This window comes from Gayadomonas joobiniege G7, assembly GCF_000300815.1.
Classification (GTDB): Bacteria; Pseudomonadota; Gammaproteobacteria; order Enterobacterales; family Alteromonadaceae; genus Catenovulum; species Catenovulum joobiniege.
Genome location: NZ_AMRX01000007.1, coordinates 115344 through 346029, shown reverse-complemented (window position 1 = coordinate 346029; position 230686 = coordinate 115344). Strand labels below are relative to the sequence as shown.

Here is a 230686-nt window from a genome sequence, read left to right as displayed (position 1 = left end):
ACGAGAAGATGGTTTAGCCGCAATTTGGGGCGCACTCGATCAAACCGTATTTGGTGAACCGGCTTATCCAAGTATTGAAAGTAAAGCCGCGCACTTGTTGTACTTTGTGGTAAAAAATCACCCCTTTAGTGATGGCAACAAACGTACTGCCGCATTTTTATTTGTCGATTTTTTAAATCGGAATAACCGTTTATTAAATGACAATTACCAACCCGTAATTAATGACACCGGCTTAGCGGCCATTACTTTGTTAGTTGCAGAGTCTAGGCCGCAAGAAAAAGACACCATTATTCGCTTAATTGAAAACTTATTGAGCGTGAATTAAACAACCCAATAATATAGCAGTAGGTGGGGCGTTAGCCCGCCATAAAGGAAAAATATAAAACATGATCACAGGTCAGCTTAAAAGCAAAATAGACAAACTTTGGGAAGAATTTTGGACGGGCGGCATTACCAACCCGCTAACGGTAATCGAGCAAATTACCTTTTTAATGTATGCCCGTATGCTCGATATGAATGAGCAAGCCGATGAAAAGCGTTTCGCCAGAATCAAAAAGCCGTTTACCCGCCGCTTTAATGACAACGAACAACATTTGCGTTGGCAAAACCTGCGTCATTTAGGCGCGGAAGAACTTTATAAAGTGGTTAAGGACGAGCTATTTCCGTATTTCTCTAAAGCCAATGATGATGAATCAACCGAAGGCGCTATTTTCAACGAGTTTATGAAAGACGCGCAGTTGATGATCCAAAAGCAATCGCTATTAGTGAAAGCGGTAGAGATGGTGAACGACTTACCATTAGAAAACTCTGATACCAAAGGTGACTTATATGAATATCTATTAAGTAAGTTAACCACGGCAGGTATTAACGGCCAGTTTAGAACGCCACGCCACATTATTCGTGCAATGGTGGAAATGATGGACCCAGATAAAAACAGCCGTATTTGTGACCCATCAACGGGCACAGGTGGCTTCTTATCAGTGTCTTACGAGTACCTACTTGAGAAATATACCTCACCAGAAGGTATTGAACGCGAGCCGCTATTTGATGTCGATGGCAAGCCGTTATTAGACAGCAACGGTAAACAGCTTGAAAACGTCTTGTATTCAGGCGATTTAATTGACGAAGATGCACGTAAACACATCGATACCGATATGTTCCACGGCTTTGATTTTGATGCCACCATGTTAAGGGTTGCGGCTATGAACTTAGTGATGCACGGCATTAAACAGCCCGATATCCACTACCAAGATACCTTAAGCCAATCTTTCTTAGAGAAGTTTCCTGCTGAAGCAAAAGAAGGCATGGAAATTATTCTCGCCAATCCTCCGTTCAAAGGCTCGTTAGATGAAGAAGATGTTTGCCCAGAAATTTTACGTAAAGTAAAAACCAAAAAGACTGAGTTGCTTTTTGTGGCGTTGATTGAACGCATGTTACGTATAGGTGGCCGCTCAGCGACTATCGTGCCTGATGGTGTTTTATTTGGCTCATCTAATGCGCACCAACAATTGCGTAAACTATTAGTGGATAATAACCAGCTTGAGGCGGTGATTTCACTGCCTAGTGGGGTATTTAAACCTTATGCGGGTGTATCAACCGCGATTTTAATATTCACCAAGGGCGGAACCACTGATCATGTATGGTTTTATGATGTGCAAGCCGATGGCTTTTCGCTCGATGATAAACGCACACCGATTAAAGATAACGACCTGCCAGATTTGGTTGCCCAGTTTAAAGCCCGTGACAAAGCTATCGCTGAAACTGAGGCAAACGATAAAACGCAAAAAGCGTTTTGGGTCAGCAAAGAAGACATCACTTCAAATAAATATGATCTTTCCATTAACCGCTACAAAGAGGTGGTTTATGAGGAAGAGCAATACGAAGCGCCAAAATTGATATTGAGTAAGTTGGTAGCGTTGGAAAACGAGATCTTGGCTGAGTTGAAAGAGCTGGAGGGCATGCTGTGAGTTGGCCGATGGTGAAGCTGGGGGATATCTTTGAAATTACTTCAAGTAAGCGCGTACATCAGAAAGATTGGAGGGAAGAAGGAATCCCTTTTTATCGAGCTAGAGAAATTGCTGTACTCTCACGAGAAGGGAAAGTTGATAATGATTTATTCATCGATGAAGCAATGTATGTAGAATACAAAGCGAAGTTTGGTGCCCCAGAGGAAGGAGATATATTAGTCACTGCTGTTGGGACCTTAGGTTTGACATACGCAGTGCAAAAAGGTGACAAATTCTATTTTAAAGACGCAAGTGTTATTAAGCTTCGTAAAAAAATTGATGTTGATATTTCATATGTTCAATATGCTATTGCTAGCCCAGTAGTACAAAGGTTTATTCAAAACTCTAGTGGTGCAACTGTCGGAACTTATACAATTAGTCGTGCTAGAGAAACGGAAATCCCACTCCCGCCACTGGACGAACAAAAACGCATCGCCGCGATTTTAGATAAAGCCGACAGTGTGCGCCGCAAACGCCAACAAGCCATTGACCTCGCCGACGACTTCCTCCGCAGCGTCTTTCTAGATATGTTCGGCGATCCCGTCACCAACCCTAAGGGATGGGAAGTTAAAACACTTGGAGATATAGCCAGCTCTTTCCAAAATGGTATTGGAAAGAATAAAGAGTTTTATGGAAAAGGGCACAAAGTTGCCAATATTGGTGATCTTTATGAGAAGCCTTACTTTTCACCAGTCAAATATTCTTTGCTTGAAGTTAGTGATAAGGAGATTGAGAAGTATTTGTTGCAAGAGGGGGATTTACTGTTCGTTCGCTCATCAGTAAAAAGAGATGGTGTAGCTTTTTGCTCTGCATATGACTCATCAGAGCCATGCTTGTTTAGCTCCTTCATGATAAAAATGTCAGTCAATTCACCTGATGTCGATTCAAAATTTTTGTCAATTCAGCTTAGAACCAACTCCCAAAGGAGAAAACTTATTGATGCTTCTAATACAGCAACAATAACGAATATAAACCAAGAAGGATTGAGCAAAATTAAGGTTGTTTTACCACCTATTGAGAAGCAATTGCAATTTCTTAAAGTCGTAAAAAAAATAAATGAGTTTGATTGCTTAGCCCTTGGCTCAACTAATAAATTACAAGAGAACTTCCACTCACTAAGCCAAAAAGCTTTCGCTGGCGAATTATAGCCTTTAGTTTAAAACAACAATAACAAGGACGTTGATATGTCAGAAATTTTTAAGCCCGTTACATTAGATAACGTAACTACTTTTATCACGGAGTTTTTATCGAAAAGAAACTTGCGAGTCCCCACTGCTGCTGCGTTATTTACCTATCATTTAAGTGTAGGGGATTACTCTCGACTAAAATCTTTATTACAACAACAAGCGCCTAATAACGCGACGTTTAAAAACAAATATTGGTGTGCGGCTTTTTGTTTGTTTAGCGCTGAGTGGTACCGACGAGAATACCGCTCTGGGTGGACTTGGTCTGGTATATTTGCAGCCTTGGGTTATGAAATAGACGCCAACCAACGTTCAACCGCTGTTACCAAAGGGCTGAACTTTTGGCTGCGCCCCATTAATAAACACAGCGGTAATCGCAATGATTATTTAGGCTCTGTTTACGCTGAAGGTGGCTTACCCTTTGGTTTGTTGGCCGAGCAGGGCAGTCGGTTTCAAAGTTTGTTTAAACGTTTACTTGCCGATTATGACAAAGCAAAAACCTTTGGCCAGTCGCCCATTCCGTTAATTGAACAGCAATTAGTAAGAATGCCCGATGCATTTAAAGAGCTGAGTACGGTTGAATTACTCCATGACATGGTGAGTAACTTATATGGGTTAATTGATACTTACGCGCTTGAACAACAAAGTAATCCTACGCAATTTCTTGACTCAACTTTGCCTAAATGGCGAGTGAGTTTTCCTATCCCGTTTGATGATCAAACCGGCGATGACTTTTTATCTGGCCTGCTTAAATCTGCGGCTGAACAACGAAAAGAATTTAGAAAAAACGCCGAACGTTTAAAATTAGAGCAGTGGTTAGTACCTAGTGATGAATTGACCTTTGCGGCGAGTATTACGGTAAGTAGTAAGTTTACGGCTTCTGTTAGTAAACACGACTTATCCGCGCCAATGGTTGAAGTATTAATTTATGAGGGGAGCCGTCAAATCGCCGACCTAGGTATGGCGCGTGCTGAGCCAGTTAATGACCATGTTGTTTTACACACACGTAAATTAAAAGCGCAATTTAGACGTAGCTTAAACGACGCTGATTTAAAGCTTGTTATTATGCAAGCGGGGCGAGTTTGTTATACCGAAGAAATTCCAGCCTCGGCAATCCCACATCAAGAAATGCCAATTATATTACTAGCCGATGATGATAAGCAGCTTGTTTATGGTATGGGCAGTAAAAGTAAAAAAGCAGGCTCATTAGCTGTTATTACTTCAAAAAATGCACAAATAGAGCTTGAGCACGCAACTTTGCATGAAGATAGCCAAAAAACAAATTACCGGTTATTAACATTTAGTGGCGTGTTAACACTAAAGTATGTTTTTGATGATCACGGTGATACGTATGAAATATCAACAAAAGAAGAGAGTTTTAATAAAGAATTATTAACTATCACAGGAGAAGAGTTTGAATTTACAACAGACAAAGGCTATCCGGTGTTTAAAGGTTTGCCTAAAGTAAGCTGTGATCTCCAACAAACGCAAGTTTTTTTGGGCGACGATGAATTAGGTAAAGTGAGATATAGTGCTGGCCTGTATGGCCGACAAGTTTTAAGGGTTAAGCGTAACAATAAAACACTGTACCGACGTAAGTTGGCTATTTTACCTGCTAATTTTTCCATGCAGCTACAAGCGAGTAATAGTGCTAACGAAGGTTGTGTTAAAATTCATAGCGACACTACCTTTATTTATAATGTAACAGGTGAATTAACCTCAAATGCGATAAATATAGCGCATGGCAAACGTATTAATTTACAAGCCGACCATATACCACCCGCCTATTTTAATATAGCGATACAAGCAAACTTACTTGCTGAACCTATAGAGCTAAAATTACCCTTCCCAAGCAAAGGTGCATTGTTGTTTGATGGCAATGGTAAAGAGTTGCCGCGACACTTTTCAGTCGATAATTTACTGGGCGCTAGAATTAATTTATTCAAAGAGGCCCATAAAGCCTGTACGACATTTGAAATAGAATTAAAAGCACCAACCAGTGCGCAAGGTAATGCAGTTTATGTATTTAATTATCAAGTTGATAAGTTTGTTGAAGAGGTAAACCTTTTTGATTTGCGGGAGAAAATAAAAGAATTACTCGCAACGGCTGAATCTTCAGAACTCGATGAAGTGGTTAGAATGTTAATTAGTGCGCCAGGAATGAGAACAAAACAATATACTATCGGCTGGTTTGCATTAACAGGAAATAGAGAACATAACATTCTAACGTTTGATGCGCACACTGATGTTGATTTTTCAGGTTTAAAAGTAGAACTAATCAACTTAGCTAACCCAGAGCAAAAGTCGCAATCTTTAGCGCAACGAACATCGGATGGTGCATGCATTGGCACCTTTGAATTGCCCCCGGTAATTGACTCACCTAAACTTGCTGTACCTTCACAAAGTTCAAATGTGCAATTTAGGCCTGTGTTTATTCCCCCCACAGAACAATCAGAGGCGCCTGATAGAATACGTTCGTTAGGGAAAGCGGCAGAAGTTTTTCATCCACAGTTTAATAAATTTGTATTTGATGAAGTGTTAAGTGCTATGGCAACAGACATAGGGCATTCAGGCTGGCGTTATTTGGATTGTTTGATTGAAAAATATGCACACTTACCGATGTTAACATTTGAGGCTTTTAAAGCACTTGCGCGCCATCCTAACTGTTTGGCAATCTTACCTTTTGCGACTAAGTTAAATACCGCAAATGTTCTACAAATTCTACAAACAGAATTTAATATTGTTTGGGAATTGATCCCCTTGAGTTTGTGGCAACATGGACAGAACCTTTATGAATCACATATGACGCAATTGGGGTTGCCAGATGTTTTAGTGGCTAAATATACGGCTGAAAAGTTAGAAGCTATTTGTAGTTTTGTATCATTGCCTGATTTATTCTCATTAAATGCTAGCAATAAAGCAAGGTACTCTGGATTAGTGGAGTTCTACCGTGAAAATTTGCTTAGGAACAATGCTGATGAAATAGTTCGTTGGCCTCAGCATTATAAAACTCAACTTAGCGAATGGATTGGAAAGAATTACCCAGAACTTACACTCTTTAATGTTCCGCATGACTTTCAACGCTCAATTATGTATTTCCCCATGGTTGCGGCTGCTGTTGCTTCAACTAGTGTAACTTGGGAAGAAGTACTTGGCTGTTCAGAAGTGAATTATTTTTTATTACGCCAGTTAATAGAGTTTGATAGAAATTGGTTTGATGCCGTTTATCAATGCTCATTATGCTTTTTTATTCAGGAATAAGATGATGAATGGATTTTTTTCAACTCTAAAAAAACAAGCCAATGCTCGTGCTAAAGAGGCAACATTAAGTGTGCTAGGTATTAATAACCCTAATTTAAGAAAACACTTAAATAATAAAATGCAAACAGATGAACAGTTTGTTAACGGACCTGTTTTTGAACAAATGTTTAGTTGGGAAAGAAATACTAAATTTCAGATGCGGGATCTGGTACCAGAAGGCTTATTGTCGCAAGCTGTAGTAGATGCATTGGACTCTGACAAAAACAATCGCTATGCCTTTAAGAAAACATGGAACCCATTTGCACACCAATATAAAGCATGGAACGAGCTGTTAGATGATAAAGTGCAGTCGCGGATCATTACCAGCGGTACAGGATCTGGTAAAACAGAGTGTTTCATGGTGCCAGTGCTGGAAGATTTATATCGAGAGTATGAACAATCAAAAGAGCAACTTGAAGGTGTTAGGGCGATATTTTTGTATCCACTTAATGCGCTTATTAATTCTCAGCGTGAACGTTTAAACGCATGGACTCAGCATTTTGAGGGGAATATTCGTTTTTGTTTGTTTAATGGTAAAACGCCTGAACATTTGAATGGTAAAGAAAAGCAAAAACAAAAAGTGAGACCACAAGAGGTTATGTGTCGAGAGGGCTTACGTGAAAACCCAGCGCCAATTCTGGTAACTAATGGCACCATGCTTGAGTATATGCTGGTTAGGCAAACCGACGCCCCCATTATTGAAAAGTCTAAAGGTAAACTTCGGTGGATTGTATTGGATGAAGCGCATACCTATGTTGGCTCACAAGCCGCAGAATTAGCATTACAATTACGCCGAGTCATGCAAGCTTTTGAAGTAAGGCCTGAAAATATTAGGTTTGTCGCAACTTCAGCAACCATTGCGGGCTCAAAAGCAGAAGAAAAATTAAAAATGTACCTTGCTAGTTTAGCGAATATTTCGGTTGATCAAGTTGATGTTATTGGTGGTCAGCGAGTTGTACCACCTTTAGAAGAAAAAGCCAAACAAGATCTATCTTTAGCTCAAATAAAACAAATAGAGCCTGAAGGAATAGTTCCGGTAAAGAAAAAAGATAAACGTGATCCTGATATCTCAAAATTAAGGTATCAGGCGTTAGAAGCTAGTGAAATAGCAGTTGAGTTACGAGCTATTTTGACCGAGCCAAACACCCCGCCCAAAACGATTAATGAACTTAAACAGCGTCTAAGTCATTTTAATTTAACTGAAGATGAAATTTATCAATGGCTTGATGTTTGTACTGCGACTAAACCAAGTGCAAATGACGAAGCATTTTTAAAACTAAGAGCACATTATTTTCAACGAACACTAGATGGTTTGTGGTCATGTATAGATAAAAACTGTAGTCATAAACAACCGTCAGGACTCAAAGAAAACTGGCAGTTTGGCACTGTATATTCCAAACACAGAACACGCTGTGACTGTGGTGCGCCTGTGCTTGAATTGTCTTTTTGCGAAGAATGCAATGAACCCCATTTACTTGGTGTTTATGATAATAATTCACATATCCAACAATGGGTAAATAGTCATGTTGATGAGTTTGCTCTTACCGAAGGGGAGCGGGAAGACGAATTACAAGATGAACTCAATGTACGTACTAAATCACCAACCTATAAAACATCAAAGCCCGTTGTGTTTAGTGCTAATGAAAATGAAGAAAGTGGTTACTATAAAATAGGTGTAACTAAAGAAGGAAAACTGACGTTTGATGAAGGTGAGATATTTTTAGCAGAAAGACCACAAGATGACCAAGAATGTTCTAACTGTGGGTATACCGGTAAAAATACACGTGCACTTAGGCGAGCTATGTTGGGCGCGCCTTTTTATGCGACCAATGTTGTACCAACAATTTTAGAGTATTGCCCAGATTTTGAAGCAGACAAAGATAGCGACACTAAACAACTTGGGCCGAATGAGCTGCCTGCACGTGGCCGCAGGTTGATCACCTTTACCGACAGCCGTCAAGGTACCGCTAAAATTTCGGTGAATATGCAACAAGAGGCAGAGCGGTCTTATTTTAGAGGGTCTTTAGTTAGAGAGCTTAAAAAGCACCTTGAAGAAAAAATGGATATAGATCCTGAGCTTCTTGAAAAAGTGAAAGACTATAGTTCAATGCCAATTGACACACTAAAAATTTTACTACCGTCGATTAAGCAGGTAAAACCAGATGATGCTATTGCACTTGAGCAATATATAGTAGCCATTCAATCAAATACAAAGCCAAGCCTAAAACCGATCTCTGTTAACTGGAAGGAAATGATCGACGTTTTAAAAGGCGACGATAATATCGCAAAATCAATGACCTTTGAAAACCATTACCTTGCCCGTGAAGTATTTGCATTAAATGATGCAACAAAACTTTCTGAAATGATATTAACTCGAGAAGTTGCCCGTCGTCCCAAAAATAGAAATAACGTTGAGACGCAAGGGTTAGTAAAGTTGGTTTACCCTAAAATAGAGTTGATCAATAAAGTACCAGATTTTTGGAAGGAAAATAACTTTACGCTGCAAGATTGGAAAAACTATTTAAAAGTGTGCATGGATTTTTATGTCCGTGAGAATACCTATGTAAACATACCACATGAAATATCTCGCTGGGTAGGTATGCATTTTTATCCTAAATTTTTAATTAGCCCAGATTCAAGTGATGAAAATGAGAATAGCGTAAAACGTTGGCCTTTATACAAGAAAGGCACGGCTCGTCAACAGCGCATCGTTAACCTTTTAATTAAAGCGGCAAAGTTTAATAACATAGGTAAACGTGAAGAGGACCAAATTAATACCTGGTTAAGGTCTGCCTGGGATGTTTTAGTTAATACTCGTACACTAAATGAATATGCAGGAAAACAGTATCAACTTAACTTAAATACTGTTGAATTTAGTTTATTTACAGATGCGTATATTTGCCCTGTGACCAACAAATTAATAGATACAGTTTTTGCAGGTTTATCGCCTTATATGCCGGCAAATAAAGATCCTGATAGTTATTTATGTAAGTCTGTTACATTGCCTTCGATTTGGGAGTTTGACACAAGTACAGATAATTCTAGGTATGTGGCAGAAACTAGAAAAAATATTGCTAAGGATGAAAAGGTAAAGCTTTTACGTGAACAAAATTTATGGACGGATATTAACGATAGTGCAGTAGAAGGCGGTTTTTATTATACAACGGCAGAGCACTCAGCACAGCAGAAGTCTGAAAACTTAGAGCGCTACGAAGAACGTTTTAAAAACGGACAAAAGAACGTATTAAATTGTTCAACAACAATGGAGATGGGGGTTGATATTGGTGGCATTAGTGCAGTTGTGATGAATAACGTGCCCCCACATCCTGCTAATTATTTACAAAGAGCGGGCCGGGCGGGACGTTCAAGTGAATCACGGGCTATCGGTTTTACTATTTGTAAAAGCAACCCTCATGACCAGTTTGTATTTAATGAGCCTAAATGGCCTTTTATTACACCAATCTTAGCTCCTAATGTTACTTTTAGCTCTAAAAAAATAGTGCAACGCCATGTTAATTCATTTTTGTTGGGCATCTTTTTAAGGGACAAAATTGGCACAACAAGTAAAGAGAAGTTGTTCTTAAATTTGCAGTGGTTTTACTTTAAAGGTGAGGCTGAAAAAGCTGTATATGAACAGTTTATTGACTGGGTTGATAGTTTAAGTACAGGTTTAACTGAAGAGATAAAATTGCTGGTAAAAGGGACAATACTAGCTAACTCATCCATTAAATCTTTACGTGATGATACGGTTGGTAAAATAGAAGACTTAGCCAACCGTTGGTTGGCGGAATATAACTATATTGCAAGCGAATTAAAGAATATAGATCCAGAAGGGCCATATGCTCACAGGCTAAACAGCGACCAAAATAGGTTGATAAAGGAATATCTATTAAGGGATTTAGCAACACGTGGCTTTTTACCGGGTTATGGATTTCCAACTGATGTTGTAAACATTAAAGTTGATTCATTGATTGATTGGCAACGTACACAACAAGATAAGGAAAAATATAAAGATAAAAGCATTGAACGGGAAGATAATGTTTCCGTGAGTCGTGGTATGCCTAGTCGCAATTTAGCTGTTGCTATTCGTGAGTTTGCGCCCGGTACTGAGTTAGTATTAGATGGACGAGTTCATCGCTCAGCAGGCATTTCTCTTAATTGGCAAAATATTCATGTAGATGGTGGCAAAGATTCTCAAAAGTTTGATGTTGCATGGCGTTGTGCTAAATGCGGGCAAACAGGCTATGAAGCCGATTTAAGTAAACAAAATGATATTATTTGCTCTAACGTAGAGTGTGCTCAACCTATTAAATTAAATAATCAAAGAAAGGTCATTCAGCCGACTGGCTTTGTGGTGGATTTTTACCGAGAACCTACAAACAATATTGCCAATACACATTATGTTCCGGTAGAACAACCGTGGGTGATGGGTAAAGGAACACACATACCACTACCCAACCCTGATATTGGCTTTATGATCAGTGATACAACAGGCAGTGTATTTCACCATAGCTCTGGTTTACATGGCACTGGTTATGGTGTTTGTTTGAGTTGTGGTAAAGCCGAGTCTATGACAACCACATCAGAGTTACCTAAAGCACTGTCGTTAGAAACGCCACATAGACCACCGATGCCAACTAAATTTCAGCGAGATGATAAAGGTAAACCAGAATGCACTGCTACAGGAAAGATTTTAGAAGGAATACATTTAGGATATAATACCACAACCGATGTATTTGAGCTGGTTTTACGTAATCCAATAACCAATGAATATTTAAATAACGAATCGGTTGCTGTAACTCTTGCTGTTGCGTTACGTAAAGCACTAGTCAATGAGCTTGGTATTGCCGTGAATGAGGTTGGCTATGGCAGTCGCCCTACATTAATTGATAAAGATGCTAAAGCACATGCGATTCAACTTTTTGATATGGTTAGTGGCGGAGCTGGTTTTGCGACGTCTGCAAAAGATAACATTGAAAATTTACTTGATAAAGCTCGAAATATATTAGGTTGTGATGAAGAGTGTGATTGTTATTGTCATAAGTGTCTTCTTGAATCTGACTCGAGACATGATATAGATTTGTTAGATCGTAAGGCTGCTTTAGGATGGTTGAATGGTATACATGCGTATATAGCTTTACCGACAGAGTTTCAACAGTTATTGGGGCCTAGCGTTCCGGTTGAATATGTAGCCAGTACATTAAAAGAAAAATTAAGTGAGTTCATTAGAAGTAAGCCGAATACCGTTAAGTTTGTTTTATCTAAAAATGTAGATGATTGGGATACTTCAATTGCACAATTTAAATCACACTTTCATAGTTATTTAGCGGATCAAATAAAAGTACAAGTTTTTGTGCCTGATGTTAAATTTAATGATGATGTTAGGGCTTTTCTATCTGAACTAGAAAGTATTGGCGTAGATATACATACCTCTCAACTTAATTACCCCGTAGTATTTCAAGTGATTAGAGGTGATCATTATATTACTATTGCTAACCCTAATACGCTAGCACAATTGCCGGGTGAGGAATGGTTAGTCAGTGACGAAATAACGGTACAGTCAGAACAATTTCATGAGATAATTGGAAAACAAATCTCATTTAAAGCTGAAAAAGAAATTGGGGCAGTAGAAGTGTCAGCGCTCAGTGAGTTAAACGGTCCACTAATCGGGTTTGGTAAAAGGTTATTAACTCACTTAACAAATGCCAATGTAAACTTGGAAAAGCATATTAGTACCAATACATTACAGTCGATAACATATACAGACCGATATATTCAAAGCCCAACGAGTATGATGATGTTATGTGAATTTTTATCAGCTATACCTAAAAACGATAGAACAAGTATCGAAGTATTCACTTGTTTTACCGATAAAAAAGCACCTCCTGGTTATGCTATTCAACACGATTGGGTTTATGAAGACGACTATCAAGATATTTTTACCGCGTGGCTACAATACAATTGCTCTGAAAAAGCCAAGCTGAACGTTGTAGGTAAGCATGAAGTACCTCACCGAAGAAGCTTAACATTAAAGTTTGATGGGGGACATGAATCAACAATCACCTTTGATCAGGGGGTTGGGTATTGGCGAGTTGAAGTAGAGCGGGGTTTACATAAGCTCGATTTTAACCAAGATCCAAAACAGCAGTTGGTTAAGTTGGCAAAGGCATTGGAAAAAGCACGTGTTGTTAATAGTGCAAATTGGGAAACGTGGTTTACTGTTAATTAGTATAATTTATCGTTTGATAATTAAGGTAAAAATATCGGTTATGTATATTAAAGCCATGGTAATCACTCAACGTTTTAGTATTCCAAATACTCTAATATGTATTTTGGAATACTAAATTTCTTGGTTACTGGTGGATTCTATTGGACGTTACGGGACTAAAAAGGTGATAAAGTTCTAATTTTAAATAAAAAAACATCCTAGGATGTCTTTTTTCTGAATTTGGTGGAGCCGGGGGGATTTGATTTTACTCTTTAATTGATTGAATTTAAATTAAATTAAATATTTTTTTACTATCTTGGAATTCATTTTGGAATACTAAAATGGGTGGGTTTTCCATAATGCGGGCTTTGACCCCCCACATCAGCCGATTTGTCCTATAACTTAAGGGACTGGTTTTTATTTCACAGTTCAGGCTTCTTTTTTAATTTAGCATGCTCTTCATTAATCAACTCTTCAATAAGGGCATTCTTTTTTAAACCTTTTCTAATGGCTAACTCCTTTATCTTTTCTTCCAAGGTAATGTCCATCAAAAACTGGAATGACTTTTTGTTTTTATTATTTCGTCTGAACTTGTTTTGACTCCAGTTTTTTGCAGTTTTGTTTAGAACGAGTGCAGCAAAGGATTTATCGGTATAAAACAAATAATCTATGAGGGAAACCAGAGAGGTGTATTTATTTTCAAAAGAGTCTGTCGCTAAGCCATAAAGTGTAAAATTAGATACCTTAAAGGAAAGTTCAGAATGGATAGCATTTGTAATATTTTCCCAATAATAATTGACCATATCGTTATCCTTATATTCTATTTTTTTTACGAATGGATCTGCCAGTGACGACGCGTTATTCCAAATTTTTTTGATTTCGTTTAGACAATAGGTCTTATCTGTTTTTAGAGTTGTTATATTATAATTTAAAACATCAGCATCATATATGAAGTTCAAATGGATTCTTAGTTCGTTTTTTTTCTGGCTTCGGTTACTTTTAGGGGCTGATAAAGCCTTTTCTATTTGGCGAAGAGTGTCGACATTTAATTTGGGCTGTTTACTATATGGGAATATTTTATCAACTACTCGATTAAATAAATCAAAATTTCTAATATCAATTGTGGGCTCAAGTGTGTATTGGTTTATATTTTTAAGCGGTACATTTTGACGGAAATATAATATCGCAAAGGTTAATAGTCTGTCATTGTCAGGTGTTTGTATGAATTTATCACTGTTATAATACTCATTCTGTATGTGCGTGAGCATTCCCAAAGCATCATTATTATTTTCTACTCTTAGAATTTCTTCAGCGAGCAGATCAGGGTTGCTGTGTTGTAATATTTCTTCAAAGGTTAGCAGTTCGTAGATGTCAAATAACATAGGGCATTTAAACGAACGTACGTTTTTAGATTTTTCCATTATTTTATTAAATTTACTAAGCATAATATTCCATCTCTATTTGACTATTACATTGTTTATTTACTAAATATTTATTGACTATTTAATAAGTGTTTATTGATAATTTAATAATTAATTATTGATGATTTAATAAGTGTCTATTCTGTTTGAATTGGCGTGGGATGGCAAGTAAATATTGGGTTTTAGCGGAATGAAAGGCACTTACTTAATGCTAAGTAGTAAAACAGCTAACTCCAAAAAAATATTAGTGCACGAGACAAAGGAATCCCAAGGGCACCCATGAGCTTGACGCCGGAAATCAAAGGGGAGCTTTTCATGTTAATTGCCGGATTATTATTAATAGCTGTTTTTAATACCTCTGATGCATCACTATACAAGTACACTAGCCTTATATAATATCCGTAGTGGTATGTAGTGTGGGATGCCTAGTATTGGACTGTACACTATGGTAGCTAGTTACACTCTGCAATAGCACTATTGAGGTGCTATTGCATCTTAACCGAATAGCAATTCATAGCAGCTATGAATTGCAATAAACGTTACAGCGAAAATTAAAAAATAATTCAACCACAACTCCTATAGAGGCAATTCAATAAATGTTATAGGAGTTCGTCATGGACAATCAAAACCACCATTGCAATATTGATAAATATTTGCAAAGTATCCCGGTTGAAACGTTACCGTGTTATAAAAAATACAATGTCAAATATGAATATTTTGATGGCATATATAAACTAATGGGGAGATCGCTTAAGGAGAATAAACGACTAAGTGTAATTAGGTTTGACTTACATATACCCAAATATTCAAGGGATACGCCAATAGACCATACATTTGCAATCTCTAGATTTATAGAGGCATTGAAATACCGTTTGAAAGCAGATCAAACTAAAAAACGTCGTGAGGGCAAGCGGACATATCCATTAGGATTTAAATACCTGTGGGCACGTGAGATTGGAAATGAATCTAACCGTGCGCATTACCATGTTGCCATTTTTGTTAACAAAGATTCTTATAATGAACTCGGTAATTTTAGAGACCGCAGAGGCCTATCCCATTTGATAATAATGGCCTGGTCTACCACTTTTAAATTAGACTACGAACATGCTCAAACGTTAGTACATTTCCCTCATGAACCAGTTGCATGGTTGAATCCTATGTCTAACGACTTTGAGGCCTCTTTGAAGAGCGTACTTAATCGGCTAATTTATTTAGCAAAATACGAAACTAAGGTGTACGGAGTTCCTTCAAGAAATTTTGGTATGAGTCAAAAATAGAGTTTTCTTTAATAATGTATAGATAAAAAAAAATGGAATCGAGTACTGATCAAGTTAAACAGTACTCGAACTCATTTATAGCACCAGTTCCTTAAAGTCGCAGTCTATTTCATCTTGAGTGATTCCGATGTATCTCAATGTCGCCGACTCTGACGTATGCCTTAGCATCTTCATAACCCGCCCGATGTCTTTAGTCTTCTGATAGAGCATATATCCGCGCGTTTTACGCATTGAATGTGTGCCTAACTTCAATTTTACTTCTTCGCCAACTGAGCTAAAGGCCATCGATACGGCTCTTCTAGTAATTGGTCTAGGGCAGTTGTTGAGAGCTTGTTTGTTTCGGTATGATTGAAAAACGTATATATGGTCCGGGTGCTGCTGTTTTATTGTGTTAATGCGTGTTATCGTTTTGGCATTAAGCTGAATGTTTGCTAGTTTGCCTGTTTTGGACTCCTTAATTACTAGTCGGTCATCGCAAATATCGCTAAACTTGATGGATAGCAAATCAGAAATGCGTAGAGCTAGGTTTATGCCAATGTTCCAAACATCAGACATTTGTCGGCTGGTGCGGATTTCCAATAAATGGCTAATTAGTCGGATCATTTCTTCAGATTTTACAGCTTGAACTTCAGACATGAGTTGCTTCCTTTTTTTCGGTATTTTACTAAAAAAGGAACTTAAAGCCGGTTTTTAGACATTAAGTCCCCGTTTTAAAGGGCTCGAAACTTCCCGTTTTATCATTTTGGGAAGTTAGCCAGAGATTCGGTTTAGGGGGATTATCGCTCTATGCTGATATCAACCTCATAAGCCCCCAATTCGTAATAAGTGATGAAGTTGCGAATAAACAACTCGAACACTTCTCGCATTTGAAACTTTGCCAATACCTGAAGCCCAAACTGAAACAAACGACCGGTGCCGAAGCACACGTCAATTGCTTTAATGAGTTCAGGGAAAGGAAAGCCCACAAATTGAAAATCCGTTATGTATATCATCTTCCACCGGCCATCGATTTGCTCTAGCCGGATCTCAACAGGGTGAAAGCCTCCATTTTCAGCCGTATAGGTCGGATCTCGAAAGTTGAATGTGATCGCTTGTGCTGTGGAAATGTCGGTTGATAGCCTTTTGGTTTCATCGCCTAGTATCCGATAAATCGTAGTAGGCAATGGCAAGCGAGATTCTTGGTCAATGTTTAAATTCATTTTTTTGCTCCTTACACCATGCCGTGCTCGGCCATAGAAAAACAATTGGCTCCAACGATGAAGTGGTCCAATACTCTTATATCCACTAAACCCAGCGCGCTTTTCAGGCGCTGTGTTATTTGCTTATCAGCGCTAGAAGGTTCAGTTACACCAGAGGGGTGATTATGAGCGAATATAACGGCCGCAGCGTTACTCTGAAGGCATAGTTTTACAACTTCCCTAGGGTATATGCTTGCGCCGTCTATAGTGCCGTAGAACAGCTCCTGGTAGCTTATAAGGTGGTGCTGGTTTGTGAGCAACATTACACTGAAAACTTCTCTTTGCTGAGTCGCCAGTTTGCAGCTAAGAAACTGTTTAACTAAATCGACAGAGGTAAAAACATCTGACTGGACGAATTGCTTGCTGATAATGCTAGCCGCGTGCTCAAGCACGCATTGATCAGCGGATGTAAGGTTTAATCGGCAAGTTACCGGTTGAGTACTGTGCATTGTAGGTCTCCTAATTGTAGTTAATGCACAGTAGTAATATGTAAATGTAATTTTTTGGAATCGATTTTTAGCGGCCTAAAATTAGCAAATATGTGTTTGCGTCATTGTATGTCTTAAATAACCAAGGGCATACAAATGCGATTTATTAAATTAAAAGAAGTTATTGAAATTACAACACTTAGTCGGTCATCTATTTACCAATTTATGAAAGAAGAAAAGTTTCCTAAGGCTGTATCATTAGGCGGCAGGTCAGTTGCTTGGGTGGAAGATGAAGTGACCGATTGGATGATGGATAAGGTGGAAAATAGGGAAGGGTATTGAGTGATAAAAGTCGATAACTAAAAATTACTTAATTATCATTTACGTATTATCGTCGTAATTTCCTGCTCCTGATTCGAATTGTGTCTGTTCATATTTAACAGGAGGCAAAAAAACAGCACAATCATAAATACCAGTAGAATGCTAATCTGGGCAAGTTAAATGTCCCTGATAGAAAAGTGCTGTTAGTTGAGCGACCCTTCCAAGTACTAAATGTCGACCAATAACCTGTTGTGACCTCCTCGGATGTCTGGTACGGATCCGTCTGTCGAAATTTAACTAAGCATTTATTTAGCGTGATTTAGAAAGTGCAATAAAAGCTGCGCGAATTTCTGTTACTGAAAACCTATCCATATTCTTCATGCAAATTACTTGTTTGATTAGAGGTTCTATTGTCATTACTACACCAAAAAATATTGATAGAATAGTTCATTAAATAACATATATGTTAATTTCTTTCATTATATGTCATGGGTTGAGGTATCGCAATATGAGAATATTTACGTTTTACGTTGTGAGATCTTTAGATGCAGCCAGTTCAAAAACTGATTGGAATGAATATTAAACTTGCGAGAACGAAGCGTTCCATATCTCAAGCTGAACTAGCAGAAAAGATTGGCATAGAGGCGAGTTACCTGAGTCGTATTGAAAGGGCTGTAGTGCCTGTCTCATGTGAAAGGGTTTATGAGATAATTCATGTTCTTGGGTGTAAACCATCGGAGATATTTCCTGAACCATCAGAAGTAGAAACGAAGCTAAACATAAAGAAATAACCAGTGATGCTCTTTTCGTTTATTTCTTAACGGAAAAATTGCTAATTTCTAACACCTCACAATGTTCAACTTATTGTATAATCTTTCATTTTTCCATACTCTCTAATGGTATCTAAGAAAAGTGAAATTTATTAATTCAATACGTTGATAGATTCAATTTATTTTAAATAGCTTTGATATGCTGAACTCAATTCGCTAAAAGTCAGCAATTTGAGTGCAGTAACGCGATGCATGGATAGAAAAAGAATAAAGTTAGTAATAAGTCGCTCTACGAATTTTCAAATTTGTGAGCTTATTGATAGTTCAGGCTTATACATAGTTTTTATTTTAATCTTAGGAAAAGGTTGAATGGCTAAAAAAGCAGTAGCAAAGAAGAAAGAAAAATCATTTGAAGAAACACTTTGGGATGCAGCGAACAAGCTGCGTGGTAGTGTTGAATCGTCAGAATACAAACACATCGTATTAAGCCTGATTTTCCTCAAATTCATCAGCGATACGTTCGAGAAGCGCAAGCAAGATCTGATTGATGCAGGGCAAGAAAAGTATGTTGATTTAGTTCAGGCATACACTAAAGAAAACGTCTTTTATCTCCCAGAAGAGAGCCGCTGGAGCTTTGTTCAGCAAAACGCTAAACAAGAAGATATTGCTCTAAAGATCGATACAGCTCTAAGCACCATCGAGAAAACCAACAAAGCACTGCAAGGTGCGTTGCCTGATAACTACTTCTCTCGTCTTGGTTTGGATGTCAGCAAGCTATCTGCGCTGATCGATGTGATTAACAATATCGACACTTTAGCGAATCCGCACGAAGATGTGGTAGGTCGAGTCTATGAATATTTCTTGTCTAAATTTGCGATTGCAGAGGGTAAGGGTAAGGGCGAGTTCTATACACCAAAGAGCATCGTTAACCTAATTGCAGAACTGATTGAACCATACAAAGGTAAAATCTATGACCCTTGTTGTGGTTCGGGCGGTATGTTTGTTCAGTCAATGAAGTTCATTGAGAACCACAAAGGCAATAAGAAAGACATTTCTGTGTATGGTCAAGAGTACACAGGCGCAACCTACAAACTAGCGAAAATGAACCTTGCTATTCGCGGTATCTCTGCCAACCTTGGCGCAGCCGCAAAAGATACCTTTGCCAATGATCAGCATGAAACTCTTAAAGCTGATTTTATTATGGCGAATCCACCATTCAATCAGAAAGAATGGCGAGCTTCCGATGAGCTGGTTGATGATCATCGTTGGGATGGCTACGAAACTCCACAAACAGGTAATGCCAACTATGGTTGGATTTTACATATGGTTTCCAAGCTGTCTGAAAATGGAGTAGCTGGTTTTATTCTGTCAAATGGTGCTCTCTCTGGCGATGGTACGGAAAAAGCTATCCGCAAGAAGTTGATTGAAAATAATCTAGTTGAGGCAGTAATTATTTTGCCTCGCAGTATGTTCTACACCACTGATATCAGTGTCACCTTATGGATACTCAACAAAAACAAAAAAGAGCGCATTGTTCCGCACGAAGATGTCACTCGTAATTATCGTGACCGTGAAGAAGAAATTCTGTTTATGGATCTGCGTCAACGTGGTGAACCGTTTGAGAAAAAGTTTGTTCAGTTCTCTGAGCAAGACATTCAAGACTTTGCAAATACGCTTCACACTTGGCAGCAAGTGGGGGCGGAAGAGAATTACAAGGACATTGCTGAATATTGTTACTCTGCAAAGAAAACGGAAGTTTCAGCGAAAGATTACTCGCTTGTTCCTAGTAAATACATTGAGTTCATTAACAGAGATGAGAATGTCAATTTTGATGACAAGATGAACAGATTAAGAGGTGATTTTGGTTCTCTACTTGTAAAAGAAGAACAATCGAAGAATGACTTGCTAAATGTTTTTAAAGAGCTGGGCTATGAGATCAAACTATAAAAAACTAGGTCAGTTTATTCAGGTCGTTGACACTAGAAATAAAGAAAACCGTAAGGATAACTTACTTGGTGTATCAACCCAGAAGGTGTTTATTGATTCTGTTGCTAACACTGTAGGAACTGACTTTAAAAAGTACAAAATCGTAAGAAAACATCAATTCACCTACGTACCTGATACATCTCGTAGGGGAGATAAAATGGGGATCGCAATGCTTGATTCGTTAGAGCAGGCGTTGGTATCCCAAGCTTATACTGTATTTGAGGTTAAAGACTTAAATCTGCTAGACCCAGAATATTTGATGATGTGGTTTAGACGACCTGAATTTGATCGCTATGCTCGGTTTAAGTCTCATGGTTCAGTTCGTGAAATTTTTGATTGGCAAGAAATGTGTGATGTTGAACTACCAGTCCCATCAATCGAAAAGCAGCGTGAAATCGTTCGTGAATACAATGTCGTCAATGACCGTATTGCACTAAACGAACAACTTATTCAAAAGCTAGAAGATACCGCTCAAGCTATTTACAAACAGTGGTTTATAGACTTTGAGTTCCCGATCTCTAAAGAATATGCAGAATTCATCGGTAAACCTGAACTAGAAGGAAAGCCTTATAAGTCTTCTGGGGGAGATGTAGCGTACAGTGAGGAGCTTGAATGTGAGGTTCCAACTATCTGGAATATAGGGAACTTGGGCACCCTGGTCGATATGAAGTACGGTAAAATGCTTAACTCAGACAAGTTTACCAGCGAAGGGTTTCCAGTGTTCTCTGGGTATGGTATTCGAGGTTACTACAGTGAGTTTATGTATGAGAATCCCGAAATTTTAATTGTTTGCCGAGGGGTGAGTGGGACTGGGAACGTTGTTATGTCTCCTCCAAAGGCTTTTATCACGAATCTAAGTATTGTTGCTTCGATATGTCAATCATCTGTCCGAAAAGGCTTTCTGTATTACTTCCTTAAGTTCAAAAATCTTAGAAGTCTTGATAGTGGTTCTGCTCAGTCAATGATAACGATTGGTGATTTGGAAAAAGTAGTAGTGCCAATTCCACAAGAATCTTTACAAGAATCATTTGAGCAAATTTTTGAGAAGGTTCAGCGCCAGCAAAGGGTGTTTAACAAAGAAAATGGGAAATTAGTTGAGCTAAAAAGCCTTCTCTTAGGGCAGATGTATAGGGGACACTAATAGTGAAATTCACAGAAGAAAGGCTAGAACAAGCCATCATTGAACTGCTAGGGAAAGAAGGCTATCCACATACTCGTGGTGAGGAGATTGAGCGAGCACCTGAAGATGTGCTGATTAAGTCCGATCTTCGTGAATTTCTAGCCAAACGTTATCAAGCGAAAGGTATTACAGCCTATGAGATAGAGCAAATCATCCATAAGCTTGAGTATCTTCCTGCTTCGGATCTCTACGATACCAATAAATCCATAATGAAGTTTGTCTCTGATGGTTTTTTGCTCAAGCGTGAAGATGCAAGCCAGAAAGATTTATACATTCAGCTACTCGACTACGTTGACCTAGAGAACAACCGCTATCGCATCGTTAACCAAATGGAGATACAAGGCTATGAGTTGCGTATCCCTGATGGGATTCTTTACATCAATGGTTTACCCCTTGTGGTATTTGAATTTAAGAGTGCCATTCGTGAAGAAGCGACTATATACGATGCGTATAAGCAGCTAACCACTCGTTATGATCGAGATATCCCTGAACTATTCAAATACAACGCTCTGTGTGTGATTAGCGATGGTGTGAACAATAAAATGGGGTCATATTTTGCCCCATACGAGTTTTATTACTCTTGGCGTAAAATTACGGGTGAAGATAAGCTAGACAAAGACGGTATTGATTCATTGTTTACGATGATCAGCGGCTTATTTAACAAGAAACGACTCACGGATGTGATACGCCACTTTATCTACTTACCTGACACCTCAAGCAAACAAGAAAAGATTGTTTGTCGTTATCCTCAGTATTACGCAGCAACAAAGCTTTTTGCCAATATCAAACAACATATGAAGTGTTTTGATGAGCACGGTAAGCTGGTGAGTGGTGACGGTAAGGGTGGTACGTATTTCGGTGCGACTGGTTGTGGTAAGAGCTACACCATGTTGTTCTTATCTCGTCTACTGATGAAAGATGTCGGGTTGGGCAGCCCAACCATCATTCTCATCACTGATCGTACTGATCTGGATGATCAGCTTTCGGGTCAATTCACCAATGCAAAAGGTTACGTGGGCGATCAAAACATCATCAGCGTAGAGAGTCGTGCTGAACTTCGTGAGCACCTGAAAGGGCGTAAAAGTGGTGGTGTATTCCTGACTACCATCCATAAATTTACTGAAGATTTGGAGCTGCTGACGGAGCGAACCAACGTCATTTGTATCTCGGATGAAGCGCACCGCAGCCAAACCAATTTAGAACAGAAAATTACTGTCACAGAAGACGGAGTGAAAAAGACTTACGGCTTTGCTAAGTATCTTCACGACTCTTTACCAAACGCTACTTATGTCGGCTTTACTGGCACACCGATTGACGCAACGCTGGATGTATTTGGTGCGGTTGTCGATAGCTACACAATGACCGAATCGGTTTACGATGAAATTACTGTTCGTATTGTGTATGAAGGCCGAGCAGCAAAAGTGTTACTCGATGGTCGCCAGCTTGATGAAGTCGAAAAATACTATAAAGAGTGTGAAGAAGCAGGAACAAACGAATACCAAATAGATAAAAGCAAAACGGCTATGGCGAGTATGTCTACCATACTGGGCGACCCAGAGCGTATCAAAGCCATAGCGAAAGACTTTGTTGAGCATTATGAGAACCGTGTTGAAGAAGGCACGACTCAAAAAGGCAAAGCAATGTTCGTTTGTAGCAGCCGTGAAATCGCTTATCAGTTCTACAATGAACTGATTGCGCTTCGTCCTGAGTGGGATGAGGTAAAAGTCTGTGAGGACGGTGCAACTCTATCAGAAAGTGATAAGAAGAAAGTGAAGCCGATGGAACGAGTCAAGATGATTATGACTCGTAACAAAGACGATGATAAAGCTCTGTGGAACAAACTCGGTAACAAAGAGTACCGTAAAGAGCTGGATCGTCAGTTTAAAAACGGTAAATCGAACTTCAAAATTGCTATTGTGGTTGATATGTGGTTAACGGGCTTTGATGTGCCGTTCCTCGATACCATCTACATTGATAAGCCTTTGCAAAAGCATAATCTGATCCAAACCATTTCAAGAGTAAATCGTAAATTTGAAGGTAAAGAGAATGGTTTGGTAGTCGATTACATCGGCATAAAAAAACAGATGAACCTTGCTCTTTCCCAATACACAGCGGGACAAGATCAGAACTTAGAAGACATTAAACAGTCAGTCATTATCGTTAAGGATCACCTGAGCCTATTGGATGGGCTGTTCCATAAGTTCGACTCTAAGCCTTATTTCAATGGTACTCCACTTGAGCAGTTACATTGTTTAAATGCCTCTGCTGATTTTGCACTTAGAACCAAGAAGTTTGAAAAGACGTTTATGGATTTGACCAAACGTCTTAAATCGGCTTATGACATTTGTGTGGGTAGCAGTGAGCTGACCAAAGAGCATAAGGACAAGATTCATTATTATCTAGCGGTTCGAACCATTGTATTTAAAATCACCACTGGCGGTGCGCCAGATGTAGAGCAAATGAACCGCAGAGTAAGGGATTTGGTCAAAGATGCTCTGATCAGTGATGGAGTCGAAGAGATCTTTAAGCTGGGTGAGAAAGACGGTGGCGAGATTGATATTTTTGATGATGATTATCTCGCCAAACTGGAGATGGTGAAGCAGCCCAATACGAAACTTCAATTGCTTCAGCAAATGCTTGCTAAGGCGATTGGCGAGTTTAAAAAGACCAATAAAGTGAAAGGTGTCGATTTCACTAAGAAAATGAATATGTTGGTTGAAAAGTACAATGAGCGTGATGAAAAGGATGTACTTCGCTCGGAAGTCATTAATGATTTTTCTGATGAAATTATTAACCTTTACAATGAACTACGTGCTGAAATGGCCTCGTTTGGTGAAATGGGAATAGATTTTGAAGAAAAAGCCTTTTACGACATTCTCATTTCATTGGCTCATAAGTATGACTTTACTTATCCCGAAGAGAAGCTGCTTGACCTATCTAAAGAGGTGAAGAAGGTCATTGATGACAAAGCTAAATACACGGATTGGAACAAGCGAGACGATATCAAAGCTGAATTGCACTTTGACCTGATCATTTTGCTCGATGAGTGGGGTTATCCGCCGATTGATCGTGATGAAGTGTATAAAGAGATTTTTGAGCAGGCTGAGAATTTTAAGAGAAACAATCCCAGTCGCGTCAGTAACGATGAGCGACCATCTGAACCAATTCCGTTGCTATTAGGAAATAAAAAACTCTATCGCGCTTCTCAAGTTTCTCGACTTGCTAATACTCAAGAACTAGCCACGATCACATTTAAAACCGAATTACCTTATGAGAGGGATTTTGGTGCGCTTTTCACTACAGGATATTACAGTGAGCTTAAAGAGTTAGGCATTGTTTCTTCGTTGATATTAGACACTACAATGATCGCTTTGTCAGAGTTGGAACAAGCCACTAAGGACTTAGATCTGCCTTTGTACGAAGAAGGTCGAAGTGGAGTCGTCTGGGCATTAAGATCGGCAAGAGACGGCAGTATATACAATGAATTTATTGCTTATGCTGTAGAGGTTGTTGGAGACGAGAATTTTCGGACGTACATTGAAAGTGCTATTTATGATGTCGCAAAAGCTTCATTCTGGGCATCATTTGTTTTGATTCCTAATGTCATACGAAAAAAGTACCAAAAACGTCGTGAAGAGAAAAATGATCAGGCAGTGATCGATGAGGCAATCGCCAATAGCCCGAATGTCGTCGATTTTAGGAAACATAGTAAATGGAAGAGTAACTCGGATAATTCTATCCACTAACTGAATAAACAGATCTGAAACTGGTAAGGCCTGAGATTCCCGGACACTTTTTATGGTAAAAATGTAACTGGAACCATAAAGAGGAAAATCATGGGTAAAGGTATCCGATATTCAGATGAATTTAAACAGATAGTAGGTGTCTAGAGAAGTCAGGCCTTACCAGTTTGTAATAATAAAAACTTTTCACAATTGGTTCTTACTGAAGCACCTAGAGACTTAAAAAATCAAATTATGTCTTGGGTAAGTAAAATGGGGCCTTTCTGGTGTGATCGCAGAACAGAAAATGAAGATGATTATTTCGAGTATAGTAATATTGATGTAACAGATCATGGGTTAGGAGAATGTGCGAGAAAGTCGATCATTTTGCAGCATGTTGCTTCTTTTAGCTTTTCTGGGCGTTATGATGTTACTCCTTTGCAAGTTAAACATGGTATACCAGAAGACGTAAAGGGAACTTATGACATTGATAACCTCTGGACTTGTAAGCAACTTTTAGATTCTTGCAAAACATCTTTGCCAGAACCGACTAATTGGCAAGAAGCCATAGAAAGGTTAGCTAAAGACTTTACAAGCCTGGTTTTTTCAACTAGTTTGTTGCAGCAAATCAATACCATGCCGTATAACAAGACCGTTTATGACAGGATGCGGGAGTTATGCCGTGTTTTAGAGGAGTATTTGGCTAGTAGGGATGAACAAGGAAACCGGACTGAGCGAACGAATTGTATTGTGAGAGAGTTTTTTCAAGGAGATAAGGCGTGGTTTTCTGATGAAACAGCTCAAGACAAAAGGGCGTTCCAAAGTAAACTTAGGTTTTTAGACAGTAGAGATGGAACTAAGAGGGAGTACAGTTTTCATGGGAAAATTAAGACACCTCAAGTCAGAGTATATTTTGAGTGGCCTATATTGCCAGAGCAAAAAGACATTCAAATTGTTTACTTCGGGCCAAAAATAACTAAAAAGTAGCTTCTATAGTGTAGGACCCTGTAACAGATTCTGTGTAATATTAGGCGACAATTAACTTGACCGGTTTTGGTAACCTTCTGACCTCTGTTTTTGGGTTCGACATTTTGGCTTCTCGGAATAGTTATAGAAATAAGCCTGAAGTCATTAAATGGTTTTGTGTAGGTGTGGTTTGACCGACGGTTACGCTTTAGGAAAGCGAGACATCTAAGACAAATACATCTATCAGCCCTTTGATCTCTGGTGGTAACTTTTCTTCAATACTTAATTTGAGATCCTGAGCACAGTTAATTCCAATATTTTTACGCCCAGCAATATCTTCATTAGCGCTAAACCATATGACAAGATATATACCCTGCTGTTCTGCATCAGGGTGAATTGAATAGCGTTGATACAACTGAGCGGAAGCTGCTGTATACAAATCCTTGTGCCATTGCCCTTTAGCTTCAATTACAAGTAGTCGTCTTTTACCTTCAATCATTTTCGCTGCTGTTATATCAATTCTATTTTGATTTTTAGTCTGATGTTCACGCGAAATAGCAATACTTTGGGGGTAAAGTACTAAGTTCAGACGTTCGGCAATTATCTCAACGCAGCTAACTTCATTTCGGTGTATAACTTTCCCGTTATCATCTTTCGTATAATATCGCGTAGCAGCATTGAATTCTCCTCCATCTATATCCTTCTGATAGTCTTCTAATTTTTGAAGAACAAGTTGTCGTAATCCTTCCACTGTAACAACAGCGTTATTGTCCAATAAATCCACAATTTTTTCTGGAGTAGGTGGCTCGAAATCTCTCAGTGACTTTTTCCGCAGCTGCTCAGCTTTTATGCTTTTCAACTCTCTCTGAATATCACTAAAAATGTGATCTTGAATAAGGCGATTAAGGACGGGAATTGCTTCATCAGGGACATCGCTGCCTATTGACCAAATAATGTCAGTAAGAAAACGATATGCAGTTTCTCCTTTTGGACTTCCAGTTCCCCAACTGCTAGGGAGGTGAACCTTCGGCCATTGATGAAAGAAAGCTACTAAAATTAATTCTATTTTAGTGGATGTCAGATTTGGCCAGTAAGAAGAACTATCTCGATTCATTTTACTTGAGTGCCCCTCAAACAAAAGTAGTGAGTCTCTATCATTTTTTAGCCAATCAAAATATGGCTTCGCTACTTGTAAATCCAGAAAATAGAAAGCTCTAACGAACCAAAACTTACGTTTTTGTTCGATGTTTTCATCATTTGTCTGTTCAGGGAATTTAGATAAATAATCAGAACAGCGGGTCCGAATGATGTCATTAAGTATATTTCTGTCTCCAAACTGCATTGCGAGATCGAACAGCGTATCAAGTGCGGAAAAACCTAACTCATCGAAACGTTCAAGCCATTCAATTGACAGCTTTGCCCGCAAGGGAGTGAATATTTCATCATACTTCAACATATCTATTCTCGGATGAGAGCACTGAGAATTTGCCAACTGCGGTTCGACATAAGAACGGAGATACTGCTCAATGGATTCATTATTAGGGAACAGTAAGTGATTAACTTCTGCTTTTAGAACGTCGTACTCGGTTTCATCAACCGCATCATAAGGAAAATCTAAGTTGGTCTTTAGAGCAAGGAGTAATCTTGGTTTAACTCTGTTTAGATTGCCATTTTTCCGCATTATTTCAAGACAAGAAGCAAAAAGTATTGTTTCAACATATAACCCAGTGGAGGAACATCGCAACTCGGCCAGTTTATTCAAGTCAGGGACATGTGGTTCTATGAATTCGAGGCAATTCCTGAGAGCGTTTTTCACAATTTCTGTATCGCCAAATTTCAGAGCAATATCTTTTGGTTTTGTAAGTATGGTCTGCGCAAATTGAACTAAAAAACTCCAATGACGCCCACTTTCAACAAGCTCTCTATTTTCTCGGATATATTGTGTACTTTCGGCATAAATTTCATTTTGTCTCTTATTTTTTCGCCGAGACATTCGATTACTTTTAGTTACCCATCGCCTATACGCTTCTTTTGCAGATAGCGAATCAGCTCTGTTAAATTTAGCCCATTCTCTCATAAGCATCGGCTTCTCCAATGCTTGAACTCGCATGTGACGTCGAAACTTATCTGGACCTCTTTCCTCAGCAGAACGGAGCCTGTTGTGTCTTGCAATAAAACTTACCCATAGCTCAGGGTTATTTTTATAAAATGCTAGATCAACTATATACTTGTGGTCCTCAAGGCATAAAGGGAGGCCTGAGTGCGATTGAAGATGGAACTTATGCATCTTGGTATCAAATATTATTTCGCGATCATTTAATTTAGCAAAAACATGCGAGAGAATCCCTTGTCTCAACTCTCTGTTTTCATATAGAACTTTTACAGAAGTACTATGTTGGGGCCCTATACTTTCATGAAAGTTTAAATTTTTAACCCAGCTCCAAACACGTAGTGGTTCATATGGTGGTAGCGCTATATCAAAATAACGGTCGAGCATATGTCCGACAATCTTACTTATCCCGTTTCGACAATCACATTCATAGGATTTTAAACCACAGGTACAGGTAAGGCCTCGAGTTAGTATATCTAACAGTTGCTCAACGTTTTCTTGATTTAATCTGAAGATTATAGACTTTATAAAATAACGAGATCCGATCACTCGTTCAAATCGAAGCTTATTGCTTGGATATAAATTTGCACAAGCCAAAAAGTACGTTTCAAGAAACGATAACTCAAACATATTTAAATCAAGGAGCTCCATTCCTTTAGCGACCACCTCAAGTGATGCTGGACTGGCTTCAGATAAAAGATTCGTTAAGTCTGATTCATACGCATAGGTGGTACAACCCAAAAGACATTTAATTGCATAAATACGATTATACTTGTCCTCTTGAGGATGCAAGAAGATCTGACGTAACTCATCTATCAATAAGTGAGCGATTGGAGATTCAATCAATAGTTCAAGAATTAAATTACGTAGTTGCCCATCTCCTTGGCTGTTAAGCAGTGCTTTGATATCTACGATAATATCTTCTGTGAAAAAGCCTGCAACACTAAACCTACGCGAAAAATCGCTTCTCCTAAAATATGGATCCGTTTCCTCGATTTCCTTCAGTTTAGTCAAAAGTAATTGCTTTGATGACGGGGCTAGCTGAGAGGGGTCTCCGTTTGCAAGGACTGCGTAAGGGTCGAGTTCAATTGCCGCATGCTGGACAGCCTTATTCCCCAAAGCAGCCATCCAGCCCAGTAGCCCACGAAGTTCATCTCTTACGGTAGAATTGGGCGCAATAATTGGTAGGCATTGATGTAGTGTTAGAGCATCTGCTGGGTCTACTATTCGCTTTGCAAGGTGGGCAGCTGCACAATACTCAGCTACGATTTTGTGGACTGGACGGTGTTGGTCAGTACTCTCCCCTGGCTTGAAAAGCCGAGTCGCAAGGACATTGAAAACTGATGGATCATTACCAGCAAGTGATGTAAGTAAAGGATATATGCGGTTTTCTTCGATTTCGCTGACGCTTACTCCTTCTGCTCCAGACAATAGCAGTTTGGCAAATACCTCTGACGAAATATCGACTTTTTGACTTGCGGAAAGTGATAGGCTGGTTCTTGAGGACGTTTGACTTACTTCTCTAGCTAAACGTTCCACTGCAAGTTTGAAGATAGATTGTTTATCTGCAAAGTTTCTTTCGCTTTCAAGATAAGCGTCAGCAAACATTTTCAGGAACTGAGGATTAGGCAGAAGGGCTTCCAGATCAAATCTACATACTTCTGAATAGAATCTAGTGAACTCTTCTCCTGGTGCATGGTGCTCAAAGATCGCACGTTGCTCAGAATCACCGAACTCGCAGAGCCTAACCACCAATGGTTCAATTCCCAAAAAATTCTTAACTGCATTTGTGGCAGATATATCCCACTCACTAGATCTGCTAGAAATAATGACATGAGTGGGTTTTGCCATCGTTATCTTTGCCAGAAGTTTATGAATGCCACTTTGATCAATTTTGGCCAGTTCATCAAAAGCATCAATAACAAGTGGTGAATTCTCGTGTCTAGCGCCTAATTGTACGAACATGTTTGCGGTAACTGAAGATGTACCCAACTGTTGAGCCAAACTTCCAAGAAGTTCGGTTTTACCACTTCCAGGTTCGGCTAACACGACAACGTAATTTGAAATAGCTAAGAGCTCTACTTCTGAGAAAGTCTTGTCTTCATTTGAGAGTCTACGCTGTAAATATAGCTTCGAAAACATAGGCAGCAGTCATTTTCCTGAGGTAAAAGGGTGTAGAATTACTCGAAAAATCTAACAGAGTTTTTAGGTAATGTCTTTAAGCAATATGGGTATAATTAGTCTGTTATAGGTAGCCGACATAGAGCAAGCTTGAAGGGCGCCGAGTTATCTTCCAGCAATTTGCTGACACTCTGCTCTCCAGAGCTCTTCATTTTTTGTCTGAGTTCTGTCTTATCCATTGAACACACATTAGTCTGCACTTATTCAATTAATGCTATTTAATAGAAACATTTACATTTGACGCCTTTTCTATATAGTCACTCCACCAGCACATCATTTCCCTTCTCCTTTCAATATATTCGGCACGGTTATATGCCGCTCTAATCTGGTTCTTATCCTCATGCGCTAGCGCTGATTCTATTAAATCCGGATCAAAGCCATGTTCGTTTAGTGCTGTACTGGCTATCGAGCGCAATCCGTGACTGACTAATTTGTTCTCATAACCCATTCTTTTTAAAGCCATATTAGCAGTTTGGCTGTTGGTGTGCGACCGCGGATTACGGTCAGCAGGGAACACATATTCTCTATGGCCGCTAATGGGCCTCATAGCCTCTATAAGCGCCAAACACTGGTCAGTTAATGGGATACTATGGTCTCTCCGTTTTTTCATCTTAGAAGCCGGTATACGCCATATTTTATTTTTTAAATCAATTTCTTCCCATCGTGTAGTTGCCGCTTCTATTGGGCGTGTCATGGTATGCAGTTGCCATTCAATCAAATAGCGTGTTGTTTTCCTTATACTAGCAGTATGGATAGCCAGCATAAGTTTAGGCAACTCAGTTGGTGGCACTGATTTCATCGACTCTTTTTTAGGCTTTTTAAAGGTTGCTCTTATGTTTGTTAGTGGGTTTGCTGGGATAAGTCCAGAGTTAACAGCATAAACCATTATTTCATTTAATCGTTGTGTCACTCTTTTTACTGTCTCTAAGCTTCCTTTGGCTTCTAGTGGCTTTAATATAGAGATTACCTCTGGTGCTGTAATCTGGTTGATCGGTGTATCGGCAAGCGTTGGAAATATATGGTTTTCCAGCGATCTCCAAATATCCTCAGCGTAGTCTTTGGTTACTTCATCTTTCTTTAAATCAAACCACCGGCGTGCAATCATAATTAGTTTGTTCTCTGTTAATTGTTTATTGTTTGCAATGCTGGAGTTTCTATAACTTTTGGGATCTACACCCTTAGCCAGTAAAGATCGATATTCGATAGTCTGGGTTCTTGCATCAGCTAGTGAGACTGCCGGGTAGGTTCCTAGCCCAATGTTCACTCGCTTTTTCGTATGAGGGTGTATGTAATTAAGGTTCCAAAGTCGTGAGCCATTGCTTCTAATCCGTAATTGCAAACCATTGCCGTCGGAAAGGACGTAGTCTTTCTCCTTGAGTTTGGCATTTTTGACTTCTGTTGCCGATAAGCTGGTGGTTTTTCTAGCCATTTGTGTTCCCTTTACGCTTTTGTATTCCAAATACTCTAATACAAAATCTGGAATACTAAAAGGAATACTAAATGTTCTGGTTGCCCACGGATTTCCTTGGACATTACTGGACTGAATATATCTTAAATATATGGTTTTTATGGTGTTTTTGGATGTTGTTGGACGTGTATGGAAGTGATGGTGGTGGAGCCGGGGGGATTTGAACCCCCGTCCGAATAACCGCCGTCCTCGGTACTACATGCTTAGTTTGTTTTTAATTTCACTTGGTAGCTGCGAACAAACACGCCACTGCCAAGCTAACCTGAATTAGATTTCATGCTTCAGCTCTCAGGTGGGAGCATCCACACTATACTGTTTGGGTTTGAACTCCTGTGATTCCCCGTCTTACAGTCGGAAGCTAGGGCAGAAGTGCTACTAGCAGGTTATTAAGCTGCTAAAGCGTAAGTTTCGTCGTTTGCGACTATTTTTTTGCGGCTTTTTACGTGGCCAACCGCCCCACGGCATGCACCTTGGAGTTTTAGAAATCCGTCGAATCCTAATCGGCCCCTGATCAGGGAAACTCTCAAAGTAGGGCGGGAGTGTAAGGCTTTTAAACCTAAACATCAAGCCCGCCTGTTAACTAAATATGCACTTTTATGACAGTTTCAAGGGGCGGCGAATTAAAATAAGTAAAATAATACCTAGGGTAAAAGCACTGCTACTACCGCCGCTAGAGCTGTTAGTGGCGTTTGCTAATTCTGTAGGTGTCGGATAACTGGGTTTTGCTGAGGTTGGTGAGCTTTCATCTAGCACTATAGTCACAGCACCAGATGCTATGTTAAAAAAACTGCGTTGACTACAGGCCACCATAACATGGCCATCATAAACACGAATGTTGGGTAACGATACCTTATATTCGCCATTGTTATCCACCTTAGCGGCTAACAGCCAGTCAAAGGTCAGTTCACTGGCAGTATCCAACCAGATGTCTACTTGTTTGCAATAAAAACGGGTGTTTGCGTCATTCCATTTAACGAGCAGATTTTGTAAACCTACTAACTCTATATCGTCGGCAGGTTCAGTAACGATAAAAGGCCCGCTATTGGCATCCAGCGATACCCTTTGAGTGGTTTGCGCTACACTGCCTTTATTATCACGTACCGTTAACTTAAACCGATAGTCACGTTCTGATGCACTAAGGAGCTCATCTCTGTTGATGCTGTTAAATACAATTTTTTCTAACCTGGGTAAAAAGCGGGTTGGGTTTTCGGAAGGCAGATAACTTCTAAACTGGGGGCCACTTTTTGCATCTTGCCAATCTTCATACGATTCGGTTTCGCTGCCTAAATTGTATTGCTCCCAACTATAACTTAAGCTGTCGTTATCGGCATCGGTAGCCTTGGCTTCAAGTATAAATGGTGTTAGCGCAGGAATGGTTTTGGTGGTTAGTATTGAAGTAATTTCAGGGGCATTGTTGTCTTGGTTAATAACATTGCCACAGGTGCGGCCGAAGCCCGAGTCCACAAATTGGTTTATCTCATCAATACTGTGGGCATGAAAGGCCGAGATAGACGAAAATTGCACATTTTCTGTTTTGAAAGTTTCTTGGCAAAGACCCGCATAACCCATTATAGTGACACCACTACCTAACTCGTAGGCATCATCTGGGCTTCTAGCGCCTACTGCACCACAATTGCCGGCAGTACCGTTAAAGGTATGATGAGCACCAAACTGGTGGGCAATTTCATGAGCAACATAATCAATTGCAAACAGGTTACCAAAAGGTTGAGGGTAGGCCGAAATTCCTTGTGCTTTATAGGACTCAACACAAACGCTTCCCACTTGTGCAAGCCCACCACCCGCAGTGCCAAACAGATGACCAATATCATAGTTTTCGCTACCAATGCGGTTATCTATCTGGTTTTGCAATACATCTAAATCGTTTTCAAATTCGTTCGATTGATCGCTAAATGGATCGCTAGCCGGATCGGTAAAAAATAATAAATCTGTGTTATCCACTAGTACTAAAGAAATGCCCAAATCACGTTCAAATACTTGATTTACCCGACTTATGGTATTAACCACCTGTGCTAAAATACGGGGTTTATTGTTATCAAAAAGCTGATTGTAACCTGACGTGGTTGCTACGGCTAAACGGTATTGAATCAGTTGCTCGGGTTTTTGTAACGAGCCACGCGCAGCGAGTTCAATTTGCGGGATTTCATTGAATATTTTATCAGTCATTAACGGTTTGCTGGTTTGCATTTGCAAATCAAAAACATCTGAACTTTGCTGAGTCAGTCGCCAGCTTAGATGCTGATCTTGATAATCGGCAATTAGTCCTGAGTCTGCCAAGGTCAACACGATTAAGTTATCAGGTTGATTAACTTGGTGTCCGCTAAAAGTATGCAAGTTGGGGTAACGCTTGGCGAGGTTATTTTGCAGTATTTCGCTGCGCGAGAGGATAAAAGTTAGTGGTTGTATATCGCTGGTGGGTAGCTGTATTTGAATAAACTCGTTTGCGGCTAAGCTTTTTAACTCGTCTATTTGTTTTATTTCACTTTGAGTAAATTTTATTTGCAATGGTTCTTCCGGCGAAGCAAACCGACTTTGTGATAGGGTTTGCCAAGCTAAGCTATTGGCACTAAACGTAAATAAACACCAGAAGACAAAATAGCGCATACACCACCTAAGTTTTTTAACTTTAATCTACTATTAAGCCTCGTTTTAACCAATAGATCAAAGATTTTATTCAAGTTGGCTATCTGGTAAACTGCCGCCCCATTTTTGGTAGTCAAGCGGGTTAATTATGGTAGCCAAACAACATATGCAAAGAATGCGCGCTGAGCGTGATCTATTTTCTTACACTGATGGTGTGCATGCTGCGCAAGCGGCACCTTTTTTACCCATGTCTCGCAAAGAAATGAAACAGCTCGGTTGGACTCAGTGTGACATTATTATTGTCACGGGGGATGCTTACGTTGATCACCCCAGTTTTGGTATGGCGGTAATTGGCCGTATGCTAGAAGCGCAAGGTTTTAAAGTGGGTATCATTTCACAGCCAGACTGGACGAGCAAAAAAGACTTTATGAAACTGGGCGAGCCAAAACTATTTTTTGGCGTAACCGCGGGCAACATGGATTCTATGATCAACAGGTATACCGCAGATCGTAAGTTGCGCCATGACGATGCTTATACTGCGGGGAATGTTGGGGGCAAACGTCCTGATCGTGCGGTTACTGTTTATACTCAAAGGTGTAAAGAAGCTTTTAAGGTACCCGTTGTGATTGGTGGCATAGAAGCGAGTTTAAGGCGGATTGCGCATTATGATTATTGGTCAGATAAAGTGCGCCGCTCAGTATTGTTTGACTCAAAAGCGGATATGCTAATTTTTGGCAACGCTGAACGACCACTAGCGGAAGTTGCGCACCGTTTTGCTGCTGGTGAAACCTTAGCCGAAATGCAAAATATTCGCGGTACCGCTGTGCTCCGAAAAGAGCCATTACCAGGTTGGTTTGGCGTTGATTCAACCGAAGTTGATCAAATAGGTAAAATTGATCCTATTCCCAGCCCCTACGAAATGATTCAAGAATCAAGCTGTGACAGCAAACAAAGCGAAGCCAACCCGCAAGAAGCTAAAGTTGTGCAAATTCAGCCTGCTAAAACTCGGCGGCCGTGGGAAATGACATATGTTAATTTACCCCCTTATGATGTGGTGCGCGCGCAAAAAACTTATTACGCACATACCTCACGTATTTTACATCAAGAAACTAACCCAGGGTGTGCACGGGCTTTAGTACAGCGCCATGGTGACCGCATTGTTTGGATTAATCCGCCCGCCTATCCGCTAGAGACTTCAGAAATGGATGCAGTGTTTGATCTGCCGTACGCTCGGGTTCCACACCCAAGTTATGGCAAAGCAAAAATACCTGCGTACGACATGATAAAAACCTCGGTGAATATCATGCGAGGCTGTTTTGGCGGCTGTACTTTTTGTTCTATTACAGAGCACGAAGGTCGAATTATTCAAAGCCGCTCCGAAGAATCTATCATCAAAGAGGTTGAACAAATTCGCGATAAAGTGCCAGGTTTTACCGGCGTTATCTCTGATTTGGGGGGACCAACAGCTAACATGTATAAGTTGCGCTGTAAACATCCTAAAGCTGAGCAAACTTGCCGCCGGATGTCTTGTGTGTGGCCCGATATTTGTGGTCACATGGATACAGACCAAAGCCCCACGGTTAATTTGTACCGTAAAGCTCGTGCTGTAAAAGGCATTAAAAAGATCCTCATCGCTTCAGGTGTGCGTTATGATCTTGCCGTAGAAGATCCAAACTATGTAAAAGAATTGGTGCAACATCATGTTGGTGGTTATTTAAAAATTGCACCTGAGCATACCGAAGAAGGGCCATTAAATAAAATGATGAAGCCAGGTATGAGCACTTATTACAAATTTAAAGAGCTATTTGACAAATACTCTAAAGAAGCAGGAAAAGAGCAGTATCTAATCCCTTATTTTATTTCGTCGCATCCTGGCACAACCGATCAAGATATGGTCAATTTGGCGCTGTGGCTAAAACAAAATAAATTTAGATTAGATCAGGTGCAAAACTTTTATCCATCGCCAATGGCAAATGCAACCACTATGTATCACACAGAGTCTAATCCTTTGCATAAAGTCACTCACAAAAGTGAAAAGGTGTTTATTCCACGAGGAGACCGTCAACGTCGCTTGCACAAAGCTTTGTTAAGATACCATGACGAAAATGGTTGGCCAATTATTCGTGAAGCGCTTAAAAAGATGGGATTAAGCCGCTTAATTGGTAACGGAGCAAATCATTTAGTACCACCAGGTCAGACCCAAAAAAAGAAACCTGGTCAATACCAGAAGGCTGCAACTCGTTTTACTAAAAATCAGCCAGGTTTGCACAACCAACAGCAGCCTAAAAACAAAACAGGCGCTAAAAAGCGCCCATTTAAAAAAGCGAAATCCAGCTAACTTAGCCCGCTAAAAGGCAAAGCTAACACCGGCTAACCAACTGCGACCGCGGTTGGGAACACCGCCATCTGCTAAGTTACTAACAGAGGGCGTGTAATAATCTTCATCTAAAAGGTTTTTTACGGTTGCAAATAGGTTAGCATGCTCGTCAAGTTGATAGCTTACGTGAGTATTTGCGACCCAGAAGCTGGGCAAGGTTTCTCTTGCATTATCTTGCCTAAACATTTGGTTCTGTTTATCACTTTGATAATTAGCACTAAAATTAATGTTCCATTTGTCTATTGCATAATTAACGATGGCATAAGCTAAAAAGTCAGATTCTCGATACTGTCCTTCCGACATATTAAAAATATGTGTTAACCCCGTTTGCAAGCTCAAATTTTGCGTTGCAAAATAAGTTAATTCAGCTTCTAAACCCTCGGTCTTTTGGCTCTCAGACGAGTTAATTAGTTTAACCACCTGATTTTGAACCCCAATTAAAATGGCATCGTCAATCTTATGCTGAAAATAAGTCAAAGAGGTTGTAAATTCTTCAAAATTCGTTAGCCAAATGGCGTCTAGTGAACGAATGGTTTCTGCGGTTAAATCTGGGTTGCCTTCAACTAATGTATTGTTCGCTAAACCAATTTCATTTAATTGAGGTGCTCGGTAAGCTTCGCCATAATTTGTTTTAAAGGTATGGGTATCGTTAAAGTTATGCACTATGCTCAAGCGTGGGCTATTACTGGTACCGCTATCCGTATAATCATCATGCCTTATGCCGGCTGTAATTTCAGTATCGTCACGCAAGCGCCATTGGGCTTGTATAAAAGCGCCATAAATTTCACGCTCGGTGGCACTTACAAATTTTACCGCGGGTTTAAAGTCGCCTTGATAATAATCTATCTCCATATCTTGCGGTGGCGGCACCGGCAGGCCAAAAATTTGAGCCATACAAAGCTGGTTGGTCAAACAGCTTGCGTAGTCAAAGTTGGTCTGACTCGTATCTTGGTTTAACTCACTCTGGCGGTACTCTAAACCCAAACTTAATCTAAGCGTGTCGCTCGGTTGATAAAAGTTATTCACTCGTATGCCATGTGCGGTTTCTTCAATCGGGGTTAAAGCAATTAAAGGTTGTTTCGATTCAGGATTGCTAAAACCACTAAAAGTACCGTAGGCTGAGCCTTGGATATATAGCTTATTGTCGTTTTTACGGTAATCAAGCCATATCTCGCTATGTGCATTTTCAAACCAGTCTATATGTTGGTTTAACGTCACAAATAGTGAGTCGGTCTCAGAGCGGTTAATACCAGGGCCCGTATTACCTTGTAGGTAAAAGTCCTCTGATTCTTGGTTTGAAGATATTACTTTTAATTCGGTATCTTTGTATTGCAGGTTAAACAATAATTCGCGATGAGATTCTTTGTCTGTTAGCTCAACTTCCTCACTCGGATCAAATGAGTTAGTCACATTGGTGTAGTTGTCGCCACTGCTTTTACCCACGGCAGCAGATAAATGAACACTGATGTCTTCGTATTTAAAACCAGTACTTAATGAGGCTTCTGTCACCCCCATATTACCAGTGGCTAAACGAGTATGAGTTTGTTCGTTTTTCCTAGTAAGCACGTTTATCACAGCTAAAAAAGCATTAGAACCATACAAAGAGGAGCCTGGCCCTTTAATCACTTCTATTTTTTCAACAATAGATAAAGGCACCAATGCCATGGAAAATGCGTTGTTCCCCGAATATTCTGTGTTTATACGTTGGCCATTAATGAGCAGTAATATTTCTCGGCCACCGACACTGGAACTCCGCCCGCGCGACGATATTTTATTAAAACGAGCATCACGGTCAGATTGAGTGCTTTGCATCCCGGTAACATAGTTTAAAATCTCGTCTAAGCGACTAAATCCTAGCTGATTGATGTCTTGACGGGTAAATACAGCCGCACTACCTGGTACATTCACCAAGGTTTCGTTGCTTAACGTGGCGCTGGCAACTTCCATTTGCATTAATTCTTCGATCGACATCGAAAATAAATCATCTTGCGCCCAAACAAACCCTGAGCCAAAAATCCCTGACGTGAATAGCGCCGTTTTAATAAAGTGGGCGGACATTGTTTTTAACTTCATATAATATTCGCTTAAACTTCTCGCTTAATGTTAGCAGTGGGTGAGTGGAGCTCAGCTTGTTTATTGCTAAAGTCTTGCTCGACTATCTTTAAAGCTTTTAACACATCAGCAGGCGCAACCTCGTTTGACTCTAACAAGTAAATCAAATCAACGGCTAATTTTACGTGGTTAGGCGCATTTTCTAAAGACATTCGTTTAAAAATCCTCAACTTACATTAATCTAGCTAATGAATCTTCAATAGCTTGGTGAACCGCTTGTTTCATTTGCTCTCTTTCTTCACTTGACAAGTAGTAGGCTAGATCGACATCATGGCGAATATATTTCGCCGGTAATTGGTTTAGCGTTAGACAAATTAAGTCGGCCAATTCGTTGTCACTGAGCGGTTCCGGTCCTGGATGCTTATTTTCTAAAGCTTCGGAGACTAAGGTTTCATAATAATTGTGGATTTCGTCACTAATTTTCATTAAATAAACCCTTGAAACTATAGATTTTAATAGCATAGACATGAAGTAAAGCTTTTGCTACCTAAAAATTTGTTTTTTAGTGATCTAGTGTTTAAATCCACTCGTAGGAGTTATCAGTGCTAAAAGGGGTTTTTAATTATGGTTACACTGAGAGAGGAACGACAGACGAGGTCTCATCAGAAGCAGGTCTCAATGATGGCAACTGAAAGTGAACCAACAGTCGAATGGGCTGAGTTACTTTCAAAAGTTGCGCAGGATAGAGATAAAGTCGCATACGCTAAAATTTTTGAACACTTTGCACCCAGGCTCAGATCTTTTGGTCTTAAGTTATTAAAAAAAGAGCATTTGGCTACCGAAATGGTGCAAGATACTTTGCTAAACGTTTGGTTGAAAGCGCATTTATTTGATGCAAGCAAAGGGGCTGCATCCACTTGGATTTATACTATTGCTCGTAACGTGCGTTATGACATGATGCGAAAAGCATCTTTTCAAAAAGAAGAAAACTTTGCCGAAGAACTTTGGCCAATTTTAGAAGATAACGCCAGTGAAGATTATCAAGAGTTTACTTTGTTAGAGAACTTATTATTGCAAGGCGAGCTGGATCACTTTTTCAGCGCCATGTCAGATAGTCAAAGAGACGTTATCGAAAAAGTCTATTTGCAAGAAAAATCTCAACAAGAGGTTGCTGATGAAGTTGGTGTGCCACTTGGCACTGTTAAATCAAGAATTCGTCTCGGCCTTAGTAAGCTCAAGCAAGCGATGGAGCAAACAGCATGATTAAATTTCATCCCTCAGAAAGATTGTTAAAATTGTTTGCAGCAGGTGAACTGTCTGCGGGTTTGGGGTTGGCTGTGTCAGTCCATTTAGAATACTGTAAAGATTGCCGTGAATCTGTGCGAGAGTACGAGTTTGAACTGGCTGAAAAAGCCCTTAATAAGGTACAGCCGGAAGTCGAAGAAAACGTCAGTTTTGATGGTATGTTAGAAAACATTTTTAACCTAGCGGATGAACAAGGGGCTAAACCTTCTCAAGACGCAAGATTATCGGTTAAACCCGAGCAACAAAAAATTAAAATGCTTCAAGTTGGACAACACAAGTTTAAGTTGCCAAAAATATTATCGGATCGTTCCGAGCAGAAGAAACGTTGGCACAGCATTGGTGGGGTTCACACTAAATCAATCGGTGATTTTGATGAGTATAAAGCTAATTTAATTTATATCGAGCCCGCGACGGATGTACCGCCACACACCCATAAGAGTTTAGAGCTTACCGTGGTGTTGTCGGGCTCGTTTAAAGATGAACATGGCGAATACAATGCGGGTGATTTTATTGTGGTTGACGATACAGTCGAGCATTCGCCAGTGACTTTTGATAGCAAATGTTGTTTGTGTTTGTCTGTTATGGATGAGCCTATGCACTTTACCCAAGGAAAAGCGCGTTTGCTTAATCCTCTTGCAAGATTAATGTTTTAAAACAAGTCTAGTTGCTGCATCTGGATCGATTTCAGCAACGCCTCTTCTCTTTCTTTTATTATCTTGTTGTTAAGGCGGTTTTTGCGCATTTTGCATAATCGCACAACTTGAATTTTTTGCTCGTTATTTAATTTAGGCCAATAATATCGTTCTTCTCGGCTGCGCAAGCAGCCTTTGCAATAGCCACGTTTGCCTGACTCGCACACGCCAATGCAAGGGCTTTCAATCTCTTCCTCAAATAACCGAGTTTGTCGCATAGTTGCCTTAAGTCTGCCAAGGTTAAAAATTTTTAACCTTGGCATGGTTTACAATTTTTTCAATTCGGGCACACTTACTAATAATTAGATAGTTTACTATTTAACTGTATTACGTTGTAAATATCGTTTAAAAATTTTCAGCTGTTTTTAGTATAGGTTTATCAAATGAATGCAGACTTTGTAAATCCTTTTTTATCGGCTTTTGTTAATGTATTGAGCACTATGGCCATGACAGAAGTAAAACCCGACAAACCCAGAATAAAAAAGGATGAAGTGGCCAGAGGAGATGTTTCTGGATTAATAGGTATGGTCGGTCCACAAACTAAAGGTTCGTTTTCAGTTTCGTTTGAAGAAAATTTGGCGCTTGAGGTCATGGGGCGCATGTTAGGCGAAAAACCCAACGAAGTGAATGAAGAAGTCACAGATATGGTCGGTGAAATCACGAATATGGTCACAGGGGGGGCAAAAAGGCTACTATCAGAAAAAGGTTATGAGTTTGATATGGCGACCCCCGTCGTGGTTTCCGGAAAAGGCCATACATTAACTCATAAATCTGAAGGCCCAGTCATGATAATGCCATTTATGAGTGACGCGGGGGCTGCTCATATAGAAATATGTTTTGATAAGGTGGTGAAATAAATGTGGAAACAAGAAAAAATCGTTTTAAAAGCACGCCCTCGTGGGTTTCATTTAATAACCGATGAAATTGAGCAGGCACTGACTCACTTATCTGACTTTACAATAGGCACCTGCCACTTATTATTACAACACACCTCGGCCAGTTTAACGTTAAATGAAAATGCAGACCCGACTGTGAGAAGTGATTTTGAAGCGCATATCAATCATATGGTGCCCGAAAACCAACCTTACTTTCAGCACACCTTTGAAGGCCCAGACGATATGCCTGCACATTTAAAATCGAGTCTGATGGGGGTGACTTTGATATTACCTATCAGCAATGGACGTTTTAATTTGGGCACATGGCAGGGTATTTATCTAGGAGAACACCGTGATTTTGGTGGCCAACGTAAAATACTCGCCACGTTAACCGGCGAATAAATTAATCGGCCTGATCTAGATTTAAGTTGTACATTTAGGTGTTTTCGCTTAAATTTAATAGAATGTTAATAAATAAGTGAGTTATGGTTAATTTTTAAACATTTCAACTCGCTAACGCAAATATCCGATTTTGCATTTAAGAGGAAGTAGCAGTATGCAATCAATCGCCAAAAAAGTCCTGCTGGCACTCGTCAGTGTAAACTTTATTGTTTTGAGCGCTGTGGCGTTTTGGACGATGTCTGTTCAAACATCAGAAGAGCTAGAAAGGTATCAAAAAAATAAACAAGAAATTATTAATCAGCTCAAAATTATTTTGCAAGACCCCGTTTTTTCGTATGACTTCCCGCTGATTCAAAATGCAATTGAAGCTTATCTACCGAACGTTGCTATTACCCATATTAAAGTGACCGACCATAGGGATAAACCTATGGCCGAAACTAAAGTTAAAACAGATATAGAACAGGATGGCACGGCTAAGTGGTACTCAATTCATAGTGCCGACGAAGAGTTAATTGGTAAAATCAAAATTGCTTTTTCACGTAGTGCGGTCGACGAACGTTTGGATGCTCAGTGGATTCAAAAATGGACGTCAATGGGCGTCTCTATGATTGTTTTAAGCATCATCTTGTTAATTTTAATCCAACGGTTAGTGGTTAAACCACTCACTCAGGTCAGTGACATGCTGCGCGATATTGCTGCCGGAGGGGGGGATTTAACCCAACGCATCCCAGTTAAAACGAATGACGAAATCGGTACATTGGCCACTAACTTTAACCAGTTTATTGAGAAGATTCAGGCAATTATTGCCGATGTAGCGGCAGGCGCAAAAGGTTTGGGTGGCATTTCGGGTTCGATTAGTGAAGTTGGTCATAAAGCGACTTTAAATATGCGTGAGCAAAAAGAACAAACCGAACATTCATTAAGTTATTTAAAACAACTTTCTGAGGCCACAGGAGAGATAGCTCAAAATGCGGAGTTAACCGCGTCAAGCAGTACAGAAGCCTTTGAAATGGCAGGTCACAGCCGTACTGATGTAGAAACCAATTTAGAGCATGTGCAACAGCTCGTTGACGAATTACAAAGTAACGCTAAAGTTGCCTCTGAACTTAAAGCTGCCAGTGAAAACATCGGTGGCGTTTTAGATGTTATTAAAGGTATTGCAGAGCAGACAAACTTATTGGCGCTGAATGCAGCCATTGAAGCCGCCCGAGCAGGAGAATCGGGGCGCGGTTTTGCTGTGGTTGCAGATGAAGTTCGCTCGCTTGCGAGTAAAACACGTCAATCCACCGAAGAAATTGAAAGTATCATCGCATCACTACAGATGAAAGCCGATGATTCTTATAAAGCATCTTACCGCAGTACTGAATTAGTTCAGGAAACCATTGAATCGACCGAAAAGACAGTTCGTTCATTTGAGCAAATTTCAGAAAAAATAAATGGCATTAACGATATGATTATTCAAATCGCTAGTGCGACAGAAGAACAGTCGGTTTTAACCAAAGAAGTGAGTCAGGGCATTGAGCATTTGGTTGATGGTGCTAAAAAGCTGACCGACGAAACCAACGAACTGGAAGGCAGTACCCGAACTATGATGGAAGTCGAGCGTAAATTGTCGCAACAAATTAGCCAGTTTAAATTTTAACGGGTGATGAGTTATAAAAATTAAAAGGCGCTGAAAAGCGCCTTTTTTGATTTATCTGCCTAATTAAACAACATATTGCGGTAAAAATAAGCAAACAAACTAAATTGTCAAAAAACTTCAAAAAAGTGTTTGACCTGACCCTGCGTTCTAGGTAATATGCGCCCCGCTGTCGAGGGGGACCTCGCAAAACGTCGGTGATTAGCGCAGCCTGGTAGCGCACTTGGTTTGGGTCCAAGGGGTCGCAAGTTCGAATCTTGCATCACCGACCACTCATTTTAAATGAGACGTTCGGACCCCGAATTATGCGTCCTTAGCTCAGCTGGATAGAGCAACGGCCTTCTAAGCCGTGGGTCGCAGGTTCGAATCCTGCAGGACGCGCCATTTAGAATAAAACGCTTCAATATGGTGGTTGTAGCTCAGTTGGTAGAGCCCCGGATTGTGATTCCGGTTGTCGTGGGTTCAAGTCCCATCAGCCACCCCATTTTCTTTTTTGTTTACTTGTCGGTGATTAGCGCAGCCTGGTAGCGCACTTGGTTTGGGTCCAAGGGGTCGCAAGTTCGAATCTTGCATCACCGACCACTTCGTCTTTTTCTTATTTGTTTTAAAAAATCTCACTTATTTTACATTCTCACTCGACTATAGCTTGCCTCACCGCTATAATGCTGCGTCATTTTTTAATGTACAGGATCATATCAGCTGCCAAAGATTTAAGCTGACATGGTTTCTTAACTCGTTTCTGGGCTCTGTTTAGAGAAGCCCCAAAGGAAAAAGAGCTTCAGCGCTCGTAATTTTGAGGTATGACAATGCAAGTTTCTGTTGAAACAACTCAAGGCTTAGAACGCCGAGTAACTATTACAGTACCTGCAGACAAAGTAGAGTCTGCAGTAAAAAGCCGTTTACAGCAATTAGCTAAAACTCAGCGTATCGACGGCTTCCGTCCAGGCAAGGTGCCTGTTAGTGTGATCAAAAAGCGTTATGGCTCTGCGGTACGTCAGGAAGTTGCACAAGATGTTATCCAACAAAACTTCTACCAAGCGGTTGTGCAAGAAAAATTAAACCCAGCTGGTACGCCTACGATTGAAGATCAAAAGCAAGAAGACGGTCAAGACTTTAGCTTTACTGCAGTTTTTGAAGTTTACCCAGACGTTAAAGTTGAAGGTTTAGACGCTTTAAAAATTGAAAAGCCAACGGCTGAAGTGACTGACGAAGATTTAGCAAACATGTTAGAAACTTTACGTAAACAACATGCGAAATTTGTTGAAGTTGAACGTGCTGCTGAAGACGGTGACAAAGTTAACTTAGACTTTGAAGGTTCAGTTGACGGTGAAGTGTTTGAAGGTGGCAAAGCTGAAGGTTTTGACATTGAGTTAGGCTCTAATCGTATGATCCCTGGTTTTGAAGACGGCTTAAAAGGTCTGAAAGCTGGTGACGAAAAAGATTTAGAAGTGACTTTCCCAGAAGACTATCAAGCCGAAGAGTTAAAAGGTAAAGAAGCCGTTTTTAAAGTTAAAGTCAATAAAGTTGAAGCTCGTGAACTACCAGAAATCGATGAAGAATTTATCAAATTATTCGGTATCGAAGAAGGTGGCATTGACGCACTGAAAAAAGAAGTTCGTCAAAACATGGAGCGTGAATTGAACCAGGCGCTTAAAAACAAAGTAAAAGAAAATGCAATTACAGCGTTAGTTGATGCGGCTTCTTTAGAAGTACCAAAAGCGTTAGTTGAGCAAGAGGTTAATACTTTACGTCAGCAAGCACTGCAACGTTTTGGTGGTAACCAAGATATCGAATTGCCAGCTGAATTATTTAATGACCAAGCTGAGCGTCGTGTCAAAACTGGTTTATTGTTATCTGAACTAGTTAAAGCCAACGACATCAAAGTTGATGACGAGCGTGTTAAAGAAACGGTTGAAACAATGGCGTCTGCTTACGAATCTCCAGAAGAAGTTGTTGAGTATTATTACAATAACAAAGAGATGTTGCAGAACGTACAGAACGTTGTAATGGAAGATCAGGCAATCGACTTTATTTTGGAACAGGCTCAAGTTGAAACTGTGGCCAAAACATTTGACGAAATTATGAATAAACAAGCCTAATATTCATAATTTGTGATTGACTAAGCAGGGTGAGCCTTGTTTAAATGGCCTGAATGAGTTTTCGTTCAGGCCTTTTCTATTTTTAGAGTACTAATAATCCATGACTACAGAAGATCCAAATTTACAAGCAATGAATGCACTGGTTCCGGTTGTTATCGAACAAACCGCCAAAGGTGAACGATCGTTTGACATTTATTCGCGCCTGTTGAAAGAACGGGTTATTTTTTTGGTTGGCCAAGTTGAAGATCATATGGCCAACCTGATTGTGGCTCAGTTACTTTTTTTGGAATCAGAAAATCCAGAAAAAGACATCCACATTTATATTAATTCGCCAGGTGGCTCAGTGACTGCTGGGATGGCGATTTATGATACAATGAAATTTATTAAACCTGATGTCTCAACGGTTTGTATGGGTCAGGCTGCCAGCATGGGTGCGTTTTTATTATCTGCTGGCGCTAAAGGCAAACGTTTTTGTTTACCTAACTCGCGGGTGATGATTCACCAGCCGTTAGGTGGTTTCCAAGGGCAAGCATCTGATTTTGAAATTCACGCCCGAGAGATATTAGCCATTAAAGACAAATTAAATCGTTTAATGGCCGAGCATACTGGTCAGGACCTCGAAACTGTTGCTAGAGATACTGACAGAGACAACTTTATGACTGCAGATTCTGCATTAGAATACGGTTTAGTTGATAAGATATTAAACCGTCGCGATGAAACAAAATCGTCATAAAGTGGGTCTGATCCTTTAGGCAACTAGCTTAATTTAGATAGAGGTAGATACATGACAGATTCCCGCAATGGTGATGGGTCAAGCGATAATAAATTATTGCATTGCTCGTTCTGTGGTAAAAGTCAGCATGAAGTTCGTAAGTTAATCGCGGGCCCCTCAGTATTCATCTGTGATGAATGCGTTGAGCTTTGCAACGACATCATCCGAGAAGAAATAAAAGACATAGCGACTGACGTGAAAACATCGCGTGACAAGCTGCCGACTCCATTTGAGATCCATAAACATTTAGATGATTATGTGATTGATCAGCAGCATGCTAAAAAAGTGTTATCGGTTGCGGTATATAACCATTACAAGCGTTTACGCAATGCCGAAAAATCTAAAGTGGATGTTGAATTAGGTAAAAGTAATATTCTATTAATTGGCCCAACGGGTAGTGGTAAAACCTTATTAGCCGAAACTTTGGCTCGCTTTTTAGATGTGCCTTTTACGATGGCGGATGCCACCACATTAACCGAAGCTGGTTATGTTGGTGAAGATGTTGAAAATATCATTCAAAAACTGCTGCAAAAATGTGATTATGACGTCAGCTTAGCCGAACGAGGCATTGTTTACATTGACGAAATAGATAAAATTTCGCGCAAATCTGACAACCCTTCAATTACCCGGGACGTTTCAGGTGAGGGCGTGCAACAAGCATTGCTTAAGTTGATTGAAGGGACGATTGCATCAGTACCACCGCAGGGTGGCCGTAAACATCCACAACAAGAATTTTTGCAAGTGGATACTTCAAAAATTCTGTTTATCTGTGGCGGTGCATTTGCTGGTTTAGAAAAAGTCATTGAGCAAAGAACTGCTAAAGGCACAGGTATTGGGTTTGGTGCAGAAGTTAAAAACAAACAAGCCGAAGTGTCAATTGGTAAACAATTTGCCGAAGTACAACCAGAAGATCTAGTTAAATATGGTTTAATTCCAGAATTTATCGGTCGACTGCCAGTGGTTGCAACACTGACTGAATTAGATGAAGCTGCATTGGTACAGATACTGAGCGCACCTAAAAATGCGTTAACCAAACAATATGGCGCTTTATTTGATATGGAAGGCGTTGAGCTTGAGTTTCGTGAAGATGCTTTAAAAGCCGTGGCACGTAAAGCAATGGAGCGAAAAACAGGTGCCCGCGGCTTACGCTCGATCCTTGAGGGCATTTTATTAAATACTATGTATGAATTGCCATCTAAAGAAGATGTAAGCAAGGTTGTTATTGACGAAACCGTGATCCGAGGTGAATCTGATCCTATAATGATTTACCAGCAAAAAAATAAACAAGCGGCTTCAGAATAGCTTTTGAGCGATTAAACCGCCTGCTTAAGGTCATTGTTCACCTGAACAGAGACTATTTAAAAAGCGCTAGTTCGAGTTCTCGACTGGCGCTTTTTTTGTTATAGTGATGTTGTTTTTGTTAATTAACTCAAGCAGGTAGCACGATGCTCATCTTTTTTATTTGTTTAACAGTTTTACTCATTGGCTACAGGTTTTATAGTCCCTTTGTTGAGCGTCAGGCGAGGATAGATAAAAGTGCCATCACACCGCAACAAAAATTCGCTGAAGGGGTCGACTATGTTGCAATACACCCAGTTAGAGCTTTTTTAATTCAATTTTTAAACATTGCTGGGGTTGGGCCAATTTTTGGACCTATTTTAGGCGCATTGTATGGCCCGGTCGCACTCATATGGATTGTTTTAGGGAATGTGCTTGGTGGTGCTGTACACGACTTTTTTTCAGGGGTGATGAGTATAAAAGAAGATGGCAAAAGTTTACCAGAAATTGCAGGCCACTATTACAACCTGATCTTTAAAGGTTTTATGTTGCTGTTTACCGCCATGCTGCTGTTTTTTGTTGGTGTGGTTTTTGTTATGAGTCCTGCCGGTTTATTAAGTAACTTAGATCTGTTTAAAGACACCTGGCTGGCCAACAATACCTTCTGGGTATTATTGATTTTAGCCTACTACTTGCTCGCAACTTTATTACCAATAGATAAAATTATCACCCGTTTATACCCCTTGTTTGGGTTATTAATGATTGTGATGACGAGTATGATCGCCATTGCATTATTAATGGATGCACCTCATCTTCCCGTGGGCAGTGATTTTTTGGCTTACTTTAAAGACGGGCACTCGCACAATATTCTAACACCCAACCCAGACGGACTGCCAACTTGGCCACTGCTGTTTATTACTATTACCTGCGGTGCGATCAGTGGTTTTCACTCAACTCAAGCGCCTATCATTGCACGCTGCTTAACCAATCAAAAATATGTTCGTCCTGTGTATTACGGCGGTATGATGTGCGAGGGCATAGTGGCTTGTGTCTGGGCGCTTGCCGGTATCGCAGCATTTCCAGAGGGCTATGCTGGGTTAAAAGAAATGTTAGATCTAGGTGGCCCAGGCATGGTGGTAAAACATATTGCCAGCAGTTATCTTGGTATTGCTGGTGGCATTATGGCAATTATAGCGGTCGCTGTATTTCCAATCACCTCAGGAGATACTGCGTTTAGAAGTTTACGATTAACCTTAGTTGATGCTTTTAATATCCCACAAAGTGTTAAAAACCGTCTGATGGTGGCTGTGCCTATTTTAACCATCGCTTATTTTATGACATTGTTAGACTTTTCACTTATCTGGCGATATTTTGCCTTTTCTAATATGTTGTTATCGACCAGTGTGTTATGGCTAGCAACTAAATATTTGCGTGATCAAAATGCATTTCACTGGATCACAAGTATTCCGGCGGTGATAGGCACAGCAGTGACTATTTCGTACATTGCAACTGCGCAAATTGGTTTTGATTTGCCACATGATTATGGGATCCCCATTGGGGCCGCGACCATACTGGTAGGTAGCATTTATTTAATTTTGCAACATAAACAAAAACAGCCCAGTTAGTTCACTGGGCCTTTTGCCTGCCAGATCTATAGCTTAAATAGTAATACTGTGATGCTTGGAGCCACTAAATCAACGGATATCAAGGATGATTTATTCACATTAAATTGGGTTGTATTGCCTTGCAACTGTGTTTCTTTCGCCCATAACCTTTGTGTGATCTGCTGGCTCGGGATCGGCTTGGCTAACTTTAATTTCACCCCGTGGTAGCTATTTTTATCTGAGGTATTCATTAAATAAACGATTGCCTGCTCTTTATCGGCAAAAGCCATCACTTTAATATCTTTGGATAAATCGGAATCTATTTCTGCCGCTACATAATGTTTGTTGTATACATTATTGATGAATAGCTGGCTTAGCCAATAACCTCGGCCGCGCGAACCCGCTTCATTTTTATTAAAATAGACTGAGCGAGACTCACGGCTATATCCTCGAGACCAAAGCTCAAAAAACAATTCGCCTTTTAGACCAGCTTGATATGCAGGTGCCTTTTTAGCATATACTCGGACAGATTTTTCGATACTCGGCTGCGCACCATGATAAGGGCCACCACCGCCGGCATTATTTTCTTCGTTGTAAACGGGTAAGTTAATTTTGTTTGCAGCCGCTATCAGTCGCTGCCAATCATCAGGACTCGGTTTGTCATAGGTGTGTGCAGAAAAACCTGTGTAGAGATCATCATAGCCTTTTTCTGCAACCTGATTAACAAAGTTAACCGCTTGTTTTACCCCCCATGCTGCTGGTCCATTAAATTGAGGGACAGGTACACCATCATATTTCGGAGTTGTTAATAAACGTTTTAGTTCGACGATGGTATTCTTTTCATTATCCGCTGTCATCACCTGCATCCATTCTTTCGACACTGAAAGTATTTCAATACTCACTCCGTTGTCATCCATTAGTTTTAAATAATCGGCTAAAAAACGAGCCCATTTATTCGCTTTAAAAGCGCTTGCTTGATATTCACCCCCGTTATAACCTCGGCCTGTATAGACCCAATCTGGCATATTATTTTTATCACCATAACCATCGTAATCCGTTTTTAACGTTGCCCAAAATTTAACATTGGGCTGGCGAGCACGAATTTTTTTCATTACAGAAATTTGTTTGTTGTAGAACTCAAAATTAGTTTTTCCTTCAACCATTTCTTGGTGTTTATCAATTACAACGCGCCAGTAGGGCATATTGATATCCTTAAAATACCAATCCAGAATTTGCTCAGGGTTACTTGCTTCGAATAAAAAATCGGCTGAGCGCTCCATATCACCGCCCACAATATCGATTTTTTGTTTAAGTTCATTTGTTTTTAACTCAATTTGATGGGCCAGTAATGAGTGACAAGATGTGGTTAACAGTAAAAAAAGGGCGCCAAGATAGCGCCTAAAATGATAATTTTTTTGACAGCATAAGTTAAACATAATCGAATCCTTTGTTTATAATATGAAATGGCGTTTCATATAAGTTATCATTTTGTAATCATCTGTCAATTGAGTTTATTCGTAGGGCATAAATAGCGTCATGCAAGGCATTCTGTTTATTATTTAATCAGAAGTGAAGTAAATTTAACCGGATTTTGATCGTCAAAGCTGACTTTACGTTAAAAGATATAAAAAATGCGGGGTTTCCATATATATTGGCTTGATATAATAGCCCTTACCCCCATAGTATTTAGTTATATAAAACCTGCGATAAGAGAAGTCCAAGTATGACAACAGAAATTAGCCGTCATCTCGAAATTCCAGTTCTAGCCTTACGGGACGTTGTGGTGTATCCGCATATGGTGATCCCATTGTTTGTCGGAAGGGAAAAGTCAATTCGTTGTTTAGAAGCAGCAATGGAAAACGACAAACAGATCTTTTTAGTGGCGCAAAAGGATGCGTCAGTAGACGATCCTAAACAGGATGAACTGTATGAAATGGGTACATTAGCGACCATTTTACAGTTGTTAAAATTGCCTGATGGCACTGTTAAAGTGCTCGTTGAGGGCGGCCAACGTGCTCAAATCGAAGAATTTAACGACAGTGATGATTATTTTACAGCAACCATTGGTTTAATTGAGAGTGATCCTATTGACGAAACTGAGCAAGAAGTACTTATTCGCTCAGCCGTTAACCAATTTGAAGGTTATGTAAAACTAAATAAAAAAATTCCACCTGAGGTGCTTACTTCATTAAACGGGATTGAAGATCCGGCACGATTAGCTGACACCATGGCTGCACATATGCCATTAAAACTTGAAGACAAACAAACGGTTTTGCAAATTATTGATATTTCAGAACGGCTTGAGTTTTTAATGGCGTTAATGGAAAGCGAAATCGACTTATTGCAAGTTGAGAAAAAAATTCGCGGCCGAGTCAAAAAACAGATGGAAAAAAGCCAGCGCGAGTATTATTTGAATGAACAAATGAAAGCCATTCAAAAAGAGCTCGGCGAAATGGATGATGCGCCAGATGAATTTGAAACGCTGCAGAAAAAAATCAAAGATGCCAGCATGCCGAAAGAGGCTGAAGAAAAAGCGTTATCAGAACTGCAAAAGTTGCGCATGATGTCGCCAATGTCAGCCGAAGCGACCGTGGTTCGTAGCTATATTGATGCAATCAGCTCTGTGCCTTGGAAAAAACGTTCAAAGGTTAAACGCAATTTGCCAGCCGCGCAAGAAACGCTCGATAAAGACCATTATGGTTTAGATAAAGTCAAAGAGCGTATTATTGAATATTTAGCTGTGCAGCAGCGTACCAATAAAGTTAAAGGACCTATTTTATGTTTAGTTGGTCCACCTGGGGTGGGTAAAACCTCGTTGGGCCAATCGATCGCCAAAGCGACTGGGCGTAAATATGTGCGTATGGCGCTTGGGGGGGTTCGTGACGAAGCTGAGATCCGTGGCCACAGAAGAACCTATATTGGTTCTATGCCAGGTAAATTAATTCAGAACATGACCAAAGTCGGTGTTAAAAACCCACTGTTCTTATTGGACGAAATTGATAAAATGTCAGCGGATATGCGCGGTGATCCGGCATCAGCCTTGTTAGAGGTGCTAGATCCTGAGCAAAATTCAACTTTTGCTGACCACTATTTAGAAGTTGAATATGACTTATCTGATGTGATGTTTGTAGCGACTTCCAATAGTATGAATATCCCGGGACCCTTGTTAGACAGAATGGAAGTGATTCGTTTATCTGGTTACACCGAAGATGAAAAGCTTAATATTGCTAAGCGGCACTTGTTACCTAAACAGTTAGAGCGTAACGGCCTTAAAAAAAGCGAGATTCAAGTTGATGAGTCAGCACTATTAGGGATTGTTCGGTATTATACCCGTGAAGCTGGGGTACGTAGTTTAGAACGCGAGATCTCTAAATTATGCCGTAAAGCGGTTAAAAATATCTTAATGGATAAAAGCATTAAAAAAGTCACCATTGATGAAGCGAATTTAAGTGACTTTTTAGGCGTCCAAAGATTTGATTATGGTCGCGCCGATGACGAAAACCAAATCGGCCAAGTGACAGGCCTCGCTTGGACTGAAGTGGGGGGCGACCTGCTAACCATAGAAACCACCGCAGTGCCTGGTAAAGGCAAAATGACCAGCACAGGTTCACTTGGGGATGTCATGCAGGAGTCGATTCAAGCGGCCATGTCTGTAGTGCGTTCGCGAGCAGATACATTGCGCATTGCCGAAGACTTTTATGAAAAGCGTGATATCCACGTGCATGTGCCCGAAGGGGCAACACCAAAAGATGGTCCGAGTGCCGGTATTGCAATGTGTACAGCCTTGGTTTCTTGCCTCACCGGTAACCCAGTTCGCTGCGATGTTGCCATGACAGGCGAAATTACCCTGCGCGGCGAAGTATTGGCTATTGGTGGTTTAAAAGAAAAGTTATTGGCGGCACACCGCGGTGGGATTAAACGTGTCATTATTCCAAAAGATAATGAGCGTGATTTAAAAGAAATACCGGACAATGTTATTGGTGATCTAGAAATTCATGCGGTTAAATGGATTGATGATGTTTTACAGCTAGCATTAGAAAATCCACCAGAGGGCATAGAAATTGTTAAAAAATAACGGCTGCTGAATTGCAGTCATTAATATAAAACCGAATAATTTTGGTAAAAGCAGACTTAGTTGGCCTTGGGCTATTGATTCGCTAGCCCAAGCCTGTTATAAATTCGCAACTATCCATATATGACGGGCTGTTTCGCGCTGTTGTATTAGAACAATAAAAACCTAAGGGGATGAAATTTTGAATAAATCTCAATTAACAGACAAAATCGCAACGGAAGCTGATATTTCTAAAGCATCAGCAGGTCGCGCACTGGACGCGTTCATAGAAACTGTCACTGGCGCGTTAGCGGAAGGTGATCAAGTTGCTTTAATTGGTTTTGGTACTTTTTCGGTACGTGACCGTGCAGCACGCACAGGCCGTAACCCTCAATCAGGCGAAACCATTGAAATACCAGCGGCTAAAATTCCTGCTTTTAAGCCGGGTAAAGCGCTGAAAGATGCTGTAAACGATTAATTTGGAGTGGTGCTCTAAAATTAAGATATAAGCTTAGGCTTCGAATAACTCGAAGCCTTTGTTATTTGTAGCACATCAAAAACTTTCACTCCACCTGGTGTTTATTTGAACACGCATTAACAAGAGATTAACAATGTTAGAAAGAATTCGCGAAGGTAGTCAGGGACCTGTAGCAAAAGTAATTTTAATCCTGGTGATTTTTAGCTTCGCTTTGGCCGGTGTAGGTTCTTATATCAATTCTGGCAGTGAGCCGAATGCCGCTGAAGTCAATGGCTTAGAAATTAAGCGTAGTCGCCTTGAGCGAGCATTTGAAACCGAGCGGGCGCGTATGGAAAGCCAATATGGCGACATGTTCAGTCAGTTAGCGTCTGATCCAAACTATATGAACAGCTTTCGTCAGGGGGTGCTACAGCGCTTAATTTCAGAGCAACTCATTTTAGACTTTGCTCAGCGTCAAGGGATCCGTGTCAGCGATCAGGAAATTAAAAAAGCTATCTTCGATATTCCGGCGTTTCAAGTAGATGGCAAATTTAATAATGACAGGTATTTGCAAGTATTAACTCGAAATACCATGACACCGGCTCAATTTAGAGAAAGTATGCGTCAAGATTTAACCCGTTCGGCAGTGATTGCTGGCTTAGCTGAATCTGATTTTGTATTGTCGAATGAAGCCGAGTTACTGCAGTCGTTACAATTACAAACGCGTAATTTGGATTATGTTGAAGTGCCGGTAGCCAAGTTTGAGTCACAGGTTGAATTAAGCGAAGAAGAAATTAACAGTTATTACGAAAATCATATTACCCAATATGAAACAAACGATAGCTTAGATCTAGCTTATATAGAGTTAAAGTTGGAAGATGTAGCTGACGATATTGAAGTTGAAGACAGTGAAATTGAGAGTCTTTATCAGTCAACATCTCAAAACTATACGAATCCCGAGCAGCGCCGCGCTTCACATATTTTAATCGACTTAACTGACGGTGAAGAAAGCGCAAAAGCCGAAGCTGAAGATTTATTGGCCCAGATTAAATCAGGTGCAGATTTTGCCGAGTTAGCCAAAGAACACTCAGATGATACGTTTTCTGGGGAAAATGGCGGTGATTTAAATTATTTTGGTCGCGGCGCCATGGATCCAGCGTTTGAAGAAGCTACTTTTGCTTTGCAAGAAGTGGGTGAAGTGTCGGATGTTGTAAAATCTGATTTTGGTTATCACATTATTAAACTAACTAATATCCAAGCAGAACAGGTTCGCCCGCTTGATGAAGTAAAAGATGAGATCAAAGCACAACTTCAGCGCGATAAAGCACGTGATATCTTTATCGAAAAGCAACAGCAATTAGCAGATGTTGCGTTTGAAAAACCAGATACGCTTGCCGATGCAGCTGAAGCAACAGGTTTAACTGTGCAAAATACAGGTTTACAAGATACTAACAGCCAACAATTCCCATTTGATCAAAATCAAGTGGTGCAGGCCGCCATGTCAAATGATGTTTTGGAGCAAGGTTATAACTCTAACTTAATCGAGTTATCAAGCGAACATAGTGTTGTCGTTCGTGTTAACGAATACCAGCCAGCCAGAACACGTCCTTTAGAAGAAGTTCGAGAAGATGTTGTGGCAGCACTGACGGCTGAAAAAGCCAATAGTTTGGCCGAAGAGTGGGTTGCTCAACAAGCAGACAAGTGGTCGCAAGGTGAAGATATTAACGCTGCGTTGGCTGAGTTATCATTAACCTTAGAGAGTGCAGACGAGGTTGCCCGTTTTGGTAGTGATTTAGCACAACCTATTGCTGCAAAAGCATTTGAGATGGCCCGTCCACAAGCGGATAAACAATCAGCGAGTTGGACACAGGTGGATAACCAAACTTTAGCTTTGATTAAAGTGAATGCTGTGAACACTCCGGAAAACGTCACCGTTGATGAGACGACCAAGCAGCGTTTGCAGTCTGTATTGTCTGAATACAATTATCGAGGTTTAGTTGCGAGTTTGCGTAACAATGCTGATATCAAGGTTTACCAAACTTCGGCAGAAAGTGCAGAATAAGGCAAACTGACCAACAACCCAACTGGGTTAATAAAGGGTAGCTGAGCTACCCTTTTTTTGTGCCTAACATTTGTTGAGAGTAGAGTAATTTTTTAGTGACGACTTGTTTTGGGTCGGCCAATATCGTTTGAGTATCGCCACGCTCGACCACTTTCCCATCTTCCATTACAAATAGCTGGTCGCTAATGTGACGAACAATATTCAGGTTGTGAGATACAAATACATACGATAAGCCCAAATCTGCTTGTAGCTGCAAAAACAGGTTGACCATTTGCGAGCGAGTGGATGGATCCATAGCTGCAAACGGTTTGTCGGCCACGATAATTTTCGGTTGCAAAATAAGTGCTCGAGCCAGTGCGATACGTTGCCTTTGACCGCTGGATAACATATTCGGGTAATGCCATATGTAATCTGATAACAAGCCGACCATGGCTAAAGTTTCCCGTATTCTGTCTTGTCGCTGGTTAGCTGTCAGCTGGGTATTTAGTTTAAGTGGCTCTTCTAAGATCTGCCCGATCGAAATACTAGGATTGAGAGAAGTTGCCGGGTCTTGAAAGATCATACGAATATTGCGGCAACGGTTTTTATGATCGCCACTATGTACTTTTTTACCTAATAAACGAATTTCTCCGGTACTTGGTTGCTCAGCGCCCCCTAATAACTTAGCTAACGTCGACTTACCTGAGCCGGTATCGCCAACAATCGCTAGGGTGCTATGGCTTGCGAGTTTAAAGCTGACACTCTCTAAGGCCACTGTGGTTTGTTTTTTCCACGGAAGTATACGCCGCTCATAAACTTTTGATAAGTTTTCAACTTCTAATAATTCGGCCATGGTTATTTGCTCTGATTAATAGGGTAATGGCAGCTAAAAATATGACCCTTTGTTTTAACGCTTTTAGGTGTCACTACACACTCTTTTTGCGCATTTGGGCATCTAGGGCCTAATCGACAACCGGTCGGAAGATGTTGCAGCGGTGGCACTGAACCTGGCAAAGTATTTAGCCGTGTTTTCGCCTCTAACTTTCCTAATTTAGGAATAGATTTAAATAAGATGTCGGTATATGGATGAAACGGATTTTTTAATAGCTCTTTCACGCTGCCCGATTCCACACTTTGACCTGAATATAAGATGGTCATTTCATCAGCATACTGGCTCACTGCTTCTAAGTCGTGGGTGATGAGCAAAACCGTCATATCTTTACTTTGGTTAAGTTTTTGCAGCAGCCGCAGTATTTGTATCTTGGTCGCGCTTTCCATGGCATCTGTTGGTTCATCGGCAATTAATAGTTTTGGACGTCGAGCAACCGCTATCGCTATCATGACCTTTTGGCACAAGCCCTCTGACAATTCGTGTGGGTAGCTTGAAAAGCACTGCTCATATCTTTTTACGCCCACGCGTTTGAGTAGCTCTATGACCCTCTCTTTACGGCGACTGCCGCGGCTAAAAAAACCACCACTTAAGTCTTTGTTTGGAATCGCCTCGCTTACTTGTTCGCCAACCGTGCGTGTTGGGTCTAAACATTGACTAGGTTCCTGGAAGATCATTGCAATATCGCGGCTGATAATTTGATTGCGGCGCTCATCAGACAAGCGCAGAAGATCCTCTCCTTGCCAAAACATACGGTCGGCTCTAACGTGCCATTTGTCTGACAATGTACCCGTCAAGGCACGTGCGAACAATGACTTACCTGAGCCAGTTTCACCAACTAGTCCGTGAATTGAGCCCGCACGCAGTGATAAACTCATGCGATCAATCGCATCAACTTGCAGACTTTCCGTTTTTAACGTAACTGTTAAATTTCGAACGTCTAATAACATTATTCGCTCCTGCTCTTAAGCGCATGACGCAAACCATGACCCACTGTGTTGACCGATAATAATGATAAAAACATGGTGACGCCGGGCAGGGTTATCAACCAAGAGGCTCGATAAATTAAATCTATGCTTTCTGATAACATAGCACCCCACTCAGGTGAACCTTGTTGAGCGCCCAAACCTAAAAAGCCTAATGCCGCGATATCAATAATGGCGGTAGATACCGCGAGTGTATACTGGAGTATTAACGTTTCAACTATGTTCGGAAAAACAGAGTTTTTTAAAATCTGCCATTCGTTTGCACCATCTAAACGGGCAGCCGTCACATATTCTTTTTTTAGCTCGGCCTGAATCGCAATCCGAGTGCTATGCACAAACTGAGGCACTAACACTAATAAAACCGCCCAAATGGTGTTTGACAAACCTGGCCCTAAAACGGCTACGATAATAATAGCCAACAGCAGTGATGGGATAGACAATATGGTATCAAAAAAGTGATTAAAAACACTCGACTTGAGCCCTTTACTGGCCCCTGCCAATGCACCGAGTGCAACACCGATAATCATGGCGACTAACGCGACCAACAGACTTAATCCAAAAGTGATTTGGGCGCCGTAAATCAAACGTGATAATAGGTCTCGCCCTAGATCATCTGTGCCTAATAAAAAGCTGACATCACCAGCAGTTTGCCATGAAGGCGGTAATAAAGTGGCTTCAGGATGTTGAGCCATTGCGGAGTAGGGCGCGATCAGCGGCGCAAACAGAGCGACGAAAATAAACCCCATGACTAAATAAAAACAAACCCAAGCCGGATGGTCGGATTTAAATTTGGACCAAGTTAGCTGATATGGCCCAGGATACTCGTTTTGGTCGTAGATATTATTATTAGCCATGAATATCCTTACGCACTATTGGGTTAAGCAACGAATGAATAATGTCTAACAAGACATTTAAAAATACCATAAAAGCTGAAACTATTAATAATGCGGTTTGGATAACCGGATAGTCTCGTTGGTAAATAGCTTCGATCAGCCAATAACCAACCCCAGGCCAGCTAAAAATAAATTCAGTGATCATGGCGCTTGTCATTAGGGTGTTAAAAAGCAATCCAAACTGCGGCAGTATAGGTAATATCGCATTTTTAACCACATGCCGCCGAATCAATTGATAATAGCTCAGCCCCTTAGTCCGAGCAGCTTTAATAAACTGGCTGTTCATCACAGAGATAACTGAGCTGCGCATCATCCCTATTAATAATGTGGTAGGCAGTGTGGCTAGGGTGATGGTTGGCAAAATTAAGTGTAAAAAGGCGTTTTGATAGACAGCAGGTTTGTTGTCGATATCACTTAACGCAATATCAATAAATACAAAACCAGTATGTGCAGGAATTTCATATAATAAATTGAGTCTTCCTGAAATAGGTAACCAGCCCAAATTGAGTGAAAATAGTAAAATTAGTAACAAACCTATCCAAAATATTGGTACAGAGTTGGCGATGGTTGACAAAGAAAAAATGACTTTATCGACGACTTTATTTTTTTTCAAACCGGCGAGTAAGCCTAACGGCAGACCAATACAAAGGGCTACCAAGATAGCGTATACACTGAGTTCAATGGTCGCTGGAAATACTCGTAAAAATTCGTCACTGATATGACGTTCAGACGAAAAGGAAAAGCCAAAATCACCTTCTATCATTCGTTCTAAGTACGCAAAATATTGCACCATATAGGGTTTATCCAGCGCGAGTTTTTTTTCTAATACGTCATATTCTTCAAAAGTTAAACTTTGTTGACCGCTAAAATTAACCACAGGATCGCCAGGAAATAAATGGCCGAGCGAAAAAGAAAATACACTGATCACAAAAAGGGTTGTGACTAAAAGGTTTAAACGCCGAAGTAGGTATATATACACTAGTATTTCTCCGCGTTTTTAAATGAGATGGCTGAAAACGGCACAAATTTCACATTAATTACATGTCGGCGTTTGGCTAAAAAGCTCATTGAATGAGCAATTGGCATGACCGGCATTTCTTGTCTTAATAGACTTTGTGCTTGATGGTAAAAACCTTGAGCAATCTCGTTTTGCGGCGCTTGCATGGCACTGTTTATCAAGTCGTCAAATTCGGGCTGACACCAATTGGCATAATTGATACCAGCCTCTTTCGCTGCACAAGAAAAAACAGGTTGCAGATAATTGTCGGGTGACGGCAAATCAGCTGTCCACCCCATTAATACGGTATCATAATCTTGCTCTGCCAGTTTACGTCTTAACGTTGACCATTCGTAGCTGACAATCGTTGATTTAATGCCAACCCGGGCTAAGTCAGAGCGAATCAATTCAGCCATCTTTAATGAATTAGGCGCATAAGCCCTTTCAATATGTGGGCTCCAGATTTCTAAGCTAAAATTTTGCGGGATATTCGCTTGCGCTAATAATTTAGCCGCTTTTTCAGGATTGTATTCTAATTTAGGCAAGCCGCTATGATGTCCCCATGAACTACTGGCGACAACAGATTCTGCTGGAAATGCAGTGCCATAAAAAATGCTCCGATAAATACTTTGTCGGTCGATCGCCATTGCGAGTGCGCGCCTAACTTGTATTTGGTCAAACGGTGGTTTATTGGTATTAAAAGCCCAAAAGGCGGTATTTTCTGCCGCTTTTGATTGCAAAGCTATGTTTGCTTTTTCTTGCAATAATGCCATTTCACTGGCGGCAGGGTGAGCCACGACATCACATTCTCCGGTCACTAGTTTCGCTAACCGGCGAGAGCTTTGTGGGGTAATATCAAATACAAGATTTTTTAATGTGCTGCTGCCTTGCCAATAGTCACTATGTGCCTTAAAACGTATGTATTCATCTTTAATATAGTCGACCAATAAGTAGGGGCCAGTGCCAATTGGGAGTTTATCAATTTGTGTTTTGGCATCGAGCTTTTCTAGTGCTTTAGCGTATTCAGCTGACAAAATACTCATATAGTCGCTGGCTAAATGCGATAAAAAATCATGATTAGAATGAGCAAAAGTAAAACGAACCTTGTATTCAGATAGCTTTTTTATATCTGTGATGACTTTTCTTAATTGGTAGCTCTGCATATGCGGATAACTTTCCGCAACAGGGTAAAAAGCATGGGTTTTTAAGCGCCAGCGATTAAATGTAAAAAGTACATCATCCGCGTTAAAAGGCCGGCTTGGCATAAAATATTTAGTTGTGTGAAAAGCCACATCGCGGCGTAGGGTTAAATCCAGTGTTTGTTTATCATCACTAAGCTGCCAACTCAACGCAAGGCCTGGCAAGTAATTTCCGGTATAGGGCTCGCGCTCTATTAAGCGATCATAAATCTGATGAGCGCTAGCATCCAAAGTAACATGATTGGTGGTTGTCTGTGGATTGAAACTATCTGGATTGCCCTCTGAACAATAAATTATACCGTCTTTAAACGTTGTGTCTGCTGGGAACTCACAACCACAACAAAGCATGGCGAGCAAGCCGTAAAATACGCATTGGCAAATCTGGTTATTCATGTTGGCGATTGGTTTCCAAAATCGAATATTTTTTTAAGTAGGCGCGTAATTGGTGATAACTTAACCCTAATAACTGAGCCGCATCCGTTTGTTTATACTGGCTTTTAATCAAAGCTTGTTTAATTAGCTTAATTTCTAATGCCTCGCTACACGCTTTTAAGTCAAGTGGCCACTGTGGCTTAGTTGGCTCATTCAGCCGTGCCTGCGGGCGAAACTCTGAAGCAAAAGGATCTAATATAATCTGTTTTAAACTGTGCTCCGGATGCTCGCATAAGTTAACACTGCGCTCAACAACGCTTTTTAACTCGCGCACGTTTCCTGGCCAATGATACTCCAACAGCGTCTTTTGTGCATCTCTAGAAAATCCACTGAATACATCTCGTTGCAATGTTTGTGTCATTTTAACGGCAAAATGCTCAGCCAATGGCAAAATATCACTTTGCCTAGCACGAAGTGGGGGCAGTGTGATCACATCAAAAGCTAAACGGTCTAAAAGATCGGCTCTAAACTTTTCTTGCTCTGCTAAATTAGGCAAATCCTGATGAGTTGCAGCAATTATTCTGGCGTTGCTCGTTAACAGCTGTTGGCCGCCGAGGCGTTCAAATTCGCCATATTCAATGACTCTAAGAAGTTTTTCTTGCACATTCAGGTTAGCGTTTGCAATTTCATCTAAAAATAAAGTACCACCATTCGCACGCTCAAAGCGGCCTAAATGGCGGCGGTTGGCGCTCGTAAATGCGCCTGATTCATGGCCAAATAGCTCAGACTCAAGTAGCGAATCAGCAATGGCACCACAATTTAGTTTGATATACGGCCCCTGCCAGTGCTGAGATAAATAATGTAAGCGCTCAGCGATGAGTTCTTTGCCTGTGCCTCGTTCACCGATAATCAAAACGGGTTTGTTGAGCGTGGCTAATTTAGACACTTTTTCTAAAACGGCCAAAAAGTGTTCATTTTCTCCGATAAGTGGTGTCATAAAGTGATTAATTTAACTAAAAAATGGTTTATTTGATTATAAGTGCTAATAGTGTTTGTGGCTAGTTTTTAATAAATTCCTTTAAAAACATTAGGTTATAGTTTTGGCATGTTTGTTGATTCCATATTTATAAAGTGCCATGCGATGCAGGCAAAAAAACCGTCGTTACAATTACGACTAAATATGAATCAACAAAAAAAGGTGACAACCATGGGTGTTTTTTCAAGATTTGCAGATATTGTTAGCGCCAACATTAATGTGTTATTAGACAAAGCAGAAGATCCAGAAAAAATGCTGCGTTTAATTATTCAAGAAATGGAAGATACTCTAGTCGAGGTACGTTCTAGCTCTGCTAGTGTAATGGCGGAGAAAAAAGACTTATTGCGCCGTTTGCAACGATTAAATGATCAAGCACATGATTGGCAGCAAAAAGCTGAGCTAGCGGTAAGTAAAGGTCGAGAAGATTTGGCCAAAGCTGCTTTATTAGAGCGCAATCAAGTGAAAAAAAATCAGGCGGCATTATCACAAGAGATTGAAGATCTTGAAGCTAGATTAGAAAAGCTTGAAGGTGAGATCCATCAACTTCAAGAAAAGCTGCAAGATGCAAAAGCGAGGCAAAAAGCTTTATTGCTTAAACATAAAACAGCATCAGATAGAGTGAAAATAAAACGCCAAACAGAATCAACCAGAACATCTGATATGATGCAAAAATTTGATGCATTTGAGCGTAAAATTGATGATCTGGATGCAACCGCCGATAGTTATGATATAGAAAAACAAAATTTAAAAAGTGCTTTTGCCGAATTAGAAGCCGAAGACGAATTAGCCGATGAACTGGCTGAAATTAAAAAAAAGCTGAATGAGCAGCAAACTAAACAATAGGGAGCCCAGCGATGACGGCTATTATTGCGTTAATTGTGACGCCACTGGTTTTATTTATGATCTTTGTGGCGCCAATTTGGTTGATTTTGAGTTATCGCAGCAAGCGGCTTGTTGAGCAAGGGTTGAGCGAGGAAGAAGCCGCTCAACTTAAACAACTCGCGGGTCGTGCTGAGCATTTGTCTCAGCGCGTTGCGGTATTAGAAAAATTGCTGGATTTAGAAAGCCCAGATTGGAGAGAAAAATTATGAATTCAAGACCTAAAACCCTAAAGCGAAGCATGCACAACCGGCGCATTGCCGGTGTCTGTGGGGGCATTGCAAAATACTTTGGTTTAGAAACTTGGTTGGTCCGTGTGGTGACTGTGGGGGCTTTGTTTTTTTCATTCAGTTTAATTGCTTTTGTTTATATTGCTGCTTGGATGATTTTAGACAGTGACGATCTGTCAGATCGAGCCAGTAAAGGCCGAACCTTTGAGGCGACGTCAACTGATGATTATCACTTTGATATCAAGTCTCATGCTTGGCAAGCAGGCGAGCCGCCTAAACAAGCGTTATCGTCGTTGAGTAAAGCTTTTGATAAACTAGAAGCGAGGATTCAATCGGTTGAACGTATTGTTACGTCAAAAAGCTTTAAAGTTAGCCGAGAAATCGATCGCTTGTAAGTCGTAAATCTTTTAGATCAAGTGGAGGTGAATATGAAATTAGCAGAGTTAGATTGCCAACCCTGCCATGGTCAAGCCACCGCGGCTAATGAACAAGAGATACAGACAGCGCTAGCTGACTTACCGGGCTGGCATTTAGACAGCAATCAGCAAATGCCAACGATTGTTAAATTGTTTCGTTTTAAAAAATATTCAGCCGCAGCTGAATTTACGCAAAAGGTGGCAGCATTGGCCGATGCACAAGGTCATCATCCTCAAATAGTTTTAGAATGGGGCCAAGTCACTGTGCGTTGGTGGACACATACTTTAAAAGGTTTACATTTAAACGATTTTATTTGTGCGGCAAAAACAGATAAGCTTTATCTTTCTTGAAGATACCTTTTAGTGAAGAGATAGCGTATAATTCGCCGCAAATTTATCTACCTTTCTCTGATGAGGCGTTAGGCTTATGTCACAAATCGAGTTGAATGCGGGTTACGAATTTGAGTACCCAGCAAAACCTGTTCCATTATCCGATGCAGAGAAGTCGGCATATAAAAACAGGATCAAAAAACTGCTTGAAGAAAAAGACGCAGTTTTAGTAGCCCATTATTACACGGATCCAGAAATACAGGCATTAGCTGAAGAAACGGGTGGCTGTGTATCAGACTCGTTAGAAATGGCCCGTTTTGGTCGTGACCATCCAGCTAAAACTTTAATCGTTGCCGGCGTTAAATTTATGGGCGAAACGGCCAAAATTTTAAGCCCAGAAAAGCGGGTTTTTATGCCCACGTTAGAAGCCACTTGCTCACTTGATCTGGGCTGCCCGGAAAAAGAGTTTAGCGATTTTTGTGATGCTCACCCAGATCATACTGTTGTGGTTTATGCGAATACTTCAGCAGCTGTTAAAGCACGCGCAGATTGGGTCGTGACTTCATCTATTGCGTTAGAAATTGTTGATCATTTAGATAGCGAAGGGCACAAAATTATCTGGGGTCCAGATAAACATTTGGGTGCGTATATCGAGCAGCAAACTGGTGCAGAAATGCTTAAATGGAATGGCGCTTGTATTGTGCATGATGAATTTAAAGCCAAACATTTGCGTGAGATGAAATCTATGTATCCGCAAGCGGCTGTGCTTGTGCATCCAGAATCTCCAGCTTCGGTGATTGAATTAGCTGATGCTGTTGGCTCAACCAGTCAGCTCATTAAAGCGAGCCAAGAAATGGACAATGAGATGTTTATTGTTGCAACCGACAAAGGCATCTTTTATAAAATGCAGCAGCTAACCCCGCATAAAACTTTTATTGAAGCACCTACAGGCGGTAATGGGGCAACTTGTCGTAGCTGTGCACACTGCCCTTGGATGGCAATGAATGGCTTAGCGGCTATTGAAAACGCGTTAATTGCTGACGACTTGTCACCGCATGAAATTTTTGTTGATGATCAATTGCGTGAAAAAGCTTTAATTCCATTAGATCGCATGCTTAATTTTGCTGCCGAACTAAAAATGAAAGTTAAAGGGAACGCCTAAAAAACCAACAAACGCTCGCTTTAATCCTGATTTTTCGGGATAAAGCTTGCCAAAGCGGCCTGATTTGCCTATCATTCAGCCCGCTTTCATCAGCGGTGAGGTGGCTGAGCGGCTGAAAGCGCACGACTGGAACTCGTGTATACGTTAATCGCGTATCGAGGGTTCAAATCCCTCCCTCACCGCCATTTTTATTTTCCAGCTTTAACTTTTAAAATACCATCACCTGATTTTTTTTCCGAACCTTGCCAGCTCACGCGTAAGCTTAATTTATGCTGACTACCATCTTGCCCTGCAGTGACCCTAAATTGCATTAAACCTTGTGGTGATAATTGAATGCTTTTATTTTGATCACTTAACTCTAACGCTCCGCTACGCACGCCTTCGGTAATATTTTCAAGCAGCTCGACTAAAGCGTCTTTGTCAAAAATCGATTCGTAGCGAAAGTTATCGTTTTCCATTATTGGTGATCCTGTCAGGTTGAAAAAATTTAATTTTAGGATAATCGGTACTAATGCCGGCAATATATTGTTTGGGTGAGATCAGAGTAACGCCAGCACCTAAGCCTTTTAGGCCTTCTTTTTGCCGTGAATTGATATCGAGCGTAACATCACATTCAAAATGCAATAAGCCTTTTCGCACTGCAATTCTCTGTCCGTGATGCAAATTTCGGTGGCCATGCATAATGGCATAAATACCAGCTTTATGCGCGTGCTCTGTGCCAATTTGAGTAAGTGGCATATCAACGACCCTATATTTGGTGCGTATGGTATTGGCAATAGGCCCATAATAAAACTCGAACGGACTGGCTTTTAACGCGCTTTGAAATTGTTTGTTAATGTGGCTAATGCTATGTTCGTTAAGCATGGCAGCCATGCGGTCATCTAAACCAGCATGCACGTATAAAAAAGAGCCGCTTTTATAAGCAAGTTTTAGACGTTTAAAAAACCAACTAAACTCACCATCAGGTTGCAAAAATAACGCTTGCCACTTAATGGCAGCAGCATAGGCTTGGCGAATATCTAAACCCGCATCGGCGCAAACAGCCGCGAAGCGTTCCGTCTTTTTTTCGATTTTTTTTACTTCGCGCTCAATTGCGACTTTAGGCATGACCCAACCCGCTAGGTCGGCAAAGTTTTGCCACCAAACTTCGCTAGGGTAGAGTTGACTTTGACAATAATCGCTATCTGGGATTTTTTTCAAATCGGCAGAGCTGATATATTTGTCATAAATTTCTTTCAAAAATGGCACTGCTTTTGCGCCCATACGAATAAAAAAGTGACCGTTACGGGGATCATCGGTTTGCCCCACGCAGCGCATGCCAAATAATACTCTAATATCATGATTTCCCGCTAACAAGCGTACTTTCGCACCGAGTTTAATCAGCTTATATAGAGTTTCCAATAGCGCTAGGTTACTGGGGCCTTTGTCAAAAAAGTCGCCACCAAATACAAACAGGGCTTTTTGGCCAAATTCAGTTAATTCTAGTTGTTGGCTATTTTTACCCGTTAATCGTACACCGCCAGACAAGGCTAAGGAATGGCGCAAAGCGTCGGCATCTGCATGTAGGTCGGTGATAAAAATTATTTCACGTTTCGGCCATTGCCACCGAGCACCTGATAATAATGATTTAACGGCTTTTTTACTAACATGGTGGTTCGCTTTGCGTTTTCGTATTGCAAATTTTTTACCATCAAGCCAGGCTTGTGAAGTGAGGGGTAATTGCGATAAAGGCAGTTTATCTTGCACTTTTTCTAAATGTTTTTCTAACTGCATGGCTTAATCTCTATATTGACTGTGCTTTGCACGTACTTTCCACTCACCTAGCATTATTCGGTAGCCTGCGTCAGTTTTTTGGTATATAACAGGCTGTGCGTAGTGCATGCTTAACTGTTTTATTTGCTCAAATTTTAATATGCCGAGCTGATAGGCGGCATGTCGGATTGATGCACCGTGACCGACAAATAAATGCAGGCTATTCACAGGTTCGTTCGATATCTGGGATTGTATATACGTAGCTACTCGCTGCCCAGCTTGCATTAAAGATTCAGCGCCAGGCACTGGTAAACAAAAATAACTGTCAGATTTCCAATCTTTAGGCAGGTCTTTTACTCTGGGATCTTGTTGTAAAATTTGCTCAATGTCCGCGACTGTTAAATTGGCTAAACCACCTACGCTGCGCTCGCACAACTGCTCGGTTTGTCTAAAGGCGCATACGCTTATGTTTTTGTTATCAAGCTGTGTTGCAATGGCATCTGCCGTTTGCCAAGCCCTTAACAGGCTTGAACAATGCAAATAAATAGGCCTACCGGCATATTTAGAGCAAAATTCGCTGATTTGCTGTGCACATTGAACGGCTTGTTGCCAGCCTTGTTCACTTAACGGGTGTGGTTGAAACGCACTGGGTGCGTCGACTTGTTGTAAATAATGCGCATGACGAATAAAAGCAATGATTGGCTGGTTCATGACCTTAAATATTCCTGCAATTGCTCAATAATAGGTTCGAGCTGAGGGTTATTTAAACAGCTTTTGGCTTCGTCTAGTGACATCCATTTTCGCTGCCGGTGGGATTCTGGCCAACGGGCGTTAGATAGTTGATGTAATACTTGCATCGGATACACTTTAACCGTGCATTGTCCTTGCCATTTAGTGATCTCGTATTGACCTAATAAACAGGCTTCTACTTTGCCTTCGATGCCTGCTTCTTCAAATGCTTCTTTGGCGGCAGATTCTTGCGCACTCAAACCAGGTTCGTGAATGCCTTTAGGTATCACCCAGTGGTTGTTTTTACTTGAGGTAATTAACAAGAGTTGAATTTGATCTTTTTTAATACGGTAAGGTAACACGGCCGATTGTTGGTAATAATAGGCTGGCCGTATACGAGTCTCTTGACTACTTAAGTGGGGATACGGAAACCCTTTAGGCAGTAATTTTTTATTGGTTTGAGCGCAAGTTTCAAAGCGCTTTGGCGCTGCTTTTTTCCATTTTTTAGGGCCAGACAAAACGATCAGGGAAGAGGCTTTTAGCGGCTCGTGCGGTGCTTTGGACAAAGTTTTTAATAAAGCACTCAACTGTTTTTTATTACCAACTACGGCGACATTATTGGCCGAATCAGGTAGCTCTTTAATCATTTTGAGCTGTTGTTTTGGGCGAAGGTTAGCTAAAGTTTGTGTGCTACGAATCCGGTTAGCACCTAGGTTCATTGCTTTAAGCATTTTTTCGCTGCTTGTCATTGCGCGTTCTGAAGTTGAACTCAAAACCTCGTCTAGTATAAGATTTTGCCGCAATAACCAAATTCCGAGCCGTTGTGCTAAACGTTTACCTTTATCACTTAGTGGCCGCGTTGCTTTGCGCTTTGCATTATTACTTGACCCAATTAGGGTTTGTTTATCGCTTTTGCCTTCGCAGATTAGAATTAATTTTTTTGGCATCGCGGCTACCTCATCAGTTAAAGTTCCTGTGCACAGAAACGACTGAGCACTTGAAAATCGGCTTTACCTGTTACTTCATACACCTTGGTATTTGCTAACCGAGCAAGGTAGTCCTCTGCTTGCGGGGTAAACGTATCGTCAATAAAGTCGCCCAAATTGTCCTGATAAAAGGGACCCGGACTCTTCATTACGGCTTTTAATAAGTGTGGTTTTTGATGCAAACTGATTGCATTTATTTGTGTTGCTTGTTTGCTCTTATGCGACCAATTTAAAATATATAAAGCACCCAATGGGCCTTCCAATACGACTTTGTTATCACCAAACACATTTTTTATGTTTACATCGTGTTTTTCTTCTAGCTGCCATAAGTCTGTTTCTGCTAGCTCAGCATATTTATTTAGCTGCTCTGTGTCCAGCATTTTGCTCAGCGCTGGGTTATTCATTAGAGTACCGGGATTCACTCTTGGCAATTTAGGGATACCAGCAACTTTAACGGCGGATTGACCTGGACTGATAAAAAGCCTGTCGTTACTAATAAATTTAGCACCGTATTGATTCATTAAATGCAGCATTATGGTGGATTTACCGCCACCTGAATAACCTGCAAACGCCAGTGCCTGCTGATTCAGTAAACAAGCAGAGGCGTGGCTGATTAACCAATCTTCGGCTTGTAAATGATTCATATACTGGTTATTTATAAAGTTAATCACTTGGTTTAAATTGTTGGCGACCGCTCCCCATGCAATTTTGTGTTGCTGACTTTGCAAAAACTGCATTCCTGTGCGCACTTTTAAAATCACTCGACCTTGCTCGCATTCTACAAACGCATCTTTGCGCCCTGTTTTTCCTGGTTCGCGTGCCCAATCCTGCCAATCGTAAGGTAGGGGAGTACTATCTTCTTCTTCAAAAACATAAATCTGGGTGACCGGTGTGTCGGCACGTGGCGATATATATTCGCTAAAGTACTTTTTTAAGCTTTGCAGCACTACAGTATTATTGCTTATTATTCGTACTGGCAGCATTAAAAATTGAAAATCAGTTTCAAACCATTGCTGATGTTTAAAGTGGTTTTTAATTTGTTCGCTAATGTTTTTTGATTGCATTTGATTTGGCTTTATGTTCATTGCGCAGACCTTAATTCTTTTAAAACGTAATCAACGTACAGGCTGGCGGCATCTATGCCAGCGCCTTCTAGTGCACCTCTAAAGCCACCAAATGCAGATACTTCGAATACCACGGGTCCAAGTTCAGATTCGGCAACATCAACTGTCGTAAAGTCCATATTAAATGCGGCTTGCGCACGCTGGGCAATATCGATGATTTTTTCGCTTGGTTGATAGCTGGCATATTTACCACCGCTATTAATGGTTGTATTCCAAGTATCCGAACCTGACACTCTGGCATAAGTACCAAGGTATTCGCCGCCTAAAAACACTAAACCTAAATCTTTCCCTGGTAGGGCGAGTTTTTTCTGGATATACATACTGCGATGTTCTGCGTTAAATTCACTAATTTGTGCTCTTAACTCAGCTTCTGGTGTGCTGGCTTTGGCTACGAACATGCCGCGAGCTTTACTCGAAAATAGCGGTTTAAATACAGCTTCTTGGTATTCTTTTACTATTTTTATTGCTTGCTCAACAGATTCGGTCACCTGAGTCGGTGGCATAGGAATTTGTTGTTTACATAAGGTTATAGTGCAGCTTAATCGGTTTATTAGGCCAATGATGCTATCGGCAGGACTAAATACGCGGACGCCTTGCACTTCTAAAATACGCAGTAACTCTAAACGATCAATTACTTGAGGGTTATATTCTGGGCTTATTTTTTTTACCATCACAGCATCAAGCTCGGCGAGGTTTTGTTCTTGGTGCCAAAGTGATTGAGTATCGCTGTCGAACCGGATATCGGCCATGTCTATTAGCAGTCGAAAGCCTGTTTTTTCTTCGATTGCATCGGCTAGCTTTTCGCTAGACCATTTTCCGGGTAAACCGATCACGGCAATTTTTAAATTAACCACAAAAAAGTTCCTCAATGGGCAGTTTAAAGGTTGATAAGTCTTTATGTTGGTATTTGACCAATTGGGCCAAAATAAACTGGGCGCGCAAAAACATGTTGCGGGCCATCGTTTTATCCATAATAAATCGGGTCGAAGTGACAAAAGAACGGGCCAACCCTAGGGCGAGGCGTATTTCGAAGGTAGTATCTTTTTGTTCTTTAGCAACTGTACGGATCTGCTTATAAAAATTCAGTACTTGATTTTGAATTCGAGTGCGTGTTTTTTTATCTAACACCTGAAGGCGGTAGTTTGAAACCATAAATACACTAATGTCTTGCACATAATCTGAATAACAGGAGCGGTGTAAGTCTATTAATCTGATTTGGTTTACCGCAGGGTTATAAATAATATTGTCGAGGTTAAAATCACCATGAATAAATACCGAAAAGGGGGCAGGGTAGTCAGTTTCGATTGTTTCTGCGGCTATCAATAAGGTTTCTAAACTGGGCTGGTTTAAGCCGCCAATGTTCACACTGCTTTGGCGAAACTCTGGATGAATCGCATAAACATCTGGCAACCGTTTTCGCGTCTGGCTAATAAAACCTGCGGTAATGGTATTTTCTTGACGGGTTGTTTTATAAATGTCGGCGAGTGTTTTTGCAAGTTGCTCAATAGAGCGGTTCATTTGAGATTTTGGTGCATTTAATACAATTTGTTCAAAGGTTATCCCTGGTAAGTGCTCTATTAACAGGGCAGCATTATCGCCTGACTTTTGATACGTTAAAATTTGTGGTGCTATCCCTGGGTAGGTTTTATGCCAGCGTTCTACGCCTTCAAATTCTTCGTTTAATTTACTGAGTTCACCATCTTTAAAAATCGCTTGTTGCTGGTTGTTTTTTTTGTCTTGGTAGCGGACGCTAGAAATGCTGCTACCTGAGCGTGTTTCTGCTATTTGAGAGACTTCGACCTGTCCTAAGCTTTGTTCGCTTGACCAGCTTTGTAAAGTTTCTTTAAGTGATTGAAAGCGGTTAAGATCCATTGGTTGGCCAATGTTACTTGAGATGATCGCTTCACTGATATTTAATAAACAATCGCCCATTTGCTCTAAGTAGTGTGCAATGAATAGGCCTGTCACTTTATCTTGGATGTTTTTCTTTTTTTTCAGTGACTTGATGCTTTTTGTAAAAATCTTTTGATAAGATTTATCAAGTTTACGTTCGGTCTTTGCAAGCTTGAGTGCTTTTTCTGTGTTGGTATTAAACAGTGAAGTTTCAATTACTTGAGTACTTTTCATGATCTTTTCGATCATTGGTAAGTAGATAGAGAAATTAATTGATTTTTCAGATTCGATATAACTCGTTTGCTGAATACATTCACGAGCCAGTTGGGTGATCCTTTCTAGTTCGCTGGCTATGCTAGAAACGGCATTCATTTGTAATGTAATTTGTGGATCAGCGGGACTCATTTGGCGGGTCGCTGCATTATGAATGCGCAACATTAAATTATAGGAATAGCCGCTACGACTTAAGATCCGTTGTGCAATTGTTTCTACCCGAGTATCTAAGTAGGTGTGCAGGTGACTTAGTTGGGCATTTACTTCAATCACTAAAAATTTTAGATTGTCGCGGATGGCGCGGCTTAATTGCATAATTAGATTACAAAATAAAAAGATTATAGCATTTGAAAAGCCGAAAATTATGACAATACAGTAATAATTTCACGATAAAAAAAGGCGGCATAAAGCCGCCCGATAAATCTGAATCATCTTATCCCGATGATGACCTGCCATGTCACTCGCATGTCCCTTAGTACAAAAGATTCCTTAATCTAATAGTTCTATTTTGCGCTCCTGCTGGGGATCCACCCTGTGTCCAATATTACAATCCTATGCGCTCCCTATCCATATCTCCCTGACTGCTCCTGCGAGAGTTCCTCTCTAATCACTGTCCCTAATCCGTACTCCTAGTTTCCTATTACGCCGTCCTCAGCATTCCTTTTATTCCAATTCTCCCTGACTGCTCCTGCGAGAGTTCCTCTCTTATCACTGTCCCTAATCCGTACTCCTAGTTTCCTATTACGCCGTCCTCAGCATTCCTTTTATTCCAATTCTTCCTGATTGCTCCTGCGAGAGTTCCTCTCTTGTCGCTGTCCCTAATCCGTATTCCTGGTTTCCTATTACGCCGTCCTCAGCATTCCTTTTATTCCAATTCTTCCTGATTGCTCCTGCGAGAGTTCCTCTCTTGTCGCTGTCCCTAATCCGTATTCCTGGTTTCCTATTACGCCGTCCTCAGCATTCCTTTTATTCCAATTCTTCCTGATTGCTCCTGCGAGAGTTCCTCTCTTGTCGCTGTCCTTAATCCATAATCCTAATTTCCTTCAGCATCCCAGCTTATAAGTCCTTACCTTTACCCTAAATGTCCTTATTACATCATCCTGATGTTTCACTCCTGTTTTCCTTACCCTTTTCCTTAATCCTTGAATGGTTTCTTTTCCATGTCGCTCTGAATGTGGGTGCTTTCCTTGTTCCTAAGCAACGAGTAAATGATATTCAATCTCACTGTGTTATTAAACCAACGAGTTTGAAATAATTTTTTGTCATTTTTTTGTCACAGTTTTTTACTGAGAATATATCCAATTAGATCATAAAGATAAGAAAAAAAATGTGATTTTCTTCAAAAAAGATAACGCAAAAATCTTATTGAGTTTGTGAGATATATCTCACACGCGGATAGGGTGATCGTTAAAAAAAGGCGCATTAAGCGCCTTTTGGTTTTCGTTGATAGGTTTTAAAAACATGCTTTAGAGAATTTTTTTCATCAGTTTGACCAATTTTTTGATCGATCAATTGCCAGTGCTGTTCATCGATCGTGGGGAAATAAGTATCACCGCTCACGTCAGTATCGACTTCCGTAATAAATAAAGTATCGGCGTCGGCTAAAAACGTTTGGTAGATATGACCACCACCAATAATCATAACTTCATCGTTTGTTGTTTGTTTAGCTAATGATAAAGCTTCATTCGCTGAACTTGCCATTTTAACGTCAGGATGAACAACACCTTGGTGCCGACTTAAAACAATATTTAAACGCCCAGGCAGTGGACGACCAATAGATTCAAACGTTTTACGCCCCATAATAATAGGTTTTGCTAATGTCAGGCGTTTAAAGTGCTGTAAATCAGCTGGCAAATGCCAAAGCAGTTTATTATCACCGCCAATGACGCCGGCAGGCGTCATTGCTGCTATCATAGATATTTTCATAACCACCTATTTTTGATAAATAATTTCTGGACCATCATCATCATCGTCATCGTCCCAATCATCATCATCCCAATCTTCGCTGTCATCTTCAAGTACACTCTCGTGGTACGATTGCCACTTAAATTCAACTTGTTCTAATGAGGCTTCTTCGGATAAATCAGGTTTAGGGTTGGCCAGCAACCATTCGCCAAGTTCATTCACCAAATCATCTAAGTTTAGTCGTTCAGCCGCCGAAATTGCATGGATAGGACCTTGCCAGTCGAGTGCATCTATGATGTTTTGCATTTTTTCTTCGGCTTCGTCTTCTAACATAAGGTCAATTTTATTAAAGACTAACCAGCGAGGCTTTTGCGCTAACTCTGGGCTATATTTTTCTAATTCAGATAAAATAGTAAACGCATCTTCAATCGGATCTGAACCGTCGAACGGCTCAATATCAATAACATGTAATAATACCCGACAGCGTTCTAGATGTTTTAAAAAGCGGATACCTAAACCGGCCCCTTCTGCAGCACCTTCTATTAACCCTGGAATATCAGCAACAACAAAGCTATTGCCTGCGCCTTGACGAACAACACCTAAGTTAGGGACTAAGGTGGTAAAAGGGTAGTTGGCTATTTTGGGTTTAGCGGCAGAAACCGCACTAATGAAGGTGGATTTTCCGGCATTTGGCATGCCCAATAAACCGACATCGGCTAATAACATTAATTCTAAATTTAATTCACGTACTTCACCTGGGGTACCGTCAGTTTTTTGCCGAGGTGCTCGGTTTACACTACTTTTAAATCGAGTATTGCCAAGCCCATGAAAACCACCTTTGGCCACCATAAGTGTTTGTTCATGTTTCAGCACTTCACCTAAAACTTCACCGGTGTCGGCATCTGTTGCTCGGGTACCCACTGGCACTTTTAAATATTTGTCTTGCCCACGGCGACCAGTACAATTTTTACTTTTGCCGTTTTCGCCTCGTTCAGCAGCATGAAAACGTTCAAAGCGATAATCTATCAGGGTGTTTAAACCTTCATCTGCAATCAGATAAACGTCACCCCCATCGCCCCCATCGCCACCATCAGGACCACCATTGGGGACGTATTTTTCACGGCGAAAACTTACGCAGCCATTACCGCCGTCACCTGCGTCGACTTTGATTTTTACTTCATCAACAAAATTCATGGTTTACCTCTGGCGTGATTGTCGAATAGGTTATTAGGATATATCTTTTAAAAATTAAAAACAAAAAACCCCGCCTAAGCGGGGTTTTTATAAAAACATTTTTGCAGGGTTTATTAAGCAGCGTCGATGCTAATAAACTTACGGTTGTTTTTACCTTTCACTTCAAATTTTACTTTACCGTCAGATAAAGCAAATAAAGTGTGGTCACGACCAACACCTACATTGTCACCTGCGTGGAAACGAGTTCCGCGCTGACGAACAAGAATATTGCCCGCTAATACAGATTCGCCACCGTAGCGCTTAACGCCAAGGCGTTTACTTTCTGAGTCGCGACCGTTTCGGGTACTACCTGCTGCCTTCTTGTGTGCCATTGATTCAGTCTCCTCTATTAAGCATTAATGCCAGTGATTTTTACTTCAGTGTACCACTGACGGTGACCCGCTTGTTTGCGAGAATGCTTACGTCGTCTAAACTTAACAATTTTAACTTTGTCACCACGACCATGGCCGACTACTTCAGCCGTAACCTTGCCGCCCTCAACATAAGGTGCGCCAATTTTAATATCTTCGCCGTTTGAAACTAACAAAACGTTATCGAACTCTAAAGAAGCACCAGCTTCAAGCTCTAATTTCTCAAGGCGAACGGTCTGGCCTTCAGTTACACGGTGTTGTTTACCACCACTTTGGAAAACCGCGTACATAATATACTCCGCTCTCTTATCTTTTCACGTTTGACTAAGCAAACGTACTTATCTTCAAAACAGGGCGCGAATTCTACGACAAGCTTGCTTTAATCGCAAGGTTAAATTTACACCAAAACCCTCTTTTTTATGCTTTCGGGTATCGCAATTAAATTTAGTCGATGATTTTGGGTATTTTTTCACAAAATTGTGTACACTGTGCGCTCTATTTAATCAGCCAATAAATTTTATATACAGTAGATGCAGCTCGAAGAAATCAAGACACTAACGAGTCAGGATATGCTGGCCGTTAATCAAGTCATCGCACAGCAGTTAGAAAGTGATGTTTCATTGATTCAGCAACTCGGCTTTTACATTGTTAATAGTGGTGGTAAACGTATCCGCCCGCTTATTACTTTGTTAGCCACTCGTGCTTTAAAAGGAGATATCGAACCTTCTTTAACACTCGCTGCAATAATTGAATTTATCCACACAGCCACTTTATTGCATGATGATGTAGTGGATGAATCAGATAAAAGGCGTGGACGCGACACTGCCAATGCTTTGTTTGGCAACTCGGCGTCTGTGTTGGTTGGCGATTTTTTGTACACTCGTTCATTTCAGATGATGGTTTCTTTAGACCAAATGCGAGTGATGCAAATTTTGTCAAATGCAACCAATGTAATTGCTGAAGGTGAAGTGATGCAGTTAATGAACTGCAATGATCCAGAAACTTCAGAAAAAAACTATATGGATGTGATTTATTGTAAAACGGCAAAGTTATTCGAAGCAGCCACCCAGTTGGCCGCGGTTTTAAATAAAGAAGAAGCCAAAGTAGAGCAAGCAATGGCTGATTATGGCCGTTATTTAGGCACGGCATTTCAATTAATGGACGATTGGTTAGATTATGCCGGAGATGCCGACGAATTAGGTAAAAATATTGGCGATGATTTAGCGGAAGGTAAACCTACTTTACCTCTGATCCATGCGTTAGCACATGGTACACCTGAAGAAAAAGCGCTGCTAGAACAAGTCATTAAAGAGGGTGATGGGTTACAGCATTTAAATCAAGTGCAAGCGATTATTCGAGGTAACCGCTCGCTGGCTTATACCCGCCAAAAAGCTGAGCAACATGCTCAAATGGCGGTAGATGCGCTCGATGTGTTAGCTGATGGTCCTTATAAAGAAGCTTTAGCCGCACTTGCTTGGATTTCGGTTAGACGTAACCATTAAAGATTATTTTTACAAATAAACTGGGCCACTTACATTTTTAATGCTGTGGCCAAACTAACCAGGGTAATAGCTGTTTGAGTGTCTGGCGAAGCTCAGCTGGTGATGGCGACAGGTAACTGTATGCGCGTAACCCTAATAAAGCCATCATGATGGCTTTTGCTTTACCGTGTGCTTCTGCTGGCGCATTATCTTTTTCTAATAAACGGGTAAATAGTGCTTCGATACGCTGCAAATGGGCTGCAACCTTTGTATGCAACGCTGGATTTTGATGCGATAGCTCAAGTGTTGAATTTAATAGATAACAGCATTTGTACGCTGTTTGTTGTGATTCTTGAATAACTTTTTCAAAAAATGAGACCACAGCAGCATTGCTTTGTTCGTGCTCTGCAAAGGTTTGTTTGATCATATCCAGCGAAGCCTGCGCATAATTTTCGACAGTGGCGTTAAATAACCCTTCTTTGTTGCCAAATGCCAAATAAATGCTGCCTGGTTTTAAGCCTGTGGCTGTGACCAGCTGTTGCATAGATGTCCCATTAAAACCATTCTGCCAAAAAATATCTGCAGCCGCTTTAATCACACTTTCGGTTTCAAATTTTTGCCGACTCATATTGGACACCTCTAATCTAGCTACTAAACAAAGAGTTATTGTATCTCTTTTTACAGATATGTGGAATTTAGAATTTATCTGGCTTTTGCTATGGTGAAGCGCGGCTAAAATCAGTACAATACGCGGTCATTTTTTCCATTTGGTTAAATTTTGGGCGTTAAAAACATGGGTAAAAAGCTTTATATCAAAACTTGGGGTTGTCAGATGAATGAGTACGATTCGCAAAAGATGGCGGATCTGCTGGATTCAACTCATGGTTTTTCACTGGCTGACGAAGCCGAAGATGCTGATGTGATCCTGTTAAACACTTGTTCTATTCGTGAAAAAGCCCAAGAAAAAGTATTTCACCAATTGGGGCGCTGGAAAGAACTTAAACAGCATAAACCCGAGTTGGTTATTGGTGTGGGCGGCTGTGTAGCTTCTCAAGAAGGTAAAGCAATTCGTCAGCGTGCGCCTTTTGTGGATATTGTTTTTGGTCCCCAAACTTTGCACCGCTTGCCTGAAATGATTAATCAGGTGCAAAAAGGTGAGTCTTCTGTTGTGGATGTTAGCTTTCCCGAAATAGAAAAGTTTGATCGTTTGCCTGAACCTCGTGCTGAAGGTCCAACTGCATTTGTTTCGATCATGGAAGGCTGTTCTAAGTACTGTACTTTTTGTGTGGTGCCATATACGCGGGGTGAAGAGGTATCTCGCCCATTAGATGATGTGTTGTACGAAATTGCACAATTGGCTGAGCAGGGCGTACGGGAAGTTAACTTGCTTGGGCAAAATGTCAACGCTTATCGTGGCGAAACATTTGATGGTGGTGTGTGTCATTTTTCTGAATTGCTTAAATTAGTCGCAGCCATTGATGGTATTGACCGGATTCGTTATACCACCTCACACCCAGTTGAGTTTACTGATGATATTATTGAAGCATATCGAGACACGCCTGAGTTGGTTGATCACTTGCACTTGCCGGTTCAGTCAGGATCAGATCGAATTCTGACACAAATGAAGCGTGGCCATACTGCGATTGAGTATAAATCTAAAATTAGAAAACTTAAAAAAGTGCGACCTAATTTAAGCATGTCGTCAGATTTTATTATTGGTTTTCCGGGTGAAAGCAACGAAGACTTTGAAGCGACCATGGACTTAATCGCCCAAGTCGGTTTTGATATGAGTTTCAGTTTTATTTATAGTGCGAGGCCAGGCACGCCAGCAGCTGATATTCCAGATGATGTGCCGGAAGCTGAAAAAAAGCAGCGCTTGCATTTGTTGCAGCAAAGAATCAATCAGCAAAGTATGCAGATAGCGCGAAATATGTTGCATACGGAACAAAGAATTTTAGTTGAAGGGCCGTCAAAGAAAAATCCAATGGAGCTTTGCGGCCGTACTGAAAACAACAGAGTTGTTAATTTTGAAGGGCCTCATACTGTAATTGGCCAATTTGTTGATGTTAAAATTATTGATGTCATGGCAAACTCGCTACGGGGTGAGTTGTTACGGGTAGAATCAGAGATGGATCTGCGTGTGGCGACTGCACCAAGTGAAATTTTATCGCGCCGTCAGGAAAATCAACCTGATGAGAGTGGTGTTGGGGTATTTGTTCCCCAGTAACAAATATAAGGAAGGTTTTTTTGAGTAACCAAACCGAGTCGATAGAAATATTTCTCGAACCGGCAGACCGCTTTCGATTAGCAAATCTGTGTGGTCCATTTGATGACAACCTGAAGCAGATTGAACGCCGTTTAGGGGTTGAGATCAGTTACCGGGACAACGAGTTTAAAATTACTGGAAAACAAACGGTTATTTTACCGGTTGCTGAGCTTTTGAAAAAACTTTATGTGGAAACACAAATAGTTAAAGGCAAAGCCAGTGAACTGGATTCGGAACAGGTGCATTTGGCTATCCAAGAGCTAAAAGTATTGGACCAAACCGCGGATAACGAAGACTTAGGCAAAGAAGCTTTTATAAAAACCAAACGCGGTGTGATCAAACCGCGTAATCCAAACCAAAGTAAATATGTGCATAACGTATTAACCAACGACATTTGTTTTGGTGTTGGGCCAGCAGGTACAGGTAAAACCTATTTAGCGGTCGCATGTGCCGTAGATGCACTTGAACGTCAAGAGGTACGCCGCATCTTGTTAACACGACCGGCGGTTGAAGCAGGAGAAAAGCTGGGCTTTTTACCAGGGGATTTAAGCCAAAAGGTTGATCCTTATTTACGCCCGCTGTACGACGCTTTGTTTGAGATGTTAGGATTCGAAAAGGTAGAGCGTTTAATTGAGCGTAGCGTAATTGAAATAGCGCCATTAGCCTACATGCGTGGACGCACTCTAAATGATGCGTTTGTGATTTTGGATGAAAGCCAAAATACCACTATAGAGCAGATGAAAATGTTTTTAACACGTATAGGTTTTAACTCTAAAGCTGTGATCACTGGGGATATTACTCAAATTGATTTGCCGAAAGGGCAAAAATCTGGTTTGCGTCACGCGGTGGAAGTTTTAAAAGATGTTGAAGACATTAGTTTTAACTTTTTCCGCTCTCACGATGTGGTCCGTCATCCGGTTGTGCAACGAGTGGTTGATGCTTATGAGCGTTGGGATGAAACTCAGCAGCGTGCTGAACAACAAAAAACGAAAGAACTCTAATCATGCCAGAGCAACCTCCCGCTGGGGTCGACTTAGACTTGCAAATTGCAACTCAAACTGATCAATTACCCAGCGAAGAAGAATTTAGGTTATGGGCCAGCCGAGCGCTGGCCGAACAGGGCCACAGTGAGTTAAGCATTCGCATTGTAGATGCAAACGAAAGCCAGCAACTCAATCATGCCTACCGAGGTAAAAACAAAGCGACCAATGTATTGTCGTTTCCGTTCCAGTCCCCACCCGGTTTAACTATTAAGTTGCCGTTTGTCGGTGATCTTGTGATCTGTGCAGAGGTTGTTTTTACAGAAGCGGCTGCACAAAATAAAACGGCAAAAGCTCATTGGGCACACATGGTCGTGCACGGATGTTTACATTTGCTGGGTTATGATCATATTGAAGCAGAAGACGCGCAGGTAATGGAAAACCTCGAAATTAAAATTTTAACACAATTAGGGTTTGACGACCCCTACCATATTGATTAAAACTATCTATCCCAAAGCAAAGAGATTTTAACGCAATGAGCGAAGACAACCCTCACTCTACAAACGGCTCTCAAAATAAATCATGGCTTGATCGAATTGGCCAGATGTTTGCCGGGGAGCCGAAAAGCAGAGAAGATTTACAGGAAGTATTTGAAGAAGCCGCTGAACGCGCCTTGATCGATATAGACACTAAAGACATGATCGAGGGGGTAATGGATATTGCCGAAATGCGCGTACGTGATGTAATGATCCCAAGATCGCATATGGTGACGATCGAAAAGTCACAATTAGTTGAAGAATTTTTACCCATAATGATCGAATCCGCACATAGCCGTTTTCCGGTGATCTGTGATGATAAAGATCATGTAGAAGGGATCTTACTTGCTAAGGACTTATTGGCATTTGTTTATCACAACGGGTTTGAAAATTTCAGCTTTGAAGAGTTGTTAAGACCAGCGGTTGTTGTGCCCGAAAGTAAACGCCTAGATATTTTGTTAAAAGACTTTCGCAAAGAAAGATATCATATGGCAATTGTCATTGATGAATTTGGCAGTGTTTCTGGTTTAGTTACCATCGAAGATATTCTAGAACTTATCGTTGGTGAAATTGAAGACGAACATGATGCCGTTGAGCCTGAAGATATCCGTAAAATCACCCGGTATGTGTATAGCGTAAATGCGTTGACCGAAATTGAAGAGTTTAACGATTATTTTAAAACCAAATGGCAATCACAAGATATAGATACCGTTGGCGGTATGGTGATCCAAGCATTTGGTCATGTTCCGAATAAAGGCGAATCAATTGAAATCGACGGCTTTTCATTTAAAGTCGCCAGTTGTGATGGACGCCGACTTATCCAATTACAGGTCACTTTGCCTAAAAACCAACAAGACGACAAGGACGATATCAGTTGAAATCAGGTTATGCCTTAGCAGTACCATCTGGGTTATTTGCAGCTGGTGGTACAGCAACTTTGGCATTCGCACCGTTTTCTTATTACGCGCTGGTTTGGTTTGCACTGCCGCTGATTATTTATTTTGCTTGGCAGCAGCCAGCTAAAACAGCAGCCGCTTATCTATTCTCGTTTTCTCTTGGCTGGTTTGGCATTGGGTTGTCTTGGATTCATGTCAGCTTATCTGAACACGGCGGTGTTCCGTTAATTGGCTCTGTCGTTATGATAGGGATATTGGCAGCTTATTTGTCGATATATTTTGTTTTACCCGTTTGGCTTGCCAAAAAAGCCAGCCGATACCTTAATCATAGTATTTATTTAATTGCGCCATTTTGGGCAGGCGCAGAGTATTTGCGGAGCCATGTGTTAACTGGGTTTAGTTGGCTATCACCGGGCTACAGTCAGATTGACAGTCCATTTGCAAATTTATTTGTCTACTTCGGCGAAACTGGGGTGACTTTTTTAATGGTTTTAGCCAGTTGTGCAATTGCCGCGGGGATCAGCAAAGCGCGCTGGCAAATATTGGCAGGACTATTGATGATAGCACTACCTGTCTTTTTATTGCCACCACCCCAAACACAGTCGATTGATAAAGCGCCCGTTAATTTGACTTTAGTGCAAGGCAATGTTGCGCAGGAAAATCGTTGGCAACCTGAATACCTATGGCCGACCATGCTTAAATATCAGGATATGAGCCGACCTTATTATAATGAATCTGACATTGTTATTTGGCCCGAAGCTGCTGTGCCTTCTATTGAGCCCAATGCCCAAGACTATTTAATTAATATTGATCAAGCCGCTGCCTACAACAACACGGCATTGGTCACAGGGATCATAGATTACCGTCCGTTGAGCGGTGAATTTTTTAACAGCATTATTGTACTTGGGCAAGTTTCACCGGAGCAAACGGGCGGTCAGTATAGCCATGGGCATGCCAATCGGTTCAATAAACACCATTTGCTGCCGATTGGTGAATTTGTGCCGTTTGAGGATCTGTTACGAAATTTGGCGCCGATTTTTGATTTGCCTTTTTCGTCGTTTGACCGCGGGGATTATAAACAGCCACCATTGTTGGCGAATGGTTATTTTATGACGCCTGCTTTATGTTATGAAATACTCTTTAGTCGCCAGGTTAGAGACAATTTAACAGAGCAAACAGATTTTATTTTAACCTTGAGCAATGATGCTTGGTTTGGGCGCTCCAAAGGGCCTCATCAGCATTTAGAGATTGCCCGAATGCGCGCGCTTGAGTTAGGCATCCCAGTTATTCGAAGTACTAATACGGGTATCACTGCTGTGATTGATGAGCAGGGAAACGTTGTTAAAAAAGCAGAGCAATTTATCGAAACAGTTTTGCGCTATCAACTTCAAATAAAACACAGAGCCACATTCTATCGAGCCTATGGCGACCGGATAGTAACCGCCATGAGTTTCATTTTATTGATATTCGTCTTATTATTGAACCGTCAGCGTTTTAAAAAGTACCCATAAAAGCTATAGGGAGTCTCTATGTCAGATATCCGCTGGGCAGTCATTGGCCCAGGTGTCATTGCACACAGATTTGCACAAGCTCTACAAGGACAAGAACTTGGTCGTATTGTTGCAGTGGCGAGTCGCAGTATGGTAAAAGCCGAAAACTTTGCCCGCCTATACGGTGCTGAAGATTTTTATGATGACTATCAACAAGTTTATCAACACCCAGATGTGGATGCTATATACATAGCGACAACACATAATTTTCATGTTCATCAGGTTTTAGCGAGTTTGAATGCCGGGAAGCACGTTTTATGCGAAAAACCACTCGGGGTCAATTTAGCGGAAGTTGAGCAGATGCAACAACTGGCGACTGAAAAAGGCCTTTTTTTAATGGAAGCTTTATGGTCGGTATTTTTACCGGCTTATCAGCAAGTAAAGTTGTGGTTAGATGAGGGCATTATTGGTGAGATTAAGTTGATCCGCTCAACCTTTGGTTTTACCGCACCTAATAAACCCGAACATAGATTATATCGGCCAGAACTAGCAGGTGGTACTCAATTGGATATGGGCGTTTATAATGTAGCAACTGCCCACTGGTTTATGGGTGAAGCGCCGCATAGCATACAGGCGATGGGGCATATTGGCGAAACTGGTGTTGAAGAAATGGTGTGTGCCAATTTAGGCTTTAGCGGGGGCCGTATCGCACAATATACCTGTACCATCCAATTGAGCACGGATAATGTGCTTTACCTGTTTGGTGAAAACGGCCATATCGAGATTCAAGGCGGTTTTTGGGAATCGCAACAAGTTCGTTTAGTCACACCAAACCATAGTCTTGAGGTTCAGTGCCCCTTTGCCATTAATGGGTTTGAATATGAGATTGAAGAAGCCGAACGCTGCATCAGAGAAGGCAAAATACAAAGTAGTTTAGTGACGCATGCATTTACCCGCGAAGTAATGCAAACCATGCAGACGGTTTTAGAGCAGATAAAATAACAAACTTGAGCCCTAAAGTTTTATTTTAGGGCGACCACATGAATCTCTAAGGACTAACTCACAGGGGATCTGAATACGTGTATTAAAGGATTTAGGATGGTCAAGTTTGGTAATTAATAACCGGGCTGCCTGCTCGCCGATTTCATAGGGTTGTTGCTTAATTACGCTGATGGGGACGGTAAAAAACTCAGCATTAGGAATATCTTCAAAACCTAATAAAGAGGCATGTTCTGGCAGTTGAACATTTGCTTTATTAAACAACTTTAATATATCCATGGTAATAGCGGTTTGCTGGGTGAAAAATGCCGTAGCTGGTTGCTCAGTATCCAGTAAATCGAGTGGGTTTGTCTGCAAGCCACTTTTACGATCCCAATAAATTATTAAATCTTCTCTCATCGGAACCGATAATTTTTTGTGGGCGTCAACAAAACCAAGGTATTTTTCTCGGCGAGAGTTAACGGTTTCAAATGGTTGAGTAACAAAACAAATATCTTTATGACCCAGCTCAATTAAGTATTTGGTGGCGTTAAAAGATGCTCTTTTGTAATCAGCTACAACGACACTGGTATCACAATCTTCGTGCTCTAATTGAAATTGGATCACAGGTACTGTGTTGCGTGAGGTTTCTTCGATAAATTGGGCGTTGCTACCGCAAGAGGCGATAATAATACCGTCTACATTGAGCCGGCAAAGGGCTTTAATCGCACTTTCTTCAGTTTTTGGGTCAAAGTCGGTATTGTAAATGATTAAATCATAACCATGATTTTTACAATAATCATCCATTCCGCGGATCGCTTGACCGGTATAATTGCTAGAGATATCCCGTACGATCACCCCCAAAATGCGGGTCTTATTCGTTTTTAAGCTGCGTGCAAAGTTGTTCGGAACATAATTTAGTTCTTGAATGGTTTTTTGTATTCTTAAACGGGTTTCTAATGACATAAAGTCAAAGCGCCCATTTAAAAATTGAGAGGCTGTGCTTTTAGAAACACCTGCTTTTGTTGCTACATCAATAAGTCGTACTTTTTTAGTCATTTACATCATCACCTTGCTTGCAGGCATCAATTAAGATGCCTGAAGTTGGTTTTTTGGTTCTGGCGGTTTATTTATTCATAGCGACGGGCGCAGTTAATTCTAAACGCGAGAAGGTTACGCTTGTATAATTGCCATCTGCTTTATCTGTTTGCCAATCGCCAGTACCCGGACAAGCTGGGTAGCGAAATGATGGGGCATCTTTGGAACTACATTGATTATACGCACCGGCTTTAAAAAATAGCCAGTCCTTTCGGTAACCATCTTTTTGATCATACTCATCAATTTGGCCATTTGCATCTAGATTATTGGCTAAGTTTATCTGGTGTTTCACCGTTGCATGATTAGCAGAAGAAAACTCTAAGTACATTATATCTCCAGAGACATTCACTGTGTAACTAAATGTTTCACCTAGAGCGATACCCGTTTTGCCGGGATCAGCATCACTGTTCCAGCCATCTCCCCATACTGGATATGCGATGTCTATCCGGTTTGGATCATCTTTGGTTAAATTGCGTTCGTAATTCCAAAATACTGAACCAGTGGCATGATGTGGGTATTTTTTATAATAGATTTTTAATGGTTCATTGCCCCATCCAAAACCAGATTCCAGATCCCGCAGTTCGTCTAACTTTCCGGCATGAATTTGTCCGACAACAACCGAATAAGCGGGTGGTTTGTCACCATACTTGGCGTTAACCGAAACATGATTAACTTTTAATGTTGCTTGCATACGTGCGCCAATCGATGCAAATTTTTCGGCCTCTGGGTTGGATGCTAAGGCAAAATAACTTTTTGGATTACGTGTGCCAACTTTATCGTCGGTGTCTTCATCAAATACTTGTCTTAGTTCACTTCTTGTATTGGTAGAGTTTGGCGTGGTTATCGCTTTATTGGGCGCAGCAAAAACCATATGTTGGTTTTTATCAAGATAAAAAAAATCAGCAATTTGGTAGTTAGCTAAATCAGCTGAGCTAATCGTATCGGCATTGCCGCTATTATCGAGATCTAACGGTATCGTTAAATTCCATTTACTCAGATCAAACACTTGGCCGGGAGTAAGTACTGAATCTGGCTCATTGTTTACCTGTGGTGATTTTGGTTGTGAATCACCACAGGCGCTTAATATGAGCCCACAAGCACTCGTCAAACACACTAAAGCGCTTTGTTTAGCACGAATCATATTATAGCTCCATTATTTTGGTTGTTTAATCGACCCAAATCAAAATAGGGTCAAGCAGAATAAAAGAGCAGAAACCTAACTAGTAACGGGGACAAGAAACTAATTTAACGTCTGGTTTCTGCTAAAACAGGTTAAAACTTGGCTCGAACGCCTAATGTAATGCGGCGATCTGATTCACTGTAAAGCCAGATGCTATTTAGCTCAGTGACCTGACGAATTGGCTCGCCAGTTAAGTTTACTGCGTTGGCAATTAAGGTAAAATGTTCATCGACGTCATAACTGGCTGATACATCAAACTGGCCGCGAGAATCACGGTAGTTATTCCCAAGGGTTGGATCAAAATAGTCCTCATCTGGATTAGTGCGATTGTAAATACCCGTTGCCAGTGCACCGACAGGACGCACACGTTTTTCGTCTTGCGTGTCTAAATATTTGTCGCGCCAATTATAAGCGACCCTGACTTGAAACCCCTCATGCTCCCAATAAACTTGTCCGTTAAAGGTATGGTTAGAAATATCTAACAGAGGGTTACCATCTGGTTGCTCGCTATCTGCGTAGGTGTAGTTGGTCGCAAAACCAAGCCCTGGAATAAAGTCAAGTTGCTGCTGGTAGGCAAGTTCTAAACCAACGACTTCACCACTACCGCCATTTACATCGGTATCAATAACAATACCTGTCAGGCCAGCGTCTCGCTGAGCTTCTACGTAGGCCAAGTCTTGGTTACCGGTTGCATATCTCACATCATCTTGGCTGACGCCAGCATTGTCCAGTAGACAAACATTTACATACTCGGTAACGTTTTGATCGGCCACTGTATTTGGATGTGCGATACAAGAGCTGCTACTGACGGTAAAGGATTGTACGTCTTTGTAAAAAATCGCTGCCGACGCCATACCACCATTGCCAAAATAGTGTTCTGCTGAAAAATCATATTGGGTAATACGGTAAGGGTCGAGTTTGTATGAGCCTTGAGACCCAGTCACTAAGGAGTTATCAACGTTTAATGCTGGGCTTAGTTCACTAAAATCACCCCGACGCATTACTTTGGCTGCGGCAAATCGTAACAGGGTTTCTTGTGATAAATTATAAGTCACGTTTAAACTGGGCAATAAATCAGAGTAGTCATGCTCGCCGGTTTGATCGTATGTGCTAGAAACAAGATCTGTGGTGACGTACCTTGCACCAACGACAGCGGTAAGTTCGTCAAAGTCTAGTTCAAACTGTCCATAAATGGCTCTAGTTTCTTCATTGATTTTGGCATACGAGCCGGTATTACGCACCATGTTGTCGGCTAAACTGCCCGTTAGTTCATGGCTGCTTCCAGCCAGCATTTGTTTAACTTTTTCGTAGGTACCATTGATGTCGTAAGCTAACAGGGCACCATCGTAAACCCAATAATGCGTTAATGCGTTACTGCCAGAAATGCCTGTCTGGTCGAACGAATTAGCGTGGTTGATTTCCTTAAAACCACCATAGGTATCATTAAATTCGTCAGCCCATGTTGGACGTACCACACCATCGTAAGACACACTGGTTTGCAAGTTTTTAAGCTCACTGCCGTTATTACGCAAGTCATAGCGGTCTAATTCGTAATCTCGATCTGTGGTTCGAACACCTGCTTTAAAGTTACGAATAAAGTTAATACCAAATGGTTCGCTATATTCTACGTCTAAACGAATCGCTGTTTCTTCGTTATCTGTCTGGTAAGTTTGGTGGGTAAATTGGCGGATCGCTAGATTGTTTGGATCTAATAAAGCATCTGGGTCAGAAAATGCTAAACCAGGGATTTTATCACCTTCCTGAGTCATAGTGATAGTAAATAGGTGCTCGGTAATAGTGCCATCCGCTTCGTACTGATCTCGGGATATTGGGCGTAAGTTAAACTCAGATTTTGTCTGTAATGCATCTGATTTAGTATAGGCAATTTCACCCGATAACTTAACGCTATCATTGAGTAAAAACTCACCACCTAAAGCATTTGACGTAGAATCATTGGTGGTAAAATCAGCCCAGGTTTTTGGTTGTACAAACACACTGCCAGAGCCAAAATTGTGTAACTGTCCCTCACTATCACCGTAGGCGTCCGCTAACACCAAATCGGAGTAATCTTTACTATCATTTAACACTGAGTAGGCTTCTTGGCCACCATCTAGCTCAGTGGTGTTGATATCTAGATAGATAAATCCTTCGGCGTTTTTTGGGGCCCATTGCAGTGAAATACCGTAAGCAGTTCGCTCGCGCTGTTCCGTTTTTTGTTCAACCGTATTTTGGCTGCGGACTAAAAAGTTACCACTCGCTGTATTCGCTTGCTCACTGTTACCATCACCATCAAAATCGAGCTCCGTTGGCGTGATCAAGTTAAAAAATTCGTCGCGGCGCAGTTCTCGGTCTTGGTATGCTAAAACAGCTGATGCACCAAAACTACCAGCATCCCCCAAATCCCAATTTGAGCCTGCTGAGACATTAAATCGAGGCGCCCAATTTTCAGTTTTATCCGCGTATTCCCCATCAAGGGTAAAAGCGATAGTTGGTTCGTTTAGCTCAAGCGGACGAACCGTTTTCATGTTAATCGTACCGCCTAACGCACCTTCAATCATTTCCGGGGTGGGCGATTTAATGACTTCAACTGTTTTTAAGAAGCTCGACGGAAAGTCTTCTAAACTGATACCACCGCGACCACTACCTGAAGTCGAGCGACCGTTTAGCTCGACTCTGTTCTGTGAAATGCCTCGTATAGTGACTGATTCTCCGACACCAAAATTCGTGCTTATGGAGACCCCGGTAATACGCTGAAGTGCCTCTGCGATATTATTGTCTGGTAATTTACCAATGTCTTCAGCAACAACGGCATCAACAATGCGTGTATTAAACCGTTTTTGCCTGGCCGACTCAGCCATACTGCCCGCCATACCTTTAACTTGGATAACTTCTAAGTCTTCTGATGGGGTTTCTTGAGCCTGAGTGGTGAATGGCAGTCCGACCAAAGTAGCAGAGAGGATAGCCATAGTTAATTTGGATAAGTTGTTGTTCATTGTTTCGATCTCCGGTTACTGAGCTTGCAAACACCCGTGAGCTCTTGTTACTGCAATGCTGTGCCCGCCTGAGTGTGTTCTTTTGTATCTGAATAAACCGGTTTAGTTGAAAAATAAAAAAATATATTAAATAAACCGATTTATCTTAGTTTGAATGCATCCCACTTGTGTAAGATGCTTAACATTAAATTCACATAAAACCTGTATTAGATCAAGTTATAAACGGTATTTTTTTTGAAATTATTTTAAATTATCGTTTAAGTTAATGATATTTAAAGATTAATTTTATACGGCTTGTGCGCTCATATCATTTGGTTTTTATTTTTAATTATGTAAATAAAAAAGTTTATCCCAATCCGTTTAGATGATTTAAAAATGATCCGGAGATAATTGTTTAGTCTTTTTTATGGTTTAAATAAATCGATAAATGTAAATATTTGGTTTTTTATTTATCTTTTTTGGTTGGTTTTTGACCTTGACAAGTAAATTTTGCGTGATAGATTTAATAAAAATAAATCGGTTTAGTTGTTTTTTAGCGGATGGTATTCGACCCTGAACGCGTATTTAACTAATCTAAATTGATGTTTGATTTTTTGGTAAATAATTGATTTTAGGTCTAATGTGATGAGTAAATTAGCAGGAAAAAATGTTTTAGTGACAGGCGGGGCAAGTGGAATTGGTGGCGCGATTTCGTTTGCGTTGGCTGAGCAGGGTGCCAACGTTATTGTGCATTATTACAGTTCAAAAGCGGCTGTTGAGTCTTTGCAAGCAGATATTGCAGAAAAAGGCGTTGGTAAAATTATTCCACTCCAAGCTGATTTAACTGATGAGTCTTCAGTTAAACAATTTGCCGAGCAAGTACGGGACCATTTTGGTCAACTGGATGTATTGGTAAATAACACTGGAGATTTGGTTGAGAGGCATTCGTTGGAATCGGTTACCAACGCATTTTGGGAAAAAGTAATGTCGGTTAATTTAACGTCAATGATGATGGTTACCCGATCATTGCTGCCATTATTAAAACAGGCGGATAGTGGTGCATCTATTGTCAATTTATCTTCTTTAGCTGGTCGCAAAGGTGGTCACGCTGGCTCACTGGCATATTCGACCTCTAAAGGTGCAGTTTTAACTTTTAGCCGTTCACTGGCAACTGAATTGGCTGAGCATCAAATCCGCGTTAATTCGGTCACTCCAGGGTTAATTTTGGGTACGCGTTTCCATGCAACACATACAACTGACGAGTCGGCCAATAAAACCATCAGTGAAATTCCGTTGCAGCGAGCGGGGGATCCCTTTGACGTTGCTAGAGCGGTTGTCTTTTTTGCCTCTGAATTTGACGGTTTTATCACAGGTGCCACGTTGGATATTAATGGTGGTGTGTATATGGCGTAATCGCTGTATACACCTAATAACTTCGAATAAGGTTTGATTATGCCGTCAATGATGAAAAAAATTATGAGCTTCGGCCCCGCATTTTTTGCGATTGGCTACACAATAGGCACTGGTAGTGTAACCTCAATGATAGTAGCCGGAAGCTCCTACGGTATGCAATTATTATGGGTGTTGTTTTTGAGTTGTTTATTTTCAGGAGCGTTGATATATGCCTACGGTAATTTTGCTATCGTGACGGGTAAAACAGCGCTCTTTGCATTTAAGCAGCACTTAAAGTTTGGTAAGCCGATCGCACTTTTAATTATTGTTGGCGTGACTTTTGGCCAATGGAATTCGCTGATGGGGATATTGGGCATATCCTCCAATATAATTTTTGAAATGTTAGCCCTTTATGCCCCGTCGATTACAGAATATAAGTACCAGGTTGTGCTAGCGATTGCGGTGACAGTTATCGGCATAATGTACTCGATCATGTTAATTGGTAAGTACTCCTTGTTTGAAAAAATTCTTGTTATGTTTGTTTCCTGCATGGGGTTATCTTTTGTTTTTTCGTTGTTTGTTGTTCATCCGTTACCGAGTGAAGTTGTGACTGGTTTTGTGCCATCAATTCCTGAAGTTGAGGGGGGTAAAATGATGGTGGCGGCGTTTGTTGGTACGACTATGGCTGCGGCAACTTTTTTATCCAGGCCTTTATTTATTCAGGGTAAAGGCTGGAACATGGCACATCAGAAACAGCAAAAACGGGATGCTTTTGTGGCCGCTGCATTGGTTTTTATTATTAGCGCATCTGTTATGGCTGTCGCACACGGCGCGCTCTATCACGAGGGAACCCGTATTACTCATGTGCTGGATATGGTAAATGCGCTCGAGCCTATCGCAGGTAAAACTGCTTTGACGGTGTTCTTTTTTGGTACATTGGCTGCGGGTTTGTCTTCGGTATTTCCGTGTTTATTGATCGCTCCTTTATTAATTGCTGATTATCGCTCGGGTAAATTAGATACTAAATCGGTGCAGTTTAGGGTGATCACAGGGGTCGCTTGTTTGCTTGCGTTAACTATACCTGTGTTTGGGTTTAATCCCATCAAAGGGCAAATTTTATCTCAGGTGTTTAATGTTTTTGTATTGCCTTTAGTCATCATTGGTATTTTATCTGTGATTAATAATAAAACCCTGATGAAAACGCAGGTCGCAGGAAAATCTCTTAATGTGATTTTAGTATTTGCTCTTCTATTTGCAATGGCAATTTCAGTAAATGGCGTCATGGCCATCGTTGAGCAACTTTAAATTTTGCTACAGATAAGGAACTTTATAATGTGTAAGTTACTCTCGATACACCGAACAAAGTGGGCGTCATTTATATTGCTACTTTGTTTTTCGGGATTTACCAGTGCACAACTGGTAAAAAATATTGAAGAATTTAATCAGGCCGTTAAACAGGTCCAGCCGGGTGATACCATCGTAATGGCCAATGGTGTTTGGCGTGACGTAGAGTTGGTATTAAAAGCACAAGGCCAGCAAGATAAACCTATTAAATTAACCGCTGAGACGGCTGGCAAAGTGATTATTTCTGGGCAATCTAATTTAAGCTTTTCCGGCCAATATATTATTGTTGAAGGTTTGGTATTCAAAGACGGATATACACCGACTGGCGAAGTGATTGCGTTTAGAACCTCGTTAGATGATTTAGCAAATCATTCACGGTTGAGTAATGTTGTAATTGATAATTTTAGTCACCCTGAACGTCAGTTATCGGATTTATGGGTCGCAGTATATGGTAAGCATAACCGTATTGACCATAATACTTTTATTAATAAACGTAACCGTGGGGTAACCTTTGCGGTACGAATGAATTCAGAAGCCAGCCGCAAGAATTATCACGTTATTGAATATAATTATTTTGGCCCGCGCCAAGTATTAGGTGCCAACGGGGGTGAGACTTTACGGATAGGGACAAGCCATTTTTCGCGCGAATATGCAAACACTTTGGTTCAGTATAATTATTTTGATCGTACCAATGGCGAACATGAAATTATTTCTAACAAGTCGAGCGGAAATACATTTAATGGCAATGTTTTTTACGAAACTCAAGGCACGTTAACAATGCGTCATGGTCATTATACTAAGGTCGAAAATAACTATTTTTTGGGGAACCGTAAACCAAATACTGGTGGGATTAGAATTATTAACGAACATCAAACTGTGAATAATAACTATCTTTACGGTTTGACAGGGCACAGATTTCGAGGCGCGCTTGTAATCATGAATGGGGTGCCAAATTCACCGCCAAACCGATATGACCCTGTGATTGAATCGGAGATGAATAATAATGTAGTGATCGATAGTGATTACATTCAATTGGGGGCAGGTGCAGATGAAGAGCGTTCTGCGCCGCCAACCAGCTCGAAAATGCACAACAACATTATTATGGGGAAATATAACCAAAACCCGTTTACCTTATTTGATGATATGTCGGGCATTAGCTTTAACGGCAATATTATTAATGAGGATGCTAACAACCCGCTTAAATCTGGCTTTAATAAAGTCCCTTATTCTGTCCACACCAACCGCCATGGACTAAAGGTTCCAGATCAAGCACTGCTGGACAAGATAAACTTTGGCAAGGTTAAACTGCCAGTAAGCAAAGCGCAGACGGGTGCTAGTTATTATCCGAAAAAAGATAGCCAAATTGCTTTTGCCAGTGGGCAAAAAATTAAAGTTAAAGCGGGTGTTGATACGCTAGTTGATGCGCTCAAACACAGTCAACCTGGAGATGTATTAGTATTAGAAAATGGCGGTGAATATTTGTTAACCCGTTTTGCGAATATCCATCATCCAATTACCATTAAAGCACAAGCAGGTAAAAAGCCTATTATTCGCTCTGAAAAACCAAGCTTTATCGTGATTGAAAATGGTGGTGCGCTTGAGCTTGAAAACCTTTGGTTCGAAGGTAGAGAATCACCGGATTATAAAGGCAATAGTGTGATAAGGACGAGTCGATATTCAATGAATATTAATTATTCATTGTCGGTGCGCAACGTTAAAGTTACAGACTTGGATGTGAATGGTTATTTTTACTTCTTTAAGGCGCACGCTGGCACCTTTGCCGATAGCATAAAAATTGTCGACTCTGAAATGCGCAATATTACCGGAGCCATTTTAGAACTGAACAAAGAAACCGATGATTTAGGTGTGTATAGTGTTGAAAATTTAACGCTTTCGGGAAATACCTTTGCTGATATCAAAGAAGAGGTTGCAACTGTGTACCGAGGTGGTTTTGATGAGAGTACGTTTGGTCCTATGGTCACAGTGACAAATAACCGCCTGATCAACGTGGGTACAGGAAAAACTCATAGAACCGGTGCTTCTATGTATTTTCATGGGGTGCAAAAACTGCATATTAGTGATACCGAATGGACTGATAGTGCGCCACTTGAGTTATATCTCACTAATGGTGAACCCATTACTGTGATTGAAGATATTACACTGAAAGGTACACCAAAAATACGTGCCAATAAGCCAGATTTTAAAACGAAAAATATTGTTTACCAATAACGCTTTGTTGAAGATCTCTGGGACAGCGAACCAAAAAAAATTGTTGACACCATATAAATAAAGGCTGGAGATCCAGCCTTTATTTTTACCAAATCATACATTTATTTGGCAATTTTAAGTGATAAGTTTTCTAAAAAATAAAGCGTATTCCCATCAATAATCGATTGACTGTCGTCTAGATATTTTTGCTCTAAAACACCAGCAGTTGACCAAGCGGCAAAGTCATCATCATTGATCACGGCCAATCAGAAACATCAGTGATTTCTAAATCACAACCGCTAAGCCGTATGATAGTGGCCAAACTCACAGCCAATACTTTTAATTTCATTATCTTCCCTTGTTTCAAAAAGGAAAGGATATTTTGGGGCACTGACTTGTGACGATAAGATGGCAGTTTTGCGGCAATTTAAGCCTTTTTAACGGTTTATAAAAAGTGATTTAAAAAATAGGTGAATCTGTTTAAAAAATAAGCTTTACTATTAAATGTCTAATAAATTATATTCAATCTGACTGCAGACTTATCAAGGAAAAGGATTATGTTAGTACGCAAAATCGGCATTTTATTGACCTTTAGTTTTATCCTAGCGGCTTGCTCAAAAAGCCCGCAAGAACTTTTGGTTGGCCATTGGAAATGTCATGGAGAAGACGAAAACTTTAAATTTTCTGGTGATGTGGAGTACGTCAGTAACGGCACCTCTAATGTCATGATTGAGATGACGGGGGAAGAGTCGGCCACAAAACTGTCGTTTGAATTGATGGCACAAGGTACCTGGAAATTAAAAAAAGAAGAATTATTAGAAACTATCACTAAATTAACAGTCACCCGTTTTTCTGTGGGTGGCAGAGAGATACCCCCAGAGAAGTTTCCTAAACAGATGAAAGATGCATTGGTGGGCGTAACAACGGGCTCACAAATACTCCAGTTAGATGAGAGAGTATTATTAACCAAATATGCCGGTAATCAGACAACTTGCTCGCGTTTATAAAGGCGTGCAAGTATTAATATGTTGTGTTTCAGATTATGTTAACTTTTGTTTCAGCGCATCAGTTTTGGCTAAATCAACAGAGGTTTGCACTTTTTGATCATTTGCCTCATCAACAATTGACGACGTGCGAGTGATATTCCAAATTCTTGGGCAATATCAGCCAAGATGCAAGCATCTAGGGAAGCGAGTTCATACTAAAATTGTACTGGTTTAAAGTGAACATAGCTTTCAGAAAGTAAGTAAAAACTGGTCGCGATAAACCTAGAATAAGTGTTCTCCCCAAACCCGTATTAAAGTTCAGCATGGGGCTGAATAATCAACTTGAGTACAAAAAACTATTTGTTCGCCTAGGAAACGTTTTTTGTTAAAATGCCGCTCGATAGAAAAGCCCCTGATTTTGTCACTGCATTTGTCAGTCTAAGGTGTAAAGGTTGACAACCAAGTGGCAATCACCGAATGATTAAAAGGTAATATTTTGCTAAAAAAAGCTTTCAGCCATTATCCATTAATGGATGCAGATTCATGACCATCAGTAAGTTAGATCACAAATTTTCAGTTGCGCCTATGCTTGATTGGATTTATTGACTTCTTAACCAGTTGAATTTAAATGGAAATTTAAATATAAAACAAGATGGGTTCAAAATGGGTTCTTGTTTTGGGTGCGATTATTTCTTTAATTGTTTAAATTGGAAGTACGTAAATAAAACACTAAGCCAAACAAACATCAAATCTCAGCACATTGGATATGCTCTCCCTAGCTTTTTAGATGATAGTGAGTATAGCTTTTCAGGAGGAACTCCAATACTCAGTAATTTATTATGCGTAACTGATACGCCATCGTATTCTTGACTTGCATGATTCCAATTCCTCCAGACTGCATCTGGATAAGCATTTAAAATACACTTGAAATATGGAATGTCGATATCGTTAATAGAGTGTCCAATCACAATTACCTTTGTAACATCACCATATTTTTCTAGGTCTGTTCTATGCTCTTCAAGTATTTTCTTAACTGGCTTATGAAATTTATCGGTTACAGATGCTAAAGTTTGATATGACTCCTCAAACCAAGGCTGATCTTGATTTGGTTCCATAGACGAGGATTGGTTACCATTTCCTATACCATGCCCAAATATTATATTCCCTCTGGCTTTTCCATGGATATGCAATACATCTTCGTCTGGCACTGAATACACATCTTGAAGAGTCGATGTATAATTAAAGTTTATGAATTTGAACCCTCTTGGAAATTCCATAAACTTAGTTGCTTTCTTGAGATCTACTTCTCTAATCCAATCTTTAAATGCTTTTTGTATATCACATACTAACTCATCTGTTTTTTGAAATATTTCATCATTATAGCCGTTTACGTATTTAGATGACTCAATCATGTCATCCATACTTGGTTCCCATACTGAGTTTTCTCTGAAGTTATCTTCATCAAAGAGTCCTAAATTTTCTTCGAAATTTGACCATTCTTGGTCATCAAAAAAGGAGGGGAAATACACTAAGTGGTCATCGAGGTGGTCGCTATATTTTTGGTGAAAATACCAATAACTTGTAGATAAACCGTTTTGTATATCGAATCCATTACCGATAATAACTAAAGTTTTCAATCTAAACTCTCTATCAAAAATTCTGTATATGTAGTGGCAGAATACTTCAAATATATTTTCCTTTCTAGAGCCTCGTTATAAAGCATTGCCTATTATTAATAGCAGATTATTTTGTTTTTTTTCAATAACTAAAACAAGAATGGTATGCTAGTACTTACGAAATATATACTACTACAAATGTACTAAACCTTATCCAAATGAAAGGAATTACGTACGTGAATAACAACTTATCTTTGGAACAAGCCAGAAAAAATGCAAGAACGTTTTTTTGAAATGACTAGACAGTTAGTATAGCTTGCCTATCCACTGGAATATGATAATCAGTACAATGAACCTCTGGGATGGCGTACGCAGTATTTCGATCATTATCATACCTAGTGACATAAATGGGATTTTGGCTAGGTTTGTTGAACCATTTAACACAATACAATAAAAAAGGGGCATAAGCCCCTTCCAAACTATACTTAACCAGCCTGATTGTGACTCCAATCGTCAAAGGCACTGTTGGCTTTCTTCTCTATATATTCAGCAAGGCTGTTAATATGGACAAGGTAAGGCGATTTTTGGCTATCCATTAATCGCATTACAGGAAAAGGAAGTTCATGTGAACCTGCTTTCCGTTGAGCGGTTCTAACGCTCAACCCAAGTAACCTTTCAGCAATTTCTTCTAATGGAATTAAAACTTGATTGCCAAATTCCATCGTGAGTAACAATACAGATTGAGAAAGAGATTTGTTTGAGTGGTTACGCATAGATTACCTCGTTAATTAATGTTCCGAGTTTCCATCTGCGGCCTATTTAACGATCCACATCCTTTCCATAGATACAAAAACCTTCAATGGTTTATTAAATTATTAACTAGCGAGTAACAGCTAAACCATTGAGTATACTATGTTATTTATTTTCGAAAATCTACTTGTTGATTTTGGGAGTTAAGAGGGGCTTCGCCCTTCTTGCAAGCATAGGGATGAAGCGAAGCAAAATGCAGGTTTGAGAATCAAAGCCCCTATCTTGAACATCATCAAAATAATGTACCCGTTACAACTTAGTCTTTTATTTTTAAATTTTTGTGTTATCTAATTAATATAGAATTATTAAAAATGAAATGATTAAAAACTGGACGGTTAAGGTAAAGCAGATCCGCAATAGCGGCATTAAATACAAACATAAAAAAGTAATAGCCGATAATGGTAAAATAACCCACTCAAAAATTGCTGGTAGTGGCAGAAAAATTAATAATGGTTTTATTAATCATGTTAATTATATAGCCGATCAAAACAGACCTTCACATTTAAAAACTAAAATCACAGTATTATTAAATAATGCGCATCATATCTTAAATGCTATATCTGAGCGAAAAAACTATCGAAAAAGCCAGAGTTTAGCTGGAGGCGGTGTTGTAAATTACGCAACATCATTTGTTTGTACTATCCCCAACGATATTACTCAGCCAAATAGTATTAAACAATGGTCACAAATATCAGCCCAGGTTATTCAAGATATTGCCGCAGTAACCAACTTACCAGTTAAAGCAATTAAACGTCACACTCATATCGTTTTACATGACGAATCCGCATCGGCTGATAAACATTCACACTTACACATTTTAGTCAGTAATGTGATTAACAATGAGGTAGTTAAAAGCATTTCTCAACGCAAAACCATCCATGCCGTTAAGCAGGGATTTAATAAGTCGGTGAAGCTCGTATTAAATGAAGATCACAAGGACTACCTACCTAAAACCAAATCAAAACCAGATAAGCCGTTATGGTTAGCCAGAAGTGAAAAACTTCAACAGCTTGAGGATAAAAATAAGCAGCTAAACTCGGCCGTAACCGCACAAGTAACAAAACTCACTAAAACACGCAAAGCGATAGAAGCGTTAGCTGATACCTATCACAAATTGAAGATTGAACTTGAAAGCTGGACGTTCAACTTTATGAATAAATTCTGGAATGAAGCTGAACTTAAAGCGGCAGAAGTAGCAGAATCTATCGATAAAATTGAACAGCATTCTAAAATATCCGCTCAAAAATTTAATGAAACAATTCATGAGGTTGAAAAAACTAACCTTTCAGCGCCAGAAGGGGCAAAAGTAACAACACAACGAAAAAGACGCAGAAGAAACAGAGGGTAAGTGAAAAAATACTGGTGAGCTATTGAAAGAAAATAAAATACTGTTAAAACAAATGTATAGAACAATTAAAAACCATCATGTCCACACTAGCAAATGCAGAATATTTAGAATCAGTTATTCGCTCTAGCGTAAACACAAACAATAAAATACATCTGGAAATACCAAATTATTTTCTGATATGTGAAATAGAAAAGTTGATAAATACATACCCCATACTGAAGAATTTAAACTTCAGAAACCTGACACTTTATCAACTTCAGGAAGCATTAGAAGAAATAATTAATCATCTTCAAATTCGATATTCAGAATATGACGAAATTTTCATCCATGAAATAGATGATGAAAAGCCATTCTTTACTTTAGCCAATATATTACTGCTTTTGTTTTATATGTCGATTAAAGACAAATCGCACCTGCAACTTACCGCACCCTGCAAAACGTTAGAAAGAGTTAAAGCGTATGAAACAGACAGTATTAATTTTATTTGTGACAATGCCTATTCAATTCAAAATAGCGCATCAAATAAATTTCATTTTCTTATCTCAGTGCCTGCGGTTTTTGCATCAAATGTTCAACAGTCAGATCAACTCGATCTAGCTTTGAAAAAGCTTCAGTTCAGGCAATGGCAAAATTTAAGATTGTCAGAATACATTCAATTTAGAAAGACAGGTCAAAACATTGAAGCAAATGCAGAAGTAAAAAATATCGCCAGAAAAATAAAGTTTAAAATTTAACTACGGATAGGCATTACAGTAAAACGTAACAAAAACAGACTAAATAGACACGTTTAACTAAAACATGAGTCATAACCTAACCGAAATGAATTTGCATCTTAAATTAACCATAGTGAAGCTGATAACACTGTTTTTATGTAATTCAGCGTCATGGTTATCGATTCAATTAATATGAAAATTTAAATATTAGCAAAATGAAAACTTAATTTATTTGTGGTGTAACTGGCTGAGAACCTTAAAAACAGACACCATAGTAAGAATTCTAAAATGTTAATAAAAATCATATAGATAGACTTAATCTATGTCACATCTGGTTTTACATTAATGTAAATGCCATTCAGTTCAATACATTAAAAAAGCCCAGAAAATCAACGTATTTTAATGTAACGCAACGGCCACCGTTTACATCAATGTCAAAGTAAAATGACGGGTGGTAAAAATTATTTGACTTTTATTTTATATGTGGAATGTATGTATATACAGGTATAAAAATAACAATAAGGAGATGTCTGTATGCAAGATTCAAATATTCCAGAACAAAAGCAATTCCACGTTAAAACTCAGCAATTTGCTGTTGATGAATTTGGCAATCAATTACCCGTTTCTGTAGATGAAAATGGTGAGTTTGTAGAAAAAAATGCATTCTTTTTTCAATTTAATAAAGGTACGTATCCAGCTGTACGAAAGTTATTGCTTGACTATCCGCTCGCTGGAAACATATTTATGTTCATGGTTGAAAATATGGATAACACCAATGCCTTGATGCTCAGTTTTCAAGCCATGGGCGAGATATTCGGCAGAACAAGACAATGTTTATCAAAAGCCGTGAATCACTTAAAGAAGCATAATTTTATTGAAATTTTAAAATCAGGAAATTCAAACGTTTATTGTATTAATGCCAATATTGTTTGGCATAGAAGCAGGGAAAACATTAAATTTGCTAAATTTAAAGCAAACGTGTACCTCACCTATAACGAGCAAATGACCAAAGAAAAGAAGCTTAAAAAGGTATTTTCTAAAGCTTTAAAATAACGAACACAATTTTCGATTGAACAAAAAGTTAAACTCCTCATTATTTCAACTTAATTTTGATTGGAGTTTTTCAAATAAAAATTAAAACTGTGAGTAATTCTACGATCTCAACGCCGTAATATGTGGCGTTTTAAGCTTGGCTAAAACTTAGGAACGAAGTGACGCAGCCAAGCTTGTTGCATCCCATTCATTATTGCTTTGTTATACGTACTCAAGCACCTCATTTTGCAAAGTTAGTGTACAGCCATTTTCTATTGGTAGAGTATTGTTTTTATCTGGCCACAGCATTACATAAATTCTAAAACTTTTGGCGTAATATCTAGCCGCGATACCTGCCAATTCATTGTGCCATTTTTCGTCCAGTGGCTTAAACATAACCTCATAGTTACCAGACAAAACACCAGTAACTTTGGTGTTTGGCTTATATTCCTTGCCATTTTTAAGTTCTCCAGCTATCGAACTCAATAATGAATGCATAGTTTCTCGTTTTAAACCAAATATCATTATTTCAGGGTGATCAAAAGATCGTTCGAAACCGATACTGTATGCGAAGTCTACTTTCTTACCTTCTTTGTCGAATACAAATTGGAATTGCCAACCATAGTTTTTTATATTCTCAGCAATACGTTTATGCTGTTTTTTATATTTATTATTTGTAAAAGGCCACATGTTTCAAGTACGTATAACGCTCCGCTAAGGGACTTATTAGGGTTACTGTAAACCAATAATCACAACATAGTACCAACTTAAAATTATCCACCCAATTAACTTTAAAATACGAAATTTATTTTGGAGAGTAAATAATATTGGCGTAACAATACCTATAGCAATCACTGACACAGTTTGAAGTTGACTGGCTTGCTCCCAGTCAGTTTCTGAAAATGCTAAATACAGTAGGTAAATCCCAAAAAGAATAGATAAAACCTTAACACTTTTTGACGCAAATGCTGGATTGTTTAATCTAATGTTCAAAGTATAATCCTAAACAGGCTGTAGAATTGCTCCAGTCTGTAAAAATAAAATTAAATTGAATTGTGTGCTCCTACGTAAAACTTAGCTAATTTTGAGATGAAAAGTTAACTAGATTTCACATAGACTCGCTATTTTTGGCGTATAAAACGTTAATTATTTACCCAAAATGCCAAATATGAGTAATTCTACGATCTCAACGCCGTAATATGTGACGTATTAAGATTGGCTAAAATAGGAACGAAGTGACGCAGCCAAGCTTTAGCAGTCCCAAACAATTTGTTTATTAGGGCTACAAATTTTCCACCATAGCCCCAAAACTATTCCATTTTTCCAAAACAACTGTATGTAATGAGTTAGAAACTGAATCTATAGATTGACCGACTAAATTCGCAGCCGAATTAAAACCCTGTAGACTAGAATTTACTTCAATTTGCATACTTCCTTGCCCAAAAACATGGGAAATGCCATCAACTGGATTAGAGTATCCCTTAAATAGCCCTCTCAGCATACCTCCAAATCCTGAATTTATTTCTAACACATTTAGGTGGGATATGGCCAAAGTACTCAACTCGTTAAGTAAGCCAACGGTTGAATTAAGCTCATTAATTATGCTCGATTTAATACAGCGTAACCGTCGGGTAAACCACACCTAGCTTTTGATATTCCAAGGTAGTAAATCATGGATTTGGCAATCCGGTTTGCAGATTTGGGTTAAACAGTAGCTAATATAATCGTAAGGTATTAATCCGTTGGCCTTTGCTGTTTCAATCATACTGTAGAGAATGGCGCTAGCGTTGGCACCACTTTTTGTTTGGCTAAACAGCCAATTTTTGCGACCAACCACAAAGGGTTTAATTGCCCGTTCAGCTCGATTATTATCAATGGATAAATGCCCATCATCAATATACCGAATTAATTTCTCCCATTGATTTAAACTGTAGTTTAGTGCTTCACCTAATTTGGATTTTGGTAAAGTATTGAGTAATGACTTTTCCAGCCAAGCTTTATATTGCTCGAGTAGTGGCACCGACTCTTTTTGCCTGATAGCCTGTTTTTCGTCTGCTGTTTTATCTTTGATTTTGGTTTCAACCCGATACAGCTTTTGGATATGGTTCAGTGCCCAATTCGCTTTACCGGTTTTGCCTTTGGGCTGAGCTTTTTCTGCTTCAATGAACTTACGTCTGGCATGCGCCCAGCAACCCGCTAATGTCGCTTTCGTTTGTTCGTAACCTTGATAGCCATCCACTTGTAAGTAACCAGTATAATCTTGCAAGAAATTAACCGGACAACTGCCACCGCGACTGGCTTGATATTCATATAAAACAATATTTCTCAATGGGTTATTTACAATAGGCGTATCTGTGCCTGTGCAATAAAGCCACATATAGGATTTTAGTTTGTCATCACTCACCACATTAACTGTGGTTTCGTCGGCCTGAATCACGCTTTGCTCAAGTAAGATTTGATGCAATTTGTCATACAGCGGTTTAAATAAACTGGCACATTTTATTATCCAATCAGACATGGTTTGCCGACTGATTTCTATACCATGTTGTTTAAACATGGTTTCTTGCCGGTAAAGTGGTAGTGCATATTGATATTTACTGGTAATGACTTGGCTTAATAGACTCGGTGTGGCAATGCCCTTAGGAATTGGGCTCGCTGGCATCGGGGCTTGTTTAATTTTGACTTGCGCAGCGTGATTTTCACAAGCTCGGCAGCTGTATTTTGGCCGAACATGTTCAATGACTTTGATTTGCGCTGGAATAAACTCGAGCTTTTCCGATTTATCTTCGCCCATTTTATGTAGTTTGCCACCGCAACAGTCACAGCTTTTATCTTCAATGTCGTGAACAATCACTTCGCGTGGTAAATCAGCAGGTAGTTGAGTTCGTTTGGCTTTTTTACGGGTATAAGTGACGGTTTGAGTTTCTGATTCTAAAGCGTTTTCTAACTCTGCAACCTCTTCTGCTTCGTTAAATAAGTCGCCTTGCGCAGGGTGGCCTTCAGCCGATTGGCCGAATTGTTTTTGTTGCGCTAATTTGAATTGTTCTTCTAAATACGTATTTCGAGCTTTTGCTTTTTCAAGCGCTTCTTGCTGCTCAAGTAACTTGCTTTCAAGCGCTTGGATACGTTTTTGTTGTTGAATTTCTAGCTCAGTCATAAGGTTATTTTACCTAGTAACTGTCTGTTTATCTGCATAATATTCAGATTAAAAGCTGATCAGGTATGATCTAAAGTTATAAGCTCAAGCTTGCTAAATTCAGAGTTTTATGACCGACAATATCAAAGCCATCGAGCAGCCAGTTTAGTTGCTGCTCAGATAAAACGAGTTGATTTTCATGCTCAGCATTGGGCCATTTGAACTTGTCTTTTTCTAATTTTTTGTACCAAAGTGCAAAGCCGGTGTTATCCCAGTAAAGGATTTTAAGTTTATCTTTACCTTTGTTGCAGAAGATAAATAAAGCACCACTCATAACATTCAGTGCCATTTCAGCAACGACTATATTGGCAAGGCCATTAATGGATTTTCGAAAATCAACGACTGGACGGTGCAGGTAAATTGCACCGGGTTCAACAAACATCTTCATGTGTTAACAGCCTGCATCAACTGACCGAGCCATTGTGCGTTAATATTTTCAGGCAGGTGCAATTGAGCTTCACCCATGGTTAGAATCAGCATATCTCCGGAAGGTCGCTGAACCTCTGTTGCCAGCGTGGTGACTTGAACAAAAGCAGATTCATGCTGATGATTTAATAAACCATCCCGCTTAAAATCACTGCGTCTGGCATAAAAGTTTTGAACATTAATCCGGTGCTGACGGGCAAATTCAGCAACGGATAAGTCACTATTTTGTTGTGCCTGAATCAGTTCAAACCATTGTTCACGAGTACGTCGTGGCATATCTAATCTCCAAAATAAATTGAGCGATTAGATTAGTTGGATTGTAAACTGATTAAAATGTGTAGTTTGCCGGACGCTTACAATACAGCTAGAAGGAAAATTACTTGAGAGATATGTTTGGGATTCAATTTCAGAGAAACCAGATTGTATTAGTAAAAAATGAGCGCTATCTCTTAATTCATGCTCAATCTCATTAATAACTTTATGAAGATCCGTTTGGATTCGGGGAACATTTAGAGCAATTATAGCTCTCAAAGACGCTTTTCTATCACCATTAGGATTATAAATGATAGGCGCTATGTCGCTTAAAAATAATGCATTGAATTTTGAAATTAGAGAACCTACGTTTTCTTGAAATTTCCGTGCATCCCACATCTGATTGGAACTCATGCACAAATTCTCCTTGTAGTCTTAACGCTTAACATAAACGGCAGATAATGCATGGCTATACTTTGCGAAGAATGAGCGTAAGCCATTCGCTATACGTCTGTTCTTGATGTTTTTGTTATACGATATTAATCACAATATTCGAACGAACTCCACAACTCTACTATTTCATTCGGGTTTTCAATTATGTAGCAAGCAGACATTCTTGACGGTGAAAGAATAATAAGCTTAATTCCTTTGGCCTCAACCTTTCCAAATGTTTGTGAATACTCCTTTAACAAAGGTTGAACGATAAACTCTCTGTATTTAGAAATTAGCTCTTCTTCATTGGTATATTCAATTTCATTAATATATTTTGGATTACATGAAACATTGTAAAGTGTTGTTCCCCCCCTCCATGTAATGCCAGATTCAACTTGACACTTAGTTGAATGATTTAGTGATACAAGTTTAAAGAATGGGGTTAATTCCTTTTCCGCCACATATTCTTGATATTGTGTGTAACCAAAACCAAGTACTGTAGTTACCAATAAAGCTGCGCTTATCCTTTTTCGATTTCCACTATAATTTACAAATGCGTGATAATAAGTAAATGGAAAAAAGAACAACCCCAAAAGGCCTAACCATACTTTTTGCTTAAACATATCAACCACAATGGTCAAATAAATAATAATGAACGCAAATATTGCGAGTATAGAAAGCAGTACCATAGGTTACTCAGTATTTGAAATTCGTATAACGCCCCACATGAGTTGTTTGTTAGCTTTACTCTTGCCCCATTGGATAAAACGAGTAACCAGCACCTGGTTTACGCCGAACATAAGTAAACCAATTTACTTTACACATTTCACTTAAATAAATCATTGGCGATGGCAATTCATTTTCTGGATTTCTAAGCAAATTCTGAAGGTGGGTATCATTTTTGATTAATTCTACGGCCTTTAATTCTGCTTGCTCTTCATTACTCGCCTTAACCCATCGAGTAGTAGTAAAGCCAAGTAATTCTTCTTTACCATCAAATTCGATAAAAAAGTTTTCACCCTCTAACATAACTTGAAAATAACTCATATCGTCCTTGTGAAGCTAACGCCCGACTATGGGGCTGATAAAGCTTGGCTAAACTGTGTAGCGAAGCGGAACCGAGCCAAGCTTTAGAAGTCCCGCATGAGTTGCTTGTTAGTGTTTATTTAACTCGGTTTTTAAACCGTTTTAGCCATAAACGCAATAACTTGATAAAGCATATTAGTACAAATAATACCAATAAGAAAACAGCCCCAACAGTTTCAGAACTGGGTGTGAAATGGACATGATCACGCGATAACCCCATAAAATTAAGTTGGGTATCCGTACAAGCGTTACCATACCAAGCTTGGAATAATGTACCACCACAGTACGTAATTGTCGTAAATGCAACAAAGGTAAATATACAAACAACAAATACCGAAATTAAAGTAGTGAGTTTATTTTTAAATTTGTTTCGCATGCTATATATAAATACTAACAGCTTAATCATCAGAAGTGCGTATAGAACTTTTCAATATTGAGTCTATCAGCGCCATTCCAATACGTTTTAAATTAATGATTTCATAAACTTAAGCCTAGATTAACTAAAATGCAATAATAATTTAGGAAAGAAACCAAGCCAATCGTCAAAGCGAGTCAAATATAGGGTTGTTATGTAAACTCATTATTATAAAAAATAAATAAAATCATATTTAGTTGTTTTAATATATTTAGGACTACTTTTTCTCAAAAAACTTTGGTTCAGCGTAAAGACCATACCCTTCACGACCAAACTTTTTGACGTCAATTTGAGTGTAAATTCTATGAAGAATGGATAAATCTCTGTGACCTGTCACACTTGCTACAACAGCAAGAGGCATACCCATTTCAGCCAAACGAGAAGCAGCTTCTCTCCTTAAATCGTGGTAACGGAGATCTTCAATCCCAAGCTTATTTCTCACTCTTTGCCAACCAGCACTAATCGAACGGGGGTTGTATGGGAATATAAGGCTTGGGTTTGGCGAGTTTTTACGTTTAGCTTCCTGCTTCATTATAATGTCATAGGAATTGCCTAGAAGCGGTATCTCATCATCAAATTTAGTGCTTTTCTTCTTACTGGATTGGCTGTCCTCTTCAGAAACTTTAAGCTTATTAGGGTTCTTTCTATTTCTGACTATTATTGTTTTATTTTCATGATCTATGTCATCCCAATAGAGTTTAGTTATTTCTCCAACTCGCATGGCTGTTAACAATGAAAAATCTAGAATGTCGGTAAAAGGAATATGCGCAGCCCTATTAGTTTCCCTTATTAATAAATGCTGACGCATTAACTCAAGCTCTTCCGAAGTTGGTCTGTTGTCACGAGGTGTATAACTCTCTTTCAGCTTTTTCCCGACTAGACCCAATTGCTTCAAAGCGGGTAAAGCTTTAAAGTGATATTCAGTATTACAGTTTATGGATAATAAGGACTCGCCCGCTTCCATGATGGATTTTAAATAAGAAATATCGTGCGCGATAGTTTGAGGTGAGGGCTTATGGTCTTCACTCAGTCTAAATTGGCAGTGATTTACAAGATCTTGTGCTGTGATTTTACTGGCTGATATTAGAGCTATATCATAATTTAGCAGAGATTTAAGAACATATTTTTTTGTTCTAGCAAGCTGCCCTTCCATTTTATCTAGATATTCTATAATCAGAGTGCCAACCGTTACCTCTCTCAATTTCGGATCGACAAAGTCACGACCTTCTCTAAAGTCCTCATATTGAGAATCGAGTAACTTTCTGGTTTTTTCACCCCAGCGGTGTGCTTCTTTATAAGTTTTAAATGTTTTTTGCGAGCGGCCAACTATTTTTCGCCCTTTCGTAACTTTAACTCTTACACAATAAGATATTTGTCCATTTTTTCTTTCACGTTCTTCAATTTGAACAGAAGCCATAGTCACACCTTTAACCATTTTAATGTTATATTTGTACTTTGATATAATAACACATCAATCCATAAATGGGTTCAAAATGGGTTCACCAGAAGGCAAAAACCTTCCCAAAAAACCACAAAAAAACCATAACAGGTTTAAACGGACGGGTTGTTATAAAACGATAAGCTACTGAAAATGAAAGAATATAAAGAAAACAAAATAGACCACACCTTCTCTGTTGCCCCTATGCTTGATTGGACAGATCGCCATTGTCGTTATTTTTATCGCACAATGAGCAAGCGCGCAGTGCTGTATACCGAAATGGTGACAACAGGCGCGATCATTTATGGCAAAGGAGATTATTTAGCGTTTAGCGAGCCAGAGCATCCGCTTGTTTTGCAACTGGGCGGAAGTGATGCAAGTGATATGGCTAAAGCAGCAGAAATAGCACAAGCGCGTGGTTATGATGAAATTAACATTAATGTCGGGTGTCCCTCAGATAGGGTACAAAACGGATTTTTTGGCGCCTGTTTAATGGAGGCACCTGAGCAGGTCGCAGCATGTGTGAGTGCGATGCAGCAAAGCTGTGATATTCCCATTACTATCAAAACTCGAATTGGCATTGACGATTCAGATGAATATGAGTTTTTACAAAAATTTGTTGATATCACTGCAGCGTCAGGCTGCCAGCACTTTATTATTCATGCCCGTAAAGCCTGGTTACAAGGTTTAAGCCCAAAACAAAACCGTGATGTGCCCCCATTAAATTACCCACGTGTTTACCAACTTAAACAGGAATTTCCTGATTTGCAGGTGGATATTAACGGCGGTATTTTAACACTGGACGATGCAAAAACGCATTTACAACAGCTTGATGGCGTGATGATGGGGCGAGCAGTTTATCAAAATCCCTATTTGATGATGGATGTCGATGAGCAAATTTATGGTCAGCAGGGGATTAGGTTATCTCGGCGTGAAGTGGTTGAAGCTATGTATCCGTACATAGAAGCTCAAACCAATAGCTCAGAAGAATATCGTGCCAGTAGCTGGCATATTGCACGTCATATGCTGGGTTTATTTAATGGCCAACCGAGGGCTAAAATTTGGCGACGTTTTTTAAGCGAAAATGCCCGTGCAATGCCAACTGGCACTGAGCTTTTTAAACGAGCGCTTCAGGCAGTCTACGGGGATTGATAAAAATTAGGCGGTTGCCGCTGGCGCAACCGATCTGCGAGCTTCTGGGGCCAACATAGGGCATTTAAAACCAAACAACTGAGCTAAAAAAAGGTTGGTAAAATAAACCGTCCAAAAGGCAAATACAGTATCGCTTAAAAAATGGCCACCTTTAGCAATTCGGGTAAAACTAATGAGTATACCAATCGCTAGACCCCAATAAAATGCATCACGGCGGCGCAGTAAAAAGCCTAAACCGATAAAATAAAACCCGACCGCCGCATGACCACTAACAAAAGAGCAGTTGGTTTGGCATTGCCCCGAATAAAAGAAAGCTGGCGTAAATTGCCCTTGACCGCCAAATTCATTTACTTGCACTGGGCGAGCGCGGCCTATCGAGTTATTTTTGATCACTTCATTGACGATCAATCCAGGCCCCAACAATAAAGAAGCCAATAAAAAGCTATAAATGTAACGTTTGTGGCGATCTTGTCGATATTTTTTATAACAATAAATAGCCATAAAAATAAGTAGCGGCAAAATAATCAGATGAGGGCGGGCAAATAGATAATAAGTGGCCTGGATAAATGGGTGGTCTTTTAAAAAAAACACTTCATTCACTGGATCGTAAAAGAGCTGGCTAAAAGCTATATCAAGCTGAGGGTGCAACGTAAACAGGCAAACAGATAAAATAAAAAGTAAAATATCTTTGCGGCGAATTGCACTAATTAACTTATTGCTCATGGTTTTTAAATCCTGAAACCTGATATAAACGGGCTGTTCGGGTAAAGTTTTTATATACAGGTAATTGCTGCTCGGTTAATAAAGTCACATTAGCAAAATAAGTTTTAAGTTTTATTTCATCCCAGTCTTCGGTAACAAATAAAAATTTTTGTTTTGGGCTATTGGCCAGTGGGTACTTTAATTCATAGTGACCGGCAATATGCTTAGTACCATCAAAAGCAACCCCTTGAAAGTCTCTCTTATTTAAATAATAGCCAAAATACGCGAGTAATTTGCGTGAATCGGCGGCCAATTTATGATTAGGGTATTGATCAAACCAAGGTTGAAACTGTTGCACAAAGTCAGGCCAGCCTTTGATTCGTTTGTATGGATCAGTGCTCGCGGTTAATTCTATATCTAGTTGTTTGTTAATGCTTTCGTAATGGTAAAAAGCAACCATTAAGATGATATTGACTAACAAAACGATTGGCATCCAAAACTTTTGTTTTAACAAAGACAGTTGGTAGCCTACTAATAAACTTGCGGCAACATAAGCAGCCGCAGCCCAATTCATGTTAGCCCGTCCAGTCAACGCCTGAACCGCAATCAGCAAGATTGTTGGCCAGCATAAAGCCCATAATAAATGCTCACCATAGGTTTTGTTTTTTCGAAAAATAAATTTAACTAACAAAATTAGCGTAAGCGGGCCAAATACCAATAATTGCAGTGCCAAAAATTCACCCATGCGGGTAATACTTATACCATTTTCGGTTTGTTTAGATATCTCTTGGGTATGCTGAAAACTGATAAAATCATGTTGATAATTCCACCATAAATTTGGCAGTAGACATATTAATGCGATGAGGCAAGCCAGCCAAAATCTTGGATTTTGCAGCACCTTGATCGCAGGTCGGTAGAATAACGGCAACAATAAAAATGCAACGGGCAATAAAATAAAAGTGTATTTAGATAATAAACCAGCGCCACCGGCCATACCAGCCAACAGCCACCAGCGCCATAAATTGCTCTGTTCAGCTCGGATAAATGCATAGCAGCAAAGCGCCCAAAAAAACAATTGAGGTGCATCAGTGGTAATAAATAGTGAGTTTAAACTCACTAACGGCATAGTGATAAAAATAAGCGTGGCCATTAGGCCAGCTTTTGCAGAAAACAGCTTTTGGTTAATTAAATATAACAAAAGGCCTGTGCCGCAGTATAGCAGGGGAGCGGCCAGTTTCACCGCCCATTCAGCCATGCCAAATAGGTAGGTCGTTAAGGCAATTAACCAAGCTACCATAGGGGGTTTAGAATAATACCCCCAGTCAGGTGTTGATGCCCAGCTTAAATAATAAGCTTCGTCATAAAACAAAGTGACAGGTAGGCTCAAAGTGACCCATTCTCGGTAGCCAAAAATTATTAGGATAATTGCAAAAACGATAACAAAATTTGGTGTTTGGCGCATTATTTATGCTCTTTTAAGCGGCGAAGAATAAATACATGATGGCGCTGATACAGGTGGTAGCAGTAAGATAGAATCGCCAAAACAACCGCAATAACGGCAAATAGATGGCCTTCAGGGTAGCCTCTGTCATGGCTAAAGGTGCCATAGGCCGCGTAGCAGGGTAGTATAAATAAAATCACTTTGGTGCTGCGCCAAGAACCCAACTGATATTTATGTGCTACATAATAGCCAAGTGAAGCACAAGCAATACCGACAGCGGCGCCTACCATGACATCTATAGGCCAGTGCGCCCCGACCATGACTCGGCTGACACCGGCAAAAAACAATAAAATAAAGGCACTTATTTGTTTCCAACGATATTCGGTAAATAAAAATATCAAAGCAAACAAAACGGCAGCTGTCATTGTATGGCCAGATGGAAAACTGCCCAGCTCTAATAAACGTCCGATTTGATTAAAGCTGCCCTCAGGTAGCACCAAAGCGGGACGTTCAATTGGCATACCTCGTTTAAATGATTGCGCAATCAGGGTTGCAGGAACTGTGGCAACTAATGCTGCAGGTATCAATCGCTGATGATGCGCCAATAAAAAAAAAGTCAAAGCAATCGCCACATAAGTATCACCTAACAAAGTGGCTGCCGCCCAAAAAGTTTCGGGAAGTTGACTGCCCCAAGTGTTTAGCGAGGTAAAACCAGCATGGTAGCCAAATAGAAAAAAAGTCCCAGCAGCTAAGAACATCAAAAAAAGACTAAAAAATAAACTATGTTGAACATTTTTATACTGCATCACAAGTTAAGGCTCCTGGTGGGGTATTTGCACGATTCTAATACCACCTGATTGATAAATTATATTGAGCTCTGTTGTTGGGAATAGCGCTTGTAAACTCTGCATACGATCCGCTCGGGTATAAACATAATCCCCTAATGCTGGTGCCCGTCTTGCGGTAATTGCTTCACGGTATAGGCTAAAGCTCGGCATATGCATCTTGTAAGCAACAAAAGGCGCCTGGATATTTTTGCTGTACAAAGCAGCTTGTTTGATTGGGGTTTGCTGAATGTCAGCAAGCGATGGCAATAAAAAGATATAACAAAACAAGGTTTGTAAAATGCCGCAGCCTAATAATTTTTGCCAACCGGGCCTATGTGTTAAAAAAATACAAAGCACAGCGATAGTTAGCGCGACGCTGGCGTACAAATAGGTTTTTGAAAATACCTGATCTGCGTTGGCTAACATTTCTTGTTGGTAGAGGTTGTTTTGCTGCGCGGCTAAATTGGGCGCTATCACCACTAATGTGATTTGAATCGCGCAAAAAGCTAATGGTGCTAAAACCTGCCAATTTGAACTTGCCAACAGGAACCTATGTTTGGCAAATAAAATAATGAGTGGGGTGACCCCGTATAATATGTAATGTGGCAGTTTAGTTTGTGCAATAGATACCAAAAATAAAACCAAAAAAAACCAAATCAGCAAGAGGCGTTCAAAAGGCCGTTTCCAGAGCAACTTTATTGTACCAAATAAAGGGATCAATAAACCTGAATATGGCAGAATAATCAGAGGTAAAATGATTAAATAATAATACCAAGCGCCTCCGTGGCCTTCTTTAGCCGTGGCAAAGCGGTTCAGGTTGTGTTCGACCAAAAAACCGTAAAAAAAGCCACTACCTTGCTCTTGCCAAACCATAAACAGCCATGGTGTTATTACGGACAAAAAAATCATCCAGCCCAACGGCATTTTGAGTGCGGCTAACCAAATGGAACTTCTGTTTAAGCTGATTAACCAAATCAAACTTGCAATGACAGGGATGGCTGCAGCGACTGGCCCTTTGGTTAAAACACCTAAACTCATCCACAACCAAGCACGCAGTGCATATTTTTTTTGCTGTTGTTTTGTAAAGCGATAAATATCAAAAAATGACAAAGCAATAAAAAGGTTGAGCAAAGCATCTGCCGTTGCAGCACGGCCAATTAGGGTGATCCATAAAGTAGAGCTGAAGATGCAGACAAAAAACCATGCGCTTTTATCATTAACATATTGACGACAAAATATCGCACTGGCCAGCATCCATAAAATAGCGGCACAAACGGAGTGAAGTCTTAGCCCTAACTCATTTAAACCAAACAACTTAACCATTATCGCTTGGATCCAGTAAGTTAAAATAGGCTTGTCATATCTTGGTTCACCATCTAAATAAGTGGCGGACCAGATATTACTGGCGAGCATCTCTCGCGTTGCTTCTGAAAAGGCACCCTCATCAACATCAAATAATGGAATACTTGATACATTGACGACAAACCCAATCAAAACAAAAAGCAGGGCAATACCAGCATAAAAGTAATTAGGATATCTTTCGGACATTTTTACTATTTTTATTTTCGGTTAAAGATTTAGCTTGAGGTAGTGCAACAGATGTTTGTGTTGTATGAGACTTCTCGGCGGTATCAGGCTTGTCTTGCTGCGTTTGGGGGCTCGACATGGGGTGATGAGTATCCACGCGCCGCACAATAAAGTTTTGATGTTCTGTTTTTTGATAAAAAATCCTTGTTAGCATTTCAGCAACAACACCTGTGGTTAAAAATTGCAATGCCATAACCAACATTAACACGGCAACAATGAGCATAGGGCGTTGTCCTATATCTTCACCGAGTGCAAATTTTACAAATAACAGCCAACTTAATAAACCGCTGCCAATGGCACCTGTGGCTAATCCGATTGAGCCAAAAAAGTGGCCCGGTCTCGCTTTATACCGCAAAAAGAAAAACACTGACAAAAGATCAATAATGACTCTAAATGTACGACTAATGCCATATTTAGATTCGCCAAATTGGCGGGCGTGATGGCGGACAATCGTTTCACCGATGCGGTGAGGGGCAGTAACCCCGGCAACCCAAACCGGGATGAATCGGTGCATTTCACCAAATAGTCGAATTTGTTTTAAAATACTGGCGCGGTAAATTTTTAAGCTACAGCCATAATCGTGAAGCTTTACCCCTGTCATTCGGGCGATTAAGCGGTTGGCAATGCGTGATGGCAACTTTCGTTTTATTGCAGCATCTTTTCTATCTTTTCGCCAGCCTTGTAAAAGGTCTAAATCTCTTTCAAGCAATTCTTCTACCATACGCGGAATATCGGCTGGATCATTTTGCAAATCACCATCTAATGTTGCAATTAATTCACCTTCGGCTACATCAATACCGGCTTGCATGGCTGCCGTTTGGCCAAAATTTCGTTGCAGCTCTACAATGCGGATATGTGGTCCATGAATTTTTTGGCCCTGTTTTAATTTAGCTAAAGTTTGGTCTGGACTGCCATCGTCAACACAAATAAGCTCCCAGCAGGCGGGATAGTTCTGCATGCTTTCAGTAATTTTATCAAGCATTAGCAGCACATTGTCTGCTTCTTTGTACATAGGAACGACAATTGATAAACTGGTTTGGTGTGACAAGGACATTCTATTTCTCTAGTTATCTTTTAAATGACATCTAAACTAGCCTACGAAGCTGAGTTTAAATAAAAATGACGAACTTATTTCAGTTTTATTGAGCGACTATTTTTTATGAATATCGCCAAAGGAACAGATACTAAGCTGACAATCAATAAATATATATGTAGATTCACTGCCGCGCTTAATGCGGTGCGGGTATCTACACCTAACGGCAAGAGTACCGCTAACATGGCGCCTTCAAATGTCCCGCTACCAGCTAAACCATGAATCGGCAATACGCTGGTAAAATCTGCGCTGATGACTGCCAGCAGAGTTTGACCGAACGTCAGTGGTAAAAAACTCATCGCAATTAAAGTAAAGGCCGTTAATTTAAATACCCAAATGAATATCGTTAAAAGATAACAGCAGGTCAGTTGGCTTGTTTTTACTTGTGGTTGTTTAAACTTGCTTAACCAACTAAGCAATTTAACAGCAAAAAATATCCTAGGTAATATCAATAAAAGAGGTTTGATGATCACTGGCAGGAGTAACCAAAAAATTAATAATACAAAATAAAACTTAGATACGGCGATTGATGCAGCGAGCAAAAATAGGCTTGTTAAAACGTGTAAATCGAATAATCGAATCAAAAACAAACCACCGCTGGTTTGCCAATAGGAAAAGCCTAATTGTTTTTTCATCATGATCGGAAATGAAGCTTCACCGAGACGCATTGGTAAAAAATTATTCCAAGCATTGTGTAATAAGCTAATTGATAAATACGGTAGGAAGGGGCTGCTTTTTACACTGGCAAAATAATAAAAAATACGGACAGCTCGGGTGACATAACTCATTGCTGTCAATAAGACCAATATGGCAATGTTAAGTGGATGAACTGTTTGCCATTGTGCCAATACCCATTGCCAGCCGGCTTGGTCTTCAACAACCAAAATTAAAATTATAAAAATGCTTAGGGCCAACACCCAGCGAACTGATTTTGCCATTTTTATAAAACCATTGTCAGCTCAAATTGAGCCTAGGCTAACCTGTAAATATGACAAATTTAAAGACTTTGTTGCAATTAAAGTCAAAAACTCGCTAAAATTCGCTGCAACATGGCCCTATAGTTCAACAGGATAGAACAGTTGCCTCCTAAGCGATCGATCCAGGTTCGAGTCCTGGTGGGGCCGCCAAAAAGGTTCCAGCCTAAGATCATAAAATTATAAATAACCAAACAATTTTGAGGACAGTATGAGCAAACCCATTGTTTTTAGTGGCGCCCAACCAAGCGGCGGATTAACTATAGGTAACTATATGGGCGCGTTGCGCCAATGGGTACAAATGCAAAATGAGTGCGATTGTTTGTTTTCAATTGTTAATATGCATGCCATCACGGTGCGCCAGCAAGCAGAGCAGCTTCGTGAAGCTTCGTTAGATGGTTTGGCTTTGTACTTGGCTTGTGGTATTGACCCGCAAAAGAGCACTGTCTTTATGCAGTCTCACGTGGCCGAGCATGCTCAGCTTGCTTGGATATTAAATTGTTATACCCAGATGGGTGAACTCAATCGCATGACTCAGTTTAAAGATAAATCGGCAAAAAATGAAAACAACATCAATGCGGGTTTGTTTACTTATCCGGCGTTAATGGCGGCTGATATTTTGTTATATCAAGCGAACCGAGTGCCCGTAGGGAATGATCAAAAACAGCATTTAGAGCTGGCGCGAGACGTGGCTGTGCGTTTTAATAACTTGTATGGTGATATATTTACAATTCCAGATCCGCATATACCGGAAACAGGTGCGCGTATTATGAGCCTGCAGGATCCAAGTAAAAAAATGTCTAAATCAGACGATAACCCAGCGAATTTTATTGGTCTATTGGAAGACCCGAAAAAAATTACCAAAAAGGTTAAACGAGCAGTCACCGACTCTGATGAGCAAGCGCGCATTTATTTTGATGTTGAAGAAAAGCCAGGTGTGTCTAATTTACTTACGTTGTTATCCTGTGCCACCAACAAAACGGTTGCAGAATTAGTACCAGAGTATGAAGATAAAATGTACGGTCACCTCAAAAAAGACACCGCCGAAGCTGTGGTTGCTTTGCTTGAGCCGATTCAGCAAGAGTTTGCTAAACTACGAGCAGATCAGAGTTATTTAAATAAAGTAATGCACGATGGCGCGCAAAAAGCACAACAAAAAGCGCGATCAACCTTACAGAAAGTTAATCAAGCAGTTGGTTTTATACCTGATATACTAAATTAGACTAAATCGTCTGGGGTGCTCTGAATGAACTTTAAGTCTTGGTTAATCGCTAGCGTTTGTTGCTGTTCAAGTTTTTTGCTAAATGCCGAGACTTATTTTTCTGGATTTGGATCACTTGCGGGCTATCAGGCAAACGGTGATACCTTAAGCTTTAAAACGGATGTGGCTTCGCCTTATGCGGGGGGAGACAATGACTTTGAGCTGGCCGACTTAACTAACTTAGGCTTGCAAGTTAATCACATCCTCAATCCAGAATGGCAGCTTGTTGGCCAAGTTTTGTTACAAAAAGGACGCAGCAATCAACTCATTGATAGAGTGACAATCGCATCACTCAATTATACGCCAAATGCAAACTGGATGTTTAGGTTTGGCCGTTTTTCGGCGAGAAACGTCTGGTTTAGTGATAGTCGGTATGTAAATTATGCGCAAACAAGCGTTTACCCAGTCTCTGGTTTTTATAACCAAATTCAAACTGCTGCATTAGATGGTGCCGAAATCACCTATACAAATAGGATTGACGAATGGCTTATTTCATGGAACCTGTACGCTGGTCAAAGTAATCATCATTTTTATAATGACAGTGGTAATTTTGAAAACCGCTTAAGGCCTGTAATCGGTGCAGCGATTGAAATAGACCACCTTGGTTGGCGGATACGTGCAGCACACACATACTCTAAACTGGCAGAGCAGAGTTTTGAGCGGGATATCAGTGCTTTTTTATCTGCGTTTACCAGTGTACCGCCTTTATACGGTCTGCCAGCATGGCACGAAGCTGATGATTTGCAAAATGAAACTAAATACAGTGATGAACCCATTGAATTTACGAGTGTTTCTTTTGAATATAAAAAAAATTCACATTTGTTTAGGTTTGAAATCGGGCACCTGTATACAGATTCTGGGTTAATTATTAATAACACTTCAGGGTATCTTCAGTACGCTTATCAAATTAATCAGTATACGCCTTTTATCAGTGTATCAGCCATTGATTCAACAAGGGGTTATGAGCCTTATTCTTGGCCATCACCAGATGTTTTTAATGCAGTCACTGATGTTATTGGTTTTGATTCTATGCAGGGGCTTTTGGGCGTTATGAGCGTGCTGCAAAACCGGTCTGAACAACAAAGCCTGAGCTTGGGACTAAGGTATGATTTAAATCATTCGGTGGCTTTAAAAGCTCAGGTAGAGCACTTTTGGATTGCTCAAGATGGCATTGGGCTTTGGGCGCGTGATAATTTGATGCAAGAACCTGATCGGCAAATAGATGTGATCGCCGTTAGTTTAGATTGGATATTTTGAGATGTATCGTTTTTTTAAAATATTCGTTTTGTTTTGCTGTTATTATTTTAGCACCTTTACAGTGTTTGCAGAGTCTATCGCCGTTATTGTTAATGCCGCTAATCCAATTGGAGAAATAAATAAAAAACAATTAGTAGATATTTATACCGGGCGTCATATCGCCTTTCCTGATGGTCGCATTGCCGAGCCGGTAGACCTGGCTGATAGTGACACATTAAAAGCAGATTTTTATTATAAATTAACAGGCTTGTCGGTATCTCGAGTAAATAGTTATTGGGCAAGATTGAGGTTTACTGGGCGGTATTTACCGCCTTATCAGGTAGCAAATCATGAGTCTGTGCTCGCTTATGTAGCGAATAATACCGCTTCTATTGGTTACGTTCAGTTAACTACAGGGCGACCACTTCCAGCCAAAGTAAAAGTGGTATATATAGTTAAATAGTTTATACTTTGCGCGAACGCCTTCCGTACGGCGGCTTGAACATATTATTAGGATGTTGATATGGCAAAAAGCCTTTTTGTTTACATTTTTTTACTTCTATCTGCTAATGTAACGCTAGCTGGTGAAACTTCGTTTTCCGGTTTTGGTACGCTAGCTGGCTATTCAGCAACGAGCAAAGCGCTTGGTTTTCGTCCAGATATAGCTGCGCGCGGTGAAAGTTTTGAACATGAAGTTAATTTTTCTGATTTAAGTTTGCTCGGTTTGCAGTTAAACCACAGTTTTAATAGTCAATTCGAACTGATGACACAAGTGGTGTTAAAAGATGAATTAATCAGAGACGATTATGACCGCATTAAATATGCAACCCTTATATTTCGGCCGAATCAAAACTGGGAATTTAGATTGGGGCGCATGGCACCTCAGATTTATCTATTAAACGATAGCCGTTATATCGGGTTTGCGCGAGATACAGTTTACCCAATTCATGATTTTTATGCTCAGCTACCGTTAAGGTTTTTTGATGGTTTTGACTTAGCGTATACACAAAGGTATGGCGATTATTTAGTAAAACTTGGTGCTTATTACGGCGATTCTGTTTTTTTAATTGAAGCCCACGGTGATGAGCTAGAGGGTGAGCTAGATTATTTAGCTGGGGCTAACCTTGAATTAGCTTGGGACACATCTTTATTCAGAGCCAGTTATACGCGAGTGCAACTAGCCAAATTTGGTGAGAGTTCAAACGTCCGCCGTATATTGTCACAATTAGCCACTGGGGACGCATCGTTAGGTTTGCCTCCTTGGCCAGCGGCAAAAATGTATGGCGAACAGGTGAGCTACAGTGAAAAAGATTTTGGATATATAGCGCTTGCTTATGAATTTTTATCCGAACGTTATATAGCGACGACTGAAGTTGCCCATTTGCATTCAGAAACGGCTTATATTCCAAAAACAGTCTCGGGTTACAGCAAACTCAGTTGGCTTGCAGGTCAATGGACACCGTATGTTTTTTTATCTGGCGTCTATTCAGAACAAGCTTTTGAACCAGTGCATCAAGCTCCGGACGTTGTAAACCAGTACTTGTCTGCTGCCACAGGGACGGATGCAAATGCAATCCTAAGTTCGTTAAATGAGTATCTACAAGTTTTATATCGGCATAAAAGTATCGGTTTTGGAGCTCGTTATCAAATGAACCAAAACATCGCTATGAAAGCTCAGTTTGAACATAAATGGGTGGATAAAAATGGCGGTGGGCTGTTTATTAGTGACAATTTATCGCTGAATAAAAAAGAACAAATAAGTGTCATATCGGTATCAATGGATTGGGTATTTTAAAATGAAATTAGCGATTAAATGGGGGGTATTAAGCTCAGTTTTGCTTTTTAGCGCGGCAGCGCAGGCTGATTTGTACGTGATAGTGAATAAACAAAACCCTATTCAGACTTTGTCTAAATCACAACTGATTGATATATACACTGGCAGGTATGTTGCTTTTCCTAATAGTCGCGAAGCCAAACCCGTTGATTTGGTTGCAAGCCATCCATTAAAAGAGGTATTTTATCAGCGTACTACTGGTTTATCTTTGTCTAAAATAAGTAGTTATTGGGCACGTATTAAATTTACTGGGCGCTATAATCCGCCACAAGAGTATCAAAGCCTAGAAGAAGTACTAGACTATGTCAGTCGGACACCTCAAGCCATCGGGTACGTAGATGCTTCATTATTGCCAGAATTGAAAAATAACCCGGTTAAAGTTATTTATTCGGTTGACTTGTAGGTCTATGGTCAGTTGATCATGATAGCTGACTATAAAATAGAATATTATTTTTACCGGACTTTTTAATCTGATACATAGCGTGATCGGCTTGATCAAACAATTTATCAAAGTCTTGGCTGTCTTTAGGGTAACTTGCAACGCCGACACTAGCACCAATTTTGGCTTGTTGTTCTTGATCTATTTGTACTGGTAGTTGGGTTGCGGATAGTATTTTTTCGGCGATGTTTGCTGTTTCTTTTTCATCAACCTCACTGAGTACAACCACAAATTCGTCCCCGCCCCAGCGACAAATGATGTCTGTTTTCCGTACGATATCTTGGTATCTTTTAGCAATTTCTTTTAACACTATATCACCGGCATCATGACCTAAACTATCATTAACCTGTTTAAATCCATCTAAATCTATTAATAAAACAGAAAATTGGGTTGCAGGTTCGCTTTGCTCGATTAATCTTTCAACGATGCGTCTTGTCGCACGGCGGTTTTTTAATTTGGTAAGGGTGTCGTGATCGGCTGCAAATTCAGTTTTGATCAGCTTGCGCTTTTGTTCAGTAATATCATTGATGATAATAAAAATATTCAGCTCGCCAAGACGGTTTTCTGCTTTAGTAAAGGTCACCTCGAACCAGATCGCATCTTGTTTTAACTCGCTGGCTGCAGGTACTTCTACCTCAATTGAATGTGGTTCGCTATCGGCTGGTGTAGATTTTATTCTGCTTTTTAACTCGGCCATTTCGAACGAAAGACGCTCTAACCAATGGTCATCAAATGTTACCTCAGCAAGACCCGTGTTATGAGTCCATAACTCAATAAACTTAGGATTAACTGATTTAAGTGTTAATGTTTCATCTGTAACGACTAAAGCACTGGTAGACAATTCGCATATCATTTTAAAATTACTGGCCAGATTTTCGGTTTGCAAAACTAAGTTACGCTCGTGCTGAAGTCTTTCATCTAGCTTATCTAAAAGTTTATTAATGATATGACGGATTGAACCAATTTCGTCTTGCCGGTCGGCGTGATCTAAACGTTCTGGGCTGTCATTTGCAAAATCAATATCTTTTAATGCGTCTGATAAAACAGAAATAGGGTGAGAAACTAATAAATAAGTTACGACTAATGTTAACAGCGTTATGATGCAAACGATTGCAAACACGTTAATACTCGCACTGTAAAATTGACTTAACACTTGAGCTTGTATTTCGCTCTTACTTTCATATATTAATAGGGTTCCCACTTGTTGATTTTGCTCGAAAGGTGAAAACAAGGGTTTAGTAATAGATGCCTGATGCTCGCAATGTTGCTCTGCATGCGCGTCGATTTTTGTTGTGGTAATTTCTGCACAAGCGACTATGGTATTTTTCAACAAGCCATCGGTTACGTCTTTGGCTAACGGGGCGTCGTCTAGATAAGCGGCAGCGGCGGCTGTATTGTAAACAGTCTCGGCTAAACTCATCAGGGTTTGCAGGCTTCTCTCTTCGGTTTGTTGTTGGATTCGAGAATAGGACCAAGCCGAGATAATAATGCCGGCTATCATGGCTGAAACGGCAATGAGTAAAGGTAATTTTACATTTATTTTCATATACAAAAGTCGTCCACTGATAGTTCTCAACTCAGACTACAGGATATTGCATAAACTGTTGAGTATTTTGTTAATTATCATACACTGAGATGCATTCATTAGAGTCTGACCACAATAAAGGATAGTTTATTTATGGTAAAACCTAGCTTATTCAGTTTGATTATTTTTTTGCATAGCGTATCTGTTTTGGCCGCTGATGTCATCACTACGTCAACGATTGCGCTGCGAGGTGAGCCTGCCTATCAAACGGGATTTAAACATTGGGATTATGTAAATCCAAATGCACCCAAAGGGGGACTGATTCAATATGCACAAAGAGGCACGTTTGATAATTTTAACCGCTACGCACAACGTGGCAGTGCCCCATCCATGATTGAAGATCTATTATATGATACCTTAATGGCCTCTAACTCTGATGAAATCTCAGTCTACTATCCATTGATCGCTAAACAATTAACCTATGCGGATGATTATTCCTGGGTAAAATTTAAAATTGATGACAGGGCTAAATTTCATGATGGTAGTGCAATCACCGCCGAAGATGTTGAATTTAGCTTTAACTTATTTTGGGAGCAAGGGGTCCCTCAATTTAAAAAATACTTTGCAGGTGTCACAGTCTCTGCCAACGATGACAATACAGTGACTTTTAAACTGGCAGCGCCGTCACGCTCGCTAATGTTAAGCTTATGTGATTTAACCGTTTTGCCTAAACATAGCTACAAAGACAAAGCGTTTTCGGAACCTTTTGCTAAGCCTCCATTAGGTAATGGCCCTTATCAGGTTAAAAGTTACGAAATGGGTCAATATATTGTTTACCAGAGAGTGGCTGACTATTGGGCGGCTGATTTACCTGTACGTCGCGGATTGAACAATTTTGATGAAATTAGAATTGACTATTATCTTGATGAAACCGTATTAATGGAGGCCTTTAAAAAAGGAGAGTATGATTTTCGTTTAGAGAACACTGCTAAAAATTGGGCAACACAATATACCGGTGAAAATTTTGACAAAGGCTATATTGTTAAAGAAGAAATTTCACACGAACAGCCAACCGGTAATAGTGCATTTATTTTTAATGTGCAAAAACCTCAATTTAAAGATCGTCGGGTGCGCCAAGCGCTCGGTTTATTATTTGACTTTGAATGGACCAATCAAAACTTATTTTATGGCGACTATCAGCGCAATTATTCGTATTTTATGAATACTGAGTTCGCCGCGCGTCAAATGCCAAGCGAAGCAGAAAAAGCGGTTTTAATGCCGTTTAAACAACAATTACCGGCTGAGGTTTTTAACAAAGTCTATCAGCCCCCAAAAACAGATGGTAGTGGTAATATCCGTCAACAGATGAGACAAGCTTTAGCGCTATTTAAAGCCGCAGGCTACCAGTTAAAGAACAAACAATTAGTTGATAAAAACGGCCAACAATTTGAATTTGAACTATTAATTTTTAGACCGTCAGAAGAGCGTTTTGCTATCCCCTTTAAAAAGAATATCGAGCGCATCGGGGCTAAAATGAATATTCGTTTATTAACTGACGCCTCTCAATATATCAACCGAGTTCGTGAACGTGAGTTCGAGATGATCAGCCGTGCATTTTCTGGGTATCCAAGTGAAACTTTAAAGATCCAGTGGCACTCAGATTATATCAACTCATCATACAATTTTGTTGGGCCAAACAATCCTGTGGTTGATCATCTTGTAGACAAAATTGCCGAGTATCAGGAAGATTTGCCGCAGTTAACAACTTATGCCAGAGCGCTCGATCGGGTATTGCTGTGGAACTATTATTCAATTCCACAATGGCACTTATCTAAATATCGGGTGGCGTACTGGGATAAATTTTCGCGGCCAGACACTCTGCCTAAGTATGAATTAGGAGAGAGCAGCTGGTGGTATGATAAAAATAAAGCAGCTCAATTGCCTGCAAAGCAGAGGAAATAAATAGTTAACTATGCTGGCATATATTGTTAGGCGTTTATTGCTCATTATTCCGACTTTTTTCGCCATAATAGCAATTAATTTTTTCATTATTCAATTGGCGCCAGGCGGGCCAGTTGATCAATATATCGCAGCACAATCGGGTCTAGCCGACGGTGGCGTTATGCAGGAGCGTTTGGCGGGGAGTGCGGATGAACTCAATGGACGAGATCTTACGGCCCAAGAGGCTTCTGGTTATCGCGGCGCTGGGGGGTTAACGAAAGAAGAAATTGCTGAAATCGAACGTCGATTTGGGTTTGACAAACCCATTGGTGAGCGTTTTGTAGAAATGCTCAAAAATTATATGGTTTTTGATTTTGGTGACAGCTTGTTTCGTGGCAAAGCAGTTATCGATTTAATTTATGAACGTTTACCAGTCTCTATTTCATTAGGGTTATGGTCGACACTCATTATTTATCTGGTGTCTATTCCGTTAGGCATTCGTAAAGCGGTTAAACACAATAGTCGCTTTGATGTCTGGACAACCACCATAGTGTTAGCGACCTCAGCAATACCGGCATTTTTATTTGCCGTTGTATTGGTTATTTTGTTTGCCGGCGGCAGCTTTTTAGACTGGTTTCCACTGCGAGGGTTAACATCAAACAACTGGGAGAGCCTAGCTTGGTACGATAAAATAATCGATTATTTTTGGCATATGACTTTGCCAATTATTGCCACAGTGATAGGTTCATTTGCGGCGTTAACCATGTTGACTAAAAACTTGTTTTTAGAAGAGATCAATCGTCAGTATGTGATGACTGCGCGGGCGAAAGGATTGACTGAAAAAGCCGTGTTATATAAACACGTCTTTCGAAACGCAATGTTAATTATCGTTGCCGGTTTACCGGCAGCTTTAATTGGGGTGTTTTTTGGCAGCTCATTAATTATTGAAATTATTTTTTCGTTAGATGGCTTAGGGTTGCTATTTTATGAAACGACCGTGCAACGGGATTACCCGGTCATTTTTGCGACCTTGTATGTTTTTACGCTAGTTGGACTCCTATTGAATATTGTTAGCGATGTTATGTATATGATTATTGATCCCAGAATTGATTTTGAGGCACGTTAGTTATGGCCAGTGCGATTAATCAGAAACGTTGGGCCCAGTTTAAAGCCAATAATAGAGCTTGGTACTCACTTTGGATCTTTTTGTTCCTGTTTACCGTTTGCTTATTTGCTGAGTTTATTGCCAACGATAAACCCATTTTTATCGAATATAACGGTCAATGGTATAGCCCTGTTTTTAAGACCTATTCGGAACAAGATTTTGGCGGCGAGTTTGACTTGGAAGCTGATTATCGTGACCCTTATATTCAATCATTAATTAATGATGCGGGTGGGAAAATTATTTGGCCTCTAATCCCTTATCATTATTCCACCATTAATTATAACTTGCCCACGCCAGCGCCTAGCGCTCCTTCAAGTGAGAACTGGTTAGGCACTGATGATAAAGGTCAAGACGTGCTGGCGCGGGTCATTTATGGTTTTCGTCTGAGTATTTTATTTGGTTTTGCTGTGACCCTAGCCTCTGCAATCATTGGAATTGCGCTAGGTGCAGTGCAAGGTTTTTACGGCGGTTGGGTTGATCTTGCGCTGCAAAGATTTATGGAAATTTGGGGCGGTTTACCGCAACTTTTTATGTTGATCATTTTAGTTAATTTTATCGTGCCAAATTTAGCCTGGCTGGTGTTAATCACTTTGTTGTTTGGCTGGATGGGGTTTGTGGGTGTGGTTCGGGCTGAATTTTTACGTTGTCGAAACTTCGAATATGTGCAAGCCGCCAAAGCGATGGGAATGTCAGATACACGTTTAATGAAAAAACACATTTTGCCAAATGCTATGTCAGCGACGTTGGCAATGTTACCTTTTTCGCTTTCTGGTTCAGTTACAATTTTAACCTCGCTTGATTTTTTAGGTTTTGGCCTGCCGCCCGGTGAGCCTTCGTTAGGAGAATTATTAGCGCAAGGCAAAGCCAACATCCAAGCACCTTGGCTCGGTTTCACTGCATTTGGCTCATTAGGCGGTATTTTGATGTTATTGGTGTTTATCGGTGAGGGTATCCGAGATGCATTTGACCCAAGGAATACTTTTGCATGAGTGAAGTTTTAGCCGTCAACGAGTTATCAGTCGCATTTCGTCAACAGGACAGGCTCAACACTGTGGTTGATAAAGTTTCATTTAGCCTGCAAAAAGGACAAACACTGGCTTTGGTTGGTGAAAGTGGCAGCGGTAAGTCAGTCACCAGTATGTCAATTTTAAAATTGTTAAATCCCCAACAAGTAAGTTATCCAAGTGGCGATATACTGCTGGATGGACAATCTGTTCTGCAGGCCAGCGAGCATCAGCTAAGGCGATGGCGAGGCAATAAAGTTGGGGTGATATTTCAAGAGCCCATGATGTCGCTAAACCCATTGCATACGATTGAGCGTCAGTTGGGCGAAACACTTCTAATTCACAAGGGTTTACGAGGCAAACAAAGCCGAGAACGCATTATCGACTGGCTAAAAAAGGTGGGTATCCGACAAGCAGATACTAGGCTGAACGACTTCCCTCATCAATTTTCGGGTGGTGAAAAACAGCGTATCATGATAGCTATGGCGCTAATCAACGAGCCGGATTTATTAATCGCTGATGAGCCAACGACTGCACTTGATGTGACTGTGCAAGCACAGATTTTAAAATTGCTTAAAGAGTTGCAAACAGAGCTTGGCATGGCCATGTTATTCATTAGCCATGATTTGGCGATCGTTAAACAGGTCGCCGATCAGGTTGCTGTTATGGAAAAGGGATGTTTGGTTGAACAAGGTGAGTGCCAACAATTGTTTGCTGCACCTCAACACCCTTACACTAAAAAATTGATCGCTGCTGAACCACCAGATGAATATCGACCATTGGTAGAAAGCAAAAACAAATTGGTCGAAGTACAACAACTTAAAGTTTGGTTTCCGATTAAAAAAGGTATTTTTAAGCGCCTTGTTGGGTTTAATAAGGCCGTCGAAAATATCAGTTTTCACATAAAACAAGGGTCTTCAGTTGGTTTGGTAGGTGAAAGTGGTAGCGGTAAAACCAGTTTGAGTAAAGCCTTGTTAAAATTGATCGAATCACAAGGCAATATCTACTTTGCGGGACAACCACTCAATCAACTTGATAAACATTCGCTGAGCCAGTTACGTCGTCAGATGCAGTTTGTTTTCCAAGATCCTTATGGCAGCTTGAGCCCGCGTATGCTAGTTGGAGAAATCATTGCTGAAGGACTACATATTAATAAAATCGGTACTGAACAAAGCCGTGAGCAAATGGTGATAGAGGCGATGCGTTCGGTTGATTTGGATCCAGAGATTCGGTTTCGCTATCCACATGAATTTTCTGGTGGGCAAAGGCAGCGTATTGCGTTAGCCAGAGCTTTGGTGTTAAAACCCAAGTTTTTAATCTTAGATGAGCCAACTTCGTCGCTGGATAGAACGGTCCAATTCCAGGTGTTAGAATTACTTAAAAAATTACAAAACGAGTACGGTTTGACTTATTTGTTTATTAGCCATGATTTAAAAGTGGTCAAATCAATCTGTGATACGCTTATCGTGATGAAAGGCGGGCAATTAATAGAGCAAGGCCCTGCACAGCAAATTTTTGAGCAGCCGAAAAATCCTTATACCCGACAACTGATAGAGACAGCTTTCTTCACAGCTTGACAAAAAATAATCAATATGTAATATTCGCTTGATGCAAGGGTTGCATGTTAATACCAACTGGGACGGCATATATAAACAGCACATTTTACAAATTTTAGCTGCTAACAGCCTGTTAGTGGTCGTTTGTACCCGCGTGATTGTTTATCTCTTAACGTAAAAGTCATTCAGTAAAAACGGACCGTACAATAAAAGGGACATAACTGCTATGTCAGATCTAGTATTATCGAGCTTACAAAGCCACTCGAAAAGCGCACAAAGTTTCACTTTGGTAGGCAGTCATGCAACTGAAATTTTCAGTAACGTGCAGGACTTAGCCAGCAAGGTTCTGCCCCATATCCAGTTATCAATTTATGTTCCACATCAGGGCAAGTTGTGGCACAAAGAAAGTGTCTCGGATGAATTTAAAGCGCAACCTTTAGTTCAATTACCAAGTTACTATCAAGCTATGAAAAGCCGATTAAAACACCAGCCAATGTGTTTAAATGCAGCGGATTTGAGCCGCGAGAAAAGCTGTAGTTTTCAATGTTTGATGTTTCCGTTTAAAGTGGCTGATTTGAATCAGATTGGCGCAATTGTTATTTGTTGTGGCAATGTGCAAGCTAGATTAGAGCCTTATGTCGAAGACTTGATCTGGTCATTGGTTCGTACTTTAGAGCTTGGTTTACGAAGCGTTCGAATTGAATCTTTACAACATGAAAATAAAAAACTTTCAGTTATGGCAACTAATGACGAATTAACTAAGTTGCCCAATAGAGTAGCTTTTACTGCAGAGTTTAAACAAAAATTAGCTTTAGCTGATCGCAGGCAAGATAATTGTGCCATGTTGATGATTGATTTAAATGATTTTAAATTAATCAATGATCAATATGGTCATTTGGTGGGTGACCAGATTCTTTATTTAGTCGCGCGACGGTTAAATTCACTCGTTCGGGATTCAGATTTTTGCGCCCGTTTAGGCGGCGACGAATTTGTGGTGCTGACCAGTACGATTAATAAAGCGCAAGTCGCTGTTTTGGCCGACCGTATTGCCAGTGCATTCAAAACAGAATTTACTTTAGAAGGGGTCGCTTATCGGGTCGGTGTGAGCATAGGGATTAGTTTATTTCCGCTACAAGGACGTGAGCAAAGTGAGGTGTTAGCCTGTACAGACTCTGCTATGTATCACGCAAAAAAGCTGGGTTTAGGGTTTCATTTTTATGCAGCGGAGGCAAAATAATACCCATGCGTATTATTATTTCTACTGATCATCTAGTCGTTGGTTTATTCGTGTGTGACTTAGGGCAACCTTGGTACAAAACATCTTATCTAAGACATAAGTTTCGTCTAACCGACCAATCAGAGTTGAAAAAACTTCAAGCTAAATTTAGTGAGGTAGAGGTTGATCTATTAAAATCAGAGCTGACGACAGAAGATACCCAAGTGCTGCTTTACCATTACCCAGCGATAGAAACCTATTTAAAGAGCGAGATCAAACGGGCATCTGAACACTTTTCTTGTGTTCTAGCAGATATTCAAAAAAGTAGTTTGCTTTTAGATCGAAAACTTCAAAAAGAAATCAGTCAATTAGTTGGCCAAGTATGTAAATTGCCTATGGTTCCTAGCTTAGTTGAACATTATTTTTCTGGTAATGATGAGCTGCTGGCTAAAACGATGCGGGTATTAATTTTAACGCTAGCTTTTGCCAAACATATTACGCTTTCCCGTAAAAAGATCGAAAGTTTAGCTTTGGCAGCATTGTTTCATGATGTGGGAATGGCTTTATTGCCAAAAAATATGCTGCGCAAAAAAAACTTATCTATTGAAGAGAGATTATCGATTGAGCAGCACGTTGAGTTTAGCTGTAATATTGTCAGTCAGTTACCGAATGCCAATAAAGGTGTTTTAGATATAGTGGCGAATCATCACGAGAATGCTGATGGTAGCGGTTATCCCAAAGGCCTGAATACAAGGCAACTGACGTTAGAAGCTAAATTATTTCGTATTGTTACTATGTACGAAGCGATGACCAGAGAGACAGTTTACCGAGCTAAAAAAACACCAATACAGGCGCTCGAAGAGTTATTTAAGTTATCAAAAAATCGGGTTTTGCCAGCCGTAGTTACACTTAAGTTCATCGATATGTTGTCCTTGTATCCAACTGGGGTGCCCGTGACTTTAAAAAATGATAAAGATGCGTTTGTCTTGCGTGATAACTTTGTGATCGACCGATTAGATAAAGATGTTTTGTTAGTGCAATACATGAGTCATGAGAATGAAGTGGCCACTATTATGCGTTCTGACGTAAAAAGAGTGAACTATCATCTAAATGCATAGGTAGAAATGTTTTATCGGTTCGCAGTATACTGTGGCGCTAAATCACTAACGGAAATCTACTGCTAATGCTCTTGATGATTGATAATTATGACTCTTTTACCTATAACTTAGCACATTATTTTGCAGAGTTAGGGCAAAAGGTTAAAGTGGTGCGCAATGACGAAATTGAGCTTGATGAGATAGAGCATATTAACCCCTCCCATATTTGCATTTCGCCAGGGCCGTGCACACCAAATGAAGCGGGGATCTCAATGCCTGTGATCCGGCATTTTTATAATAAAAAACCTATTTTAGGTGTCTGTTTAGGCCATCAATGCATCGCACAGAGTTTTGGTGGACGAATTGTATTAGCACCTACTGTGATGCATGGAAAAACCTCATTAGTTGAACATGATAATGCTGGACTCTTTACTGGCATCGACCGTGATTGTTTGGTCACTCGCTATCATTCACTGGTGGTAGATGCCAATTCGTTGCCCGACGAAATTTTACCCTGTGCTTGGACTTATGATCATGAGCAAAAAGTGATTATGGGAATAAAACATAACCAATATCCTGTTTATGGTGTGCAGTTTCACCCAGAATCTGTGATGTCAGAGTTTGGGCACCTGTTACTGAAAAATTTTCTCACCGAATCAACACACTCCGGCTTAACTAAATAGGGTCTTTTATGAGCTCGCTAAACTATGGTGAGATTTTACAGCAAAGGTTTTACGACCTTTTGATTAGCTATGATTTTGCAAAAAACAGCCAAGGCACTCATTTTGGTGACTTCTCCCAAGAGGTTTCGAGTTTTTTAGCGGTTGATATGAAAGCTAAAAAATCACGTGACAATGAAAAAAAGGCGCTCGAAAGTCGTAAGCAAAAACTGAGTGATGAGCTTCATCAGACAATTTATGATTTAATGGGCCAAGCAGTGCCCGATACGCAGGGTTTATATGAAAAAACGGTCGCTATCAATGATGCATTGCCTGCTTTATTGGATTTATTATCTGTGCGGGCGGCTTCGGTTAGCCGAATAGAGCCCTTGGTGAAAGAGATTCGAGGTTTAGAAGGGGACCTAATTCAGTTTATCAATTTGCCCGGCTATCGAAAAGAAAACAATGGCCAGCCAGTTAAAGTTGACAATATTCGCGTAGCACTGAGTTTTATTGGTATCGAAAACTTAAAACTTGTGGTGCCCTGTTTAGTGATGCGTCGTTTGTTACCAGCCTCAACAGAACCTTTTACATTGTTAAAGAGAAAAATATGGGAATTTAATCTGGCAGCAGCCATTAGTAGTCGCCGACTTGCTCAATTTTATGAAGTGGATGATGCTGGGGTGTTTGTCGCCAGCTTATTTCAAGGGCTTGGTCAGATTGCAGTGAGTAAACTCTATTTCAATTTGTTCGAAGAGGTACGTCGAGATGCATTGGAGACGGCCCGAAAAGCAGTGCAAAAAGAAGATTATCAAGCCCTTTTGATGATAGAGCCAGATGGTCAAGCTTTAAAAAATTTGATTTTAGAGTTTAGTGAAAACATAAGTCTGGATTTGGTTGATTATATGCAGCTCAAAAGGTTAGCCGTCAGTAAAATTATGCACCCACAAACTGATAAAAATGAGCGTCCCGAACAGAGTCGGGCCAGGCAAGCCTTATTTAAAGGAACTGCTTATGGTCGCTATAAAATGCTCCATCGTCACAAACTGTTATCAACAACAGAAGCTAAAGTGTATATCCGTGAGTGCAAACTTAATTCTAGTGAAATAAAAGTACTGAATCAGCTTAGTATGACACGGTTAAACCTACGTATGGCCTCAGACTGAATTTAAGATTAAGCGGGTAAAGTCTTTTTTTAAATAAAACCCACGTGGCAGCGCAGCAATCGGCTCACCGGCTGTTCCAATGGCTTGCGTTCGGATCCGACTATGTGCTGCCTTAGGCCGAAGTTGTAAAAAAGTCCCTGTTTTAGCGGTAATAGATTGAATCTCGCCAAATGCAATTTTATCCATAATCTCTTCCCAATCAGCGCGTAATGCAGCCGCCTGTTGAGCCGTCGGTGACCATAAGATTGGATAGCCAACTAGTCTATCTTTAACTGGTATGCTGCGTTCAGCTAATATAGGGATCCATAACACACGTGCCAGTTTTTTATAAACAGGGCTTTGTAACCAGGTTTGCCCCGCGATACCGGTTAACTGGGCTGCACAAACGAATGTGGTTTCTAATGGCTCACCGTTGCGATTAACAGGTAAGCTCTTTAGCTCAATGCCTAATTGTTCAAAATCTGGCACTGGCTTGCTGCCAGCACTGGCACCTAAATGCCATTCAATTAATTGACCGCCCCAGCCTTTGTCTTTGCGTAAATTTTCGGGTACCTGAATACCCGCTAATTGAGCAAGATCACTTAAAGTGAAGCCGGCAATCTGGCTGGCTAGGGCAAGCAATTCTTGTTCTGATGCTGGCGTTTTAGGTTTTATCATAAAGCTTATAATGAGTTATTTTAATATCTAAGGTGACTGTCATAGAAGCGCATTGTTTAACTACTTCTAAACGGCTTTTTTCAGCTCTATGGCCATGAGGTGTCATCATTAATAAATCTGCAATTTGTGACTGATTGATAGTCGTTGTTTGTTTTTCATTGCTAGTTTTCACCCATTTAAAGTCAGTTTCTGGCGTATTACTTGACGACTTATTCGTGCTTAATTCAGGGTAAAGGGCTTTGCGTATTTCGAGCAAATGCGACGGGCCCGCTTCAAGTAATATTAATGAACCTTCAGGTTTCAAACAACGAGCAAACTCATCGTATACAGGAAAACCAAAAGCAGAGACTATTAAGTCGACAGACCGATCAGCAAGCGGTATGGCGCGGTTCGATGCGACTAAATAACAGGCTTGTTTGTCTTGGGCTGCGGCTGCTTGTACTGCATATTTACTAATATCTATCCCGCTATAACGACAATTCGCTAAAATAGGATGAGATGAATTTTGTAAACAACGCAAATAATAGCCTTCACCACAGCCAGCATCTAACAGATGCGATTGAGGCTGCAGTAAACACTCATTGATTAGGTAATTTGCTAATAGGTCACTGATAAATTGATAGCAGCCGGCGTTAAGTAGTCGCCGTCTTGCAGCCACCATGTCTTTATTGTCGCCGGGTGATTTTGAGCGCTTATAATGTACCGGCAATAGATTGTAATAACCCTGTTTCGCTCGATCAAAAGTATGACCTTGAGGGCAGACTAATTGCCGCTCAACTATGGTTAGTGGTTGCCCGTCAAGTGGGCAAATCAGCGCTCTATTCATGGAAAGTCGTTAAATTAAACCATTATAACTGACACAAACAGGCAAGTAAAAAGGCCTTTATGTTAAATAAATGTTTATTGTTTTACATGTTTTGCCGTTATTTTGTGCGAACAAGCTTAAATTTTAGCTTTTTGTCCATTTTATGCTTGATTTAAAGACGCTATCGAATATCTTAGTTGGTACTGTTGAACAGCGCAGACAATTCGATTGACTGACCTGTTTTTAATTAACACACTGACGAAGAAAATTATAATTCACTGGAGATCCAGATGTTCAAAAAATTGGTTCCTATTAACTCAAGCCAACACAAAGATATTAAGTTAAAGCGCGCTCAGAATTATAACTTTGCGCAAAAAGTTCATGTTGCGCCTTTATTGGCTCACGAGTTCCCGCAAGCCTCTTCTAGTTTTCCTGTTATTTTCCATAAAAATGAAGAGTCTGGTGAGTACAGTGCGCTCGCTTTATTAGGTCTGGAAAAAGAGAAAAATTTGTTAGTTAAAGATGGCTATTGGAGTGCGACTTACGTGCCAGCTTCAATCCGTCGTTATCCGTTTGCCGCTGCGTCAGTGAATGGTGATGAAGGTAACATGGTGGTTTGTTTAGATGAAGAAGCTGAAATGTTTAACACAGACGAAGGCGAAGCCTTATTTAATGATGACGGCAGCGAAGGAGAAGTTTTAACGCAAGTGAAAGAGTTTATGAACTCTTTTGTAGAGCGCGAAGCAGCCAGCCGTGCGTTTGTGAAATATCTATCAGAAAAAGAATTATTTCAAGCGCGTACCGTAGGGTACACTAATGAGCAAGGGGAGCGAGTGAACATAGGTAGCTTCCATGCGTTGGATGAAGAGAAGTTTAACAAACTATCTGATGAAGAGTTTTTAGAAATGCGCAAGCGCGGCTATTTACCTGTTATTTATGCAGTGTTAACGTCAATGCAGCAAATGGATACCTTATTCCGGTTACAGCGCCAAGGCGCTTAATTATTAAAAAGCGGTCTCTGACCGCTTTTTTATTATGTCAGACTTAACTTTTAAGGTTTCCCACTTGCAACAGTTGTTTACTCAGCTGGTGCAAAGATACTCAAGCCAATGTGCAGAGCTGACAGACTACCGTTTGCAGTTTAATAGCAGCCAACGTCAACTGGGTGCCTGTAATTATCACCGCCGCATCATTAAGATCTCAAAAACCATTTTGCAGAAAAATCCGTTGGCGGTACAAGAAGACACTTTAAAACACGAAATTGCACACGCCCTTGCATTTCATTTGCATGGTGATCGCGGTCATGGTGCCAATTGGCAGCAATGGGCGATCCAGTTGGGTGCCAAACCTCAAGCCAGGTATCTTGAGTCACTCGAAGTCGATTACAAATACAAAATAGTTTTGTTTCAGGATGGAAAATTAAAACCGTTGGATGGCGGTTATCACAAAAAAGTTAGCCTTAAAAACCGTCATCTGAGAGGTCAACCAGAGACGGTCAATTGTTTATATTTAATCTCAAGTGAACAATTGAGCGCATTCCTTCAAGGACAGCTTGACTTTAATCAACTGGTTTTGATTCAGTAGTTGTATACGCTTGCAAGCCACGCTCTAATTCAGCCATGGCTGTCGGTAAATCGATTTTACCTCCTAGATCTCTAATTGAGCAGCCAAAGGCATGTAAGGTTCTAAATAAATGATGAGCACGGCTTTGTTCACCCATTTGTCCGATCCTGACAATATCCAAGCCAAATGAGCCGGCAATTTCAACTTTATAGCGACCAGAAATATGGGCTAACAGTGCTTTTTGCTCTATACCGGCTGGCAACTGAATCCCTATTACAGAATTAAGACGAGCTTGGCTGGGTACAAATAATTCTAATCCCATGGCCTCAATGCCTCGTTGGAGTGCCAGCGAACAGCGTAAATGGCGTTGAAAGCGATTGGTTATGGTTTCTCGACAGATCAGAGCGAGCGCTTCATGAATGGCCAATATGCCTGAGACAGGGGCAGTATAATGATAAGAGCTTTGATGCCAAAATTTTTCTGCTAAACGTGCATCTAAACACCACTGTGGACTGTCTGTTGGGCGGCTATGAATGCGTTCGTAAGCCCTAGGCGAAAATGCAATTAACGAAACACCGGGTATTGATGATAAACCTTTTTGGCCACCGGTTATAACAGCATCAATCTTCCATTCATCCATTGGCAGCGGCATGGTGCTTAGTGTGCAGACAGCATCAACAATCACATAACAGCCGGCTGCATGAGCAATTTCAGCAATTTCTTGGAGGTTTTTGTTGCAAACAGTATTTGACGTTTCGCCTTGAACAAGTGTGATCACTTCAGGTTTTAATGAGTCAATCAATCTTTGGATGACAGCTAAATCAGGCAAGGATTGCTGCTCGACCTGATATCTATGGACATTGGCACCAGCGCGTTTAGCCATTTCAGCCAAGCGGCCGCTAAAAAAACCGTTTTCAATGGCTAATACTGATGTTTTTGACCACACCAAATTACTTATCGCCATTTCCATTGCGGCCGAGCCAGGCCCAGCGACCCCTAAAATCCAAGGAGAGTGAGTCTGAAAAACATAACGAGACATGGTTTTAACCTGCTCAATCACTTGTGCCATGGTATCACCAAGATGATTGATCACAATTGAATTCGCTTTGGCTACCCGTTGTGGAATGGGGACTGGGCCAGCGCCCATCATTAATAAGGGTTCTTCCGGTAATATATCTTCAAGATCGGTAATTTGGGGGCAAGGTATTTGCGACATTCAGATCACTATCAGTTATTAAAGAATAACTTGATATTGTCGCCTATAAATAGATTTTTCGCTAGTCAGATTAAGTTACGGGTCTGTCGACCCGTGCACGATTTTATAGCCCGGCGGCGGCTTTTAATTGTTCTGCTTTATCAGTTTTTTCCCACGGAAATTCATCGCGTCCAAAATGACCGTAAGCGGCAGTAGGCTGATAAATAGGGCGCTCTAAATCTAACATCTTTAATAAACCGTATGGGCGTAAGTCAAAAAACTCACGGACTAACTCAACCAAACGAGTTTGTTCAATTTTGCCAGTACCAAAGGTTTCTACACTGATAGAAGTGGGTTCGGCAACACCAATGGCATAGGACACCTGAATCTCGCAGCGTTCGGCAAGACCGGCTGCAACGATGTTTTTAGCCACGTAACGACCAGCATAAGCCGCTGAGCGGTCCACTTTTGATGGATCTTTACCAGAAAAGGCACCCCCTCCATGGCGAGCCATACCGCCATAGGTATCCACAATGATTTTACGACCGGTTAAACCACAATCGCCCATAGGTCCGCCAATCACAAATCGGCCAGTTGGGTTAATAAAATATTTGGTTTTATCGGTCAGCCATTCAGATGGTAATACAGGTTTAATGATTTCTTCCATTACGGCTTCGCGCAAATCGGCCGTTGAGATACTATCACAATGTTGAGTCGACAAAACAACGGCATCTATACCTGTGGGTTTGCCATTTTCGTAAATAAAAGAAACCTGGCTCTTAGCATCGGGGCGTAACCACGAAAGTTGACCATTTTTACGCACTTCTGCTTGGCGTTTTACGAGTCTATGTGCATAAGTAATAGGTGCGGGCATTAACACATTGGTTTCGTTACTGGCATAACCAAACATTAAACCCTGGTCACCAGCACCTTGTTCTTCTGGGCGTTGACGGTCCACACCTTGGTTGATATCAGGCGATTGTTTACCTATGGTATTTAATATGGCGCAGGAGTCTGCATCAAAACCCATGTCAGAGTGGGTGTATCCAATCTCGCGTACGGTTTTACGGGTAAGCTCTTCAATGTCAACCCAAGCGCTGGTGGTTATTTCACCCCCAACCATCACCATACCTGTTTTTACGTAGGTTTCACAAGCAACGCGGGCCTGCGGATCTTGGGCTAGAATGGCGTCTAACACGGCATCTGAGATTTGATCGGCAATTTTATCCGGATGACCTTCTGAAACCGATTCAGAGGTAAAAACATGTTGTGTCATTGATGACTCCTGAAACATATAGAATAGGGGGCTAGTTTAATCAGAAAATGCGATTTTGCAAGTCTTTACGTCTAGACGTCTAAACTTCTACAGACTGAAGTCTGGTTAGGATTATAAATTTTGCTAAATTTGGTATAAATTTAATCAAAATAGTCTGTATTTAGCGCAATCATGGTGATAAATAGAATAAAAATTTGCACTCAAAGTTGGCCTGAGTGAAAATACTGGCCGAATAATATTAGACAATATAAAAGTTACGCATAACTAAGCTTATCTTAAGGAGTTAAAATGCCGTCACGCAAAGAACTTGCTAACGCGATCCGTGTCCTGAGTATGGATGCAGTGCAAAAAGCAAAATCAGGTCACCCAGGTGCCCCTATGGGTATGGCTGACATAGCCCAGGTGTTGTGGACTGATTTTATGAACCACAATCCAACCAACCCAGAGTGGAGCGATCGTGACCGTTTTGTATTGTCAAACGGCCATGGTTCAATGTTGATCTATTCTCTGTTACACCTAACAGGGTATGATTTACCAATTGATCAGTTAAAACAATTCCGTCAATTACATTCTCAAACGCCAGGCCACCCTGAATATGGTTACACTAAAGGTGTTGAAACCACAACAGGTCCATTAGGTGCAGGTGTTTCGAACGCAGTTGGTTTTGCCATTGCAGAAAAAACCTTAGCCGCTCAGTTTAACCGTGAAGGCCACGATATTGTTGACCATTATACTTATTGCTTTTTAGGTGATGGTTGTTTAATGGAAGGTATCTCTCATGAAGCTTGTTCATTAGCAGGTACTTTAGGGTTAGGTAAATTAATCGCTTTTTATGATGACAACGGCATCTCAATTGATGGTGAAGTTGAAGGCTGGTTTACAGACGATACGCCAAAGCGTTTTGAAGCTTACGGTTGGCATGTGATTGCTGACGTTGATGGTCATGATCCAGACGCAATTTCTGCAGCAATTAAAGAAGCTCAGTCAGTGACTGACAAACCAACAATGATTTGCTGTAAAACCATTATTGGTATGGGTTCACCTAACAAAGCCGGTAGCCATGCTTGTCACGGTGCACCATTAGGTGATGATGAAATTGCCGCTGCTCGCGACTTTTTAAACTGGACGCACGAACCTTTCCATATTCCAGCCGATGTGTATCAAGGTTGGGATGCTAAAGAAACAGGTAAAGCTAAAGAAGCGGCTTGGAATGCCAAATTTGAAGCCTATAAAAATGAATATCCTGATTTAGCCGCTGAGTATGAACGCCGAGTTATCAAAGGTGAATTACCAGAAGATTTTGCACAAAAAGCAAACGCCTATATTGCTGAAGTACAAGCTAAAGGCGAAAAGGTTGCAAGCCGTAAAGCGTCGCAAAATACAATTGAAGCATTTGGTAACTTATTACCAGAATTGTTAGGTGGTTCTGCTGACTTAGCAGGTTCTAACTTAACCTTATGGTCTGGTTCTAAAGGCATTCAGGAAGATCCTGCTGGTAACTACATCTTTTATGGTGTTCGTGAATTTGGGATGTCTGGCATTATGAATGGTATTTCACTGCACGGTGGTTTTATCAACTATGGTGCAACTTTTTTAATGTTTATGGAATACGCACGTAATGCTGTTCGTATGTCTGCATTGATGGGCATTCAAAATATCTTCGTTTACACCCACGACTCTATCGGTCAAGGTGAAGATGGCCCAACACACCAACCTATTGAACAAGTAGCTAACTTACGTTTAACACCAAATATGTCAACTTGGCGTCCGGCTGATGGCACTGAATCTGCAGTTGCATGGAAACTTGCAGTTCAGCGTAAAACAGGCCCTTCTGCTTTGATCTTTAGCCGTCAAGGTTTACCTGCATTAAGTCGCACAGATGAGCAAGTTGCCAATATTGAAAAAGGGGGTTACGTATTGGTTGATACTGACGGTACGCCAGATGCAATCTTAATTGCTACCGGTTCAGAAGTGTCTTTAGCGGTTGAGTCTGCGCAAGCGTTAACTGAGCAAGGCATCAAAACGCGAGTTGTGTCTATGCCTTCTACCGATGTGTTTGACAGCCAGTCTGCTGAATATAAAGAGTCTGTATTGCCTGCTGCAGTGACTAAGCGTGTTGCAATTGAAGCAGCTCATGCAGATTTCTGGTACAAATATGTCGGTACACAAGGTGGTTTTGTTTGTATGACGACCTTTGGTGAGTCTGCACCAGGTGGAGATTTGTTTAAACATTTCGGCTTCACTGTAGATAATGTAGTGGATACCGTTAAAAAGCTGTCTTAAGACAGAGTTTTAAAAGGCAGGCAGCGCCTGCCTTTTTTAATGGGGGACTTAAGTTATAGTTCGCATCGCAATTAATGGTTTTGGCAGAGTAGGACGCAGCATCCTCAGAGCCATCTATGAATATGGTTTAACCGACCAGTTTAAAGTTGTTGCAATTAATGAGTTAGCTGCACCTGAGAGTATTGCTCATTTACTTAAATACGATACCTCACATGGCATTTTTAATGCTGATGTTAGCCTTGAAGGCAATCGTTTAAAGGTAAATGACAACTGGATTCATCTAATTCAAGAAGCCGAGCCGACCCAGTTACCTTGGTCAAATCTTGGTATCCAGATAGTGTTTGAATGTAGTGGTCAAATACATAGCTTCGAAGAATCATTTGTTCACATTCGCCAAGGTGCCGATAAGGTTTTGCTGTCTCATCCGGGCGATACCAGTATTCCCAAAACGATTGTTTATGGGGTGAATGAAAAAACCTTGAGTCGCCGTGATAAGGTGGTATCTGCTGCTTCTTGTACTACTAATGGCTGTGTACCTGTGATTGATGTTTTAGATCGTGCATTTGGGATTGAGAGTGGCACAGTCACTAGCATCCATGCTTCAATGAATGATCAACCTGTCATAGATTCTTATCACACAGACTTGCGTCGAACTCGTGCTGCAAGCCAGTCTATCATTCCGGTGGACACCCGTTTAGCGGCTGGAATAGAGCGCATTTTGCCAAAATTTCAGCGTCGTTTTGAGGCTATCTCAGTACGGGTCCCAACGGTCAATGTCACTGCATTGGTGTTGAGTTTGGCAATGGAAAAACCAGTCACTATAAACGAAATTAATCATGCGATCGAAACCGCTGCCAAAGGGGCGTTAAAAGGTATTTTAGACTTTACCGATGCACCATTGGTCTCAATTGACTTTAACCACAACCCACATTCATGCATACTGGATAGGACACAAACTAGAGTTAGCCATAATAAGCTGGTGAAAGTATTGGTCTGGTGTGACAATGAGTGGGGTTATGCAAATCGAATGTTAGATACCTGCCGAGCGATGTTGGCGGCAGAGTAGTAAATTATTTTATATTGGAGATAATTATGTCAGTAATCAAAATGACAGACTTGGATTTAAAAGGTAAAAAAGTACTCATCCGCGAAGATTTGAATGTGCCTTTAGATGACGAAGGCAACATCACTTCAACCGTTCGTGTTGATGCGGCACTGCCAACAATTAAAAAAGCATTAGAGCAGGGCGCTGCTGTGATTGTAATGTCTCACTTAGGTCGTCCAACTGAAGGTGAGTACGAAGAAAAATATTCATTAGCCCCAGCAGTTCAATATCTGGCAAAAGAACTAGATGCCCCTGTACGTTTAGAAAAAGATTATTTAAATGGCGTTGAAGCAAAAGCAGGTGAGTTAATTGTATTAGAAAATGTGCGTTTTAATATTGGCGAAAAATCCGATGATGAAACACTTGCTAAAAAGCTTGCAGCGTTATGCGATGTTTTTGTCATGGATGCCTTCGGTACAGCGCACCGAGCCCAAGCTTCAACTCATGGGGTTGCTAAGTTTGCGCCTGTAGCTTGTGCGGGTCCTCTATTAGTAAGAGAACTAGACGCACTAGGTAAAGCATTAGACAATCCAGAGCGTCCGTTAGTTGCGATTGTTGGCGGCTCTAAAGTTTCGTCAAAGTTAGCGGTATTAGAAGCCTTTTCAAAAATAGCAGATACCTTGATTGTTGGTGGGGGCATTTCAAATACTTTTGTTGCCTCTGCTGGTAATGAAGTCGGTAACTCTCTGTATGAAGAAGATTTAATCCCAGAGGCTAAACGTTTACGTGACACGACAGAAGTTATTTTTGCAACGGATGTAAGAACAACAAAAGAAGGTTTCAGTGATTGGAACCATAATTCTGCGACTCAAGTTAAACAAGCGAATGAAATCGCTGCTGATGAAGAAATTATCGATTATGGTCCAGAATCAGCGCAACGTGCTGCTGAAATCGTTAAAAATGCTAAAACCATTATTTGGAATGGCCCGTGTGGGGTATTCGAGTTTGATGCATTTTCAAAAGGCACAGAAACAGTTGCTCGCGCAATTGCTGAAAGTGAAGGATTTTCCATTGCCGGTGGTGGTGATACCTTGGCGGCGATCGATAAATGGGATCTAGCTGATAAAATCTCTTATGTATCAACAGGTGGTGGTGCGTTTTTAGAATTTGTTGAAGGCAAAGAGCTACCAGCAGTTAAGGTTTTGCAAGAACGCGCAAAAGCTTAGTATAGCGCCTAAAAAAGCCGCTTAACAGCGGCTTTTTTATTGTAAATATGCTGTTTAGGACAAGCTAAGTGGAACCTTTTAAAAATCTTTTCAGTTCAGCGCGAGTGTGCCATCTTGCTAAGGTCCTAAAGCAAGAGATCCCAGAGTTTCCGGTTGAGCCATTTATTGATACTGTGTTAGCTGAGTTAGACTCGCTGGAGTTGAAAGCACGAAGTCAGTTAATCTTTAGCCAGCTTTTGCGTTATTTACCCAAGCCATTAGTTTGTTATCAGAGCCAATTAGTCAATACCCTTGCCCCTATTACTGAGCCACAAACTGAGCAAATTTTATCAGATCATCCCACTAAACTATCCGGTTGGATTTTAATGCCGGTGGCTGAATTTGTCGCAGCTAAAGGCCACTCGGATATGCCATTGGCGTTTGACTTATTGACACAAATTACTAAACGTTTTACCGCTGAGTTTGCGGTGCGGTCGCTGTTAAATCAGGCGCCTGAGCAAGCACTTGTTTTACTAAAACAAAGGTTAAGTCATCCCAATGTGCACGTACGGCGTTGGGTCAGTGAAGGAAGCCGGCCGCGTTTGCCGTGGGCCGCACATTTTACCGCTGTGATTGAACAGCCTGCGCTAACACTAGATATTTTGCTTGCGTTAAAATCCGACCCCAGCGAATATGTTAGACGAAGTGTTGCCAATCATTTAAACGATATTAGCAAAGACCATCCTACCTATTTTATTGAGCTACTGGCGCAATGGCTGCCGGATGCAGACACACAGCAGCGGCGATTGTTAAAACACGCCAGTCGAACGCTGATAAAAAACGGTGACGTTAAGGTACTAGAGCTTTGGGGCTACGTGCCTTTGCAGGCAGTCAAATGTCATTTGTCCTGCGAAACAAAAATATCTATCGGTGAAACACTCAATATTGAACTGGAGTTGGTATCTGAAGCAACAGAGCCTCAGCCGTTGATGTTAGATTATTCGGTTTGGTATTTGAAAAAAAATGGCCAATTGAGTCAAAAAGTTTTCAAATGGAAGTCTTTTGAGCTGCCGCCAGGTGCGACCAAAATGACTAAAAAACACAGCTTTAAACCAGTTACAACCCGTGTATATCATGCTGGGCATCACCGTATAGACGTACAGTTAAACGGCCATACGCTCGCCCAACAAACATTTGAGTTACTCCCGCAAACTTGAATTACCTGTTTTTAATAAAGGGCTAACTGTGGTGCCTTGTACAATAATTGAGAATAATACGCATCCTAAAACCATCGACTGTAATTCCCACCAATAGGGCAAACTAGTTGGTAAGGATAATACTAACACCACAGCGATAGCGCCACGTAGACCACCCCAAATCAAAATCTTTTGGGTTTGAATTGAAATGGTGCAAGGGGTTAGACGTAACAAAGCACTGACTGAGCTGACACTGATTGTGCGTGCCACGAGAGACGCAAAAATTGCGATTAAAATGGCTAACCACTGCTGGGTGAACATTTCAAATAGAATGACCAAACCCATCAAAAAGAAAATTAAGGTATTAAAAAATAACCCTAACCATTGCCATGTCGCTGCAGTATCTGCTAACAAACGGTCGTGCTGATCTTTTAACAATCGCCGACTAAGTAATGCTGTTGTCATCACCGCCAAAATACCAGACACATGGACTATGTGTTCGGCAATGTACATGCTAACAAACGCAGTAAATAATAAAATAATATTGGCCGCACTATTTTGGCCAATAAACAATATAAAGATGGCACTCAATAGGCCCAAAATGGCACCAATAAAAATGCCACCGATAAAGGTTTGCACAAATACACTGAGTTGGCTCAGCCAATTGAGCTCAGCAGCCTCGCCGTCAGTGGCATAGGCTAGCAAAATGCTAAATAAAACGATGGCGGTTGCATCATTAAATAAGCTTTCGCCTTCAACTAACGTTGTTAGGTCATCTGATGCTTGTTCTTTTTTTAGCAAAGCGACCACACTGACTGGGTCAGTTGCTGCTAACATGGCACCTAACAACAGGGCTGCTGGCCAAGTAAAATAATTGGGGTAGCCAATTGCATAGTAGCTTATCACTGCAACAATAAAACAACTAAGCACAGATCCGATAGTGGCAAGCGATAATATTGGTGTTAACCAGCGCTTTAACAAGTGTGGTTTTAAATGCCATGCCGATTCAAAAATGAGTACAGGTAAAATTAAATAAAATACCAAATCATGAATATTATGCGCTCTAATGCCGGTTTCTATACCTAGCCAAGGTATAAAAATGGAAGCAAAAACCCCGCACATTAAAGCGCTTAATGTTTGATCTAATCGCAACATTTTCGCCAAAATTAAACTTAAAATGCAAAAGCCGGCAAGTACTAAAATAATATTGAGTAACTCGGTAATTTGCATTTATGCCTGCTCCTTTTGGTTAACATCTTGATAGCTTGTATTTGCGCTCACGTCTGGGTACAACTCAGTAAGCGGGATAGGCAACCCTTTTTCATTTATCAATTGAGCGTGTGAGCGGGTTAACTGTCGGGGTTCACGGACGCCGCAGGAATGAGCAATAATGCCAACTTCGTAGGCCATGTTTTGCGCCAACTGGGCTACTCTTTGGGCTTTATCCTGGTAGTCTAAACCACGCTGTAGTTTTGGATTATGGGTTGTGATACCGGTTGGGCACGTATTTTTATTGCACTGTAAAGCTTGAATACAACCCAATGCAAACATAAAACCGCGCGCTGAGGTGACAAAATCAGCCCCCATGCATAATGCCCATGCAACGTCAGAAGGGTTGATAAGTTTGCCAGAGCAAATGACTTTTACGCGGCTTTTTAAATTATATTCGTTTAGTTTGTCAATCAAATAAGGCAGTGAGCGTTTTAATGGTAAGCCCATATAATCCATTAAACTCTGTGGCGCTGCACCTGTGCCACCATCGGCTCCATCTAGTGTAATAAAATCTGGAGCTGCCTCTACACCGCGCTTATGAATTGCCTGAAAAAGTTCATCTAGCCATTCAGTATGACCAAGTACGGCTTTAAAACCGACAGGTTTGCCTGTGACTGTTCGAATGCGACTTATCATGTCGAGTAGATCTTCAACATTGCGGATATCGGGGTGACCATTTGGACTAATAGAATCTTGCCCAACCGGTATTCCACGAATTTTTGCAATTAAGGGGGTAACTTTTTTGCCTGGCAAAATACCGCCTTTGCCGGGTTTAGCCCCCTGACTCATTTTTATTTCGAACATTCTAACTTGTTCGTAAGCGGCAATTGTTTTTAATGTATGGTCACATAATTCTCCTTTTTGATTACGAACACCATATTTTGCGGTACCGATTTGAAATACAAGATCACATCCCGCTTCTAGATGAAACGGGGATAACGCGCCTTCACCTGTGTTCATCCAAATACCTGCTTTTTTGGCCCCATACGCTAGCGCACGTACAGCTGGAGACGACAAAGCGCCATAACTCATGCCAGAGATATTATATAAAGATGAGGTGGTATACGGGGTTCTGCAATAATCTTTGCCAATAGTCACAGGGCTTATTTCAGCAGCATCTTCACTTAGAGTCGGGAAAGGACAGCTTAAAAAGAGGATATCTCCGGCCTGGTTAAGTGCCCTGGTAGAGCCAAAAGCAATGGTTGAATCTAAATTTTTGGCGGCGCGGTAGACCCAGTTTCTTTGGGCTCGGTTAAACGGCAGCTCCTCCCTGTCCATGGCAAAAAAGTATTGCCTAAAAAACTCACCTAAATGTTCAAATAGATACCTAAAGCGCCCGATCAACGGATAGTTTCTGCGAATTGCTTGTTTGTTTTGGTTGATATCGGCGAGGTACATGTAAACTAAAATTAAAAAAATAAGACCGATAATAAAAATGAAAATGAGCACACTAAATTGCAGAATGTTCACCACCCAGCCGTGCACAGAAGCCATATCAAATTGCATTGTAATAACACCCTAAAATTATAAGTTGAAATGTAACGATTTGATCTGGTTGAACGGCGAGGGGAGAGGTACTGCAGAAAAACCGTACCCTATCTTAAGATCATCTCTTTATGTGTAGATAATAAATCTTATTATTGCAAACAAAATTGTTAGGGGTAGTTAGGGGATATAACGAATTAAGTGAGGCATGATGAGACTGAATAAACTAAGCAGGGTATAAACAGCCAGCCACCCGATTGTCTTGTGCACCCGTGACCTGATTGAGTTTAAGTGGCCGCCTGTGCTCAAAGCAGTAGGCCAGCCAAGCAAAACATGTTGCCTCTAATCCATCAGCGGATAAGCCAATTTTACTGCTATTTTCAAGTTTATATTGGCTGCCTAGGTGGGCTGCTAAACGTTGATGTAAAAAAGCATTGTTGGCTCCGCCGCCGGCTAACCAGACTTCTGCGCTGGGGAGTGTTTGGGTAATGGATGTTGCACAACTGATAGCCGTTAGTTCAAGCAAACTGGCCTGTACATCTACAGGCGCATAGTCAGTGAGTGTTGCCGTGTTTAACAACCATTGCAAATTAAAATATTCGCGTCCAGTACTTTTGGGTGGTAGACGTTTAAAATAAGGGTCGTCTAACCAAATTTTTAATAGCTGCTGATTTGCTTGGCCTTGAGCCGCCCAGTCGCCATTTTTGTCGTAACTAATACCAAGTTGAAATTGACACCAATCGTCCATTAGCGCATTCGCCGGGCCTGTATCAAAACCACAGAGTAATTGGCCATCAGCGCTAAAACAGCTAATATTGGCAATACCACCTAAATTTAAAAATACTTGCGGTTGTTCACGCGCCGTTAAGATAGCTTGTTGAAATGCAGGGACTAGCGGGGCGCCCTGGCCACCTGCGGCCATATCGGCACTACGAAAATCACAGATAACATCTATTCCAGTTAAATAAGCTAAACGAGCACCATCCATTTGCTGAATGCTAAACCCATTTTCAGGTCGATGTCTTAACGTTTGTCCGTGACAACCAATAGCCGAAATCTGAGTGGCACTATGACCAGACAGCAATAGCAATTGTGCAACCGCCTCAGCATAATATTGACTCAAAGTAAGTGCAAGTTTGGCAGCGTTTTCTAAGTCATTTATGCTTGCCTGATATAGCGAAATTATATGGTTTTGTAGGCTGGTTGGGAAAGCCAAATAAGTTTGCGCCAACAGTTTGGGGTGCTCTGCTTGTTTAATTTCAACCAGACAAGCATCCACCCCGTCTGCACTAGTTCCCGACATCAGGCCAATATAGAGAGACATTAGTCTTGTGAAGTCTTTGCCAATAAGGTGTTTTTATTGCGTTCAAGCAAAGCCACCATAGAATTAGCCGTTTGTTTGAATGTTTTTAGCTCAGCTGCAGGCAGTGGCAAAGCTTTTGGTAATTTGACTGTTTTTGGGTTACGGTGAACACCATTAACTAAAAATTCATAGTGTAAATGGGGTCCAGTCACTCGTCCAGTTGCACCGACTGTGCCTATTTTTTGATTTTGTTTTACCCGCTGACCCGTTTTAACATAGCGTTTGTGTAAGTGTAGATACTTAGTGACATATTCCTTGCCATGCTGGATAAAGACATAGTTACCATTTAGACTGCTGTAACCCGATTTTATAACTTTACCATCACCAGCGGATACCACAGGGGTGCCGGTGCGAGCGGCATAATCAATGCCACGGTGCGGGGCAACTCGGCCTGTCACTGGATGTAACCGTCTTGGATTAAAGTTGGAGCTGATATATTTAAAATTAACGGGTGCACGTAAAAACGCTTTGCGCATACTATTACCTTGCGGCGTATAATATTCACCGTCCTGATGGCGGATTGCTCTAAATGTCTGATTTTGGCTGGTAAATTCAGCGGCCAATATGTTACCGAAACCGGCAGGTTCGCCATCCACTAATAGTTCTTCGTATACGACGCTAAATGAATCACCTTTACGTATATCAAGCGCAAAGTCGATGTCCCAGCCAAAAATGTTTGCTAGGTTCATAATTTGGTTGTCTGTTAAACCAGCTTGCAAACCTGCATTCCAAAAACTTGAATGAATTTCGGCACCTGCATATAACACTTCACTTTCTGTTTGCTTTTTGAGTTGTTGGGCCGAATAGCCAGTTTCAGTTTTGTGAATTTCAATAAACTCTAACTGAGACAACGGATAAACAATCTGATTGAGCTCGTCTTCAACAAAACCTAACTGAATCACCTGTCCAGGAATGAGTTTGCGCACCAGAGTATCAACCGCTTTACCACTGCGACTCACCTCTATGAGAGTTTTTGCCGGAATACTGTTGCGTTCAAAAATTTTTGCTAAGCTGTCATTGCGGCGAATTTTTTCATCGCGCCAATCAATTTTCGGCAAACTTGGTGCGCTTGCTTCTAATAAAGACTCACCAACTTTTTTTTCCGTTGAACTTAGCTCATCGTTCAGGGCTGACTCATTGGCCACTACTTCAGGCTGAGTGAATCTTTGCTCGCTCGTTTTTTTGTTTTCAATCGGCACTACGGGCTGAAGAGAGAGGTCGTAGCGCACCCCTGGCTGTAAACGTTCAGGTACAGTTTCGTTCTGACGTGACGCAGTGGCTTTTTCAGTCGGTACTAAAAGAATCAGCATTAAAAAGCTAATAATGGATGCAATATAAATTTTATGACGCGTTGGGAATTGAACCCACAAGTGCGTGATGGAACGCATTTTAATTGACCCCCAGGTTAAATAACGTGCACAGAATATAATGATTAGGGTTTATTTGCTAGTTTTGACGCTTTTAATTACGCCATTTGGCCTATAAAATAGTCCTTTTAGTCTCTATTTAAGCCAAAAAGTTAGATTTTTTTTGATCTTTTTTTAACCGACGGTTTGGCTAATGAGTTTAATGGTATTTATTTATAGGATTTGAGCATGACAGACGTCACCGCGGCACTGGCCGAAATTAAACGCGGCACCGAAGAAATTTTGGTCGAAGCAGAGCTGATAGAAAAATTAAAATCAGGTAAACAATTAAAGATTAAAGCAGGATTTGATCCAACTGCGCCTGACCTGCATTTAGGTCATACTGTCCTCATTAACAAATTACGGGTTTTTCAACAGCTAGGTCATGAGGTTATCTTTTTGATCGGTGACTTTACTGGCATGATAGGCGACCCTACCGGAAAAAACGTAACCCGCAAACCGTTAACACGCGAAGACGTTCTTAAAAATGCTGAAACCTATAAAGAGCAGGTTTTCAAAATTTTAGATAAAGAAAAAACCCGTGTTGTATTTAACTCTGAGTGGATGAGTCAAATGAACTCAGCCGACATGATTAAACTAGCCGCTCGTCAGACAGTCGCTCGTATGTTAGAAAGGGATGATTTTAAAAAGCGTTATGCTAACGGCCAATCGATTGCTATCCACGAATTTTTGTACCCTTTGGTGCAGGGCTGGGATTCAGTTGCACTAGAAGCCGATGTCGAATTGGGCGGTACTGACCAAAAATTTAACCTCTTGATGGGACGAGAGCTACAAAAAGAAGAAGGTCAAAAACCACAAACTGTTATCATGACCCCGCTATTAGAAGGTTTAGACGGTGTACAAAAAATGTCTAAGTCGTTGAATAACTATATTGGCATTACAGACTCGCCAAACGACATGTTTGGTAAAGTCATGTCTATTTCTGACGAATTAATGTGGCGTTATTTTGACCTGTTGAGCTTCAGACCGTTGGAAGAAATTAACGAGTTGAAAGAAAAAGTAGCAACCGGCGCTAATCCAAGAGATGTTAAAATTGAGTTGGCGAAAGAGTTAATTGCTCGTTTCCATGACGATGAGGCTGCTGAGCGCGCACATGCTGACTTTACCCAGCGCTTTTCTAAAAATGCCATTCCTGATGAAATGCCAGAATTAACTGTTAGCGCACCAGAAGGCATCGGCATTGCGGCGCTATTGAAAGAGGCTGGATTAACAGCCAGTACCAGTGATGCTATACGCATGATCAAACAAAATGCGGTTAAAATCGATGGCGAAAAAGTCACTGATAATAAATTGCAAATTGAAGCGGGCAGCCAAGCGGTTTATCAAGTTGGTAAACGGAAATTTGCTCGTATTTCAGTTCAATAATACAAAAATCGCATTTATAACTTATTCGTTGTTTAAATCGTTTAATTAAGCGCGTCAGTCTACTATGTGATTACAATACAAAGGTACACTGGCGTCGCTTATCAATGCTTGTTTGCGCAACTAAACTGATCACCGACTGATTTAATCTGCCGACACCACTTTATTGTATGCGGGTGTACCCCACAAAGGGACAGTTGACATACTGTGTTTAAAACTGCCTTGGGTTTCTTTGGTACTATAAGAGACGTATAGCAGGGTCTGGTTTTCGATATCAAAAATACGTCTGATTTTTAAATTTTTAAATAAAATGCTTTTTGATTTACGAAAGACAATTTCTCCACTTTTACCTTGTTCAATATTTTTAATCATTTGTTCTGTGATTGCCCCCGTCTGACGGCAACTAATACTAGAATCAGAAGGGTCCGAGAAATCTAAATCTGCTTCGATACTTGATATATGGCAAGTCACGCCAGGGATATCGGGATCTTTTAAGCTTTCAATTTTAATATCTTTAGTTGTAAACCAACCCAAAGATACATCACCTACTTCGTTGTCTGAACAGCCAAACAAAAACACTGAGGTCAAAAGAATAATCGCTTTAAACATGGGATCTCCTAAAATTTTTATTCATATAGCTCAGGAAGCGCAACTAATTGTTGCAGCAAAATCTGCTTTGAAGTGGCAACTTCACGAAATTGCCATGTTTTTAGATCTTGCTTAAGCGCATTAATTTTATCTGTTAGCTGGTATTCGGGTTGCAGTTGTTGCAAAATTTCAAAATATGCTAACGCATTGACTATATCTGGCTGATGGCTATTTTCATAGCGTACGGCTAAATTAAATACAGCCGTTAAGCTACCTCTTTGGGCAGCTTGTTCTAACCAATTGAGTTGGTTTTGTTGAAATTCTTGCAATCGTTTACGACTGACCTCAGGGTGTAAGCTGAGCTGTAAATCAGGCATATAAGACAACCATAACATGGCTTGCAGATTACCCTGCTCGGCGACCCATTTAACTTGTTGATTTAATTGCATTAAAGTAGTCAGTGGTACCCCTTGGCAATTATTGACCCTTTGTTTTAACTTGTTAAAGCGCTCTGCAGGGTAGTTTTTTTGTTGATAATTTTGTTCTGTTTGCGCCAATCGCTCAGCTGAAATATGAATATGACCATCACCACGCGCATAGCGATAAAATGGCCTGCACTGCTCAAGTGCTAACAAATACGACAGATAATCAGCTGGTGATAGCCGCTGTTTTAATTCGTCCCAATTTAAACCACCCAAAGAACCCTGATAAGCAGAGACCTTAGGTAAACTTTTTATTGGATGGTTGAAAGCCCCAATGTCTGGTTGCGTTATTCCAGGTGGATCTTGTTTTAACGGCGAAGATCCTTTTTGCTCCGTAGGGAGAAGATTGGATTGTATTAGCCCACTGTTTGTGCGCTGACCATCAGGCGGCATTGATGAAGGCTGAGAGGGGTTAAGCCTTGATGCTTTTGGCTGATGCTTGGGTGCTGGCCATAATAGTTTAAATATTAAGGCTGCAGCCAGCACTAACAGACAACAGCCGAAGATCAGGGCTTTTTGCATATTAGATTAAAGCTGCAACTAATCCGAATAAACCACCGACAACAGCCCCCCAGATAATTAGCCAAGCGAGATGCTCCTTTATCATGCGTTCTACAATGGTTTTGACCATGGCGGGTGTCATTTCGTTCAGTCTCTGGCGCACGATAACTGCAACTTTATTACGTAGTTCATCTACTACAGCGGGTTGTTCAAGGTTATCTTTGAGGAGCTGATTAAAACCGTCTGTTCGGCTAATATCTATAATGCTCTGTTTTAACTTATTGATATAAGGCTGTTTTAGCGGTTCCAAAACGGCTGTTCCACCCAGCATATCTAGCATTCCAGCAAAGCTGGATTCTTTTATGCTGTTTACAAGCGCATCGTAAGCCGGTTCAAAGTTTACTTTTTCTATGACAGGGGCTATTTCTAGATGCGCCGCATTGCCTTTTGCATCAGACAAAAATTTGTCGATATTTTTTTTGCTAAAAAACTCCGTCATTATTAATGATTCAATTGAGCTAATAAACTGATCAAATTTTGCTTCGATGACCCCCGAGCCATAAAATCCGGGGACTTTTTCAAATAACATATGAACCGCTAACCAGTTAGTTAATCCACCCGATAGCGCAAATAATCCAATCGACAAAATTACTGGACTGGCCGTAATATAACCAACCACAGCGATTGATGCAGATATTATGTTAGTAATTAAACTAATATTCATGAAACCTCTTTTGACTGTTGATTTATTTGGTGACTTAACAAAACATGATCTGGGCCAAGTGGCGCGACGACATTATATTTGCTGGCACTGTAGTTTTCATTAAAGACATTAAAATAACGAGCGAGCTGTTCACCCGTGGCTGCATCTCCTAATTGGGTCAGGGCAGCGGCACAGGCTTGCGCGGTAGATAATTGTGACGGATCCGCGGGGGTGCGTAATTTATACGCAGTATTTTGATCAATAGATAAATCTAAACAAGGTAAATGACTCAGCCATCGACTTTGTCTAAACATGCGCCTTGCTTGCCGCCAAGTACCGTCTAAAACTACGAGTGTTATTTTCTGATCTGATGCAACTTTTTCCACTGTCTGTAGGCAGGGACGACTGTCATCTGCTGGAAAGAGCAAAATACACATGCGACTGGGATCGTTTAATAAAGCCAAAAGTTCATTATCCGGCTCAGTTCTGGACCACTCAAATACTTGACTATGTTTGGGTAAAATATCATTAATCAAACGGCCACTATTGGTTGGTTTTAATATTTCGTCTCTGTGCATAATTAAAATTACATCTAGGTGACTGCTGGTGGTTAATCTGTATTTGCAAATACAGGCAAAGTCGGCCAACAGGCAGCGTTGGCATCGGCTCTGAGCAGTACCGCGGGCGTTAAAGGCCCGAGTGGCCATAGCTAACCTATGTTCGCGTAATTTTTGATACGATCTCATTTTACCTACCCATAATAAACAAGATGATTATTTTAACTGAATTTTACGCCACTTTATATTGCCTGGCATGTGATTTGCTTAATTAACCAAACAATCGTAAAAAGACGTTCAACGTCAATTTTTTGAACTTAATGTGTTAGGAGAATAAGATGGAATTGGCGATTATTGCTTTAATGATAATTTTATTAGTGGTCGCGGCAGTAGCGATTCGAATGACTCAGTCTGGCACACCTTTCCCGTATCAGAAAAAAAGCGCTTTATTTAGCGAACCTGAGCGTGCGTTCATGGTTAAACTAGAGCAAGCGATAGGGGAAGAGTTTAGAATTATTAACCGAGTAAAGTTATCGGATTTGGTTACAGTGAATGACAAAACGAATAATAAAAATGCTCAGGTTGCGCGCCGTAAAGCGGCGGCCAAAACACTAGATTTTGTATTATTAGATAGAAAAACACTTGCGCCTGTCGCAGCCATTGATTTAGCGAATACAGATCAGCCGAACGGCCATAAAGCCAAAGCAGACTGGTTTGTTCGTGGTGCTTTGGAAACCGTAGGTTTACCACATATCCGCATAAAAATTAAAGCCGGTTACCGCGCTGCTGAGATTCGAGAATGTTTAGCCGCTCGTATTGGCCGTCAAAAATTAGCGCCGCTTAAAGTCAAACCTGTTGTTGGGCAAGGGCCAACAAGACCGGTTAAGCCATTATCGTCTGGACTCATTAGCCGTCCACAAGCTGTTGCATAAAATTCAACATAAGCTTCTAAATTTTCTAATTTGTCAGGCACTTGGCTTATGCTAAGCTAAGTGCTTTAACCATTAGTATAAATACCTCCTTATGACCACAGGCATTATTGGCGCCTTGCCACAAGAAACCGAGATTTTATTATCGCAGATGCAGGCTTGTCAAAGCCACGTTATAGGTCCTTGCACTTTTTATCAAGGGCAGTTAAATGGTCAAGATGTTGTATTATTGCAAAGTGGGGTAGGGAAAACCGCTGCAGCGATGGCTGCCACTTTATTAATTGATCAGTATCGACCTGCCCGTATTTTAAATACAGGCTCAGCCGGTGGTTTTGCTCATTATTGCGAAGTGGGTGATATAGTGATTTCTACTCAAGTACGTCACCATGATGTTGATGTCACTGCATTTGGTTTAGAAATGGGGCAAGGATATGGTTTTCCTGCGGCTTTTGAAAGTGATCCTAAACTTGTAGAACTAGCGCTAGAAGCGGCCAAACAACAAAATTGCCAAGCTTTTACTGGACTAATTTGCACTGGTGATAGCTTTATGGACTGTCCTACACGTGTAGATAAAGCTCGGAACGACTTTCCTGAGATGCTTGCGGCTGAAATGGAGGCTGCGGCAATCGCTCAGGTTTGTGCTCAGTTTTCGGTTCCTTTTGTGGTTGTGCGGGCACTCTCTGATATTGCAGGTAAAGCCTCGCATCAAAGTTTTACAGCAAGTTTAGCAACCGCTGTAAAACACTCTTCTCAGCTTGTGATGGATACAATTAAACTATTGAATTAACACCATGCAAACGACGCCTGTTATCCTAGAGTTATTGATTGTATTACTGGCGGCTTGTGCTGCCTGGCATCTACCTTTGCCACTGCAATATCACCCTCTGGTCGTATTTCGGGCATTATGCCAAAGATTGGTAAAACGAGTAAACCCAGATCCAAACCGCAGCGAGATACAATTAAAAACCAGCGGTGTGCTGGCAGTGACGGTTTTTATTGGCCCTTGGTTATTAATTTTATTTATTTTTCGACAGTTGGTCGAATTCGTTTGGTTATTTGATTTTTTAATATTGTATTTCTGCCTTGAACCCAAGCCATTACATACTGGTCATCAACAAGTGACTAATGCTCTAACAAAACAACAAAAATTATTAGCTCGAGATTGGCTCAGTGAATGGGTTTTACGCGATGTTGATCGTTTATCAGAGGTAGGTATTGCCAAAGCCAGTATCGAAAGTTATTTACTCAACATACAACAGCGCTTTTTTGCAATTCTATTTTGGTATTTTGTTGGTGGTAGTTTAGCCGCATTGGCAGTCGCATTAATTTTTTGTTTTTATCAACAAAGTAACCCCAAAATAGACGCTTTTAGCACTTTTTCAAAACCTCTAGCTGGTATCGTGCAGTGTTTGTTATGGCCAGTTGCTGTTATTCTCAGCGTTTTATTACTTGCAGTAAGCAAGCCGACAAAGCTAGTTGATTTAAGTATTTGGCACTTTTGTCCAAAGCGTTTGTTATTGCACGCAGGGGCACTGTTATTAAATTGTCAGTTAAGCGGCCCAGCATTTTATTGCGGTGAAAAACGGCAGTCTGAGCGTTTTGGGGCCGCACGCTTGCCGCAAGTCGCAGATATTCAGCTTTTATTTAAAATAATGGTAAGAATTCAGCTTGTGCTGCTGTTAATCATTGTAATAATTCTCACAGGCATTATGATCTTTGCCCTCTATCCGGCGTAATCAACAAGGTTTAACATGGATAACTATTATGTATATGGGTTAGGCAATGCCCTAGTCGATAAAGAATTTGAAGTAACAGACAGTTTTTTGACAGAAAAACATATCGAAAAAGGGTTGATGAGCCTGATCGATGCCAAACAAAGTGAAATACTTTTACAGCAGTTAACCGCCGCTTATCCAATAAAAAAACAAGCCGGTGGAGGCTCATGTGCCAATTCTTTGTATGCTTTATGCCAGTTTGGTGGAACAGCGTTTTTAGCTTGCCGGGTTGGTGATGATGAAGGTGGTCGTTTTTATTGTAACGACCTAAAAAAAGCTGGGGTTGATAGCCGAGTTCAAGAACTTGAGTTATCTGGTGAAACAGGCAATTGTCTGGTCATGGTGACACCCGACGCCGAGCGCACTATGAACACTTATTTAGGGGTCACAGCGGATTTTTCTGAGCGTGAGTTGTTTTTAGACGAGCTTCTTAAAGCAGATTGGTTATATATTGAAGGCTATCTGGTCACAGGTGAGAATGCCCGTGCGGCGATTTTAAAAGCCAAATCCGCAGCAAAAAACGCGAATAAAAAAATAGCCATGACTTTTTCTGATCCAGCGATTGTAAAATATTTTCAAGCCGGTGTTGATGAAGTACTGGCTGGCGAGCCGATAGATCTATTATTTTGCAATCACGAAGAAGCTTGTTTATACACAGGTGAAACAGACTTAGACAAAGCCGCCACTAAGTTGTTGCAGGTGGCTAGCCAAGTCGCGGTGACCAGAGGTGCTGAAGGTGCCAGTGTGTATACCGGGGCTGAAAAAATTTCAGTGTTATCACCTGTGGTAGAGGCAGTTGATAGCAATGGTGCTGGTGATATGTTCGCTGGTGCTTATCTATATGCTTTAAGTGAAAACTGGCCGGTTGAAAAGGCGGCTAGATTTGCCTGTGCAGCCGCTGCTGAGGTTGTACAAAATTTTGGCCCAAGGATCTCACAGCAGAGTCAGCAAGACTTGCTGAATAAATTTAAATCGTAATTAATGCGGAGCACGCAATGACAGACTACAAAGTAGCAGACATCAGTCTAGCCGACTGGGGACGCAAAGAGTTAAAAATAGCCGAAAGTGAAATGCCAGCGTTAATGGCAATACGAGAAAAATATAAAGCAGAACAGCCATTAAAAGGGGCAAAAATCTTAGGCTGCATTCACATGACAATTCAAACTGGGGTATTGATTGAAACCTTAATTGAATTAGGGGCCGAAGTGCGCTGGTCATCCTGTAATATATTTTCTACTCAAGACCATGCAGCGGCTGCGATTGCTGATGCAGGGACACCTGTATTTGCTTGGAAAGGCGAAACAGAAGAAGAATACCTTTGGTGTATTGAGCAAACCATTCATAAAGACGGTGAGCTTTGGGATGCCAATATGGTGTTAGACGATGGCGGTGATTTAACCGAAATCTTACATCAAAAATATCCTCAAGTATTACAAAACGTGCATGGTATCACTGAAGAAACAACGACAGGGGTACATCGTTTATTAGATATGATGGCGAAAGGTGAATTGAAAGTACCGGCTATTAATGTAAACGATTCAGTGACTAAATCTAAAAATGACAACAAATATGGCTGCCGTCATAGTTTAAATGATGCCATTAAACGCGCAACTGACCACTTGTTATCTGGTAAAAAAGCGTTAGTGATTGGTTATGGTGATGTCGGTAAAGGGTCTGCTCAAAGTTTACGCCAAGAAGGTATGATAGTGTCGGTAACTGAAGCTGATCCCATCTGCGCCATGCAAGCTTGTATGGATGGTTTTGAGGTTGTTTCAACATATAACAATGGCATTAATACCGGTAAGTTCGAAGACATTAATAAAACTTTATTAGCAAAAACCGATCTTATCGTCACCACTACAGGTAATGTGAACGTTTGTGATGCAAACGTATTGCAGGCGCTTAAACCAACCGCTGTCGTATGTAATATAGGTCATTTTGATAATGAAATTGATACCGCTTACATGCGTGAAAACTGGCAGTGGGATGAGGTAAAACCTCAGGTCCACAAAATTCACCGTAGCGATGACGAGCAAGATTATTTGTTGTTATTATCAGAAGGTCGCTTAGTAAACTTAGGTAATGCGACAGGTCACCCTTCGCGCATTATGGATGGCTCATTTGCAAATCAGGTATTAGCCCAAATTCATTTGTTTAAAGCAGAGTTTGCTAATTTACCTGAACATGAAAAAGCAGCCCGCATTACCGTTGAAGTATTACCTAAAAAGCTGGATGAAGAAGTAGCGGCTTACATGGTGCAAGGTTTTGGTGGTGTTATCACCCAATTAACCGAACAGCAAGCCGATTATATTGGGGTAGCTGTTGACGGCCCCTTTAAGCCTGAAAGTTATCGTTATTAAGCTAGATTTTGATTAAAAAAAGGAGCTTAGGCTCCTTTTTTTTATGCTTTGACAAACATCAAATCCCAAACACCATGTCCAAGTTTATGGCCCCTTTGTTCAAACTTAGTGAGTGGACGGCTATCAGGTCTTGGCATATAACCGGATTCTTGGTTTGACACATTATTATAATTTGGCTGTGCAGACATGACTTCTAACATATGTTCGGCATAATTTTCCCAATCGGTTGCCATATGAAACAAGCCGCCAGTGTTTAGCTTTTGCGCTAATAATTGGACAAATTCGGGCTGGACTATACGTCTTTTGTGATGACGTTTTTTGTGCCAAGGATCGGGAAAAAATAGCTGAACTGTTGCCAAGCTAGCATCTGAAATATTGTTTTTTAGCACTTCAACCGCGTCGTGATTAATCACACGTAAGTTGGTAACACCTTGCTCAACGGCATCTTTTATACAGGCACCGACACCAGGTTCATGGACTTCAATACCGACAAAGTTTTTTTCTGGTTCTTGTTTGGCCATAGTGACTAATGATGCACCCATGCCAAATCCTATTTCTAAAACCACGGGATTTTGATTGGCAAAAATATCAAACCAGTCGAATACCTTATCACCTGCAACGAGCCCATAGTCTTTCCAGTAGTTATCGATTGCCGCTTGTTGTCCTTTAGTTAAACGTCCTTGTCTGGTAACAAAACTTTTAACCTCTCGGATCACGCGACCTTTTTCTTGGGCCATTTTGAGTCTGTCTTCTGGTGCATCAGTCATGATTATGCTTACCTGTATGTTTTGACTAAAAATTGAGCCAGCCATTATTGTGATTTAGCCGCCAGTTGCAAGCGATATTTAACAACTTGCGAAAATTGAGATTTTTGGCTAAACCCAAATAAACCACTGAATACGCATTAATCGCTTCGGGAGTCGCGTATGGGGCAAAATGTTCGCCAAATTGGCTTTTCAGAAGATGACTTTGCACAATTTAAACAGCGTCTTTGCGAACAAGTATGGCAATTAAAAAAACAAATGCGGCAACCTGAGTTTGCGCAAAGCGAACTTAAAGTTGGCGCTGAATTAGAACTCTATTTAACAGATCATGATGGGCATGTGCGTGCGGTCAATCAAAAACTCATCGAGGACTTGCAAGATACTGATTATCAACATGAAATTAATCAATACAATTTAGAGTTAAATTTTGTCCCTACCGCGTTAGCTGGTCAGCCATTTTCTAACTTACAACAGTATCTTGAAAAAAAAATGGCAGGCTTAATCGAGGTCGCAGAGCAATATCATAGTCATGTAGCAGCAATTGGAATATTACCAGGGCTAAGACGGCAAGATTTATTACGTGCCAACATGACCCCAATCAGCCGCTATGAGTATTTGGTTGAACAACTTAAAAAAGCTCGGGCTGGTTCTTTTGCGATTAAGGTTGATGGACAAGAAAGGATCGACATGCAAGTTGAAGATGTGACGGCGGAAGGTGCAAATACTTCGTTTCAGGTGCATATGATGATACCGCCTGGCCGTTTTGCCGATGTTTATAATGCGGCGGTATTTAGTCAGCCCCTCGTCACCGCATTAGCGGCTAATTCACCTTTGTTTTTAGGCCGTTTGTTATGGGAAGAAACCCGTATCCCGTTACTGCGACAAATGTTGGATTGCCGCGCTCGCAGTTTACATGGGCAGAGCATGCCGGCGCGAGTGACCCTAGGTGCCGGTTGGTTAAATGACAGTGCTTGGGATCTGTATGCGCAAGCTGTTGCATTGCACCCTGTGCTGTTACCTGAACTGTCTGATGAGCCAGAGGCTAAAAGCCCTGGGCAAGCGCTGGCGTTTAAAGAACTTAATTTGCATATGGGCACTGTGTGGAATTGGCACAGGCCTGTCTATTGTGCGGCTGATGGGGGGCATATTCGGCTTGAATTTAGAGCCTTGCCAGCGGGACCTTCGGTACCGGATATGATTGCAAACCTTGCGTTTAGCATTGGGCTGGCTTATGGCTTTGGCCAAAAAATTAGTGAAATTAGTGCGTTTTTCCCGTTTGAGTTAGCCGAAAAGAATTTTTTGCAAGCAGCACGCTACGGTTTAAATGCTCAAGTTTATTGGCCTGACTTAAACCAACTAAATATTCGCCGAATCCCCATATTAAACGCACTGGAATCGTCTATGACAGTTATGCGGCAAGGATTGACCTTGCTCCATATTGAGCAAGCTGAAATCACAAACTATTTAACGCTCATAGAACAAAGACTGCAACAACAGCGTACAGGGGCAAGCTGGCAAAGAGCGCTATTGTATCATTATGAGCAAAAGAATAACCGCCACCAAGCCTGTTTAAACATGTTTCAAAGATATTTGCAGATGAGCCATTCAGGTATGCCTGTTGGCCAATGGAGTATTCCGTGACTAAAGAGCCTAGATTAACCCTAGTTCCGATGACTGTTTGTTGTGCGCATGAGGATAAGTATCCTGAAGATGCTATTGACTGGTTATTATCGTTACCTGGCCCTATGGTGATTGATCAAGCGGGTCAAGATCCAAGTCGTTGGCGGGTGATATGTACCCTGATCCATGGCAATGAGCCATCTGGATTTTATGCAATTCATCGTTGGCTACTTAGTCAACAGGTGCCAGTTTGCAATGTTAGGTTTATTTTATGTGCCGTTGAAGCAGCACGCAAAGTTCCTTATTTTAATTGTCGATTTGTTGATAATGACGCTGACTTAAATCGTTGTTTTAACGCACCCGCTGAAAACCCGCAAGTAACACAACGTGCGAATGAGATAGCTGATGCAATACAGGAAGTCAGACCCGAGGCAGTGATCGATATGCATAATACGTCTGGCGCTAGCCCAGCATTCGCCGTTGCGACCCAAAAAGGGTTAAATCAACAAGCATTGGCGTCATTTTTTTGCGATAGTTTGTTTTTTACTCGTTTACAATTAGGATCTTTGATGGAGCAAGACTTTGCGTGCCCGATCGTGACGATAGAGTGTGGTGGCAGTCAGCAGCAAATATCACATCAACTGGCTTTTCAGGGGATTAGTGAGTATTTGCAAGCTGAAAGTTTATTTAGTGGTCGTCATTTTGAGCTGTCGCAAGTGTTAGAGCATCCATTAAGAGTTGAGATTGCAGAGAATATTGTGCTGAGTTATGGTGGCGAAGCCGACCCGAAAGCAAAATTAACTTTGGTGAGTGATATTGAACAACACAATACAGGTATCACCCGCGCACATAGTTTATTAGGCTGGAGTTTATTTGGCTGTAACGCTTTTAAAATTAAAAATGAAGCCGGGCAAGTGATAGATTCAGATATCTTATACGCTGAAGACGGGGCAATTTATACCCGTTATCCAATGCGCATTTTTATGGCAACCAGCAATCCAAGAATCGCTCTGCACGACTGTTTAATGTACGCGTTTATTCAGACCGTATGATTTTATGTTAATATGCGCCCCATCATCGTCATTGGGAGTGAGGCATGGCGCGATTTGCGCAGGCTGAGATAAATTTAGCGGCTATTCGTCACAATTATTTGCTGGCCAAACAATGGGCAAATGGTGCGCGTACATTGGCCACTGTTAAAGCAAACGCTTATGGTCATGGGGCAGTTGCAGTTGCGACGGCCCTAGCTGATATCGCAGACGCTTTTGCGGTCGCCTGTATCGAAGAAGCCATAGAGTTGAGACAAGCTGGTATTCAATCTCCAATTTTATTACTTGAAGGTTTTTTTGAGGCGAGTGAGTTGGCATTAATCGATCGGTATCGGTTATGGACTGTAGTACATGAGTATTGGCAGTTAAACCTGTTGGCGGACTCTAGGTTTAAGCAGCCGGTGAATGTGTGGCTTAAACTAGATACTGGAATGCATAGGTTAGGTTTTATGCCAAACGAGTATCACCATGTCTACAAGCAACTCAAATGTTTACCCCAAGTTGCAGAAATAGTGCATATGAGCCATTTTGCCGCAGCAGAAGACCAGTTAAATCCAGTCACAAGCCAGCAAAACGAGTGTTTTAACAACACAATTTTGGGGCTGAGCGGCGCTATAAGTCAAGCAAATTCGGCTGCAATCATGCGCGGTTTGGTTCGTTCGCAAGATTGGGCGCGGCCGGGCATCATGTTATACGGTGTCTCACCAAATGAAGCTTTTTCTGAATCTACCAGGTTACAGACGACCATGACACTGAGTGGCAAAATCATTGCTGAAAGGAAGCTCGGTGCCGGTGAGGGGGTAGGTTACAATCATATCTTTGTCGCCCCAAGTGAGATGCGCGTGGGCACAGTGAGCATGGGGTATGCTGACGGTTATCCACGAGCGGCAGGTAATCTTTGCCAAGCCTATACTGATAACCAGTATTGTAATATTTTGGGCCGAGTCTCTATGGATATGCTGGCGATAGATTTAACTGGCTGTCAGCAACCAAATATGTGCGGTGCAAAGGTTGAACTTTGGGGCCCAAATGTTCCGATTACCCAGGTTGCCGACGCAGCGGGAACAATTGCTTATGAATTATTCTGTGGCTTAAATCGACGAGTAAAACGAGTATACTCAGGGTATGATCGAAGTGATTAGCGCTATGACTGAACGATTAAGTCAAAATGTTCAGTAATCATAACCAAAAATGAGAAAAAACAATGAGTTCAATTGGAATTGCCAAGCGGGTAATTAATAATCAAATTGATGGTTTAAAAAGTATCTTAGGTTTGCTCGATGATGAATTTGATAAAGCTGTTGAGCTGATTTTAGCAACAGATGCTAGAGTAATTGTGTCTGGCATTGGCAAATCGGGTATGATAGGTAAAAAAATTGCGGCCTCGTTAGCTAGTACAGGTACGCCGAGCTTTTTTTTGCATCCATCAGAAGCTTTCCACGGTGATTTAGGCATGCTAAAACCAGGAGATATTCTGCTGGCGATATCTAAATCGGGTGAGTCAAACGAGTTGCTGAAACTTTTGCCCTTTTTGCGAGACAACCAAAATCCAATGATTGCGATGACGGCCGATCCAAACTCTACTATTGCTCGCCATGCGGTTGCACATTTAAATACTTATGTTGAAAGTGAAGCCTGTCCCCTTCAGTTGGCTCCAACCACCTCAAGCACAGCAGCCTTAGTGATGGGTGATGCCCTTACAGTCGCTCTGATGGAAAAAAGACAGTTTGCGGCTGAGCACTTTGCGCGTTTTCACCCTGGTGGCAGTTTGGGAAAACGTCTATTAAGTATTGTTGATGATGAAATGGTCACCGACGATCTACCTGTAATAAGCCCAGAAACTGAACTATTAGAAGTATTACACGCCATGAGCAAAGGCCGGTTAGGGATTGCAATCGTTGCAGTAGCTGATGGCGAGTATGGCATTATTACGGATGGTGATGTGCGCCGTGCTGTTGAGCAATATGGTCAGCAAAGTTTTGCTGTGCGCGCCGAACAAATGATGAGTTTAAATCCGCGCTCTGTCAGTATTGGCACTCGGGTAGAAGACGCCTTAAACCGGATGCAAGAAAAACAGATAACTACTTTATTGGTTTTTAATGGAAAAAAACTGGCTGGGGTGTTCAAAAAATAATCGCCTAACAAGCTTTTTAGTCAGGTGGTTACTGTTTAACTTTACCGTTGTTGAAAAATTTAATGAGTGGCGTCTAAGACGCCACTAAAATACACAGCTGTAGGGAACTATTGGTGGGTGTTACCTGATGGCAATTAGTCGCTACCAAATAAATCGCGCGTATACACCTTGTCTTTAACGTCAGATAGCTCTTGAGCCATTCGGTTAGAAACAATCACATCACAGCTGGATTTAAACTCATTGAGATCGCGGATAACTTTAGAATTAAAGAAGTCATCCTGGTCTAGCACAGGTTCGTAAATAACGACTTCAATGCCTTTGGCTTTGATTCGTTTCATAATGCCTTGAATAGACGACGCACGGAAGTTATCAGAGCCTGCTTTCATAATTAAACGATAAATACCCACACGTTTTGGTGCACGGCTGATAATAGAATCGGCAATAAAGTCTTTTCGCGTGGTATTTGCTTCAACAATGGCTGCGATTATATTATTCGGCACATCTTTATAATTAGCTAACAATTGTTTGGTATCTTTAGGTAAACAATAACCGCCATAACCGAATGATGGATTATTATAATGACTACCAATACGCGGGTCTAAACCAACACCTTCAATAATTTGACGACTATCTAAACCATGGCGTTCGGCATAAGTGTCTAACTCATTAAAATAAGAGACACGCATGGCAAGATAGGTATTAGAAAATAACTTAATTGCCTCAGCTTCGGTTGCATCGGTAAATAGCACATCAATATTTTCTTTTAATGCGCCTTCTACCAACAGATTAGCAAAGGTTTTTGCACGCTCAGATTGCTCTCCAACAATTACTCGAGATGGGTACAAATTGTCGTATAAAGCTTTGCCCTCACGCAAAAACTCAGGTGAAAACATTAAATTATCACAGCCCAGCGTTTCTTTGATTTGTTTGGTATAGCCAACAGGAACGGTTGATTTAATCACCATCACAGCATCTGGGTTAATGCTCATCACATCTTTAATGACGGCTTCAACAGAGCGGGTATTAAAATAATTAGTTTCTGGGTCATAATCAGTCGGGGTGGCGATGACAACAAAAGCAGCACCTTTGTATGCTTCTTCTTTATCTAAAGTAGCTTTGAAATTAAGGGGTTTTTCAGCCAAATATTGTTGGATATATTCATCTTCAATTGGCGACTTTTTGGCATTTAATAAATCGACTTTTTCGGCCACAATATCCAATGCAATTACTTCGTTATGCTGAGCGAGCAAAACAGCATTTGATATCCCTACATAACCTGTTCCGGCTACCGCTATTTTCATTGTTATTCTCCTTGGATTTTTTATTAAATTTGCGCCAATATAAACAAATTCGGCACAAAAGTCTGCAATTCAATCGATAAAAAGCAGGTCCATTAGTTTAATTCAGTTATATTAAATATTTTTATCATATCAAAATTAGCAATCAAAAACTGGCAGCGTAATAGGATTATTGCTAAGTTCAGCGTATAATCTGTACAAAAGTGAACTGGTTTGCAGTTTAACACCAAAGGGTCTACTTTTATTTAAGATGTTAAAAACCGAACAATAGAGGTGCACTGTTTGTTTTTTGCTAACAGGATTTTGGCAAAAAATAAAGATGTCATTTTGTTCGTAATTTTGTTTTTGGCTGTGCAGTACATTTACAAAATAGAGTCTTTGGCATACTTACACAAGGGAAGTTAAATGAGTCCATCCGATGAAAAACAAGCTCAGCTATTATTGGATATCGCGTTAAAAGAAGTTGAGTATCTAAAAAACCATGATGGTTTAACTGGTTTGCATAATTTGGCGGCAATGTTTAAAACGTTTGCTAACTGGCATTCTGCGGGCCAAATGTACGGTGTTTTGTATTTAGATATCAATCATTTTAATCTAATCGAACAGATGTATGGACATGAAATATCGGAACAAATATTAGTTGAAACAGCCGCTCGTTTGCAAGCAAACCAACCTAAACATTCATTAATTGCCCGTGTTGGCTCCGACGAATTCGTCGTTTTATTACCCCTTAAAGAAATTGAAGAAGCCCACGCCCATGCAAACCGGCTTTTAGCGAGCTTGCAGCAAAAATATTATCTAAAAAATAACACTTGTTCGATAACCTGTTGTATCGGTATTGGCATTTATCCAAATAATGGTTCTGCTCTGGAACACGTTGTGCAAAAAGCTGCTAGCGCAGTATTAAAAGCAAAACACGACGGCTTGACCATTGCTTATTATCAGCCTGCTTTTCATCGCTCATTATGTCGTAAACTGGCCATTGATCAAGCCTTAAGAGTTGCCATTCAAAACCAAAAACTCGAGATATTTTTACAGCCAAAGGTGCGTCTACATGACCAGTCTGTTTCCGGATATGAAGCATTGTTGCGATGGGATGATAATACGTTAGGTACAGTTGCACCTGCTGAATTTGTTAAAGTGGCTGAGCAAATGGGGTTAGCGACCGAGATTGATCAGTATGTTCTTGACGCGGTTTTCAAATTTCAGGCTCGGCAGCAAGCGTCTGGATTAACCTTAAGCCCGATTGCAGTGAATATAACCAGTAGCCATTTTAATAGTCAAACCTTACCTGATTTTATTTTTGAATGTGCGCAAAAATATGCTGTGCCAGTTAATATTATAGAACTTGAATTAACCGAAGGGACCTTAATGCACAGAGATAAGGCTGTTTTGCAAAATATGGATACGTTAAGAGATGCAGGCATTCGCATTTATATTGATGATTTTGGCACTGGTTATTCCTCTTTTGTTTATTTAAGAGACCTAAGAGTTGATGGATTAAAAATAGATCAGAGTTTTGTCCGAGAGATGGATTCGGAGCGAGGTTTAGGGTTGGTGCATGCGATTATTTCGTTAGCCAAAGCCAGTGGTTTGGTCACTATTGCCGAAGGTGTGGAAACTGAAAAACAATCGGATAGGTTAGTTGAGCTAGGTTGTAATTATGGCCAAGGCTATTTTTATGGTAGACCCAAAGCGATTACAAATTTAATATGAGTGCTGCTTACTCTCGTTGGCTTTTTCCTGGCCCATTCGGCTGTGTCTGTCATCGCTGATGACAACTGATTTGAGTTTTGCTGTTTGAATGGCTTGACCTAGTTCTAAAAAAATTTAGATAGCGATATGTGCAGCCAGACACAAGGTTCTGGCTACCCATAACAGCAAAACGAAAGATTAAATCTCGTTTTTATCAACAATGGCTTTCATGTCAGTCATGTAACCACGTAATTCTTGGCCAACCCACTCAACTGGGTGGTTACGAATTTGATCATTGATACGTACTAATAATGCATTGTCAACAGTATTCGACTTAGGCGCTTTGTACTGACCAATAAAAGCTGAATCCATATTTTTTACAAAGTCAGATAATAAAGGAACAGCGGCGTGAGCAAATAAATAACAGCCGTATTCAGCCGTATCAGAGATAACAACATTCATCTCATAAAGTTTTTTACGGGCAATCGTATTAGCAATCAGCGGAGTCTCGTGCAGAGATTCATAATAAGCTGATTCTTCAATGATACCAGACTCAGTCATAGCTTCGAATGCTAATTCGACGCCAGCTTTAACCATAGCAACAAAGAAAATGTTATTATCGAAATATTCTTGCTCATCAATTGGGGCCTCTTGTGCAGTTGATTTTTCAAATGCAGTTTCAGCAGTTTCGGCGCGCCATTTTAATAAGTTAGCATCGTCGTTTGCCCAATCTTCCATCATTGTACGTGAAAATTCACCTGTGATGATGTCGTCCATATGTTTGTAGAATAACGGACGTAAAGTGTCTTTTAATTCACCCGCTAATGCAAAACATTCGATTTTAGCCGGGTTAGACAAACGATCCATCATACCTGTGATGCCACCATACTTTAATGCTTCAGTAATGGTTTCCCAACCGTATTGAATTAGTTTAGAGGCATAACCTGGTTCAACGCCTTCAGCAACCATTTTGTCGTAACCTAATATGGCACCAGTTTGCAACATACCGCAAAGAATGGTTTGCTCGCCCATTAAGTCTGATTTTACTTCGGCTACAAAAGATGATTCTAAAACACCAGCTCGGTCACCACCAGTGGCTGATGCATAAGCTTTTGCCCATTCTAAACCATGGCCTTGAGGGTCGTTTGCAGGGTGAACTGCGATTAATGTCGGTACCCCAAAACCACGCTTATATTCTTCACGTACTTCTGAACCTGGGCACTTCGGTGCACACATGATCACAGTGATATCGTCACGAATTTGCATGCCTTCTTCAACAATGTTGAAGCCGTGCGAGTAGGCTAAGGTAGAGCCTTCTTTCATCAATGGCATAACCGCACTAACAACCGCTGTGTGCTGCTTATCTGGCGTTAAGTTACAAACTAAATCTGCAGTTGGGATCAGCTCTTCATATGTCCCTACTTTAAAACCGTTTTCAGTAGCATTTTTCCAAGATTGACGTTTGCCTTCAATTGCGCTGGCACGCAATGCGTAAGAAATATCTAAGCCGCTGTCGCGCATATTTAGACCTTGGTTCAAGCCTTGGGCACCACAACCAACGATAACAACTTTTTTGCCTTTTAAAGCTTCACAGCCATTTGCAAATTCGCTGCGGTCCATAAAACGACATTTACCTAATTGTTCTAACTGTTCACGCAAAGTAAGCGTATTAAAATAATTCTGAGCCATTTTGAATCCTGTCTCTATTAACTAATAAATTTCCGCGCTACTTTACCTTATTGCGTGTGTTGCTTAAAGTGATATATTTAAAAAACAGTATTTCACTATTTAAAATATTCATGCTGCAATTAAGAACTTTACGCTGCTATGTACACTTGTGCGAAACGCTTCATTTTGCCCGCACCTCAGATGCTATGCATATTAGCGCGGCTACGCTTAGTCGGATGATCAAAAAATTAGAAGAAGAGTCTGGCTGCGTGTTGTTAGAGCGGGATAATCGTAGTGTTAAGCTAACGGAGGCAGGCAGCCAATTTTTAAATTTTGCCCGGCAAACGCTGGATAATTGGGCTCAGTTTCAGGCTGCAACACAGCAAAGTGGACAACAGATAAAAGGGCAATTAAAAGTATTTTGTTCGGTGACAGCTTGTTATTCACATATACCACCGATTTTAGCCAGTTTGAGCCAGAAGTACCCACAGATTGAGATATTGTTAGAAACCGGCGCTGCATCTCTGGCAATGCAAAAAATCATTAGTGGCGAGGTAGATATTGCACTATCCGCTAGGCCCGACAATCTCCCAGCAAATGTGGCTTTTCATGCCATAGATAATGTGTCTATGTCGCTTATCGCGCCCGTCATGGCCTGTGATGTCAGTCGACGGTTAGCGGAAGATCAACCCGATTGGCAGAATATTCCTTTTATAATCGCGGATTCAGGGTTAACCCGTACGCGTAGTGACAAGTGGTTCCGTTCACACCATCTTAAACCAAAAATTTATGCCAGAGTGGCGGGTCATGAAGCCATTGTTAGCATGGTTGCGCTTGGTTGTGGTATTGGTATGGCACCGGATATTGTTATTGCTAACAGCCCAGTGCGTGAGCGAGTAAAGCGAATCGAGAACAATTCGGATATTGAACCTTTTAAATTAGGCGTATGCTGTTTACACAAACACCTAGTTGACCCTCTGGTTGCTGCGTTTTGGCAGCAAGCTGTAGAAACTTCTGCTTTATAATAGGGTATTAAAGCCTTGTCAGATATTAGCCCGAAATTTGTCAGATAAAAACTAAAAATAACTGTTACACTAGAGTGCAAAATATTTATAAAAGGTTACAATTAGCTTTTATTTGTGCTGTAAAAATATGGATATATCCTTTCAGACATCTATGCAACCGTTAACATTAAAACAAATAGACCGTTTTGGCACTTCATTGAGACTTCACTTTAATCAGAATATTAATGAGGATACAGCGGCAGAGCTTTTGCACAGCTGGTTGCGAAATCAATTGTCAGGTCAAAAAATGACTCTTCATCAGGGGGCTGATAGACTGAGTTTAAGTTTTTACCTTTCGGGTCATTCAGTTTTGTATTGGCTTCATTATGAAGCGCTTACCGAGAGTACTTGGCTAGAGCCCGTTGATGATACAATTATAGTGCTTTGTAAAGTGTAGCAGTCTTCACTATTGCACGTATAAACTACCCCTAAATTTTGAGGCTACAATGAAGTTGTTTGGAACCTTTGTTTATTTTTGTTTGTTGTTGTTATCCGCTTTTTCGGCCGTTGCCGAACCTGTAGTGATCCTAGATAAAAACAAAAATAAAGTTAATATTGCGCATTATGCTGAATTTACCGAAGCGGCGCAGGCCTTGCCGTTAATAGATGTTTTGGCGGATGAATATCAATTTAGTTGGCAAAAATTTGTGACTAACATCCCTGTACTTCAACATACTGAAAAGGCGTATTGGGTTAGGTTTAAAGTTAAAAATAGTGACCAAGTCGCATTAAACAACTTGCTTGTCATTGACTTTCCGTTAATGGAGTCAATTGAATTATACCAACAAGTAGAGCAGCAGGCTCCACAATTATATAATTCCGCGAGTATTTCTACACCAATCTTTGCGCGCGATTTTCCTTCTGGTAGTTATGTTTTTACACTTAATTTGCCAGCCAACAGTGAACGTTGGTTTTACCTTAAATTACAAAACGACAGCTTGATTCAGCTGCCTATCTGCTTGTATCAGGTGGACGCCTTTTATTTTGACCATAATCGGGCTGCATTTTGGCTCGGTGGTGGTCTTGCGATATTAATGTTAATGAGCTTTACCGCTTTTGTGCTTTCTGTCGCTAACAAAGATACGGGGTTTGCCTATTTTGGCACCTTTTTGTTTTCTTTTTTAATCTATTATTGCTCAAGAACTGGTTATGGCATTGAGTTTTTATGGCCGAGTTTAATTCATTATACCAAGCCTATAGGTATGCTGAGTTTGGGAATTTGTTTAGCGTCATTGGCTAATTTTGTGCAAATATTTTTGCGCATAAAACATACCCAAATTCAACTGAATACACTGTTTAAATTAAATACAATTTTGGTATTTTGCATCGCGGTTAGTTCTTTATTACTGCCGCATATTTTACAGCTATATACTCAGTTGTTAATGTACATAAGCACTTCAGGTTTAATTATTTATGCAATGCTTAAAACGCCTAAAAAAACAAAATTTGGCCTGAAAAGATTCGCTTTTTGTATGTTAATTATCATCTTATCGGCGGCGTTATTTGCTGCGAATCGTTTTAACATATTGGAACGCAGTTTTATTACTGAATACGCGATTTTAATCTCCCAATTTTTAGCTTTTTCGATACTTTTTAATTCAGTCTATGACAAGGTCAGACGCGAGCAATTAAATACCCTCAGGGCAAAGCGTAAAGTGCAGTCGTTATACCAAGATTTATTCGATATCTACGAGCATGCGGTCGAAGGGCATTATATTTCAAAACAAAATGGTCAACTGGTTCGTGCAAATAAAGCGTTTTGTGAATTACTCGGCTGCCGTTCGTTATCAGATTTGTTGGTTGAAGTTCCTAATTTAGCGCGTTTGTATGTGTTGCCAGGAGACAGAGACAAACTGGTGACTAAGGTCAATAAACAAAAAAGACTGACCAACTTTGAAACTCAATGGCGAACCCAAAAGGGGCAGGTGAAGTGGGTCAGCATTAGTCTACGAATTGCTAACAAAAATGGCGAAACTTTATTAATTGGTTCTGTTCTTGAGATTTCACAGCGCAAAAGAGCAGAGCAAAAACTACAATATATGGCGACCCATGACAGTTTAACTGGTTTAATCAATCGCAGCGCGTTCGAAAAATCGCTGCGTACGCTATTAACTGAAGCACAAGCACTAAACTCTCGTCATACGCTTTTATATATGGATTTAGACCAGTTTAAACTGATTAATGATACCTGTGGCCATAGAGCCGGGGATTTATTATTGGTGCAAATTGCCGACCGCTTTAAGGTAGAGTTAGGCAGCAATGATTCGATTGCTCGATTTGGTGGCGACGAGTTTTGTGTCTTAATGGAAAACCAGTTCGGTGAGCAGGCCTACCAAACCGCGAATGCATTAAAACATGCGGTAGATGAATTTAGGTTTGTCTGGGAAGGTCGCAGTTTTTCGCTTGGTGTGAGTATAGGGCTCATTGAGCTCAATGCCGAAAACAGCAACCTGAGTGAAGTGTTAAGCCATGCCGATGCCGCTTGTTATACCGCAAAAGAGCGTGGCCGCAACCGTATCCACCAATATATACCGGCCGATGAAGATATGCAGGCTCGGCAAAATGAAATGTTGCAAGTATCTGAAATTACTGAAGCCTTAACGCAAGATAGGTTTGAGCTGTATTTTCAGAGCATTCAGAGCTTACAAACAAAAGAAGATGGCCTTCATTACGAGATTTTACTGCGGATGCGTGATGCAACAGGACGTTTGTTATCACCAAGTCAATTTTTACCGGCAGCCGAGCGCTACAGTCAAATGTCTCGGATAGACCGCTGGGTGATCGAAAATTATTTTTGTTGGTTGAGTGAGCACCCAGATCATTTAGAAGCACTTGCTAAAGGCGCAATTAATTTATCAGGATTATCTTTATCTGATGACGAAATGCAGGCTTTTGTTTTAAATTGTTTTGATAAATATCAGATCCCATATCACAAAATTTGTTTTGAGGTGACAGAAACCGTTGCCATTATGCAGTTAGATAAAACACTCTCCTTTATCCATTGTTTTAAAGATTTAGGTTGTAGCTTCTCATTAGATGATTTTGGTAGTGGTTTTTCATCGTATGTTTATCTTAAAAACTTGCCGGTCGATTATTTAAAAATAGACGGTAGTTTTGTAAAAGATATGTTGGTCGATCCCGTTGATAAAGCCATGGTTAAATCTATTTACGAGGTTGCTTGCGCAATTGGTGTAAAAACCATTGCCGAATTTGTCGAAAGCAAAGAGATAAAAGAAGAGTTGTTTACCATTGGGGTAAACTATGCTCAGGGTTATGGTATTTCTAAACCTAGCCCGTTAACAGATATTTCACTTGCAAGTGGCTAAAAATTTGCCAAACTCAAAAGGAGTTTAATTCTTTTTAGATCATACAAAGGACGATAAATGACAGATCTTCGCCAGCAAGCACTTGATTATCATGAGTTTCCAAAACCCGGTAAAATTAGCGTAGAAATCAGTAAAGCGGCAGAAACGGCCGCTGATTTATCATTAGCCTATAGTCCAGGCGTGGCAGAACCTGTTCGAGAGATAGCGGCTAACCCAGAGGCCGCGTATCGTTATACAGCAAAAGGTAATTTAGTGGCGGTCATCTCTAATGGCACTGCTGTGTTAGGCTTAGGTAATTTAGGCCCTTTGGCTTCTAAGCCTGTGATGGAAGGTAAAGCATTGTTGTTTAAGCGCTTTGCTGGTTTGGATGCTATCGACATAGAAGTTAAACATAGAACCACAGAAGAGTTTATTAGCACAGTGGCTAGTATCGCCGATACGTTTGGTGGTATCAATTTAGAAGATATAAAAGCACCAGAATGTTTTCAGATAGAACAGACACTTAAAGAAAAATGTAATGTGCCTGTATTTCACGATGACCAGCACGGTACCGCGATTGTGACCGCCGCGGGCATGTTAAATGCTCTAGAGATACAAGGTAAAGATATTGCTGAAGTCACTATTGTTTGTATGGGCGCTGGTGCAGCAGCTGTTGCTTGCATGGAACTTTTAATTGTTTGCGGCGCGCAGCGCGAACGCATTTATATGTTAGATCGCAAAGGGGTTATTCATACTCGGCGCGATGAATTGCCTGACCATAAAAAATTGTTCGCCAATAATACTGACAAACGGTCGCTTGAAGATGCGTTGACGGGAGCAGATGTGTTTGTCGGCGTCTCAGGCCCGGATGTACTGCCGCCCGAGGCGTTGACGTTAATGGCTGATAACCCCATTGTTTTTGCGTGTTCAAATCCGGATCCAGAAATTAAACCTGAGTTAGCCTTGGCAATCAGAGATGACCTTATTATGGCAACTGGACGTTCAGATTACCCGAATCAAGTCAACAATGTGCTCTGTTTTCCGTTTATTTTTCGAGGGGCACTGGATGTTAGAGCAACCGAAATCAATGATGCAATGAAAGTAGCAGCTGTGCATGCAATAAAAGATCTTGCTAAACAGCCGGTACCGGCGAAAGTATTAGAAGCATCAGGATTCGAGTCGCTTAGTTTTGGTCGTGAGTATATTATTCCTAAACCTATGGATCCACGGTTATTACAAGAAGTGGCCACAGCTGTCGCGGTTGCGGCCGTTGAATCCGGTGTTGCAAAAAGTGAGCTGCCAGAAAAATATCTGCGAATAGAGTGAACCCAACGAGTACCAGAACCCTTATAAAGATCGTTAAATTAATAGTTAAGGGAAATGGATATGTTGGACAACTTACAAAATGTGTTAGGTACTGTAAAACTCGATTCAGGTTATGCCGTTCGCGTCTGGGCGCCAAGCGCTAAAGCGGTTTATTTACGTGGTGATTTTAACGAGTGGGAATCACCTGGTTTACCATTGGAAGCGGACGGAGACGGCTGCTGGTCTGTGATTTGTGAGCAGTTGCAATGTAATCAAGGATATCAGTTTTACATTCAGAGCGATCAGGATGAAATGCTGGTGCGAAACGATCCTCGGGCGCGGCATATGACAAACAGTGCAGGCCATGCACTCGTTTATGATGACAACTTTGATTGGCAATCTAACGATTTTAAAATCGCTAATTGGAATACATTAGTTATTTATGAACTTCATATAGGCACCTATCATAGCCAAATTAATGAACATGGTGAATCAGATCAACCCGGCACTTTTTATACTGCGATTGAAAAACTAGACCATTTAGTGGACCTTGGCATAAACTGCATCGAATTAATGCCTGTGAATGAATTTGCAGGAGATTATAGTTGGGGCTATAACCCAGCTTATCCGTTTGCGGTAGAAGAAGCCTATGGAGGTCCGGATGGTTTAAAGGCGTTTGTTGACGCTGCCCATCAGCGGGGTATTGCAGTGATTTTAGATGTTGTGTACAACCATTTTGGGCCCTCTGACCTGCATTTATGGCAGTTTGATGGCTGGTCTGAAAACGATAAGGGTGGCATTTATTTTTACAATGATTGGCGCAGTAGTACGCCGTGGGGAGATACTCGACCCGATTATGGCCGGCCCGAAGTACGACAGTATATTTTTGACAACGCTATGATGTGGTTAAACGAATTTCGTTTAGACGGTTTACGCATGGATATGATCCCCTTTATGCGCTCTGTGTCTGGTAGTGAAGAAAGTGACGATTTAATTAAAGAAGCTTACGACTTAATTCGTTGGGTCAATCATAGTGTTCATGAGCAACATCCACATAAATTGGTGATCGCCGAAGACTTACACAACAACGACTTTGTAACGCAAAGCTGTGACGAGGGCGGGTTAGGATTTGGTGCTCAGTGGGATGCTGATTTTGTTCACCCGGTTCGTGATATTCTGATTCAACCGGAAGATGACAGCCGAGACCTGCATAAACTAGAATATGCACTTAAACATAGTTTTTCTGGTCGTCCGTTTGAACGTGTTGTGTATGTTGAATCACATGATGAAGTCGCAAATGGTCAAGCTCGTGTAGCTGAAGAAATCGCACCCGGCCAAGTAGATGAAGACTATTTTGCTCGTCAACGCTCTGTGATAGGCGCAGCTTTGGTATTGACAGCGCCCGGCATCCCTATGTTGTTTCAAGGGCAAGAACTGCTTGAAGATCTTTGGTTTGATGATGCCCGTCCACTCGATTGGTCGCGCGCTGAACAGTTTCCGCAATTGTTAAAAGCATACCAGCAACTCATTCGATTAAGGTTAAACGAGCAGGGACTGACTAAAGGGCTTACTTTAGAAGGTATAGAGGTGGTTCATTTTGATTTAGTAAACAAAGTAATTGCTTACTGCAGACAGGCAGAACATGCAGAGCAAGGAAACGTGATAGTTTTAATTAATTTAAAAAACTTAAGTCACGATAGTTATCAGGCGGATGGATTTTACGGCCGTAAATGGCAATGTATATTCAACTGGTCACAAGGATTGCAACCCACCGAAGCACTCAATGTTTCCGCTGAAGAGGGCTTTAACCAATCGCTAGAGGCCTATCAGGTGCTGATATACAGTGATAAAGTTTAAGCGTTAAAATTGACTGAGGCTGAACCGCCTCAGTCAAACGTATCACACGATTATTTTTTAGATTTAAGCGCGCCAAAACGTTTTTTGAACTTATCTACACGGCCACCAGTATCAACGATACGTTGTTTACCAGTATAGAAAGGATGACACTCAGAACAAACATCTAAGAAGATGTCTTTACCTACGGTAGAACGAGTTGAGATCACGTTGCCACAAGAACAAGTGGCTTTAACTTCATTGTACTCTGGATGAATACCTGTTTTCATTAGGATTACCTCATGTTGGGCCGCATAGCCACCAGACCAAAGTTACCTTCGCCGGGCACCACACGCAGTTTATAAAAATTAGGGCGCGGATTATACAAAAGTCTTGTGCAAGCTGCAATCCTTATCTGCCTTTAATAAAACACGCCAGGCCCGATATGATAGCCAAGCTGCCTAAAGCCAAACTAGCTGTTAATTGTTCGTTATTTAAATAAACGCCCAGCGTCAACGCCACGGCAGGCGTAATTAAGGTGATTAAAGCGACAGTCGCGGGTTGTAATTTCTGAAGAATAAAATAATAACAAATAAACCCTATTAAAGAGCCAAAAATACCCAAATAAAGCACTGCGTAAATTGACTTGTTTTGCCATTCATTTATCGCCAGAGGCGCGCCACTAATTAGCCAGGCAAGCAAAAATAGTGGCAGCGATAGCGTCACTGCGCCCACAGTGGTTGCCAAAGGGTGGATTGGTATCACCATTGTTTTAACCATCACACCGCTTAAACTAAAAAATGAAACCGCTATTAATACTAAGATCAAACCCAAAACACTATTATTGTTGTCGCTGAGGGTATCTTTAAAAACGATGCCTAAACCGAATAAACAAATAACAAGCCCGAGCCATTTTACTTTTGAAAAAGGGGGGGACTTCAATATCTTTTGTGATAATAAGCCAGATAGAATCGGCGCTAAGCCAAAGACAACAGACAACAAACCAGAAGAAATATGGCGCGAAGATAGATACGCAAAGCCCATGCCGCCACTGACGCCTATTGTAGAATAACCGTATAGTTTGAGTGCTTGTTTATTTAACGGTAGCTGAATATGCATAAGTTTAAGCATCAGTAAACCTATCATTGAAGCGATAAACATACGTAAAAATACGGCCACCAGAGGATCGATTGTTTCGCTGCTCCATGCGATACTTAACGGCGTTGTTGACCAAATTAATACCACCACTAAATAGGCAGCTGTAACTTTGCGTTCTAATAGCATTTAATCCCTCCTCAAAGCTAAAAACGTACCATTTTCGCGTGATGCTGCCGAGCATGCAATCTTGAATCGTTCGGATCATCGAATTTTAATGTTTTGCTTAAATTTTGAGCAAAAGGTTGCGGCGAACATGATTTTTTGGTGATATGGTCATACCAATATGATAGCGTTAGCATGTTTGAGCAAGATAACCAAAGTGCAAAGCATAAATTATCTTTCATTAGATGTAATAAAATTTATTGCATCTAAAGGTAACTACTTTAAAGTAAATACCTAACTGCGGCGCCGTAATCAATTTGGTTTGCACTGACAGTGACAGCCAAACTGATTGCTGTGATTCAGACAAGGGTGATAGAAATATCGCCAAAATATTCAATCAAAAGAGGTCAGTTATGCAAAATGGCATTGACGATTCATTATTGGAAACTGTGCGTTATTTGGGTGCAGAATTAGGGCAGATTATTCAACAACATTTAGGTGATGAATGGTTAGAGAAAATCGAAACGATCCGTAAACAAGGCCGAAAATCTTGTTCAGGCGACAAAAGCAGCACTGAAAAGTTACAGTCTATGTTTGCTGAAATGCCTGACGAATCATTATTGACAGTGGGTCGTGCCTTTTCTCAATTTTTGAATCTGGCAAATATTGCCGAGCAAGAGCATACAGTTGCGCATTTGAGTGAACAAGATCCTGTGGATGAATTTTTAAAGCGCGTTCATTCAATCGACAACAGTGAAATGTCGTTAGAAGAGGCAATTAGCAAACTGCAAATTGAGCTTGTCTTAACCGCTCACCCAACTGAAGTTACAAGACGTACGTTAATTTTTAAATATTCTCGTTTAGCTGAATGTTTATCAGAACTACATGCAGACAATTTAACTGAAAATCAACGTCATCAAATTGAACAACGTATTGCCGAGTTAATCAGTCAAGCTTGGCACACTGATGAAATTCGCGCGGCACGTCCTACACCAGTTGACGAAGCTCAGTGGGGCTTTTCAGTTATCGAAAATTCTTTATGGGAAGCTGTGCCTAGCTTTATTCGTAAATTAGATGGTCAATTAAGTCACGAATATCAAATTTCTTTGCCGACAGATGCAGTGCCTGTTCGATTTGCTTCTTGGATGGGTGGGGATAGAGATGGCAACCCATTTGTGACCTCTAAAGTGACTGAAGAAGTTTTATTGCGTGCTCGTAAACGGTCAGCGGCTTTGTTTAAAGGTGATATTCAAAACCTAGTGGTTGAATTATCGATGACCAAGTGCGACAAGGCATTACAAGATGAAGTTGGCGAAGATTGCCGTGAACCGTATCGAGCCGTTCTAAAAGGTTTATTAGACAAGCTGGTCGCCACTGTTGAAGGGATTGAAACTTATCTTGCGGGTCAAACAACCGTTAGCCAGGATGGCTGGATTAAAACTCAAGACGAGTTAATTAAACCGCTGCAGCTGTGTTACGACTCTTTATTAAATTCAGGCATGTCTGTGATTGCGCAAGGCCAGTTATTAGATACTATCCGCCGAGCGCATTGTTTCGGTATTCATTTATTAAAACTGGATATTCGTCAAGATTCAGATCGGCATGACCAAGTATTTAGTGAGATTACTCGCTATTTAGGTTTAGGTGATTATAGCGAGTGGTCTGAACAAGACAAACAAGCTTTTTTATTGCGAGAACTGGGTTCAAAACGGCCACTAATCCCGAGGGTTTGGAGCCCATCTGAGGAAGTGCAAGAAGTTTTAGATACTTGTAAAGTGGTTGCTCAGCAAAGCAAAGACGCATTAGGCATCTATATTATTTCAATGGCTCGTCGTCCGTCAGACGTGTTAGAGGTACACTTATTATTGCAAGAGCATGGTATCAAATGGCCAATGCCAGTGGCTCCGCTGTTTGAAACTTTAGATGATTTGAACAATGCATACGACAGTATGGCGCAGCTAATGGCGATTGATTGGTATCGTGGGTTTATCCAAAACCATCAATATGTCATGATCGGGTATTCAGATTCAGCTAAAGATGCCGGGGCTCTAGCTGCTGGTTGGGCCCAGTACCAAGCGCAAGAAGCTTTGGTCGGACTTGCCGAAAAGTATCAGGTCAAATTAACCTTGTTTCATGGTCGTGGTGGAACTATCGGTCGCGGTGGTTTACCTGCACACAGTGCCATCTTATCGCAACCGCCAGGTTCTTGTTTAGGTGGTTTGCGGGTAACAGAACAAGGCGAAACTATTCGTTATAAATTTGGCACTCAACCATTGGCCGAACGCAGTTTCTCTTTGTATGCCAGCGCAATTTTAGAATCATTGATGTTACCGCCACCCGCACCTAAACAAGAATGGCGCGACATCATGACTGAAATGGGTGCTGAAGCACGCGATAATTACCGTGCCGTGGTGCGTCATGACGAAAACTTTGTTGCCTATTTCCGTAGCGCAACACCAGAGTTGGAGTTATCAAAATTGCCACTCGGTAGCCGACCGTCTAAACGTAAACCTAATGGTGGTGTTGAAAGCTTACGAGCCATTCCGTGGATCTTTGCATGGGCACAAAACCGTTTAGTTTTACCATCTTGGTTGGGAGTGATGAAAGCTTTTAAAGTCTCTATTGATAATGGTAATGAGCCCACTATGAAAGAGATGATGAAAGAATGGCCGTTTTTTGCATCGCGTTTGTCAATGTTAGAAATGGTATTTATGAAAGCCAACTTACAAATTGCAGCGCTTTATGATGAGTCATTGGTGCCTGAAGAACTCAAATACTTTGGTCAAAACCTGCGTGAAGAGTTAACCGAGTCACAAAAACTCTTATTGAAAATAATTGACCGCGAAACGGTCATGGAATCAGATCCAGCGGGTCGTGAATCTATGCAAATTCGTGCACATTATTTAGAGCCGTTGCATTTATTGCAAATTGAATTGTTAAAACGAGCAAGGGAGCGCGGTGACGATCTTGAGTACACGATGGAACGAGCATTAATGGTCAGTATTGCTGGTGTCGCAACAGGCTTGCGAAACACAGGTTAATTGAATTTTATCCTAAAAACTTAAACCGGTGACGTCCTGTTAGTGGTTGAGCGTAAATCCCTCGATAGATATCGGGGGATTTTTTTTAGCTGCGTGATATAAAATTAAAGATCCACTCTTAAGCTCTGCTAAAAGTAAAGTCAGCAATTAAGCTAGCCAAAGAGATACTCGCGTTTATAAGCTACAAGTTATTGGTTGGATTCTGCAATATAACAGGTAAAATATTGGTTTTTATGTTTGGATTAAACCTGTGTTTGCTGAAGTTGCTTTAGCCGTTCCTCTTAAACGCTTTTTTGACTACAAAGTTGGTGATCAACCCGTGGTTGTTGGTGGGCGGGTGGTGGTACCTTTTGCTGGCCAATCTAAAGTTGGTATAGTTTGTCGAATTAAAACAAACAGCGACTTTGCTGAGAATAAAATAAAAAAGATAGAATCAGTGGTCGATCTTCAACCTTTGTTTAGCGAACATTTGATGCAATTATTAGCGTGGCTGCATCATTATTATTTAGCACCCCCTGGTGAAGTTTATTTAAACCTATTACCTAAATTATTAAAAAATGGATTGCCAGCGGAGCCTAAACAAGTCAGTTTATGGCAGCTAAAAGAAAATGCAGAGCCGCCGCCAGCGCGCGCTTTTAAACAACTTGCCCTTTATCATTTTTTAGCAAAAGCCGGCCCAACTGAACAAAGCTTGTTACGTGCTGATGGCTTTTCGGCAAGTTTAATTCGGCAAATGGCTGACAATCAGTACATAGTACAACATACTCGCAGTCACATTGATAAAAAAGTTACATATCATGATAGTGAGTACCCGCTAACTGAGCAACAGCTGGCTGTAATCCAGCAAGTGCAAAACCACCAAGGTTTTAATGTTTATTTGCTTGATGGCGTCACCGGCAGCGGTAAAACCGAAGTGTATATTCAACTGATGCGTGCCCATCTAGCCGCTGGCCAACAGGTTTTGGTGTTAGTTCCGGAAATTGGGTTAACCCCCCAAACTTTACGGCGTTTTCAGGCTAGATTTAAATGCCAGGTTGCTTTGATTCATTCTGCTTTAAACGATAGTGAACGGCACAATGCTTGGTTAGAGGCCGCCTCGGGGCGAGCGAGAATTTTAATTGGTACTCGCTCTGCTGTGTTAACTCCAATGCCAGACTTGGGGTTAATTATTTTAGATGAAGAGCATGATGCATCATACAAACAGTTAGACAGCTTAAGATACAATGCACGAGATGTGGCGGTAAAAAGAGCCAGCCTAACTCAATGCCCGATTGTATTGGGCAGTGCAACCCCTTCGTTAGAAACCTGGGTGAATGCCAAAAATGGCAAGTATCTATATCTATGTTTGAATCAACGAGTCTCAAAACGGCAGCCGCCCAAGCCCGTATTATTAGACATCAAAGATCGTAACTTACAAGCCGGACTAGCATACGAAAGCATTCAAATGATAGAGCAGCATCTAAAACAGGGTGACCAGGTTTTGGTATTTTTAAACCGGCGCGGTTATTCACCAGCAATCATCTGTCATGAGTGCGGTTGGATCTGTGAGTGTCAGCGCTGCGACTCGCACTACACTTATCATAAATCCATTGGCCAGTTAATTTGCCATCATTGCGGTGATCAGCAGAAGCCACCACATCAATGTGAGATGTGTGGGTCGAGTCAAATTGTCGACTGGGGGGTGGGTACCGAGCAATTGGCTGATTGGCTACAAGAAAGATTTGTTGAGTATCAAGTTGCACGTATTGATCGTGATTCCACCCGTAAAAAAGGGGCGTTAGATAAACAATTGCAAGCCATTGAAAGTGGCGAAATTCAATTACTTGTTGGTACTCAAATGTTGGCTAAAGGTCATCATTTTCCCAATTTGACACTCGCAATAGTGGTAAACTTGGATAATGCCTTGTACAGCGCTGACTTCCGGGCTGTTGAACGAATGGCTCAATTATTGGTGCAAGTCAGTGGTCGTGCTGGGCGTGGGGTTAAAAAAGGACAAGTGGTATTGCAAACTCATTTCCCAGACCATCCCTACTTACAAACTTTATTAGCGCAGGGTTATTCGGCTTTTTTAGATATGCTTATGCAAGAGCGCCAGCAAGCTGGTTTTCCGCCATTCACTCAATGGGCTGCATTAAGGTTAGAAAGCCATCAAAAACAATTAACCGAAAAAAAAGCGGTTTGGATAGAAAACCTCTTTAATGAATATATTCAGCCGCACTACCAGGGCTTAAGTTTGTTTGCTAGTATGCCGGCTTTACATGAAAAAAAAGCGGGCAAGTATCGTTATTTAATGTTGTTTTCAGCAGAACGCCGAGCGGTTTTGCATGCAGGCATTAAGCAATTACAAGATTCACTGCTAATGAATAAAAGCATGCAAAATGTTCGCTGGTTAATTGAAATCGACCCAGTCTCAATTCAAGGATAATAGAAACACCTATGGCAAAAGATTATGTCAAAAAAGGCCGTCCTGCGACTCGTTCGAATAAGCGGCAACCTAAAGCGACTCCGCCTCCCCGTAAGCCCCCGTATGTTTTGATTGTTGTGGTGGCGGTTTTGGTTGTTATGTTTGCTTATATTTTGTATTCGATCAAAGACCAGGCTGAACCAGATATCAAGGTTAAAAAAGAGATTGAGCAAGAAAAGCCTTTACCGAAAATGCCCAAAGAAAAGTGGGATTACGTGAATGAATTAGAAAATAAAACCATTCAGGTAGATGTCCCAGAGCGAACAGATGAGCCTAAGCGAGATTACCAAATGCAGTGCGGTTCTTTTAGAAAATTATCGCAAGCGGATACCCTAAAAGCGCGGATAGCTTTTGTTGGTTTAGAATCAATAGTAAAACGGACAGAGGGGAGTAATGGCGTCTGGTATAGGGTTGTTCTAGGCCCATATCAAAGTAAACGAAATGCTGAAAAGGATCGCCATAAATTGCAAAATGCCAAAATCAATGGCTGTCAAATCTGGTTCTGGACTTGATTTTTATCGGGCGTGCCCCATTTACAAATTAATGTCATCTTGAGCCAGGCAAAGTTGAGTCTGGCTTTTTATTTTTATGAGGGTGTTTATGACAACCATAGTTTCAGTCAGACGCGGAGACTCTGTTGCCATTGGCGGAGACGGCCAAGTATCTTTAGGTAACACAGTAATGAAAGGTAATGCCAAAAAAGTACGTCGTTTATATCACAATAAAGTATTAGCTGGATTTGCCGGCGGTACCGCGGATGCGTTTACTTTATTTGAGCGTTTTGAAAGCAAATTAGAAATTCATCAAGGTCATTTAACAAAAGCGGCTGTTGAGTTGGCTAAAGATTGGCGAACTGATCGGGCCTTAAGACGTTTAGAAGCATTGTTAGCCGTAGCGGATGAAGAGGCTTCGTTGATTATTACCGGTAACGGTGATGTTATTCAGCCGGAGCATGACCTGATTGCAATTGGTTCTGGTGGGCCATACGCTCAAGCAGCCGCCACAGCGTTATTGCAGAATACAGAGCTGAGTGCAGAAGAAATCGTGAAAAAAAGTTTAAAGCTGGCGGGTGATATCTGTGTATATACCAACCACAGTCAAACCATTGAAGCATTAAAAATAAATAAGTAGGAGCCTAAAATGTCAGATATGACCCCAAAAGAAATTGTACATGAGCTCAATCGACATATTATTGGCCAAAACAAAGCAAAAAAAGCTGTTGCGATTGCCTTACGTAATCGCTGGCGAAGGATGCAGTTGAACGAAGAGCTACGCCAAGAAGTAACACCTAAAAATATCTTAATGATAGGTCCGACCGGTGTTGGTAAAACGGAAATTGCACGCCGCTTAGCCAAGTTAGCTAAAGCGCCTTTTATTAAAGTAGAAGCGACAAAATTTACCGAAGTTGGATACGTGGGTAAAGAGGTCGAGTCGATTATTCGTGATCTTACCGATATTTCGGTTAAGTTAACTCGCGAAGCGGCCACTCAAAAAGTGCGTTTTAGAGCAGAAGAGGCTGCGGAAGAGCGAATTTTAGATGCGCTACTGCCGCGTGCGCAAAATCCTTATGGTGAGGATTCAACGGAAGATTCAAATTCGTCAACACGGCAAACCTTTAGGAAAAAATTCCGTGAAGGCAAGCTCGACGACAAAGAAATAGATATAGATGTGGCGGCGCCACAAATGGGTGTTGAAATTATGGCACCACCTGGCATGGAAGAAATGACAAATCAGTTGCAAAGCATGTTTCAAAATATGTCTGGGTCAACTAAAAAATCTCGCAAATTAAAAGTTAAAGAGGCATATAAACTTTTAATTGAAGAGGAAGCTGCAAAATTAGTGAATCAGGAAGATTTAAAAGAAGAGGCTTTAAAAGCAGTTGAGCAAAATGGCATTGTTTTTTTAGATGAAATAGACAAAATATGTAAACGAGGAGAGAGCCAATCGGGGGGGGATGTCTCTCGAGAAGGGGTTCAAAGAGACTTGTTGCCATTGGTTGAAGGCTCGACTGTCTCAACCAAACACGGTATGGTTAAAACCGACCATATTTTGTTCATTGCATCGGGCGCTTTCCAAATGGCTAAACCGTCTGACTTAATTCCTGAATTACAGGGTCGGCTGCCGATTCGAGTTGAGTTGCAGGCGTTAACTACAGAAGATTTTGTGGCTATCTTAACCGATACTAACGCTTCTATCACTGAGCAGTACAAAGCATTGATGGCGACCGAAGGTGTTGAAATTGAATTTACCGACGAAGGCATCCAACGTATTGCTCAAGCTGCGTGGCAGGTGAATGAACGCACTGAAAACATTGGTGCACGCCGTTTGCACACTGTCATGGAGCGTTTAATGGAAGAAATATCTTTTGACGCATCCGACCGTAGTGGTGAAACCATCAAGATTGATGCAGAGTTTGTTAATAAGTATCTTGACGAATTAATTGAAGATGAAGACTTATCTCGCTTTATTTTGTAAAAAATCATGATAATCAGCTGTAAAAAGGAGACCAGAAGGTCTCCTTTTTTTATAGTTTAGAATCTTCGGTTGGTGCTGATTCTGTTGGTTTTTCATCGCTGATTGCGACAATATCTATGGTCTTGAGTTTAGGATCAAACTTCATGACAGCCATAACCATGTCATGGTTAAATTCTGCCGCATCTTGGTTAATTGCGGTTAACTGCTTTTGTAGGGCAGCACCTTGGTCAATTAAATTGGCTACACAGTCAGGATCTTGCTCTAACGTTGTGTTATTGACACACTGGTAAATATTGGTGCTGGTCTTCTCTGAAGCATATAATGGAGCAAATGCCAGAGTTAACAGTGCAGTTAAAGTAATTATTGATTTTTTCATTACAATGACTCCTGTTTAGAAAAATATAACAGCACATGAATGAATACTCGAACACCAAGTTCGTTCCATGTAACACATTTATGTGATACTTCAGTCATACAAATTACAGAGAGTTAACGCTAGTAAGTTGTTTGCCTTGGCTATAGAATGCGATAACGGAGAAAAAAAAACCAGTTTTTAGCTGATAATTTGACGTCACTTTTCGTATTTTTGTAAACTTATGTTTACAAAAAACAGAGGGCTTACCACGGTTTTGTGACACAATTGTCATATTTGGCTCGATGGTTTTTTTAAACTAATATAAAAATCAAAAACTTAAATGATTCTCAAAAAATTAATATCAACAATCCAAAAACACGTCCATGAGTTCAGTTGGCTGTTATTAATTGTCTTATTAGTGTCACATATATTGTTGACTTGGATAGGTTTGCGCCTGAGTGGTGAGCATCAGTTAACCGGCCTTAGCGAATTTCCTTATTATTATGTGGTGACAACCTCTACCGTAGGTTATGGGGATTTAAGCCCAACGACTGAAATTGGGCGAATCTGGGTTTGGTTATTTCAAATTCCTGTGGGGTTAGCTTTGTTTGGCGCTTTTTTAGGCAAAATGGGGCAAGATTTAACTTTCTTTTTTAGGCGTAAGATTATGGGAAACGGCAACTTAAACCATTATAAAGATCATATTTTGCTTTTTGGTTATCATGATACGATTTCAAAAAATATCATTAAACATATTTTGGCGGACTTAAATCGGCAAAACCGAAAAATTGTATTGTGCGATCAAAGAGTCGCTGAGCATCCTCTGCAAGCTTTTTTAGAGCACGTTGATTTTATTAAGTTAAATAGCTACACAGATGAAACAGAGCTAAGTAGAACTGGCATCAGAAAGGCGGCGAGAGTGATAATTTTAGGACGTACAGACGATGAAACTTTAACAACAGCATTAAAAATATCTGTTTTAGCAGATCCCAGTTGCCACATCACAGCCTGGTTGTATGATCCAACAAAAGTAGAGCTGTTGCGTGCGCATTGTGCAAATATTGAATGCAGTTCATCGCGTATTGCCGAAAGTCTAGTCCGTTCTATGCAAGATCCAGGGGCGAGTCGAGTGCAAGAGCAGCTTTTATCTAGCATGACGGGAGATACCCAATATGCATTGCAAATCCCCACTCAGCTGGGGCGTCAATTCAAGTACCAAGATCTTTTTACTGGTTTTAAAGATTATTATGACGCTACGCTATTGGGCGTCGCAAAAGACGTTAATGGCAACAAACTAGAACTCAATCCAAGATTAGATACGCTAGTAAATAGTGGTGACTATTTACATTATATTGGCAATTATCGGTTAAAAAATGAAGTGATTGATTGGCAAAAGTTTTAACATTTAATTAAAACCAATAAATTGCCAATTTATCGTTTAAAAATTGCGTATAATGATGTCATTTAATTTTATTGAAACGAGTTATGCCAGAAATTACTAAACAACTTAAACAAAATTGCCAGCAAACAGTGAGACAGGCGCTATATGAAGATTTAAACGGGCATGATGTGTCCTTGGACATCACGGCCAATTTGATCTCGCCAACCGAAATAGCAACCGCTTATCTTATTTCGCGCGAATCTGCAGTTTTTTGTGGTCGTTTATGGGTTGAAGAAACTTTTGCTCAGCTCGGTGGTGCGGTTAAGGTCGACTGGCATGTAAATGATGGTGATAAACTGGTTGCGGAGCAACGCATTTGCACTTTTACAGGGCCTGCACGTGAGATATTAACCGGTGAACGCACGGCGCTCAATTTTGTTCAAACACTGTCGGCGACTGCTACTGCAACATCGACTTATGTGGCACAACTTGCAGGCAGTGAGACACGTTTGTTAGATACCCGAAAAACGATACCGGGATTACGCTTAGCACAAAAATATGCAGTTTTATGTGGTGGAGGGGTTAATCACAGGTTTGGTTTATACGATGCTTTTTTAATTAAAGAAAATCATATTCTGGCTGCTGGTTCAATTGCCAACGCCGTTGCAAATGCGCGCCAGTTCGCACCGGAAAAACCAGTTGAGGTTGAAGTAGAAAATAATCAAGAGCTGCAACAAGCACTGGACGCCGGCGCAGACATTGTTATGTTAGATAATTATTCCCCGGTGCAAATTGCTAGTGCAGTTGCGCTTAAAAAAGAGCATAAAAATAACTGTAAAATTGAAGTGTCCGGTGACATTACCTTGCAAAGTATTAGTCAATACGCACAACCTGGGGTGGATTTTATCTCAAGCGGCGCACTGACTAAACATATTCGTGCAGTCGATTTATCGCTGAGATTAGCGGCTAAATAAAAAGTGTTTTATGTTCATTTAATTCGCTAATCTTTAACTCAGGCATTTGCTCCTTAAGTGCGTTTTTTAATAAAGTTCGGTGACCAGCTTTATCTTGGGCCAATGTAATAGCCGCAGGTTTGTATCGCATGCCTTTTACAAAGCTGGTTAATTCACTGATATCGGCATGACCACTGTAGCCAGCTAAATATTCAAGCGAAAGTGAAGCGTCTTGGTTGCTGTGGCATAGTTGCTTCAGCTGTTTAAAGATCCCCTCATCAGTGACTAATAGCTGAACATTTGTTGCGTTTTTTGCAATGGAAAAATACTGAGATATTCTTTTTTTATCCATTGGATGCGCATCGTTTAATAAAATCCACTGTCGTTTAAATTGTTCTGAAGTCTTTACGTCAGCGGCGGTTAAACTCGTTAATGCAACAGGTTCAAAACTATCAAAGTCGAGCGGGTGGCGGCGACTAGCTCTCATTACTCGGCTTTCTTGTCCCCAAAGCTTTTTTAAATCATTTTTTTCAAGCCCTTTGGGTTTATAAAAATCTGCATCAATATACAGGTTGAACTTTTGGGGCATGGTCCAACTGTTAATACGATTACGTGTCAATTTGGCCATTGTGTCTTCAATAGCGTATAAGATCTCGAGTGTTGCTCCATACAAAGGTGCAATAACCATTAAGCTTTTACCTTTGTCGATGAGGTCTTTTAGAATTTGGTGTAATTGTTTTTTTCGTTGACTGATCGTTGGGTTGGTGTTGGGTAGAATATTGCAATTAAGCTGCAATGATTCACTTTGAAACGGTGCTCTAGGAGGAGGCAAAAGCTGATTGCGGCCTGAGCCCAATACAGGTGTTATAAAATGTTTTAGCTCATCGTGCATCAACTCAAGAAATGCTGAGCCGAGCATAAAACCAGCAGGATGAATTTTTAACTGCCATTTTGTCAGTGCAGGCAAGATAAACCATCGTTTAAAATCTTCAACTCGCAATTGGAGATTGATACGTTCAAGCAGGGTTTGATGTATATCATCTGCGTTTTTAAATTCGCTCTCGAGCAGCACTGATATAAAGCTTGGTAATAGAGCCGCTGTGGCAGGTGAGCATATGATACTGCCACGATACCCCTGTTGAATAAGCTTGGGTAAACCGGCAAGGGTTGCTAATGACGCATGACTAAGAAATACCCAGGATATTTGATTGGGGTTTATTGGGTGAATGTTTGAGGTTTGCCATTGAGCTGGGCAATCCACAAGTAGATAGTGTTCGCTGTTAAATTTAATTAAGTGATTATTTATTACTTCCATTTGGTTTTTCAATTCTTATATAAACTGCATGCCTAGGTAGACCTTTCCCGGTATACCCCGAAAATCGGTAACGGATTCTATCACCGACTTTAAACTTTTTTTCTCGCTCTGCTATGGTAAAGCCTGATGCCAATTTAAAGGTCTGACCATTACTGGTTTTTAAAGTTAATGAACCCATTAACCCAGTAAAACGGCCTTGACCTTCATTAATTTGAATAACAGTTGCCACTGATTGATATTGAGGTTTTAACTTTAGTAAATCAACACCTTTTTGGCCAGGGTAATTAGCTGCTTTATGATGCAGCATTAAACCTTCACCGCCTTGCTCGAGCACACTTTTCAATTGAGCTTTTAATGCTGCTTCAGAGCGGACTAATTGTTGAGGAATAAACTCTATGTAAGGATGATTTAATTGTTTTTGTAGGTGTTCCATTTGTTGCACGCGATCGGCAAATGGTGCAGGGTAAGCCGGTAGATCAAACACCATCAAGCGCAAGGATTGCCAATTTTTTTTATCATTTGATTGAACAATTGATAAGGTCTGTTCAAAACTGTTTCGGCCAGCCCAAAGCTCACCGTCTAACGGATAACTTGGAAAGCTATCGGTAAAATAAGGCGGTGCTTTTAACTGACGGCCAGATTTAGAAATTAAATGCTGACCATCCCAATAGGCTCTGATACCATCAAGCTTTTCGCTGGCGTAATATTCAGTGACGGCAACATTAGCGCGGTAGTCATCTGCTTGCATTAACTCTGCCGAAATCACAGAATGCACAGGACATATAAATAAAATAAGCAGAACAAGCCAAAAAGTTTTTTGCAGCTGTTGTTTGGCTAACATGGCAATGATCCCATCTTGGCCGTGAGGATTACACTAAGTAAAGGTAATTATTGTTGCAATGTCAAAATATCGCCGCGCTGTGAAAAATCTAACCGCTTAAGCACACTCATGCCTAACAAAATTTGTTCACCCTGCATAAATGGGTTGATGTTGGCACTCACTTGGTGAAGTTGGATTCGGCCAATGCTAAGCGTATCTAACTGTGTTTGGTATACACTAATGCGGCCGTTAGCGGTATTTACCCATTGTTCTCGGCCATACGTAAGCCCGAGCTTCTGGGCGACGGGTTCAGGAATAGACACCTGAGTAGCCCCAGTATCTAACATAAATACAACGGGTTGCCTATTTATTAAACCACTGGTGACATAGTGCCCATAAGGATTTCTTTTTAACTCGACAGTCACCGACCCGTTAGCGCTGAGTTCACTGTTTGGGTTTTGATTTGGATTATTTTTTTTGCTTAAATAGTTATTAAAAAATAAACTCAATAAAATAAGTGCCGTGATCCATGCAGCATAAAACATGCCTTTACCGACTTTTTTACCATAATCCTCAGGCGTCAATATGAATACTCCGGTTAATGAAAATTTTATAAAAGATGATGTGCTGCCGTTTGCTAAGTATATACCTTCTCCCCATTTTAATGAAAGGCCTGCAAACACTCTGATCGATTTGTTGGTGGTACACTGTATCTCGCTGCCTGCTGGCCAATTTAATACCCCACACGTTAATGATTTATTTCTTGGCCAGCTAAATTGCCAAGCACATCCTAGTTTTGTTGATTTAGCTGATTTACGAGTTTCGGCTCATTTAGTTATTTGGCGAGACGGGCTAATCACACAGTATGTGCCTTTTTCAAAACGCGCTTGGCATGCTGGTCTGTCTGCTTTTGACGGACGCAGCGGTTGTAATGATTTTTCAGTTGGGATTGAGTTAGAAGGCTGTGATAATTTATCTTACACAGAAAATCAGTATCATAGTTTAGTAAAAGCCACTGCATGGTTAAGGCAAAAATACCCCAATATTACGTCTGATAAAATAGTGGGACATAGTGATATAGCTCCGGGCCGAAAAACGGATCCGGGTCCGGCATTCGATTGGCAAAAGTTTAAAACATTATTAGAGGCAGAGAATGACAATACTCAGTTTGATGATAGTGGTTCTTTTAGAACGACTACATAAACCTAGTCCAAGGTGGCACTTTAAACCTTGGTTTGATTTTTACCATAATCATATTCAAGGGGTGTTAAAAAAGCTTGAAGATTATGGCGCTGAAATAAAGTTAATTGTTTGGTTAGCGATTCCTTGTTTATTAGTAGCATATTTTCAAACCGCACTAGGAAATAGTCTTTCCGGGTTGTTATTTTCGAGTTTGATTTTGTATTTGTGTTTTGGCTGTCCAGAGCATCGCCAGTATTATAAAAAATATTTGCAAGCAGCTTGTCGACAAGATGCGAGTGCTTGTGCTGAATATGCTGCGGCGATAGGCGAAAAAGAAGGCTGTGATTGTGATCAATTTGGCCAAACCCTGATCTGGGTGAACTTTAAACATTATTTTGCGGTTATGTTTTGGTTTTTAGTGTTTGGTCCAGCCGGCGCCGTTTTATATGTTTTTACGCGGCAGCTTTATAGACAAAACCTAATATCTGATGAAAAGCACAGTGATCGGGCCGAAGGGCGCTTGATGTATATTCTAGATTGGGTGCCGGCTCGGTTAAGTGGTTTGGCTTTATTGTTTGTCGGCCATTTTAGTCGTGCTTTACCCGTTTGGTTATCCGAGTTATTTAAGTTTACGAATACCCGTGAGTATTTAACCCGTATTGCGGCGGCAGCAGAAGAATATCAGGCGCCTGCGGGGGACTATCTCTCCGAACCTTGTGTGTACGTAAAGCTGGCCAAACGTGCATTTATTTTTATGCTCGCGTTAGCAGCGATGCTGAGCTTATTGGGTGTGATATAATATCGATATTAAAAACGACGGATACAAATTTTGAATCAACAAGATACCTTATTAAAAACATTTAAAACCCTGCTTAAAGAGCATAGTTTTGCTTCACAAGCCGATATTGTTGAAGCATTAAAACAAGAAGGGTTTGATAATATTAGTCAGTCTAAAGTATCGCGGCTGTTGAGTCGGTTTGGCGCTGTAAGAACACGTAACGCAAAACAAGAAATGGTTTACTGTTTGCCACCTGAGTTAGGCGTGCCTACCACCCAAAGCACGCTCAAAAACTTAGTTGAATCTGTCACTAACAATCAAGCGATGATTATTGTTCGTACAACCCCAGGGGCGGCACAGTTAATTGCCCGTATGTTAGATTCATTAAATCAGTCACATGGTGTTTTAGGTACGATAGCAGGGGACGATACCGTATTTATTGCGCCGGTTGATGTTGATGAAATAGAGCAAACATGCGATCAAATTAACCAATTTTTTGCGTCAGTGTAAGTTTTACACTTTTTTTAGCGGCTTGGGTGGCCGCTAAAAAATTCTATTCCATCAATCTAACTGACCTGACGCAAATTGATTACGGCCATTGCGTTTGGCCTGATAGAGTTTTTGATCGGCAAACTCTTGCAATGTTTGAGGTTCCACCTGATTGTTTGGGATGGTTGTTGCAACTCCCATACTCACAGTCACTAAATCCGACACATGGCTATAACCGTGAGCGATAGCTTGTTCTTTTATTTGTCGCTGGATGTTTTTGGCAACGGATTCAGCGTCACTTTGGTTTGCGTCAGGTAATAAAATAACAAACTCTTCTCCACCATAACGTGCAGCTTTGTCACCAGCACGGCGCAGGGTTGTTATAATTGCTTGCGCAACTTCATAAAGTGTCTCATCCCCTCGACTATGGCCGTAATTATCGTTGTAGCGCTTAAATTCATCTATATCTAACATAATGAGTGAGAGTGGAACTTGCTTACGCCCGCAGCGACGCCACTCTTTTTCTAAGTGCTCATTGTAAAAACGGCGATTTGGGATTTCGGTCAGACTATCAATTGAAGCAAGCGATTCCAGCAAATCAGACTTGCTTTTAAGCGCGAGTTGGTTACGGACCCTTGCTTTAACTACGGTAATGTTGAAAGGTTTGGTGATATAATCCATCGCGCCTAATTCAAGGCCAACAGCTTCGTCCTCAGCAGCGTCTTTACCAGTAATAAAAATGACCGGGATATTTTTAGTTTCGTCGTTCTGGCGCATATGCAGCAGCACTTGATACCCATCAATATCTGGCATTTGAATATCTAATAACACAAGATCGGGTTTATCTTCTGTGTTTAAGATATCCATTGCTTTTTGTCCACTGTCCACTGTGGTGATTCGGTAAAAAGGATTAAGTGCATTCTCCAATATCATCAAATTGATAACTTGGTCATCGACGATCAGAATGTGTGGCACAGCGGTTGATGAAAGCTTCATTCACTTGGCCTTTAGCCTTGTTCGACTTCTTTACGAATATTAATTATTTCTTCAGCGTAGCAGGCCAAAGTCTTTTCGGGAACTTCCTTTGACCCTTTAATCAGTCCTTCAATCTCTTTTACCTGTTCAGTTAAGTTTAGCATACCTAAGTTAGCAGCAGCGCCTTTAACTGAATGAGCTAATTGCGTGGCAGCCTGATACTCTTGTGCCGCCAACAAAGCTTCGAGTTCAGCGGGTGATTGGCTATACTCTTGAACAAACTTATTTAGCAACATTTGTAACAACTGCTCGTTGCCACCGAGCCTGCGCAATGCGTCTTCTCTGTCGATAACCAAAACACGTCCCCTATTATTTTTTGTGTCATCACATAATAAAGATATATCGCTTGTTTGTTAAGTCCTAATTCAGCTAAGCTTGGGCGTAAAGCTAAAAGGCTTAAGTTCAATTTTAGACGTGAAATCAGTAAAAAGGTTGTCCAGTGTCAGACTTTCCAAAGAATCGAGTATTAAATCCCTGTATTGGTTACTGTTTATTTAACGATGACAGCATTTGTGCTGGGTGTGGTCGCAGTCGTGATGAACGCGCCGATTGGATCTTCATGTCTGAAAGCGAAAAACAGGCAACCGTGATTAAAGCAAAAGAACGTTTGCCAAAAAAGAATAAATAAATTTATTGCCGGTTGGATGATTTTGGGTTTATTGTTGGTAATAGGGTTAATTGATTTTTGCACGTACAAATCAGCAAATAAGATGAGGATAGGATGACGAAACAAGAAAAAAAAATATATATTCTAGATACCAATATTTTGCTACACGAGCCATTAGCCTTTTTAAACTTCCAAGAACATGATGTGTTTATCCCAATGACAGTTTTGGAAGAATTAGACCATATCAAAGACCGCAAAAAAGACGTAAGCCGGGATGCACGAGTTGCCATCAGGGCATTAGAAGATACCTTAAAAGATGCCACCCCAGAACAAATCACTGAGGGCGTCGTTATGCAAAACCATGGTAGTGAATATAGTGCGACAGGGCGGCTTGCGATTTACCCTGATCATTTATTAAAACAAGAGCGGATCACGCTACCAGGGCCAGAAAACGATAACCAGATCATTAACGCAGCCTTGCACCTACAGCAGGATAAGAGCGATAGAGCTGTAATATTGGTAACAAAAGACATTAACATGCGTCTAAAAGCAAAAGGCGCTGGCATGCAGCGGGTCGAAGACTACCGCACTGACCAATTAATTTCAGATATAAAATATTTAAGTACCGGCTATGCCGAAATAGAGGGCGACTTTTGGTCTCGGGTTGATAACTGTGAGAGTCAAACCGAGGGGCGTGAAACCACTCATTTGATTGAACGTGAATTATTACCTCAGACGGTTTTTGTGAACCAATATATTTTTGATCAAAGCCATGGGTTTGTTGGTAAGGTGGTCGAGCATGATCAAAAACAAGTGCGTTTAAAAGATTTAGGTTACGACAGGCTTATGGGGCGGCAAGCTTGGGGCATATCACCCAAAAATTTTCATCAGGCGATGGCTTTAGACGCTTTATTAGACACCTCAATTGATTTGGCTTTATTAACTGGGCCAGCCGGTAGTGGTAAAACCTTATTGGCGTTGGCCGCTGCGTTAGAAATGGTGGTTGAAAAAGGCATTTACGAAAAAATCATAGTCACAAGAAATACACCTGAGATTGCTGAATCTATTGGTTTTTTACCCGGCACCGAAGAAGAAAAAATGGCACCTTGGCTAGCAGCTATCAATGACTCGTTAGATTTTTTACACCGTCATGATGAATGCCGAGAAAGCAGCATGCGCTATATTATGGAAAAAGCCAATATTCAGTTTAAATCAGTCAACTTTATGCGGGGCCGCAGTATTCAAAAGTCGATTGTAATTTTGGATGAATGTCAAAACATGACCTCGTCGCAATTAAAAACTATTATTACCCGGGCAGGTGAGGGCACTAAGCTGATTTGTTGCGGTAATCTGGCGCAAATTGACAGTAATTATTTAAGTCCGTTAACATCGGGTTTAACATACATTGTTGAAGGTTTTAAAGATTTTGAAGGCAGTGCCACTGTTCACATTGATGGTGTTGTACGTTCTCGTTTAGCCTCTTTTGCCGAGAAAAATCTATAAAAGACACATTATATAGTGAAAGACAGCGACGCTTTGGGTAACATACGCGACCTTCAAAATAGGAGTAGTTGATCACTATGAACGAACTAGCACTAGGACAACGCTGGATAAGCGATTCTGAGTCTGATTTGGGGTTGGGCACCATTGTTGCGGTGAATGGCCGACGCATATCTATGTTATTTCCGGCAACTGGCGAACAGCGAGAGTATGTTGCTGGTACCGCACCGTTAACTCGAGTTAGCTTTAATCCAGGTGACACGGTAGAAAGTGCAGAAGGTTGGACGCTAAACATTGAACAGGTCGTTAATGAAGAAGGTATTTTTATTTATCTTGGGGTACGTTCAGATAATGGTGAAAAAACTCAGCTCATTGAAACCCGCTTGAACCACCATATTAAATTTAATAAACCACAAGATCGGCTTTTTACTGCCCAAATTGATCGCAATGATTGGTTTACCATGCGATATGACGCACTAAGATTGCAACACCAATATCAAACGAGTGGTTTAGTTGGTCTATGTGGCGCTCGAACCGCGTTAATTCCCCACCAATTACACATTGCAAAAGAGGCCGGAGGTCGTTTTGCGCCTCGCGTTTTATTGTCTGATGAAGTTGGTTTAGGTAAAACCATAGAAGCGGGTATGATCATTCACCAGCAATTGTTAACGGGACGAGCTTCTCGCATCTTGATTCTACTGCCAGACTCGTTGCAATATCAGTGGCTGGTTGAAATGCTGCGTAGGTTTAATCTTAAGTTTGCAATTTTTGATGAGGAGCGCTGCAATGAGTATACAGATAGTGATGAAAATCCGTTTGAAACCGAACAACTAATCATTGCGCCGGTGCGATTATTGAGTGAATCAGATAAGCGTTTAGCACAAGCCTGCCAAGCAAATTGGGATTTAGTTGTAGTTGATGAAGCCCACCATTTACAATGGTCTGAAGTTGCACCAAGCGCTGAATACCAAGCCGTTGAACAACTCGCTCAGGCGTGTGCCGGGTTATTGTTATTAACAGCAACGCCTGACCAGCTTGGTCATATGGGGCACTTTGCCCGCTTGCGTTTATTGGATGCAGAACGCTTCTTTGATTATCAAAAATTTGTAGAAGAAGAGTCTGGTTACCAAAAAATTGCCGAAATAGCTAAAGTGCTTCTGCAAGCCGGTGAGGTCAGCCAAGATTTATTAGAATCTTTAACGACCTTAATTGGGGGTATAAATAACGTGCAAAACGAATCTGCGCTGTTAAATATTAACGCAAAAGATCCGGCTAGCAAAACCGCAGCACGCCAACAAATTATTAATAGTTTAATTGATCAACATGGTACAGGGCGCGTCGTATTTAGAAATACTCGAGCGTCAGTAAAAGGTTTTCCAAAGCGGCAGCTGCATGTCGACTCATTAGAACTGCCCGCCGAGTACCAAGCCGCTCTGCAATGGTGGGCTAGGCGTTATGGTGAGCAAACTGTCGAGCAACTTGGTGAACGTCAAATAGCTGAATTATTGACACCCGAAATCATCTACCAAAAAGCGATTAGTGAAGACATTGAGTGGTGGCGAATTGATCCTCGGCTGGCTTGGGTCGAGCAATTAATTCGAGAAAATGCAAACGAAAAACTGCTATTAATTTGTGCCCATGCCAGTACAGCTATCACTTTAGAGAACGCGCTAAGAATTAAATTTGGTATCAACTCAGCGGTTTTCCACGAAGGTATGAGTATTGTTGAACGAGACAGAGCGGCAGCTTGGTTTGCCGATCAAGAAGAGGGCTGTCAGTTATTAATTTGTTCTGAGATTGGTTCAGAGGGCCGTAATTTCCAATTTGCGCGCCATTTAATGTTGTTTGATATTCCTCTGAACCCAGACTTATTAGAACAAAGAATTGGCCGCTTAGACCGCATTGGCCAAGCCCATGATATACAGATACATATTGCCAATTTTGCTGGTAGCCCGGCGCAGCAATGGTTTAACTGGCAACACAAAGGCATTAATGCCTACGCAGATACGTGCCCTGCTGGGGTTAAAGTATATCAGTCACAAAAAGACGTTTTGTTAACTGAGTTAAGCAATTTAGATTACCAAGATGGTGCGTTTGACGGTTTAATCGCCCAAGCGAAGGCGCAGATCACAGCGCTAAATCAACAGCTTGAACAAGGTCGAGATATTTTGCTTGAGCTAAACTCAAAAGGCTTTGATGGCGAAGCGCTAGCCAAACAAATTGACGATCTGGATGATGATACCTCTCTGGTTGCTTTTATGCTACAAGTGTTCGACACCTATGGTGTTTCGCAAGACGACAAAGGCGAACAATGCCTGGCAATAAATCCAACTGAACATATGTTAGAAGCCCATTTCCCTGAGTTGGGAGATGAAGGCATGACGATCAGTTTTGACCGCGACACAGCACTATCACGGGAAGATGTTCGTTTTATTAGCTGGGATCACCCTATGGTACAAGGCTGTTTTGAGATGATTTGCAGCGGTGAAATCGGTAATAATGCGGTGAGTGTGCTTAATAATAAAGCCCTTCCCGAAGGGACCTATTTATTAGAGCTTATTTATGTCGTTGAGAGTAGTGCGCCTAAACACCTGCAACCGGGGCGATTTTTACCACCCACACCGGTGCGTTTATTATTAGATAAAGCGGCCAATAATCTCGCTGAAAAAGTATCTTTTGATAATTTAAATAAGCAGTTAAAACCCGTAAACCGGCAAGTCGCTTCGCAATTAGCAACTGCGTTACAACCACAAATACATGAGTTGATAGGGCGATCAGAAATTATTGCCAATCAGCAAAAAGAGCATTTACTCAGTGATGCGCTTAAACAAGTAGAGTCTGATTTAGGGGCTGAAATTGCAAGGTTAGAAAACTTAAAAGCCGTTAATCCAAGTATACGTCAGGATGAACTTGATGCGCTTTATACACAAAAAGATGAATTAAAAGTGCAACTACAACAAGCTAAAATAAAATTAGATGCGCTTCGTTTAGTGGTTGTGAGTCACAATAAATAGTGGTGTTATTAAACTACAACCCACCACAATCACCGCAACTCGACGTTGTTTTTCGTGATAACCATATTGTGGTATTCAATAAACCTAGCGGCCTGTTGACTGTTCCCGGTAAACAGGCCATTCATAAAGACAGCTTGGCGGTGCGGGCGGCTCGAGTGTGGCCTAATATTGGGGTCGTGCACCGGCTAGATATGGCAACTTCCGGATTGTTGGTTTGGGCGCTAGAAAAAAAAGTGCATGGCAAATTGGCGCAGCAATTTGAAAAACGGACAACTAGCAAAGAGTATATTGCACGGATTTTTGGGCATCCAGTTGCCGACAGCGGCGTGGTAGATTTACCGCTTATTTGTGATTGGCCAAATCGACCTAAACAAAAGGTGGATCATTTGTCTGGGAAAAGTTCACAAACTTTTTGGCAGGTTATTCAGCGAGAGGCGTGCGCAACACGAGTTCGTTTGCATCCGATTACTGGGCGTTCGCATCAGCTGCGCGTGCATATGTTAGCAATGGGACATCCTATTTTGGGCGATCGTTTATACGCGAATGAGCAGGCGTTAGCAATGGCAATACGGTTACAATTACATGCACATAAACTTAGTTTTAACCATCCAGTCGATGGGCGGCGCTTGCAATTTGAAAGTCCGTGTCCATTTTAAGCGGTCTTAGGTGATTATTGATGTTAAAATTGGCGTTATACTGGGTCATCATATTTTATTCATTAGTGGCTAGTTCTGCCACTGATAGCCGGCTCTGGCCCGCGAACCCAGTGCAGTTATACCAGTCAGATATGGCTAAATACGGCACTGCTGAGACGTTAAAATATGTCAAGTTGAACGAGCAAGATTATCCAATCTGGTTTGCGCTTCATCAATCGACTCAACACAAGGCTAATTTAATTCTTCTGTTAGATACCAGTGAATACCCAACAGTTGAATTACCCACTATGATGATCGATTTATTAAACCAAGATGGCATTCAGGTAATAAGCTTACCTGTCCCCGCCTATGCGTACACCCATTTGCAAAACAATGACAAACAAACGGATGTTAAACAAAATATTGAGGATCAAAAAACTATTGCCGAAAAACAGCGTATGTTTTATTTAAAACAATTGTCCGAATTAATTAAACAAGCGAGTGCTCAATTTAGTCAACCCAAAGATTTATTAATTGCCGCGGTTGGCAAAAGTGCGGATTATTTGACACAGATAACGGCTGAAAAAATGGTTCAGCGCTACCGTTTAATGATTTGGTGGCAGGCTGATTTAAGTAAACAAACACTTGACGAGCATATCCAAAGTTTAGATCTGCCCGTGTTAGATTTACTTACCGAATCTTTTGCCGTAGATACACCCAGCGTGCCTCATAATCAGCAGGCAGAAATACGAGCACAGCAATTCCTTCGACTAAATAACCCTTATTATCGCCAACAGAATAGTTTTTCTCCTGCCGTTAAGATGCAACAACAGCAAGCGGCTAAACAGATCCTGGGATATTTAAAATCGCTCAACAACTAATGGGGATTATAAATTAAGCTGCGTCCTGTTTTAGTTTATGACTGACTTTTTTTGGAAACTCAACTTGAGACCATAATTGATCGAGCAAGGAGCGAGTTTGATTATATTCACCCTTCATCACCCAATCAATTAACGGTTGAGGATCGCTGGGAAACTTAACCCGGCCACCGTTTTTATGCTCTAGCCATTGCTCTACTGTTTCAAAATTGAGTTGTGGCATTACGGTTGCTAACCCTAACAGTTCTAATGTTTTGGCATTACTTTCTTGCTCAAATTGACCTGTGAGTGGTTTTAGTAAAATACGTTTTCCATAACATAAAGCTTCGCTTGATAATTCAAACCCTGCGTTGGCAATAATGCCTTTGCACTCTGCAAGATCATGTTTAAAACCTGTGCGGCTTAGCTTACGAAGTTTGATATGCTCTTGCTCACTATCAGCGTCTAAACTTGGGTGATAACAATAAAACTCATAATCACAAAAATCAGCCAGCATGGCAGTGATATTGGGCAAAGATTCAAACGGCAAATACACTAAAATTTTATTGTCTTTATTGTCTAAGGTATCGGGCTCATCAATAAAAGGCGGAATAATGTTCGCGCCAAAATGGTACCAATGCACGCCGAGGTTATATTGGCACGGCGCAAAGTATCTTAAGATTTTTTTATCAGTCCAGCCTGCGCCTTGCATAGGCACAGGTTGTAAAAAAGCCGCTTGATGAGAGATATTTATACTGGCAATACCTTGGCGACGCGCAGCCCATGCAGAGATGGGCTCAAAGTCGTTTAACACTACATCATAATTGCTTAAATCTAGCGCTTTTACATCGCGCCAAAATTGCAAAGGTTTGATATTTTGTAAGGTTGTTAATAAGTCAATACCGCCGTCTTTATGGGTAAATGACATACCTTGGCGAACCTGATAGTTGCCAAAAACTTGCATATCGAAAAACTTATTTGCTGGCCGGCCAGAAAAAAGGTAATCAACTTGGATACCTAGTTCATTAAAACGTTTTGCCATAATACGGGCACGACTAATGTGTCCATTACCGGTGCCTTGCACACCATAAAGAATTTTCATCTGTTTATTACAATACCAAAGATAAACTTAAAACCGCACTGGCACTGCCAAGAAGCGCACCAGCAAGAATGTCTGTCGGGAAATGAACCCCTAATAAAACGCGTGATAAACCAATTAAGCTGGCCCAAGTATAAGCAAACAAGGTAAAGCTAGGATAAAAATGACTGATTAAAGTCGCCATTAAAAACGCAGCCGCAGTATGACCCGAAGGTAGACTAAATTTATCACTCGGTTGAATATGGGCTGAAACCAATAAATCACTCGGGCGAATGCGTTTGAACGTTTTTTTAAGCACAAAATATGAGGGTAGCTCTAATAAAAAAGCAGTTAAACCAGCCGCTAAAAACCAAATCCCCTGGTGTTCTAAAACACATAAAGTAGCGGCCAGAATCAGATATAAATGACCGTCGCCCGTGCGCGAAATAAAACGAACGGCTGTCATGTTACGGTTTTGAGTGTAGGCAAATAGCCAACCGAATAACTGCTGATCTTTTGCGGTTATCAAATTCATATTCGTATCCTACTCAGTTTATCTTGCATTATGAAGCATAATAGTTAATCAATATGACGTAAAATTGAACTAAATGGGTCATTAATGTGACAAATCCTTGCCTGCCTACAGAGAGGAATTTCTTTGATAGATTTGTGCTTGTGAGCTGTTTATAATGGAGAAAATTTGTCAAAGATAAAGGTTGAACCATGGAATTTAGTACTTCTCTTTTGTGCGATATGTATGCCGATATGATTGATGTTGCCGAGCCACTATTTGTGTCTTACGGCGGTATCAGTCAATTCTACGGCAGTGTCACAACCGTAAAATGCTTTGAACATAATGGCTTGATCCGCCAGCTTGTGGCCGAAGACGGAAGTGGTAAGGTATTGTTAATTGATGGCGGGGGTTCAACTCGGCGGGCACTCGTAGATGCTGAAATTGCTGAAACTGCAGCGCAGAACAATTGGGAAGGCATTATAGTATATGGTGCGGTTCGTGATGTGGACGAGCTAGAAGAAGTGGAGATAGGTATTCAGGCCGTTGCTTCGATCCCAGTTGGCGCTGAAGATGATGATACAGGCGAGGTGAACATTCCGGTAAATTTTGCCAGCGTGACTTTTTTGCCTGATGATTATGTTTATGCAGACTCAACGGGTATTATTTTATCTCCCGAACCACTTGATTTAGATGAGATAGAAGAGGCGCTTTAAAGCGCCTTTATTTTTAAGTTTAATTTGAATGATTGTTCAAATTAGGCTTGAACCGGACAATAAAATCTGTTTCAATAACATTCAATCTTGAGCGATCATTCAAATTGTTAGGAGAAATATGATGACAGATTTTAAATTGCATACCGAAAAAACAGCCCCAGCCGCAGCACAACCTTTAATTGAAAACTCTAAAAAAGCTTTTGGCATGTTGCCGAATTTGCACGCGGTGATGGCCGAAGCACCAACTTTGTTAGAAGGTTATCAGGTGTTGCACGAATTATTTCAAAAAACATCGTTTTCTAAAGAGGAGTTGACTGTTGTTTGGCAAAGTATTAACAGCGAACATGAATGCCATTATTGTGTGCCTGCGCATAGCGCCATTGCCGCATCTATGAAAGTAGACGCAGAGATTAATGATGCCGCGGTAGCTCACCAGCCGCTCGCTGATGAAAAGTTGGAAGTTCTACGCCAAACCACACTTGCTATGGTTCGCCAGCGCGGTGTTTTAAAAGATGAGCAAATTGAAAAATTTCACGCAGCGGGTTATGGTAACCAACAATTATTAGAAATTGTATTAGGCCTGTCGCAGAAAGTAATGAGTAACTATACGAATCATTTGGCCAATACTCCGATTGATGAGCCTTTTAAAAAGTTTGCAAAATAATCACCCAACATCCACAAGTGAGGTCAGTATACATGCTGGCCCACTTAAAGTTTCAAATTCGGTAGAATTAGACCGCAATGATATCGAATGGCAATTTATTCGTGCTTCCGGCTCCGGAGGCCAAAAAGTTAATAAAACATCCAGTGCTGTATTGCTAGTATTTGATTTAAACACTGCCAAATTACCTGATTTTTACAGACATAAACTGTTAAATAAATCGGATCATAGAATTAGTGCAAGTGGTAAAATTTTAATCAAATGTCAAACCAGCCGTAGTCAAGAAGCGAATCGCAAAGAGGCATTAGAAGAATTACTTAAGTTGATTCGTAGCGTACAATACGTTGCTAAAAAACGCATTGCCACAAAACCAAGCAAAGCTAGTCAAAGACGCCGTTTAGACAAAAAAACACAGCGTAGCGGGACTAAAAAAATGCGGAAAAAGCCACAAATTTAATTGCCATATCAGGGCTGATTTGAACTGGTCGGATGTCAGTGCCATAAAACTGCAAAAAATGAGTCATTTTTCGTTCACCGAACAGTCACGTTAAGCCGATAGAGTTTCCCCCAAAATAAATCCTATAACTAAGAGTACGGGGAAAAACATGTTTAAAGCTAAGGTATTAGCCGGTTGTTTAGCGATGGCTCTGTCATCGTTTGCACAGTCGGATGTTTTATTTCAGGAAGATTTTTCGATTGGTTTAAATGGCCAGTTCACGCCAATAAGTGTCGCTAGTGATAAAAACTGGTTTAACGATACTTATAACAATACCAGTTCAGCTGCAATGAATGGTTACGGCCAAGATGTTGATAGCAATGACTGGTTAATCTCTCCACAGCTTGATTTAAATGGCTTTGACTCGGCAACTTTTTCATTTAAATCACGTGTTCGTTTTGATGGACAAAACATTAGAGTAAAAGTTTCAACCGATTATGTGCCGGGTCAATCACCTGAAAACGCGACTTGGACAATGTTAAATCCATCCTTGCCACAAGATGGCCAAGGCTCAAGTGGATCTGATTTTGAAACATCGGGCGATTTGGACTTATCAGCCTATTTAGGTGAAAAAGTTTATTTAGCTTTTCATTATACGTTAGATGCAAATGGCAATGGCGATGTGGCCGGCTGGTACATTGATGATGTTGTTGTTGAGGTAAGCGGAAACGACAATGCACTGCCGCTGACAGCGGCCATGACGGCCAGCAAGCAAAAATTACAGCTGGCGCAACCGGCACAATTTAAAGCTATGGCATACAATGGCGCTGGCGACTACGAATATATGTGGGATTTTGGCAATGGCCGTACAGCCACGGGTGCAGAAGTTGAATACGCTTATGATTCCGGCGGCAGCTTCACAGTATCATTAACTGTCAAAGATAAAGATGGCACTGAAAAAGTTTTACAAACCCAAGTGACGGTTGAAGAGCCAAATATCTATCTGGTTAAAGATAAAAAAGACAATATGCACCTGCGTGTTGCGACTTTTAACGCCAGTATGGAAGCTGAAAACTATGATGCTGATAATGCGGCTACTAAGGGCACTCAGATCTTAATTGATGAGTTAGCATCTGGTGATAATGAACAGATTAAAAATATTGCAGAAATCATCCAACGTGTGCGTCCGGATGTGGTGTTAATCAACGAGTTTGATTATATCCCAGACGAAAATTCAGGTGTTGAAATGTTTATTTCTCAGTATTTGAACGTACCACAAGCAGATGGTGCTCAGTCGATCAATTACGATTATTATTTTGTTGCACCTTCAAATACAGGTATAGCAACTAATTATGATTTAAATAACGACGGTATTTTTGATGGGGTTCGTAATGATGCTTTTGGTTTTGGTCAGTTCGAAGGCCATTACGGCATGGTTTTATTGTCTCGCTATCCAATTGTTGAAGAAGAGGTTCGCACTTTCCAAAAATTCTTGTGGAAAGACATGCCAGGTCACTTAATGCCAATTGACCCTGACACCGGTGATGATTGGTTCGATGCTGACGAAACCAACATAGTTCGCCTATCTTCTAAGTCACATTGGGACGTGCCTGTTAACTTTAACGGCGAAATTGTTCATATTCTTGCCAGTCACCCAACACCACCTGTATTTGATGGGGAAGAAGATTTAAATGGTCGTCGTAACCATGATGAAACACGTTTATGGGCGGACTATATAGACCCAGAGATGTCAGCCTACATTTATGATGACGAAGGCAACACAGGCGGTTTATCAGACAATGCCCGATTTGTGATTGTGGGTGATTTAAATGCCTCAACCGAAGGGGATGCCTACCCAGGCACGATAGAGCAACTGCTCAACCATGAAAAAGTCGATACCTTGTTTACGCCTTCGTCAGACGGTGGTTTGCACAATGATATCACTAACCCATTAGCGCCTTATCACACTGCTAACTGGAAAATGCGCGCGGACTATGTACTGCCATCTAAGTCAGGTTTAGCCATTGAGCAAGGTGATGTTTTCTGGCCAACTCAAGACCAAGATTTATATCCATTAGTCGAATCTCGCTCGGCTTCATCTGACCACTTTTTAGTTTGGTTAGATTTATCTGTTGAAGCAACCGCGGGTGAAGATGAAGAAGAAACAGATGACAGTGAAGAAATCGACAATGTCACCATTGAGAGTGGTTCGATGAATTGGTTGTTTATATTTGCCGGTTTGTTGTTCGCAGCCATCAGACGTAAAGCTTAACCCTGTTTGAAATAATAAGCCCGGCGGAGTTTGCCGGGCAACTTTAAATGTCACGGAGTCCAACTATGAAAACTGAAAACTTATTTAAAGCCAGCTTGATTGCAACCGCACTGGCATCTGTTTTAACTGCATGCACTATTGATTTAGATTTAGACGATGATGAAGATGATGCTGAACAGCCGTCTCAATCAGAAAGCTTAACGCTTAAATTTTCTGAGGTGGCTACCCCTATTACCACCAGCGCCCAGCAAAGCATCTTAGCCTCACGTGAAGTTGAAGTGAATGGTCAGCTTCAGTCTATCGGTTATAACCGTATTATGGCGACAGGTCACGAAGATTCAATCACAGGTGAGATTTTTGGTTTATCTAAAAACCACATGGATCAGCCCATTTATTTTGAAGATGGCAGTGAGTATGTTTGTAACGGTACTAACGATGGTGTTGGTTCAGGTTTAGATTACAACAGCTTGATCCATAAAAACGATAAAATTTACATGGTCTCTCAGTTTGAATGTCAAATTGGTTCTATGTACGTTCAAGAGTTAGCTCAAGACGCTGAAACAGGTGCATTATCGCCGGTTGAAGGCACCTTAGAGTTTATCAGCCAAAAAGATGAATTTGGTGGTTGGGTACACTGTGCCGGCCAAACAACACCTTGGAATTCACACTTAGGTTCAGAAGAGTATGAACCAAGTGGTGCATTAACCGTAGGTGAAGATGGCAAAACGGGTAGTTTCTATTATGATGCGATTGCGCCATATTGGGACGGTGACTTAACTAAAGCCAGCCCTTATTATTATGGTTGGACGCCAGAAGTTATTATTGAAGATAACGGTGATGTTACTTATCACAAACACTACAGTATGGGTCGTTTTGCACATGAGTTAGCTTATGTAATGCCAGACAACCGCACCGTATACTTATCGGATGATGGCACTAATGTTGGTTTGTTCATGTTTGTAGCTGATCAAGAAAAAGATTTAAGTGCTGGTACTTTATATGCGGTTAAATGGAACCAGGTTTCAAAAGAAAACAATGGTACTGCGAACCTTGAGTGGGTGAACTTAGGTCATGCAACCAATGCAGAGATCCGTGAGTGGGTCGCTAAAAAACCACACCTTTCAGACATCTTTGAAGTTAAAAAGCCAGTTGATGGTAGCTGTGAAGACGGTTATACGTCAATCAATGCGGGTTCACATGAATGTATTAAATTACAAGACATTAACCAAGATTCTGTGATTGATGAAAAAGATGAAAAAATCGCTTCTCGTTTAGAAACTCGTCGTTTTGCGGCTTATATGGGGGCCACGACCGAATTCCGTAAAGAAGAAGGTATTACCTTTAACGAGCGTGATGGCAAAATGTATATTGCTATGTCAGAAGTGGCGAGCGGTATGAACGATGCTTCAAGCAATGACACAGGCGGTCCTAACCATATTCGTGTCGATAGCAATGCTTGTGGTGTGGTTTATGAGTTAAACGTGAGCGCAGACAGCAGCATTGGTTCTGATTATGTTGCTAAAGATATGCAAGGTTTAGTCGCAGGTATCTCTAAATCTTATCCTGCCGGTGACAAATATGAAGGTAACTCTTGTGATGTAGACTCTATTGCATCACCAGATAACGTTTCATATTTAGCTGACTCTAATGTTTTAATTATCGGTGAAGATACGGGTAGCCATAATAACAACATGATCTGGTCATATGATTTAGATGAAGGCACTTTAACTCGGATCTTTACCACTCCGTTAGGCGCTGAAACAACTTCACCTTTCTGGTATAAAGATATCAATGGTTTTGGTTATCTAACAGCAGTTGCTCAGCATCCGTCTGGCCGTGAAGCGGACAAAGAATCTGAAATCGGTTATGTAGGCCCATTTCGTTTTTCAATGAACGATAAATAAACGCCTCTTAACTTATTGATATAAAGGGCGCACGAGCGCCCTTTTTCAGTTTTTATCAAGTTAAATCTAAATTGAAAACACAAGCTTTCAAACAGGGGTGTCAATTTATTTTCATTCAATTGCAAGCAAATTGACATAAATAATACGCAGAATGCCCGTTTACAAAAAAAAGAAATTAAGTGGGTCATATGAAAGCAAAACTCATCTCTCTAACCAGCGCAATAACAGGCATATTTTTATTAGCTGGTTTTGGCGAAACCGATAACCAACAAACTGAGTTGGTCAAAGAGCTTAATGAGGCTCTGAGCTTGCAAACTTACCAGCGCGCTAATCTTATGTATAACGAAGCGGCTTATATACCGGCTCAGTGTTATACCAAAACAAAAAACGAGAAGGGGGGCGCTTCTAATCCTTGTTATGTTTGTCACGGGGCCGGTAAACGACCGAACTTCTTTAATGGCACAGATTTACAAATGGAGTACGGATTCACCGCTAAATATGGTGAAACCAATCGATGGAAAAATCTATTTAGAGATTTTAGCGGGCAAATTGCACAAATTTCTGACCGCGAGATGCAAGACTATGTAAAACAATCAAATTATTTAAATGCCGATGGCAGCATTAAACTTGCACAGCGGCTAAAAGATTTGCCAAGCGAATGGGATGCCAACAATAATGGGCGTTGGGATGGTTTTATGCCCGATGTTTATTTTAACTTTGATGAGTTAGGATTTGATCGTGACTTAAACAATAAATATACAGGTTGGCGAGTATTTGCTTATGCACCTTTCCCTGGCGCTTTTTTCCCAACAAATGGTTCAACAGATGATGTATTGATCAGGCTGCCTGAGCTCTATCAAACAGACGCGAATGGCATTTTTGATAAAACTGTTTACCAAATTAACCTCGCTGTTGTTGAAGCTATGATCAAAGAGCAAGATATTGAGATCCCAAAAGTTGATGAAAAAAAATATCAGGTTGATTTAGATAAAGATGGCAAAATCGCCACCGCAGCAAAAATTAGCTATCGCTGGGCGCCATTAAAAAAACAAATGATGTCTTATGTTGGTCAAGCCAAAACGGCATTTGAGCAAGGTAAAATTAATATGGCTGCGGGTTTATACCCTGTAAATACGGAATTTTTACACACAGTGCGCTATTTAGATCGTAATGCAGATGGTCAAATGATGATGTCTGCACGCATTAAAGAAGTTCGGTATAGTAAAAAAACTGCTTGGAATAACTATATGCAGTTACAAAACTACGCTCTGAGCGAAATTAAAGAAAAACATGACTTCCCTGAGCGTTTACGTGTGTTTGAAGGCAACTCTGAGCGTGGCCTTTATAATGGTATGGGCTGGAAGCTGCAAGGTTTTATTGAAGATAAAAAAGGCGAGTTAAGACCACAAACATTTGAAGAAACAGCCTTTTGCATTGGTTGTCATTCGGGCACTAGTGCCACAACCGATGCCAGTTATGCAATGCCGCGTAAATACACCAATCAGCACTTTAAAAATGGTTGGTACCACTGGTCTGAAAAAGGTTTTAAAGGGGCTCCTGAGCTGACCTATCCGGACGGTCGCTACGAATATACCACTTATCTACAAAACAATCCTTGGGGCGATGAGTTTCGAAGCAATGAACAAGTATACAAAAAGTTTTATCAAGCAGATGGCAAAGCCAATACGGCGATGTTTAATCACCTTAAAAACGACATTAGTGTGTTAATGGAACCTGATCCTGAACGCGCCAACTTATTAAATAAAGCCTATTTAAGCATAGTTCGGGAACAGAGTTATATCTGGGGACGTCAGCCCATGCTTGCACCGGCTAAAAACGTGTACAAGTTTGTTGAAAGTGGTACTCCAACGGATGCCAAAGTTATAATGCGCTAACTAAATATCGGCAAAACGGACCTCTTAGAGATCCGTTTTGTGAGAAACTTTAGTGAAAGACGCAGATATAATTGGTCAAACCTGAATCAATTCTGTAAAATCTTGCGCCATACAGGAAAAGGGCAACCAGAATGGTTGAATGTTCCGGTAAAAAACTAAGCCTGATATGGGGCGGTTCAAAGGGTTGAGAGCGTAAATTATTGGCAAAATAATAAAACTTCTGCTCTCTTCCTTTTAAATGGAGCAAATACCCTGTATTTTATCGTGCAAATTAAATCGACACACAAATTAGTAGAGTAAAGTAATGACTGATCTATCCAAATATAGAAATATTGGTATCTTTGCCCACGTTGACGCGGGTAAAACAACCACTACTGAGCGTATTCTTAAACTGACTGGTAAAATCCATAAAATCGGTGATACGCATGACGGTTCAACAACCACTGACTTCATGGAGCAGGAAGCCGAGCGTGGTATTACTATCCAGTCAGCTGCGACTACCTGTTTTTGGAACGATCATCGTTTAAACATCATCGACACCCCTGGACACGTGGACTTCACAATCGAAGTATATCGTTCATTAAAAGTATTAGATGGTGGTGTAGGTGTATTCTGTGGTTCAGGTGGTGTAGAGCCGCAATCAGAAACAAACTGGCGCTATGCGAACGACTCAGAAGTATCTCGTTTGATCTTCGTAAACAAACTCGACCGTATGGGTGCAGATTTTTACCGTGTTGTTGAGCAAGTTAAAAACGTTTTGGGTGCCACTCCGTTAGTTATGACGTTACCTATTGGTATCGAAGACGATTTCTGCGGTGTTGTAGATGTATTAGAGCAAAAAGCGTACGTATGGGACGATACTGGTTTACCAGAAAACTATGAAGTTCAAGATATCCCTGCAGATATGGTTGAAAAAGCTGCTGAATACCGTGAAGCTTTAATTGAAACTGCGCTTGAGCAAGATGAAGATCTTATGATGGCTTACCTAGAAGAAGGTGTAGAGCCAACAATGGAACAGATTAAATCTTGTATCAAAAAAGGTACACACAATCTGTCTTTCTTCCCGACATACTGTGGTTCTGCATACAAAAACAAAGGTATTCAATTAGTATTGAACGCGGTAACTGACTACTTGCCATCACCGACTGAAGTTGAGCCACAAGACTTAACTGACGAAGAAACCGGTGAAGCAACGGGTGAAAAAGCCATTGTTTCTGCTGATGAGCCGTTACGTGCATTAGCATTTAAAATTATGGATGACAGATTTGGTGCGTTAACCTTTATCCGTATTTATTCAGGCAGAATGAGCAAAGGCGACACTATCTTAAATGCTGCAACAGGTAAAACTGAACGTATCGGCCGTATGGTTGAAATGCATGCTGACGAGCGTAGTGAATTAACTTCTGCTCAAGCTGGCGATATTATTGCTGTTGTTGGTATGAAGAACGTACAAACTGGTCATACTTTATGTGATCCTAAACATCCTTGTACGTTAGAAGCTATGATTTTCCCAGATCCGGTCATCTCTATCGCGGTTGCGCCTAAAGATAAAGGTTCTACTGAAAAAATGGGTATTGCGATTGGTAAAATGGTTGCTGAAGATCCATCTTTCCAAGTTGAAACTGACGAAGATTCGGGTGAAACCATTCTGAAAGGTATGGGTGAACTGCACTTAGATATTAAAGTAGATATCTTAAAGCGTACCTACGGTGTTGAATTAGATGTAGGTCAACCTCAGGTTGCTTACCGTGAAACTATCACTCAAGAAGTTGAAGATAGCTATACTCACAAAAAACAATCAGGTGGTTCTGGTCAGTTTGGTAAAATTGACTACCGTATCAAACCAGGTGAGCAAGGTTCAGGCTTCCAGTTCAAATCAACTGTTGTTGGTGGTAACGTTCCTAAAGAATTCTTCCCAGCAATCGAAAAAGGTTTTGCTGGTATGATGCAACAAGGTGTTTTAGCTGGTTTCCCAACGTTAGACGTTGAAGTTGAGTTATATGATGGTGCATACCACGCCGTGGATTCATCTGCAATTGCATTTGAAATCGCTGCTAAAGGTGCTTTCCGTCAATCAATGCCTAAAGCGGGTCCTCAGTTGCTTGAGCCGATCATGAAAGTTGATATCTTCACACCAGAAGATCATGTTGGTGATGTCATTGGTGATATTAACCGTCGTCGCGGTATGATTAAAGACCAAGAAGCGGGCGCAACAGGTGTTCGTGTGAAAGCCGACGTACCTTTATCAGAAATGTTTGGTTACATTGGTCACTTACGTACTATGACTTCTGGTCGTGGTCAGTTCTCAATGGAATTCTCACATTATGCAGCTTGCCCTGCGAATGTTGCAGAAGCTGTGATTGCAGCTGAAAAAGAGAAAAAAGCTAAAAAGTAAGAAGCGCTAAACGCTGACTAAAATAGTTTATTTATATAAAACCCTGGTTTTTGACCAGGGTTTTTTGTTTTAGGTGAAAGCGATTGAGTTAAGCTGATACAAAACCTAGATGGCGGCGGAAATGCACGCCGCCCGTTCATTCGAATGTTAATATCAATAGCCTGAATAATCCATTTTGGCTAGATTATCAAAGCGAGAAAACTGACCTAAAAACGCCAAGTCAACATGTCCAATAGGACCATTACGCTGTTTTCCGATAATAATCTCAGCAATACCTTTACGCTCTGATTCAGGGTAATAAACTTCGTCACGGTAAATAAACATGATTAAATCAGCATCCTGCTCAATTGAACCTGATTCCCTTAGATCTGAGTTTACCGGTCTTTTATCTGCTCTTTGTTCCAGACTACGGTTTAACTGAGACAAGGCAACAACAGGTACGTTAAGTTCTTTTGCGAGTGCTTTTAATGAACGGGAAATTTCGGCGATCTCTAAAGTTCGGTTCTCACTCATCCCTGGTACTTGCATTAACTGCAGGTAATCGACCATGATTAAACCAATGCCGCCTTCATGATCTCTTGCAACCCGACGAGCTCGCGAGCGCACTTCGGTTGGGGTTAATCCTGAGGAGTCATCAATGTAGATATTATTTTTATCGGCTAACAAGGCCATGGTAGACGAAATACGGGCCCAGTCCTCGTCTTCTAGTTTACCGGTTCGAATACTGGTTTGATTCACACGGCTAAGTGAGGCCAACATACGCATCATAATTTGTTCTGCAGGCATCTCTAAGCTAAATACCAACACAGCTTTGTCAAACGACATAGCGGCATTTTCACATAGGTTCATTGCAAAGGTGGTTTTACCCATAGAAGGGCGAGCGGCAACAATAATTAAATCAGAGGGCTGAAGGCCTGATGTCATACCATTTAAATCGTTAAAACCTGTGGTCACTCCAGTGACCCCATCTAGCCCATTTTTCATTGCATCTTCGATACGGCTAATTGTTTGCGACAAGACGTCTTTAACTTGGCGCGGCCCTTCATTGTTATTGGCTCTTTGCTCAGCTATTTTAAAAACTCGGCTTTCTGCTAAGTCTAATAGCTCACTACTCGTGCGCCCTTGAGGATCATAACCGGCTTCAGCAATTTCGTTGGCAACCGATATCATTTCTCGAATCACCGCGCGTTCACGAACAATATCAGCATAGGCTGTGATATTGGCCGCGCTTGGCGTATTATCAGCAACTTCGGCTAAATAGGCAAACCCCCCGACATCCTCTAATTGATGTGCTTGCTCAAGTCGCTCGGAGAGAGTAATTAAGTCAATGGGTTTATGACTTTCTACCAATGCTGCCATGTGTTCAAATACAGTTCGATTGGCAAAATGATAAAAGTCTTGTGCAACAACTCGTTCTGCCACTCTATCCCAAGCTTCATTATCTAATAATAAGCCCCCAATTACGGATTGTTCTGCTTCAATTGAGTGTGGGGCTGATTTAAGGTCCTCTACATTTTGTTTTGGTTTTTGTGCTTGCCAAGTGATATTTTGAGCCATAAAAAACGCCAGTGGTTTAATTAAACTAAGCTTTATATTATGCCTGAAAGCTGTCCTGGCTAACAGGCCTTTTGTAACCTTCACATGATTCTGAAAAGGCTTCAATTGGTGTACAATAGGCAAAAATTAATATTAATTAGAGATAATTATTCGAATGCAGATATTAGTTGCACAAGACAACTTTACCGTGGGTGCTATCAGTCAAAATTGCGATAAAATTATTGCGACAGTAAAATCCAGTGAACCAGGCACCATCATAGTGTTTCCCGAACTGGCGTTAACTGGATATCCACCAGAAGATTTATTATTGCGAGATGATTTATATCAAAAAGTACAAAAAGCATTAGTGCGTATTACTGAAGCATCGCACCAGCACTGTATTGTGCTGGGCTATCCATGGCGCGATAACGGCCATCTGTATAATGCGGCTGGGGTGTTTTGCGAAGGTGAGCAAGTGGCTTTATATTATAAACAGTCGCTGCCAAACTATGGTGTTTTTGATGAAAAACGATATTTTGAAACGGGTGAGCAATCCTGTGTATTTAATTATCAGGGTAGAAAAATAGCGGTTTTGATCTGTGAAGACCTCTGGGGAGAGGGGCCTATTGCTCAACTAGAGGCTCAGCAACCAGATTTATTGTTGTCATTAAACGCCTCGCCGTACAATTTTCAAAAACAAACTGAACGTGAAAAACTTATTAGCCATCATGCCATTAAATGGCAATTACCTATTGTTTATGTCAATCATATTTGTGGCCAAGATGAACTGATTTTTGATGGCAGCTCGTTTGCTGTTGCAAAAAATGGTGAGCTAGTCAGCCGTTTGGCTTTTTGCCAGCCTGAACAGCAAGTATTAACCCTTACTGAAAATGGGTTAAGCGGGGGACAAGTGCAAAAGCTGCCAGAAAATGAAGAGGCTCAGATCTATCAGGCTTTGGTTTTGGCGACCCGTGATTATGTTAACAAAAATGGTTTTGCTGGTGCTGTTTTAGGATTATCTGGTGGGATTGACTCGGCATTAACCTTAGCGATTGCGGTGGATGCATTAGGCGCTGATCGGGTGCAAGCTGTCATGATGCCGTTTAAATACACTGCGCAAATGAGTGTTGAAGATGCTAAAAAGCAAGCTGAAACCTTAGGTGTAGAATTTGATATTGTTTCAATTGAACCAATCTTTGATAGCTTCATGCAAAGCTTAACCCCTTTGTTAGGTGAGCGCGGACAAGATACCACAGAAGAAAACTTGCAAGCACGTAGCCGCGGTGTAATTTTAATGGCCTTATCCAATAAAAAACATCATATCGTTTTAACGACAGGTAACAAGTCTGAAATGGCGGTTGGGTATTGTACCTTGTATGGTGATATGGCCGGTGGTTTTGCGGTGATTAAAGATTTACCTAAAACTCTTGTTTACAAACTATCAAGATATCGCAATACTTTATCTGAAGTGATACCGGAGCGTGTGATCACACGACCACCTTCAGCAGAGCTTGCACCGGATCAGGTTGACGAAGATAGTTTACCACCGTACGATGATTTGGATGCAATCTTAAAAGCCTATGTCGAAGAAGACAAATCAGGTGATGACATTATTGCGATGGGCTACGACAAAGGCGTTGTAGACAAAGTAATACGTCTGGTTGATATAAACGAGTACAAACGCCGCCAGGCCGCAGTAGGGCCTAAGGTAACAACAAGAAACTTTGGTAAAGACAGACGTTACCCAATCACGTCAGGCTATCGCCGCGATAACGGGTAAATAATGAGGATATTTAAATGAAAAAAGTCGAAGCTATTATTAAACCATTTAAACTTGATGATGTTCGTGAAGCATTAGCAGAAATCGGCATTACAGGGATGACAGTCACTGAAGTTAAAGGATTTGGACGCCAAAAAGGCCACACCGAATTGTATCGGGGAGCTGAATACAACGTAGATTTTTTACCAAAAGTTCGTTTGGATATAGTGATTGCCGATGATGAAGTAGAGCGCTGTGTTGAGACAATTACCAAAGTCGCACAAAGTGGAAAAATTGGTGATGGCAAAATTTTTGTCACGTCGGTTGAACGTGTTGTGCGTATTAGAACAGGCGAAGAAAACGAAGACGCAATTTAATTGTTTTGGCAATTCTTTAGGCCCGAGATTAGCGGGCCTTTTTTAACTGAGTTAGCATCTGCGGCAAGTTTTGCCACAATTCAGTGCTTGAAGTCACTTCTGCAAGGCCGATTAAATTCGTTGCCATACTCTGGATATTTAGCGCCTGATGGCGGTTAGAACTGCGTATATATTCTAGCGTTTTGTCAATACACTCGGTGTGATTAAATTCAACCGGTGTTAGGGTTAAAGCAAACGAAATTAATTTATCATTACTGACTGCGCTTTCGACAAAATTATTAAGGCTTGTTTGATCATTGCTTAAGCCATCCTTGCGTTTGATTTTTTCTGCTTCTCCGTGGCGACGATAAAACAGACGTTCTATTATTTTCTTTTTTTGCTGAGTGAATTTGATGGCCGCCGGTAAATAATTTGGACTTTGACTGCCATCGAATAATATCGGGTATACTGAGATATCTTGAGATCCAGTCGTACCACCCAATTGCTGCAAAATTTTTAGTTCGTTTACTTCTCTATCCGCGGTAAGCATGCGTTCGGCTGTTAAAAACTTTGTTTTACTGCGTCCAATCGAAAATGCAATTGACGGGTAGTGACTAACAAATAAAATTCTGAGTGCTTTATTTAAGATTGTATAATTTGTCGTATTATCATTGCTTTTAAATTTATCTTTGTTTGCAGCGATGAGTTTTCCGATAAAATGCTCGGCCGTTTGATTAATCGTATTATTTAATAGCTGTAGATGTATCCGATTGTCGTTTATTGCGACAATTTTATAAAAAATCCATTCGAGCTCTGATTTTTTATTGATTTTATAAACGGCTGGGATATGTACAGCCAACGTTTTACCCAAGGCTATGTCGCTTGGTAGCTCAGGCAATTCAACTGCTAAACCATGCTCTGAAATATCTTTTATTTTACTTTGAATTTGTTCGTCTTCATTTAAATAAACCACCGCTGGTGTTGACCAGAAATATCTAGGTTCACTGCGTTGGCAACGGCCCGACACATCAAAAATAGCGGGTTTATTGTTGTGCTGAATACGGCAGCGATACTTAGCTAAGCTATTTTTATCTTGCTCGCTAATATCGATTTCAGTTAACGGTTGTTCAAACAGTGTATTTAAATCAAGATCGAGTGGATAAAAACAATAGAGGCGTTCGATTTGCTGGATAGGTGCAAGTGCTTCATCTGCCTCTATTTGGCTTTTAAACCAATTAAATTTAATGTTTTCAATGTCATGTTCAGTTAATTCTATAAAATGGGCGCTATAAAATCTGAGTTCGCCAAATTTAGCGGCAAAAGCGGCCAATGCTGCAAAGGTTTGTTGCGTTAACAATTGTTCTAAAGACGCAGCTAAATAATCAGAGCGACCTTTATAATGATAACGAACGATACAGATGATCTGACTGTTTGTATTTATTTGCGGTGCTAGCCTTTGTATTAATCCTGTTAGCGCTGAGCTATTATCTGAGTTTTTTAATAAATTGATAAAATCGCTATTGTGTTGGTTAGATAAGCTGTACCTGACTGCGATTTGTCCGTTAGTATCACGGGTTGTAAACAACATAGACCAACGACTTAACAGCAATAAGTGCTCTTCTAATAAACGAGTTTCGGCCAGTGCTTTTGCATTGCTAATATCGACCTTGTAGGTAGATTTATTATCGAGTACGTAACGATCTAAAAACTGACTCCATTCATAGTCTTTTTCGAAAAGCTGAACGCCAACTTTTTGGCCACCATCCGGATCCGGCATTGGCGCTAAAAACTTAACTTGATACAAGGGTTTAGGTTCTTGTGAAAGTGAAAAGTGCTCTGTTAATGAATAAAAACTAATTTGAAATATTTCATCTTGGTTCAGTGCAGCAAAAGGAAATACACGTAATAAACAGCCGTTGCGGGAAATGTTTGAAGTCATTGCTTTTAATTCACTGCCATCCTGACGAATGATAGTGACGGGTTTGGCACAAAATAGGCGCTCTTCTAGACGCTTACCTGTACGGCCTAATTCGGTTAGCTCAAGTCTGAAACGTTTGACATTTTGCTCATAAATGTACACTTTTTCAAATTCAGCATAATACTTTGGGTTGCTGACGGCTTCGTAAACACCTTGGGTATATTGGTCAGAAAAACGAGACGCTTGTTGTAAAAAAATCCGTTTGCCTATTTCATCTAAATAAAAGTGACGGCCATTATAGTCAAATTCAAACACGTCATATTGTGAATAACGCGACATATCTATGGTGCGAAGTGCGGGTTTGAATAGCCTAGCCAGCTCTTGTTTAATGTAAAACGCTTCGGCAGTGGTCAATTGACTCGTGAGCTGTTTAAATTTTTCTGAAAAAAGAGATGTTTTATAACTGTCGATTAGTTTTTCGATCAGAACTTTCAGTTGTGGGTTTTCATCAGGCGGTACAGATCGCATTAGGCACAGACACATTAAATTAATTAAATTAACATTAACACATAGTTTTAAAAATCACCAAGTTATCTATTGAACTTGTGTTTTCTATGATTGGATTTAATAGCAACTAAAGGTAACATAACCCACATCAGGAATTAGCGAGACGCCGATATGACGATTAAAACAGTTGCAGTTGTTTGTGGGACTCATGGCAATGAGATCACAGGGGTATATTTACACAAAAAGTGGCAGAAAAACCAGGCACTGATTCAGCGCACTAGTATCAGCACTCAATTAGTTCACGCCAACCCGAAAGCGTATACGAATAACCGACGTTATATCGACCAAGATTTAAATCGCCAGTTTGCAAAACATGATCTGGAAAACATGGCACTCGGCGGGTATGAGCAAAGCCGTGCAAAAGTGATTAATCAGCAATTAGGTCCAAAAGGCAATTCAAAAACAGACTTAATCATCGACTTACATACTACAACTAGCCAGATGGGACCTACTTTATTGTTGCCGCAAAAAGGTGCTTTTTATAATCAACTAGCTGCTTATGTGAGCATGCAGATGCCTGAAGTAATCGTTTTTTGTGATGAAGATGACAAAGCAAACGATGAACATAAACTTTTATGTACGATAGGGCGTTATGGCGTTATTGTGGAAGTGGGGCCCGTACCTCAGTCAGTCTTGCGGCATGATGTGTTTGAAAAAAGTGAAAAAATGACGCAACTCATTTTGGATTTTGTTGAATTGTATAATAATAATCAACTGCCTGAATTACCGAAAACGGTTGCTGCCTACCGGTATTTAAAAAGTTTAACTTTGCCGGTAAATGAACAGGGTGAAAGAATAGGCATGGTTCACAAACATGTACAAGATAACGACTTTAAACCTTTGCAACCGGGTGAACCTTTGTTTATTACCTTTGACGGAGAAGTGATCCCATATCAAGGCGATAAAACCGTTTACCCTGCTTTTGTTAATGAAGCGGCTTATTATGATAATAATTTAGCCACTTCGTTAATGGAAAAAATAGAGCTCAAGGTGGCCCGTTAAAAGTCTGCTGGGCAGAGAAAATGCATTAATTTATTTGATCTGGGATGAGTAAATTTTATTTCGCTGGCGTGTAAACATAAGCGTTTTTTTGCGTTTTTTATCGTGTCGCTGGCATAAAAGTTATCACCTAATATTGTATGCCCCAAGCTTTTTAAATGGACTCTTAACTGGTGGGTTCGACCCGTCAATGGGTGCAACTTTAATAAACTCGTTCGGCCATCTGTCCATAGTACTTGGTAGTCGGTAATGGCCGATTTACCTTGTTTAATATCAACTTTTTGCAATGGGATCTGGTTTTTGTCGGCGGTCAAAGGTAGTTCAATACGACCTTGATGCACGTTTGGGCATGCATCGACCAAGGCTAAATAGGTTTTGTTAACTTGGCGTTCTTGGAATTGAATTTTGAGATGTCGCTCGGCTGCTTTATTTAATGCAAATATTAAAATACCCGAGGTTTCGCAATCCAGGCGGTGGATTAAGATAGCGTTTTTATTGCTTTTTTGTACCCGTGTTAAGGCGCAGTCCTGAGTTTCGGCAGCGCGGCCTGGATTTGATAATAAGCCAGAAGGTTTGTTGACAACCAGAATATCTTGATCTTGATAAAGGATTTTAGGACCTTCAATCGGGGGCCGGTAGATAAATTTTTGCATGGATTAATGACGGCTTTAACAAACTAAAGCCGCCAGTATACATGAGTCTAACTTAATGCACAGCAGACTTGGTTGCGGCCATTGTTTTTTGCTTGATAAAGGGCCTTGTCAGCACGCATGAGGACTTGGTTAAAGGTTTCTTCACTCTGCTGTTTGGCAAAACCCATTGAGACGGTTATTTGCGGTAGAGGGCGGTTTTGTTTGCCAACAATAAATTTGAGTTTGCTAATTTTTTGGCGGATCGCTTCTGCAACCGCCAGCACGGCTTTTAAGTCGGTATCATCAAATAACAAGATAAACTCCTCCCCCCCATAACGAACCGCTTTTGTATTGGCTGGTTTATGCTGTTGCAATTGTTTAGCAACTTGCACTAAAACCTGATCGCCAACAGGGTGACCAAAATCATCATTGATGCGTTTGAAATGATCAATATCTATCACTAGCGCAGATAAACGGCATCTTTGTTTAATTTTATCTATGTAAGTATCTAGGCCATGGCGATTGAGCAGACCCGTTAAATTGTCGGTATAAGCTTTTTGCCGGATCACAGTTAACTGATGTTTTAACTTGGTGGTTTGGGCTTGGGAGGTTTGCAATTTTTCTAATAAAAGGTTTTGTTCCGCTAATGCGGTTTGAGATGCAGTAACTAGGTTTTTAATGACAGAAATGATGACACTGTTTTCGGTTTCGTCGCTTTGTTCATTTTTTAAATCTTGTAAACCAGCATCCAGTTGTTTAATAAATTCGCTGACTGAGTGATCACTGCCATCTAAGTCTTGTTTTAGTTTGGCGGTTATAAAACTTAGTCCACGCATGAGCTTTTCTTGCTCTGGCTGGACACCAGCCAAAAATTTTAACTGCCATTGTTCTAAACAATAGTTATCAGGTTTTGAACCATTGTTGAGCAAGTTCTCAAGGCTGTGGATTAATGCGCTGTTCTGGCCGCGTGAAATTTCGTACGCAACGGCATAATTTTGCGGATTAGCAGGTACAGCCCATTCATCTAATAAATTAAAGGCGCGGGTTGCAAGTGTTTTGGCTTGTGCAACTGATTCTTGACGAACAATAGACATAATAAAGCAATTTCCTCAACGTAAACCCCAACATGAATTCGATGAGTATAGCTTAGTATTTTATTAAAACCATTTAAATTGTAAGGTTTTATTGGGTCGCTGTTTCTGGAACCCCAGAATGAAATCTAAAGACTCGATCAGGTGTGCAAATTAACTCTGCCTCTACACTGGCAAAATACTTAATTCGTTCGCTCAGGGGATCATTTGCTATCTGTTGTGCCAAAGTTAAATAGTCTTGATAGTGACGCGCCTCTGAGCGCAGCAAAGAGACATAAAACTTATTTAACTCACTGTCCAAGAAGGGGGCCAAGGCAGCAAAACGCTCACAAGATCTGGCTTCTATGTAAGCGCCAACTATCAGCTTATCAGTTAAAGTTTCTGGCTCATGAGTTTTAACGTGACGGATCATTCCTTTTGCATAACGGCCCGCGGTGATATTATCGTAATGAATTTCGCGCGCCTGCATAATCTCTAATACTTGATAAAAATGATGTAGTTCTTCTTTAATTAAAAGCACCATTTTATCAACAAGATCTTGACTGTAAGGTGTATTTTGAGCAACTTTAATATTTTTCGTTAAACGATTTTTATCGGCTAGCGAGGTTAAATTACCTTGTTTCCGATAAACGAAATCTTCGTAGGGTTTCAGCCAGGCTAACAAAATATCGCCGCTTGTCTGGTCAACGGCATATTTTCGGATCAACCACATTGCGGTTTGTGCGGCTTTAAGCTCACAAATCATATGATCGGTTAATAACAGAGATAAATTTTCAGGCTTTTTTGCTTCGTTGATCCAAGCCGTTGGTGTCGGACATAACAAAAACGAATTTATCGGTTCTAATAATGCCGTTATTTGCATGTTAAAGGGCCTCTAATTCAGTTAACGGCCATCGTGGGCGAACTTTTAAGTTAGTATCTGCTTGGCCTGCTTTTAGACGTTGTAGGCCAGCGTAGGCAATCATAGCGCCATTGTCTGTACAAAACTCTAAGCGGGGATAATATACCTGTCCACCTAAACTGGTTAACAACTTATCTAGTTGTGAGCGTAAAAAAGTATTCGCGCTTACACCGCCAGCAATCACGAGTCGTTTGTGGCCGGTTTGTTTCAGCGCACGTTTACATTTTATCACTAGGGTATCAACGGCTGCTTCCTGAAAGGCGTAGGCAATATCAGCTAACGTTTGTGCACTTTGATCACTATCTCTTAAGGTATTGGCGGCAAAAGTTTTTAAACCAGAAAATGAAAAATCTAAACCTGGGCGATCTGTCATTGGGCGAGGGAACTTATAGCGCCCAGGACGGCCTTGTTCTGCTAATTTAGCCAATCTAGGCCCACCTGGGTAATCTAGCCCCATAATTTTGGCTGTTTTATCAAATGCTTCACCTACCGCATCGTCAATACTCTCGCCGAGTAACTGATATTCACCGATGGCTGTAACCTCAACTAGCAGCGAGTGACCACCAGAAACTAATAATGCAACAAACGGAAATTCTGCTTGAGTGTCTTCTAACATAGGCGCGAGCAGGTGGCCTTCCATATGATGAATGCCGATGACGGGTTTTTGCCAAGCAAACGCTAATCCACGGGCAACCGTTGAGCCCACTAATAAAGCGCCAATTAAGCCAGGGCCTGAGGTATAAGCAATACCGTCAATTTGTGTTTTGTCGGTATCAGCGTCTGCGAGACATCTCTCGATGAGCGGGACAATTTTCCGAATATGATCGCGCGAAGCCAATTCTGGCACTACACCACCATAGTCTGCGTGCATTTTTGCTTGACTGTATAATTGATGACTTAATAAACCTTGCTGTTCGTCATATACAGCTATACCTGTTTCATCACAGGAGGTTTCGATACCTAAAATTCGCATAAATTGCCTCTGCCTGAAGATAATGGGCGCGCATTTTATCTGGCTTAACGGAAATTAACCAGTTTTTGTCATCAATAACTTTACATCGCTCTGTAAATTGGATTAGAATTGCGCACCATTTTTTAGTAGAACCGCTTAAATTTTAATCTAAGCGAAGTGATTATTATCCTGAGGTGATATTTAATGCCAATTGTTAAGGTGAGAGAAAACGAACCATTTGACGTTGCTCTGCGTCGTTTTAAACGTTCATGTGAAAAAGCTGGTATCCTGGCTGACGTACGTAGTCGTGAATTTTACGAAAAGCCAACTGCTGAGCGTAAGCGTAAAAAAGCAGCAGCGGTTAAGCGTCATGCTAAAAAAGTATCGCGTGAAAACGCACGTCGTGTAAAACTTTATTAAGATAAACGTTTTATTATGACACTAACTGAACAGCTCAAAGATGCGATGAAAGACGCCATGCGTGCTAAAGATAAAGTACGTTTAGGCACTATTCGTTTAGCACTTTCTGCGATTAAACAGCAGGAAGTAGACGGTCAAAAAACGCTGTCAGATGATGAAGTGCTGGCTGTGTTGACCAAAATGGTCAAACAGAGAAAAGATTCGGTTGAACAATATATGCAAGGCGAGCGTCCTGATCTAGCTGAGATAGAGGCTGCCGAAATCAAAGTATTGGAAACCTTTTTACCCGCTGCATTAACCGAGCAAGAATTGGCTGAGATTGTGACAAATGCAATCGAACAGCAACAAGCTCAGGGGATGCAGGATATGGGCAAAGTCATGAATGCTGTGCGCCCACAAGTTCAGGGCCGAGCAGATATGGCTCAGGTCAGCCAAATGGTAAAAAGCAAGCTCAATAGCTAATTACCTTAGAGTCAAGCTTCAGGCAGAACCGCACCTAGTGCGGTTTTGTTGTTTCTATTTATAACTGAAAGTAGCAAACATGGCTGGACGAATTCCACGTGCATTTATAGACGATCTGGTTGCTCGCACCGATATTGTTGAGGTGATTGACAGCCGCGTAAAATTAAAAAAAACCGGAAAAAACTATTCGGCCTGCTGCCCGTTCCATAATGAAAAGTCGCCATCATTTACCGTTGCACCTGATAAACAATTTTATTATTGCTTTGGGTGTGGTGCCAAAGGCAACGCATTATCGTTTTTAATGGAGTACGACGGTTTAGAATTTGTCGATGCAGTAGAAGACTTAGCAGCTCGACTGGGGTTAGACGTGCCCAGGGAGCAGGGGGCTGTTGACGAGCAGGTTGTTCAGCAGAGCCAACAAGACTATCAGTTGATGGCCCAAGTGGCCGACTTTTATACTCGTTTAATGCAAACACCCGAAGGGCGTAAATTGGCAGTGCCCTATGCCGAAAAGCGTGGCTTGTCGGAGCAAACCTTAACCACATTTAAAATCGGTTATGCTTTGGATAGCTGGGATGCTCTAGTAAAAAAATTTGGCCGCGGCAAAGCACAAATTGAGCAGTTAAAAGCGCTTGGGTTAGTGATAGAAAAAGAGGGCCGAGGTTCATTTTATGACAGGTTTCGTGGCCGTTTGATCTTTCCTATTCAAGACAGGCGAGGCAAATTTATTGGTTTTGGCGGCCGGGTACTTGGTGACGGAACGCCAAAATATTTAAACTCACCTGAAACACGCATATTTTCAAAAGGGCGTGAATTGTATGGCTTGTATCAAGCTAAACAAGCAAATCGTGGCCTTGAACGTTTATTGGTTGTAGAAGGTTACATGGATGTTGTGGCGCTTTATCAGGCAGGTATCCAGTATGCGGTTGCCTCTTTAGGCACAGCCACAACCAGCGAACAAATTAGTTTAATGTTGCGCTCAACCAGTGAAATTGTCTGTTGTTATGACGGCGACAACGCGGGCCGACAAGCCGCATGGCGAACATTACAAAATGCATTGCCGAGTTTAGTTGACGGGGTTCGCATAAAGTTTATGTTTTTGCCGGACGGTGAAGACCCTGATTCTTATGTGCAAACCTTTGGCCGTCAAGCGTTTGAGCAACAAATTGAACAAGCCGAGGACTTTGTCAGTTTTTTTTACCAAAATTTATACCAACAAATCGGCGAAAATGACGGTGAGTATGCGCGCTCAAAACTGAGTCAGCTGGCTCAGCCGTTGATAGATAGCATGCCAGATAGTGAATACAAACATGCTGTCAGCTCAACACTTGCGGTTAAATTAAAACGACAGCTAGATACAAAAAAACCGGATACCTTATCGCAGGCTAAAGAAAAACAAGCTAAAGTAAATGCAACTGGGCAAAATAAAGTGACACCAGTGCGAATGCTGGTTGCATTATTGTTAAGTCGTCCCCATCTAGCAGAGCATATGCGACACTTAACGCCGGCTCAACTCACTGCATTAAAAGCAATGGAGGAACCTGGCATGGGATTTTTGGTCGAACTGGTGCAAGTATGTTTGCAAAAGCCAACGATTAACGCGGCCAGCATCTTAGAACATTGGCGTGGTACGGCAAATGAAAAAATTGTCGCTCGGTTATTAACTTGGGAACACCATGTTGATGAACAAAATATTGAAACCGTATTTTTAGATGCATTGGAAAAGATTTTGTCGTTATTTATTCAAAAACGGAAAGCTTTATTGCAGGCAAAAGCACGAATGAAACTTATTAGTGAGCAAGAAAAGCAGGAATATCTGCAATTGTTAAAAATGAGGTAATATGAACACCCGTTAAACAAATAAACAAAATTTCACTTTATGTACTCTCTGCAAAACTCTGCTATAATGTCGAGTTCACTGCATCGTAAATTTTTCATATCATAGGTAAGCGGAAGTCTGTATGGAGCAAAACCGTCAGTCACAACTTAAACTGCTCGTTGCGAAAGGTAAAGAGCAGGGTTATTTAACTTATGCTGAAGTAAACGATCACTTGCCGCAAGAGATCGTTGATTCGGATCAGATCGAAGACATCATCAGCATGATAAATGACATGGGCATTCAAGTATTTGAAGCTGCGCCAGACGCAGATTCATTATTGATGTCCGACGAAACGACAGCCACCGACGAAGAAGCAGCCGAAGCGGCTGCTCAAGCGTTGGCCTCGGTAGAAAGCGAAATCGGTCGCACGACCGACCCTGTGCGCATGTATATGCGTGAAATGGGTACCGTTGAGCTGTTAACACGCGAAGGCGAAATTGATATCGCCAAACGTATCGAAGACGGAATTAATCAGGTTCAATGCTCAGTCGCAGAATTTCCTGAGGCTATTACTTACCTATTGGATCAATACGACAAAGTTGAAGCGGAAGAAATTCGCTTAACAGATATTGTCTCTGGATTCATAGACCCAAATGAATCTGACGAAGTGATGTCCCCAACGGCAACTCACGTGGGTTCTGAATTGTCTAAAGACGATTTAGACGACGAAGATGACGAAGACGAAGAAGAAGAAGATACCGGGATAGATCCTGAACTGGCACGAGAAAAATTTGCTGAGTTGAGGGCCGCGTATGAAAAAGTGATGCAAGTGGTGGATACGCATGGTCGTAGTCATCCAGAAACACGTGCCGTGATCGACGAATTAAGCAATGTGTTTAAATTGTTCCGGTTAGTGCCTAAGCAGTTTGATCTGTTAGTGGGCCATATGCGCTCTATGATGGATAAAGTGCGTACCCAAGAACGCATTATCATCAAATATGCGGTTGAATATGCCAAAATGCCGAAAAAAGAATTTACCCGAGCATTTGCTGGCGACGAAACCTCAACTGCTTGGTTAGATAAAGCCATTGCTGATGATAAACCTCATTCGTCAAAATTAATCGAATTTAAAGATGAAATCTTGCGGTGTGTACAAAAACTCAAGCAAATTGAAGAAGAAACCAAGTTAAGCGTTGTTAATATTAAAGATATTAACCGTCGTATGTCGATTGGTGAAGCTAAAGCCCGCCGAGCGAAAAAAGAGATGGTCGAAGCGAACTTGCGTTTGGTTATTTCAATTGCAAAAAAATACACCAATCGGGGTTTACAATTTTTGGATTTGATTCAAGAAGGTAACATTGGTTTGATGAAAGCGGTAGATAAGTTTGAATATCGCCGTGGATATAAGTTTTCGACTTATGCAACTTGGTGGATCCGTCAGGCCATCACCCGCTCGATCGCCGACCAAGCTAGAACGATTCGTATTCCAGTACATATGATTGAAACTATTAATAAGTTAAATCGTATTTCGCGTCAAATGTTGCAAGAAAAAGGGCGTGAGCCAACCCCGGAAGAGCTGGCAGAAGAAATGCAAATGCCGGAAGATAAAATCCGTAAAGTGATGAAAATTGCCAAAGAGCCAATTTCTATGGAAACGCCGATTGGTGATGATGAAGATTCGCATTTAGGTGATTTTATTGAAGACAGCACTATTAGTTCACCGGTTGATTCTGCAACCTCTGAAAACTTGCAAAACGCGACTCGAGACGTTTTAGCTGGATTAACTGCGCGTGAATCTAAAGTACTTAGAATGCGTTTTGGTATTGATATGAATACCGACCATACGTTAGAAGAAGTTGGCAAACAGTTTGATGTGACACGTGAGCGTATCCGTCAGATTGAAGCCAAAGCATTACGTAAATTACGCCATCCATCACGATCTGAGCAACTGCGCAGCTTCTTAGATGAGTAGTTCGTTTTTATCGGTTGATTAAAAAAGCCTCTTTTAAAGAGGCTTTTTTGTTTTAGTGAAGAAAAAATAATCACTTAAACAAAAAATTAAGAAAAAAAAGTGACAGTGGGGAGAGACTTGATTATACTTCGCAGCACTAAAAAACGGCATGTATAACAATGCTCGTTTTGTTTAACAAGGTGAGGTCGTGGATGACCGAACGGGAATGAACCTTCAAGGATGAAAATAAAATAGCTTAAACACAAAATGGCCCTATAGCTCAGTTGGCTGAAGGGCGGTTCATGAGGGGTGACTTAAAGTCACGCCGAAAGTCCTGAAGGTGAGGTCGTGGATGACCGAACGGGAATGAACCTTCAAGGATGAAAATAAAATAGCTTAAACACAAAATGGCCCTATAGCTCAGTTGGCTGAAGGGCGGTTCATGAGGGGTGACTTAAAGTCACGCCGAAAGTCCTGAAGGTGAGGTCGTGGATGACCGAACGGGAATGAACCTTCAAGGATGAAAATAAAATAGCTTAAACACAAAATGGCCCTATAGCTCAGTTGGTTAGAGCGCACGACTCATAATCGTTAGGTCCCTGGTTCGAGTCCAGGTGGGGCCACCATTTCAAAACCCATCATTCGTAGAATTTTATCATAACTCTCTTTGTCAGCTAGCTGAACTCATTAGCACGGCTCTCCTCAATAACTGCATGTTTAAATGGAAAAACTTGTACACACCACAATGTGATTGAGGGTGATAATGAAAACGGTTATCATATGCGAATATGAATATTCTTAGCTCTTTTTTTGATACGGAGTCTCAATGAACTCACCTAAAATTACTCTAGTTGTCATCGCTGCTTTCATGAGCGCAAATATCCCCGCCCACGCGCAAACAGAGCAAAATAAGCTAGACGAAGATCAGGCGATTGAACATATCACAGTGACAGCATCACAAGTTAATTTACGTGATAGTTTTGCAGGCGGTCAAGTTTCCCGAGGCGGCCGAGCTGGCATATTGGGTAATTTGGACATGATGGAATCACCTTTTAACAGCACAAACTACACGGCTGAACTGATTCGTGAACAGCAAGCAAAAAGTGTTGCTGACGTGCTGCAAAACGATCCTGTTGTACGTGTTGCTAAAGGGTTTGGTAATTTTCAAGAGCTTTATGTGATGCGCGGTTTTCCTGTATATTCAGATGATATGACATACAATGGGTTATACGGCATTTTACCTCGCCAATATGTGGCAGCCGAATTATTAGAGCGGGTGGAAGTATTCCGTGGGGCGAGTGCTTTTTTAAACGGTGCTTCTCCGGGTGGTAGTGGTTTAGGTGGCTCCGTCAATATAGTACCCAAACGCGCCGAAGAAGATCCGCTTAACCGTATCACCTTGGGATACGAAGCAAAGGGGCATGTTTACGGCGTTGTAGACGTCAGCCGTCGTTTTGGTGAGCAAGACAATAGTACAGGGATACGCGCTAATCTAGTCAAACGTAATGGTGAAACATCAGTTGAAAATCAGGATCGCGATTTAAGTGTTGCATCTATTGGTCTAGATCACAAAGATGAAAATTTGAGAGTTTCACTCGATTTGGGCTTTCAAGACCATCAAGTTGATGCGCCGCGTCCGGCAGTCACACCGTCAAATATTATTTATGAAGCACCAGATAGCGAGACTAATTTTGCCCAAAACTGGACATACTCAAATGAGTGGCAGTTATTTGGTGCCGTGCGTGGTGAGTATGATTTTACCGACAAAGTCACTGGCTGGGCAGCCTATGGTTTTAGAAACGGCGAAGAAAAAAACCGTTTTGCCAATCCGACACTCCAAGATAACGGGAATATTAGAGCGTACCGTTTTGATAATGTACGCAACGAAGACGTAGAATCAGGCGAAATTGGGATTAATATTGACGTTAAAACGGGGCCGGTTGGGCATACGTTAATTTCATCTGCGTCTGTGTTTTCGCTTGAAGCGGAAAATGCTTATGCGTTTTCAAGTTTTGCAAGGTTTGATGCTGGTACCCTTTATCACCCAGAAACCGCTGAAATGCCGGTAGCAGATGCCTTTGTGGGGGGCGACCTGAATAATCCCCTGGTTACGGAAAAAACAGAGCTTGCGAGTATTGCGCTGGCCGATATGCTGTCATTTAACGATGGCAAATTGCTGGTTACCTTAGGTGGTCGCTATCAGAACATTAAAACCTATACCTATGATTATAACTCAGGTGATGAGCAGTCAGGTTATGATGAGTCTCAATTCACGCCGGTGGTTGGGGTTGTGTATAAGCTTTCTGAGCAGTTTTCATCTTATGCTAATTACATTGAGGGTTTATTACCGGGTGATGTCGCGCCTGCCAGCAGTGGTGGCGAAGCAGTTGAAAACGCCGGCGAAGTGTTTGACCCGTACCGAGCAGAGCAGGTTGAGGTGGGGCTAAAATACGATGCGGGTAAGTTTGGTGGCTCAGTAAGTTTGTTTAATACTGCAAAGCAAACCTCTGTGATCAATAATAATGTATTTGGCACGGATGGCGAGCAGCAAAATCAAGGCCTAGAACTTAGCCTATTTGGGATGCCAGCCGATAATCTGCGAGTGATCGGCGGATTTACTTGGATTGACGCTGAAATGAAAAAAACACAAGACGGTTTACTCAATGGTAAAACGGCGATTGGTGTGCCTAACGTGCAAGCAAACGTGAACGTTGAATGGGACGTCACTGAATTGCCGGGTTTAACCCTAGATGCACGTGCGGCGTACACTTCAGAGCAATATGCCAGTGCCGACAACTCGTTGGAAGTGGACGCGTCAAACCGTTTTGATGTAGGCGCGCGGTACAACATTTTTGCTGGTATGACTGATATTACTTTACGTGCTCGTATTGATAATCTATTTAATAATCACTACTGGGCATCTGTGGGTGGCTTTCCCGGCTCTAATTATTTAGTTTTAAGCGAACCACGTACGCTTAAAGTGTCGGCTTCATTTAACTTTTAATATTCACTCGGGCATAAAGAAGTTATGGATTTGTCTATCGCTGCTTCTGTGGCCAGCGCATTAGCGATAGGATTGTTTTACCTAGCATGGCAAAACAATCATGTCGCTTTTAAACGTATTGCTAAACTGGCCGCGCTTGCGCTGATGTTTGCTGCTTTATTTTTATGGGTTGAGCAGCATGGGCCAGAGCTTGGGACTTGTTATGCGGTCGTTGCATTTTCGCTGCAGGCTTGGGGTTGGATTTATTTTGCTCGTCAACGAATAGATAAAAACATTAAACGTGTGACTTTGCCTTTTGTTGGCGGATTCGCCAAACCGAATGCCGCCGAGTGTGCGAACACTATCGTGAAAGTGGCTGCCTGTATTGGATTGAGTGGCGTCTGCGCCATGTTAGTGACTGTGGTGTGGACCACC

194 protein-coding genes, 7 tRNA genes and 1 other RNA gene (2 of these 202 only partly in view) are annotated in these 230686 nt (G+C 40.8%); 118 read left to right on the top strand and 84 right to left on the bottom strand.

Translation table 11 applies throughout. The annotated features are described in order from the left end of the window. From C727_RS19690 to C727_RS0113710, 5 genes are all read left to right on the top strand, one after another. On the top strand, positions 1 to 325 hold the 3' end of the coding sequence (locus tag C727_RS19690; RefSeq protein WP_017446220.1) for a virulence RhuM family protein/type II toxin-antitoxin system death-on-curing family toxin. The gene continues 650 nt to the left of window position 1, outside the view; 325 of the gene's 975 nt are visible here — the last part of the coding sequence; the start codon falls outside the window, past its left edge; it ends in the stop codon at positions 323 to 325. Between the two features lie 61 nt (positions 326 to 386). Then, positions 387 to 1967 carry a type I restriction-modification system subunit M gene (locus C727_RS0113725; RefSeq protein WP_017446219.1) on the top strand — a complete coding sequence of 527 codons (1581 nt, stop codon included), beginning with the start codon at positions 387 to 389 and terminating at the stop codon, positions 1965 to 1967. Further along, a complete protein-coding gene (locus C727_RS0113720; RefSeq protein ID WP_017446218.1) occupies positions 1964 to 3154 on the top strand; it encodes a restriction endonuclease subunit S in 1191 nt (396 codons plus the stop codon). Before C727_RS0113725 ends, C727_RS0113720 begins: the two co-directional genes overlap by 4 nt. A gap of 36 nt (positions 3155 to 3190) precedes the next feature. Then, positions 3191 to 6451: an STY4851/ECs_5259 family protein gene (locus C727_RS0113715; RefSeq protein WP_017446217.1), complete on the top strand. Its 3261-nt coding sequence runs from the start codon at positions 3191 to 3193 to the stop codon at positions 6449 to 6451. Between the two features lies 1 nt (position 6452). Next, on the top strand, positions 6453 to 12719 hold the full coding sequence (locus tag C727_RS0113710) for a DEAD/DEAH box helicase (protein WP_026052727.1): 6267 nt from the start codon (positions 6453 to 6455) through the stop codon (positions 12717 to 12719). A 401-nt stretch (positions 12720 to 13120) separates the two neighbouring features. On the opposite strand, the gene C727_RS0113705 is transcribed toward C727_RS0113710, so the two are convergent. Further along, positions 13121 to 14143: a hypothetical protein gene (locus tag C727_RS0113705; RefSeq protein WP_017446215.1), complete on the bottom strand. Its 1023-nt coding sequence runs from the start codon at positions 14141 to 14143 to the stop codon at positions 13121 to 13123. A 590-nt stretch (positions 14144 to 14733) separates the two neighbouring features. Between C727_RS0113705 and C727_RS0113700 the strand changes: the two genes are divergently transcribed. Further along, entirely contained in the window at positions 14734 to 15396 is a 663-nt protein-coding gene (locus C727_RS0113700; protein ID WP_017446214.1) for an inovirus Gp2 family protein, read from the top strand. 75 nt (positions 15397 to 15471) lie between these two features. On the opposite strand, the gene C727_RS0113695 is transcribed toward C727_RS0113700, so the two are convergent. From C727_RS0113695 to C727_RS0113685, 3 genes are all read right to left on the bottom strand, one after another. Further along, a complete protein-coding gene (locus C727_RS0113695; protein WP_017446213.1) occupies positions 15472 to 16032 on the bottom strand; it encodes a tyrosine-type recombinase/integrase in 561 nt (186 codons plus the stop codon). A gap of 140 nt (positions 16033 to 16172) precedes the next feature. Next, entirely contained in the window at positions 16173 to 16595 is a 423-nt protein-coding gene (locus C727_RS0113690; protein WP_017446212.1) for a DUF2787 family protein, read from the bottom strand. An 11-nt stretch (positions 16596 to 16606) separates the two neighbouring features. Beyond that, complete coding sequence (locus tag C727_RS0113685) at positions 16607 to 17083, bottom strand: JAB domain-containing protein (protein WP_017446211.1); 477 nt, start codon at positions 17081 to 17083, stop codon at positions 16607 to 16609. Positions 17084 to 17218: 135 nt separating this feature from the next. On the opposite strand from C727_RS0113685, the gene C727_RS0113680 reads away from it, so the two are divergent. The 6 genes from C727_RS0113680 to C727_RS0113655 all read left to right on the top strand — a co-directional run bounded on the left by C727_RS0113680 (position 17219) and on the right by C727_RS0113655 (position 26028). After that, the gene (locus C727_RS0113680; protein WP_017446210.1) at positions 17219 to 17404 is read left to right on the top strand and encodes an AlpA family transcriptional regulator; all 186 of its coding nucleotides are present in this window, start codon (positions 17219 to 17221) and stop codon (positions 17402 to 17404) included. Between the two features lie 524 nt (positions 17405 to 17928). Then, positions 17929 to 18174, top strand: coding sequence for a helix-turn-helix domain-containing protein (locus C727_RS0113675; protein WP_017446209.1), 246 nt, complete (start codon positions 17929 to 17931; stop codon positions 18172 to 18174). A gap of 348 nt (positions 18175 to 18522) precedes the next feature. Beyond that, the gene (locus C727_RS0113670; protein ID WP_017446208.1) at positions 18523 to 20100 is read left to right on the top strand and encodes a type I restriction-modification system subunit M; all 1578 of its coding nucleotides are present in this window, start codon (positions 18523 to 18525) and stop codon (positions 20098 to 20100) included. Continuing rightward, positions 20084 to 21280 carry a restriction endonuclease subunit S gene (locus C727_RS19405; protein WP_017446207.1) on the top strand — a complete coding sequence of 399 codons (1197 nt, stop codon included), beginning with the start codon at positions 20084 to 20086 and terminating at the stop codon, positions 21278 to 21280. The genes C727_RS0113670 and C727_RS19405 overlap by 17 nt, the downstream gene beginning before the upstream one ends. A gap of 2 nt (positions 21281 to 21282) precedes the next feature. Beyond that, positions 21283 to 25065 carry a type I restriction endonuclease subunit R gene (locus C727_RS0113660; protein ID WP_017446206.1) on the top strand — a complete coding sequence of 1261 codons (3783 nt, stop codon included), beginning with the start codon at positions 21283 to 21285 and terminating at the stop codon, positions 25063 to 25065. 231 nt (positions 25066 to 25296) lie between these two features. Further along, on the top strand, positions 25297 to 26028 hold the full coding sequence (locus C727_RS0113655) for a hypothetical protein (RefSeq protein WP_155949263.1): 732 nt from the start codon (positions 25297 to 25299) through the stop codon (positions 26026 to 26028). 187 nt (positions 26029 to 26215) lie between these two features. Here C727_RS0113655 and C727_RS0113650 read toward each other — a convergent pair whose 3' ends face one another. The 4 genes from C727_RS0113650 to C727_RS0113635 form a co-directional block, all read right to left on the bottom strand. Next, positions 26216 to 30259, bottom strand: coding sequence for an NACHT domain-containing protein (locus C727_RS0113650; RefSeq protein ID WP_017446204.1), 4044 nt, complete (start codon positions 30257 to 30259; stop codon positions 26216 to 26218). A gap of 253 nt (positions 30260 to 30512) precedes the next feature. Further along, a complete protein-coding gene (locus tag C727_RS0113645) occupies positions 30513 to 31727 on the bottom strand; it encodes an integrase domain-containing protein (RefSeq protein WP_017446203.1) in 1215 nt (404 codons plus the stop codon). Positions 31728 to 31908: 181 nt separating this feature from the next. Beyond that, positions 31909 to 32274, bottom strand: a transfer-messenger RNA (tmRNA) gene (ssrA, locus tag C727_RS19400). 86 nt (positions 32275 to 32360) lie between these two features. After that, complete coding sequence (locus tag C727_RS0113635) at positions 32361 to 34388, bottom strand: reprolysin-like metallopeptidase (RefSeq protein WP_017446201.1); 2028 nt, start codon at positions 34386 to 34388, stop codon at positions 32361 to 32363. Positions 34389 to 34515: 127 nt separating this feature from the next. Here C727_RS0113635 and C727_RS0113630 point away from each other — a divergent pair, with 127 nt between their 5' ends. Continuing rightward, entirely contained in the window at positions 34516 to 36705 is a 2190-nt protein-coding gene (locus C727_RS0113630) for a YgiQ family radical SAM protein (RefSeq protein WP_017446200.1), read from the top strand. Positions 36706 to 36714: 9 nt separating this feature from the next. Here C727_RS0113630 and C727_RS0113625 read toward each other — a convergent pair whose 3' ends face one another. The 3 genes from C727_RS0113625 to C727_RS0113615 are packed head-to-tail and all read right to left on the bottom strand — an operon-like array spanning position 36715 to position 39282. Then, on the bottom strand, positions 36715 to 38817 hold the full coding sequence (locus C727_RS0113625) for a TonB-dependent receptor plug domain-containing protein (RefSeq protein ID WP_017446199.1): 2103 nt from the start codon (positions 38815 to 38817) through the stop codon (positions 36715 to 36717). An 11-nt stretch (positions 38818 to 38828) separates the two neighbouring features. Continuing rightward, a complete protein-coding gene (gene rsmS / locus C727_RS0113620) occupies positions 38829 to 39008 on the bottom strand; it encodes a pleiotropic regulatory protein RsmS (RefSeq protein WP_017446198.1) in 180 nt (59 codons plus the stop codon). Positions 39009 to 39027: 19 nt separating this feature from the next. Further along, the gene (locus C727_RS0113615; RefSeq protein WP_017446197.1) at positions 39028 to 39282 is read right to left on the bottom strand and encodes a late competence development ComFB family protein; all 255 of its coding nucleotides are present in this window, start codon (positions 39280 to 39282) and stop codon (positions 39028 to 39030) included. 192 nt (positions 39283 to 39474) lie between these two features. On the opposite strand from C727_RS0113615, the gene C727_RS0113610 reads away from it, so the two are divergent. Next, entirely contained in the window at positions 39475 to 40059 is a 585-nt protein-coding gene (locus C727_RS0113610) for a sigma-70 family RNA polymerase sigma factor (protein ID WP_017446196.1), read from the top strand. Next, on the top strand, positions 40056 to 40754 hold the full coding sequence (locus C727_RS0113605; protein ID WP_017446195.1) for a ChrR family anti-sigma-E factor: 699 nt from the start codon (positions 40056 to 40058) through the stop codon (positions 40752 to 40754). Before C727_RS0113610 ends, C727_RS0113605 begins: the two co-directional genes overlap by 4 nt. On the opposite strand, the gene C727_RS0113600 is transcribed toward C727_RS0113605, so the two are convergent. Further along, on the bottom strand, positions 40751 to 41011 hold the full coding sequence (locus tag C727_RS0113600; protein ID WP_017446194.1) for a DUF1289 domain-containing protein: 261 nt from the start codon (positions 41009 to 41011) through the stop codon (positions 40751 to 40753). The two genes, C727_RS0113605 and C727_RS0113600, sit on opposite strands and share 4 nt — an antisense overlap. A 165-nt stretch (positions 41012 to 41176) precedes the next feature. Here C727_RS0113600 and C727_RS0113595 point away from each other — a divergent pair, with 165 nt between their 5' ends. The 11 genes from C727_RS0113595 to C727_RS0113540 all read left to right on the top strand — a co-directional run bounded on the left by C727_RS0113595 (position 41177) and on the right by C727_RS0113540 (position 49483). Further along, positions 41177 to 41650 (top strand): chemotaxis protein CheX, encoded by a 474-nt coding sequence (locus C727_RS0113595; RefSeq protein WP_017446193.1) that lies wholly within the window; start codon positions 41177 to 41179, stop codon positions 41648 to 41650. Further along, complete coding sequence (locus C727_RS0113590) at positions 41651 to 42070, top strand: secondary thiamine-phosphate synthase enzyme YjbQ (protein ID WP_017446192.1); 420 nt, start codon at positions 41651 to 41653, stop codon at positions 42068 to 42070. Between the two features lie 154 nt (positions 42071 to 42224). Beyond that, positions 42225 to 43712 carry a methyl-accepting chemotaxis protein gene (locus C727_RS0113585; protein ID WP_017446191.1) on the top strand — a complete coding sequence of 496 codons (1488 nt, stop codon included), beginning with the start codon at positions 42225 to 42227 and terminating at the stop codon, positions 43710 to 43712. Between the two features lie 192 nt (positions 43713 to 43904). Next, a tRNA-Pro gene (locus tag C727_RS0113575) sits at positions 43905 to 43981 on the top strand. A 35-nt stretch (positions 43982 to 44016) separates the two neighbouring features. Further along, positions 44017 to 44093 (top strand) — tRNA-Arg (locus tag C727_RS0113570). A gap of 24 nt (positions 44094 to 44117) precedes the next feature. Then, positions 44118 to 44193 (top strand) — tRNA-His (locus tag C727_RS0113565). A gap of 21 nt (positions 44194 to 44214) precedes the next feature. Further along, a tRNA-Pro gene (locus C727_RS0113560) sits at positions 44215 to 44291 on the top strand. Positions 44292 to 44515: 224 nt separating this feature from the next. Then, positions 44516 to 45808 carry a trigger factor gene (gene tig / locus C727_RS0113555; RefSeq protein ID WP_017446190.1) on the top strand — a complete coding sequence of 431 codons (1293 nt, stop codon included), beginning with the start codon at positions 44516 to 44518 and terminating at the stop codon, positions 45806 to 45808. A 100-nt stretch (positions 45809 to 45908) separates the two neighbouring features. Next, on the top strand, positions 45909 to 46541 hold the full coding sequence (clpP, locus tag C727_RS0113550) for an ATP-dependent Clp endopeptidase proteolytic subunit ClpP (RefSeq protein WP_017446189.1): 633 nt from the start codon (positions 45909 to 45911) through the stop codon (positions 46539 to 46541). Between the two features lie 51 nt (positions 46542 to 46592). Beyond that, complete coding sequence (gene clpX, locus C727_RS0113545) at positions 46593 to 47882, top strand: ATP-dependent Clp protease ATP-binding subunit ClpX (RefSeq protein ID WP_017446188.1); 1290 nt, start codon at positions 46593 to 46595, stop codon at positions 47880 to 47882. Positions 47883 to 48025: 143 nt separating this feature from the next. Further along, positions 48026 to 49483, top strand: coding sequence for a carbon starvation CstA family protein (locus C727_RS0113540; RefSeq protein ID WP_017446187.1), 1458 nt, complete (start codon positions 48026 to 48028; stop codon positions 49481 to 49483). Positions 49484 to 49509: 26 nt separating this feature from the next. Here C727_RS0113540 and C727_RS18585 read toward each other — a convergent pair whose 3' ends face one another. Then, positions 49510 to 50898, bottom strand: coding sequence for a glycoside hydrolase (locus C727_RS18585; RefSeq protein WP_017446186.1), 1389 nt, complete (start codon positions 50896 to 50898; stop codon positions 49510 to 49512). Positions 50899 to 51185: 287 nt separating this feature from the next. Here C727_RS18585 and lon point away from each other — a divergent pair, with 287 nt between their 5' ends. From lon to C727_RS0113520, 3 genes are all read left to right on the top strand, one after another. After that, on the top strand, positions 51186 to 53537 hold the full coding sequence (lon, locus tag C727_RS0113530) for an endopeptidase La (protein WP_017446185.1): 2352 nt from the start codon (positions 51186 to 51188) through the stop codon (positions 53535 to 53537). A 178-nt stretch (positions 53538 to 53715) separates the two neighbouring features. Next, entirely contained in the window at positions 53716 to 53991 is a 276-nt protein-coding gene (locus tag C727_RS0113525; protein WP_017446184.1) for an HU family DNA-binding protein, read from the top strand. Between the two features lie 133 nt (positions 53992 to 54124). Further along, positions 54125 to 56032, top strand: coding sequence for a SurA N-terminal domain-containing protein (locus C727_RS0113520; RefSeq protein WP_017446183.1), 1908 nt, complete (start codon positions 54125 to 54127; stop codon positions 56030 to 56032). A gap of 46 nt (positions 56033 to 56078) precedes the next feature. Here C727_RS0113520 and C727_RS0113515 read toward each other — a convergent pair whose 3' ends face one another. From C727_RS0113515 to pspF, 6 genes are read right to left on the bottom strand one after another with little or no spacing between them, the layout of a single operon-like run. Beyond that, positions 56079 to 56864 (bottom strand): peptide ABC transporter ATP-binding protein, encoded by a 786-nt coding sequence (locus tag C727_RS0113515; protein WP_017446182.1) that lies wholly within the window; start codon positions 56862 to 56864, stop codon positions 56079 to 56081. Positions 56865 to 56866: 2 nt separating this feature from the next. Continuing rightward, positions 56867 to 57850 carry an oligopeptide/dipeptide ABC transporter ATP-binding protein gene (locus C727_RS0113510; protein ID WP_017446181.1) on the bottom strand — a complete coding sequence of 328 codons (984 nt, stop codon included), beginning with the start codon at positions 57848 to 57850 and terminating at the stop codon, positions 56867 to 56869. Continuing rightward, on the bottom strand, positions 57850 to 58740 hold the full coding sequence (locus C727_RS0113505) for an ABC transporter permease subunit (RefSeq protein WP_017446180.1): 891 nt from the start codon (positions 58738 to 58740) through the stop codon (positions 57850 to 57852). The genes C727_RS0113510 and C727_RS0113505 overlap by 1 nt, the downstream gene beginning before the upstream one ends. Continuing rightward, a complete protein-coding gene (locus tag C727_RS0113500; RefSeq protein WP_017446179.1) occupies positions 58733 to 59758 on the bottom strand; it encodes an ABC transporter permease in 1026 nt (341 codons plus the stop codon). Before C727_RS0113500 ends, C727_RS0113505 begins: the two co-directional genes overlap by 8 nt. Beyond that, a complete protein-coding gene (locus C727_RS0113495; RefSeq protein WP_017446178.1) occupies positions 59758 to 61368 on the bottom strand; it encodes an ABC transporter substrate-binding protein in 1611 nt (536 codons plus the stop codon). The genes C727_RS0113500 and C727_RS0113495 overlap by 1 nt, the downstream gene beginning before the upstream one ends. Next, positions 61361 to 62344, bottom strand: coding sequence for a phage shock protein operon transcriptional activator (pspF, locus tag C727_RS0113490; protein ID WP_017446177.1), 984 nt, complete (start codon positions 62342 to 62344; stop codon positions 61361 to 61363). The genes C727_RS0113495 and pspF overlap by 8 nt, the downstream gene beginning before the upstream one ends. A 210-nt stretch (positions 62345 to 62554) precedes the next feature. Between pspF and pspA the strand changes: the two genes are divergently transcribed. From pspA to C727_RS0113460, 6 genes are all read left to right on the top strand, one after another. Further along, positions 62555 to 63226, top strand: a complete 672-nt coding sequence (gene pspA / locus C727_RS0113485; protein WP_026052722.1) for a phage shock protein PspA — start codon at positions 62555 to 62557, stop codon at positions 63224 to 63226. A gap of 11 nt (positions 63227 to 63237) precedes the next feature. Then, positions 63238 to 63474 carry an envelope stress response membrane protein PspB gene (gene pspB, locus C727_RS0113480; protein ID WP_017446175.1) on the top strand — a complete coding sequence of 79 codons (237 nt, stop codon included), beginning with the start codon at positions 63238 to 63240 and terminating at the stop codon, positions 63472 to 63474. After that, positions 63471 to 63887, top strand: a complete 417-nt coding sequence (gene pspC / locus C727_RS0113475; RefSeq protein ID WP_017446174.1) for an envelope stress response membrane protein PspC — start codon at positions 63471 to 63473, stop codon at positions 63885 to 63887. Before pspB ends, pspC begins: the two co-directional genes overlap by 4 nt. 33 nt (positions 63888 to 63920) lie before the next feature. Beyond that, positions 63921 to 64259 carry a 4a-hydroxytetrahydrobiopterin dehydratase gene (locus C727_RS0113470; RefSeq protein ID WP_017446173.1) on the top strand — a complete coding sequence of 113 codons (339 nt, stop codon included), beginning with the start codon at positions 63921 to 63923 and terminating at the stop codon, positions 64257 to 64259. A 76-nt stretch (positions 64260 to 64335) separates the two neighbouring features. Next, positions 64336 to 65400, top strand: a complete 1065-nt coding sequence (gene nadA / locus C727_RS0113465; protein ID WP_017446172.1) for a quinolinate synthase NadA — start codon at positions 64336 to 64338, stop codon at positions 65398 to 65400. Between the two features lie 94 nt (positions 65401 to 65494). Further along, positions 65495 to 65585 (top strand) — tRNA-Ser (locus C727_RS0113460). Between the two features lie 3 nt (positions 65586 to 65588). Here C727_RS0113460 and C727_RS0113455 read toward each other — a convergent pair. The 11 genes from C727_RS0113455 to rplU all read right to left on the bottom strand — a co-directional run bounded on the left by C727_RS0113455 (position 65589) and on the right by rplU (position 75956). Further along, positions 65589 to 65858: an amphi-Trp domain-containing protein gene (locus tag C727_RS0113455; RefSeq protein ID WP_017446171.1), complete on the bottom strand. Its 270-nt coding sequence runs from the start codon at positions 65856 to 65858 to the stop codon at positions 65589 to 65591. After that, positions 65845 to 67173 (bottom strand): metallophosphoesterase, encoded by a 1329-nt coding sequence (locus C727_RS0113450; RefSeq protein ID WP_017446170.1) that lies wholly within the window; start codon positions 67171 to 67173, stop codon positions 65845 to 65847. The genes C727_RS0113455 and C727_RS0113450 overlap by 14 nt, the downstream gene beginning before the upstream one ends. Before the next feature lie 3 nt (positions 67174 to 67176). Further along, positions 67177 to 67863, bottom strand: a complete 687-nt coding sequence (locus C727_RS0113445; RefSeq protein ID WP_017446169.1) for a histidine phosphatase family protein — start codon at positions 67861 to 67863, stop codon at positions 67177 to 67179. After that, positions 67860 to 68828 (bottom strand): NUDIX domain-containing protein, encoded by a 969-nt coding sequence (locus C727_RS19395; protein WP_017446168.1) that lies wholly within the window; start codon positions 68826 to 68828, stop codon positions 67860 to 67862. The genes C727_RS0113445 and C727_RS19395 overlap by 4 nt, the downstream gene beginning before the upstream one ends. Before the next feature lie 17 nt (positions 68829 to 68845). Continuing rightward, positions 68846 to 69952 (bottom strand): HprK-related kinase B, encoded by a 1107-nt coding sequence (locus C727_RS18580; RefSeq protein WP_017446167.1) that lies wholly within the window; start codon positions 69950 to 69952, stop codon positions 68846 to 68848. Then, on the bottom strand, positions 69949 to 70845 hold the full coding sequence (locus C727_RS0113430; RefSeq protein ID WP_017446166.1) for a GAK system ATP-grasp enzyme: 897 nt from the start codon (positions 70843 to 70845) through the stop codon (positions 69949 to 69951). Before C727_RS0113430 ends, C727_RS18580 begins: the two co-directional genes overlap by 4 nt. Continuing rightward, entirely contained in the window at positions 70838 to 72472 is a 1635-nt protein-coding gene (locus tag C727_RS0113425; RefSeq protein WP_017446165.1) for a PhoU domain-containing protein, read from the bottom strand. Before C727_RS0113425 ends, C727_RS0113430 begins: the two co-directional genes overlap by 8 nt. Before the next feature lie 1107 nt (positions 72473 to 73579). Continuing rightward, positions 73580 to 74083 (bottom strand): type 3 dihydrofolate reductase, encoded by a 504-nt coding sequence (gene folA / locus C727_RS0113420; RefSeq protein ID WP_017446164.1) that lies wholly within the window; start codon positions 74081 to 74083, stop codon positions 73580 to 73582. Between the two features lie 6 nt (positions 74084 to 74089). Beyond that, complete coding sequence (gene cgtA, locus C727_RS0113415; protein ID WP_017446163.1) at positions 74090 to 75256, bottom strand: Obg family GTPase CgtA; 1167 nt, start codon at positions 75254 to 75256, stop codon at positions 74090 to 74092. Positions 75257 to 75369: 113 nt separating this feature from the next. After that, a complete protein-coding gene (gene rpmA, locus C727_RS0113410) occupies positions 75370 to 75627 on the bottom strand; it encodes a 50S ribosomal protein L27 (protein WP_017446162.1) in 258 nt (85 codons plus the stop codon). Positions 75628 to 75644: 17 nt separating this feature from the next. Beyond that, a complete protein-coding gene (rplU, locus tag C727_RS0113405) occupies positions 75645 to 75956 on the bottom strand; it encodes a 50S ribosomal protein L21 (protein ID WP_017446161.1) in 312 nt (103 codons plus the stop codon). 240 nt (positions 75957 to 76196) lie between these two features. Here rplU and ispB point away from each other — a divergent pair, with 240 nt between their 5' ends. After that, positions 76197 to 77168 (top strand): octaprenyl diphosphate synthase, encoded by a 972-nt coding sequence (gene ispB, locus C727_RS0113400; RefSeq protein WP_017446160.1) that lies wholly within the window; start codon positions 76197 to 76199, stop codon positions 77166 to 77168. Positions 77169 to 77205: 37 nt separating this feature from the next. Here the strand turns inward: ispB and C727_RS19120 are convergent, their stop codons facing one another. After that, complete coding sequence (locus C727_RS19120; RefSeq protein ID WP_017446159.1) at positions 77206 to 77775, bottom strand: TetR/AcrR family transcriptional regulator; 570 nt, start codon at positions 77773 to 77775, stop codon at positions 77206 to 77208. A gap of 165 nt (positions 77776 to 77940) precedes the next feature. Between C727_RS19120 and miaB the strand changes: the two genes are divergently transcribed. The 6 genes from miaB to C727_RS0113365 are packed head-to-tail and all read left to right on the top strand — an operon-like array spanning position 77941 to position 84317. Further along, positions 77941 to 79374 (top strand): tRNA (N6-isopentenyl adenosine(37)-C2)-methylthiotransferase MiaB, encoded by a 1434-nt coding sequence (gene miaB / locus C727_RS0113390; protein WP_026052719.1) that lies wholly within the window; start codon positions 77941 to 77943, stop codon positions 79372 to 79374. Between the two features lie 20 nt (positions 79375 to 79394). Then, positions 79395 to 80414: a PhoH family protein gene (locus tag C727_RS0113385; protein ID WP_017446157.1), complete on the top strand. Its 1020-nt coding sequence runs from the start codon at positions 79395 to 79397 to the stop codon at positions 80412 to 80414. A 2-nt stretch (positions 80415 to 80416) separates the two neighbouring features. Continuing rightward, entirely contained in the window at positions 80417 to 80893 is a 477-nt protein-coding gene (ybeY, locus tag C727_RS0113380) for an rRNA maturation RNase YbeY (RefSeq protein WP_017446156.1), read from the top strand. 35 nt (positions 80894 to 80928) lie between these two features. Continuing rightward, the gene (gene corC, locus C727_RS0113375; RefSeq protein ID WP_017446155.1) at positions 80929 to 81807 is read left to right on the top strand and encodes a CNNM family magnesium/cobalt transport protein CorC; all 879 of its coding nucleotides are present in this window, start codon (positions 80929 to 80931) and stop codon (positions 81805 to 81807) included. After that, the gene (lnt, locus tag C727_RS0113370) at positions 81804 to 83336 is read left to right on the top strand and encodes an apolipoprotein N-acyltransferase (protein ID WP_017446154.1); all 1533 of its coding nucleotides are present in this window, start codon (positions 81804 to 81806) and stop codon (positions 83334 to 83336) included. Before corC ends, lnt begins: the two co-directional genes overlap by 4 nt. 18 nt (positions 83337 to 83354) lie before the next feature. Further along, a complete protein-coding gene (locus C727_RS0113365) occupies positions 83355 to 84317 on the top strand; it encodes a Gfo/Idh/MocA family protein (RefSeq protein WP_017446153.1) in 963 nt (320 codons plus the stop codon). Positions 84318 to 84329: 12 nt separating this feature from the next. Here C727_RS0113365 and C727_RS0113360 read toward each other — a convergent pair whose 3' ends face one another. The 3 genes from C727_RS0113360 to C727_RS0113350 all read right to left on the bottom strand — a co-directional run bounded on the left by C727_RS0113360 (position 84330) and on the right by C727_RS0113350 (position 89564). Beyond that, on the bottom strand, positions 84330 to 85352 hold the full coding sequence (locus tag C727_RS0113360) for a LacI family DNA-binding transcriptional regulator (protein ID WP_017446152.1): 1023 nt from the start codon (positions 85350 to 85352) through the stop codon (positions 84330 to 84332). A 67-nt stretch (positions 85353 to 85419) separates the two neighbouring features. After that, complete coding sequence (locus tag C727_RS0113355; RefSeq protein WP_017446151.1) at positions 85420 to 86532, bottom strand: polysaccharide lyase family 7 protein; 1113 nt, start codon at positions 86530 to 86532, stop codon at positions 85420 to 85422. Positions 86533 to 86663: 131 nt separating this feature from the next. Further along, on the bottom strand, positions 86664 to 89564 hold the full coding sequence (locus C727_RS0113350; RefSeq protein ID WP_017446150.1) for a TonB-dependent receptor: 2901 nt from the start codon (positions 89562 to 89564) through the stop codon (positions 86664 to 86666). 624 nt (positions 89565 to 90188) lie between these two features. Here C727_RS0113350 and C727_RS0113345 point away from each other — a divergent pair. Genes C727_RS0113345 through C727_RS0113335 form a run of 3 tightly spaced genes read left to right on the top strand, consistent with a single transcriptional unit; the run spans position 90189 to position 94508 of the window. After that, positions 90189 to 90956, top strand: a complete 768-nt coding sequence (locus tag C727_RS0113345; protein WP_017446149.1) for an SDR family NAD(P)-dependent oxidoreductase — start codon at positions 90189 to 90191, stop codon at positions 90954 to 90956. Between the two features lie 39 nt (positions 90957 to 90995). Beyond that, positions 90996 to 92240: an NRAMP family divalent metal transporter gene (locus tag C727_RS0113340; protein ID WP_017446148.1), complete on the top strand. Its 1245-nt coding sequence runs from the start codon at positions 90996 to 90998 to the stop codon at positions 92238 to 92240. A 27-nt stretch (positions 92241 to 92267) separates the two neighbouring features. Beyond that, on the top strand, positions 92268 to 94508 hold the full coding sequence (locus C727_RS0113335; RefSeq protein WP_017446147.1) for a polysaccharide lyase 6 family protein: 2241 nt from the start codon (positions 92268 to 92270) through the stop codon (positions 94506 to 94508). Positions 94509 to 94609: 101 nt separating this feature from the next. On the opposite strand, the gene C727_RS19585 is transcribed toward C727_RS0113335, so the two are convergent. Next, a complete protein-coding gene (locus C727_RS19585; RefSeq protein WP_162131402.1) occupies positions 94610 to 94753 on the bottom strand; it encodes a hypothetical protein in 144 nt (47 codons plus the stop codon). A 291-nt stretch (positions 94754 to 95044) separates the two neighbouring features. Between C727_RS19585 and C727_RS0113320 the strand changes: the two genes are divergently transcribed. Continuing rightward, positions 95045 to 95494, top strand: a complete 450-nt coding sequence (locus C727_RS0113320) for a hypothetical protein (RefSeq protein ID WP_017446144.1) — start codon at positions 95045 to 95047, stop codon at positions 95492 to 95494. Positions 95495 to 96225: 731 nt separating this feature from the next. On the opposite strand, the gene C727_RS0113315 is transcribed toward C727_RS0113320, so the two are convergent. Further along, positions 96226 to 97110: a bacteriophage abortive infection AbiH family protein gene (locus C727_RS0113315; RefSeq protein ID WP_017446143.1), complete on the bottom strand. Its 885-nt coding sequence runs from the start codon at positions 97108 to 97110 to the stop codon at positions 96226 to 96228. 464 nt (positions 97111 to 97574) lie between these two features. Further along, positions 97575 to 97862, bottom strand: coding sequence for a pyocin activator PrtN family protein (locus C727_RS0113310; protein ID WP_017446142.1), 288 nt, complete (start codon positions 97860 to 97862; stop codon positions 97575 to 97577). A gap of 353 nt (positions 97863 to 98215) precedes the next feature. Here C727_RS0113310 and C727_RS0113305 point away from each other — a divergent pair, with 353 nt between their 5' ends. The 3 genes from C727_RS0113305 to C727_RS19115 all read left to right on the top strand — a co-directional run bounded on the left by C727_RS0113305 (position 98216) and on the right by C727_RS19115 (position 101013). Next, positions 98216 to 99247, top strand: coding sequence for a hypothetical protein (locus C727_RS0113305; RefSeq protein WP_017446141.1), 1032 nt, complete (start codon positions 98216 to 98218; stop codon positions 99245 to 99247). Between the two features lie 77 nt (positions 99248 to 99324). Next, positions 99325 to 99981 carry a hypothetical protein gene (locus tag C727_RS0113300; RefSeq protein WP_017446140.1) on the top strand — a complete coding sequence of 219 codons (657 nt, stop codon included), beginning with the start codon at positions 99325 to 99327 and terminating at the stop codon, positions 99979 to 99981. A gap of 513 nt (positions 99982 to 100494) precedes the next feature. Further along, complete coding sequence (locus tag C727_RS19115; protein WP_017446139.1) at positions 100495 to 101013, top strand: replication/maintenance protein RepL; 519 nt, start codon at positions 100495 to 100497, stop codon at positions 101011 to 101013. A 201-nt stretch (positions 101014 to 101214) separates the two neighbouring features. Here the strand turns inward: C727_RS19115 and C727_RS0113290 are convergent, their stop codons facing one another. The 9 genes from C727_RS0113290 to C727_RS0113235 all read right to left on the bottom strand — a co-directional run bounded on the left by C727_RS0113290 (position 101215) and on the right by C727_RS0113235 (position 108216). Then, positions 101215 to 101682 (bottom strand): DUF4262 domain-containing protein, encoded by a 468-nt coding sequence (locus tag C727_RS0113290; protein WP_017446138.1) that lies wholly within the window; start codon positions 101680 to 101682, stop codon positions 101215 to 101217. 42 nt (positions 101683 to 101724) lie between these two features. After that, positions 101725 to 101985, bottom strand: coding sequence for a hypothetical protein (locus tag C727_RS0113285; RefSeq protein WP_017446137.1), 261 nt, complete (start codon positions 101983 to 101985; stop codon positions 101725 to 101727). Between the two features lie 649 nt (positions 101986 to 102634). After that, entirely contained in the window at positions 102635 to 104149 is a 1515-nt protein-coding gene (gene tnpC, locus C727_RS0113270; protein ID WP_017445660.1) for an IS66 family transposase, read from the bottom strand. A 76-nt stretch (positions 104150 to 104225) separates the two neighbouring features. Beyond that, entirely contained in the window at positions 104226 to 104576 is a 351-nt protein-coding gene (tnpB, locus tag C727_RS0113265; protein WP_017445661.1) for an IS66 family insertion sequence element accessory protein TnpB, read from the bottom strand. Continuing rightward, positions 104573 to 104890 carry an IS66 family insertion sequence element accessory protein TnpA gene (gene tnpA, locus C727_RS18560; protein WP_017445662.1) on the bottom strand — a complete coding sequence of 106 codons (318 nt, stop codon included), beginning with the start codon at positions 104888 to 104890 and terminating at the stop codon, positions 104573 to 104575. The genes tnpB and tnpA overlap by 4 nt, the downstream gene beginning before the upstream one ends. A gap of 27 nt (positions 104891 to 104917) precedes the next feature. Then, positions 104918 to 105280 (bottom strand): hypothetical protein, encoded by a 363-nt coding sequence (locus C727_RS0113255; RefSeq protein WP_017446134.1) that lies wholly within the window; start codon positions 105278 to 105280, stop codon positions 104918 to 104920. Positions 105281 to 105405: 125 nt separating this feature from the next. Next, the gene (locus C727_RS0113250) at positions 105406 to 105921 is read right to left on the bottom strand and encodes a hypothetical protein (RefSeq protein ID WP_155949262.1); all 516 of its coding nucleotides are present in this window, start codon (positions 105919 to 105921) and stop codon (positions 105406 to 105408) included. 121 nt (positions 105922 to 106042) lie between these two features. Beyond that, positions 106043 to 106345 (bottom strand): hypothetical protein, encoded by a 303-nt coding sequence (locus C727_RS0113245; protein WP_017446132.1) that lies wholly within the window; start codon positions 106343 to 106345, stop codon positions 106043 to 106045. Positions 106346 to 107016: 671 nt separating this feature from the next. Continuing rightward, a complete protein-coding gene (locus C727_RS0113235) occupies positions 107017 to 108216 on the bottom strand; it encodes a site-specific integrase (RefSeq protein ID WP_017446130.1) in 1200 nt (399 codons plus the stop codon). Between the two features lie 174 nt (positions 108217 to 108390). Between C727_RS0113235 and dusA the strand changes: the two genes are divergently transcribed. Next, positions 108391 to 109389 (top strand): tRNA dihydrouridine(20/20a) synthase DusA, encoded by a 999-nt coding sequence (gene dusA, locus C727_RS0113230; RefSeq protein WP_017446129.1) that lies wholly within the window; start codon positions 108391 to 108393, stop codon positions 109387 to 109389. 6 nt (positions 109390 to 109395) lie between these two features. Here dusA and C727_RS18555 read toward each other — a convergent pair whose 3' ends face one another. The 6 genes from C727_RS18555 to C727_RS0113200 all read right to left on the bottom strand — a co-directional run bounded on the left by C727_RS18555 (position 109396) and on the right by C727_RS0113200 (position 115977). After that, a complete protein-coding gene (locus C727_RS18555) occupies positions 109396 to 110112 on the bottom strand; it encodes a phosphatase PAP2 family protein (protein WP_017446128.1) in 717 nt (238 codons plus the stop codon). After that, positions 110102 to 111553, bottom strand: coding sequence for an ArnT family glycosyltransferase (locus C727_RS0113220; protein ID WP_017446127.1), 1452 nt, complete (start codon positions 111551 to 111553; stop codon positions 110102 to 110104). Before C727_RS0113220 ends, C727_RS18555 begins: the two co-directional genes overlap by 11 nt. After that, the gene (locus tag C727_RS0113215; RefSeq protein ID WP_017446126.1) at positions 111553 to 112338 is read right to left on the bottom strand and encodes a phosphatase PAP2 family protein; all 786 of its coding nucleotides are present in this window, start codon (positions 112336 to 112338) and stop codon (positions 111553 to 111555) included. Before C727_RS0113215 ends, C727_RS0113220 begins: the two co-directional genes overlap by 1 nt. A 6-nt stretch (positions 112339 to 112344) precedes the next feature. Further along, positions 112345 to 113907, bottom strand: coding sequence for an ArnT family glycosyltransferase (locus tag C727_RS0113210; protein ID WP_017446125.1), 1563 nt, complete (start codon positions 113905 to 113907; stop codon positions 112345 to 112347). Next, positions 113888 to 115000, bottom strand: coding sequence for a glycosyltransferase family 2 protein (locus tag C727_RS18550; RefSeq protein WP_017446124.1), 1113 nt, complete (start codon positions 114998 to 115000; stop codon positions 113888 to 113890). Before C727_RS18550 ends, C727_RS0113210 begins: the two co-directional genes overlap by 20 nt. Before the next feature lie 74 nt (positions 115001 to 115074). Next, positions 115075 to 115977 (bottom strand): lysylphosphatidylglycerol synthase transmembrane domain-containing protein, encoded by a 903-nt coding sequence (locus C727_RS0113200; RefSeq protein WP_017446123.1) that lies wholly within the window; start codon positions 115975 to 115977, stop codon positions 115075 to 115077. A 113-nt stretch (positions 115978 to 116090) separates the two neighbouring features. On the opposite strand from C727_RS0113200, the gene C727_RS0113195 reads away from it, so the two are divergent. From C727_RS0113195 to C727_RS0113170, 6 genes are all read left to right on the top strand, one after another. Beyond that, positions 116091 to 116166 (top strand) — tRNA-Arg (locus tag C727_RS0113195). Between the two features lie 58 nt (positions 116167 to 116224). After that, on the top strand, positions 116225 to 117235 hold the full coding sequence (trpS, locus tag C727_RS0113190; RefSeq protein WP_017446122.1) for a tryptophan--tRNA ligase: 1011 nt from the start codon (positions 116225 to 116227) through the stop codon (positions 117233 to 117235). A 24-nt stretch (positions 117236 to 117259) separates the two neighbouring features. Further along, positions 117260 to 118531: a hypothetical protein gene (locus C727_RS0113185; protein WP_017446121.1), complete on the top strand. Its 1272-nt coding sequence runs from the start codon at positions 117260 to 117262 to the stop codon at positions 118529 to 118531. A gap of 1 nt (position 118532) precedes the next feature. Beyond that, entirely contained in the window at positions 118533 to 118973 is a 441-nt protein-coding gene (locus C727_RS0113180) for a hypothetical protein (protein WP_017446120.1), read from the top strand. A gap of 60 nt (positions 118974 to 119033) precedes the next feature. Continuing rightward, positions 119034 to 120305, top strand: a complete 1272-nt coding sequence (locus C727_RS0113175) for a hypothetical protein (RefSeq protein WP_017446119.1) — start codon at positions 119034 to 119036, stop codon at positions 120303 to 120305. 1 nt (position 120306) lies between these two features. Then, positions 120307 to 120747: a type 2 periplasmic-binding domain-containing protein gene (locus C727_RS0113170; RefSeq protein WP_017446118.1), complete on the top strand. Its 441-nt coding sequence runs from the start codon at positions 120307 to 120309 to the stop codon at positions 120745 to 120747. Positions 120748 to 120763: 16 nt separating this feature from the next. On the opposite strand, the gene C727_RS0113165 is transcribed toward C727_RS0113170, so the two are convergent. After that, positions 120764 to 122329: a sensor domain-containing diguanylate cyclase gene (locus tag C727_RS0113165; protein ID WP_017446117.1), complete on the bottom strand. Its 1566-nt coding sequence runs from the start codon at positions 122327 to 122329 to the stop codon at positions 120764 to 120766. A gap of 132 nt (positions 122330 to 122461) precedes the next feature. Between C727_RS0113165 and C727_RS0113160 the strand changes: the two genes are divergently transcribed. The 8 genes from C727_RS0113160 to C727_RS0113125 all read left to right on the top strand — a co-directional run bounded on the left by C727_RS0113160 (position 122462) and on the right by C727_RS0113125 (position 132112). After that, positions 122462 to 124270, top strand: a complete 1809-nt coding sequence (locus C727_RS0113160; RefSeq protein ID WP_017446116.1) for an extracellular solute-binding protein — start codon at positions 122462 to 122464, stop codon at positions 124268 to 124270. 10 nt (positions 124271 to 124280) lie between these two features. Then, entirely contained in the window at positions 124281 to 125375 is a 1095-nt protein-coding gene (locus C727_RS0113155; protein WP_017446115.1) for a microcin C ABC transporter permease YejB, read from the top strand. Positions 125376 to 125377: 2 nt separating this feature from the next. Next, positions 125378 to 126403: an ABC transporter permease gene (locus C727_RS0113150; protein WP_017446114.1), complete on the top strand. Its 1026-nt coding sequence runs from the start codon at positions 125378 to 125380 to the stop codon at positions 126401 to 126403. Continuing rightward, positions 126400 to 127995 carry an ABC transporter ATP-binding protein gene (locus tag C727_RS0113145; RefSeq protein ID WP_017446113.1) on the top strand — a complete coding sequence of 532 codons (1596 nt, stop codon included), beginning with the start codon at positions 126400 to 126402 and terminating at the stop codon, positions 127993 to 127995. The genes C727_RS0113150 and C727_RS0113145 overlap by 4 nt, the downstream gene beginning before the upstream one ends. A 205-nt stretch (positions 127996 to 128200) precedes the next feature. Next, complete coding sequence (locus C727_RS0113140; RefSeq protein ID WP_017446112.1) at positions 128201 to 129211, top strand: GGDEF domain-containing protein; 1011 nt, start codon at positions 128201 to 128203, stop codon at positions 129209 to 129211. A gap of 5 nt (positions 129212 to 129216) precedes the next feature. Next, a complete protein-coding gene (locus tag C727_RS0113135; RefSeq protein WP_017446111.1) occupies positions 129217 to 130308 on the top strand; it encodes an HD-GYP domain-containing protein in 1092 nt (363 codons plus the stop codon). A gap of 65 nt (positions 130309 to 130373) precedes the next feature. Next, on the top strand, positions 130374 to 130970 hold the full coding sequence (locus C727_RS0113130) for an anthranilate synthase component II (protein ID WP_017446110.1): 597 nt from the start codon (positions 130374 to 130376) through the stop codon (positions 130968 to 130970). 8 nt (positions 130971 to 130978) lie between these two features. Then, on the top strand, positions 130979 to 132112 hold the full coding sequence (locus C727_RS0113125; RefSeq protein ID WP_017446109.1) for an HDOD domain-containing protein: 1134 nt from the start codon (positions 130979 to 130981) through the stop codon (positions 132110 to 132112). On the opposite strand, the gene mutH is transcribed toward C727_RS0113125, so the two are convergent. After that, positions 132104 to 132769: a DNA mismatch repair endonuclease MutH gene (gene mutH, locus C727_RS0113120; protein ID WP_017446108.1), complete on the bottom strand. Its 666-nt coding sequence runs from the start codon at positions 132767 to 132769 to the stop codon at positions 132104 to 132106. The genes C727_RS0113125 and mutH overlap by 9 nt on opposite strands. Next, positions 132756 to 133595, bottom strand: coding sequence for a putative RNA methyltransferase (locus C727_RS0113115; RefSeq protein WP_017446107.1), 840 nt, complete (start codon positions 133593 to 133595; stop codon positions 132756 to 132758). Before C727_RS0113115 ends, mutH begins: the two co-directional genes overlap by 14 nt. 269 nt (positions 133596 to 133864) lie before the next feature. On the opposite strand from C727_RS0113115, the gene C727_RS0113110 reads away from it, so the two are divergent. Next, complete coding sequence (locus C727_RS0113110; protein WP_017446106.1) at positions 133865 to 134575, top strand: SapC family protein; 711 nt, start codon at positions 133865 to 133867, stop codon at positions 134573 to 134575. Between the two features lie 64 nt (positions 134576 to 134639). Then, positions 134640 to 135158 (top strand): SprT-like domain-containing protein, encoded by a 519-nt coding sequence (locus C727_RS0113105; RefSeq protein ID WP_017446105.1) that lies wholly within the window; start codon positions 134640 to 134642, stop codon positions 135156 to 135158. On the opposite strand, the gene C727_RS0113100 is transcribed toward C727_RS0113105, so the two are convergent. Beyond that, positions 135133 to 136353, bottom strand: coding sequence for a pyridoxal-phosphate-dependent aminotransferase family protein (locus tag C727_RS0113100; RefSeq protein ID WP_017446104.1), 1221 nt, complete (start codon positions 136351 to 136353; stop codon positions 135133 to 135135). The genes C727_RS0113105 and C727_RS0113100 overlap by 26 nt on opposite strands. 103 nt (positions 136354 to 136456) lie before the next feature. Further along, complete coding sequence (gene metK, locus C727_RS0113095) at positions 136457 to 137608, bottom strand: methionine adenosyltransferase (protein WP_017446103.1); 1152 nt, start codon at positions 137606 to 137608, stop codon at positions 136457 to 136459. A 288-nt stretch (positions 137609 to 137896) separates the two neighbouring features. Here metK and tkt point away from each other — a divergent pair, with 288 nt between their 5' ends. The 4 genes from tkt to C727_RS0113075 all read left to right on the top strand — a co-directional run bounded on the left by tkt (position 137897) and on the right by C727_RS0113075 (position 143358). Further along, positions 137897 to 139891 carry a transketolase gene (gene tkt / locus C727_RS0113090; RefSeq protein ID WP_017446102.1) on the top strand — a complete coding sequence of 665 codons (1995 nt, stop codon included), beginning with the start codon at positions 137897 to 137899 and terminating at the stop codon, positions 139889 to 139891. A gap of 55 nt (positions 139892 to 139946) precedes the next feature. Then, positions 139947 to 140957 carry an erythrose-4-phosphate dehydrogenase gene (gene epd / locus C727_RS0113085; RefSeq protein WP_026052715.1) on the top strand — a complete coding sequence of 337 codons (1011 nt, stop codon included), beginning with the start codon at positions 139947 to 139949 and terminating at the stop codon, positions 140955 to 140957. Between the two features lie 26 nt (positions 140958 to 140983). Beyond that, positions 140984 to 142162 carry a phosphoglycerate kinase gene (locus tag C727_RS0113080; RefSeq protein WP_017446100.1) on the top strand — a complete coding sequence of 393 codons (1179 nt, stop codon included), beginning with the start codon at positions 140984 to 140986 and terminating at the stop codon, positions 142160 to 142162. 68 nt (positions 142163 to 142230) lie between these two features. Continuing rightward, positions 142231 to 143358, top strand: a complete 1128-nt coding sequence (locus C727_RS0113075) for a DNA alkylation repair protein (protein WP_017446099.1) — start codon at positions 142231 to 142233, stop codon at positions 143356 to 143358. Here C727_RS0113075 and C727_RS0113070 read toward each other — a convergent pair. From C727_RS0113070 to C727_RS0113055, 4 genes are all read right to left on the bottom strand, one after another. Beyond that, entirely contained in the window at positions 143341 to 144567 is a 1227-nt protein-coding gene (locus C727_RS0113070; protein ID WP_017446098.1) for a cation:proton antiporter, read from the bottom strand. The genes C727_RS0113075 and C727_RS0113070 overlap by 18 nt on opposite strands. Further along, positions 144568 to 146103, bottom strand: coding sequence for an FMN-binding glutamate synthase family protein (locus tag C727_RS18545; RefSeq protein ID WP_051008753.1), 1536 nt, complete (start codon positions 146101 to 146103; stop codon positions 144568 to 144570). It abuts the gene before it with no gap. A 217-nt stretch (positions 146104 to 146320) separates the two neighbouring features. Next, positions 146321 to 147418, bottom strand: coding sequence for an anhydro-N-acetylmuramic acid kinase (locus tag C727_RS0113060; RefSeq protein WP_017446096.1), 1098 nt, complete (start codon positions 147416 to 147418; stop codon positions 146321 to 146323). Continuing rightward, positions 147418 to 148845: a peptidoglycan DD-metalloendopeptidase family protein gene (locus C727_RS0113055; RefSeq protein ID WP_017446095.1), complete on the bottom strand. Its 1428-nt coding sequence runs from the start codon at positions 148843 to 148845 to the stop codon at positions 147418 to 147420. Before C727_RS0113055 ends, C727_RS0113060 begins: the two co-directional genes overlap by 1 nt. 207 nt (positions 148846 to 149052) lie before the next feature. Between C727_RS0113055 and tyrS the strand changes: the two genes are divergently transcribed. Next, positions 149053 to 150249: a tyrosine--tRNA ligase gene (tyrS, locus tag C727_RS0113050; protein WP_017446094.1), complete on the top strand. Its 1197-nt coding sequence runs from the start codon at positions 149053 to 149055 to the stop codon at positions 150247 to 150249. A gap of 141 nt (positions 150250 to 150390) precedes the next feature. Here the strand turns inward: tyrS and C727_RS0113045 are convergent, their stop codons facing one another. The 4 genes from C727_RS0113045 to C727_RS0113030 are packed head-to-tail and all read right to left on the bottom strand — an operon-like array spanning position 150391 to position 153266. After that, positions 150391 to 150855, bottom strand: coding sequence for a CreA family protein (locus tag C727_RS0113045; protein WP_017446093.1), 465 nt, complete (start codon positions 150853 to 150855; stop codon positions 150391 to 150393). Positions 150856 to 150872: 17 nt separating this feature from the next. Further along, a complete protein-coding gene (locus C727_RS0113040; protein ID WP_017446092.1) occupies positions 150873 to 151838 on the bottom strand; it encodes an SEL1-like repeat protein in 966 nt (321 codons plus the stop codon). Between the two features lies 1 nt (position 151839). Further along, the gene (locus C727_RS0113035) at positions 151840 to 152541 is read right to left on the bottom strand and encodes a DUF445 family protein (protein ID WP_017446091.1); all 702 of its coding nucleotides are present in this window, start codon (positions 152539 to 152541) and stop codon (positions 151840 to 151842) included. Continuing rightward, positions 152538 to 153266 (bottom strand): tRNA-uridine aminocarboxypropyltransferase, encoded by a 729-nt coding sequence (locus tag C727_RS0113030; protein WP_017446090.1) that lies wholly within the window; start codon positions 153264 to 153266, stop codon positions 152538 to 152540. Before C727_RS0113030 ends, C727_RS0113035 begins: the two co-directional genes overlap by 4 nt. A 149-nt stretch (positions 153267 to 153415) precedes the next feature. On the opposite strand from C727_RS0113030, the gene C727_RS0113025 reads away from it, so the two are divergent. The 5 genes from C727_RS0113025 to ahcY all read left to right on the top strand — a co-directional run bounded on the left by C727_RS0113025 (position 153416) and on the right by ahcY (position 158141). Continuing rightward, entirely contained in the window at positions 153416 to 154009 is a 594-nt protein-coding gene (locus C727_RS0113025) for a DUF2726 domain-containing protein (protein ID WP_017446089.1), read from the top strand. A 91-nt stretch (positions 154010 to 154100) separates the two neighbouring features. Further along, the gene (mtnN, locus tag C727_RS0113020) at positions 154101 to 154793 is read left to right on the top strand and encodes a 5'-methylthioadenosine/S-adenosylhomocysteine nucleosidase (protein WP_017446088.1); all 693 of its coding nucleotides are present in this window, start codon (positions 154101 to 154103) and stop codon (positions 154791 to 154793) included. A gap of 4 nt (positions 154794 to 154797) precedes the next feature. Further along, positions 154798 to 155742, top strand: a complete 945-nt coding sequence (locus C727_RS0113015; RefSeq protein WP_017446087.1) for a cobalamin biosynthesis protein CobD/CbiB — start codon at positions 154798 to 154800, stop codon at positions 155740 to 155742. Positions 155743 to 155757: 15 nt separating this feature from the next. Continuing rightward, entirely contained in the window at positions 155758 to 156759 is a 1002-nt protein-coding gene (locus tag C727_RS0113010) for an adenosine kinase (RefSeq protein WP_017446086.1), read from the top strand. A 17-nt stretch (positions 156760 to 156776) separates the two neighbouring features. Then, positions 156777 to 158141: an adenosylhomocysteinase gene (ahcY, locus tag C727_RS0113005; RefSeq protein ID WP_017446085.1), complete on the top strand. Its 1365-nt coding sequence runs from the start codon at positions 156777 to 156779 to the stop codon at positions 158139 to 158141. 41 nt (positions 158142 to 158182) lie between these two features. Here the strand turns inward: ahcY and trmB are convergent, their stop codons facing one another. Continuing rightward, on the bottom strand, positions 158183 to 158908 hold the full coding sequence (gene trmB, locus C727_RS0113000) for a tRNA (guanosine(46)-N7)-methyltransferase TrmB (protein WP_026052713.1): 726 nt from the start codon (positions 158906 to 158908) through the stop codon (positions 158183 to 158185). A 159-nt stretch (positions 158909 to 159067) separates the two neighbouring features. On the opposite strand from trmB, the gene C727_RS0112995 reads away from it, so the two are divergent. The 4 genes from C727_RS0112995 (at position 159068) to C727_RS0112980 (ending at position 163708) form a co-directional block, all read left to right on the top strand. Then, positions 159068 to 160546, top strand: a complete 1479-nt coding sequence (locus tag C727_RS0112995; protein ID WP_017446083.1) for a glutamate-cysteine ligase family protein — start codon at positions 159068 to 159070, stop codon at positions 160544 to 160546. After that, positions 160543 to 161577 (top strand): M14 family metallopeptidase, encoded by a 1035-nt coding sequence (locus C727_RS0112990; RefSeq protein ID WP_017446082.1) that lies wholly within the window; start codon positions 160543 to 160545, stop codon positions 161575 to 161577. Before C727_RS0112995 ends, C727_RS0112990 begins: the two co-directional genes overlap by 4 nt. A gap of 44 nt (positions 161578 to 161621) precedes the next feature. Then, a complete protein-coding gene (gene alr, locus C727_RS0112985) occupies positions 161622 to 162716 on the top strand; it encodes an alanine racemase (protein ID WP_017446081.1) in 1095 nt (364 codons plus the stop codon). Between the two features lie 62 nt (positions 162717 to 162778). Continuing rightward, complete coding sequence (locus C727_RS0112980) at positions 162779 to 163708, top strand: KpsF/GutQ family sugar-phosphate isomerase (RefSeq protein WP_017446080.1); 930 nt, start codon at positions 162779 to 162781, stop codon at positions 163706 to 163708. A gap of 134 nt (positions 163709 to 163842) precedes the next feature. Here C727_RS0112980 and C727_RS0112975 read toward each other — a convergent pair whose 3' ends face one another. Continuing rightward, positions 163843 to 165009, bottom strand: coding sequence for a nucleotide sugar dehydrogenase (locus C727_RS0112975; RefSeq protein WP_017446079.1), 1167 nt, complete (start codon positions 165007 to 165009; stop codon positions 163843 to 163845). A gap of 402 nt (positions 165010 to 165411) precedes the next feature. Here C727_RS0112975 and C727_RS0112970 point away from each other — a divergent pair, with 402 nt between their 5' ends. Continuing rightward, the gene (locus tag C727_RS0112970) at positions 165412 to 166722 is read left to right on the top strand and encodes a putative bifunctional diguanylate cyclase/phosphodiesterase (RefSeq protein ID WP_017446078.1); all 1311 of its coding nucleotides are present in this window, start codon (positions 165412 to 165414) and stop codon (positions 166720 to 166722) included. Positions 166723 to 166899: 177 nt separating this feature from the next. Here the strand turns inward: C727_RS0112970 and ilvC are convergent, their stop codons facing one another. Then, on the bottom strand, positions 166900 to 168390 hold the full coding sequence (ilvC, locus tag C727_RS0112965) for a ketol-acid reductoisomerase (RefSeq protein ID WP_017446077.1): 1491 nt from the start codon (positions 168388 to 168390) through the stop codon (positions 166900 to 166902). A gap of 110 nt (positions 168391 to 168500) precedes the next feature. Between ilvC and ilvY the strand changes: the two genes are divergently transcribed. The 5 genes from ilvY (at position 168501) to C727_RS0112940 (ending at position 175900) form a co-directional block, all read left to right on the top strand. Continuing rightward, positions 168501 to 169394 (top strand): HTH-type transcriptional activator IlvY, encoded by an 894-nt coding sequence (ilvY, locus tag C727_RS0112960; RefSeq protein ID WP_081579233.1) that lies wholly within the window; start codon positions 168501 to 168503, stop codon positions 169392 to 169394. A 151-nt stretch (positions 169395 to 169545) separates the two neighbouring features. Next, positions 169546 to 169830, top strand: a complete 285-nt coding sequence (locus C727_RS0112955; protein ID WP_017446075.1) for a hypothetical protein — start codon at positions 169546 to 169548, stop codon at positions 169828 to 169830. 49 nt (positions 169831 to 169879) lie between these two features. Next, complete coding sequence (locus C727_RS19110; protein WP_017446074.1) at positions 169880 to 172759, top strand: EAL domain-containing protein; 2880 nt, start codon at positions 169880 to 169882, stop codon at positions 172757 to 172759. A 57-nt stretch (positions 172760 to 172816) separates the two neighbouring features. Continuing rightward, positions 172817 to 174064: a malic enzyme-like NAD(P)-binding protein gene (locus tag C727_RS0112945; protein WP_017446073.1), complete on the top strand. Its 1248-nt coding sequence runs from the start codon at positions 172817 to 172819 to the stop codon at positions 174062 to 174064. 60 nt (positions 174065 to 174124) lie between these two features. Next, positions 174125 to 175900 carry an alpha-amylase family glycosyl hydrolase gene (locus C727_RS0112940; protein ID WP_017446072.1) on the top strand — a complete coding sequence of 592 codons (1776 nt, stop codon included), beginning with the start codon at positions 174125 to 174127 and terminating at the stop codon, positions 175898 to 175900. A 50-nt stretch (positions 175901 to 175950) separates the two neighbouring features. Here C727_RS0112940 and rpmE read toward each other — a convergent pair whose 3' ends face one another. Together rpmE and C727_RS0112930 are read right to left on the bottom strand one after the other, a co-directional pair. Further along, positions 175951 to 176166 carry a 50S ribosomal protein L31 gene (gene rpmE / locus C727_RS0112935; RefSeq protein WP_017446071.1) on the bottom strand — a complete coding sequence of 72 codons (216 nt, stop codon included), beginning with the start codon at positions 176164 to 176166 and terminating at the stop codon, positions 175951 to 175953. Between the two features lie 121 nt (positions 176167 to 176287). Continuing rightward, positions 176288 to 177160 carry a DMT family transporter gene (locus tag C727_RS0112930; protein ID WP_017446070.1) on the bottom strand — a complete coding sequence of 291 codons (873 nt, stop codon included), beginning with the start codon at positions 177158 to 177160 and terminating at the stop codon, positions 176288 to 176290. Positions 177161 to 177549: 389 nt separating this feature from the next. On the opposite strand from C727_RS0112930, the gene ppc reads away from it, so the two are divergent. The 5 genes from ppc (at position 177550) to hslU (ending at position 185116) form a co-directional block, all read left to right on the top strand. Beyond that, a complete protein-coding gene (gene ppc, locus C727_RS0112925; RefSeq protein ID WP_017446069.1) occupies positions 177550 to 180177 on the top strand; it encodes a phosphoenolpyruvate carboxylase in 2628 nt (875 codons plus the stop codon). Between the two features lie 250 nt (positions 180178 to 180427). Continuing rightward, a complete protein-coding gene (locus C727_RS0112920; protein ID WP_017446068.1) occupies positions 180428 to 182602 on the top strand; it encodes a primosomal protein N' in 2175 nt (724 codons plus the stop codon). 11 nt (positions 182603 to 182613) lie between these two features. Then, positions 182614 to 183153, top strand: coding sequence for an SPOR domain-containing protein (locus C727_RS0112915; protein WP_017446067.1), 540 nt, complete (start codon positions 182614 to 182616; stop codon positions 183151 to 183153). Between the two features lie 88 nt (positions 183154 to 183241). Beyond that, complete coding sequence (hslV, locus tag C727_RS0112910; protein WP_017446066.1) at positions 183242 to 183772, top strand: ATP-dependent protease subunit HslV; 531 nt, start codon at positions 183242 to 183244, stop codon at positions 183770 to 183772. A gap of 9 nt (positions 183773 to 183781) precedes the next feature. After that, positions 183782 to 185116 carry an HslU--HslV peptidase ATPase subunit gene (gene hslU / locus C727_RS0112905; protein ID WP_017446065.1) on the top strand — a complete coding sequence of 445 codons (1335 nt, stop codon included), beginning with the start codon at positions 183782 to 183784 and terminating at the stop codon, positions 185114 to 185116. 49 nt (positions 185117 to 185165) lie between these two features. On the opposite strand, the gene C727_RS0112900 is transcribed toward hslU, so the two are convergent. Further along, positions 185166 to 185492 carry a hypothetical protein gene (locus tag C727_RS0112900; RefSeq protein WP_017446064.1) on the bottom strand — a complete coding sequence of 109 codons (327 nt, stop codon included), beginning with the start codon at positions 185490 to 185492 and terminating at the stop codon, positions 185166 to 185168. A 319-nt stretch (positions 185493 to 185811) separates the two neighbouring features. On the opposite strand from C727_RS0112900, the gene C727_RS0112895 reads away from it, so the two are divergent. Continuing rightward, complete coding sequence (locus C727_RS0112895; protein WP_017446063.1) at positions 185812 to 186873, top strand: potassium channel family protein; 1062 nt, start codon at positions 185812 to 185814, stop codon at positions 186871 to 186873. An 83-nt stretch (positions 186874 to 186956) separates the two neighbouring features. Next, complete coding sequence (nadC, locus tag C727_RS0112890) at positions 186957 to 187826, top strand: carboxylating nicotinate-nucleotide diphosphorylase (protein ID WP_017446062.1); 870 nt, start codon at positions 186957 to 186959, stop codon at positions 187824 to 187826. On the opposite strand, the gene C727_RS0112885 is transcribed toward nadC, so the two are convergent. Genes C727_RS0112885 through C727_RS0112875 form a run of 3 tightly spaced genes read right to left on the bottom strand, consistent with a single transcriptional unit; the run spans position 187819 to position 190485 of the window. Next, positions 187819 to 189120 (bottom strand): MBL fold metallo-hydrolase, encoded by a 1302-nt coding sequence (locus C727_RS0112885; RefSeq protein ID WP_017446061.1) that lies wholly within the window; start codon positions 189118 to 189120, stop codon positions 187819 to 187821. The two genes, nadC and C727_RS0112885, sit on opposite strands and share 8 nt — an antisense overlap. Beyond that, positions 189104 to 189961 (bottom strand): DNA ligase, encoded by an 858-nt coding sequence (locus C727_RS0112880; protein WP_017446060.1) that lies wholly within the window; start codon positions 189959 to 189961, stop codon positions 189104 to 189106. The genes C727_RS0112885 and C727_RS0112880 overlap by 17 nt, the downstream gene beginning before the upstream one ends. A 47-nt stretch (positions 189962 to 190008) precedes the next feature. Next, positions 190009 to 190485, bottom strand: coding sequence for a retropepsin-like aspartic protease family protein (locus C727_RS0112875; protein WP_040459341.1), 477 nt, complete (start codon positions 190483 to 190485; stop codon positions 190009 to 190011). A 40-nt stretch (positions 190486 to 190525) separates the two neighbouring features. Here C727_RS0112875 and ampD point away from each other — a divergent pair, with 40 nt between their 5' ends. The 3 genes from ampD to argR are packed head-to-tail and all read left to right on the top strand — an operon-like array spanning position 190526 to position 192410. Next, positions 190526 to 191143: a 1,6-anhydro-N-acetylmuramyl-L-alanine amidase AmpD gene (gene ampD, locus C727_RS0112870; protein ID WP_017446058.1), complete on the top strand. Its 618-nt coding sequence runs from the start codon at positions 190526 to 190528 to the stop codon at positions 191141 to 191143. Then, positions 191094 to 191921, top strand: a complete 828-nt coding sequence (gene ampE / locus C727_RS0112865) for a beta-lactamase regulator AmpE (RefSeq protein WP_081579228.1) — start codon at positions 191094 to 191096, stop codon at positions 191919 to 191921. The genes ampD and ampE overlap by 50 nt, the downstream gene beginning before the upstream one ends. A 21-nt stretch (positions 191922 to 191942) precedes the next feature. Continuing rightward, positions 191943 to 192410 (top strand): transcriptional regulator ArgR, encoded by a 468-nt coding sequence (gene argR / locus C727_RS0112860; protein ID WP_026052709.1) that lies wholly within the window; start codon positions 191943 to 191945, stop codon positions 192408 to 192410. A gap of 51 nt (positions 192411 to 192461) precedes the next feature. Here argR and C727_RS0112855 read toward each other — a convergent pair whose 3' ends face one another. Together C727_RS0112855 and C727_RS0112850 are read right to left on the bottom strand one after the other, a co-directional pair. Then, a complete protein-coding gene (locus C727_RS0112855; protein ID WP_017446055.1) occupies positions 192462 to 193385 on the bottom strand; it encodes a diguanylate cyclase domain-containing protein in 924 nt (307 codons plus the stop codon). 11 nt (positions 193386 to 193396) lie between these two features. After that, on the bottom strand, positions 193397 to 193720 hold the full coding sequence (locus C727_RS0112850) for an Hpt domain-containing protein (protein ID WP_017446054.1): 324 nt from the start codon (positions 193718 to 193720) through the stop codon (positions 193397 to 193399). A 143-nt stretch (positions 193721 to 193863) separates the two neighbouring features. On the opposite strand from C727_RS0112850, the gene C727_RS0112845 reads away from it, so the two are divergent. From C727_RS0112845 to C727_RS0112825, 5 genes are all read left to right on the top strand, one after another. After that, positions 193864 to 194052, top strand: a complete 189-nt coding sequence (locus C727_RS0112845; RefSeq protein WP_017446053.1) for a DUF1289 domain-containing protein — start codon at positions 193864 to 193866, stop codon at positions 194050 to 194052. 93 nt (positions 194053 to 194145) lie between these two features. Further along, positions 194146 to 195534 carry a PhoH family protein gene (locus C727_RS0112840; protein ID WP_017446052.1) on the top strand — a complete coding sequence of 463 codons (1389 nt, stop codon included), beginning with the start codon at positions 194146 to 194148 and terminating at the stop codon, positions 195532 to 195534. A 77-nt stretch (positions 195535 to 195611) separates the two neighbouring features. Further along, on the top strand, positions 195612 to 198545 hold the full coding sequence (rapA, locus tag C727_RS0112835) for an RNA polymerase-associated protein RapA (protein ID WP_017446051.1): 2934 nt from the start codon (positions 195612 to 195614) through the stop codon (positions 198543 to 198545). After that, positions 198545 to 199201: a bifunctional tRNA pseudouridine(32) synthase/23S rRNA pseudouridine(746) synthase RluA gene (rluA, locus tag C727_RS0112830; RefSeq protein WP_017446050.1), complete on the top strand. Its 657-nt coding sequence runs from the start codon at positions 198545 to 198547 to the stop codon at positions 199199 to 199201. Before rapA ends, rluA begins: the two co-directional genes overlap by 1 nt. A gap of 20 nt (positions 199202 to 199221) precedes the next feature. Continuing rightward, on the top strand, positions 199222 to 200061 hold the full coding sequence (locus tag C727_RS0112825; RefSeq protein WP_017446049.1) for a DUF3530 family protein: 840 nt from the start codon (positions 199222 to 199224) through the stop codon (positions 200059 to 200061). Positions 200062 to 200074: 13 nt separating this feature from the next. Here the strand turns inward: C727_RS0112825 and C727_RS0112820 are convergent, their stop codons facing one another. Both C727_RS0112820 and C727_RS0112815 read right to left on the bottom strand, forming a co-directional pair. Next, positions 200075 to 201139 carry an MJ1255/VC2487 family glycosyltransferase gene (locus C727_RS0112820; protein ID WP_017446048.1) on the bottom strand — a complete coding sequence of 355 codons (1065 nt, stop codon included), beginning with the start codon at positions 201137 to 201139 and terminating at the stop codon, positions 200075 to 200077. Positions 201140 to 201146: 7 nt separating this feature from the next. Beyond that, positions 201147 to 201650, bottom strand: coding sequence for a phosphatase PAP2 family protein (locus C727_RS0112815; RefSeq protein WP_017446047.1), 504 nt, complete (start codon positions 201648 to 201650; stop codon positions 201147 to 201149). 188 nt (positions 201651 to 201838) lie between these two features. Between C727_RS0112815 and rraA the strand changes: the two genes are divergently transcribed. From rraA to fusA, 7 genes are all read left to right on the top strand, one after another. Beyond that, positions 201839 to 202342: a ribonuclease E activity regulator RraA gene (gene rraA, locus C727_RS0112810; RefSeq protein WP_026052708.1), complete on the top strand. Its 504-nt coding sequence runs from the start codon at positions 201839 to 201841 to the stop codon at positions 202340 to 202342. A 121-nt stretch (positions 202343 to 202463) separates the two neighbouring features. After that, positions 202464 to 203006: a carboxymuconolactone decarboxylase family protein gene (locus tag C727_RS0112805; protein WP_017446045.1), complete on the top strand. Its 543-nt coding sequence runs from the start codon at positions 202464 to 202466 to the stop codon at positions 203004 to 203006. Continuing rightward, entirely contained in the window at positions 202978 to 203460 is a 483-nt protein-coding gene (arfB, locus tag C727_RS0112800; protein WP_017446044.1) for an alternative ribosome rescue aminoacyl-tRNA hydrolase ArfB, read from the top strand. The genes C727_RS0112805 and arfB overlap by 29 nt, the downstream gene beginning before the upstream one ends. Positions 203461 to 203608: 148 nt before the next feature. After that, complete coding sequence (locus tag C727_RS19105) at positions 203609 to 205711, top strand: endonuclease/exonuclease/phosphatase family protein (RefSeq protein ID WP_017446043.1); 2103 nt, start codon at positions 203609 to 203611, stop codon at positions 205709 to 205711. Between the two features lie 65 nt (positions 205712 to 205776). Beyond that, positions 205777 to 207615: a PhoX family protein gene (locus tag C727_RS0112790; protein ID WP_017446042.1), complete on the top strand. Its 1839-nt coding sequence runs from the start codon at positions 205777 to 205779 to the stop codon at positions 207613 to 207615. Between the two features lie 188 nt (positions 207616 to 207803). Next, positions 207804 to 209510 carry a hypothetical protein gene (locus tag C727_RS0112785; protein WP_017446041.1) on the top strand — a complete coding sequence of 569 codons (1707 nt, stop codon included), beginning with the start codon at positions 207804 to 207806 and terminating at the stop codon, positions 209508 to 209510. Positions 209511 to 209814: 304 nt separating this feature from the next. Beyond that, positions 209815 to 211905, top strand: coding sequence for an elongation factor G (gene fusA / locus C727_RS0112780; protein ID WP_017446040.1), 2091 nt, complete (start codon positions 209815 to 209817; stop codon positions 211903 to 211905). A 153-nt stretch (positions 211906 to 212058) separates the two neighbouring features. Here fusA and dnaB read toward each other — a convergent pair whose 3' ends face one another. Beyond that, complete coding sequence (gene dnaB / locus C727_RS0112775) at positions 212059 to 213462, bottom strand: replicative DNA helicase (RefSeq protein ID WP_017446039.1); 1404 nt, start codon at positions 213460 to 213462, stop codon at positions 212059 to 212061. Between the two features lie 154 nt (positions 213463 to 213616). Here dnaB and C727_RS0112770 point away from each other — a divergent pair, with 154 nt between their 5' ends. Further along, positions 213617 to 215221, top strand: a complete 1605-nt coding sequence (locus C727_RS0112770) for an NAD+ synthase (protein WP_017446038.1) — start codon at positions 213617 to 213619, stop codon at positions 215219 to 215221. Positions 215222 to 215238: 17 nt separating this feature from the next. Beyond that, the gene (gene glnB / locus C727_RS0112765) at positions 215239 to 215577 is read left to right on the top strand and encodes a nitrogen regulatory protein P-II (protein WP_017446037.1); all 339 of its coding nucleotides are present in this window, start codon (positions 215239 to 215241) and stop codon (positions 215575 to 215577) included. 28 nt (positions 215578 to 215605) lie between these two features. Here glnB and C727_RS0112760 read toward each other — a convergent pair whose 3' ends face one another. Further along, the gene (locus C727_RS0112760) at positions 215606 to 218002 is read right to left on the bottom strand and encodes a PilZ domain-containing protein (protein WP_017446036.1); all 2397 of its coding nucleotides are present in this window, start codon (positions 218000 to 218002) and stop codon (positions 215606 to 215608) included. 150 nt (positions 218003 to 218152) lie between these two features. On the opposite strand from C727_RS0112760, the gene C727_RS0112755 reads away from it, so the two are divergent. Beyond that, positions 218153 to 219043, top strand: coding sequence for an aspartoacylase (locus C727_RS0112755; protein WP_017446035.1), 891 nt, complete (start codon positions 218153 to 218155; stop codon positions 219041 to 219043). On the opposite strand, the gene C727_RS0112750 is transcribed toward C727_RS0112755, so the two are convergent. From C727_RS0112750 to tsaD, 4 genes are all read right to left on the bottom strand, one after another. Continuing rightward, positions 219040 to 219693, bottom strand: a complete 654-nt coding sequence (locus tag C727_RS0112750) for an RluA family pseudouridine synthase (RefSeq protein WP_017446034.1) — start codon at positions 219691 to 219693, stop codon at positions 219040 to 219042. The two genes, C727_RS0112755 and C727_RS0112750, sit on opposite strands and share 4 nt — an antisense overlap. Before the next feature lie 47 nt (positions 219694 to 219740). Beyond that, on the bottom strand, positions 219741 to 220766 hold the full coding sequence (locus C727_RS0112745; RefSeq protein WP_017446033.1) for a GGDEF domain-containing protein: 1026 nt from the start codon (positions 220764 to 220766) through the stop codon (positions 219741 to 219743). Between the two features lie 88 nt (positions 220767 to 220854). After that, positions 220855 to 221625 carry a tRNA isopentenyl-2-thiomethyl-A-37 hydroxylase MiaE gene (miaE, locus tag C727_RS0112740; protein ID WP_017446032.1) on the bottom strand — a complete coding sequence of 257 codons (771 nt, stop codon included), beginning with the start codon at positions 221623 to 221625 and terminating at the stop codon, positions 220855 to 220857. A 1-nt stretch (position 221626) separates the two neighbouring features. Next, positions 221627 to 222637 carry a tRNA (adenosine(37)-N6)-threonylcarbamoyltransferase complex transferase subunit TsaD gene (gene tsaD, locus C727_RS0112735; protein WP_017446031.1) on the bottom strand — a complete coding sequence of 337 codons (1011 nt, stop codon included), beginning with the start codon at positions 222635 to 222637 and terminating at the stop codon, positions 221627 to 221629. A gap of 183 nt (positions 222638 to 222820) precedes the next feature. Between tsaD and rpsU the strand changes: the two genes are divergently transcribed. The 7 genes from rpsU to C727_RS0112700 all read left to right on the top strand — a co-directional run. Further along, a complete protein-coding gene (gene rpsU / locus C727_RS0112730) occupies positions 222821 to 223036 on the top strand; it encodes a 30S ribosomal protein S21 (protein ID WP_017446030.1) in 216 nt (71 codons plus the stop codon). 15 nt (positions 223037 to 223051) lie between these two features. Continuing rightward, entirely contained in the window at positions 223052 to 223498 is a 447-nt protein-coding gene (locus C727_RS0112725) for a GatB/YqeY domain-containing protein (protein ID WP_017446029.1), read from the top strand. Between the two features lie 79 nt (positions 223499 to 223577). Then, the gene (gene dnaG / locus C727_RS0112720; protein WP_017446028.1) at positions 223578 to 225338 is read left to right on the top strand and encodes a DNA primase; all 1761 of its coding nucleotides are present in this window, start codon (positions 223578 to 223580) and stop codon (positions 225336 to 225338) included. 121 nt (positions 225339 to 225459) lie between these two features. Next, positions 225460 to 227289: an RNA polymerase sigma factor RpoD gene (gene rpoD / locus C727_RS0112715; protein WP_017446027.1), complete on the top strand. Its 1830-nt coding sequence runs from the start codon at positions 225460 to 225462 to the stop codon at positions 227287 to 227289. A 528-nt stretch (positions 227290 to 227817) separates the two neighbouring features. Further along, positions 227818 to 227894, top strand: a tRNA-Ile gene (locus C727_RS0112710). 200 nt (positions 227895 to 228094) lie between these two features. Then, positions 228095 to 230272 carry a TonB-dependent receptor gene (locus tag C727_RS0112705; RefSeq protein ID WP_017446026.1) on the top strand — a complete coding sequence of 726 codons (2178 nt, stop codon included), beginning with the start codon at positions 228095 to 228097 and terminating at the stop codon, positions 230270 to 230272. A 24-nt stretch (positions 230273 to 230296) separates the two neighbouring features. Next, on the top strand, positions 230297 to 230686 hold the 5' portion of the coding sequence (locus C727_RS0112700; RefSeq protein WP_017446025.1) for a hypothetical protein. 168 nt of this gene lie beyond the right edge of the window; the window shows 390 of its 558 coding nt (coding positions 1-390); its start codon is at positions 230297 to 230299; the stop codon falls past the right edge of the window.

Bases quoted from the DNA above. Each gene is read 5' to 3' on its own strand.
- C727_RS0113725 (WP_017446219.1), top strand. From the start codon at position 387: ATGATCACAGGTCAGCTTAAAAGCAAAATAGACAAACTTTGGGAAGAA.
- C727_RS0113715 (WP_017446217.1), top strand. From the start codon at position 3,191: ATGTCAGAAATTTTTAAGCCCGTTACATTAGATAACGTAACTACTTTT.
- C727_RS0113710 (WP_026052727.1), top strand. From the start codon at position 6,453: ATGATGAATGGATTTTTTTCAACTCTAAAAAAACAAGCCAATGCTCGT.
- C727_RS0113705 (WP_017446215.1), bottom strand. From the start codon at position 14,143: ATGCTTAGTAAATTTAATAAAATAATGGAAAAATCTAAAAACGTACGT.
- C727_RS0113700 (WP_017446214.1), top strand. From the start codon at position 14,734: ATGGACAATCAAAACCACCATTGCAATATTGATAAATATTTGCAAAGT.
- C727_RS0113695 (WP_017446213.1), bottom strand. From the start codon at position 16,032: ATGTCTGAAGTTCAAGCTGTAAAATCTGAAGAAATGATCCGACTAATT.
- C727_RS0113690 (WP_017446212.1), bottom strand. From the start codon at position 16,595: ATGAATTTAAACATTGACCAAGAATCTCGCTTGCCATTGCCTACTACG.
- C727_RS0113685 (WP_017446211.1), bottom strand. From the start codon at position 17,083: ATGCACAGTACTCAACCGGTAACTTGCCGATTAAACCTTACATCCGCT.
- C727_RS0113680 (WP_017446210.1), top strand. From the start codon at position 17,219: ATGCGATTTATTAAATTAAAAGAAGTTATTGAAATTACAACACTTAGT.
- C727_RS0113675 (WP_017446209.1), top strand. From the start codon at position 17,929: ATGCAGCCAGTTCAAAAACTGATTGGAATGAATATTAAACTTGCGAGA.
- C727_RS0113670 (WP_017446208.1), top strand. From the start codon at position 18,523: ATGGCTAAAAAAGCAGTAGCAAAGAAGAAAGAAAAATCATTTGAAGAA.
- C727_RS19405 (WP_017446207.1), top strand. From the start codon at position 20,084: ATGAGATCAAACTATAAAAAACTAGGTCAGTTTATTCAGGTCGTTGAC.
- C727_RS0113655 (WP_155949263.1), top strand. From the start codon at position 25,297: ATGTCTTGGGTAAGTAAAATGGGGCCTTTCTGGTGTGATCGCAGAACA.
- C727_RS0113650 (WP_017446204.1), bottom strand. From the start codon at position 30,259: ATGTTTTCGAAGCTATATTTACAGCGTAGACTCTCAAATGAAGACAAG.
- C727_RS0113645 (WP_017446203.1), bottom strand. From the start codon at position 31,727: ATGGCTAGAAAAACCACCAGCTTATCGGCAACAGAAGTCAAAAATGCC.
- C727_RS0113635 (WP_017446201.1), bottom strand. From the start codon at position 34,388: ATGCGCTATTTTGTCTTCTGGTGTTTATTTACGTTTAGTGCCAATAGC.
- C727_RS0113630 (WP_017446200.1), top strand. From the start codon at position 34,516: ATGGTAGCCAAACAACATATGCAAAGAATGCGCGCTGAGCGTGATCTA.
- C727_RS0113625 (WP_017446199.1), bottom strand. From the start codon at position 38,817: ATGAAGTTAAAAACAATGTCCGCCCACTTTATTAAAACGGCGCTATTC.
- rsmS (WP_017446198.1), bottom strand. From the start codon at position 39,008: ATGTCTTTAGAAAATGCGCCTAACCACGTAAAATTAGCCGTTGATTTG.
- C727_RS0113615 (WP_017446197.1), bottom strand. From the start codon at position 39,282: ATGAAAATTAGTGACGAAATCCACAATTATTATGAAACCTTAGTCTCC.
- C727_RS0113610 (WP_017446196.1), top strand. From the start codon at position 39,475: ATGATGGCAACTGAAAGTGAACCAACAGTCGAATGGGCTGAGTTACTT.
- C727_RS0113605 (WP_017446195.1), top strand. From the start codon at position 40,056: ATGATTAAATTTCATCCCTCAGAAAGATTGTTAAAATTGTTTGCAGCA.
- C727_RS0113600 (WP_017446194.1), bottom strand. From the start codon at position 41,011: ATGCGACAAACTCGGTTATTTGAGGAAGAGATTGAAAGCCCTTGCATT.
- C727_RS0113595 (WP_017446193.1), top strand. From the start codon at position 41,177: ATGAATGCAGACTTTGTAAATCCTTTTTTATCGGCTTTTGTTAATGTA.
- C727_RS0113590 (WP_017446192.1), top strand. From the start codon at position 41,651: ATGTGGAAACAAGAAAAAATCGTTTTAAAAGCACGCCCTCGTGGGTTT.
- C727_RS0113585 (WP_017446191.1), top strand. From the start codon at position 42,225: ATGCAATCAATCGCCAAAAAAGTCCTGCTGGCACTCGTCAGTGTAAAC.
- tig (WP_017446190.1), top strand. From the start codon at position 44,516: ATGCAAGTTTCTGTTGAAACAACTCAAGGCTTAGAACGCCGAGTAACT.
- clpP (WP_017446189.1), top strand. From the start codon at position 45,909: ATGACTACAGAAGATCCAAATTTACAAGCAATGAATGCACTGGTTCCG.
- clpX (WP_017446188.1), top strand. From the start codon at position 46,593: ATGACAGATTCCCGCAATGGTGATGGGTCAAGCGATAATAAATTATTG.
- C727_RS0113540 (WP_017446187.1), top strand. From the start codon at position 48,026: ATGCTCATCTTTTTTATTTGTTTAACAGTTTTACTCATTGGCTACAGG.
- C727_RS18585 (WP_017446186.1), bottom strand. From the start codon at position 50,898: ATGTTTAACTTATGCTGTCAAAAAAATTATCATTTTAGGCGCTATCTT.
- lon (WP_017446185.1), top strand. From the start codon at position 51,186: ATGACAACAGAAATTAGCCGTCATCTCGAAATTCCAGTTCTAGCCTTA.
- C727_RS0113520 (WP_017446183.1), top strand. From the start codon at position 54,125: ATGTTAGAAAGAATTCGCGAAGGTAGTCAGGGACCTGTAGCAAAAGTA.
- C727_RS0113515 (WP_017446182.1), bottom strand. From the start codon at position 56,864: ATGGCCGAATTATTAGAAGTTGAAAACTTATCAAAAGTTTATGAGCGG.
- C727_RS0113510 (WP_017446181.1), bottom strand. From the start codon at position 57,850: ATGTTATTAGACGTTCGAAATTTAACAGTTACGTTAAAAACGGAAAGT.
- C727_RS0113505 (WP_017446180.1), bottom strand. From the start codon at position 58,740: ATGGCTAATAATAATATCTACGACCAAAACGAGTATCCTGGGCCATAT.
- C727_RS0113495 (WP_017446178.1), bottom strand. From the start codon at position 61,368: ATGAATAACCAGATTTGCCAATGCGTATTTTACGGCTTGCTCGCCATG.
- pspF (WP_017446177.1), bottom strand. From the start codon at position 62,344: ATGACACCACTTATCGGAGAAAATGAACACTTTTTGGCCGTTTTAGAA.
- pspA (WP_026052722.1), top strand. From the start codon at position 62,555: ATGGGTGTTTTTTCAAGATTTGCAGATATTGTTAGCGCCAACATTAAT.
- pspB (WP_017446175.1), top strand. From the start codon at position 63,238: ATGACGGCTATTATTGCGTTAATTGTGACGCCACTGGTTTTATTTATG.
- pspC (WP_017446174.1), top strand. From the start codon at position 63,471: ATGAATTCAAGACCTAAAACCCTAAAGCGAAGCATGCACAACCGGCGC.
- C727_RS0113470 (WP_017446173.1), top strand. From the start codon at position 63,921: ATGAAATTAGCAGAGTTAGATTGCCAACCCTGCCATGGTCAAGCCACC.
- nadA (WP_017446172.1), top strand. From the start codon at position 64,336: ATGTCACAAATCGAGTTGAATGCGGGTTACGAATTTGAGTACCCAGCA.
- C727_RS0113455 (WP_017446171.1), bottom strand. From the start codon at position 65,858: ATGGAAAACGATAACTTTCGCTACGAATCGATTTTTGACAAAGACGCT.
- C727_RS0113450 (WP_017446170.1), bottom strand. From the start codon at position 67,173: ATGCAGTTAGAAAAACATTTAGAAAAAGTGCAAGATAAACTGCCTTTA.
- C727_RS0113445 (WP_017446169.1), bottom strand. From the start codon at position 67,863: ATGAACCAGCCAATCATTGCTTTTATTCGTCATGCGCATTATTTACAA.
- C727_RS19395 (WP_017446168.1), bottom strand. From the start codon at position 68,828: ATGCCAAAAAAATTAATTCTAATCTGCGAAGGCAAAAGCGATAAACAA.
- C727_RS18580 (WP_017446167.1), bottom strand. From the start codon at position 69,952: ATGAACATAAAGCCAAATCAAATGCAATCAAAAAACATTAGCGAACAA.
- C727_RS0113425 (WP_017446165.1), bottom strand. From the start codon at position 72,472: ATGCAATTAAGCCGCGCCATCCGCGACAATCTAAAATTTTTAGTGATT.
- folA (WP_017446164.1), bottom strand. From the start codon at position 74,083: ATGAAAATATCTATGATAGCAGCAATGACGCCTGCCGGCGTCATTGGC.
- cgtA (WP_017446163.1), bottom strand. From the start codon at position 75,256: ATGAATTTTGTTGATGAAGTAAAAATCAAAGTCGACGCAGGTGACGGC.
- rpmA (WP_017446162.1), bottom strand. From the start codon at position 75,627: ATGGCACACAAGAAGGCAGCAGGTAGTACCCGAAACGGTCGCGACTCA.
- rplU (WP_017446161.1), bottom strand. From the start codon at position 75,956: ATGTACGCGGTTTTCCAAAGTGGTGGTAAACAACACCGTGTAACTGAA.
- ispB (WP_017446160.1), top strand. From the start codon at position 76,197: ATGCAGCTCGAAGAAATCAAGACACTAACGAGTCAGGATATGCTGGCC.
- C727_RS19120 (WP_017446159.1), bottom strand. From the start codon at position 77,775: ATGAGTCGGCAAAAATTTGAAACCGAAAGTGTGATTAAAGCGGCTGCA.
- miaB (WP_026052719.1), top strand. From the start codon at position 77,941: ATGGGTAAAAAGCTTTATATCAAAACTTGGGGTTGTCAGATGAATGAG.
- ybeY (WP_017446156.1), top strand. From the start codon at position 80,417: ATGCCAGAGCAACCTCCCGCTGGGGTCGACTTAGACTTGCAAATTGCA.
- corC (WP_017446155.1), top strand. From the start codon at position 80,929: ATGAGCGAAGACAACCCTCACTCTACAAACGGCTCTCAAAATAAATCA.
- C727_RS0113365 (WP_017446153.1), top strand. From the start codon at position 83,355: ATGTCAGATATCCGCTGGGCAGTCATTGGCCCAGGTGTCATTGCACAC.
- C727_RS0113360 (WP_017446152.1), bottom strand. From the start codon at position 85,352: ATGACTAAAAAAGTACGACTTATTGATGTAGCAACAAAAGCAGGTGTT.
- C727_RS0113355 (WP_017446151.1), bottom strand. From the start codon at position 86,532: ATGATTCGTGCTAAACAAAGCGCTTTAGTGTGTTTGACGAGTGCTTGT.
- C727_RS0113350 (WP_017446150.1), bottom strand. From the start codon at position 89,564: ATGAACAACAACTTATCCAAATTAACTATGGCTATCCTCTCTGCTACT.
- C727_RS0113345 (WP_017446149.1), top strand. From the start codon at position 90,189: ATGAGTAAATTAGCAGGAAAAAATGTTTTAGTGACAGGCGGGGCAAGT.
- C727_RS0113340 (WP_017446148.1), top strand. From the start codon at position 90,996: ATGCCGTCAATGATGAAAAAAATTATGAGCTTCGGCCCCGCATTTTTT.
- C727_RS0113335 (WP_017446147.1), top strand. From the start codon at position 92,268: ATGTGTAAGTTACTCTCGATACACCGAACAAAGTGGGCGTCATTTATA.
- C727_RS0113320 (WP_017446144.1), top strand. From the start codon at position 95,045: ATGTTAGTACGCAAAATCGGCATTTTATTGACCTTTAGTTTTATCCTA.
- C727_RS0113310 (WP_017446142.1), bottom strand. From the start codon at position 97,862: ATGCGTAACCACTCAAACAAATCTCTTTCTCAATCTGTATTGTTACTC.
- C727_RS0113305 (WP_017446141.1), top strand. From the start codon at position 98,216: ATGATTAAAAACTGGACGGTTAAGGTAAAGCAGATCCGCAATAGCGGC.
- C727_RS0113300 (WP_017446140.1), top strand. From the start codon at position 99,325: ATGTCCACACTAGCAAATGCAGAATATTTAGAATCAGTTATTCGCTCT.
- C727_RS19115 (WP_017446139.1), top strand. From the start codon at position 100,495: ATGCAAGATTCAAATATTCCAGAACAAAAGCAATTCCACGTTAAAACT.
- C727_RS0113290 (WP_017446138.1), bottom strand. From the start codon at position 101,682: ATGTGGCCTTTTACAAATAATAAATATAAAAAACAGCATAAACGTATT.
- tnpC (WP_017445660.1), bottom strand. From the start codon at position 104,149: ATGACTGAGCTAGAAATTCAACAACAAAAACGTATCCAAGCGCTTGAA.
- tnpB (WP_017445661.1), bottom strand. From the start codon at position 104,576: ATGAAGATGTTTGTTGAACCCGGTGCAATTTACCTGCACCGTCCAGTC.
- tnpA (WP_017445662.1), bottom strand. From the start codon at position 104,890: ATGCCACGACGTACTCGTGAACAATGGTTTGAACTGATTCAGGCACAA.
- C727_RS0113255 (WP_017446134.1), bottom strand. From the start codon at position 105,280: ATGAGTTCCAATCAGATGTGGGATGCACGGAAATTTCAAGAAAACGTA.
- C727_RS0113250 (WP_155949262.1), bottom strand. From the start codon at position 105,921: ATGTTTAAGCAAAAAGTATGGTTAGGCCTTTTGGGGTTGTTCTTTTTT.
- C727_RS0113245 (WP_017446132.1), bottom strand. From the start codon at position 106,345: ATGAGTTATTTTCAAGTTATGTTAGAGGGTGAAAACTTTTTTATCGAA.
- C727_RS0113235 (WP_017446130.1), bottom strand. From the start codon at position 108,216: ATGGCTTCTGTTCAAATTGAAGAACGTGAAAGAAAAAATGGACAAATA.
- dusA (WP_017446129.1), top strand. From the start codon at position 108,391: ATGAAAGAATATAAAGAAAACAAAATAGACCACACCTTCTCTGTTGCC.
- C727_RS18555 (WP_017446128.1), bottom strand. From the start codon at position 110,112: ATGAGCAATAAGTTAATTAGTGCAATTCGCCGCAAAGATATTTTACTT.
- C727_RS0113220 (WP_017446127.1), bottom strand. From the start codon at position 111,553: ATGCGCCAAACACCAAATTTTGTTATCGTTTTTGCAATTATCCTAATA.
- C727_RS0113215 (WP_017446126.1), bottom strand. From the start codon at position 112,338: ATGCAGTATAAAAATGTTCAACATAGTTTATTTTTTAGTCTTTTTTTG.
- C727_RS0113210 (WP_017446125.1), bottom strand. From the start codon at position 113,907: ATGTCCGAAAGATATCCTAATTACTTTTATGCTGGTATTGCCCTGCTT.
- C727_RS18550 (WP_017446124.1), bottom strand. From the start codon at position 115,000: ATGTCCTTGTCACACCAAACCAGTTTATCAATTGTCGTTCCTATGTAC.
- C727_RS0113200 (WP_017446123.1), bottom strand. From the start codon at position 115,977: ATGGCAAAATCAGTTCGCTGGGTGTTGGCCCTAAGCATTTTTATAATT.
- trpS (WP_017446122.1), top strand. From the start codon at position 116,225: ATGAGCAAACCCATTGTTTTTAGTGGCGCCCAACCAAGCGGCGGATTA.
- C727_RS0113185 (WP_017446121.1), top strand. From the start codon at position 117,260: ATGAACTTTAAGTCTTGGTTAATCGCTAGCGTTTGTTGCTGTTCAAGT.
- C727_RS0113180 (WP_017446120.1), top strand. From the start codon at position 118,533: ATGTATCGTTTTTTTAAAATATTCGTTTTGTTTTGCTGTTATTATTTT.
- C727_RS0113175 (WP_017446119.1), top strand. From the start codon at position 119,034: ATGGCAAAAAGCCTTTTTGTTTACATTTTTTTACTTCTATCTGCTAAT.
- C727_RS0113170 (WP_017446118.1), top strand. From the start codon at position 120,307: ATGAAATTAGCGATTAAATGGGGGGTATTAAGCTCAGTTTTGCTTTTT.
- C727_RS0113165 (WP_017446117.1), bottom strand. From the start codon at position 122,329: ATGAAAATAAATGTAAAATTACCTTTACTCATTGCCGTTTCAGCCATG.
- C727_RS0113160 (WP_017446116.1), top strand. From the start codon at position 122,462: ATGGTAAAACCTAGCTTATTCAGTTTGATTATTTTTTTGCATAGCGTA.
- C727_RS0113155 (WP_017446115.1), top strand. From the start codon at position 124,281: ATGCTGGCATATATTGTTAGGCGTTTATTGCTCATTATTCCGACTTTT.
- C727_RS0113150 (WP_017446114.1), top strand. From the start codon at position 125,378: ATGGCCAGTGCGATTAATCAGAAACGTTGGGCCCAGTTTAAAGCCAAT.
- C727_RS0113145 (WP_017446113.1), top strand. From the start codon at position 126,400: ATGAGTGAAGTTTTAGCCGTCAACGAGTTATCAGTCGCATTTCGTCAA.
- C727_RS0113140 (WP_017446112.1), top strand. From the start codon at position 128,201: ATGTCAGATCTAGTATTATCGAGCTTACAAAGCCACTCGAAAAGCGCA.
- C727_RS0113135 (WP_017446111.1), top strand. From the start codon at position 129,217: ATGCGTATTATTATTTCTACTGATCATCTAGTCGTTGGTTTATTCGTG.
- C727_RS0113130 (WP_017446110.1), top strand. From the start codon at position 130,374: ATGCTCTTGATGATTGATAATTATGACTCTTTTACCTATAACTTAGCA.
- C727_RS0113125 (WP_017446109.1), top strand. From the start codon at position 130,979: ATGAGCTCGCTAAACTATGGTGAGATTTTACAGCAAAGGTTTTACGAC.
- mutH (WP_017446108.1), bottom strand. From the start codon at position 132,769: ATGATAAAACCTAAAACGCCAGCATCAGAACAAGAATTGCTTGCCCTA.
- C727_RS0113115 (WP_017446107.1), bottom strand. From the start codon at position 133,595: ATGAATAGAGCGCTGATTTGCCCACTTGACGGGCAACCACTAACCATA.
- C727_RS0113110 (WP_017446106.1), top strand. From the start codon at position 133,865: ATGTTCAAAAAATTGGTTCCTATTAACTCAAGCCAACACAAAGATATT.
- C727_RS0113100 (WP_017446104.1), bottom strand. From the start codon at position 136,353: ATGTCGCAAATACCTTGCCCCCAAATTACCGATCTTGAAGATATATTA.
- metK (WP_017446103.1), bottom strand. From the start codon at position 137,608: ATGACACAACATGTTTTTACCTCTGAATCGGTTTCAGAAGGTCATCCG.
- tkt (WP_017446102.1), top strand. From the start codon at position 137,897: ATGCCGTCACGCAAAGAACTTGCTAACGCGATCCGTGTCCTGAGTATG.
- C727_RS0113080 (WP_017446100.1), top strand. From the start codon at position 140,984: ATGTCAGTAATCAAAATGACAGACTTGGATTTAAAAGGTAAAAAAGTA.
- C727_RS0113070 (WP_017446098.1), bottom strand. From the start codon at position 144,567: ATGCAAATTACCGAGTTACTCAATATTATTTTAGTACTTGCCGGCTTT.
- C727_RS18545 (WP_051008753.1), bottom strand. From the start codon at position 146,103: ATGGCTTCTGTGCACGGCTGGGTGGTGAACATTCTGCAATTTAGTGTG.
- C727_RS0113060 (WP_017446096.1), bottom strand. From the start codon at position 147,418: ATGTCTCTCTATATTGGCCTGATGTCGGGAACTAGTGCAGACGGGGTG.
- C727_RS0113055 (WP_017446095.1), bottom strand. From the start codon at position 148,845: ATGCGTTCCATCACGCACTTGTGGGTTCAATTCCCAACGCGTCATAAA.
- tyrS (WP_017446094.1), top strand. From the start codon at position 149,053: ATGACAGACGTCACCGCGGCACTGGCCGAAATTAAACGCGGCACCGAA.
- C727_RS0113045 (WP_017446093.1), bottom strand. From the start codon at position 150,855: ATGTTTAAAGCGATTATTCTTTTGACCTCAGTGTTTTTGTTTGGCTGT.
- C727_RS0113040 (WP_017446092.1), bottom strand. From the start codon at position 151,838: ATGCAAAAAGCCCTGATCTTCGGCTGTTGTCTGTTAGTGCTGGCTGCA.
- C727_RS0113035 (WP_017446091.1), bottom strand. From the start codon at position 152,541: ATGAATATTAGTTTAATTACTAACATAATATCTGCATCAATCGCTGTG.
- C727_RS0113030 (WP_017446090.1), bottom strand. From the start codon at position 153,266: ATGAGATCGTATCAAAAATTACGCGAACATAGGTTAGCTATGGCCACT.
- C727_RS0113025 (WP_017446089.1), top strand. From the start codon at position 153,416: ATGGAATTGGCGATTATTGCTTTAATGATAATTTTATTAGTGGTCGCG.
- mtnN (WP_017446088.1), top strand. From the start codon at position 154,101: ATGACCACAGGCATTATTGGCGCCTTGCCACAAGAAACCGAGATTTTA.
- C727_RS0113015 (WP_017446087.1), top strand. From the start codon at position 154,798: ATGCAAACGACGCCTGTTATCCTAGAGTTATTGATTGTATTACTGGCG.
- C727_RS0113010 (WP_017446086.1), top strand. From the start codon at position 155,758: ATGGATAACTATTATGTATATGGGTTAGGCAATGCCCTAGTCGATAAA.
- ahcY (WP_017446085.1), top strand. From the start codon at position 156,777: ATGACAGACTACAAAGTAGCAGACATCAGTCTAGCCGACTGGGGACGC.
- trmB (WP_026052713.1), bottom strand. From the start codon at position 158,908: ATGACTGATGCACCAGAAGACAGACTCAAAATGGCCCAAGAAAAAGGT.
- C727_RS0112995 (WP_017446083.1), top strand. From the start codon at position 159,068: ATGGGGCAAAATGTTCGCCAAATTGGCTTTTCAGAAGATGACTTTGCA.
- alr (WP_017446081.1), top strand. From the start codon at position 161,622: ATGGCGCGATTTGCGCAGGCTGAGATAAATTTAGCGGCTATTCGTCAC.
- C727_RS0112980 (WP_017446080.1), top strand. From the start codon at position 162,779: ATGAGTTCAATTGGAATTGCCAAGCGGGTAATTAATAATCAAATTGAT.
- C727_RS0112975 (WP_017446079.1), bottom strand. From the start codon at position 165,009: ATGAAAATAGCGGTAGCCGGAACAGGTTATGTAGGGATATCAAATGCT.
- C727_RS0112970 (WP_017446078.1), top strand. From the start codon at position 165,412: ATGAGTCCATCCGATGAAAAACAAGCTCAGCTATTATTGGATATCGCG.
- ilvC (WP_017446077.1), bottom strand. From the start codon at position 168,390: ATGGCTCAGAATTATTTTAATACGCTTACTTTGCGTGAACAGTTAGAA.
- ilvY (WP_081579233.1), top strand. From the start codon at position 168,501: ATGCTGCAATTAAGAACTTTACGCTGCTATGTACACTTGTGCGAAACG.
- C727_RS0112955 (WP_017446075.1), top strand. From the start codon at position 169,546: ATGCAACCGTTAACATTAAAACAAATAGACCGTTTTGGCACTTCATTG.
- C727_RS19110 (WP_017446074.1), top strand. From the start codon at position 169,880: ATGAAGTTGTTTGGAACCTTTGTTTATTTTTGTTTGTTGTTGTTATCC.
- C727_RS0112945 (WP_017446073.1), top strand. From the start codon at position 172,817: ATGACAGATCTTCGCCAGCAAGCACTTGATTATCATGAGTTTCCAAAA.
- C727_RS0112940 (WP_017446072.1), top strand. From the start codon at position 174,125: ATGTTGGACAACTTACAAAATGTGTTAGGTACTGTAAAACTCGATTCA.
- rpmE (WP_017446071.1), bottom strand. From the start codon at position 176,166: ATGAAAACAGGTATTCATCCAGAGTACAATGAAGTTAAAGCCACTTGT.
- C727_RS0112930 (WP_017446070.1), bottom strand. From the start codon at position 177,160: ATGCTATTAGAACGCAAAGTTACAGCTGCCTATTTAGTGGTGGTATTA.
- ppc (WP_017446069.1), top strand. From the start codon at position 177,550: ATGCAAAATGGCATTGACGATTCATTATTGGAAACTGTGCGTTATTTG.
- C727_RS0112915 (WP_017446067.1), top strand. From the start codon at position 182,614: ATGGCAAAAGATTATGTCAAAAAAGGCCGTCCTGCGACTCGTTCGAAT.
- hslV (WP_017446066.1), top strand. From the start codon at position 183,242: ATGACAACCATAGTTTCAGTCAGACGCGGAGACTCTGTTGCCATTGGC.
- hslU (WP_017446065.1), top strand. From the start codon at position 183,782: ATGTCAGATATGACCCCAAAAGAAATTGTACATGAGCTCAATCGACAT.
- C727_RS0112900 (WP_017446064.1), bottom strand. From the start codon at position 185,492: ATGAAAAAATCAATAATTACTTTAACTGCACTGTTAACTCTGGCATTT.
- C727_RS0112895 (WP_017446063.1), top strand. From the start codon at position 185,812: ATGATTCTCAAAAAATTAATATCAACAATCCAAAAACACGTCCATGAG.
- nadC (WP_017446062.1), top strand. From the start codon at position 186,957: ATGCCAGAAATTACTAAACAACTTAAACAAAATTGCCAGCAAACAGTG.
- C727_RS0112885 (WP_017446061.1), bottom strand. From the start codon at position 189,120: ATGGAAGTAATAAATAATCACTTAATTAAATTTAACAGCGAACACTAT.
- C727_RS0112880 (WP_017446060.1), bottom strand. From the start codon at position 189,961: ATGTTAGCCAAACAACAGCTGCAAAAAACTTTTTGGCTTGTTCTGCTT.
- C727_RS0112875 (WP_040459341.1), bottom strand. From the start codon at position 190,485: ATGTTTTATGCTGCATGGATCACGGCACTTATTTTATTGAGTTTATTT.
- ampD (WP_017446058.1), top strand. From the start codon at position 190,526: ATGAATACTCCGGTTAATGAAAATTTTATAAAAGATGATGTGCTGCCG.
- ampE (WP_081579228.1), top strand. From the start codon at position 191,094: ATGACAATACTCAGTTTGATGATAGTGGTTCTTTTAGAACGACTACAT.
- C727_RS0112855 (WP_017446055.1), bottom strand. From the start codon at position 193,385: ATGAAGCTTTCATCAACCGCTGTGCCACACATTCTGATCGTCGATGAC.
- C727_RS0112840 (WP_017446052.1), top strand. From the start codon at position 194,146: ATGACGAAACAAGAAAAAAAAATATATATTCTAGATACCAATATTTTG.
- rapA (WP_017446051.1), top strand. From the start codon at position 195,612: ATGAACGAACTAGCACTAGGACAACGCTGGATAAGCGATTCTGAGTCT.
- C727_RS0112825 (WP_017446049.1), top strand. From the start codon at position 199,222: ATGTTAAAATTGGCGTTATACTGGGTCATCATATTTTATTCATTAGTG.
- C727_RS0112820 (WP_017446048.1), bottom strand. From the start codon at position 201,139: ATGAAAATTCTTTATGGTGTGCAAGGCACCGGTAATGGACACATTAGT.
- C727_RS0112815 (WP_017446047.1), bottom strand. From the start codon at position 201,650: ATGAATTTGATAACCGCAAAAGATCAGCAGTTATTCGGTTGGCTATTT.
- rraA (WP_026052708.1), top strand. From the start codon at position 201,839: ATGGAATTTAGTACTTCTCTTTTGTGCGATATGTATGCCGATATGATT.
- C727_RS0112805 (WP_017446045.1), top strand. From the start codon at position 202,464: ATGACAGATTTTAAATTGCATACCGAAAAAACAGCCCCAGCCGCAGCA.
- arfB (WP_017446044.1), top strand. From the start codon at position 202,978: ATGAGCCTTTTAAAAAGTTTGCAAAATAATCACCCAACATCCACAAGT.
- C727_RS19105 (WP_017446043.1), top strand. From the start codon at position 203,609: ATGTTTAAAGCTAAGGTATTAGCCGGTTGTTTAGCGATGGCTCTGTCA.
- C727_RS0112790 (WP_017446042.1), top strand. From the start codon at position 205,777: ATGAAAACTGAAAACTTATTTAAAGCCAGCTTGATTGCAACCGCACTG.
- C727_RS0112785 (WP_017446041.1), top strand. From the start codon at position 207,804: ATGAAAGCAAAACTCATCTCTCTAACCAGCGCAATAACAGGCATATTT.
- fusA (WP_017446040.1), top strand. From the start codon at position 209,815: ATGACTGATCTATCCAAATATAGAAATATTGGTATCTTTGCCCACGTT.
- dnaB (WP_017446039.1), bottom strand. From the start codon at position 213,462: ATGGCTCAAAATATCACTTGGCAAGCACAAAAACCAAAACAAAATGTA.
- C727_RS0112770 (WP_017446038.1), top strand. From the start codon at position 213,617: ATGCAGATATTAGTTGCACAAGACAACTTTACCGTGGGTGCTATCAGT.
- glnB (WP_017446037.1), top strand. From the start codon at position 215,239: ATGAAAAAAGTCGAAGCTATTATTAAACCATTTAAACTTGATGATGTT.
- C727_RS0112760 (WP_017446036.1), bottom strand. From the start codon at position 218,002: ATGCGATCTGTACCGCCTGATGAAAACCCACAACTGAAAGTTCTGATC.
- C727_RS0112755 (WP_017446035.1), top strand. From the start codon at position 218,153: ATGACGATTAAAACAGTTGCAGTTGTTTGTGGGACTCATGGCAATGAG.
- C727_RS0112750 (WP_017446034.1), bottom strand. From the start codon at position 219,693: ATGCAAAAATTTATCTACCGGCCCCCGATTGAAGGTCCTAAAATCCTT.
- C727_RS0112745 (WP_017446033.1), bottom strand. From the start codon at position 220,766: ATGTCTATTGTTCGTCAAGAATCAGTTGCACAAGCCAAAACACTTGCA.
- miaE (WP_017446032.1), bottom strand. From the start codon at position 221,625: ATGCAAATAACGGCATTATTAGAACCGATAAATTCGTTTTTGTTATGT.
- tsaD (WP_017446031.1), bottom strand. From the start codon at position 222,637: ATGCGAATTTTAGGTATCGAAACCTCCTGTGATGAAACAGGTATAGCT.
- rpsU (WP_017446030.1), top strand. From the start codon at position 222,821: ATGCCAATTGTTAAGGTGAGAGAAAACGAACCATTTGACGTTGCTCTG.
- C727_RS0112725 (WP_017446029.1), top strand. From the start codon at position 223,052: ATGACACTAACTGAACAGCTCAAAGATGCGATGAAAGACGCCATGCGT.
- dnaG (WP_017446028.1), top strand. From the start codon at position 223,578: ATGGCTGGACGAATTCCACGTGCATTTATAGACGATCTGGTTGCTCGC.
- rpoD (WP_017446027.1), top strand. From the start codon at position 225,460: ATGGAGCAAAACCGTCAGTCACAACTTAAACTGCTCGTTGCGAAAGGT.
- C727_RS0112705 (WP_017446026.1), top strand. From the start codon at position 228,095: ATGAACTCACCTAAAATTACTCTAGTTGTCATCGCTGCTTTCATGAGC.